The 186,376-nt window shown below is 36.4% G+C and carries 189 protein-coding genes, 3 tRNA genes, 1 pseudogene, 1 riboswitch and 1 other annotated feature; of the genes and pseudogenes, 178 read left to right on the top strand and 15 right to left on the bottom strand.

The genetic code is table 11. The features are described 5' to 3' along the window. Both CIB29_RS05635 and CIB29_RS19745 read right to left on the bottom strand, forming a co-directional pair. Window positions 1–797, bottom strand: a 797-nt coding sequence (locus CIB29_RS05635) for an IS1634 family transposase (RefSeq protein WP_423241287.1), incomplete at its 3' end; no start/stop codon positions are given. A 1,077-nt stretch (window positions 798–1,874) separates the two neighbouring features. Then, on the bottom strand, window positions 1,875–2,681 hold the full coding sequence (locus tag CIB29_RS19745; RefSeq protein ID WP_242965069.1) for a DDE-type integrase/transposase/recombinase: 807 nt from the start codon (window positions 2,679–2,681) through the stop codon (window positions 1,875–1,877). On the opposite strand from CIB29_RS19745, the gene CIB29_RS19740 reads away from it, so the two are divergent. The 3 genes from CIB29_RS19740 to CIB29_RS05620 all read left to right on the top strand — a co-directional run bounded on the left by CIB29_RS19740 (window position 2,634) and on the right by CIB29_RS05620 (window position 4,758). Then, entirely contained in the window at window positions 2,634–3,095 is a 462-nt protein-coding gene (locus CIB29_RS19740; RefSeq protein WP_242965070.1) for a hypothetical protein, read from the top strand. The two genes, CIB29_RS19745 and CIB29_RS19740, sit on opposite strands and share 48 nt — an antisense overlap. Before the next feature lie 384 nt (window positions 3,096–3,479). Then, window positions 3,480–4,097: a zinc metalloprotease gene (locus CIB29_RS05625; protein WP_094547611.1), complete on the top strand. Its 618-nt coding sequence runs from the start codon at window positions 3,480–3,482 to the stop codon at window positions 4,095–4,097. A 34-nt stretch (window positions 4,098–4,131) separates the two neighbouring features. Beyond that, window positions 4,132–4,758, top strand: coding sequence for a hypothetical protein (locus CIB29_RS05620; protein WP_094547609.1), 627 nt, complete (start codon window positions 4,132–4,134; stop codon window positions 4,756–4,758). Between the two features lie 256 nt (window positions 4,759–5,014). Here the strand turns inward: CIB29_RS05620 and istB are convergent, their stop codons facing one another. The 3 genes and pseudogenes from istB to CIB29_RS05605 all read right to left on the bottom strand — a co-directional run. Next, complete coding sequence (gene istB, locus CIB29_RS05615; protein ID WP_094547607.1) at window positions 5,015–5,773, bottom strand: IS21-like element helper ATPase IstB; 759 nt, start codon at window positions 5,771–5,773, stop codon at window positions 5,015–5,017. Further along, entirely contained in the window at window positions 5,764–7,284 is a 1,521-nt protein-coding gene (gene istA / locus CIB29_RS05610) for an IS21 family transposase (protein WP_094547605.1), read from the bottom strand. Before istA ends, istB begins: the two co-directional genes overlap by 10 nt. A gap of 115 nt (window positions 7,285–7,399) precedes the next feature. Further along, window positions 7,400–7,861 (bottom strand): annotated as a pseudogene (locus tag CIB29_RS05605) (IS1634 family transposase); the annotation flags it as partial. A gap of 138 nt (window positions 7,862–7,999) precedes the next feature. Between CIB29_RS05605 and CIB29_RS05600 the strand changes: the two are divergent. The 7 genes from CIB29_RS05600 (at window position 8,000) to CIB29_RS05570 (ending at window position 18,124) form a co-directional block, all read left to right on the top strand. After that, window positions 8,000–8,218, top strand: coding sequence for a FeoA family protein (locus CIB29_RS05600; protein ID WP_094547603.1), 219 nt, complete (start codon window positions 8,000–8,002; stop codon window positions 8,216–8,218). A 9-nt stretch (window positions 8,219–8,227) separates the two neighbouring features. Next, the gene (gene feoB / locus CIB29_RS05595; protein ID WP_094547601.1) at window positions 8,228–10,075 is read left to right on the top strand and encodes a ferrous iron transport protein B; all 1,848 of its coding nucleotides are present in this window, start codon (window positions 8,228–8,230) and stop codon (window positions 10,073–10,075) included. A 363-nt stretch (window positions 10,076–10,438) separates the two neighbouring features. Then, complete coding sequence (locus CIB29_RS05590) at window positions 10,439–10,882, top strand: Fur family transcriptional regulator (RefSeq protein ID WP_094547599.1); 444 nt, start codon at window positions 10,439–10,441, stop codon at window positions 10,880–10,882. A gap of 281 nt (window positions 10,883–11,163) precedes the next feature. Continuing rightward, on the top strand, window positions 11,164–13,647 hold the full coding sequence (locus CIB29_RS05585) for a mannose-1-phosphate guanyltransferase (protein ID WP_094547597.1): 2,484 nt from the start codon (window positions 11,164–11,166) through the stop codon (window positions 13,645–13,647). A 307-nt stretch (window positions 13,648–13,954) separates the two neighbouring features. After that, window positions 13,955–15,187 (top strand): glycosyltransferase family 4 protein, encoded by a 1,233-nt coding sequence (locus CIB29_RS05580; RefSeq protein WP_094547595.1) that lies wholly within the window; start codon window positions 13,955–13,957, stop codon window positions 15,185–15,187. A gap of 203 nt (window positions 15,188–15,390) precedes the next feature. Next, entirely contained in the window at window positions 15,391–17,055 is a 1,665-nt protein-coding gene (locus CIB29_RS05575; RefSeq protein WP_094547593.1) for a ribonuclease J, read from the top strand. Between the two features lie 127 nt (window positions 17,056–17,182). Next, window positions 17,183–18,124: a quinate 5-dehydrogenase gene (locus tag CIB29_RS05570; RefSeq protein WP_094547591.1), complete on the top strand. Its 942-nt coding sequence runs from the start codon at window positions 17,183–17,185 to the stop codon at window positions 18,122–18,124. Between the two features lie 5 nt (window positions 18,125–18,129). On the opposite strand, the gene CIB29_RS05565 is transcribed toward CIB29_RS05570, so the two are convergent. After that, window positions 18,130–18,312 carry a hypothetical protein gene (locus CIB29_RS05565; protein WP_094547589.1) on the bottom strand — a complete coding sequence of 61 codons (183 nt, stop codon included), beginning with the start codon at window positions 18,310–18,312 and terminating at the stop codon, window positions 18,130–18,132. A 268-nt stretch (window positions 18,313–18,580) separates the two neighbouring features. Here CIB29_RS05565 and CIB29_RS05560 point away from each other — a divergent pair, with 268 nt between their 5' ends. From CIB29_RS05560 to CIB29_RS05440, 26 genes are all read left to right on the top strand, one after another. Then, window positions 18,581–19,210 carry a YhcN/YlaJ family sporulation lipoprotein gene (locus tag CIB29_RS05560; protein WP_094547587.1) on the top strand — a complete coding sequence of 210 codons (630 nt, stop codon included), beginning with the start codon at window positions 18,581–18,583 and terminating at the stop codon, window positions 19,208–19,210. 204 nt (window positions 19,211–19,414) lie between these two features. Next, window positions 19,415–20,686, top strand: coding sequence for an EF-P 5-aminopentanol modification-associated protein YfmF (yfmF, locus tag CIB29_RS05555; RefSeq protein ID WP_094547585.1), 1,272 nt, complete (start codon window positions 19,415–19,417; stop codon window positions 20,684–20,686). Window positions 20,687–20,707: 21 nt separating this feature from the next. Further along, complete coding sequence (yfmH, locus tag CIB29_RS05550) at window positions 20,708–22,003, top strand: EF-P 5-aminopentanol modification-associated protein YfmH (RefSeq protein WP_094547583.1); 1,296 nt, start codon at window positions 20,708–20,710, stop codon at window positions 22,001–22,003. Window positions 22,004–22,131: 128 nt separating this feature from the next. Further along, on the top strand, window positions 22,132–22,911 hold the full coding sequence (gene lgt / locus CIB29_RS05545) for a prolipoprotein diacylglyceryl transferase (protein ID WP_242965063.1): 780 nt from the start codon (window positions 22,132–22,134) through the stop codon (window positions 22,909–22,911). 193 nt (window positions 22,912–23,104) lie between these two features. Then, entirely contained in the window at window positions 23,105–23,239 is a 135-nt protein-coding gene (locus CIB29_RS05540; RefSeq protein WP_117434601.1) for a Spo0E family sporulation regulatory protein-aspartic acid phosphatase, read from the top strand. 173 nt (window positions 23,240–23,412) lie between these two features. After that, complete coding sequence (gene mraZ, locus CIB29_RS05535; RefSeq protein WP_094547674.1) at window positions 23,413–23,844, top strand: division/cell wall cluster transcriptional repressor MraZ; 432 nt, start codon at window positions 23,413–23,415, stop codon at window positions 23,842–23,844. Window positions 23,845–23,903: 59 nt separating this feature from the next. After that, window positions 23,904–24,839 carry a 16S rRNA (cytosine(1402)-N(4))-methyltransferase RsmH gene (gene rsmH, locus CIB29_RS05530; RefSeq protein ID WP_094547578.1) on the top strand — a complete coding sequence of 312 codons (936 nt, stop codon included), beginning with the start codon at window positions 23,904–23,906 and terminating at the stop codon, window positions 24,837–24,839. A 47-nt stretch (window positions 24,840–24,886) separates the two neighbouring features. After that, entirely contained in the window at window positions 24,887–25,384 is a 498-nt protein-coding gene (locus CIB29_RS05525) for an FtsB family cell division protein (protein WP_157910216.1), read from the top strand. A gap of 83 nt (window positions 25,385–25,467) precedes the next feature. Beyond that, the gene (locus CIB29_RS05520) at window positions 25,468–27,702 is read left to right on the top strand and encodes a stage V sporulation protein D (RefSeq protein ID WP_278335830.1); all 2,235 of its coding nucleotides are present in this window, start codon (window positions 25,468–25,470) and stop codon (window positions 27,700–27,702) included. 35 nt (window positions 27,703–27,737) lie between these two features. Continuing rightward, on the top strand, window positions 27,738–29,192 hold the full coding sequence (locus tag CIB29_RS05515) for a UDP-N-acetylmuramoyl-L-alanyl-D-glutamate--2,6-diaminopimelate ligase (RefSeq protein WP_094547572.1): 1,455 nt from the start codon (window positions 27,738–27,740) through the stop codon (window positions 29,190–29,192). A 15-nt stretch (window positions 29,193–29,207) separates the two neighbouring features. After that, window positions 29,208–30,584, top strand: a complete 1,377-nt coding sequence (locus CIB29_RS18855) for a UDP-N-acetylmuramoyl-tripeptide--D-alanyl-D-alanine ligase (RefSeq protein ID WP_242965062.1) — start codon at window positions 29,208–29,210, stop codon at window positions 30,582–30,584. Continuing rightward, window positions 30,585–31,559 carry a phospho-N-acetylmuramoyl-pentapeptide-transferase gene (mraY, locus tag CIB29_RS18850; RefSeq protein ID WP_198543760.1) on the top strand — a complete coding sequence of 325 codons (975 nt, stop codon included), beginning with the start codon at window positions 30,585–30,587 and terminating at the stop codon, window positions 31,557–31,559. A 32-nt stretch (window positions 31,560–31,591) separates the two neighbouring features. Continuing rightward, on the top strand, window positions 31,592–32,692 hold the full coding sequence (spoVE, locus tag CIB29_RS05505; protein WP_423241286.1) for a stage V sporulation protein E: 1,101 nt from the start codon (window positions 31,592–31,594) through the stop codon (window positions 32,690–32,692). 5 nt (window positions 32,693–32,697) lie between these two features. After that, window positions 32,698–33,813 carry an undecaprenyldiphospho-muramoylpentapeptide beta-N-acetylglucosaminyltransferase gene (gene murG / locus CIB29_RS05500; RefSeq protein ID WP_094547568.1) on the top strand — a complete coding sequence of 372 codons (1,116 nt, stop codon included), beginning with the start codon at window positions 32,698–32,700 and terminating at the stop codon, window positions 33,811–33,813. Between the two features lie 85 nt (window positions 33,814–33,898). After that, window positions 33,899–35,152, top strand: coding sequence for a UDP-N-acetylglucosamine 1-carboxyvinyltransferase (murA, locus tag CIB29_RS05495; RefSeq protein WP_094547566.1), 1,254 nt, complete (start codon window positions 33,899–33,901; stop codon window positions 35,150–35,152). Window positions 35,153–35,165: 13 nt separating this feature from the next. Further along, window positions 35,166–35,960 carry a cell division protein FtsQ/DivIB gene (locus CIB29_RS05490; protein WP_198543759.1) on the top strand — a complete coding sequence of 265 codons (795 nt, stop codon included), beginning with the start codon at window positions 35,166–35,168 and terminating at the stop codon, window positions 35,958–35,960. Continuing rightward, window positions 35,957–36,694, top strand: a complete 738-nt coding sequence (locus tag CIB29_RS05485) for a DUF881 domain-containing protein (RefSeq protein WP_094547562.1) — start codon at window positions 35,957–35,959, stop codon at window positions 36,692–36,694. The genes CIB29_RS05490 and CIB29_RS05485 overlap by 4 nt, the downstream gene beginning before the upstream one ends. A gap of 1 nt (window position 36,695) precedes the next feature. After that, on the top strand, window positions 36,696–37,043 hold the full coding sequence (locus CIB29_RS05480; RefSeq protein ID WP_094547561.1) for a small basic family protein: 348 nt from the start codon (window positions 36,696–36,698) through the stop codon (window positions 37,041–37,043). 111 nt (window positions 37,044–37,154) lie between these two features. Then, window positions 37,155–38,210: a cell division protein FtsZ gene (gene ftsZ, locus CIB29_RS05475; protein ID WP_463208276.1), complete on the top strand. Its 1,056-nt coding sequence runs from the start codon at window positions 37,155–37,157 to the stop codon at window positions 38,208–38,210. A 168-nt stretch (window positions 38,211–38,378) separates the two neighbouring features. Next, window positions 38,379–39,287: a sigma-E processing peptidase SpoIIGA gene (gene spoIIGA / locus CIB29_RS05470; protein ID WP_094547557.1), complete on the top strand. Its 909-nt coding sequence runs from the start codon at window positions 38,379–38,381 to the stop codon at window positions 39,285–39,287. A gap of 60 nt (window positions 39,288–39,347) precedes the next feature. After that, window positions 39,348–40,049 carry an RNA polymerase sporulation sigma factor SigE gene (gene sigE, locus CIB29_RS05465; protein ID WP_463208277.1) on the top strand — a complete coding sequence of 234 codons (702 nt, stop codon included), beginning with the start codon at window positions 39,348–39,350 and terminating at the stop codon, window positions 40,047–40,049. Between the two features lie 170 nt (window positions 40,050–40,219). Beyond that, entirely contained in the window at window positions 40,220–40,993 is a 774-nt protein-coding gene (gene sigG / locus CIB29_RS05460) for an RNA polymerase sporulation sigma factor SigG (RefSeq protein ID WP_094547553.1), read from the top strand. Between the two features lie 217 nt (window positions 40,994–41,210). Continuing rightward, the gene (locus CIB29_RS05455) at window positions 41,211–41,468 is read left to right on the top strand and encodes a YlmC/YmxH family sporulation protein (RefSeq protein ID WP_463208250.1); all 258 of its coding nucleotides are present in this window, start codon (window positions 41,211–41,213) and stop codon (window positions 41,466–41,468) included. A 293-nt stretch (window positions 41,469–41,761) separates the two neighbouring features. Beyond that, the gene (nrdR, locus tag CIB29_RS05450) at window positions 41,762–42,217 is read left to right on the top strand and encodes a transcriptional regulator NrdR (RefSeq protein ID WP_094547550.1); all 456 of its coding nucleotides are present in this window, start codon (window positions 41,762–41,764) and stop codon (window positions 42,215–42,217) included. A 52-nt stretch (window positions 42,218–42,269) separates the two neighbouring features. Further along, complete coding sequence (locus tag CIB29_RS05445; protein WP_094547548.1) at window positions 42,270–44,600, top strand: anaerobic ribonucleoside triphosphate reductase; 2,331 nt, start codon at window positions 42,270–42,272, stop codon at window positions 44,598–44,600. Window positions 44,601–44,889: 289 nt separating this feature from the next. Further along, entirely contained in the window at window positions 44,890–45,729 is an 840-nt protein-coding gene (locus CIB29_RS05440) for a PHP domain-containing protein (RefSeq protein ID WP_094547546.1), read from the top strand. A 10-nt stretch (window positions 45,730–45,739) separates the two neighbouring features. Here CIB29_RS05440 and CIB29_RS18495 read toward each other — a convergent pair whose 3' ends face one another. Together CIB29_RS18495 and CIB29_RS05435 are read right to left on the bottom strand one after the other, a co-directional pair. Further along, window positions 45,740–45,877 carry a hypothetical protein gene (locus tag CIB29_RS18495; RefSeq protein ID WP_157910215.1) on the bottom strand — a complete coding sequence of 46 codons (138 nt, stop codon included), beginning with the start codon at window positions 45,875–45,877 and terminating at the stop codon, window positions 45,740–45,742. A gap of 51 nt (window positions 45,878–45,928) precedes the next feature. Continuing rightward, window positions 45,929–46,315: a bactofilin family protein gene (locus CIB29_RS05435; RefSeq protein WP_094547544.1), complete on the bottom strand. Its 387-nt coding sequence runs from the start codon at window positions 46,313–46,315 to the stop codon at window positions 45,929–45,931. Between the two features lie 234 nt (window positions 46,316–46,549). Here CIB29_RS05435 and CIB29_RS05430 point away from each other — a divergent pair, with 234 nt between their 5' ends. The 24 genes from CIB29_RS05430 (at window position 46,550) to mgsA (ending at window position 67,904) form a co-directional block, all read left to right on the top strand. Next, complete coding sequence (locus CIB29_RS05430; RefSeq protein WP_094547542.1) at window positions 46,550–46,744, top strand: hypothetical protein; 195 nt, start codon at window positions 46,550–46,552, stop codon at window positions 46,742–46,744. A gap of 157 nt (window positions 46,745–46,901) precedes the next feature. Further along, the gene (gene hisZ, locus CIB29_RS05425; protein ID WP_094547540.1) at window positions 46,902–48,188 is read left to right on the top strand and encodes an ATP phosphoribosyltransferase regulatory subunit; all 1,287 of its coding nucleotides are present in this window, start codon (window positions 46,902–46,904) and stop codon (window positions 48,186–48,188) included. A gap of 1 nt (window position 48,189) precedes the next feature. Beyond that, entirely contained in the window at window positions 48,190–48,837 is a 648-nt protein-coding gene (gene hisG, locus CIB29_RS05420; RefSeq protein WP_094547538.1) for an ATP phosphoribosyltransferase, read from the top strand. Then, window positions 48,834–49,457: an imidazole glycerol phosphate synthase subunit HisH gene (hisH, locus tag CIB29_RS05415; protein ID WP_094547536.1), complete on the top strand. Its 624-nt coding sequence runs from the start codon at window positions 48,834–48,836 to the stop codon at window positions 49,455–49,457. Before hisG ends, hisH begins: the two co-directional genes overlap by 4 nt. Window positions 49,458–49,499: 42 nt before the next feature. Then, window positions 49,500–50,216, top strand: a complete 717-nt coding sequence (gene hisA / locus CIB29_RS05410; protein WP_094547534.1) for a 1-(5-phosphoribosyl)-5-[(5-phosphoribosylamino)methylideneamino]imidazole-4-carboxamide isomerase — start codon at window positions 49,500–49,502, stop codon at window positions 50,214–50,216. Window positions 50,217–50,222: 6 nt separating this feature from the next. Then, on the top strand, window positions 50,223–50,984 hold the full coding sequence (hisF, locus tag CIB29_RS05405) for an imidazole glycerol phosphate synthase subunit HisF (RefSeq protein WP_094547532.1): 762 nt from the start codon (window positions 50,223–50,225) through the stop codon (window positions 50,982–50,984). A 143-nt stretch (window positions 50,985–51,127) separates the two neighbouring features. Then, a complete protein-coding gene (hisIE, locus tag CIB29_RS05400; protein ID WP_242965061.1) occupies window positions 51,128–51,763 on the top strand; it encodes a bifunctional phosphoribosyl-AMP cyclohydrolase/phosphoribosyl-ATP diphosphatase HisIE in 636 nt (211 codons plus the stop codon). 371 nt (window positions 51,764–52,134) lie between these two features. Then, window positions 52,135–53,037 carry an alkaline phosphatase family protein gene (locus tag CIB29_RS05395; protein ID WP_094547528.1) on the top strand — a complete coding sequence of 301 codons (903 nt, stop codon included), beginning with the start codon at window positions 52,135–52,137 and terminating at the stop codon, window positions 53,035–53,037. A 275-nt stretch (window positions 53,038–53,312) separates the two neighbouring features. Then, the gene (locus CIB29_RS05390) at window positions 53,313–55,817 is read left to right on the top strand and encodes a U32 family peptidase (RefSeq protein WP_198543758.1); all 2,505 of its coding nucleotides are present in this window, start codon (window positions 53,313–53,315) and stop codon (window positions 55,815–55,817) included. A gap of 132 nt (window positions 55,818–55,949) precedes the next feature. Beyond that, window positions 55,950–56,411: a dUTP diphosphatase gene (gene dut, locus CIB29_RS05385; protein WP_198543757.1), complete on the top strand. Its 462-nt coding sequence runs from the start codon at window positions 55,950–55,952 to the stop codon at window positions 56,409–56,411. Between the two features lie 167 nt (window positions 56,412–56,578). Continuing rightward, window positions 56,579–56,953 (top strand): NusG domain II-containing protein, encoded by a 375-nt coding sequence (locus CIB29_RS05380; RefSeq protein WP_094547524.1) that lies wholly within the window; start codon window positions 56,579–56,581, stop codon window positions 56,951–56,953. Window positions 56,954–57,064: 111 nt separating this feature from the next. After that, window positions 57,065–57,604, top strand: coding sequence for a Gx transporter family protein (locus CIB29_RS05375; RefSeq protein ID WP_242965060.1), 540 nt, complete (start codon window positions 57,065–57,067; stop codon window positions 57,602–57,604). Beyond that, window positions 57,601–57,864 carry a DUF4321 domain-containing protein gene (locus CIB29_RS05370; protein WP_242965059.1) on the top strand — a complete coding sequence of 88 codons (264 nt, stop codon included), beginning with the start codon at window positions 57,601–57,603 and terminating at the stop codon, window positions 57,862–57,864. The genes CIB29_RS05375 and CIB29_RS05370 overlap by 4 nt, the downstream gene beginning before the upstream one ends. A 71-nt stretch (window positions 57,865–57,935) precedes the next feature. Then, entirely contained in the window at window positions 57,936–58,517 is a 582-nt protein-coding gene (locus tag CIB29_RS05365) for a Maf family protein (protein WP_094547522.1), read from the top strand. 51 nt (window positions 58,518–58,568) lie between these two features. Further along, window positions 58,569–59,252 carry a RadC family protein gene (gene radC, locus CIB29_RS05360; RefSeq protein ID WP_242965058.1) on the top strand — a complete coding sequence of 228 codons (684 nt, stop codon included), beginning with the start codon at window positions 58,569–58,571 and terminating at the stop codon, window positions 59,250–59,252. Between the two features lie 18 nt (window positions 59,253–59,270). Then, entirely contained in the window at window positions 59,271–60,293 is a 1,023-nt protein-coding gene (locus CIB29_RS05355; protein WP_094547518.1) for a rod shape-determining protein, read from the top strand. A gap of 11 nt (window positions 60,294–60,304) precedes the next feature. Beyond that, window positions 60,305–61,147: a rod shape-determining protein MreC gene (gene mreC, locus CIB29_RS05350; protein WP_094547516.1), complete on the top strand. Its 843-nt coding sequence runs from the start codon at window positions 60,305–60,307 to the stop codon at window positions 61,145–61,147. Between the two features lie 55 nt (window positions 61,148–61,202). Further along, window positions 61,203–61,712: a rod shape-determining protein MreD gene (gene mreD, locus CIB29_RS05345; RefSeq protein ID WP_157910214.1), complete on the top strand. Its 510-nt coding sequence runs from the start codon at window positions 61,203–61,205 to the stop codon at window positions 61,710–61,712. A gap of 34 nt (window positions 61,713–61,746) precedes the next feature. Beyond that, on the top strand, window positions 61,747–63,870 hold the full coding sequence (gene mrdA, locus CIB29_RS05340; RefSeq protein WP_094547512.1) for a penicillin-binding protein 2: 2,124 nt from the start codon (window positions 61,747–61,749) through the stop codon (window positions 63,868–63,870). Window positions 63,871–64,029: 159 nt separating this feature from the next. Beyond that, window positions 64,030–64,674 (top strand): septum site-determining protein MinC, encoded by a 645-nt coding sequence (gene minC / locus CIB29_RS05335; protein ID WP_094547510.1) that lies wholly within the window; start codon window positions 64,030–64,032, stop codon window positions 64,672–64,674. 573 nt (window positions 64,675–65,247) lie between these two features. After that, window positions 65,248–66,045 carry a septum site-determining protein MinD gene (gene minD / locus CIB29_RS05330; protein ID WP_094547508.1) on the top strand — a complete coding sequence of 266 codons (798 nt, stop codon included), beginning with the start codon at window positions 65,248–65,250 and terminating at the stop codon, window positions 66,043–66,045. A 28-nt stretch (window positions 66,046–66,073) separates the two neighbouring features. After that, complete coding sequence (minE, locus tag CIB29_RS05325) at window positions 66,074–66,343, top strand: cell division topological specificity factor MinE (protein WP_094547666.1); 270 nt, start codon at window positions 66,074–66,076, stop codon at window positions 66,341–66,343. 18 nt (window positions 66,344–66,361) lie between these two features. Continuing rightward, window positions 66,362–67,483 (top strand): rod shape-determining protein RodA, encoded by a 1,122-nt coding sequence (gene rodA, locus CIB29_RS05320; RefSeq protein ID WP_094547506.1) that lies wholly within the window; start codon window positions 66,362–66,364, stop codon window positions 67,481–67,483. Window positions 67,484–67,493: 10 nt separating this feature from the next. After that, on the top strand, window positions 67,494–67,904 hold the full coding sequence (gene mgsA / locus CIB29_RS05315) for a methylglyoxal synthase (protein WP_094547504.1): 411 nt from the start codon (window positions 67,494–67,496) through the stop codon (window positions 67,902–67,904). A 29-nt stretch (window positions 67,905–67,933) separates the two neighbouring features. Here mgsA and CIB29_RS05310 read toward each other — a convergent pair whose 3' ends face one another. Continuing rightward, window positions 67,934–68,194: a YkuS family protein gene (locus tag CIB29_RS05310; protein WP_157910213.1), complete on the bottom strand. Its 261-nt coding sequence runs from the start codon at window positions 68,192–68,194 to the stop codon at window positions 67,934–67,936. 192 nt (window positions 68,195–68,386) lie between these two features. Between CIB29_RS05310 and CIB29_RS05305 the strand changes: the two genes are divergently transcribed. The 16 genes from CIB29_RS05305 to CIB29_RS05230 all read left to right on the top strand — a co-directional run bounded on the left by CIB29_RS05305 (window position 68,387) and on the right by CIB29_RS05230 (window position 81,819). After that, window positions 68,387–69,319: a M23 family metallopeptidase gene (locus CIB29_RS05305; RefSeq protein WP_094547500.1), complete on the top strand. Its 933-nt coding sequence runs from the start codon at window positions 68,387–68,389 to the stop codon at window positions 69,317–69,319. 160 nt (window positions 69,320–69,479) lie between these two features. Continuing rightward, window positions 69,480–70,532 (top strand): M50 family metallopeptidase, encoded by a 1,053-nt coding sequence (locus CIB29_RS05300; RefSeq protein ID WP_094547498.1) that lies wholly within the window; start codon window positions 69,480–69,482, stop codon window positions 70,530–70,532. Between the two features lie 139 nt (window positions 70,533–70,671). Next, window positions 70,672–72,513, top strand: a complete 1,842-nt coding sequence (locus CIB29_RS05295) for a TIGR03960 family B12-binding radical SAM protein (RefSeq protein ID WP_094547496.1) — start codon at window positions 70,672–70,674, stop codon at window positions 72,511–72,513. Beyond that, window positions 72,506–73,180, top strand: a complete 675-nt coding sequence (locus CIB29_RS05290; protein WP_157910212.1) for a TIGR03936 family radical SAM-associated protein — start codon at window positions 72,506–72,508, stop codon at window positions 73,178–73,180. The genes CIB29_RS05295 and CIB29_RS05290 overlap by 8 nt, the downstream gene beginning before the upstream one ends. 27 nt (window positions 73,181–73,207) lie before the next feature. Next, on the top strand, window positions 73,208–74,479 hold the full coding sequence (locus CIB29_RS05285; RefSeq protein ID WP_094547492.1) for an Rne/Rng family ribonuclease: 1,272 nt from the start codon (window positions 73,208–73,210) through the stop codon (window positions 74,477–74,479). Between the two features lie 124 nt (window positions 74,480–74,603). Then, window positions 74,604–74,915 (top strand): 50S ribosomal protein L21, encoded by a 312-nt coding sequence (gene rplU, locus CIB29_RS05280; RefSeq protein ID WP_094547490.1) that lies wholly within the window; start codon window positions 74,604–74,606, stop codon window positions 74,913–74,915. Between the two features lie 14 nt (window positions 74,916–74,929). Continuing rightward, the gene (locus tag CIB29_RS05275; RefSeq protein ID WP_094547488.1) at window positions 74,930–75,262 is read left to right on the top strand and encodes a ribosomal-processing cysteine protease Prp; all 333 of its coding nucleotides are present in this window, start codon (window positions 74,930–74,932) and stop codon (window positions 75,260–75,262) included. A 2-nt stretch (window positions 75,263–75,264) separates the two neighbouring features. After that, a complete protein-coding gene (rpmA, locus tag CIB29_RS05270) occupies window positions 75,265–75,561 on the top strand; it encodes a 50S ribosomal protein L27 (protein WP_094547486.1) in 297 nt (98 codons plus the stop codon). A gap of 211 nt (window positions 75,562–75,772) precedes the next feature. Next, window positions 75,773–77,050, top strand: coding sequence for a GTPase ObgE (gene obgE / locus CIB29_RS05265; RefSeq protein WP_094547484.1), 1,278 nt, complete (start codon window positions 75,773–75,775; stop codon window positions 77,048–77,050). Window positions 77,051–77,209: 159 nt separating this feature from the next. Then, window positions 77,210–77,338, top strand: a complete 129-nt coding sequence (locus tag CIB29_RS19430; protein WP_278335829.1) for a hypothetical protein — start codon at window positions 77,210–77,212, stop codon at window positions 77,336–77,338. Between the two features lie 144 nt (window positions 77,339–77,482). Continuing rightward, entirely contained in the window at window positions 77,483–77,773 is a 291-nt protein-coding gene (gene yhbY / locus CIB29_RS05255) for a ribosome assembly RNA-binding protein YhbY (RefSeq protein ID WP_094547480.1), read from the top strand. A gap of 180 nt (window positions 77,774–77,953) precedes the next feature. Continuing rightward, the gene (locus tag CIB29_RS05250; protein ID WP_094547478.1) at window positions 77,954–78,169 is read left to right on the top strand and encodes a zinc-ribbon domain-containing protein; all 216 of its coding nucleotides are present in this window, start codon (window positions 77,954–77,956) and stop codon (window positions 78,167–78,169) included. A gap of 400 nt (window positions 78,170–78,569) precedes the next feature. Beyond that, window positions 78,570–79,079: a DivIVA domain-containing protein gene (locus CIB29_RS05245; RefSeq protein WP_094547476.1), complete on the top strand. Its 510-nt coding sequence runs from the start codon at window positions 78,570–78,572 to the stop codon at window positions 79,077–79,079. A 168-nt stretch (window positions 79,080–79,247) separates the two neighbouring features. Continuing rightward, window positions 79,248–79,727 (top strand): Lrp/AsnC family transcriptional regulator, encoded by a 480-nt coding sequence (locus CIB29_RS05240; protein ID WP_094547474.1) that lies wholly within the window; start codon window positions 79,248–79,250, stop codon window positions 79,725–79,727. Beyond that, window positions 79,724–80,890, top strand: coding sequence for an aminotransferase class I/II-fold pyridoxal phosphate-dependent enzyme (locus CIB29_RS05235; protein ID WP_094547472.1), 1,167 nt, complete (start codon window positions 79,724–79,726; stop codon window positions 80,888–80,890). Before CIB29_RS05240 ends, CIB29_RS05235 begins: the two co-directional genes overlap by 4 nt. A gap of 107 nt (window positions 80,891–80,997) precedes the next feature. Continuing rightward, window positions 80,998–81,819: a Cof-type HAD-IIB family hydrolase gene (locus CIB29_RS05230; RefSeq protein ID WP_157910211.1), complete on the top strand. Its 822-nt coding sequence runs from the start codon at window positions 80,998–81,000 to the stop codon at window positions 81,817–81,819. Window positions 81,820–82,078: 259 nt separating this feature from the next. Here CIB29_RS05230 and CIB29_RS05225 read toward each other — a convergent pair whose 3' ends face one another. Further along, window positions 82,079–82,459: a DUF4363 family protein gene (locus tag CIB29_RS05225; protein WP_157910210.1), complete on the bottom strand. Its 381-nt coding sequence runs from the start codon at window positions 82,457–82,459 to the stop codon at window positions 82,079–82,081. 2 nt (window positions 82,460–82,461) lie between these two features. Next, the gene (locus tag CIB29_RS05220; RefSeq protein WP_094547466.1) at window positions 82,462–83,148 is read right to left on the bottom strand and encodes a DUF421 domain-containing protein; all 687 of its coding nucleotides are present in this window, start codon (window positions 83,146–83,148) and stop codon (window positions 82,462–82,464) included. Window positions 83,149–83,408: 260 nt separating this feature from the next. Between CIB29_RS05220 and CIB29_RS05215 the strand changes: the two genes are divergently transcribed. The 78 genes from CIB29_RS05215 (at window position 83,409) to CIB29_RS04830 (ending at window position 157,484) form a co-directional block, all read left to right on the top strand. Beyond that, on the top strand, window positions 83,409–84,545 hold the full coding sequence (locus CIB29_RS05215; protein ID WP_094547464.1) for an RNA-binding domain-containing protein: 1,137 nt from the start codon (window positions 83,409–83,411) through the stop codon (window positions 84,543–84,545). A gap of 99 nt (window positions 84,546–84,644) precedes the next feature. Next, window positions 84,645–85,193, top strand: a complete 549-nt coding sequence (locus tag CIB29_RS05210) for a hypothetical protein (RefSeq protein WP_094547462.1) — start codon at window positions 84,645–84,647, stop codon at window positions 85,191–85,193. A 177-nt stretch (window positions 85,194–85,370) separates the two neighbouring features. Next, window positions 85,371–85,447, top strand: a tRNA-Val gene (locus tag CIB29_RS05205). 283 nt (window positions 85,448–85,730) lie between these two features. Continuing rightward, the gene (locus CIB29_RS05200; protein WP_242965057.1) at window positions 85,731–86,201 is read left to right on the top strand and encodes a carbohydrate-binding protein; all 471 of its coding nucleotides are present in this window, start codon (window positions 85,731–85,733) and stop codon (window positions 86,199–86,201) included. Window positions 86,202–86,306: 105 nt separating this feature from the next. After that, window positions 86,307–86,445: a sequence feature (ribosomal protein L20 leader region), on the top strand. Between the two features lie 34 nt (window positions 86,446–86,479). Beyond that, window positions 86,480–86,974, top strand: coding sequence for a translation initiation factor IF-3 (infC, locus tag CIB29_RS05195; protein ID WP_242965067.1), 495 nt, complete (start codon window positions 86,480–86,482; stop codon window positions 86,972–86,974). 207 nt (window positions 86,975–87,181) lie between these two features. Then, entirely contained in the window at window positions 87,182–87,379 is a 198-nt protein-coding gene (rpmI, locus tag CIB29_RS05190; protein ID WP_094547458.1) for a 50S ribosomal protein L35, read from the top strand. Between the two features lie 30 nt (window positions 87,380–87,409). Then, window positions 87,410–87,763, top strand: coding sequence for a 50S ribosomal protein L20 (rplT, locus tag CIB29_RS05185; protein ID WP_094547456.1), 354 nt, complete (start codon window positions 87,410–87,412; stop codon window positions 87,761–87,763). Between the two features lie 190 nt (window positions 87,764–87,953). After that, window positions 87,954–89,321, top strand: a complete 1,368-nt coding sequence (locus CIB29_RS05180) for a TrkH family potassium uptake protein (protein WP_423241290.1) — start codon at window positions 87,954–87,956, stop codon at window positions 89,319–89,321. A gap of 14 nt (window positions 89,322–89,335) precedes the next feature. Continuing rightward, the gene (locus tag CIB29_RS05175; protein ID WP_094547454.1) at window positions 89,336–89,983 is read left to right on the top strand and encodes a potassium channel family protein; all 648 of its coding nucleotides are present in this window, start codon (window positions 89,336–89,338) and stop codon (window positions 89,981–89,983) included. Window positions 89,984–90,001: 18 nt separating this feature from the next. After that, the gene (locus CIB29_RS05170; protein WP_094547452.1) at window positions 90,002–90,808 is read left to right on the top strand and encodes a TrmH family RNA methyltransferase; all 807 of its coding nucleotides are present in this window, start codon (window positions 90,002–90,004) and stop codon (window positions 90,806–90,808) included. A gap of 244 nt (window positions 90,809–91,052) precedes the next feature. Beyond that, complete coding sequence (dprA, locus tag CIB29_RS05165; protein ID WP_094547450.1) at window positions 91,053–92,165, top strand: DNA-processing protein DprA; 1,113 nt, start codon at window positions 91,053–91,055, stop codon at window positions 92,163–92,165. Between the two features lie 71 nt (window positions 92,166–92,236). Then, window positions 92,237–94,318 carry a type I DNA topoisomerase gene (gene topA / locus CIB29_RS05160; RefSeq protein ID WP_094547448.1) on the top strand — a complete coding sequence of 694 codons (2,082 nt, stop codon included), beginning with the start codon at window positions 92,237–92,239 and terminating at the stop codon, window positions 94,316–94,318. After that, window positions 94,315–95,628, top strand: a complete 1,314-nt coding sequence (gene trmFO / locus CIB29_RS05155) for a methylenetetrahydrofolate--tRNA-(uracil(54)-C(5))-methyltransferase (FADH(2)-oxidizing) TrmFO (protein ID WP_423241285.1) — start codon at window positions 94,315–94,317, stop codon at window positions 95,626–95,628. Before topA ends, trmFO begins: the two co-directional genes overlap by 4 nt. A gap of 576 nt (window positions 95,629–96,204) precedes the next feature. Further along, window positions 96,205–96,618, top strand: coding sequence for a flagellar basal body rod protein FlgB (gene flgB / locus CIB29_RS05150; RefSeq protein ID WP_094547444.1), 414 nt, complete (start codon window positions 96,205–96,207; stop codon window positions 96,616–96,618). A gap of 2 nt (window positions 96,619–96,620) precedes the next feature. Next, a complete protein-coding gene (gene flgC / locus CIB29_RS05145) occupies window positions 96,621–97,064 on the top strand; it encodes a flagellar basal body rod protein FlgC (protein ID WP_094547442.1) in 444 nt (147 codons plus the stop codon). 31 nt (window positions 97,065–97,095) lie between these two features. Next, a complete protein-coding gene (gene fliE / locus CIB29_RS05140) occupies window positions 97,096–97,392 on the top strand; it encodes a flagellar hook-basal body complex protein FliE (RefSeq protein ID WP_094547440.1) in 297 nt (98 codons plus the stop codon). A 342-nt stretch (window positions 97,393–97,734) separates the two neighbouring features. Further along, window positions 97,735–99,297 carry a flagellar basal-body MS-ring/collar protein FliF gene (fliF, locus tag CIB29_RS05135; protein ID WP_094547438.1) on the top strand — a complete coding sequence of 521 codons (1,563 nt, stop codon included), beginning with the start codon at window positions 97,735–97,737 and terminating at the stop codon, window positions 99,295–99,297. Between the two features lie 25 nt (window positions 99,298–99,322). Continuing rightward, window positions 99,323–100,339, top strand: coding sequence for a flagellar motor switch protein FliG (gene fliG, locus CIB29_RS05130; RefSeq protein WP_094547436.1), 1,017 nt, complete (start codon window positions 99,323–99,325; stop codon window positions 100,337–100,339). Further along, on the top strand, window positions 100,332–101,075 hold the full coding sequence (locus CIB29_RS05125) for a FliH/SctL family protein (RefSeq protein WP_094547435.1): 744 nt from the start codon (window positions 100,332–100,334) through the stop codon (window positions 101,073–101,075). The genes fliG and CIB29_RS05125 overlap by 8 nt, the downstream gene beginning before the upstream one ends. 16 nt (window positions 101,076–101,091) lie before the next feature. After that, window positions 101,092–102,396, top strand: a complete 1,305-nt coding sequence (gene fliI, locus CIB29_RS05120) for a flagellar protein export ATPase FliI (RefSeq protein WP_278335833.1) — start codon at window positions 101,092–101,094, stop codon at window positions 102,394–102,396. Between the two features lie 15 nt (window positions 102,397–102,411). Next, window positions 102,412–102,858, top strand: coding sequence for a flagellar export protein FliJ (gene fliJ / locus CIB29_RS05115; RefSeq protein WP_094547431.1), 447 nt, complete (start codon window positions 102,412–102,414; stop codon window positions 102,856–102,858). A gap of 90 nt (window positions 102,859–102,948) precedes the next feature. After that, entirely contained in the window at window positions 102,949–103,773 is an 825-nt protein-coding gene (locus tag CIB29_RS05110) for a MotE family protein (protein WP_094547429.1), read from the top strand. Between the two features lie 37 nt (window positions 103,774–103,810). Further along, on the top strand, window positions 103,811–105,280 hold the full coding sequence (locus tag CIB29_RS05105) for a flagellar hook-length control protein FliK (protein WP_094547427.1): 1,470 nt from the start codon (window positions 103,811–103,813) through the stop codon (window positions 105,278–105,280). A gap of 15 nt (window positions 105,281–105,295) precedes the next feature. Next, window positions 105,296–106,135 (top strand): flagellar hook capping FlgD N-terminal domain-containing protein, encoded by an 840-nt coding sequence (locus CIB29_RS05100; RefSeq protein WP_094547426.1) that lies wholly within the window; start codon window positions 105,296–105,298, stop codon window positions 106,133–106,135. Continuing rightward, the gene (locus tag CIB29_RS05095) at window positions 106,125–106,553 is read left to right on the top strand and encodes a TIGR02530 family flagellar biosynthesis protein (RefSeq protein ID WP_242965055.1); all 429 of its coding nucleotides are present in this window, start codon (window positions 106,125–106,127) and stop codon (window positions 106,551–106,553) included. The genes CIB29_RS05100 and CIB29_RS05095 overlap by 11 nt, the downstream gene beginning before the upstream one ends. A gap of 76 nt (window positions 106,554–106,629) precedes the next feature. Then, window positions 106,630–108,129 (top strand): flagellar hook protein FlgE, encoded by a 1,500-nt coding sequence (locus tag CIB29_RS05090; protein ID WP_094547424.1) that lies wholly within the window; start codon window positions 106,630–106,632, stop codon window positions 108,127–108,129. 82 nt (window positions 108,130–108,211) lie between these two features. Further along, entirely contained in the window at window positions 108,212–108,421 is a 210-nt protein-coding gene (locus CIB29_RS05085; RefSeq protein ID WP_094547422.1) for a flagellar FlbD family protein, read from the top strand. 98 nt (window positions 108,422–108,519) lie between these two features. Further along, window positions 108,520–109,359 (top strand): motility protein A, encoded by an 840-nt coding sequence (locus CIB29_RS05080; RefSeq protein ID WP_341444376.1) that lies wholly within the window; start codon window positions 108,520–108,522, stop codon window positions 109,357–109,359. After that, window positions 109,356–110,168 (top strand): OmpA/MotB family protein, encoded by an 813-nt coding sequence (locus CIB29_RS05075; RefSeq protein WP_094547420.1) that lies wholly within the window; start codon window positions 109,356–109,358, stop codon window positions 110,166–110,168. The genes CIB29_RS05080 and CIB29_RS05075 overlap by 4 nt, the downstream gene beginning before the upstream one ends. Then, entirely contained in the window at window positions 110,155–110,607 is a 453-nt protein-coding gene (locus CIB29_RS05070; RefSeq protein WP_157910209.1) for a flagellar basal body-associated FliL family protein, read from the top strand. Before CIB29_RS05075 ends, CIB29_RS05070 begins: the two co-directional genes overlap by 14 nt. Before the next feature lie 13 nt (window positions 110,608–110,620). After that, on the top strand, window positions 110,621–111,613 hold the full coding sequence (gene fliM, locus CIB29_RS05065) for a flagellar motor switch protein FliM (protein WP_094547416.1): 993 nt from the start codon (window positions 110,621–110,623) through the stop codon (window positions 111,611–111,613). Continuing rightward, entirely contained in the window at window positions 111,610–112,740 is a 1,131-nt protein-coding gene (gene fliY, locus CIB29_RS05060) for a flagellar motor switch phosphatase FliY (protein ID WP_094547414.1), read from the top strand. The genes fliM and fliY overlap by 4 nt, the downstream gene beginning before the upstream one ends. A gap of 50 nt (window positions 112,741–112,790) precedes the next feature. Further along, window positions 112,791–113,153 carry a response regulator gene (locus CIB29_RS05055; protein WP_094547412.1) on the top strand — a complete coding sequence of 121 codons (363 nt, stop codon included), beginning with the start codon at window positions 112,791–112,793 and terminating at the stop codon, window positions 113,151–113,153. A 5-nt stretch (window positions 113,154–113,158) separates the two neighbouring features. After that, window positions 113,159–113,665, top strand: coding sequence for a flagellar biosynthetic protein FliO (locus tag CIB29_RS05050; RefSeq protein WP_094547410.1), 507 nt, complete (start codon window positions 113,159–113,161; stop codon window positions 113,663–113,665). Continuing rightward, complete coding sequence (gene fliP, locus CIB29_RS05045; protein ID WP_094547408.1) at window positions 113,658–114,428, top strand: flagellar type III secretion system pore protein FliP; 771 nt, start codon at window positions 113,658–113,660, stop codon at window positions 114,426–114,428. Before CIB29_RS05050 ends, fliP begins: the two co-directional genes overlap by 8 nt. Before the next feature lie 25 nt (window positions 114,429–114,453). Then, window positions 114,454–114,723 (top strand): flagellar biosynthesis protein FliQ, encoded by a 270-nt coding sequence (fliQ, locus tag CIB29_RS05040; RefSeq protein WP_094547406.1) that lies wholly within the window; start codon window positions 114,454–114,456, stop codon window positions 114,721–114,723. 11 nt (window positions 114,724–114,734) lie between these two features. After that, window positions 114,735–115,523, top strand: coding sequence for a flagellar biosynthetic protein FliR (fliR, locus tag CIB29_RS05035; RefSeq protein WP_094547404.1), 789 nt, complete (start codon window positions 114,735–114,737; stop codon window positions 115,521–115,523). A 17-nt stretch (window positions 115,524–115,540) separates the two neighbouring features. After that, entirely contained in the window at window positions 115,541–116,623 is a 1,083-nt protein-coding gene (gene flhB / locus CIB29_RS05030; protein ID WP_341444373.1) for a flagellar biosynthesis protein FlhB, read from the top strand. An 18-nt stretch (window positions 116,624–116,641) separates the two neighbouring features. Continuing rightward, complete coding sequence (gene flhA, locus CIB29_RS05025) at window positions 116,642–118,672, top strand: flagellar biosynthesis protein FlhA (protein ID WP_094547400.1); 2,031 nt, start codon at window positions 116,642–116,644, stop codon at window positions 118,670–118,672. A 2-nt stretch (window positions 118,673–118,674) separates the two neighbouring features. Continuing rightward, window positions 118,675–119,889, top strand: coding sequence for a flagellar biosynthesis GTPase FlhF (gene flhF, locus CIB29_RS05020; RefSeq protein WP_094547399.1), 1,215 nt, complete (start codon window positions 118,675–118,677; stop codon window positions 119,887–119,889). After that, on the top strand, window positions 119,886–120,794 hold the full coding sequence (locus CIB29_RS05015; protein WP_094547397.1) for a MinD/ParA family protein: 909 nt from the start codon (window positions 119,886–119,888) through the stop codon (window positions 120,792–120,794). Before flhF ends, CIB29_RS05015 begins: the two co-directional genes overlap by 4 nt. After that, window positions 120,787–121,491 (top strand): flagellar brake protein, encoded by a 705-nt coding sequence (locus CIB29_RS05010; protein ID WP_094547395.1) that lies wholly within the window; start codon window positions 120,787–120,789, stop codon window positions 121,489–121,491. The genes CIB29_RS05015 and CIB29_RS05010 overlap by 8 nt, the downstream gene beginning before the upstream one ends. A gap of 1 nt (window position 121,492) precedes the next feature. After that, window positions 121,493–122,536: a protein-glutamate methylesterase/protein-glutamine glutaminase gene (locus tag CIB29_RS05005; RefSeq protein ID WP_094547393.1), complete on the top strand. Its 1,044-nt coding sequence runs from the start codon at window positions 121,493–121,495 to the stop codon at window positions 122,534–122,536. 4 nt (window positions 122,537–122,540) lie between these two features. Further along, complete coding sequence (locus CIB29_RS05000) at window positions 122,541–124,580, top strand: chemotaxis protein CheA (protein ID WP_094547391.1); 2,040 nt, start codon at window positions 122,541–122,543, stop codon at window positions 124,578–124,580. Between the two features lie 14 nt (window positions 124,581–124,594). Next, complete coding sequence (locus CIB29_RS04995) at window positions 124,595–125,065, top strand: chemotaxis protein CheW (protein WP_242965053.1); 471 nt, start codon at window positions 124,595–124,597, stop codon at window positions 125,063–125,065. Between the two features lie 46 nt (window positions 125,066–125,111). Further along, window positions 125,112–125,732 carry a chemotaxis protein CheC gene (locus tag CIB29_RS04990; RefSeq protein ID WP_094547389.1) on the top strand — a complete coding sequence of 207 codons (621 nt, stop codon included), beginning with the start codon at window positions 125,112–125,114 and terminating at the stop codon, window positions 125,730–125,732. Next, window positions 125,732–126,217 carry a chemotaxis protein CheD gene (locus CIB29_RS04985; RefSeq protein WP_094547387.1) on the top strand — a complete coding sequence of 162 codons (486 nt, stop codon included), beginning with the start codon at window positions 125,732–125,734 and terminating at the stop codon, window positions 126,215–126,217. Before CIB29_RS04990 ends, CIB29_RS04985 begins: the two co-directional genes overlap by 1 nt. Before the next feature lie 14 nt (window positions 126,218–126,231). Further along, window positions 126,232–126,558, top strand: a complete 327-nt coding sequence (locus CIB29_RS04980; RefSeq protein ID WP_094547385.1) for a hypothetical protein — start codon at window positions 126,232–126,234, stop codon at window positions 126,556–126,558. 85 nt (window positions 126,559–126,643) lie between these two features. Then, window positions 126,644–127,420, top strand: a complete 777-nt coding sequence (locus CIB29_RS04975; protein ID WP_463208687.1) for a FliA/WhiG family RNA polymerase sigma factor — start codon at window positions 126,644–126,646, stop codon at window positions 127,418–127,420. A gap of 10 nt (window positions 127,421–127,430) precedes the next feature. Then, complete coding sequence (locus tag CIB29_RS04970) at window positions 127,431–129,047, top strand: DUF342 domain-containing protein (protein ID WP_094547381.1); 1,617 nt, start codon at window positions 127,431–127,433, stop codon at window positions 129,045–129,047. 30 nt (window positions 129,048–129,077) lie between these two features. Then, entirely contained in the window at window positions 129,078–129,404 is a 327-nt protein-coding gene (locus CIB29_RS04965) for a hypothetical protein (RefSeq protein ID WP_094547379.1), read from the top strand. A gap of 111 nt (window positions 129,405–129,515) precedes the next feature. Next, window positions 129,516–129,941 carry a DUF6115 domain-containing protein gene (locus CIB29_RS04960; RefSeq protein ID WP_198543756.1) on the top strand — a complete coding sequence of 142 codons (426 nt, stop codon included), beginning with the start codon at window positions 129,516–129,518 and terminating at the stop codon, window positions 129,939–129,941. Between the two features lie 143 nt (window positions 129,942–130,084). Further along, entirely contained in the window at window positions 130,085–130,789 is a 705-nt protein-coding gene (gene rpsB, locus CIB29_RS04955; RefSeq protein ID WP_094547374.1) for a 30S ribosomal protein S2, read from the top strand. 228 nt (window positions 130,790–131,017) lie between these two features. After that, on the top strand, window positions 131,018–131,662 hold the full coding sequence (gene tsf / locus CIB29_RS04950; protein WP_094547372.1) for a translation elongation factor Ts: 645 nt from the start codon (window positions 131,018–131,020) through the stop codon (window positions 131,660–131,662). Window positions 131,663–131,777: 115 nt separating this feature from the next. Continuing rightward, on the top strand, window positions 131,778–132,494 hold the full coding sequence (pyrH, locus tag CIB29_RS04945; RefSeq protein ID WP_094547370.1) for a UMP kinase: 717 nt from the start codon (window positions 131,778–131,780) through the stop codon (window positions 132,492–132,494). Further along, a complete protein-coding gene (gene frr / locus CIB29_RS04940) occupies window positions 132,491–133,048 on the top strand; it encodes a ribosome recycling factor (RefSeq protein ID WP_094547368.1) in 558 nt (185 codons plus the stop codon). The genes pyrH and frr overlap by 4 nt, the downstream gene beginning before the upstream one ends. A gap of 1 nt (window position 133,049) precedes the next feature. Further along, window positions 133,050–133,250: a hypothetical protein gene (locus CIB29_RS04935; RefSeq protein ID WP_094547366.1), complete on the top strand. Its 201-nt coding sequence runs from the start codon at window positions 133,050–133,052 to the stop codon at window positions 133,248–133,250. A gap of 80 nt (window positions 133,251–133,330) precedes the next feature. After that, window positions 133,331–134,098 carry an isoprenyl transferase gene (locus tag CIB29_RS04930; RefSeq protein ID WP_242965052.1) on the top strand — a complete coding sequence of 256 codons (768 nt, stop codon included), beginning with the start codon at window positions 133,331–133,333 and terminating at the stop codon, window positions 134,096–134,098. Then, window positions 134,099–134,905 carry a phosphatidate cytidylyltransferase gene (locus CIB29_RS04925; RefSeq protein ID WP_094547364.1) on the top strand — a complete coding sequence of 269 codons (807 nt, stop codon included), beginning with the start codon at window positions 134,099–134,101 and terminating at the stop codon, window positions 134,903–134,905. A gap of 224 nt (window positions 134,906–135,129) precedes the next feature. Next, window positions 135,130–136,293 (top strand): 1-deoxy-D-xylulose-5-phosphate reductoisomerase, encoded by a 1,164-nt coding sequence (locus tag CIB29_RS04920; protein WP_094547362.1) that lies wholly within the window; start codon window positions 135,130–135,132, stop codon window positions 136,291–136,293. Beyond that, window positions 136,290–137,303, top strand: coding sequence for an RIP metalloprotease RseP (gene rseP / locus CIB29_RS04915; protein WP_094547360.1), 1,014 nt, complete (start codon window positions 136,290–136,292; stop codon window positions 137,301–137,303). Before CIB29_RS04920 ends, rseP begins: the two co-directional genes overlap by 4 nt. A 34-nt stretch (window positions 137,304–137,337) precedes the next feature. Then, a complete protein-coding gene (ispG, locus tag CIB29_RS04910) occupies window positions 137,338–138,414 on the top strand; it encodes a flavodoxin-dependent (E)-4-hydroxy-3-methylbut-2-enyl-diphosphate synthase (RefSeq protein WP_094547654.1) in 1,077 nt (358 codons plus the stop codon). Then, window positions 138,404–139,042, top strand: a complete 639-nt coding sequence (locus CIB29_RS04905) for a glycosyltransferase family 2 protein (RefSeq protein WP_094547358.1) — start codon at window positions 138,404–138,406, stop codon at window positions 139,040–139,042. The genes ispG and CIB29_RS04905 overlap by 11 nt, the downstream gene beginning before the upstream one ends. Window positions 139,043–139,087: 45 nt before the next feature. After that, window positions 139,088–143,386, top strand: a complete 4,299-nt coding sequence (locus CIB29_RS04900) for a PolC-type DNA polymerase III (RefSeq protein ID WP_094547356.1) — start codon at window positions 139,088–139,090, stop codon at window positions 143,384–143,386. Window positions 143,387–143,783: 397 nt separating this feature from the next. Then, complete coding sequence (rimP, locus tag CIB29_RS04895) at window positions 143,784–144,245, top strand: ribosome maturation factor RimP (protein WP_094547354.1); 462 nt, start codon at window positions 143,784–143,786, stop codon at window positions 144,243–144,245. A gap of 238 nt (window positions 144,246–144,483) precedes the next feature. After that, the gene (gene nusA / locus CIB29_RS04890) at window positions 144,484–145,521 is read left to right on the top strand and encodes a transcription termination factor NusA (RefSeq protein ID WP_094547352.1); all 1,038 of its coding nucleotides are present in this window, start codon (window positions 144,484–144,486) and stop codon (window positions 145,519–145,521) included. A gap of 53 nt (window positions 145,522–145,574) precedes the next feature. After that, on the top strand, window positions 145,575–145,850 hold the full coding sequence (rnpM, locus tag CIB29_RS04885) for an RNase P modulator RnpM (RefSeq protein ID WP_094547351.1): 276 nt from the start codon (window positions 145,575–145,577) through the stop codon (window positions 145,848–145,850). Continuing rightward, complete coding sequence (locus CIB29_RS04880) at window positions 145,843–146,163, top strand: L7Ae/L30e/S12e/Gadd45 family ribosomal protein (protein ID WP_094547349.1); 321 nt, start codon at window positions 145,843–145,845, stop codon at window positions 146,161–146,163. The genes rnpM and CIB29_RS04880 overlap by 8 nt, the downstream gene beginning before the upstream one ends. A gap of 1 nt (window position 146,164) precedes the next feature. Then, window positions 146,165–148,429, top strand: coding sequence for a translation initiation factor IF-2 (gene infB, locus CIB29_RS04875; protein ID WP_094547347.1), 2,265 nt, complete (start codon window positions 146,165–146,167; stop codon window positions 148,427–148,429). Between the two features lie 82 nt (window positions 148,430–148,511). Next, the gene (rbfA, locus tag CIB29_RS04870) at window positions 148,512–148,895 is read left to right on the top strand and encodes a 30S ribosome-binding factor RbfA (RefSeq protein ID WP_094547345.1); all 384 of its coding nucleotides are present in this window, start codon (window positions 148,512–148,514) and stop codon (window positions 148,893–148,895) included. Beyond that, window positions 148,873–149,847 carry a DHH family phosphoesterase gene (locus tag CIB29_RS04865; protein ID WP_094547343.1) on the top strand — a complete coding sequence of 325 codons (975 nt, stop codon included), beginning with the start codon at window positions 148,873–148,875 and terminating at the stop codon, window positions 149,845–149,847. Before rbfA ends, CIB29_RS04865 begins: the two co-directional genes overlap by 23 nt. Next, entirely contained in the window at window positions 149,847–150,755 is a 909-nt protein-coding gene (truB, locus tag CIB29_RS04860) for a tRNA pseudouridine(55) synthase TruB (RefSeq protein ID WP_094547341.1), read from the top strand. The genes CIB29_RS04865 and truB overlap by 1 nt, the downstream gene beginning before the upstream one ends. Window positions 150,756–150,765: 10 nt before the next feature. Then, entirely contained in the window at window positions 150,766–151,725 is a 960-nt protein-coding gene (locus CIB29_RS04855; RefSeq protein WP_094547339.1) for a bifunctional riboflavin kinase/FAD synthetase, read from the top strand. A 103-nt stretch (window positions 151,726–151,828) separates the two neighbouring features. Further along, window positions 151,829–152,092, top strand: coding sequence for a 30S ribosomal protein S15 (gene rpsO, locus CIB29_RS04850; RefSeq protein WP_094547337.1), 264 nt, complete (start codon window positions 151,829–151,831; stop codon window positions 152,090–152,092). A gap of 244 nt (window positions 152,093–152,336) precedes the next feature. Beyond that, on the top strand, window positions 152,337–154,436 hold the full coding sequence (locus CIB29_RS04845; RefSeq protein ID WP_094547335.1) for a polyribonucleotide nucleotidyltransferase: 2,100 nt from the start codon (window positions 152,337–152,339) through the stop codon (window positions 154,434–154,436). A 196-nt stretch (window positions 154,437–154,632) separates the two neighbouring features. Then, the gene (locus CIB29_RS04840) at window positions 154,633–155,889 is read left to right on the top strand and encodes a M16 family metallopeptidase (RefSeq protein WP_094547333.1); all 1,257 of its coding nucleotides are present in this window, start codon (window positions 154,633–154,635) and stop codon (window positions 155,887–155,889) included. A 126-nt stretch (window positions 155,890–156,015) separates the two neighbouring features. Further along, entirely contained in the window at window positions 156,016–156,891 is an 876-nt protein-coding gene (gene dpsA / locus CIB29_RS04835; RefSeq protein WP_094547331.1) for a dipicolinate synthase subunit DpsA, read from the top strand. A 2-nt stretch (window positions 156,892–156,893) separates the two neighbouring features. Beyond that, complete coding sequence (locus CIB29_RS04830) at window positions 156,894–157,484, top strand: dipicolinate synthase subunit B (RefSeq protein ID WP_094547329.1); 591 nt, start codon at window positions 156,894–156,896, stop codon at window positions 157,482–157,484. Window positions 157,485–157,673: 189 nt separating this feature from the next. Here the strand turns inward: CIB29_RS04830 and metA are convergent, their stop codons facing one another. Next, entirely contained in the window at window positions 157,674–158,591 is a 918-nt protein-coding gene (metA, locus tag CIB29_RS04825; RefSeq protein ID WP_094547327.1) for a homoserine O-acetyltransferase MetA, read from the bottom strand. Window positions 158,592–158,834: 243 nt separating this feature from the next. Here metA and CIB29_RS04820 point away from each other — a divergent pair, with 243 nt between their 5' ends. The 22 genes from CIB29_RS04820 to CIB29_RS04715 all read left to right on the top strand — a co-directional run bounded on the left by CIB29_RS04820 (window position 158,835) and on the right by CIB29_RS04715 (window position 180,202). Beyond that, window positions 158,835–159,590, top strand: a complete 756-nt coding sequence (locus tag CIB29_RS04820) for a ClpP family protease (RefSeq protein ID WP_094547652.1) — start codon at window positions 158,835–158,837, stop codon at window positions 159,588–159,590. Between the two features lie 55 nt (window positions 159,591–159,645). Next, window positions 159,646–159,861, top strand: a complete 216-nt coding sequence (locus CIB29_RS04815) for a YlzJ-like family protein (RefSeq protein ID WP_157910207.1) — start codon at window positions 159,646–159,648, stop codon at window positions 159,859–159,861. A 306-nt stretch (window positions 159,862–160,167) separates the two neighbouring features. Next, window positions 160,168–161,004 carry an undecaprenyl-diphosphate phosphatase gene (locus CIB29_RS04810; protein ID WP_094547324.1) on the top strand — a complete coding sequence of 279 codons (837 nt, stop codon included), beginning with the start codon at window positions 160,168–160,170 and terminating at the stop codon, window positions 161,002–161,004. 10 nt (window positions 161,005–161,014) lie between these two features. After that, a complete protein-coding gene (locus CIB29_RS04805) occupies window positions 161,015–163,345 on the top strand; it encodes an FtsK/SpoIIIE family DNA translocase (RefSeq protein ID WP_198543753.1) in 2,331 nt (776 codons plus the stop codon). A 17-nt stretch (window positions 163,346–163,362) separates the two neighbouring features. Continuing rightward, entirely contained in the window at window positions 163,363–165,201 is a 1,839-nt protein-coding gene (locus CIB29_RS04800; protein ID WP_094547322.1) for a YgiQ family radical SAM protein, read from the top strand. A 42-nt stretch (window positions 165,202–165,243) separates the two neighbouring features. After that, on the top strand, window positions 165,244–166,086 hold the full coding sequence (gene folD / locus CIB29_RS04795) for a bifunctional methylenetetrahydrofolate dehydrogenase/methenyltetrahydrofolate cyclohydrolase FolD (protein ID WP_094547648.1): 843 nt from the start codon (window positions 165,244–165,246) through the stop codon (window positions 166,084–166,086). A gap of 507 nt (window positions 166,087–166,593) precedes the next feature. After that, entirely contained in the window at window positions 166,594–168,129 is a 1,536-nt protein-coding gene (gene rny, locus CIB29_RS04790; RefSeq protein ID WP_479724518.1) for a ribonuclease Y, read from the top strand. 381 nt (window positions 168,130–168,510) lie between these two features. Beyond that, on the top strand, window positions 168,511–169,284 hold the full coding sequence (locus CIB29_RS04785) for a TIGR00282 family metallophosphoesterase (RefSeq protein WP_094547320.1): 774 nt from the start codon (window positions 168,511–168,513) through the stop codon (window positions 169,282–169,284). Window positions 169,285–169,377: 93 nt separating this feature from the next. Next, window positions 169,378–169,638: a stage V sporulation protein S gene (locus CIB29_RS04780; protein WP_094547318.1), complete on the top strand. Its 261-nt coding sequence runs from the start codon at window positions 169,378–169,380 to the stop codon at window positions 169,636–169,638. A gap of 145 nt (window positions 169,639–169,783) precedes the next feature. Further along, window positions 169,784–170,605, top strand: coding sequence for a peptidoglycan editing factor PgeF (gene pgeF / locus CIB29_RS04775; RefSeq protein ID WP_094547316.1), 822 nt, complete (start codon window positions 169,784–169,786; stop codon window positions 170,603–170,605). A 111-nt stretch (window positions 170,606–170,716) separates the two neighbouring features. Then, a complete protein-coding gene (locus tag CIB29_RS04770; protein ID WP_094547314.1) occupies window positions 170,717–171,751 on the top strand; it encodes a nicotinate phosphoribosyltransferase in 1,035 nt (344 codons plus the stop codon). A 174-nt stretch (window positions 171,752–171,925) separates the two neighbouring features. Further along, entirely contained in the window at window positions 171,926–173,476 is a 1,551-nt protein-coding gene (locus CIB29_RS04765) for an ABC transporter substrate-binding protein (protein WP_094547312.1), read from the top strand. Between the two features lie 175 nt (window positions 173,477–173,651). Beyond that, window positions 173,652–173,736: transfer RNA gene (locus CIB29_RS04760), tRNA-Leu, on the top strand. Window positions 173,737–173,743: 7 nt separating this feature from the next. Then, a tRNA-Gln gene (locus CIB29_RS04755) sits at window positions 173,744–173,817 on the top strand. Between the two features lie 329 nt (window positions 173,818–174,146). Continuing rightward, the gene (locus CIB29_RS04750; RefSeq protein WP_094547310.1) at window positions 174,147–174,545 is read left to right on the top strand and encodes a secondary thiamine-phosphate synthase enzyme YjbQ; all 399 of its coding nucleotides are present in this window, start codon (window positions 174,147–174,149) and stop codon (window positions 174,543–174,545) included. A gap of 115 nt (window positions 174,546–174,660) precedes the next feature. Then, window positions 174,661–175,470 carry a polysaccharide deacetylase family protein gene (locus CIB29_RS04745; protein WP_094547308.1) on the top strand — a complete coding sequence of 270 codons (810 nt, stop codon included), beginning with the start codon at window positions 174,661–174,663 and terminating at the stop codon, window positions 175,468–175,470. Between the two features lie 97 nt (window positions 175,471–175,567). Beyond that, window positions 175,568–176,236, top strand: coding sequence for a Mur ligase family protein (locus tag CIB29_RS04740; RefSeq protein ID WP_094547306.1), 669 nt, complete (start codon window positions 175,568–175,570; stop codon window positions 176,234–176,236). A 218-nt stretch (window positions 176,237–176,454) separates the two neighbouring features. Then, complete coding sequence (locus tag CIB29_RS04735) at window positions 176,455–177,147, top strand: single-stranded DNA-binding protein (RefSeq protein WP_094547304.1); 693 nt, start codon at window positions 176,455–176,457, stop codon at window positions 177,145–177,147. Window positions 177,148–177,545: 398 nt separating this feature from the next. Next, window positions 177,546–178,127 (top strand): sigma-70 family RNA polymerase sigma factor, encoded by a 582-nt coding sequence (locus CIB29_RS04730; protein WP_094547302.1) that lies wholly within the window; start codon window positions 177,546–177,548, stop codon window positions 178,125–178,127. A gap of 36 nt (window positions 178,128–178,163) precedes the next feature. Then, window positions 178,164–178,808 (top strand): hypothetical protein, encoded by a 645-nt coding sequence (locus CIB29_RS04725; RefSeq protein ID WP_094547300.1) that lies wholly within the window; start codon window positions 178,164–178,166, stop codon window positions 178,806–178,808. Window positions 178,809–178,893: 85 nt separating this feature from the next. Next, window positions 178,894–179,424 (top strand): cob(I)yrinic acid a,c-diamide adenosyltransferase, encoded by a 531-nt coding sequence (locus tag CIB29_RS04720; protein WP_094547298.1) that lies wholly within the window; start codon window positions 178,894–178,896, stop codon window positions 179,422–179,424. 16 nt (window positions 179,425–179,440) lie between these two features. Further along, the gene (locus tag CIB29_RS04715; RefSeq protein ID WP_094547296.1) at window positions 179,441–180,202 is read left to right on the top strand and encodes a YesL family protein; all 762 of its coding nucleotides are present in this window, start codon (window positions 179,441–179,443) and stop codon (window positions 180,200–180,202) included. Between the two features lie 62 nt (window positions 180,203–180,264). Here the strand turns inward: CIB29_RS04715 and CIB29_RS04710 are convergent, their stop codons facing one another. From CIB29_RS04710 to dapA, 3 genes are all read right to left on the bottom strand, one after another. Continuing rightward, window positions 180,265–180,735, bottom strand: coding sequence for an ACT domain-containing protein (locus CIB29_RS04710; protein ID WP_094547294.1), 471 nt, complete (start codon window positions 180,733–180,735; stop codon window positions 180,265–180,267). 16 nt (window positions 180,736–180,751) lie between these two features. Then, window positions 180,752–181,510 carry a 4-hydroxy-tetrahydrodipicolinate reductase gene (dapB, locus tag CIB29_RS04705; protein WP_094547292.1) on the bottom strand — a complete coding sequence of 253 codons (759 nt, stop codon included), beginning with the start codon at window positions 181,508–181,510 and terminating at the stop codon, window positions 180,752–180,754. A 146-nt stretch (window positions 181,511–181,656) separates the two neighbouring features. Then, window positions 181,657–182,547 (bottom strand): 4-hydroxy-tetrahydrodipicolinate synthase, encoded by an 891-nt coding sequence (gene dapA / locus CIB29_RS04700; protein WP_094547290.1) that lies wholly within the window; start codon window positions 182,545–182,547, stop codon window positions 181,657–181,659. 160 nt (window positions 182,548–182,707) lie between these two features. After that, window positions 182,708–182,885: riboswitch (Lysine riboswitch) on the bottom strand. Window positions 182,886–183,049: 164 nt separating this feature from the next. Between dapA and CIB29_RS04695 the strand changes: the two genes are divergently transcribed. Together CIB29_RS04695 and queA are read left to right on the top strand one after the other, a co-directional pair. Next, window positions 183,050–184,789 carry a SpoIID/LytB domain-containing protein gene (locus CIB29_RS04695; RefSeq protein ID WP_094547288.1) on the top strand — a complete coding sequence of 580 codons (1,740 nt, stop codon included), beginning with the start codon at window positions 183,050–183,052 and terminating at the stop codon, window positions 184,787–184,789. A 222-nt stretch (window positions 184,790–185,011) separates the two neighbouring features. Then, window positions 185,012–186,037: a tRNA preQ1(34) S-adenosylmethionine ribosyltransferase-isomerase QueA gene (gene queA / locus CIB29_RS04690; protein ID WP_094547286.1), complete on the top strand. Its 1,026-nt coding sequence runs from the start codon at window positions 185,012–185,014 to the stop codon at window positions 186,035–186,037. Window positions 186,038–186,376: the final 339 nt, after the last annotated feature.

The following is a 186,376-nucleotide window of genomic DNA, read 5'->3' as shown; positions in this document are numbered from 1 at the left end:
TCAAAGTCAGAAATAATTTTCTTTTCTAATGGCTTTAAAGTCAGTTGTTCATTCATATTCCCTTTGTTAATGCTGAAAGCCAGAGGGATTCCATCTCCGTCCATAAACAGTCCCATTTGAATGATCGGATTGGGTTTGTGATCTTTAGAAGGACCATATTGCTTGTCGCCATCCTCCTGTTCAATTTCAAAAAAGTAATTGGTGCAATCATAGTAAAGAATACCGGTATTTCTTTTGGAAACCTTCAGGCTGTTTTCATACAAGGAGGACTGGATAAAATCTGTCTCCTTAGCAAGGAATTCAAGAGCTCTGTATATTTGATGCAAATCAAAATTCGGCTGCTCGATAAATTTTTTAGAAAGCTCATATGTAGCAAGTTTAGAGGATGGGAAGATCACTCTACTATAAATCAATCTTGAAAGAATAGAATTCATGTCAAAATCAAATTTATATTTTTGTGATATTTCCTTGCAAATCTTATGAAGTCCGAGTTCATGGTATATTTTTTGGAGAAATAGATAACCACCGTTAAAAGAGCGTTGCTCATCTTTTGGAATAATTTTAGACTGCTCGAAAGGAACAAGTATTTTTCGTGTTTGTTCCTTTTCTTTTTCATTTAATTTTCTAATATATTCTTTAGCCCACTCATATGGATCTGCGCCATTGAGTTTTTCTCTTAGTTCAACTTCGGTTCCAAGTTTTTCGACAGTAATGGTTCGTTCTTTTTTATTTATATAAACAGTTTTTGTTACATACAGTGAAGCTGAATTTTTCGAACGTGATACCTTTAATCTCATAAGCAATCCTTCAATCTGCTTATATTATATCATATTACGCACGGGTCTTTGACAGTTGCAACTTTTCAAACAGTGCTCAAAGCCTTGAAAATAGCACATTTTTGTGTCAAATTTGATTTTCTAAAAGTGCGTACTTTCTAGTGATTTTATTATTTTAATCTTAATTTTCAAATCATATCTGTCGATTTGTTAAATGACAGCAAATGCAGCATTAGCAAGGATTTTAAGAAAGTACGCAAATTTTTTATTTAATCAAAAGCCTGAAACCCTTTAATATCAAGCTTCATCAGGCTTCTTCTATTCGCCAACTGTCAAAGATGGGATTATATCATATTACGCATTATCACGCAATATAAAAGAGAAAAAATTGACAAAAAAATAAGCCTAAATCAAGGCTTTTGGGGATTTTTTCTCTATTCAACTGTCAAATACCCGATATTAATGCTTTCGGGGTATGTCACTTCTAAACTTGCTGCAAAACTGGGGATATAAAAATCAAATGGTAAAATAGTGAATTTATATTGACAAAAGTATCAATGAATTATATTATATACATTAAATACAAAATAATTACAAATGTGTAACGATTTATATTATTTTGTTTTTAAGTGGCTGCTTAAAATAAATAACCCTTAAACCAGTGCAGCCATAGGAAAGTTGGCATTGGTTTGAGGGTGTCTGTACTCCTTGTACAAATGTGGTATGGAGCTTATATAGATTATATACCACAGTGGGATATTTGTGCAAGGGAGAATTTTAAAGAGGGAGTGTTTAGATATTTTATTTTAATGCTCTGTTATCCTAACACAAAATAAATTTGGTAGTGTTAACTAACTTATGAAAAATCAGATTTGGCTGAGTTGGGACTAAATTAACATAAGATTGCACCTTGAAAAGAGAAAATATACCTAAAAAGGCAATAGAAATACTCCTCCAACCTCTTAAAAGAGCATAACAATGCGGATTCAAAGCCTGTCAAGAGGTCATTGCCTTCGAAGAAGGAGCATTTGACAGTCTTTGAACCGCATGTTTGAAGGTAATCAAGAGGTTGAAGGAGTAAGAGTGCTACCGCCTGTTCTATGCTGTCTGCCGTGACAGAATAAACTGCTGTGATAATTCTATCAGCTTTTGCCATTTACCAGGCATGTTTGGGATAGACTCAAGTTCTGGTATAGAGTTAAGTGGCTGCCAGTAGGTATAGGAGTGTGGACGCAGGAAGTTGTAGTAGGCTACAAATAGTGAGACATGCGTATTTGAGCCTTCTCCACTACCATAGCCGTTTGTGACCTGGTAAGAGCGTTTGAAGGTTCTATTAAGGCGTTCAATGATCTGCTTAAACCAGCGATATTCTGTGGAAACAGGGTCATCATTGGTGAGGCCGATTACCTGTGTGAGGTCAAAATCCATGCCCTTGAGCATGAACTGCTGTTGTGCAAGCTTGTATGCGGTGTAACCGTCAGAAACAAACTTAAGGGCCTTGCCAGGGAACTCTTTGAACTTGGCAAAAGCCATACGCATAGCCAGGATGCAAGGACCTACATCCCTTGTACTGGATACACGATAACCCAGGATGGACTTTTTGAGTGCGTCCATGATGAACCAGACATAATGCTTGATACCCTTGACTTTGATGTAGGTTTCATCGGCCGCAAGGTAGTTGGTGGGTTTGTAGTCGTAGTTGTCAACAAAGGGTTGAACCAGGGCAGCGGCGGTTTTGGCGTATTTGCTGACCATAACATGAGAGATTTTAACGCCGTGTATCTCCCAGAGTGCCCGGGAAGTAGCGCGTGTAGACAGACCGAGGTTGACAAGGTATGTCAGGCATAGGCCAAGGACGTGAGGAGAAAAGTTGCGAAATGTGAGATTTACGCAGCCCTTAGGCATGGTGCTCAAGTCAACCTTAAAATAATCTATGGTGAACTCACGATAGATGTAGTGGAGCTTGAATTTGTGCTTGTCTTTCTTATATTCCTCAAGGTCTTCCGGGGAAAGGTTTTTGAGGGATTGAAGATAAAAAGGGCACTTTTCATTAACACACTTGTGAATGTTGAAGTATTTGCGTTCCTTCTTTTTCACAAGGATTCTGCCGCAATAAGGGCATACCAGGGCCCCGATTTTGAAATCTTTCTTATCCTTGTTGAACCTAAGCCCGCAGACCTTGCACAAAAGCTGACCACGGCCGCCGGTATTGTCATAGAGGTATATATGAGGAGCACCGCAGCGATGGCAGACAACATCATGGGGAACAGGGTTTTTACCGCGGGATTTGACAGGTTTGAGTTCCTTGCCGTGTTTTAATTTATAGTCACGAAGCAGCTGCTTGTAGTCAAGCTTCTCCGGCTTTTTGATGATAGGCAATCTGTCCACAGTAAGCTTGTTATACTTAGGATTGGCAGCATCATACTTTGGGGACTTTATAGGTATATTTTTCACAATAAACAAGAGTAATTGATGAATTTGAGCAAGTAGGAATTGATTATATGCTACTAAAACTGATATAATTGAGTTCAAGCAATGACACTTCCTTTCTGGATTTTGTTGTTTGGCGACTCAATTATACCAGAAAAAAGGGGGTCATTGCTTTTTATTTTGAAAAAACTTTGAAACCCTTGATAAATAAAGTTTTTAGAATCTATTTAAGTATAAATAGATTAACACTACGAAAGGGAAGGTGGTCGAAATATGAAGATTAAGGGTAAATCTGTTTTAGTAATTGTGATTCTATTAATCAGTATGCTGTTAAGTTCAACTTCCTACGCATATGTGATAAGTAAAAGGTGGTCGATACCTTCAAGCGGATCACTAGATGTTTATTATTCCATGAGTAGTAATTTTAGTACTGATGGTAAAAACTCTTTTAGCTATGCTAACACATCGTGGAATAATGCTGGTGGCAAAATTAAAATTTATAGGTTGACAGCTGATAACTCGGCTACAGATGCCAGTAAAAACGGTAAAAACGAGGTTTTTAAAAAAGACCTAGGTTCAGATTATCTAGCACTTATTTCATACTGGACGTCATCTGGAAAATGTGTTGAGTTTGATATAGCTTGGAATAGTAACTCTGCTATTCAGTGGTCAAACTCTGGCAGTTCTGGCATGTATGATGTTCAAAATTGTGCAGCGCATGAACTTGGACACGCATTATTTGCAGGGGATGTATATAATGATACCGATGTTCAAACCAAATATAAATCAGAATATAAAGACGTAACTATGTATGGCTATATTTCCACTGGTGAAACTAAAAAGAGATCCTTGCATCAAGATGATATTGATGGTTTTAAAGCGGCATATTAATAATTTAGAATGCAAATAGAAAGGAATAATAAAAATGAAAAAATATATCTTGTCCTTATTAGTAGTTAGTTGTATTGCTGTCATAGGATATGGCTTAATTAATTTGGTAAATCAACAAAAAAATACTGACAGTAACACTATAAATATATCTGCGTCATATAGGATGTTTGATCAGGAGCTATTAGTGAATGAATCGGAAATAGCTGTCAAGGGAACTATAGAGAAAGTATTAGATCAAAAATGGAATACCTCCAATAATAAAAAACCCACTGATATAAAAGGCGATGATATGATTTACCGCGATATTATCTTAAAGGTTTCTGAAGTCTTTAAAGGAAATATTGGTGTTGATGAAAAAATAATCATGAGAACCTTTGGAGGTACGGTCGATAATTTTACTGTTCAATTCGACCCACAAATAAACTTTTTGAAGGGTGAAGAAGTAATTGTCTTCTTATCAAATGATGATACTCCATACAATAAGCAAAAGACAAAAGATCATTATAAAATTCTAGGTGGATTACAAGGAATTTATAGAATATCTGGTGATGATGTTCAAAATATTCACGAAAAATTAAATATGGAAGAGTTTAAAGATAAAACAAAAAAATTCCTACTTAATCCTATAGTAAAAAATAAAGATATTAAATCGGATGAATAATTCAAGGCTAGTGCCTGAACTTTTATGTTTCACATAAAGTTTTGTATTATACTCGAGAACTGTAAGCGGTTAACATCTCGTCACATTGACAAGTATTAACCGCTTTTCTTTACATAGCATTTATCTATGAGATTACCCCATGGAAGGGGGAAATCAAACACATTGGGACTATTTTAAAATCAGGACTTGGCTGTTAATGTCAATCAAAAATTGGGCCACTTGCTGGTCTAATTTTAGGCCACCAAAACATGAAAAATTAGTCAGTGTCTTTTTGCTTAGCAAGTGCCTGCTTAAACCGGTAGCTGTTCCCGTTAATGTTCAGTATATGTGCATTGTGGGTGAGCCGGTCCAGTAATGCTGCTGTCATCTGTTCATCGCCCAGCACCTCCGTCCACTTAGGAAATTCAAGGTTTGTGGTGATGATAATGCTACCTCGCTCATACCGGGCGGCACAGAACTGAAACAGAAGCTCTGAACCCATTTTGCTGAAGGGCACATAACCTAGTTCATCCAGGATGATGACGTGCGGTGCCAGCCATTGCTTCTCCAGCCTGTTCAGTCGGTATTCTTGCTGTGCTGCAAGAAGTTCATTGATTAAGCCGGCTGCAGTGTAGAACTTTACTCGTAATCCCTGCCTGCAGGCTTCGTAGCCTAGAGCTGTTGCAATATGTGTCTTACCTACGCCAGAGCTGCCGACAAGGATGATATTTTCTTTCTTCCGTATGTACTCTCCTTGCATAAGCTTCAGTACTTTAGGCTTGTTAAGGGATGGAATAGCTTTAAAATCAAAGTTCTCCAGTGTCTTAATAACTGGGAAGGCAGCCTGCCTGATTCCTCTTTGTATCCGGTTGTTTTCTCGCTGGTGGATTTCTTGTTCGAGAACACAAAGCAGGTATTCTTCATATCCTAGGTTGTTATCTGCTGCTTCTCTAGCAAGAGATTCATAAGTCTTAGCTGCCTGTGGCATCTTTAGCTTTTTAAGATAAGCTTCCAAGAGCATCTTGTTTAGAGGCATTCTGTTGCACCTCCCGACATTAAGGCTTTGTATTTATCTAGGTCAGGAGGAGTTATTTGAACATCAGGTATACCTTGAAGCTTCTCTTTATTTAGATGGATGACTTTATGACTCTTTACAAGCAGCTGTCCTAATATATTTAATACTCCGTCATACCCATATATGTTGTACAGCATAGCCATTTCCAAGGCTTCTGCTACATATGTGGAAGGGTAATCACGATGAAGCATGAGTATCCTTACAAACTCACGGTTGCCTTTAGAATTTCTAGATACTAATATTCTTCGGTACTGTTCATATACTTGCGGTAGTGACTGGGGGTTGTACACCTTAGTATTGCCTAATGCCCTGGACTTTTGAAGCAGCAGTTCAAGGTAATGATCCAGAATGATATTATCCTGGTTTCGTCCATAATTTCTAGGGTGATGTGCTATTACACTATCCTTTAGCATAATGTCAATCTGGTCTGCTGTTGCTCTTACAGTCACTTGTTCATCTACATAGGCTGTAGGTACCGAATACCGGTTGGTTTCAAACTGTACCATTGAATACCTGTTAACCTTGGCTTCCTTGTATCTTGCTCCATTAAACCTGACTTTAGGGAGAGGCCTGAGTGCTGATTTCTCTGCTTCCCACTTCGAATTCTTAGAGAGAAGCTTCAGGCACTCTGCATGCAGGTATTCATTTAGTTCGTCAAATGATTCTACATCAGGATAAGGAACAAAGAACTTTCTAACGGCTTCCTTTCCGGCGCTTTCAACACCGCCCTTTTCGTTGCTGCGAGCTGGGCGGCAGAAGGAAGATTCATAGAGGTAATGTGTCCTTAAGGAGATAAACTGTTCCTGTTCCTCACGGTTGCTGCCTTGTAATACCTTCTTCACGGCGGTCTTCAGGTTATCGTATGTAATCCTGTAAGGCACGCCGTTCATGAATTCGAAGCATTTTATGTGTCCATCAAAGAAGGCTTCCTGCTTCTCGAAGGGGTAAGCTCTTACATAGAAGCCTCCGGAGCCTCTGAGTTTTATAACGAATATGTGTGCTTTAGTTTCTTTGCCCTTTAGGTAGAAGTATGCATCAGTCCAATCAACTTCGGCGTATGTAACGAGTTCAAATTCTAGTGGTAGAAAGGCTTCTCGCTGCTTCTTGTACTCTTTACGAAGATAATCTGTTAGGGTGCTATACCCTCCTGAATAGCCTTCTTCCTTAAGGCGTTCCAGTATTTTGGTTCCAGTATGCTGTTGTTTGCGGTGACGGGTTTTATCCTCTTCTAGAATTTGTTTAATCAAAGGGATATATGGTCTCAGGACCGGGTGGTTCCTTTCTTTGGAGGATTGATACTTTGGGGGTTGTGGTTCATCTAGAGACAAGTATTTTGAGATAGTATCACGATGAATACCTGTTCTTCGATGAATTTCTCTAACACTAAGTCCTTCCATGAAATACATTTTTCTGATATGCGACAGGGGACGGTTCTCTCTTATGCGACAGGGGACGGTTCTCTCTTGTTGCATTTTCTATTATATGATATCCTGACTTTTGCAGCAAAATTAGATAAAAATAGCCCCCAACCTCTTTAAAATAAAGGGTTTTGGGCTTTTCGTTTTTGTCAGAAAGTTGTAGTGAAAATTAAACTTTTTTTGTTTCTCCCAAAATTTTTTTAATATCTCCTAATGTCATAACTTTTTTTCCAAAATCAATATTTAACTCTTTTCCTATGTCTTCAAGAACATCATTATAAAAATCAAAAAGATAATAATTTTCTTGTATATGGCTACAAGATGCTTTGCTAAGGCTATCAAGCATTTCTGGTATAGAATATTTTCCCTTCAGTTTGTATTCCAATATCCTTGCAATTACAAGTGATATGAAGCATGTCAGAAAATGAGCATCGATATGTTCCTTCAACGACAAATATACCGGTCTGCTTTCAAAATCACTTTTTGTAACTTTGAAGGATTCTTCTATCTTCCAAAGTCCACGGTACATATCAATGATTTTATCGTCTGACTCTTTGTATTCACTGGTAACGATAGCATAATAACCATCAAACTTTTCTTCTTCACGCAGTTTTTCTTCGTCAAAAGTCAAGTGCTGACGGACACTAGCAGGTGTCTTTAATATTGACAATCATTATCATTTGGACTATAATAATAATGGAAGATAAATGAAAAATTTTTATAAAATTAATGAGAATGATTATCAATATTGTTGTATAGGGGGATTTCTATGACACTAGATAGGGTAAATAGAGGAGAAAAGGTTGAAATTGTTTCAATACCAGATCCAAATGTTAGGGCTCAGGCGATAAGATTGGGAATATTTGAAGGATCTCAGCTAATTTGTGCAGAAAAATTACCTGCAGGGCCAATCATATTGCAAAATAGGATGCAAGAAGTTGCAGTAGGACGGAGACTGGCTCAAAAAATTAGTGTTAATCGTATTTAGGAGGGCGCTATGAGTACTTGTCACGGCAGTGTTTTAATAAAAGACATAGATCAAGATTCAAAAAAATTGGTTTTAGTTGGGAACCCCAATGTAGGAAAATCCGTTTTCTTTAATTCATTAACAGGATTATATGTAGATGTTTCAAATTTTCCGGGCACAACAGTTGATATAAGCATGGGAAAATATAAAGAGTATACTGTAATTGATACTCCGGGAGTTTATGGGGTTTCTTCATTTAATGATGAAGAAAGAGTTGCCAGAGATGTAATCATTAGTGCTGATATCGTATTAAATATAGTAGATGCTGTCCACCTGGAGCGTGATTTATTTTTAACTCAGCAGCTCATTGATATGGGTAAAAATATAGTTGTGGCACTTAACATGATGGATGAAGCGAAGGCAAATGGGATTAGTATAGATGTTCAAAGATTAAGTGACCTGCTGGGAGTACCGGTAATTCCTACAGTGGCCCTAAAAAATCAGGGATTGGAAGAAGTAAAAAAGCAGATATCTTTTGCACGTCAAGGTAAAAAAATTAAAGATATTGATGGTCTGCTATTACAATATAAGGACAAAGTAAAACTAGAAGCAGAAGCATTACTGGTCCTTGAAGATGACCCAAATGTATTAAGCAGAAATAGTTTGCCCGAAACCGGAATGAGAGAGTTTATCTATAAAAAGCGAAGAGAAAAGGTGGATGATATAATTTCGCAAGTGGTTAGGGATACTACTGAAGGTGCCAGCTTTAAGACAATGTTGGGCAGATATATGTTAAGGCCTTTAACGGGGATTCCTATGTTGTTGATTACCTTGTGGGTTATGTTTGAATTTATTGGGGTATTTGTTGCACAAACGGTTGTTGGAATTACTGAAGAGACAATTATGCTGGGAATGTATCAACCGTTTATAGCATCATTAATCGATAAAATAGTACCTGAACAATCTTTTCTAGGGCAAATTCTCATTGGAGAGTTCGGGTTATTGACTATGACTCCAGTGTATGTTTTAGGTTTATTGCTTCCGCTTGTAGTTGGATTTTACTTTTTACTCTCCATTTTAGAAGACTCTGGATACCTGCCAAGAATTGCAGCATTGGTTGACAGGGTTCTCACAGGGGTAGGTTTAAATGGCAGAGCAATTATTCCTATTATTTTAGGCTTTGGATGCATAACGATGGCAACAATTACTACCAGACTTCTAGGTACTAGAAGGGAACGTATTATTGCAACCGTACTACTAGGCTTGACCATACCTTGCTCAGCTCAATTAGGTGTAATTGCTGGTCTGATTGCACCCCTCGGAATGAAATACTTACTTATCTATATTGTAACTATTTTAGGGGTTTTTGCTCTATCGGGAGCAGTATTAAACAAGGTGCTGCCAGGGGAGTCAAGCGATTTGCTAATCGACCTTCCTCCGCTTAGAATTCCCAGCGTACGTAATGTGCTAAAGAAAACATATACAAAATCTAAAATGTTTATATTTGAGGCTACTCCATTATTTGCTCTAGGTGCTTTATTAATAAGTATTATGCAGGTAACAGGATTTTTAGAGTGGTTACAAGAGGTAATATCCCCACTTACCGTAGGTTGGCTTAAGCTTCCCAAAGAAGCTGCTACTGCTTTTATAATGGGAATTGTAAGAAGAGATTTTGGCGCAGCAGGCTTAAGCAATTTGCCAATGACACCTGCACAGGTTTTAGTATCATTAGTAACTATAACCCTCTTTGTGCCCTGTATTGCTTCAATTATGGTCATATTTAAGGAAAGGACAAAAACCGAAGCAGCATTCATATGGGTAGGAAGTCTTATAGTTGCCTTTGCAGTAGGGGGAGTATTAGGGCAGATAATGATATAAAGTTCCTGTGTGATGATGGAGGTTTTTATGGAAGTTGAATGTAAAAATTGCGGGTATAAATTTGAAAGTGAGCATAATGCCAAATGCCCTCGGTGTAATGCGTCAGTACCAAAATTAAAAGGTTGTGAAAGTTGTAAAGGGTGCTCATTGTTTGGTGGATGTAAAATAAAGAATAAATAATTTTTAATTTTAAATAGTAATACAGGACATTAAACCCTGAAAACGTCGTGGGTGCATTAGGTAAAATGCACCCAAACTTTTTAATTGACATGCTGTAACATTGTAGCATAATATATAAATATGCATAAACTATTTATTGAGGAGTCAACTCATTACCACTACACACATGAGAGGTGATAAAATATGAACAACTTAGGGAATGAGCTTAAGGAACAATTGAAAGAAAACGGATACAAGCTTACCACCCAGAGAAGAGCAGTGCTTGATGTTATCATTGAGCATGAAGGTGAACATTTAAGCACTGAAGAAATTTATGAATATGTAAAAGTAAAATGTCCCGAGATTGGTCTTGCTACTGTTTATAGGACCCTCTTGCTTCTGGATCGTCTGGAGTTAATATATAAGTTGGATTTTGACGATGGTTGTAGTAGGTATGAGTTAAATAAACACAAAGAAGACCACAGGCATCACCACCTAATTTGTACCCAATGTGGAAATGTAGCAGAAGTCGAAGAAGATTTGCTTGACTCTTTAGAAGAAGAAATCTTATTAAAAAATAAGTTCCTAGTAAAGGATCACAGGGTAAAATTTTATGGATATTGTCAGAATTGCAGGGACGATGAATAGTAAGCGAAAACCGTGCCATAAGAAGGCAAAAGGGGCAAGTCAATGCTTTTAATCTTATGGTGCAGTTTTTGAACAATTTTAAAAAGAAGCGATATGGTTTTTCATATCGCTTCTTTTTTTTGATTTTAATTTAAATATAAAAAATACTTCGACATATGCAGTAAAAATTTTTTTAAATTTGACAGTAAATCCTGAAAGATAGAATACAAGATATCGCTTGTGTATATACTAATTAGTGTCTTTCAAACTTTTTTGATACATACGAAGAAAGGGTGAACTACATGAAAGCACTGATTATGGCAGGAGGAGAGGGTACAAGACTTAGACCGCTTACGTGTAATCGACCCAAACCAATGGTTCCAGTCATTAATAAGCCGGTAATGGAACACATTATTAATCTATTGAAAAGTCACAATATTACTGATATTGGAGTTACACTTCAATATATGCCTCAAATTATTCAAGATTATTTTGGAGATGGATCTGCTTTTGGGGTAAATATAAGATATTTTATTGAAGACACTCCTCTTGGAACTGCAGGAAGTGTAAAAAATGCAGAAGAATTTTTAGATGATACTTTTATGGTTATCAGTGGAGATGCACTAACTGATATTAATCTAAGTGAGGCAATTAAATACCACTATGATAAAAAAGCAATAGCTACTTTAGTACTTATGCGTGTGGATGCACCGTTGGAATATGGTATTGTAGTTACCGATTTAGATGGAAAAATAACACGGTTTTTAGAAAAACCGAGTTGGAGCGAAGTTTTTAGTGATACGGTAAATACAGGGATATATATTCTTCATCCTTCGGTACTTAGTTATTTTAAAGCTGGGGAAATGTTTGATTTTAGCAAGGATTTATTTCCGTTACTATTAAATGACGGACAACCTATGTATGGTTATGTGACAACAAACTACTGGTGTGATATTGGGGATTTAAATGCATATCAACAATGTCATTTTGATATCCTTGATGGAAAAGTAAATATTTTTATTGATGCAAAAGAGATTGGAGAGAAAGTATGGGTTGAAAGTAATGTACAAATTGCAGAAGGGGCGCAGATAACAGGACCAGTATTGATAGGAAAAAATACAACAGTAAAAAACAATGCTGTAATTTCTTCTTATACTGTCATTGGAAGTGACAATACTATTGGAGAGTATAGTTCACTAAAGAAAACAATATTGTGGAAAGGTTGTAATGTTGGAAAGAATGTACAATTAAGAGGGTGTACATTGTGTAATAAGGTTCAAATCAAAGAGAATACCTCAGTATTTGAACAATCAATAATTGGTGATGAAACAGTAATTAGGGAAAGAGCAATAATAAAACCTGGTATAAAGATATGGCCATCCAAGGTAATTGAAAGTGAAACAGAAGTAAATGTAAATTTAGTTTGGGGAACAAAATATTCAAAAACATTATTTGGTGAAAAAGGAATAGTTGGTGAAGTGAATGTAGATATTACGCCAGAATTTGCTTCGCGTCTTGGGGCTTCTTACGGAGCGTTATTTAAAAGAGATGCCAGAATAGGAATAAGCAGCGACCATACAAATGTTTCTCAAATGCTGAAGAACTCTTTTATATCAGGGTTATTGTCAGCAGGTGTGGAGGTGTATGATTTTGGGCAGCAGGTTTTACCGGTTACCAGATATTCAGTAAAATTTTTCGGACTGGATGGTGGAATACATCTTGGAACAAAAGCTGATGCCAATGATTCCAAACTATTTATTGATTTTCTTGACTCTCACGGTGCAAACATTAACAGAGGCATTGAGAGAAAGTTGGAGAATACATTTATAAGGGAAGATTTTAGCAGATGCGAAGCCGATACGGTTAAGAGTGTTAAAACTGTCCACGACTTCAAATCTTATTATTTACGAGATATTATAAATAAGGTGAAGAATAAAAATCTAGGTTATAAATTATTAATAGATACATCCTCTGTTTTACTTGAATCTATGTTGGCACCGCTTATGAATGAGCTGGGATGCGAAGTAATCTTTTCAAAATTAGAGATGAAAGATATGAGGACAGGTCGTGCTTTTAAAACTCCAGGACAAATAACTTATCTTTCAAACCAAATTATTTCTAACGGTTCAGATATAGGAGCGATGGTAGAGGAAAATTGTGAAAAGATGATATTAATTGACGAAAAGGGTCGATTTATAAATGAGGAAATGTTTATAGCTCTTGTATCTTTAATCACTCTAAAGACAATGAAAGGGGCCACCGTAGTTGTTCCAATTTCTGCACCTAGTGTAATAGACCGTATGGCAACTGAATATGAAGGGAAAGTATTAAGAACAAAAACATCTCCTTTAGAGATTATGGGAAAGATGGTTGTTAATGGTGGGCAGGATACTTTAATGAATGAGCAGTTTGTTTTAAATTTTGACGCCATTGGCAGCATTGTTAAAATAATGGATTTTATGAGAAGTAACAACGTTAAGCTATCTGAGCTTATAGACGAAATACCTTCTTTCCATATCACTAAGAAAGAAGTAGAGTGTCCATGGAATGCAAAAGGAAAGGTAATAAGGCAAATTATTGAGGAAAGTAATAATGAAAAAATAGAGCTGATGGAAGGGGTAAAGATATATAAAGACGGTGGATGGGTATTGGTGCTGCCTGATTCAGAAAAGCCTGTGTGCAAGGTAATTGGAGAAGGTTATTCTGAAGAGTTTGCTGAATCACTGACCGATGCTTTTGTTAACCGGGTAAAGGAGATAGGACAAAATTTTAGTTTAAGTATATAAAAATTTGCGATTTGTCTTTTACAGGGTAGCATAAGTGTGAGATTAAACCCCAGGTAAATGAAATATATTTTACCTGGGGTTTAATTGCTAAATCCAGGTTTAATCTGTTTTTATATAGGTATTCTTTAAGGAGAAAGAGTAAAAAATATAATATATATTTACTGATAATGATTTTACATGGCAGATAAAGTAAATAAGTTCACAGTTCACGGTTCACAGTAAAAGCTATTAAATCGTTTACTACTGTGAACTGAGAACTGTTAACTGTGAACTATATATAAAAGTTATAATTCGAAAGGAGAAAAAAATGAGGGTTTTAATGCTTTCATGGGAGTACCCTCCACGCATTGTGGGAGGAATTTCAAGAGTTGTGCATGATTTGGCCCAGAAATTGGGGCAGCAAGGGAATGAAATTCATGTTGTTACATGTTGGGAGCCGAATACTAGAGAGATTGAAAAGGATAAAAATGTTATAGTGCATAGGGTGCGTGAATATGAACTAAATACAAACAATTTTATAGATTGGGTAATGCATTTGAATTTTGCTTTATTAGAATATTCGATAAGATTAATCAACAATATAGGCGGAGTGGATATAATTCATGCTCATGATTGGATTGTGGCTTATGCATCAAGAGTTTTGAAACATTCTTACAAAATTCCATTGGTATGTACCATACATGCGACGGAACATGGACGAAACCATGGCATTCATAATGATATGCAGAGTTATATCCATAATATAGAATGGTGGCTTACCTATGAATCCTGGAGGGTAATATGTAATAGCTACTATATGAAAAATGAGATCAGGAACATTTTTCAATTGCCTGAAGATAAAATACATGTTGTTCCTAACGGGGTTAGCATTGATAAATTTAATGATATTAAAAGGGACTACTTATTTAGAAGGAACTTTGCCAGTGATCATGAAAAGATGATTTTTTTCGTAGGCAGGCTGGTTCAGGAAAAAGGTGTTCATATTCTTATAGATGCAATTCCTAAGATACTTGCACATTATTATGATGTTAAATTTGTTATTGCGGGAAAGGGACCTGAACTTGATTTCTTAAGAGAAAAAGCTAACTGGATGGGAGTAGGAAACAAAGTTTATTTTACAGGATATATAAGTGATGAGAATCTGCACAAGTTATACGGATGTGCAGATATAGCAGTCTTTCCAAGCCTTTATGAACCTTTTGGCATTGTTGCACTAGAAGCAATGGCTGCTAATATCCCGGTTGTAGTAACCGAAGCAGGTGGACTGGGTGAGATAGTAGAGCATGCGCAGGATGGAATGAAGGCATATACTGGCAATTCCAATTCCTTGGCGGATTGTATAATTGCACTATTATACCATCCTGATTTATGTGATAAAGTTAGAGTTAATGCAATAAATAAAATTAAAAACAGCTATAACTGGGGCTCGATTGGTAAACAGGTATTATCAATATATAATCAGATAATAAACGAATACAAACAATCACAATGGGCACATGAAGAATTTCAAAGTGTGTTAAAAGAATCCATAACTAAATAAGAAGTGAATGCAGCAGCAATTAGAAATAGGTTTCATTGGGAGTTAATAATAAAAAAATGGTAAAAATATTAAAAGAGTATTTATTTGATTATAAAATATTGTTATAATGTTAAAGAGTATCTGCGTGGACGGTAAAATGCCTCTTAATCAAATGATTATTTTAATGTTATTATAGACAAGATATATGCAATGGAGGTAGAAACGTGTCAAAGAAATCAAAACTTAAAATCATTCCTTTAGGGGGTCTGAATGAAATTGGAAAAAATATTACAGTTTTTGAATATGGTAATGACATTGTAATTTTGGATTGTGGCCTGGCTTTTCCTGAAGATGAAATGCTCGGAATAGACCTTGTTATTCCTGATGTATCTTATTTATTAAAAAATAAAGAAAAGGTAAGAGCAATTGTACTTACTCATGGCCATGAAGACCATATAGGAGCATTACCGTACATATTAAGAGACCTTAATGTCCCTGTATATGGAACTAAGCTTACTTTAGGACTTGTGGAATACAAACTTAAAGAGCATGGTTTGTTGTCAAATGTTAAACTGGTAACTATTAAGCCCGGAGATGAAATAACTTTAGGTGCCTTTAAGATAGAATTCATAAGATCTACTCACAGTATTGCGGATGCTGTTGCAATTGCGTTACATACTCCGGTGGGGATTATCGTTCACACCGGAGATTTTAAGGTGGATTATACTCCTATCGAAGGAGAAATGATAGACCTTGCCCGCTTTGGACAGTTGGGGAAAATGGGTGTGCTTGCATTAATGGCTGACAGCACCAATGTTGAACGGCCGGGATACACCATGTCAGAAAGAACAGTAGGTGAAACTTTTGAGGAGATATTCAAATACTGTGACCAGAGGATACTGGTTGCAACATTTGCATCCAATGTTCACAGGGTTCAGCAGGTTATTAATGCCGCTGTACGTTATGGTAGAAAAGTTGCAGTCAGTGGAAGAAGCATGCAGAATGTAGTAAATGTTGCTATAGAGTTGGGGTATATGACTGTACCTGAAGGTGTACTTATAGATATCGATGAGATTAATCGGTATAGAAACAATCAAATTGTAATTGTGACAACGGGAAGTCAAGGAGAGCCTATGTCTGCGTTATCTAGGATGGCTTTTTCTGACCATAAAAAAGTCGAGATTGTTCCGGGAGACCTGGTAATTATATCGGCCAGTCCTATTCCCGGAAATGAAAAGCTTGTTTCAAAAGTAATTAATGAATTGTTTAAGAAAGGTGCAGATGTTATATATGAATCCCTGGCAGATGTACATGTTTCAGGACATGCATGCCAGGAGGAGTTAAAACTCATTCATAGCTTGATAAAACCAAGGTTTTTTATTCCTGTTCACGGTGAATATAGGCATTTAAAGCAACATGCTAATTTAGCAGAAAGATTGGGAATGAAAAGTCAGAATATATTTATTATGGATATTGGTAAAGTCTTAGAATTAACCGAGGATTCTGCCAGAATTGCAGGAAGTGTTACCGCCGGAAAGGTGCTGGTAGATGGATTGGGTGTGGGAGATGTTGGTAATATCGTACTTCGCGATAGAAAGCATTTGGCTCAAGACGGTCTGATTGTTGTAGTTGTAACAATTTCAGGTGAAAATGGATTAGTAATAGCAGGTCCGGATATTATTTCCAGAGGATTTGTTTATGTAAGAGAATCAGAGGACCTAATGGAGCAAGTACGGGGAGTTGCAAAAACAGTACTTGGAAAGTGTGAGGAAAAGAAGATTACAGACTGGTCCACCATAAAGTCTAATCTAAAAAGCAGCTTGAATGAATATTTATACGAAAAAACAAAAAGAAAACCAATGATTCTTCCTGTTATAATGGAAATATAAATTTATAATGAGTGGTGAATAGTGGGGAGTGGGGGAGTAGAGATATTACCTAGTCCTCATTATTTTTGTATAGAGAAATGAGGTGTTGGAGAAAATAATAAATACACTATACAAAGGAGGTTTTTACTTGAAAACTATTGTAAGTGTAAGTATTGGCTCTTCCTTAAGGAATCATCGTGTAGAGACAGAAATACTAGGTGAAAAATATACCATAGAACGTATTGGAACAGACGGAAACATTAATAAAGCAATTGAATTGATAAAAGAATTAGATGGGAAAGTGGATGCTTTTGGATTAGGTGGTATAGACTTATATCTTACCGGAGCAGACAGAAAATTTATGATTAAAGAGGCAATTCCAATTGTAAAGGCAGCTTCAAAAACACCGATAGTAGATGGATCCGGGTTAAAAAATACTTTAGAAAAAAGTGTGATTGAATTTCTCAATGGGCAGAAAATAATTAACTTTTCAAATAAAAAAGTACTTTTAGTTTGTGCCATAGATAGATACAAAATGGCCGAAGCTTTTATAAATCTTGGATGTAATACAATTCTTGGAGATCTTATTTTTGCCTTGGGAATTCCTATACCGATAAAGAGCTTAAGAGTATTTAGACGGGTAGTAAATGTTCTCCTACCCGTTGTATCCAGGTTACCTTATGATGTATTGTATCCTACCGGTCAAAAGCAGGATTCTCAGGTTGGGAATAATAAATTTGAAAAATATTATTATGATGCTGATATTATAGCCGGTGATTTTTTATATATTAAAAAGTATTTGCCGTTAGATTTATTTGGAAAAATTATTATTACCAACACTATAACAAAAGAAGATGTAGAAATGTTAAAGAACAGAGGGGTTAGTATGTTGGTTACTACAACGCCTGAGTTTGATGGAAGATCTTTTGGTACAAATGTAATGGAAGCAGTATTATTAGCAGCATCAGGAAAGAAAGCCGAACAATTAACTCCACAGGATTATATTGGTTTGATTAAAAAAATAAACTTTTTACCTAGGATAGAGTATTTAAATAATATAGAAAAATTAAACGAAGGTAAAGCACATTGAGTGCTTTACCTTCGTTTTCCTTTTAGAAGGTATCCCCAGAAAAGTCCTTTAATAAACGCTATACCAACTAATCCATATAACATCATTCTCTTTTTCGTAGCTACAGCTGAATCAGCAGCAGATTTCTGCCTGTTCTTTTTCATATAAACTCGGTAATGCTTTCTATTATTAGCATGATCTGAAACCATGAGACTGCCTCCTATTTCAGTGTAAAGATTAAGATTGAGATTAAGCATGCTTTGATAAATTTAATACTCAATCTTAGTTTGAAAATAGTTCATAGTTTGCAGTTCTTGGTTGGTAGTAAAAACATTAATTTTAAGAACTATGAACGTTTTCGTTATTAGTATTCATCTATTCTATTTATTTATTTAACATAATTCTTAGATGATCTGGTAAAAATATTTATACTAAAAATCTATATTATGAAAACAATATAATACGGAGGTGATTTGAGTGAAGAATAAATTTATGAAAATAATGACATTAATCTTAATTTTTATGCTTATCGTAACGTTTGTAGGGTGTAGAGTAGCACAGAGACCTATGCCGAATCAACCCGATACGCTTAGAACACCTGGAGCACCAGCCAGATATGGTACACCCGGCACACCAACTACACCTGGTAAAATAGGAACACCTGGTGCACCTGGTACGGCCCTTGATAGGCTTGGTACACCCGGTGCCCCCGATACACCTTATGCGCCTGGAAGAGTAGGAATAAATAATAATGCGCCAACAGCTACTGATGCAAATAGAACGGCACAGTATATAGCAAATCAATTAAGTGCAATGGAACCAATAGAAAGGGCGACTGTCGTGATAAGTGGCAATACAGCCCTTGTGGGAATTGATATTGTAGACAATTACTATAAATATGATGAAGAAGAATATTTAAAGGATGATCTTGTTCAAAAGGTTAAAAATATGGCACCCGGAGTAACAAATGTAGCTATTACCGAATCGCCTGACTTATATCAAAGGATTAGCAATCTGTCCAGGGACATGGCAAATGGAAGAGTGATACAGGGATTAACCAATGAGTTTACTGAAATTGTTAACAGAATAAGACCTTCTGTAAGATAGTAAACAGTTAAAGCCATGCATAATTCTATGTGTGGCTTTAACTGTTTATTATTTTTTATTTAAAATCTGATGAATAAATTTATCAAATTATGGCACAATCTAAATAAGATATGTTATAGTATAAAAAGATAAAAATAAGAGGCACTTTTTCAGCGCTTTCAAACTCATTGTTGCCAAATAAATTTGACTGGGAGTGTGACATCAGTGAATATTGTTAAAAAATTAAATTTAAAAGAGGGAATCAATCTATATTGTATTCCCCTGGAAAAATTTAAAACCTATACGGTAAGTATTTTTATTCATAGGCAACTAACAAAAGAAAATGCTACAAGAAACGCACTATTGCCCTACGTATTAAGAAGGGGATGTAAAGGATTCCCTAATTCTCAAGCAATAGCTGAATATCTGGAAAATTTATATGGTGCAGCGTTTGATTGTGGTATAAATAAAAAAGGTGAAAGTCAGATACTCTACTTCAGCTTTGAAGTAATTGATGACCAATATATTTCAAATGATGGAGGATTACTGAAGAAAATTTTGGAGTTTGCCCAGACTCTGGTATTTAACCCTATTACCGAAGGTGGGGTGTTTAAGAAGGAATACGTGGAACAGGAGAAAGAAAAATTAAGAGATTTAATTAAAGGATTAATTAACAATAAGATGGTTTATGCGGTAGAACGCTGTTATCAGGAAATGTGCAAAGATGAACGTTTTAGTATTTATGAACTAGGTAATATAGAAGATTTGGAATTAATTGATGAGAGGAATCTTTACGAATACTATACGTCAGTTATACGTTCCAGCCCGGTTGATATTTTTGTAACAGGCAGAATAAATGAAGAAGAAGTATATAATCTTGTTAAAAGCTTGTTTGATATTAATTTAGAGCAAAAACTTGAGTATCCATCTACAGAAATTGTTTCACAAGTAAAATCTGTTAAAAAGATAGACGAAGAATTGGAAGTAGCTCAAGGAAAACTTTCTTTAGGATTTAGGACAAAGGTTTCACCCCGGGACAGAGATTACTATTCCTTAATTGTTTACAGTGGTATCTTGGGGGGAGGTCCCCATTCCAAACTATTTAATAATGTAAGGGAAAAATTGAGTTTAGCATATTATGTGTTTTCACGGTTGGAAAAATTTAAGGGGCTTATGCTGGTCAGTTCGGGAATAGAAGTACAGAACTATCAAAAGGCATTGGATGAGATATTAAAACAGGTAGATGAGATAAAAAATGGCAATATTACAGACTATGAATATGAGTCTACAATAAATAGTTCCATTAATAGTATAAGATCATTAACAGACAATGCATTTCATATGACAGACTATTACTTGAGCCAGTTTGTGGGAGGCACCAACGATAGTTTCGAGGATTTGATTCAAAAAATTTCTTTGGTAACGAAAGAAGATGTAATATCAGTAGCTCAAAAAATAGAGTTGGACACTATTTATTTTCTTAAAAATAAGGCTTAAGTGAATTGGGAGGAATATTTAATGGAATTAAGACAATATGAAAGTCCAGTATTAAAAGAAATAATGTATCATGGAGTAGATAAAAGCGGTTTAAATGTCTATATATTACCAAAAAAAGGATACAGCAAAAGTTATGCTGTTTTTGCTACACATTACGGTTCTATTGATAGTAAATTCGTAGTACCCGGGGAGGACCACGTGACCGAGGTGCCGGATGGGATTGCACATTTTCTGGAACATAAACTGTTTGAAGAAGAAGAAGGAAACGTGTTTGATAAATTCTCACGTTTAGGGGTTTCAGCGAATGCTTTTACCAGTTTTAATACTACCGCATACCTGTTTTCCTGTACGGATAACTTTTATGAAAGCTTGGACATATTATTAAATTTTGTACAAAACCCTTATTTTACCGAAGAAAGTATACAAAAAGAGCAAGGAATAATAGGCCAGGAAATCCGGATGTATGATGATGATCCAAATTGGAGAGTGTTTTTTAATTTTCTTGGCGCATTGTATCATGAACATCCAGTAAAAAAAGATATTGCCGGAACCATTGAAAGCATTAGTAAAATAAATAAAGACATATTATATAAATGCTATAATACTTTTTACAATCCTTCTAATATGCTTCTGTTTGTATTAGGGGATGTGGACCCCAAAGAGGTAGGGGAGCATGTAGAGCATAATTTGAAGATAAGAGAGCCTCTAAAAAATGAAATAAAAAGACTATATCCTGAAGAGCCACCTACCATATATCAACAAAAAGTGGAACAAAATTTAAGTGTATCCATTCCGTTATTTCAAATGGGGTTTAAAGATACCGATATTGGTTACGGGGGCTCCCGGTTACTGAAAAAAGATATTATTACACGGATTTTGCTGGAAATGATCATGGGAAAAAGTACTCCTTTATACCAAAATCTATATGAACAAGGTTTGATTAATGATACTTTTGAAGTTGATTTTAATGCAGAGGTAAACTATGGGTTTACTATTTTTGGAGGAGAATCCTTTAACCCTGAAAAGGTTCAACAGGAAATGATTAATGAAATTAACAGATTACAGCGTGATGGGTTGGATGAGAAGGTCTTTGAGAGGATTAAAAAAGTAATTTTTGGAAGGTTCCTGAGACAATTTAATAGTGTAGAAAAACTGGCAAATACTTTCGTAGCCAATTTATTTAGAAATATTAATCTTTTCGATTATATTCAAACCTATGAGTCAATAACTTTTAATGATGTTAAAGAACGCTTTACAAATCACTTTAAAATTGATAATATGGCATTGTCTGTTATAAAACCATATGAATCGAATTGAAAATTGAGAATTAAGAAATTTTTAAAATAAAACGGGCATGGAACCGGAAATGTGCTACATGTAAAGTTCCTGACAGATTGTGCCCATAATTATGCATTCTCAATTCAACAATAATTGGGGGGATTATAATGCAACCGATAAGATTTCCAGGACTGGGGCTGGAATTTTTTATAGACCGTACAGCTTTTACCATCTTTGGATTACCCATATACTGGTATGGTATTATTATTTCAACCGGCTTCTTATTAGGTCTTATGATTGCTATATTTGAAGCTAAAAGGACGGGATTGGACCCTGAGATTATTATGGATGTTGCTCTTTATGGTACGCCTGCAGCGATAGTGGGGGCAAGATTGTATTATGTAATTTTTTATGGCAATTTAAGTGAAATATTTTTGATAAGACAGGGTGGGTTAGCAATATATGGGGCCATTATAGCTGCCCTCATTTCTACCATCATATATTGCAAAATAAAAAGAATAAATGTCTGGAAAGTATTTGACATAGGGACTTTAGGACTTATAATTGCACAAGCTATAGGAAGATGGGGTAATTTTGTAAATCAGGAAGCCTACGGTGGCCCTACATCACTACCTTGGAGAATGGAGATATATGATGCGGAGGCTCAGGCTAGAATAGCGGTACATCCGACTTTTCTATATGAATCGTTATGGAACCTGCTGGGTTTCGTGTTTCTTATGTGGTATCGGAAGAGAAAAAAATTTGAAGGCGAGATGTTTTTATTGTATGCCTTCTGGTACGGATTGGGTAGATTCTGGATTGAAGGGTTAAGAACAGATAGCTTATACTGGGGAAGTTTTCGGGTATCGCAGGTTGTTGCTGCAGTATCTGTAATACTAAGTATAGGCCTTATGATTTCATTTAGAAAAAAGACTAGCAACATCTAGGCGTAATAATTTATATTATGTCGATATAAAGCGAAAATATTGGTAATAAAATGTAAAAAAGCTGTAAAAACGTTGTAAAAAATAAGAAATATAATATATATTGACATATTTTGTATATTGTTGTAAAATAAAAAAACAATATATTTTTGAGGTGATTCTATGCTGAATGATCGAATTGTAGCGTTTGGATACGATGTTAGTAAGAAATGCCGACTTTGAACAGATCTATGCCATCAGTATAGAATTGGACAAGCTTATTGTTGAGTATTATAATCAGATACGGACAAAGAAAAAACAACCTAATGCAAAACTGTTAAATAAGAGATAGGACGATATCTGGTGCTAAAGAACTAGTAAAAGATAGGACTAATGACCAGTCCTATCTTTTATTTTTTTCTCAAAAAGTTGTTGATTCAATTGGAAAAATATTATAAAATTACAACTAGAGTGGTGGAAAGTGGTGAAAAGTGGTGCGAAGTTACATGGGTGGGGTGGAATTCAGTGTTCATTGGTGAATATCTGCATAGTATAGATACAAAGGGAAGAATTATCATCCCATCTAAATTCCGTGAAGATTTAGGTGAAAAATTCATTGTTACAAAAGGTTTAGATAATTGTCTATTTGTATATTCGCTTGAAGAATGGGTAAACCTAGAAACAAAATTAAAAACTTTACCACTCACCAGTAAAGATGCAAGAGCTTTTATTAGGTTTTTTTTCTCCGGGGCCACTGAATGTGAAGTAGACAAGCAGGGCAGAATCCTTATTCCTGCTAACTTACGGGAACATGCCGGCTTGGAAAAGGACGTAGTTGTAATAGGGGTTTCTACCAGAGTAGAAATCTGGGATAAAGAACGATGGGATCAGTACAACAGCGATGACAATATAAGTCCGGATGAAATTGCAGAGAAGATGGCATTTTTAGGAATATAATTGAGATAGAGATATAGATACAGATAAAGAAACAGATAAGGAATTAAGAAGGTGAAAAGATGGACTTTCATCATGTGTCGGTGATGCTTGAAGAGAGTATTGATGCTCTAAATATAAAACCGGAAGGAATATATGTTGATGCAACATTAGGTGGTGGAGGCCATTCCTATAGAATTTGTGAAAAATTAGGGAGTAATGGTAAGCTTATAGGCATTGATCAAGATGTTAATGCTATTGCTGCATCTACAGAAAGGTTAAAAGATTATAAAGAAAAAATTATACTAGTAAATGATAACTTTAAAAATATAAAAGAAATATTACAGAGATTAAATATTTTATCAGTTGATGGAGTAGTTGCAGATTTGGGTGTTTCATCTCACCAGCTGGATGAGGGAGAAAGAGGATTTAGTTACCAACAAGACGCAGCTTTAGATATGAGAATGGATAGGAAGAACCCTTTGAGTGCCTATAATATCATAAATGAATATTCGGAGGAAGAATTAACGAATATTATTTTTAGTTACGGCGAGGAGAAATGGGCAAGAAGAATAGCAAAGTTTATTGTGCAGCGACGGGAAACGGCGCCAATCTCTACAACGGGAGAATTGGTGGATGTTATCAAGAAGGCGATTCCGGCAGCAGCAAGAAGGGATGGCCCGCACCCGGCCAAAAGAACTTTTCAAGCTATTAGAATTGCAGTAAATAATGAATTGGGGATTCTTGAGTCCGCTATTATGGATTTTGCAGATGTTCTGAAACCGGGCGGGAGGATGGCCATCATAACTTTTCATTCGCTTGAAGACCGAATCGTAAAGCAGACTTTTAGCAGGTTAAGCAGTAAATGTGAATGCCCACCCCAGTTTCCGGTTTGTGTATGTGGAAAAAAACCAGTAACTAAAATTGTAGTAAAGAAACCAATAGTTCCATCAGAGCAAGAGTTAACAGTTAATCCGAGAGCCAGAAGTGCGAAGCTTAGAGTAGTGGAGAAGTTGTAGGAGAATTTTAATTGTAAAAGTCAGTATAGATTGTGAGGTTGATAATCTTGTTAGCAGCGCAAAAAAGTAGTAATGCCTATAAATACCAGGAACAGGAACAGTATATTTCCAGCCGCCAACCAAAATCAAATGAAAATAAGACGGTAAAACTTAAGCCTGAAGCAAGAGGTATCGAAAAACTCAAGACTATTCTGGGCGTGTTAATATGTTTTGGCGTTGCATTTTGTATCATATTTCGATATGCAGCTATTACCGAGGCAAGTAATAAGATTGATAATTATAAAAAACAGTTAAGTCAAATAAAAAGAGTGAACGAACAATTGCAGGTGGAATTGGACCGCTCTATTGATTTGAAAAAAGTTGAAGAAATTGCCAGGACAAAGCTTGGAATGAAACGGCCTGAAAAGTATCAAAATGTTTATGTTAAATTAAAAAGGAACGATTATGCAGAAGTAGTGGATAGGCAGCTTGAGGATAACAACCAGCAAGGTGGTTTTGCTATTATCAATAGGATAATAAACAATGTTTTGGAATATTTATATTAAATTTGTATTATATATTTATAGGAGATTGAGATTAAGATTGAGATAGTTCAAACTCAATCTTAACCTCAATCTCAATCTTTAATATGAAAATAGTGGGGAGTGGACAGCGGGGAGTCATCGACAGCAATTTTTTTGTGAGGGGTGGTTTTGTTTTGGCTGCGCCAAATCTGACAATAAAAAAAAGAATACTATTTTTACTTGTTTTTTTTACCTTATCGTCGCTGGGGTTAATCATTAGAACTGGATGGTGGCAGATACATGAAGGAGAGAGACTGCAAAAAGAAGCTATAGAACAGCAAACCAGAGATAGAATTATAAACTCTAAGAGAGGTACCATTTTTGACCGCAATGGCAAGCCTCTTGCAGTTAGTGCCTCGGTGGAAACGGTAAGTGTCATACCAAATGAGATAAAAAAAGCCGGTAATGCAGAAGAAGTTGCCACAAAGCTTTCGCAAATCCTGGAAATGAATTATGAAGATGTGTATAAAAAGATTACTAAGAATAGTGCATATGAGATTATAAAAAGAAAAATTGAGAAAAACGAAGCTGATGAAATTAGAAAATGTAATTTCAAAGGTATTCACCTGGACGGAGATTCAAAGAGATATTATCCATATGGCAATTTTGCTTCCCATGTAATAGGAGCTACCGGTGTTGACAATCAAGGGTTATTTGGAATAGAAGCTAAATATGATAAATATCTAAAAGGCTTACCAGGAAGAATCGTTTCAGCGAAGGACGCTGTTGGGACGGATATGCCGTACAAATATGAAAGATATGTAAATCCAGAAGATGGTGCCAATGTAGTTTTAACAATCGATGAAGTAATCCAGCATTTTGCCGAAAAACATTTGGAAACGGCAGTAATAGATAATAAAGTGGAAAAAGGTGGGGCAGCCATTGTAATGGACCCGAGAACCGGGGATATACTTGCCATGGCAGTTAAACCTGACTTCGATTTGAATAACCCGTTTAAAATACAGAATGAAGAAGTACAGAAGGAATTGGAAAAATTAACGGGAAAAGAGTTTAATGAGCGTTACAAGATTGAACTGGAGAAAATGTGGAGAAATAAAGCTGTTGTTGACAGCTATGAACCGGGGTCTACCTTTAAAATCATCACATCGGCTGCCGGATTGGAAGAAAATGTTGTAAAGCCTACCGATATGTTCAATGATATAGGTTATGTTACAGTTGCAGGGAAGAATATTAAATGTTGGAGATCCGGCAGGCCTCATGGAGTACAGACTTTTGTACAAGGGGTCCAGAACTCCTGTAACCCTGTATTTATTGAAGTTGGATTCAGACTGGGGGCACAGACTTTTTACCGTTATGTCAAGGCTTTCGGTTTTCTAGAGAGGACAGGAATAGATTTTGATGGAGAAACAGCCGGAATATTCCATAAGCCTACAGCTTTTAATGAATTGGAATTAGCTACAGCATCCTTTGGACAGGGATTTCAGGTAACTCCGCTGCAAATGGTTAGTGCCATATCTGCGGTTGCAAATGATGGAATACTGCTAAAACCCAGATTAGTAAAACAGCTTACTGATAAAGACGGAAATGTAATTAAGACTTTCGAACCGGAAGTTGTCCGGCAGGTTATATCAAAAGAAACTTCTGCAACCCTTAGGGGAATTTTAGAGACTGTTGTTTCAGAAGGTACAGGAAAAAATGCATATATAAAAGGTTATAGAGTGGCGGGTAAGACTGGAACATCTGAAAAACTTCCCAGAGGCAGCAGTAATTATATTGCTTCATTCATTGGCTTTGCTCCCGCTGATGATCCGAAGGTTGTCGTGCTTGTAATATTGGATGAACCTAAAGGAGAAGCTTATTATGGTGGTGTGATTGCAGCCCCGGTTGTAGGCAGAATCCTTGATGATACTTTAAGATATTTGGAAGTAGAACCTAAGTTTACTGAACAAGAGCTGGCAACAATGGATGTGTATGTTCCGGAATTAAGAAATAAGGATGTGAAAGAAGCGCAGAAAGCTTTAAAAGAGGTTAATTTGACATATAAAATCCAGGGGACTGGCAATACTATTACTGACCAAACTCCAAAACCTGGAGCAAAACTTCAGGAAAAATCGGTAGTTATATTATATACGGAGGGGGCCGAACAGATTTCTAATGTTGTAGTTCCGGACGTCCTAAAGAAGTCGGTATTGGATGCCAACAAGATATTAACTGATGCGGGATTGAATATTAAAATAACTGGTTCTGGTACTGCTATCAAGCAACAACCGGCGGCAGGTACTACGGTTGCCCCGGGTACGGTAGTGGAAGTGGAATTCAGGTTTACGGATGTTGATTAATAAGTTATCAATTCATATACCGGGGAGGGTTATTTATGTTATTAAAAGATTTGACCAGCATAATTGAGCACGAATATGTAAATGGAGATCAAAGTGCTGAAATAAGCGGTATTGCTTATGATTCAAGAAGAGTAAAACCCGGGGATCTGTTTGTATGTATAAAAGGTTTTAAAGTTGATGGGCACGAATTTATTTCCCAGGCAATCGGGCAAGGAGCAGCAGCTGTTATTGTAGAAAAGGAAGTGGAGGATGCGAAGGTTCCATTGATAAAAGTTAAAAATTCCCGTAGAGCTTTGGCACTGATTTCAGCTGCTTTTTTCAGCAACCCTTCATCAAAATTTAAATTGATAGGGGTTACGGGGACTAACGGAAAGACCACTACAACATATTTAATAAAAACCATATTAGAGCAAGGCGGAAGTAAAGTTGGTCTTATAGGAACCAATCAAAATATGATTGGTGATAAAGTTCTACCGGCAGAAAGAACAACTCCGGAGTCGCTAGAATTGCAACAGCTTTTTTCAGATATGGTGAAAGAAAAGATAGATTACGTAGTAATGGAGGTATCTTCCCACTCTTTGGAACTCAATAGAGTTGACGGATGTAATTTTGAAATAGGGATTTTTACCAATATTACTCAGGACCATTTGGATTTCCATGTTACGATGGAAAATTATTTAAAGGCAAAGACAACCTTATTTAAACGCTGTAAGAAAGGTATCATTAATGTTGATGATAGTAGTAGTGAATATATATTGAATAATGGAACTTGTGAGATGATTACCTTTGGAATAGATAAGGAAGCCGATATTCACGCTAAGGATATTGAAATTTCAGAAAAAGGAGTAAAATTTGATGTTGATACTCCTTATGGTAGTAAGTTTATTGAATTAGGCATACCGGGAAGGTTTTCGGTATACAATGCATTGGGAAGTATCGGAGCATGTTTGGCTTTGGGAATAAGTCTGGAACAAATACAGCAGGGATTAAAGCAGGCTAAAGGTGTTCCAGGAAGAGCACAAATTGTTGAAACAGGTAAAGATTTTACAGTATTGATTGATTATGCCCATACACCTGATGGCCTTGAAAATATTCTTAATACTGTAAACGGGTTTGCAAAGGGCAGGGTAGTTACTTTATTCGGCTGTGGTGGAGACCGGGATAAGACAAAACGGCCGATAATGGGTGAAATAGCCGGAAAACTATCTGATTTCTGTATTATAACTTCCGATAATCCCAGGACCGAAGACCCGCTCCAAATTTTGAACCACATAGAAGAGGGTATCAAAAAGACCGATTGTTCCTATGTAGTAATCGAAAATAGGTTTGAAGCCATTAAATATGCTCTGGAAAATGCAAAGAAAGACGATGTTATTGTTTTAGCAGGAAAAGGACATGAAACATACCAGATTCTCAAAGATAGAGTAATACATTTTGATGAAAAAGAGATTGTGGAAAGTATATTAAGAGAAGCAGGGAATGGAGAGTAGATAATAGTGGAACCGATGAAGATCAACGAAATTGTCCAAGCAACTGGAGGGCAATTGGTTAATGGTAATGGTGAGGTTGAACTCGTAGACATTAGTACGGATAGCAGAAATATCAAGGAAGGCATGTTTTTTATTCCCTTGAAAGGCGAGAAGTTTGATGGACATGACTTTATTCCTAAGTCATTTGAAGCTGGTGCTGTGGGATGTATCGTGGAAAAGGATATAAATATTGAATTTCATGATAAATGTGTTATAAAGGTTGGGAATTCGTTAAAAGCTTTACAGGATATAGCGAGGTATTACCGTCAAAAATTTTCAATACCTTTTGTTGCAGTAACGGGTAGTGTAGGTAAAACAACTACCAAAGATATGATTGCTTGCGTTCTGGACCAAAAGTATAAGGTGTTGAAGACACTGGGAAATTTCAATAATGAAATAGGTCTTCCGCTAACTGTATTCAGGTTAAACAGAACTCATCATATTGGAGTAACAGAAATGGGAATGAGTGGTTTTGGCGAGATAAGCAGACTTGTCTCTATCGTTAAACCTGAGACAGCAGTTATTACAAATATAGGGTTATCTCACATAGAAAAACTAGGTTCCCAAGAAAATATCTTGAAAGCCAAGATGGAAGTATTTGAAGAATTTGATAAGGATAGCCTGGCAATATTAAACGGAGATGACCGATTACTCTTCAATTTAAAAGGAAACTTACCATTTAGGATAATATATTACGGTATATATAATGACAAATGTGAGCTGAAGGCACAGGATATCTCATATCATGGTGAGGAAGGCAGTTCTTTCAGTATTATTGTGGATGGAGCTACATATACAGTTAGAGTACCTGTAATGGGAGAACATAATATATATAATGCGTTAGCATCCATTGCAGCAGGGATGGAATATGGCATTAGTATGAACAATATTATAAAAGGAATTGCACTTTTCAAACCTGAAAAAATGAGAATGGATATTTTTGAATCCAAAGGTATTAAAGTTATTAATGATTGCTATAATGCAAGTCCTGCTTCCATGGCAGCAGCCCTTAAGGTTTTAAAGCAAATTCACAATGAGGGCCGTAAAATTGCTATTTTGGGCGATATGCTGGAAATGGGAGAATGGGCTTTTGACGCACATAAAAAAGTTGGCAGCGATGTAGTTAAAAATAATATTGATTATTTGATGACAGTGGGATATAATGGAAAAAACATTGCTTTAGGAGCTTTGCAGGCAGGGATGGCAGAAGAAAATATTTTTAGTTTTGACAATAATGATGAAGTAATAAAATTTATCGATCATTTTATAAAATGTGGTGATGCAGTGCTTATTAAAGCCTCCAGAGGGATGAAAATGGAGGGTATTGCGGAACATATACGAGAGGTGAGGTAAGTGATAAACATTATCGCTTCAGTTTTAATTTCTTTTTTCGTCTGTTTAATATTAGGGCCTTTTTTAATACCTATACTAAGGAGGCTTAAGTTTGGCCAGAGCATACTGGAAATAGGACCACGATGGCACGCCAAAAAATCGGGCACTCCTACAATGGGAGGAATCATTTTCATTATAGGAATTGCCATAGCTACTCTTTTTTTAGCAAGAGATGATAAAGTGACTATTTTACTTTTAACCGCAATTGCGTTTGGAATCATAGGTTTTATAGATGATTTTATAAAAGTAGTTCTTAAACGAAATCTTGGTCTTACTGCCAGTCAAAAATTTACAGCCCAAACCCTTGTAGCTGTTGCTTTCAGTGTATTCTTGTTTAATGCCGGGTTTGTAAATACTGAATTATATATACCATTTTTTTCTGGAGTCATAAATTTGGAATGGTGGTTATATATTCCCTTCACTGTTTTTGTCCTATTAGGTACAGTAAACAGTGTTAATCTTACAGATGGCTTGGATGGATTAGCAGCAGGAATAACGGTAGTTGTCTCGATTTTTTTTACAGTGGCAGCCTTTGCATTCAAGGACTATAATACTGCGGCTTTTGCCGCGGCAATAACCGGGGGATGCATGGGGTTTTTGTTGTTTAATGCCCATCCTGCAAAAGTGTTTATGGGGGATACAGGTTCTCTTTTCCTGGGAGGGGCAATATCCGTTATAGCGATTGTATTAAAATTACACTTTTTGCTTATTATCGTAGGAGGAATCTATTTAATAGAGACATTATCCGTTATACTTCAAGTTATATCTTTTAAACTTACCGGGAAGAGGATATTTAAAATGAGCCCTCTTCACCATCACTTTGAATTGGCAGGGTGGAAAGAAACTCGTGTTGTAACGGTGTTTGTAATTGTAACTATAATTCTTAGTTTTATTGGACTTTTAGGCATTCATAATATTTTACAATTTATAGAATAGTATGAAAATATAAATTATTTAAGGAGGTACATTTGGTGAAAGGTAGAGGTTCTTTTGATTTTGGATTTTTTATAACTGTCATGATATTGCTTTCTTTTGGATTAATTATGGTTTTTAGTGCCAGCTCAGCTTCTGCCTTTTACGATTATAACGATAGTTATTATGTTATTAAAAGACAATTGATGTGGGCTGTATTGGGATTGTTTGCCATGTTTTTTATGGCAGGATTTGATTACAAAAGACTCAATAGATTGTCAGTTCCTATTTTAGTAGTTAGTATTATTCTTTTAATAGCTGTGTTAATTGTCGGTACAGAAGTAAACGGAGCGCAAAGATGGTTAGGTTTTGGAGGTTTGACCATTCAGCCCTCGGAAGTAGCTAAGTTAGCAGTTATCATATTTTTTTCCAGTAGCCTGGCAAAGAAAAAAGATAAAATTAAAAAATTTTTTACAGGTCTTATGCCATATTTAATGATTTTAGGCGTGGTTGCAGCCCTTGTAATTCTGGAGCCGCATTTAAGCGGTACGGTAGTAATAGCATTGGTAAGTGTAATACTATTGTTTGCTGCCGGGGCCAGGATTTTTCATTTTGTTATTCTATCCCTTCCTGCCATAGCAGGACTTGTAATTGCAGTTATTGTTGAGCCTTATCGAATGAGAAGAATAGTATCATTTCTAAATCCATGGGAATATAAGATGAATGAAGGCTGGCAGATTATTCAGTCATTGTATGCGATAGGTTCGGGAGGCCTTTTTGGTTTAGGACTTGGAAGAAGTAGACAAAAATTTTTATATATTCCTGAGGCTCAAAATGACTTTATATTTTCTATATTATGTGAAGAGCTGGGTTTTGTAGGTGCTGCTACAGTTTTAGTTCTGTTTTTGATTTTGATATGGAGAGGTATAAAAATAGCTCTAAATGCTCCGGATACCTTTGGAAGCCTTTTGGCAACAGGAATTATTTCACTTATTGCGGTACAAGTATTAATTAATATTGCGGTTGTTACTTCATCTATGCCGGTAACAGGAATGCCTTTACCTTTCTTTAGTGCCGGTGGATCGTCGCTTTTGTTTATTATGGCAGGGATGGGGATTGTTCTTAATATATCACGATATTCAAATAATAGGGGATGATGTGCTTGAAAATATTGTTTGCCGGAGGAGGTACTGCAGGACATATCAATCCTGCAATTGCTGTTGCCAATTACATCCGAGCAAAAAAACCTGACTGGGATATTCTTTTTATAGGTACTAAGGAAGGATTGGAAACAAAACTTGTTCCAAAAGAAGGATTGAAAATAAAGTACATCAACATAAAAGGATTTAAGCGCAAATTATCTATTGATAATTTGGTTACGGTCAGAGACTTATTTATAGGAATGTTACAGGCAAGAAAAATTATTGCTGAATATAAACCGGATATTGTGATTGGTACCGGTGGATATGTAAGTGGACCGGTTGTATTAAATGCTTCCATGATGAAAATACCTACTATCATACACGAACAAAACGCGATTCCGGGTGTAACTATTAAAATACTATCACGTTTTGCAGATGTAATCGCTATGGGTTTTGAAGAAAGTAAGAACCACTTCAAAACAGTTAATAAGTTAGTACATACAGGGAACCCAATAAGACAAGAGTTAATAAATATAGACAAAGAGACCGCAAAAAGACGTTTGGGATTGGATAATAAGCCTGTTATTCTTGCTGTAGGTGGAAGTTTAGGTGCACAAAAAATTAATGAGTCAATAGTAGAGTATATAAAATCAATCTATAGGAAAAATAAGGTTTATTTAATGTTTGGAACCGGTGAAAAACAATATCAAGATGTATTAGATACATTAAAAAGTCAAGGTATAGATTTGGAAATTGATAAAAATATCAGGGTATTTCCCTATATAAATGATATGAATATATATGCAGCTTCTGATTTGGTAATATGCAGATGTGGTGCAATGACTTTGAGTGAAGTGACGGCAATGGGAAAACCTGCTATTTTGATTCCGTCACCAAACGTGACTCATAATCATCAGGAATATAATGCCCGAGCTCTTGAAAAACAGGGTGCGGCAATCGTTTTTACTGAAAAGGAACTGGATAGTAAAAAGCTTAATAACCAAATTGAGAATTTATTAAAAGATCAAAAATTATTGCAGCAAATGGCAAACAATTCTTTTAATATGGGTATTACAAATGCAGCAGAAAAGATATATAATATTGTCATAGAGTTGTTAAAGGAAAGTGGAAAGTAATACTAGTAACACCTTAACGCGAGTTTGCATAGTATATATTGCAGTACAATTATTCTAAGCCAGCAGACTCGTGGAGGTGTAAGGTATGAGCAGAATTGTCATTGCTGGTGGTAATATACTAGAAGGTGAAGTAAATGTAAATGGTGCAAAAAATGCAGTGCTTCCTATATTAGCTGCAACTATATTAAATGGTGGTATAAATGTTATACACAATTGTCCTGAGTTAAAAGATGTATCGGCTTCTTTACAGATACTCGAGTTTCTGGGATGTGAAGTAAAAAGGCAGGGAAAAACTATTATTGTTGATTCATCAAACATAAAAGATTATCGTGTTCCTGAGCAACTAATGAGAGAGATGCGCTCGTCAGTGATTTTTTTAGGGTCAATTATTTCAAAATGCCGTAAAGCTGTTTTAAGTTATCCCGGGGGCTGCGAAATTGGACCCAGACCTATAGATCTACACCTGAAGGCATTAAGACAATTGGGAATTAAAATCAATGAGGCACATGGTTACATATATTGTGATGCTGCCAGAATTGATGCCAATGACATAAATTTGAACTTCCCAAGTGTAGGTGCCACTGAAAATATCATATTGGCAGCTGTTATGGCGAATGGCACTACCATCATAAGAAATGTTGCAAAAGAACCTGAAATAGTTGATTTACAGGACTATCTTAATGCGATGGGAGCAAAAATTTCTGGTGCTGGTACAAGTGTAATAAAAATCGAAGGTGTGGAAAAGCTCCATGATGTAGAACATACGGTGATACCTGACAGAATAGAAGGATCTACATACTTAGCTGCTGCAGCCATTACAGGTGGAACTGTTAAAATAACTAATGTTAATCCGGAACATCTTCAAGCTGTATTGGCGGCCCTTAGAGAATGTGGATGTAAAATATACGTGGAGAAAAACACTATAACTCTTTCTAGAACCTCAACACTGCAACCTGTAGATGTAATACGGACACTTCCTTATCCCGGTTTTCCTACGGATATGCAGGCACCAATGATGTCAGTGTTAACACTTGCAAGGGGGACCAGTATTATTAGTGAAACGATTTTTGAAAATAGGTTTAAGCATGTGGAAGAGCTGATGAGGATGGGTGCTGATATAATGGTTGATGGCAGGGTGGCGGTTATAAGAGGAGTTGAAAAACTTACAGGTGCTAACGTCAATGCAATGGACCTTAGAGGGGGGGCAGCTCTGGTAATTGCAGGGCTGGCTGCAGAAGGAAGTACAGTAATAGAAGGAGTTCATCACATTGACAGAGGATATGAAAAGATTGAAGATAAATTGAGATTATTAGGTGCAGATATAAAAAGGGTGGATTAGGATAATGGTACTTATGCGCAACAGTAGTGGTAATTTTATTACCACTACTGAAATGAACAAAAGGGTCAGATATAAAAAGAGGACAAGCCGCAAGTTCTTTGGATTGTTATTATTATTAATAGGAGTCTTATTAATTTCTTTATTTTTACCTGTTTTTAATATTGCGGCTATAGACGTCAAAGGAAATGATAGGGTTTCTGCACAGGATATAATTGATGCATCTGGAATTGAAAAAGGAATAAACATATTCAGAGCTGATTTAGTTAAAGCTAAGACTAACATAAGAAAAATTCCATATATCGATTCAGTCAAAATAAGCAGGTTTTTTCCAAATTCAATAACCATCACCGTGGTAGAACGAAAACCTGTAGGCTATATCCCATTTATGGGTTCATATATATTTATAGATCAAAAAGGAAATGTTCTAGAGGTTGTTCCAGAGGTAAAGGATAAAATTCTACCTGTGATTGTGGGCTTGAAATTTAACGAATTCAAGCTGGGAGAAGTCATCAAGGTAGATGAAGAAAAAAAGCTCGAAATTATTGTTGACTGTGTCAGGGAGATCATAAATAATAAGCTGTTAGATCAGATCTCACACATTGATGTACATGATGTTGACAATATACAGTTAAATGTAAGGAAACAAATCATTGTTACCCTGGGAGATAGTCAAAAAATAGGTTATAAAATGAGCTTTTTAAAAGAGATATTAAATGAACTAAAAAATGGAGAAAAAGGATATATTGATTTACGTAATGTAGACAGGGTTACTTTTAGGCCTAGTGAATATGTGGAGGTAATGCAATGAAAAACATAAGGGCTCAAATCGCTATAGCATTTATTTGTATTATATTGGGATTTATGATCTCAATTCAATTTAAAAGTGTAAAAAGAAATTTTTCTCTTGTAAGCAAGCAGTTCCAAAGAGCTGATGAACTACAGCTGGAGTTAAAGAAAGAACAAGAAAAGAATGAGAATCTGTATAAGCAATTATTGCAATATGAAAAAGATTTAAATGCATATCAAAAAGAGGCAGCTCAAAGGAGCGACTATGCCAATGCATTATTGGACCAGCTAAAAAGAGCTGAAATACTTGCCGGTTTGACCGATGTAGAGGGACCAGGTGTTATTATAACACTGAACGATAGCAAATTAAAGAATGATAGTTCCAACCAGGTGGATGAAAATTACTTTATTATCCATGATGAGGATATTTTGATGGTGATAAATGAATTGGCTGATGCTGGAGCGGAAGCAATTTCACTCAATGACGAGCGTTTAATCGCTACCAGTGAAATAAGGTGTGCAGGAGCCACAGTAAGTGTAAATAACAACAGACATTCAACACCTTTTATCATTAAAGCAATCGGTGATCCTGATACTTTGGAAGCGGCATTAAATTTACGAGGTGGAGTAAGAGACATCTTAGGACAATGGGGCATTGAATTTAATGTAAAAAAATCTAATAAAATTTTAGTGCCAAGATATAATGGAGTTATTAATTTTAAGTATGCAGTACCGGTAAAGAAGGAGGGGAAGTAGCGTGATATTGATTATTGGATTAGTCATTGGACTGGTTATTGGGTTTTTAACTCCAATTCATATTCCCTCTCAGTATTCCTCTTATGTTGCTATTGCAATCCTGGCAGCTCTTGATTCTGTTTTTGGAGGAATAACAGCCAGTTCTCAAAAAAACTTTGATATAAAAATTTTTATATCGGGTTTCTTTGGGAATGCATTATTGGCTGCTTTACTGACTTATATCGGTAAGAAGCTGGACGTAGATATTTACCTTGCTGCTGTTGTGGTTTTTGGCACCAGACTTTTTCAGAATTTTGCAATTATTAGAAGATTTTTATTGAATAAATATTTAAAAAACGATAATATATAATATGGGCAGACAGTAATTATTATGCATTAATAGGTTAAATAAAATATTAAATATAATGGTTACAAATGAAGTTAAAGGGGGCCGTTGTTGGTGTTAGAGTTTGATACAGAGATGGATAATTTTGCGCAGATAAAAGTTATAGGTGTTGGCGGAGGAGGAAATAATGCTGTAAATAGAATGATTGTAGCTGGATTAAAAGGCATCGAATTTATTTCGGTAAATACCGACAAACAAGCACTTCTTTTATCAAAAGCCTCCCAGAAAATACAAATAGGGGACAAGCTTACCAGGGGATTAGGTGCCGGTGCAAATCCTGAAGTAGGACACAAGGCTGCAGAGGAAAGCAAAGAAGAAATTGCTCAAGCATTAAAAGGAGCTGATATGGTTTTTGTTACTGCAGGTATGGGAGGAGGGACCGGTACAGGGGCTGCTCCTATTGTTGCTTCTATCGCGAAAGAAATGGGAATCCTTACTGTTGGTGTTGTAACTAAGCCTTTCACCTTTGAGGGAAGACAAAGAATGGTAAATGCAGAAAAGGGGATTGCAGAGCTAAAAGAATGCGTTGACACGTTGGTAACTATTCCGAATGATAGATTGCTTCAAATCTCAGAAAAGAAGATTTCTTTTATGGAAGCCTTTAGAATGGCAGATGACATTTTGAGACAGGGTGTACAAGGTATTTCTGACCTTATTGCTGTACCTGGATTGGTAAACCTGGATTTTGCTGATGTTAAAACGATTATGAAGGATACGGGTTTTGCACATATGGGAATAGGAAGAGCAGCCGGGGACAATAAGGCCGAAGAAGCTGCGAGACAGGCAATTCACAGCCCATTGCTGGAAACCTCTATTGAAGGCGCAAGAAGGGTACTTCTTAATATTACCGGCGGAAGTGACCTTGGGTTATTTGAAGTTAACGCTGCTGCAGAATTGGTTCAAAAATCTGCAGACCCTGATGCAAATATCATTTTTGGTGCAGTGATTGATGAGAATCTTAAAGATGAGATAGTTATTACGGTGATTGCAACCGGGTTTGATAAAGGACCTCATAGCAAGAAAGTAAATCCGGTGCTGGAAAAGGTTAATGAAAAGAGTATTCCCAAACAGCAACAGGTAGATGATGATTTAGATATTCCTACTTTTTTACGTAGAAATAGAATAAAATAAGCTATCAAAAAATAACGACACGAAGATTCGTGTCGTTATTTTTTTGTATTCTACAACAGGCTTTGACAAATTTTTAAGCATAAATTGTATATAATAATCATAAATATATTCGATTTTGAATATTAGTAGAATAGAGTAATATTGTAATCAATATGGGGGCATAGAATTGTGAAGCCGGTTGTATATGTAGATATTTTATTTATAGTAAATTTATTAATAAATTACATGTTGCTGTGGACTACAGGGAAAATTTCCAAGAAACAAATGTCCGTTATAAGGCTTCTCATAGGTTCCTTAATAGGTGCAATTTATGCTGTTATCATGTTTTTTCCAGCTTTCAAGATTTACTACACTGTTATCGCAAAAATTATCTTCTCGATGGCTTTAATAGCTATTACCTTTAATATCGAAAAGGTAAAAGACTTTTTCAGAGTTTTAGCAATATTTTATGTAGTATCCTTTACTTTTGGTGGCACTGCACTGGGATTGTTTTATTTTACCAATGTAGGTGCCTTTATAGGAGCTATTTTAAGTAACGGTGTAATTTATTTTACATTGCCATGGAAGGTTCTGGTTATTTCCAGTTTTATTGCATATATCATTATCAGAATAACCTGGCAAGTCTTTTATAAAAAGATTAGTAAAGAAAATATGTTTATACCGCTTTTAATAATGTTTGATAATAAGAGTATATGCGTCAATGCATTAATAGATACGGGCAACTCATTGTACGACCCTATATCTAATTTCCCGGTAGTAGTTGTAGAATTTCAGGCAATAAAAGATTTATTACCTGAAGATATTCAAAAAATATTTAATGAATGCAGTGAAAATGATTTGAGTCTCATATCCAAAATAATGTCTAATTCAGTTTGGATTTCAAGATTCAGGCTTATACCGTTTTCTTCGCTGGGGAAGGAGAATGGTATGTTAATTGGATTTAAACCGGATGAAATTGAAATCATCGAGGGTGAGCATAAAAAGGACATAAAAGATATCATTGTTGGTATTTACAATAAGAGACTTTCAAAAGATGAAACATACAAAGCCTTATTAAATCCAGAAATAATTGGGTAGGTATGAATTATAAAAAAGGAGAGGATATCATTGAAATTATTATTAAGCATAAGGTTATATCTGAAGATAAAGTATATATGGATATTACAGAAATTAAAGCTGTACACGCCGCCGGAAATACACTATATTGGAGGCAGTGAAGCTTTACCGCCGCCATTAACTGCCGAAGAAGAAAACTATCTTATCTCAAAACTGGAACAAAGGGATTTTGCTGTTAAAACCATTTTGATAGAAAGAAACTTGCGTCTGGTTGTATATATAGCCAGAAAATTCGAAAATACCGGTGTAGGAGTTGAAGACCTTATATCTATAGGTACTATAGGTTTGATTAAAGCAATTAATACGTTCAATCCAGATAAAAACATAAAACTGGCTACGTATGCTTCGAGATGCATAGAAAATGAAATACTAATGTTTTTAAGAAAGAATAATACAGTGAAAACTGAAATTTCAATTGATGAGCCATTAAATATCGATTGGGATGGAAATGAACTCTTGTTATCAGATATATTGGGAACAGATAATGACTTAATCTACAGGAGTATTGAAGATGAAGTAGACAAAGAGCTATTGGATATTGCAATGAAAAAGCTTTCATCAAGGGAAAAAAAGATTATGGAACTGAGATTTGGCTTGCAAAGCGGGGTAGAAAAAACTCAAAAAGAAGTAGCCGATATGTTAGGAATATCCCAGTCTTATATATCCAGACTGGAAAAAAGAATTATTAGCAGGTTAAAAAAAGAAATTAGCAGAATGATATAGTATGAAATTTAATTTAAATTAAAGAATTTTAGAGCAATTATATAATAAATTAATATAATTGAAGTTTATAGGTCTTGGTGGTAACATTACAACAAAATACTGCCGTATAAAAAAAACCTTCATGGTAATAATGATATTGACATCGAATTTAATTGCCTGGAGGTTTTTGTATGTTAATAAACAAAGTAGAAATATGCGGAGTAAATACATCCAAGCTGCCAGTTTTATCAAACGAACAAAAAAAAGCACTATTTGAAAGAATGCATAAAGGAGATATAGCCGCCAGGGAAGAGTTTATTAAAGGAAACCTTAGACTGGTATTGAGTGTTATTCAGAGATTTAATAATAGAGGGGAATATGTAGATGATTTATTTCAAGTGGGGTGCATCGGACTTATTAAAGCAATAGATAATTTTGATGTTTCACAAAATGTAAAATTTTCTACTTATGCAGTTCCTATGATTATTGGTGAAATAAGGAGGTACTTAAGGGATAATAATTCTATAAGGGTCAGCCGTTCACTAAGAGATATAGCCTATAAAGCGCTTCAAGTAAAAGAAAAACTTACTAATAAGAACTCAAAAGAGCCAACTATTACTGAAATTGCAAAGGAATTAAATATTCCTAAAGAAGATGTGGTTTTTGCTCTGGATGCGATCCAAGACCCAATATCCCTATTTGAACCGGTATATCATGATGGTGGAGATGCTATCTATGTCATGGACCAGGTAAGGGATGAAAAGAATCACGATGAAGGTTGGGTAGAAGAAATTGCTTTACGGGAAGCAATGCGGAAATTAAATGATAGGGAGAAACATATTTTAAACTTAAGGTTTTATGAGGGCAGAACTCAAATGGAAGTAGCTGAGGAGATAGGAATTTCTCAAGCACAAGTTTCCAGACTTGAAAAGAGTGCGCTGATGCATATGAAAAAATACATCTAATGAATTGAGAATTTAAAAATCTATAGATAACGCACGAATGATTCTACATCAGTCTATTTTATAGTTCGAAGAAAAAAGACAAAAATAAAATACTCCAGTATTTATTATATTAGCATTATTGAATTAATTAATGCATAGTATATTAGTGTTAATATAGAAATATAATTTTTAATTTTCAATTCTCAATTCTCAATTCAAATGCGGGGTGTTTTTTTTGGTGAGGGCGTCAGATTTCAGACAAAAAGAAGTGATCAATATTGCAGACGGAAAACGATTGGGGTTTGTTTATGATGTTGAAATAGATATGAATAAAGGAGTGATTGAATCCATTATTGTACCGGGTCCTGGTAAATTTCTCGGGCTGTTTGGCCGGGATACTGACTATGTTATCCCATGGAACAGCATAAAAAAAGTCGGCGATGATATTATATTAGTAGATATGAATGAGGGTGTAATGAAGAGGTATATAGAATAGTTCACGGTTAATGGTTCACAGTTCACAGGAATTTGTTCTGGTATATCATAATAATTGCAATTAGAAAGACTGTCTGTTATTTACAGATAGTCTTTTCGCTTTTATAATATTATGTTCGCAATATACTGTGAACAGTGAACTATGAACTGTGAACCAGTTCTCTAGTCTAAAAGTCCTATACGAAATAATCCAGAAAATGTTGACAGGTAATTTATATATGATACAATATATAGTACGGAATTTTGGATAATAACACCAAATGTAGTTCCGATAATAGGTTCAGGAGGGATTAAATGAGGTGTCCTTTTTGTGACTATGAAGAAAGTAAAGTTATAGATTCCAGGCCTACTGATGAAGGTCTTGCTATTAGAAGGAGAAGAGAGTGTTTAAAATGTAGTAAGCGCTTTACGACGTATGAAAAAGTTGAAAATATTCCTCTGATGGTAATAAAGAAAGACAAAAGCCGGGAGCCTTTTAATGCAGATAAATTGATGAACGGTTTACTCAGGGCCTGTGAGAAAAGACCGGTATCACTGCATGATCTGGAAAAAATCGTAAGCGAAATAGAAGGAGCTATTTATAATTCATTGGAGAGAGAGGTCACATCTCATCAAATTGGCGAGATGGTTATGGAGCGGCTGAAGAAATTGGATGAAGTTGCCTATGTCAGATTTGCTTCAGTATATAGACAGTTTAAGGATATTAATACGTTCTTAGAAGAACTTAATAAACTATTAAAAGATACATAAACAGGATATTTGCTTTGAAGTTTAAGTTATACACTCAGAAAGGTGGATCTCAGTGATAGAAAAAATTAAAAAACGCGATGGAAGAATAGTAGATTTCAATGCCGACAAAATTACGAATGCAATTTTCAAAGCTGCCAAGGTTGTGGGTGGAAATAACTATGAGATGGCAGAACAGCTAACCAATAGAGTTATTGAGTATATAGAAAATGAGCTGGCGCTTGAAATCCCTGAAGTAGAGCAAATTCAAGATGCTGTAGAAAAAATTTTAATTGAGACAGGACACGCAGCAACAGCTAAAAAATACATATTATACCGTGCTGAAAGAAACCGTATAAGGGAAAAGAATACCCGGTTAATGCAAATATATAAAGGTATTACCTATGAAGAGTCCAAGGATAATGACACTAAAAGAGAAAATGCGAATATAGACGGTGACACAGCCATGGGGACCATGCTAAAATATGGCTCTGAAGGTGCGAAAATGTTTAATGAGATGTTTATAATTAAGCCGGAGCATGTTCGGGCTCATAAAGAGGGCGATATCCATATACATGATATGGATTTCTTAACATTAACTATGACATGCTGCCAGATCGATATTCGCAAACTTTTTGAAGGTGGTTTTAGCACCGGACATGGACACTTAAGGGAGCCTAATGATGTAGCCAGTTATGCTGCCTTAGCTGCCATAGCTATTCAGTCTAACCAAAATGACCAGCATGGTGGTCAAAGTATACCGCTTTTTGATTTTGGCATTGCACCCGGAGTAGCCAAGACCTATGTAAGGTTATATAAAGCTAATCTTGCTAAATATTTCTATGCAAACTATGAAGATGATAATAGGGATTTTGCAAAAATTGTGGAAGAAGCGGTAAATAAAACGATAAGCCAAACAGGATATAAACCTTCAATCAAAACTGAAGAAAGGTATTACCAGCAAGAGTTGCAAAACCTGTTAGAATATATTGATGATGATAGCTTAATAAGATCGGCACAAAAATTTGCAGAGAAGTTTGCATTAGCAGAGACTGATAGGGCTACTTTTCAGGCAATGGAAGCTTTTGTACATAATTTAAATAGTATGCATTCGCGGGCAGGATCACAAACACCTTTTTCTTCCATAAACTTTGGTACTGATACTTCGCCGGAGGGAAGGCTGGTGAGCAAAAATTTGCTGCTGGCTACTGAAAGAGGGTTGGGAAATGGTGAAACGCCAATTTTTCCAATACTAATTTTTAAGGTTAAAGCCGGTATCTCCTATAATGAAGGTGATCCTAACTATGATTTGTTTAAACTGGCATGCAGGGTTAGTGCAAAACGATTATTCCCTAATTTTAGTTTTTTAGATGCTCCTTTTAATAAGCCTTATAGTGATCGTGGACCCGATTCAGAGGTTGCATATATGGGCTGTAGGACAAGAGTTATTGCCAATACATATGATCCTAGCAAGGAAGTAACAAATGGAAGGGGTAATCTGAGCTTCACATCAATCAACCTTCCCAGGATAGCGATTATGAGTGAACAAAATATTGAAAATTTCTTTATTGAACTGGATAAAAAAATTGATATCGTTATTGACCAATTGCTGGAACGTATGGAGATCCAGTCCAGGAAAAAGGTTAAAAATTTTCCATTCTTAATGGGGCAGGGAATTTGGATAGACTCTGAAAAATTAGGCTGGGAAGACGAGATAAGAGAAGTTATAAAACATGGAACTTTGACACTTGGATTTATAGGGTTGGCGGAAACTCTTACAGCTTTAATAGGTAAACATCATGGTGAATCGGATACGGCACAGGCCCTTGGGCTTAAGATTATAGGACATATGCGAAAAAGAATGGATGATGCAAGCAATAGATATAAGCTTAATTTTTCATTAATTGCAACACCGGCTGAGGGGTTGTCCGGGAGGTTTGTAAAGATGGACAGGGAGAGGTTTGGAGTTATCCCAGGGGTAACGGATAAGGAATATTATACAAATTCCTTTCATATCCCCGTATATTTCCCAATATCAGTTTTTGATAAGATACAGAAAGAAGCGCCGTATCACCAATTAACCAATGGAGGGCATATTACTTATGTTGAGTTAGATGGTGATCCTTCCAATAATCTTGATGCTTTTGAAACAGTAGTTAGAGCCATGTACGATGCCGGAATAGGTTACGGTTCCATCAACCACCCGGTAGATAGAGACCCTATTTGCGGATATACGGGTGTTATCGGAAACCAATGCCCAAAATGCGGAAGAACAGATGGTGATGAAGGTATAAAGTTTGAAAGGATAAGAAGAATTACCGGTTATCTGGTTGGAGACCTTTCGAGATGGAACGACGCTAAAAAGGCTGAGGAGAGGGATAGAGTAAAGCATGGATTATGCCGGTAGTATAAAAATAAAGATAATGATTTAGAATAAAATAGACTATATAAGTATTACTAAGTACTTTACATTGTCTATTTTAGTTCACAGTTCACGGTTCACGGTTCACAGGATTTTCTTGGCTAATTTCTGTGAACTGAGAACTGTGAACCGTGAACAAAATAACAATAATGTAACATACTTAGTGTTATATATATAGTTATCGATGAAATGAACCAACTTTAAAATTAAATATTTAGCTTTAAAGTTGGTTCATTATAACACATTAAGCTTTTTTGAAATAGGAGTAAATACTATGAGATATATTGACTTACATGTCCACACCACGGCATCCGATGGGTCCATGACGCCATCCCAGGTAGTACAATATGCAGTTAAGAAAAATCTTGCAGCCATCGCAATTACTGACCATGATACAATTGAAGGGGTTTCGGAAGGTGTTGAACAGGGGAAAAAAGAAGGGATAGAGGTAGTTCCGGGAATAGAGATAAGTGTAGATTTTGGAGTAGAGATGCACATACTGGGCTATTTTATTGATATTGATTCCACGATATTGAATGATACATTAAATAAGTTAAAGTATTACCGCGACCAGAGAAATCCTCAAATTATCCAAAAGCTAAATGAACTGGGCGTAGAAATAACAATGGATGAGGTGGAAAGCAAAGCAAACGGAAGAATTGTTGGACGGCCCCATATCGCAGCAGTGATGATAGATAAAGGGTATGTAAATAGTACGGATGAGGCGTTCGATAGGTATTTGAGTGTTGGAAGACCTGCTTATGTAAAAAAACAAAAGCTGCTGCCTGAAGAAGGGATTGAATTGATAAAAAAAGCGGGCGGATTTGCTGTTCTTGCACACCCCATCTTTTTAAAAAAGGAAGACGAGGAGTTGGAGTATTTATTAAGACAACTTATACGATATGGATTAGATGGACTTGAGGGTTACTATTCTGATTACTCTGCAGAGGTAAGTAACAAATATCTGGCTCTAGCCCGAAAATACAATTTGATAGTTACCGGGGGTAGTGATTATCACGGAAAAAGCAAACCGCACATAGAATTGGGTGAGGGGTACGGTACGCTAAAAGTGCCATATCAATTGCTAGAAACTATGAAAGGTAGAAGAGGTTAGACACCTTCTTCTACCTTTCATTTCTTTCACGTAACTCTTCAAGTTCGTCCATTGGTTCTTCAGATTCTTCTTCCCATATTGGGATATTTACACTCCAGGGAAAGACTTGCCTGGTAATGTTTTTCTTGTCATTTTTTTTAGTTTTCATACCATCACCCCTTTATAGGGTGTACATTTATAGCAAGAATTATTTACTTGCTCATTTATCTTTTTCTTTAGTGGGTATTTCCTGTCTTGTAGAGTTTTCCATCATTGCACAATTACCATGAAATATTGCACCTTCATCAGCGATCAAGCTATTAGTTTTTATATCTCCAGTTAGTTTGGCAGAAGTTGTAAGCCGCAGTTGTCCTTTAGCAGTAATGTTACCTTCCACAATACCTGAGATAATAACATTGTTGGCATATATATTTCCCCAAACAGTTGCTTTTTCCCCTATGATGACATCACCTTCTGCTTTTACTTCGCCCCTGGTTTTTCCATCAATTCTAATAGTGCCGTCTAATTTAATATTGCCCTCAAAAAACGAATTTGCTCCTATCAGAGTATCTACTGAATAAGAGCTAGAACTTTTTTTAGAAAACATAATGTATAACCCCCACTGTTGTAATTTTGATAAGAACTAAATATTTTTCATTATTCTCCACTATTGGTTAAAAATCCTTCTAACCCGTAAAAAAATTGTATAATTTTGTACTTTAAAAAGATGGTTAATCTGTTATAGAAAATTTGGCTAACACAATATGTTGATTAATATAATTGTATAATCCTGCTTGATCTAACAAATACTAATCTTAGTTTTTGTAGGAGAGTGATAGTGATGAATTATGCAAGTGAGAACCAGTTGATTGCGGTTGCGCAGTCCTGTGATCATTTTAATTCAGGTGGAACAGCAAACAGCAAATTTTCTACCGGGGCTGAAAACATATCATGCAGGGTATGCAAAAATTGGGATGGTAAAAAATGCGTAATCAATGTCTTTGATAATGTTCTTACCAGTTTGGATCAAACATGATCAAGTACAATAAATATTATAAAATATTATAATGATAATGCTTGAAAATTTAAGTTCAAGCATTTTTTTATTGACAAATTCATAGTAAAATAATATAATCATGTTAACCTGCTTTAGCAATTTATCACTTTAATATATTGAAGTAAGGGGTGGCCTTATGTCAAAATGGAAACTACATACTCCTGAAGGTGTTCAGGATATTTTACAGGAAGAATGTATTATAAAAAGAGAGATTGAAGAACGGATCACCAGTATTTTTCAAAGTTATGGATATTATGAAATCCAGCCTCCAACTTTTGAATTTTATGATGTTTTTGCCGGAGAATCCGGATTAATAGAACAAGAAACCATGTTTAAGTTTTTCGATCATCAAGGGAGAATTCTTGCATTACGCCCAGACATCACTACACCAATTGCAAGAATTGTTGCTACCAAATATAAAGACATAACACCTCCATTGAGGTTATCTTATGTGGGAAATGCCTTTAGATATGATGAACCTTATCAGGGAGCCAGGCTAAGAGAGTTTACACAGGCAGGAATAGAAATGATAGGTATTAATACTCCCGAGGCGGATGCTGAAATAATTGCAATAACAATCAATGCTCTTCTGGCTTCAGGGCTTAAAGAATTTCAAATAGAGATTGGCCAGATTGAATTTTTTAAAGGGCTAATGGACCAGACAGGACTGGCTGAGGACGATATAGAAAAAATGAGAATATTGATTGATAGTAAAGATTCTTTAGCTATAGAAGAATTGGTCAAATCCTATGAAATGGACAGCCAACTAAAAAATATTATATTAAATCTTCCTTCACTGTTTGGAGGTATTGAAATAATAGATAACCTGGAAAAAGAGACCATAAACACAAGAGCTTTAAATGCATTAAAAAACCTGCGGCAGGTTTACAATATTCTTTTAGACTATGGATTGGAACAATATATATCTATAGATTTAGGAATGGTGCAAAGTATTAATTATTATACAGGAATCATCTTTAAAGGTTTTACCCATGGTTTAGGCTTCCCTGTATGTTCGGGTGGAAGATACGATGGATTAATAAGTGAATTCGGAAAAAGTCTCCCCGCCATGGGTGTTGCTATTGGTATTAACAGGCTTATGTCTGCTTTAGAAAGGCAAAAGGTAGAGTTTCAGCTATGGAAAGTAGATAGTTTGATAAATTATTATGGGACAGGGAGAAAAAAAGCATTTCAAATTGCCGACGAGTTGAGAAGTCAAGGGTTAATTGTAGAAGTATATCCTGGGGAATATTCTCCTGACAGTGTTGTTGCATATGCCAAGTGTAAAAAGATAGATGGCATCATTACAGTATATGATGAGGAAAATATTGAACTTCATAACTTGCAGACAGGTGAAAAAGTAAACACCAGTGTAAGTGCATTACTAAAAAGTGGTGGGCAGGAAATAAAGGAGGACAATTAGCATGAAATATATTACGATTGCCCTGGCAAAAGGGAGACTGGCAGAGCTTTCCATAGATATATTTGAATCAATCGGTTTAAAGTGCGGTGAAATGAAAGAGAAGTCAAGGAAGCTTATTTTTATAGATGAAGAAAAAAAGATTAAATTTATCCTGGTCAAAGCTTCGGATGTACCTACTTACGTAGAATACGGGGCGGCAGATATAGGTATTGTTGGGAAAGATACTTTGTTGGAAGAAGGAAGAAATTTATATGAAATGGTAAATCTCAAATTTGGAGCCTGTAGAATGGTAGTAGCCGGTCCTGCAGCATTAAAAGACAAATTAGATAATCTTAACAATAAAAGAGTTGCTACAAAATATCCCCGCATTGCAAGGGATTACTTTCAAATAAAGAAGGGACAGACAATTGAAGTTATTAAATTAAACGGGTCGGTAGAACTTGCCCCTTTGGTCGGTTTGTCGGAAGTCATTGTAGATATCGTTGAAAGTGGAAAAACTCTCCAGGAAAATGGACTGGTAGTAATTGAAGAAATATGCGACATAAGTGCCCGGCTGGTTGTAAACCGTGTAAGTATGAAAATGGAAAAAGAAAGAATCCTGGATATTGTTAGACGGGTTAAAGAAAAAATTGAGGAGGGCCGTACATGATTGCAATTATTGATTATGGTGTAGGAAATTTAAGAAGTGTAGAAAAAGCATTCCAATTTTTGGGATATGAAGCAATGACTTCAAACGACAAGGACTTTATTCAAAAGGCAGATGCTGTTGTATTACCAGGAGTTGGTGCCTTCGCTGATGCAATGAGTAGTTTGAAAACTACAGGTCTGGACGAATTAGTATACCAATTAATAGATTCCCAAAAACCATTTTTAGGGATATGTTTGGGGATGCAACTGCTCTTTGATTATAGTGAAGAAGGTGGAAATCCTGAAGGATTAGGAATTCTTCGTGGGGGTATAAAGTTAATACCGGATAGGGGAATTCTAAAAGTTCCTCATATGGGTTGGAATAAGTTAACGATTACAAAAGAAAATCAGCTGTTCAAGGATTTACCTGTTGACCCCTATGTCTATTTTGTACATTCCTATTATCTTGAGGCGGCTGACCGGGATAATGTAATAGGCACCACCACTTATGGGATAGAAATAGATGTGGCAGTCAATAAGGGAAATATATATGCTACACAGTTTCATCCTGAAAAGAGTGGAGAAGTCGGCTTGAAAATATTGGATAATTTTGGAAAAATAGCGTATAAAAAATTAATATAAAATTGTGATTTCTAGTTTTTAGTTAACATTGGAGGGAATGCGATGGTTATATATCCTGCAATAGATATAAAACAAGGAAAATGTGTAAGACTTGTACAAGGAAAGTTTTCTGATGTGACGGTATATTCGGATAATCCGGTACAAATGGCAAAAAAATGGGAACAACTGGGTGCAAAGTATATTCATCTTGTAGATCTGGATGGTGCTCTAACCGGACAATCGGTGAATAGTGAAATTATAAAAGAAATAGTAAAGTCAGTGTCGATCCCTGTTCAGTTGGGTGGAGGGATTAGAACCATTGAAAATATAAAATCTATGTTGGACAATGGAGTGACCAGGGTTATATTAGGAACTTCGGCTGTCAGGAATCCTTTGCTAGTGAAGGAAGCAGCAGCGCAGTATAAAGAAAGGATTGTTGTAGGAATTGATGCGAAGGATGGAAAGGTAGCAATAGAAGGATGGGAAAAAGTAAGTGATTTTTCAGCCGTAAGTTTTGCTAAAAAGATGCAGGAAATTGGAGTTAAAACGATAGTATATACGGATATTTCAAGAGATGGAATGCTAAAAGGACCAAATATTGCTGCCATGAAAGAAATGGTAGACAGTCTTGCGATTGATGTAATTGCTTCAGGCGGGGTGAGTAGTCTTAGCGATATTAAAGAGTTGAAGAAAACAGGAGTAGAAGGGGTAATTGTAGGAAAAGCGCTTTATACCGGAAATGTTAGTCTTGTAGAAGCGTTAGAGGTAGCAAAGGAGTGATGACAAATGTTAGCCAAAAGAATTATACCGTGTCTTGATGTCCATGCAGGAAGGGTTGTAAAAGGAGTTAATTTCGTTAATTTGCGTGACGCCGGTGATCCGGTTGAAATTGCTTCTGTATATGATAAAGCCGGTGCCGATGAATTAGTGTTTCTAGATATTACTGCATCGTCCGATGCAAGAACCATTATGTTAGATGTAGTCCGGAGGACTGCAGAGCAGGTATTTATACCTTTTACTGTAGGCGGGGGAATAAGGACGGTCGAAGATTTTAGAGATATTTTAAGAGAGGGTGCTGACAAAATTTCGGTTAACTCTGCTGCCCTAAAGAGACCCGAACTCATCTCAGAAGCAGCCTGGAGATTTGGCAGCCAATGTGTAGTAGTTGCGATTGATGCAAAAAGGCGGGAGAATGGTGAAGGATGGGAAGTCTACCTGAATGGTGGTAGAATTAACACAAAAAAGGACGCTGTTGAATGGGCAATAGAAGCTGAAAAAAGAGGCGCCGGAGAAATCTTGCTTACGAGTATGGACTGTGATGGTACTAAAAATGGATATGATATTGAGTTAACCTATGCCATATCCTCGCAAGTTAAAATTCCGGTTATTGCTTCAGGCGGAGCAGGAACCATGGAGCATTTCTATGAAGCTATCACTGCCGGACAAGCAGATGCAATACTGGCAGCTTCATTGTTTCACTATAAAGAGATGGAAATTAGAGATTTAAAGCAATATCTTAGAGACAGGGGAGTAGAAGTCAGGCTCTAAGCCTTTTCGCAACGTTTTTTCCATAATATTCTTCAACTAAAAAATATACGCCCGGGGTTTGGGGAGAGATTTTCCGAACTCCGATTTCTAAGCTCTGAGCTTTATGCCAGTACGCATACATTTATAGAATGGGGGAAGTAGTAATGAACTTTGTGGATCAATTAAAATTCGATGATAAAGGACTTATTCCTGCAATTATTCAGGATTATAAAACAGGTGAAGTTTTAATGATGGCATACATGAACAAGGAAACGGTACAAAAGACTGTACAAACAGGCAAGACTGTTTTTTGGAGCCGGAGCCGGGAGAAGTTATGGATGAAGGGTGAAACTTCCGGGCATTTTCAGTATGTTAAAAGCATTAAATTAGATTGTGACAACGACTGTTTATTAATTAGTGTAGAACAGATAGAGGCAGCTTGCCATACTAATCATTATTCATGTTTTTACAGGGAATATAAAAACGGGCAGTTAGAAGAGGTGGAAGATAGTAATTTTAATAAAGCAAAGGTACTCCAGGATGTATATGATATTATAGTAGATAGAGTGAAAAATCCTAAAGAAGGGTCTTATACCAATTATTTATTTTCTAAAGGCATAGATAAAATGTTAAAAAAGGTGGGAGAAGAAACGGCAGAAGTCATTATTGCAGCAAAAAATAAAGCTGCTGACGAAATTCGCTATGAGGTTGCTGATTTGCTGTATCATCTTTTGGTAGTGTTGGTAGAACGTGGGATCACACTAGATGAGGTTTATGATGAGCTGGAACGAAGAAAGTGATAAATATTTATTCACGTAATATATATAAATAGCATTAAAGATTAATATAAAAATAGTGGGGAGTGGGGAGTAAAACCGAAACCACAGAAAAAGTCCGGTTTAGCAGGAAGAAGGGATGCGACTTGGGGACGGTTCGTCTGTCGAATGCGCTTTTCATGCGACTGAGGAACCGTCCCCATGTCGAAGCCCTGAGCAATCAAGCATATTTTCATCATTATTTGTGTCTTGAGCCATGCCTCGAAACTCTGCGGGTGGAACAATGCGTCTTTGTCCGCATGAATACCAATATAGGCCGAAGGAAGAACATGCAATATATGATGGTACTTATCCGGATGAAGAATATTATCATTGGAGGGTAAAAACGGATAATCATGAAGGTTGTATTTATCTTTATTGACGGTTTTGGGCTGGGAAGGGAAGAGGTACAGATAAACCCATTATATAGTGCCAATATACCTAATATACGTAAAATGATGGCTGAATATATTGTAATTCCTACTGATACGACTTTAGGTGTGGAAGGATTACCGCAAAGTGCCACGGGTCAGACGGCTATTCTCACGGGAATAAATGCACCACAGGTACTGGGAAGGCATTTACACGGGCAGCCCACCATTACTTTAAAAAAATTATTATATAAACATAGTCTTTTTAAAATACTAAAAGAAATGAATGTAAAAGTTACAAATGCCAATGTATATAGAGAGCAGTATTTGCAGCAGATTAACAACCCTAAGAGTAGAAAATTGAGGCCTTCAGCGTCTACTGTTGCCTGTATGGCTGCGGGGATAACTTTTCGGACTGTAGAAGATTTAAAGCATGGCAGAGGGATTTATCATGATATAATTAATAAGATATTGATAGAAAGCGGGTACGAAGTATCCCTTATTGAACCTGAGTCAGCTGCACAGATATTATTCAATATATCCCAGGAGTATGACTTTACATTTTTTGAATACTTCATGACTGATATAATAGGGCATAAGCAGGAGAGAGAAAAGAGTGAAGAGGTATTAGAGATTTTAGATAGATTTTTAGGTAAATTGGATAAGATCATAGATTATACAAATACTTTATTAGTGATTACCAGTGATCATGGCAATATAGAGGATCTATCCGTGAAAACCCACACCTTTAACAAAGTACCTACAATTGTACATGGCAAATGTGCTGAAATATTTGTGGAAGGAATTACTTCACTGGTAGATATTAGTCCGGCAATTATTAGAGTTTTTAGCTTAGCCCTGACCGATTATGAAAGGCGTATATTTTAGATTTGAAGAATATTATGGAAAGAACGTTGTGGAAAGGCTTAGAGCTTGTTAACGCAGCGGAGGAGAAGTCGCATCACCTGTTTGAGCGGCAGCGAGTTTGATGCCTTTATTGGGGACATTCCTCGACGAAGGAGAGGTGTGTCCCCTGACCTTAGACGCAAGTTTACAAGCTCTTAGCCTTGGAACTCCTGTTATTGGAATAATATTCTTCAGATTTAATTTAGAAAATGCACCTGATTACGAACCGTGAACTATTAATAAAGGAAGTGACCGATTTGGATAATGATGTAGAACTGTTGTCTCCGGCAGGAACCTGGGAGGCGTTGGTTGCTGCAGTACAAAATGGAGCTGATGCGGTTTATCTGGGAGGAAAGGCTTTTAATGCACGTCAATATGCGGGAAATTTTGATGATGAGCAGTTAAAACGGGCTGTAGAATATTGCCACGTTAGAGGAGTAAGTGTTTATTTGACGGTTAATACACTTTTAAATGACAGAGAGTTAGAAGAATTGGTTAGCTTTATTGTTCTTGCTAATAATATAGGTATCGATGCAGTAATTGTACAGGACTTAGGTGTTGCTAGGTTGATAAAGGAAGCTGTGCCTGAATTGAGCCTGCATGCCAGCACGCAAATGACCATTCACAACCTTGGAGGCGTAAAAATATTAGAAAAAATGGGATTTGACAGGGTGGTCCTGGCAAGGGAATTAAGCTATGAAGAAATACGGTATATTTGTAAAAATTCTCCCCTTGAAGTAGAGGTTTTTATACATGGTGCATTATGCATGTCTTATTCCGGGCAGTGCCTTATGAGTAGTTTGATAGGGGGAAGGAGTGGCAATAGGGGGTGTTGTGCACAACCATGCCGCCTTCCCTATGATTTTGTAGATATGGATTCCCAGAAAGTGCTGCATGAAAAATTAAGCCAAAAGTATTTATTAAGCCCTAAAGACCTAAGCCTTATTGAATACCTGAATAAATTAAAAGAGGTGGGAGTAAAATCATTAAAAATTGAAGGCAGGATGAAACGTCCTGAATATGTTGCAGTAGTAACGAGAATCTACAGGCATTACCTGGATAGTAATCTTAAGGTAAATCAAGAAGATTATGATACACTTTTACAGATGTTCAACAGGGGAGGTTTCACACAGAATTATTTTAAAGGCAAAACCGGGGAAAGCATGATGAGTTATATAAGGCCGAATAATTGGGGCATATACATAGGAGATGTTGTTTCCTATGATAAAAAGAAAAATCTGGTACATATAAACTTGGAGGGCAATTTAAATGTGGGTGATGGCATTGAGATATGGACAAAAAGTGGTCAAGACCAGGGGATAATCGTTACAAAATTAATGCTTGGTTCTAAAAATATAGATTCTGCAGTTAAAGGACAGGTTGTAAGTTTTAACATAAGTGGAGATATAAAAAAAGGAGACAAGGTCTATAAAACATCTGATGTTAAGATTAATGAAGAAGCGAAACAGACCTTTGGTGAAAGCGTTAACCTTAAGAAAATACCTATATACGGACATTGCAAAATTGAACTTGAAAAACCTGTTCGTATAAGTTTGTGGGATGATAAAGGTAATTATGTAGAGGCTACGGGACAGAAAGATGCAGAAAAGGCTATTAATAAAGAATTGGAGACTGACAAAGTATTACAGCAGCTAAATAAACTGGGAGGTACTCCTTTTGATTTTGTAGATATAAGTGTGGATATACAACCAGGGCTGGCATTGCCTGTCAGTGAGATTAACAGTGTGAGAAGAAATGCAGTGGAATTACTAGTAGATAAAAGAATTAATAATTTCAAACGTCAACCTGTACAGGTTGCAGAAGCAAAGTACAGAATTGAGCAGCTTGTTAATAAAGATAATCTTGTGATGCAAAATGCTGGCAAAATAAAATTAGGCGCACAGGTTAACAGTTATTTGCAGGCAAAAGAATTGTTAAATAGTGGGTTGGAAAGGATTTATATTACGGCAAACGCTTTGCTGGAGCACAAAGATCAAGAGAATTTTAAAGATATTATTTTACAATACATTTCCCAGGAAATAGAGATTGTTTGCGCTTTTCCCCGGATACTTCTTGAAAGAGATATAAAGGTATACAGGCAAATAGTAGACCTTATAGGTCAACTTGGAATTAATAGTGTAATGCTGGGTAATATAGGTCATACGGTTTTGCTGGGGGAAGGTAGTTCATATAATCTATATGGTGATTTTAGTTTGAATATATTTAATTCTCTAAGTATTTATACTGCCGGTGAGCTGGGATTTAAGTGTGTAACGTTATCACCGGAACTAACTTTTAAACAGATAAACAATATTCAGAAGCCGCTGGCATTGGAATCGGAAATTCTTGTGTATGGTAGGCTGCCTTTAATGATAATGCAAAATTGCCCTATTGGAAGTTATTCAAGATATCTGGACAGTTCGTGCAAATGCTGCTGTGATATGAAGGGATATGGCCTTAGAGACAGAAAAGGCATAGTATTTCCGCTGATGACAAATAAATTTACATGCCGTACAGAAATTTTGAACTCACAACCACTTTTTCTTGTTGATAAGATGGATGATATATTATCCAGTAGAATTAATTCAATCAGACTGCTATTTACAAACGAGAGTCCAGCAGAGTGTAAAAAGATAGCTTCAATCTATAAAGATGCCATGGAAATGGGACAAGATAAGGCAATGGAAAAGCATGGAGATTTTATTGAAAAAATAATGAAGGAAGGCTTCACAAGGGGACATTATTACAGGGGAGTGGAATGAAGCAAGATAAAGGCAAAGATAAAGATAGAGATAAAGACAAAGATAAAGAATTATAAATAAGTTTAATCCATATCTTTATCTGTATCTTTATTTGTATCTTTATCTGTATCTAAAAATATCGGGGGGATAAAAATGGATAGCCAAATTGATGTTAAAATCAAATATGTGTCTCCTAAAATAGGAAAAGAAATAAAACCACCGTTTTATGCAACTTCTGGTTCAGCTGGGATGGACCTGGCAGCTTGTATTGAAGATCCTATTATACTAGAACCGGGACAAAAGGTAGTAGTCCCTACTGGAATAGCAATACAACTGCCTTCACACCAATATGTAGCTCTTATTTTCGCACGCAGCGGTCTGGGAATAAAGCATGGCATTACAATGTCTAATGGAGTAGGTGTAATAGATAGTGACTATACGGGTGAAATTATGTGCGGATTAATAAATCTGGGAAATAGACCATACACTATTCAGCCAGGTGACCGTATAGCTCAAATGGTGTTTATGCCGGTAGCTATTGCTTCTTTAACTCTTGTGAATGAACTTAATCCCACTGAAAGAGGAACGGGGGGGCTGGGGTCAACCGGACAATAATTTTAATATTTCCGGCTTTAATTGGAAGGATGTTTATCAACTGCTAAATAATTATTGTATTTTCCACTATTTTGCTCTTTAATATATTAAATTATAGTAGTATAATTAGACTGATATAAATTTGGCAATGCTATTTTCATACTATTCAGTCATGAAGGAGTATTGGGATGACCCTTGGAGATAAAATTGTTATTATATTTATGCTATTTATTTCTTTTGTCGGTATGTTTATTATAAATGTATTTTTCTACGGGGCAGCAGGCACCAGTGTTGTAATTGAAGTAAATGGAGAGTTGTACGCGAAATATAATTTTAATGAAATAACTTCGGCTAAATACATTGAAATACAAACTCAATATGGTTATAATAAGGTTGAAATAGATAAGAACAGAGTAAGAGTAGTAGAAGCTGATTGTCCGGATAAACTGGATGTACTGGCCGGATGGATTAGCAAGTCCAATCAGATGATAGTATGCTTACCAAATCGGCTGGTAGTAAAGATCGAAGGTAAAAATAGAGAACTTGACGGTGTAGCATACTAACCTATATGACCTGAATAATTTGATTGCTAAGGATAATGAAAGTAGTGAAACGATGGATGGGTATTTTTCACTATTCACTCCCCACTACTCTCATAAAAGAGGTTGAAGATTTTGAAAAATACAAATACATTTAAAAATGTCTATGTTGCTATGCTCGTAGCTATTGGTCTTGTTTTACATATAATTGAATCAAACATACCGATACCGGTCAGTTTACCCGGTGCCAAATTAGGATTGGCTAATATTGCTTCTCTTTTAACTGTTGTAATCTACGGACCTGTAACAGCTTTGATTGTTTCTGCAGTTAGAGCGCTTTTAGGCGGTTTTCTGGCCGGCGGGATTTCTTCCATACCGTACAGCTTGAATGGTGCACTTTTTAGTACAATAATAATGTGGCTGGCATTTAAAAGGCTATTTCCGAAATTAAGTCTTATTGGAGTGAGTGTTTTAGGTGCAGCTGCACATAACATTGCACAGATATTTACCGCTTCAGTGATACTTAGCAACTTTGGCCTTTTTACTTATCTTCCGGTATTACTGGTCATTGGTACAGTAACAGGCTATTTTATTGGTCTGGTGGCTAACCTTACAATAAAGACACTGAAAATTAATATTGCAAAACAACAAAAAGATGGAGGAAAGTTGTTATGATGAAACGTGAGAGAAATATATGGTTGCTCTTGCTATTGCTTTTGGTAGGTGTTGTAATAGGTGGGTTTTTGGGTGAGTTTTTAAGCCGGTACCCATACCTTAGCTTTTTAAGTTATGGTAAACAATTTGGTATTAGCCTGGACAAGCCTTTTTTACTCGATTTACATATTCTTAAATTGTCTTTTGCACTAATTTTCAATATTAATATTGCAAGTATTATAGGAATTATTCTTTCTGTAGTAATTTTTAGCAAACTATAATCATGTATTTAACAAGATGTGAATGTAAATAATGATATTGACTGAGTATAAGTAAAAATAAGGTGAATCTTATGACAAAAATTATACTTGCTTCTGCTTCGCCGCGAAGACAGGAACTTTTAAAGCAAATTGGTCTGGAATTTGAAGTTATGCCCAGTAAGGTTGAAGAAGAGATAAATGATAATCAGTGTCCTGAACAGTTGGTACAGCAACTGTCATATTCTAAAGCTAAGGATATTGCTGATAAGATGGCGTATCCATGTATAGTGATTGGTGCAGATACAATTGTTGTCTACAAAAATAATATATTAGGAAAACCTAGGAGTAATGAAGAAGCATATACCATGTTGAAAATGTTAAATGGAGATATACATTATGTATTTACTGGTTTTACAATAATAAGAACCGACAATGGTAAAGTTGTTACTGAATATGAAAAGACTTTAGTTAAATTTAAAGAAATGTCAGATGAAGAGATCACGGGGTATGTTAACACAAAAGAGCCAATGGACAAGGCTGGCGCTTATGGCATCCAGGGTTTAGGAAGTCTGTTGGTTGAAAAAATAGAAGGAGACTACTTCAACGTAGTTGGTCTTCCATTAGCGAAGTTAGCAACAATCCTTAGTAAGGAGTTTGACATTAAGATTTTGTAAAATCATTTCTTTTCTTTGCGGGGTGACAGCATGGAACGACAGGAATATCGAATGAGAATCAAAGACTTGCCAACAGAAGAACGACCCTATGAAAAACTTGAAAATTATGGAGCAGAAGTGTTATCAAATGCTGAGCTGATGGCAATAATTATTAGGACTGGAACGAAGACGGAAACTTCGGTTGAAGTTGCTCAGCGAATACTTAAAGAGTATTCAAATGACAAAGGGCTAACGTTTTTACATGAAATTTCTCTTGATGAACTAAAAAAGATTAATGGAATAGGAAGAGTAAAAGCGATTCAGCTAAAAGCAGTTATAGAATTAGGAAAGCGCATGGCATCATTCAGGAATGAAAATAGGGTGAGGATAAGTTCACCTGCAGACGTTAGCAGATATGTTATGGAAGAAATGAGATACCTGAAACAGGAGCATTTTAAAGTTATTATGCTCAATGTAAAAAATCGTGTCTTAAAACAGGTTGATGTCAGTATAGGAACGTTAAATGCGTCACTTGTTCATCCAAGGGATGTTTTTAGCGAACCTATCAGAAATAAATGTGCTTCAATTATTTTGGTGCATAACCATCCCAGTGGTGACCCTTCTCCCAGTCAGGAAGATATAGAAGTAACCAAAAGGATTGTGGAGTCGGGAAAAATATTAGGTATAGATGTTTTAGACCATATCATTATAGGAGATGGAAAATATATTAGCTTAAAAGAAAAAGGATATATGTAGTACGAAGGGAGAAAAGTTATGGGATTATTTTCAAAAGATATAGGTATAGATTTAGGTACAGCAAACACGCTGGTACATGTAAAAAACAAAGGAATCGTAGTTAGAGAGCCGTCTGTAGTAGCAATGAATAAGCATACAGGGGAAGTGTTAGCTGTTGGGGATGAAGCAAAAAACATGATTGGCAGGACACCGGGAAATATTACAGCTATACGTCCTATGAAGGATGGGGTTATTGCAGATTTTGATATCACTCAAAGTATGCTCAAGTATTTTATTCGAAAGGTATTTTCAGGGCCCAGCCTGTTTAAACCAAGGGTAGTAGTATGTGTACCATCCGGTGTTACCGAGGTTGAAAAGAGGGCAGTTGAGGAAGCTACTATTCAAGCCGGGGCAAGGGAGGTTTATCTTATTGAAGAGCCAATGGCAGCAGCTATTGGTGCAAATCTTCCGGTAGATGAACCTACAGGAAGTATGGTAGTAGACATTGGCGGCGGGACAAGCGAAGTGGCAATTATCTCTCTGGGTGGCATTGTTACCAGCAAATCACTTCGAATAGCCGGTGACGAGTTGGATGAAGCTATTATTCATTATGTTAAAAAGGAATATAACCTGATGATTGGGGAAAGGACGGCAGAAGAAATAAAAATACAGATTGGCTGTGCCTATCCTAAAGAAAAAGAGGAGACCTTAGAAGTTAGGGGCAGGGATTTAATTACAGGCTTGCCCAAACATTTGACATTAACATCTGCAGAAATTATGGAAGCATTAAAGGAACCGGTTCATGCAATTGTAGATGCAATAAAATTTACCCTTGAAAAGACTCCGCCGGAGCTTGCTGCCGACGTAATGGACAGGGGTATTATGCTTACCGGAGGCGGAGCATTACTTAGTGGACTTGACAGGCTTATCCATGAGGAAACCGGTATGCCTGTGAATGTTGCCGAACGTCCTTTGGATTGTGTTGCATTAGGTACAGGAAAGGTTCTGGACGAGATTCACACGCTGAAGAAAGTTTTAATAACACCTAAGAAAGTTAAATAGTAGGTGATCAAATGCCTTATTTTTTAAGAAACAAGTATATTATCGCTTTGATTTTAATTACATTAGTTATTTTTGTCCTGATGGCGATGTCAGTCACTGGCAGGTCAAACGCCACTTTTGTTGAAGATATGGTCGGAGTGATTGTCTCGCCAATTCAAAAAGTTTTTTTTAGCATAGGCAAAAATATTGAAAATTCTATACAATTTATTGCTGAAATAAAAACATTAAAACAGCAAAATGAAAAGTTACTTGCAGAAATTGACGAATTAAAGGAAACAAACAGAAAATTGCAGGATTTAAAAGCTGAGAATGAAAGATTAAGAGAAATGTTAGGTCTTAAAGAAAGATTTGACAAGTTTGAAATTATTGGTGCCCAAATTATCGCTAAGGAACCGGGGAATTGGTTCAGCGTTTTTACAATTGATAAGGGCACTAATGACGGTCTTGAAAAAAATTCTGCTGTAATTACCAGTAAGGGGCTGGTTGGGCACATATATGATGTTGGTATAAATCGTGCTAAAGTAATATCTATTATTGATAGCAACAGTTCAGTAAGTGGACTAATGGTTAGGACCAGAGATATAGCCGTAGTGAAAGGAGATTTGGCTCTCCAAAAAGAAGGGTTGTGTAAGATGAGCTATATCTCCAAAGATGCAGATGTTATAAAAGAGGATTTAATTGAAACGTCTGGATTGGGAGGTATTTACCCTAAAGGATTACTTATCGGTAAAATCAAAGAAATTAAACAAGAACCGCATGAGATCTCAAAATACGCGATTGTTGAACCGGCGGTGGATTTTAAACGGCTGGAGCAAGTTTTTGTTATTAAGAATACAGGTGCAGTTTCAGAATAATATTAAGTCCGATATGTGTTTGAATATATCTAATTAGTTAAAAAGGGGTATACAAGTGAGAGCGTTTATTATAGGTTTAATACTTGTTTTGGCATTTGTAATACAATCAACCATACTGCATTATATTGAAATTTTTGGTATTAAGCCTAATTTAATTGTTATGGTGACCATTTATTTTGCACTCATGCAAGGCAGTGTGGAAGGAGCCGTGGTTGGCCTTTTGGGAGGTATTTTATTAGATATCCTGGTAGGAAGGGTTTTTGGCCTTTATTCATTAATAGGTATGTACACCGGTATTTTTGCGGGTCACTTTAACAAAAGATTTTTTAAGGAAAATTATCTTGTAGCCCTGTTGTTTACATTTATTTTTAGTTTTTTGTATGAACTTATTTTTTACTTGTTAAATTATTTTATTTGGGGAGAAACAAGAATAATATATGTTTTGCAAAATATTATTATACCTGAAGCATTATACAATTGTATTTTGGCAATTCCGGTATATATTTTAATTATAAAGATTAATAGATGGTTGGAAAAAAAGGAAAGAATGTCTAGAAAATATTGATATAAGGTGGTCTGTAGCAAAGGTGAGATGATATATGGTTTGGGAAAAAGCAAAGAATAGATATTTTATTATGAGTATCCTGATTATAATGATAGGACTTTCTTTTATTTACAGGCTTTTACAGCTTCAAATCGTGCACGGACAGGAATATAAAGAACTATCGGAGCGACGATTATTAAAATCGGTATCAATAAAAGCGCCCCGTGGTGAAATATTTGACCGGTATGGGAGACCACTGGCGACTAACCGTATGGGATTTTCTATTCAAATTCATAAGACTGATATACCCATACAAAAATTTAATGATATTCTTTTAAATGTAATAAAAATTATAGAAATGAATGGAGATTCATATGTTGATACCCTCCCTATATCGCTTCCGCCTTTTGAATTTCTGTTTTCTGATTCTGGTGATATTAAGAAAGAACAAAAGGAACAAAAATGGAAAGAAAGTAAAAAATTCGACCAGGATGCTACCGCTGCCCAGGTTATTGAAAAATTAAAAGAAAAATATAAAATTACGAATGACTATAGCGAAGCTGATATCAGAAAAATTATCGGAGTCCGCTATGAAATGGAGACAAGAGGGTTTGGTATTAATGCCCCTTTTACCATTGCTACTGATGTTAGCTCTAATACAGTGATGCAGTTGGAAGAACGCCATCTGGAATTTTCAGGTGTAAATATTGTTACAGAGCCTATCCGGCATTATGTAAACGGAGATATGGCAGCCCACATTCTTGGACGGGTAGGTATTATTTATGAAGAAGAATATAATAAATATAAAGAAGAATATGAAAAGACGAAAGATGAAACAAAACGCTATGGAATGAATGATATACTTGGCAAAGAAGGCATGGAAAAGATTCTGGAACCATACTTAAAAGGAAAAGATGGTATAAGCAGTATCGAACAAAACGTAGAAGGGAAGCTTACACAGGTGTTAAACAGCAAGCCGCCTGTTCCCGGTAATAATGCCATACTTACTATTGATGCCGAATTGCAAAAGGTAGCCGAAAGGTCTCTTCGTGATACCATTCAAAAGATCCGTGAAGATGCAATTGAAGAAATACGCAAGAACCCAGGAAGGAGCAATATAGGCGAAGATGCAAGCAGTGGCGCGGTGGTTGCGATGGACGTCAACACCGGGGAAATATTAGCCATGGCCACATATCCCACTTATGACCCTTCACAGTTTAATGAGAATTATTTAAAATTATTGAAGGACCCGTTAAAGCCGATGCTCAACAGGGCGATCAGCGGAGCTTATCCTCCCGCTTCCACCTTTAAGATGCTCACCGCTATTGCAGCTTTGGAAGAGAACATTATTACTCCTGAGACCAGGATATTAGATAGAGGAGTATACGATTATTATAAAGGTGATCCCAAAAGGTGCTGGATTTACCAGGCCAGGTACGGTTACCGCACGCACGGTTATGAAAATGTATCGGATGCATTGAGAGATTCGTGCAACTACTTCTTTTTTGAGGTTGGACGTCAGCTCACGATACAAAGGTTATATGAATATGGTAAAAAATTTGGTCTGGGAGAATTGACCGGAATAGAACTGCCGGGTGAAAGCAGGGGAATATTCGCCGGGCCGGAGTATAGAAAACTGACATCAAAAGAACCATGGTGGCCTGGTGAAACGCTGAGTGCGTCCATAGGGCAGATGCATATATTTACCCCTATTCAGCTGGTAAGTTATGTAAGCACCCTGGCAAACGGTGGAACCAGGTATAAAGCACATCTGATAAAGCGGGTAAAATCCTATAGTGATGGTAAAAAAATCAAGGAAGTAGAACCTGAAATTATTAGTGAAGTAAAAACTAATCCCAAGAATTTAAGGGCAGTTCTGGAGGGGATGAGAAATGTAACCCAGGAGGACGGAACAGCAAGCCATGTTTTTAAAGATTTCCCGATAACAGTTGCCGGCAAAACAGGAACAGCTGAGCTGGGTGAAGGAAGAGGTTCTAATAATGGAGTGTTTGTAGGTTTTGCACCTTATGAGAATCCTCAAATTGCAGTAGCGGTCGTTATTGAGCATGGAAGAAGCGGTGGTAATACCGCTCCGGTTGCAAGAGAAATCTTTGCACAATATTTAGGTTTGAATACGCCTAAGGATGATTATCTTCCTGTCAATCAATTGGTGCAATGAGAGGGCATTTAATATATTTGAAGAATATGATTAACAGGCTCTAAGCCTTTCCGCAACGTTCCTTCCATAATATTCTTCAAATAAAGAATATGCGCCTGTTCAATGATCATTAGAATAACTATAAACTGTAGGCTTTTTTAATAATCAGGAGGCTGTTGCATGAGTCAGGAATCAGTAATTTTTAAAGGAAGTAAAAACGGTATAATAGTACTTTTAGATAATCAGCAACCATTTGAGGAGATTATTAATCATATTAAACAAAAGTTCATAAACGCTGGAACATTTTTTTCCGGAACAAAATTAAACATTGCTTTTAAGGGAAGGAATCTAGCTGACTTGGAAAAACAACAACTTTCACATATCGTTACAGATATCATTGGAAATGATGTGAATATAGGGTTTGAAATTGAAGAGGAAATAGACAGGCTAAGGTATGAAGGTTTTAATGGCACGGATGAGGGAATAGCAAAATTTCACAAAGGTACTGTCAGGTCAGGACAGCGTCTAAGTGCCGAAGGCAACCTGGTTATTATAGGGGATGTGAATCCGGGTGCTGAAGTTATTGCAGCCGGCAACATCGTTGTAATGGGTTCACTTAGGGGGATTGTCCATGCCGGATGTACCGGGAACAGGCAAGCAATTATAGTTGCATTCAATTTGCAACCTACGCAACTAAGAATTGCAGATATCATTACCCGTTCCCCTGATGATGAGATTGGTACGCGTGAAATAGTACCGGAAATTGCATATATAAAAGAGGATAAAATATATATTGATTCATATTTGCCTAAGAAAAGTGTGTGATTTTGGGTTATATAATATTAACTGCCACTCCGGGCTAACCTATCATAAAAGTAGATGGTTTGAAATTCATGTTAGAGTGATAAAAAATTGTTTACTTTTATGCCCTTTATGCTATAATATAAGTGAAGGTAATCGGTACCGCATGGTGCGGTTGCCCAAAGTAGAGTTATAAAGTAATTATAACCACTCTGGTGTCAGCAGGGTGGTTATTTCTTTCTGAATTTCAGAATTGCTATAACGAACATTCCGAACATTGTATGCATTCATTCATCATAGGCAACCACCTCCCTTCACGGGAAAGTGGCAACCACATCCTGCTTAATTCCGCTTACCTCGTCCATATAATATCATAAAAATAGAGATATCTGCAATATAAAAAAGACACACACTAGATAAAAAGTTCTATAGACGTTTTTGATTTGTTATGTTATAGTATAATTGATAATTTATAATCAATTTATAATTAATTTACATGAGCATTGCTCACAAATAATCATCATAATAGTTCACAGTTCACTGTATGGTTAACAGATAAAAGAACTGGTTTGGTAGGTAGATTAGGGGGAACTTATAATGGGTGAGGTTATTGTAATTACGTCCGGCAAAGGCGGCGTGGGAAAGACGACCAGTACGGCCAATATTGGTACCGGGCTGGCACTTTCAGGTAAAAAAGTCGTTTTGGTTGATACTGACATTGGATTAAGGAATCTTGATGTAGTTATGGGACTGGAAAATAGAATAGTTTATGACCTGGTTGATGTTGTTGATGGAGTATGCAGGCTCAAGCAGGCACTTATTAAAGATAAGAGGTACGAGGGGTTATATCTGCTCCCCGCAGCACAAACAAAGGACAAGACTGCTGTAAATCCTGAACAGATGTTAAACCTGTGTAATGAGCTTAAAAAAGAATTTGATTATATACTAATAGACTGTCCGGCAGGAATAGAACAAGGCTTCAAAAATGCAATTGCAGGAGCTGACAGGGCAATTGTTGTAACGACCCCGGAAGTTTCTGCTGTTAGAGATGCCGATAGAATTATAGGGCTGCTGGAAGCTCATGAACTAAGAAATCCTCTTTTACTTATCAACAGGATCAGGATTGAAATGGTGAAAAAAGGAGATATGATGACCATTGATGATATTATAGATATCCTTGCAATTGATTTAATAGGTGTTGTCCCTGATGATGAAAATATTATTATTTCTACAAACAGGGGCGAACCGGTAGTAAGTGATATTAAATCCAGGGCTGGACAAGCATATCGAAACATTACTAAAAGAATCATGGGAGAACAAGTCCCCATTATGGACCTTGATATAGAAAAAGGTTTTATGGATAAACTTAAAAAGCTTTTTGGAATGAAAGCTTAGGATAGGGGGAAAGGATGTGTTAGATCTTATGAAGTTGTTTAGCCGTGGTAATAGCTCTAAAGATATAGCCAGGGATAGATTAAAACTGGTCCTGATTCATGATAGGGCCAATGTTTCCCCACAATTTTTAGAAATGCTAAAAAGTGAAATCATGAAAGTCATATCAAACTATATAGAAATTCAGGATGATGAGTTGGATATCCAGGTGACAAGAACAAAGAGTGACGAAGGGGATAGGGTGGTTCCTGCATTAGTAGCAAATATCCCTATCAAAAACATGAAAAGTGTAGGAAAATAGAAAGTTTTTGGTGAAAGAATGTTTGATAAAAAATTACTCAGAAATTTGGATACCATTACTATCATTATTGTGGTAATATTAGTATCAGTAGGCATAGTAGCTATAAGTAGTGCTACCCATGTGCATGAAACAGGGGATTATTGGGCAGTTAAAAGGCAAATTATGTGGTTTGTCGCAGGGTTAATTGCCATGGTGGTCGTTATGAGCATAGACTATAATACCCTGGGAAATTTAAGTGTGTATATGTATTTTTTTAGCCTGTTGCTTTTAGTTGCAGTCCTTATACCCGGGGTTGGAGTAGTAAGAAATGGAGCAAGAAGCTGGTTTGATATCAAAGTTTCTTTAATTCAACCGGCTGAATTTATAAAAATTATCATGATCATTACTTTTTCAAAGCACATTGAAAAAATTAAAGAAAGTAACGAAAGTGATATAAATAGCATAAAAAATCTATGTACTCTGGTTGCTCATATGGCACTACCAATTTTTCTGATTTTGAAACAGCCAGACTGGGGGACAGCGGCGGTTTTTATTGGTATAATGATTGTTATACTTTTTATTGCCGGCATAAGTTATAAATATATTGTAGCAGCTTTTGCTACCTCAGCCGCAGTTTTGCCTTTGCTGTTTTTCTTCGTTATGAAAGAATACCAAAGAGAGCGGTTATTGGTTTTTTGGGACCCAAACCGTGACCCGCTGGGAAGAGGTTATCACGTTATTCAGTCAAAGATAGCTATAGGTTCGGGCCAGTTGTATGGGAAAGGGCTGTTCCATGGTACCCAGACACATCTGGGGTATTTGCCCGAACAGCATACAGATTTTATTTTTTCCGTTATAGGTGAAGAGTTGGGTTTTATATGGTCCAGCATTATAATTATACTTTTCGTTATACTTTTATTAAGATTTTTATACCTTGCCACTCTTGCCAAGGAAGATTTTGGGTCTTATATCATTATAGGGATTACTGCAATGATATTTTTTCATATTTTAATTAATATCGGAATGACAATGGGGTTAGCACCGGTTACCGGTATTCCCTTACCTTTTATAAGTTATGGAGGCAGTTCACTGCTTACCAATATGATGGCAATAGGTCTGGTATTAAATGTAGCTATGCGAAGACAGAAAATCAACTTTTAGGAGGGATATAATGAATATTGCATTAATTGCTCATGATAAAAAGAAAGAATTAATGGTGCAATTTTGCATTGCTTACAAAGGTATATTGGCAAAACATTCTCTTTTTGCTACAGGGACAACCGGAGGTTTAGTGATTGAGGCAACAGGGCTTAAGGTGCACCGTTTCCTTTCAGGGCCTCAAGGGGGCGATCAACAGATTGGTGCCAGGATTGCATATAATGAAATTGACCTGGTATTGTTTTTTAGGGATCCGCTCACTGCACAGCCTCATGAACCAGATGTGAATGCTTTACTTAGGCTTTGTGACGTCCATAATATACCGCTGGCGACCAATGTAGCAACTGCAGAAGTGCTGGTTAGAGGTCTTGAAAGAGGAGACCTTGATTGGAGAGATATCGTAAATCCAAAAAATAAAAAATAATTTGGTCGGTTGACCAAATTATTTTTTTGTCATCTTGTTCTTTGCTTAATCTGATTTTCTACTTCTGCCGGAGTGAGTCCGGAAGCATCTATGATCACTGCATCAGTTTTTGTATCTTCCATACCCAGGAAATCATCACTCATACCGGTAACTACAATTGCATCAAATTGATTATAATTTGTAGAATCTTTTCTCATCCCATGGCTGAGGTTTATCACATCGTAACCTTTTTCATTTAAGTAATCCCTAATAGGAGTCAATGCAGGTTCAATTCCTATTCTCTTACCCAAAATAATCACCTCCACGTACTTTCCTTATTAGTATTTTAAAATTTACCGCGATATATTCATTAAAATTTTTTGAACTGTCCAATGAAAATTTTCATCATGTCATTGGGAGCGCAGCATCGCAATTTCCTACCCACTTTTGTAATATTTTCATCCAACCCCTAATATAATGTAATAATCGGGGGTGGTAAAGACATGGAAAGTACCTACAGAAAAAGGCGTTATGGAAGATACAATTATCATGCAAAAAACAAAAAAAACAGAAGTCAAGAGGAGTTCGTAGAAAACGTTATAAAACAGGTTATAGCGTGCTGTGTAATTTTCTTGCTTATTTTTGGGCTGAAAAATATCAACTCGCCTATCACAAATTTGATAATCAGCCATATTAAATCTGCCTTATCCTATACATTAGACTTTAACAGTACATACAAAAGTGTAGCAACTTTTACAGAGAACCTGGGAATAATAAACCGAAAAAGTGGTGAAGTGAAAAAAAACACAAATGTTACAACAGGACCAGATGGCCCACAACAAGATATAAAAATAGATTCCCAAAACCAGGATAGCAATAATTTAATCAAAATAGATGGAACGGATTCAAACGGGATAAACAATATTTCGGATAATAAACCGGAAAAACTGGACAATAAATTAATGCTGGATTTTCAAGAAGAACCTACAGTTGAAGTAGAAAAAGCGGATGTAAAGATTAAACAGAAAATGGTTCCACCGCTTAATGGAGTGATTACTTCAAAGTTTGGAATGCGCAAACATCCTTTGTATCAGAAAGATCTTTTCCATTATGGCATAGATATTGACGGGAAAAAAGGTGAGAATATTGTTGCTGCGATGGATGGAGAAGTAGTAGAGACAGGATACGATGATACCTATGGTAAATATATAAAACTAAAACATCAGGATGATATATATACGTTTTATGCACATTGTAATGAAATTATGGTCAAGAAAGGCCAGCAGGTAAAAATAAAAGATGTGATTGCCAAGGTAGGGGATTCGGGTGTAGTGCTGGGAGAGCATTTGCACTTTGAGATATGGAACAAGGATAAGGTTTTAGATCCCATGAAATACATTAAACTGCCATTAGATCCTAATATGGCGGATGGTTGAATTTTATTATTTTTGTGCTGTATTGCGGCACGCTTTCATCATTTTTTATGCTGGCGCAGTCCGGCGTGGCAGTTAATATAAAAATAGTAGGGAGTGAACAGTGGGGAGTGGGGAGTAAAACCGAAACCACAGAAAAAGTCCGGTTTAGCAGGAAGAAGGGATGCGACTTGGGGACGGTTCGTCTGTCGAATGCGCTTTTCATGCGACTGAGGAACCGTCCCCATGTCGAAGCCCTGAGCAATCAAGCATATTTTCATCATTATTTGTGCCGGGTGTGCCCGGCGTGGCAGTTAATATGACTTTGAGTCCGAATCTTAACGGGGAGGTGAACCGGTGCATTAAGAATTCGTCCAAATATTTTTATATTCACCCGTTATTTTATTTTGTTTTAATTGTAGCGATTTTTACTCAAAATCTAAAGAAAGTAGCTATTTTATATATGATAGCAGTCATACACGAACTTTTTCATTTAATTATAGCCCGTAATTTTAAAATTAAAATTGAATGTGTAAAAGTCATGCCTTTTGGTATTACACTTAAAATTAAAGATAATTATATTCCCAAGCCAGAGCATGAAATAATCGTCGCAATTGCAGGGCCTTTTTCAAATGCACTAATGATGTTTATTGCATTTTTTGTAAAAATATATTATTTGTTGGATACAGATGATATAACTTTTTTTATTTTTGCGAATATTGTCATCGGGGTCATCAATCTTATACCAGTACTACCCCTGGATGGAGGTAGAATTCTAAAAGCAATATTGACAATTCAGTGGGGATTTATCAAGGCTTTCAACTTTACGCTCAAGGTTACTAAAATTATTAGCTTTTTCCTTTTTATATTAGGGATATACATGCTGTATCTTACCAGGTTCAACTTTTCCCTGCTGCTTATAGCGGCTTTTCTGATTTTTAATATAGCAAATGAACGGCAAAACAATAATTTGATGGTGATGAAAGAAATTGTGTATTACAAGGAGAAACTTCTAAAAGAAGGGATCTTTAAGGCTAAGAATATCGTCGTTATATATAATCTTCCTGCACAAAAGCTTTTAAAGAATTTCAGCTATAATCATTTTCATCTAGTGACAGTCATTGATAGCAAAATGAATATTATCGGTACGTTAACAGAGGCTCAGATCATAGAAGGTTTGGTTGATTTGGGTTGTGAAGTAAAAGTTGAAGAAATATTGCTGAACAATAGATTGTAATCTGTATTGCTAAAGTAGTGAAATTTGGATAATATAATAGTGGGGAGTGAATAGTGGGGAGTGGGGAGAAACGAAGTTTTTTACTCCCCCACTTTCCACCATTCACTCCTCACTAATGCAAAGGAGGATTACAATTTAAATGTCACAAAAGATAGATGACAGAATATTAAGTAATGTACAAAAGCCAACAAGGTACATAGGGAATGAATGGAATAGTATACATAAAGATCCTAAGCAGGTAGATATTCGATTTGCTTTTTGCTTTCCTGACGTATATGAAGTAGGTATGTCCCATTTGGGAATGAAAATATTATATCATATGCTAAATGACAGGGATGATGTTTATTGTGAAAGAGTCTTTGCCCCATGGGTTGATATGGAGGAAAAGATGAGAGAAAACAACATCCCTTTATTCGCTTTGGAGAGCGGAGATGCGATAGTTAATTTTGATTTTGTAGGTTTTACACTGCAGTATGAGATGAGCTACAGCAATATTCTGAATATGTTGGACCTTGCAGGTATTCCTTTTCTTTCCACTGAAAGGGAGGAACACCATCCTTTTGTATGTGCAGGAGGACCTTGTGCCTATAATCCGGAGCCTCTTGCTGAAATTATAGATTTTTTTATGATGGGAGAGGGCGAAGAAGTATTAAATGAAGTAATGGATGTTTATCTGCAATGGAAGCGTTCTAAAGGCACCAGAATAGAGTTTCTGGATATGGTAAGTCAAATAGAAGGGGTATATGTTCCACAATTCTACAATGTTATTTATAATACTGATGGGACAATAAATAAAATAGAAAGAGCAGCAGAAAAATATCCCGGGAAAATACGCAAGAGAATTATAAAAGACCTGGATAATGCCTATTTTCCCGAAAAAATAATTGTCCCTTTTATGGAAATTGTCCATGATAGAATTATGCTTGAAATATTCCGTGGATGTACGAGGGGATGCCGTTTCTGTCAGGCAGGGATGATATACCGGCCGGTAAGGGAAAGGACCCCGGAAAGATTATTACAAATCGCACAAGCTTTACAAAAAAGTACCGGTTATGAAGAAATCTCCCTTTCATCGCTCAGCACCAGCGATTATAGAGCTTTAGAGGACTTAACCCAACAGTTGATTGAGATGACGGAGAAGGAGAAAATAAATTTATCTCTTCCATCCCTGCGGATCGATTCCTTTTCCCTTGATTTAATGGAGAAAGTACAAAAAGTTAGGAAGAGCGGCTTAACTTTTGCCCCTGAAGCCGGAACACAGAGAATACGGGATGTGATAAACAAAGGAGTAACTGAAGAGGACCTTATAAAATCTGTTACGCTTGCTTTTGAAGGCGGATGGAATAACGTTAAATTGTACTTTATGATTGGATTACCGACTGAAACTATGGAAGATGTTGAAGGAATTGCAGATTTGGCCCATAAAGTAGTAAATGCCTATTATTCTGTACCAAAAGAAAAACGCAATAAAGGATTAAATGTTACTATCAGTACGTCTTCTTTTGTACCCAAGGCTTTTACACCTTTTCAATGGCAGGCGCAGGATACTATTGAACAGTTGAAAGAAAAACAAATGCATCTTAAAAGCAGAATAAAGAGTAAACAAATAACTTATAATTGGCATGAATCTCATGTGAGTTTCCTGGAAGGTGTATTTGCACGGGGCGACAGGAAGTTATCCAAGGTTTTAATCCAGGCGCACAAAAAAGGATGTAAGTTTGACGGATGGAATGAACACTTTAAGTTTGAAAAATGGATGGAAGCTTTTGAGGAATGTGAAATCGATCCGCTTTTCTATACTTCAAGGACCAGAGAGTATAGTGAGGTGCTCCCATGGGATCATATAGATGTTGGGGTTACTAAAAAGTTTTTGATAAAAGAAGCTGAAAAAGCCTTAAAGGGAGAAACTACGCCCCATTGCAGGCAAAATTGTACCGGATGCGGTGTAACTATATTTGGAGGGGGTGTATGTGTTGAGTAGGGTTAGATTAAAGTACACAAGGGAAGAACCGGTGAAATATATTTCCCACCTGGATCTATTAAGAACTTTTAACAGGGCTATTAAAAGGGCCGGAATTCCTATTGTTTATTCACAAGGCTTTAACCCGCACCCGATAATATCCTTTGGACTACCTTTGCCAGTAGGGGTTACAAGTGAGTCAGAATACATGGATATAGAATTAGAGGCTGACATGGATCCTCAAAATATAATTGAGCAATTAAATAAAGCATTGCCTGGTGGTATACGTATTACTAAAGCAGTTCAACTGGGCGATAGGGCAGATAAGATAGCGAGTGTTATAGCGCTGGCCGATTATAGGGTTATGGTTGATTTAAAGAAAAGGATGAATGTCAGCTTTTCGGAGCAAATAAACAAGCTGTTGGAATCTGATGAAATTTTAATAGAAAAACAGGGAAAGAAAGATGTGAAACTAGTTAATATACGGAAAGATATACATCATTTAAGAGTTGAACAGGAGAATGGGGATCATATTGTGCTTGGCATGAGATTAAGTGCAGGAAGTTCGTCTAATTTAAAGCCGGAGTTGGTTGTACAGGCTTTAGAAAAGTATATTCCTGATTTTGAAGTTGACTTTGTTAAAATTCACCGTATGCGATTATTGCTTGAAAACGGCCTTGAAATATAGATAGGGGTGCGTTGCAGGAGGAATACAATGTCAAATGAGATAATTGTAGACATAAGTATGGGACAAACAAGGGTGGCTTTGTTGGAAGACAAAGAACTTGTTGAACTATACATAGAAGGTCCTGCCCATCAGGGAATGGTGGGAAATATTTATAGAGGTAAAGTGATTAGTGTCCTTCCGGGTATGCAAGCTGCTTTTGTGGATATTGGGTATGAAAAAAACGCTTTTTTATATGTCAAGGATATTATAGTTAATGACCAGGATGATAATGATTCAGATGAATATTGCGAAATATGTGGTGACAATCCTACAGGGATGAATATCACTGATATAGTGAAGGTTGGACAGGAAATAACTGTTCAAGTGGTAAAAGAGCCTATAGGGACAAAAGGTCCACGGGTTACAACAAATATTACACTGCCGGGGCGTTACCTTGTTCTTTTGCCAAATGCAAACCATATTGGTATCTCTAAAAGAGTTGATAGTGAAGATGAGAAACGACGACTGAAAGCGTTGGTGCAAAACATAAAGCCCAAAGATATGGGAATTATTGTCCGTACTGAAGGTGAGGGGAAAGAACTATCAGATTTTACGCATGACCTGAACTTCCTTCTTAAATTATGGAGTAAGGTGAAAGCTGCAGAAGCATCGGGGCCGGTACCCCGCATGCTGCATAAGGACTTTAATTTGCTGTTTCGCTCAGTGCGGGACCTATTTACAACCAACATAGATAAATTTGTAATTAATGACAAGGAACAGTATGCAAGGGTAATTGAATTAACAGACATGCTTTCTTCTGCATTGACGCAAAAAGTAGAATACTTCAGTAAAGACTATGATATTTTTGAATATTACCAAATTAAGGGGAAGATCAGTAAAGCATTAGAAAAAAAAGTATGGTTAAAATGCGGGGGATATATCGTAATAGATCAGACAGAAGCCTTGACGGTTATTGATGTCAATACCGGGAAATATGTGGGCGAAACAGATTTGGAAGATACAGTATTAAAAACCAACCTGGAAGCTGCTAAGGAGATTGCCAAACAATTAAGGTTGAGGGATATTGGCGGAATTATAATCATTGATTTCATTGACATGCACGGGCAAGAACACTGGGATAAGGTGATCGAAACATTAAAACATTACCTGAAAAAAGATAAGACTAAAACAACTGTAGTAGGAATAACACATCTTGGACTGGTAGAAATGACTAGAAAAAAAGTAAGAGAGCGCTTATCTACCATACTAAGGGTTGACTGCCCGAACTGCAAAGGTACAGGAAAAATCTTAAGAAATTAAGAAAAAATTAGCATTGACAATGTTGTTAACATATGCTAAAATGTAGCGGTAGCCGCATGGGTCAGGTTTTAAAACGAACTTTCGTACCTGTATCCAGCGAGACTGGGTTGAGGAGGTGCAGATAATGTACGCAATTATTGAAACTGGTGGAAAACAATACAAGGTTCAAGAAGGAGATATTTTATTCATTGAAAAGCTTGCTGCTGAAGAAGGAAGTGCAGTAAAATTTGATAAGGTGCTGGCAGTTTCCAAGGATGACAGTGTGAATTTTGGAACTCCTGTATTGAACGGTGTAAGTGTGGATGCAAAAGTTTTATCCCATGGAAAAGGTAAAAAGATTATTATCTTTAAGTATAAGCCAAAAAAAGGCTATAGAAAAAAACAGGGACATAGGCAGCCATACACTAAGGTACAGATTGAAAAGATCAATGCATAATTTTTTTGTGGAATATGATTCATGCAGAAATTTTTAAAGACGAGAATGGAAATATTGTAAAGTATAAAATATATGGACATTCTGGATATGCTAAAACCGGAAGTGATATTGTTTGTGCAGCTGTTTCAAGTGTCAGCCAGGCAGCTGTTCTGGGACTTACCAGAGTTTTAGGAATTCAGGTAGGTCTTGAAATTAAAGATGCTTATCTTGAATGCATACTTCCTGAAAAGCTTGATGAATGTATTCGGCAAAAGGCGAATATCATTCTAGAGACGATGGTTTTAACTTTAAAAGAATTTGAAGACCAGTATAGTAAGTATGTTCAGGTTCTTGAACAGGAGGTGTAAAGATGTTTAAAATTAATATTCAATTATTCGCACATAAAAAAGGTGTAGGTAGTACTAAAAACGGCCGTGATAGTGAAGCTAAAAGACTTGGTGTTAAAAGGGCCGATGGACAATTTGTGTTAGCTGGAAATATCCTGGTAAGACAAAGAGGTACAAAAATTCACCCTGGTGAAAATGTTGGCAAGGGTAGCGACGATACTTTATTTGCTCTTATCGATGGAAAAGTTAAATTTGAAAGAAAAGGCAGAGATAAGAAACAGGTAAGTGTATATCCAGTTGAAGAGGCTGTAGCACAATAAACGTTTTAAAAATAAAATCTCAGATGTAAAGTCTGAGATTTTATTTTTATTAAAATAGCTTGCGTAAAAAAAATAGACAAAGGCACGGAAGAAACTGTTGAAAAAGTCTGCCTTTATCCTTATGTCAATGCTCCAAGCTAATAAATAATAAGCTGTATATTTGCCTATACTAAAATTATTAAACGCACAAAGAGAATTTGAGGTGAGACATATGTTTGTAGATACAGCAAAGATATATATAAAAGCAGGAAATGGCGGCAATGGGGCTGTGTCATTTCACAGGGAGAAATATGTCCCCGCAGGGGGTCCTGATGGTGGCGATGGAGGAAAAGGTGGGGACGTTATATTTGTCGTTGACAGCGGATTAAGCACACTTATGGATTTTAGATATAAGAAGAAATATAAAGCTGAAAATGGAGAAGACGGCAAAGGAGGTAAATCTTTCGGAAAAAATGGAGAAGACCTGGTAATAAAAGTTCCTCCAGGAACTATTATTAAAGATGCGCTTACCGATATAGTCATTGCAGATATGGTAGAGCCTGGTCAGCAGTTTGTTGCAGCAAAAGGCGGTAAAGGCGGTTGGGGCAATGTGCATTTTGCAACGCCTACAAGGCAGGCACCAAAATTTGCAAAAAGCGGAGAACCGGGCGAGGAAAAAGAAGTTATTCTTGAATTGAAATTATTGGCTGATGTTGGCCTTATAGGATTTCCTAATGTAGGAAAATCCACTGTATTATCAGTGGTTTCCGAAGCCCGGCCTAAAATTGCAAATTATCATTTTACGACTATAAACCCTAATTTGGGTGTAGTGAATTTAGGGGAAGGAAACAGCTTTGTACTTGCAGATATTCCTGGACTAATTGAAGGAGCTCACGCCGGTATTGGGTTGGGGCATGAATTTTTAAAACATGTGGAACGGACACGTATGCTTATTCATGTGGTGGATGTATCAGGGATAGAAGGACGAGACCCTCTTCAAGACTTTGATACAATTAATAAAGAACTTGCACAGTACAATCCCAAGCTAGCCAAAAAATTACAAGTTGTAGCAGCAAATAAGATAGATTTGCTGGAAAATGAGGAAGCATTTGAGAAGTTTAAGGATGTCATTGAGCAGCGGGGATATAAAGTATTTGGTATTTCAGCTGCCATCAATAAGGGGGTTAGGGAACTAATGCTGTATGTTTCCGGCAAATTAAAAGAACTTCCGCCACCTGCCATATTTACTGAAGAAGACGAAGAAATGAAAGTATATAAAGTAGAAGAAGAAAAGCCTTTTACCGTTAAAGTTGAAAATGGCATTTATATCGTCGAGGGAAAATGGGTACAAAAGATTGTTGGTTCTACTAATTTTAATGATGCCGAATCGCTGCAGTATTTCCAAAGGGCCCTGAAAAGAAAAGGGGTTATACAGGAATTGGAGAACATGGGTATTCAAGAAGGAGATACTGTAAAAATATATGATATAGAGTTTGACTATATGCGATAAATTTTATTAGAAATATATAGACAAAAAGCTGTCCTCTGTAGTAAAATATGTTTATATTAAATAATTATATGATTTTGAACTGGAGGGGCAGCAATTTAAACTATGACGTGCTTTAATTGTGGGAACTGTAAACTTGGAGATTCCGCTTACTTTTGTTTGATGAAGAATGATTTTGTTCTTAACGAAAAAACGGTCACAGTTATTGAAAAAAATAGGAGTGGATGGAAAAAGGGCGACCCAAATTATGAACTGCATAGAAGAAAATCCAGAAAAGAAGTTGAAGTATAATTAGAGAGATACGGGATAGACTTTGGTCTATCTCTTTTTGATTTGCAAGTGGACAGCGGGTAATACGTAAACTACTGTATTTAGTCCTTATTGTTCGCTGCCCACTGTTCACTGTTCACTTATATACGAAAGAAGGTTGATATAATGTTATCCAGTAAGCAGCGTGCATATTTGAGAGGTCTTGCAAATAATATACCTGCCATTTTTCAGATTGGTAAAGGTGGTATTGGTGATAATCTTGTAAATCAAGTTAACGATGCCCTTGAAGCGAGAGAGCTTGTAAAGGTACATGTTCTAAATAACTCATTAATGGATACCCGCGAAGCATGCAATGAATTGGCTCAGGCGACAGGCGCTGAATCTATTCAGGTCATTGGCAATAAATTTGTACTATATAAGGAATCTAAAGAAAATAAGACCATTGAACTACCCTAAAAGAAAAATAAATTTTCAAAAATATTGTATTTTGCACAAAAAAAGTATATAATAGAATATAGATTAACCACGTGCCACATACAGTATATATGACCTCTCTTCTAATTTTTTAGGGATGTCCATAATATACCGGTCTTAAGCTAGTGGAAATCCAAAAAAATTGAGAAGGAGGTTATAAGAATGGCAGATAAAAATCTTACCTGCAAAGACTGCGGTGCAACTTTTGTTTTTACTGAAGGCGAACAGCAGTTTTATGCTGAAAAAGGCTTTACCAATGAACCTACCCGTTGCAAAGAATGCAGAGCGGCCAAGAAGGCTCAAAGAAACAATGCACCAAGACGACAAGGTGGAATGTCCAATAATAGGGGTAGAAGTAGTGCTTTTGCAAGATTCTAATTTTAATTAACAAAAAAGGCTCACTATATAATAGTGAGCCTTTTTTGAATATTTCTCAAACTTCTCGGGACTAATTACCTATATCTTTAAACTGCCAGTTAATTATAAAATAAGTATAGATTATTTTTCCATTCGTTCTATATACATTCATTTAATTAGTATTATATATATATTTACTGATAATGATTTTACATGGCAGATAAAGTCAATAAGTTCACAGTTCACGGTTCACAGTAAAAGCTATTCAATCGTTTACTGCTGTGAACTGAGAACTGTTAACTGTGAACCATATAGTTGTGATTTTCGGATTTAAGAATTTTGTCAGAAAAAGAAGGATTTTGATCACCATATATTGAATATATATACATATAAATAGACTATAACGGTTGGAGGAATATATATGTCAGGAGAAAAAAGGTTTAGAAGCAGTATGTTTGGTTATAAGAAACAGGACGTTTATGAATTCATAGAAAAGCTGGCAAAAGACCTGGAAGAGCAAATAAAAATCAAAGATGATGAGCTCGTTGCCTTAAGAAACCAGAATCAGGATTTGAAAAAGCAGGTTGAAGAGTTAACAAATAAGTTAACGGCAATTGAAAGCGGTCGTACATACATAGCCGATGCTATTATCAAAGCAGAAGAACAGGCAAAAAAAATTATTGATGATGCTGTTAGAGAAGCCGGGCTTAGGAGACAAGAACTTCAATTAAAAATAAATGAAGAACAAAATAAATTGGAAATGGTAAAAAAAGAGCTTCGTGAACTGAGGTTGGAAGCTATTGATAGAATTAAAAGATATGAGCTGCAGTTGGTTGAACTGGTAGAAGAGGAAGAAATTGATGCAACAGCTGAAACGGAACAAGAGGCTGCTGTTACTCAAGAGGAAGAAGTAGAACAGATAGATGGCTGAAGGAGATAGAGATAAAAGATTAAGATAAAGATTAAGGTTGAGCTTGAAACTGGCATTCTTAATCTCAATCTTAGTCTTTTTTTTATGATTATATATAGCAATTTTGCGAATATAATTATATAATATACACTAAATATGTTTTGGAAACTTGAAAAAGGAGGAATTGCAATGGAGCAAATACTTGAAATTTTAGAAAGAGATAACAGGATTACACCGGAACAAATCGCCGTAATGTTAAATCAGAGCGTGGAAGAAGTAAAGGCCGCTATTAAAAAACTGGAAGATGAACAGATTATATTAAGATATAAAACCCTCATTAATTGGGAAAAGACAGATAGGGAGTTTGTTACTGCATTAATTGAGGTAAAAGTAACTCCTCAAAGAGGGGAAGGCTTTGATAAAGTAGCTGAAAGAATATATAAATATCCTCAAGTTAAAGCTGTTTATCTGATGTCAGGTGGTTTTGACCTTACAGTAATCATTGAAGGTAGAACAATGAAAGAGGTTGCACTTTTTGTTGCTGAAAAGCTGGCGCCTATGGAATCAGTGTTAAGTACAGCTACTCACTTTGTTTTGAAAAAGTACAAAGACGAAGGTGTAATCTTTGAAGAAAAAGAGAAAGATGACAGGCAGGTGATTACTTTATGAAAATAGATGAAATGCTTTCACCTGCAGTTAAGAGTATCAAACCTTCCGGAATAAGGAAGTTCTTTGATATTGTAAGTGAGATGAAGGATGCAATATCCTTGGGGGTAGGTGAACCTGATTTTGTAACGCCCTGGCGTGTAAGGGAAGCAGGAATATATTCACTGGAAAAAGGCCATACCCATTATACTTCCAACCTGGGGTTGATTGAGCTTAGAAAAGAAATTGCTGCATATCTAAGCAGAAGATTTAATGTTACATATAATCCTAAGGATGAGATTTTAGTCACAGTAGGAGGAAGTGAAGCAATTGACCTGGCTGTAAGAGCTCTGGTTTCTCCGGGTGATGAGGTGCTAATTCCGGAACCAAGCTTTGTTTGCTATAAACCCTGCACGTTGCTTGCCGGGGGAGTGCCCGTACCAATTGTAACGAAAGCAGAAAATCAATTTAAGTTAACACCGGAAGAATTAAAAGAAAAGATAACTTCTAAAACAAAATTGTTAATGTTACCTTATCCCAATAACCCGACAGGCGGGATCATGACTAAAAAAGACCTGGAGGCAATAGCAGAGGTAATAAAAGATACTGATATATTGGTTCTTAGCGATGAAATATATGCAGAGTTGACTTATGAAGGTTCGCATGTTTCCTTTGCAAGTCTTCCAAATATGAAAGAAAGAACCATACTAATTAATGGATTTTCTAAGTCTTATGCTATGACCGGTTGGAGGTTGGGATATGCTGCGGGACACCCTTCCATCATAGGAGCTATGACAAAAATACATCAATATGCCATCATGAGTTCACCCACAACAAGCCAGTATGCTGCAATAGAAGCATTAAAATACTGTGACGAGGATATAAGATATATGGTTAAAGAATACAATTATAGACGCAGAATTATTGTAGATGGACTCAGAAAGATGGGATTAGACTGTTTTGAACCGCTGGGAGCATTCTATGTATTTCCTTCCATTCAAAAAACCGGGTTATCGTCTGATGAGTTCTGTGAAAAACTCTTATATGAAGAAAAAGTAGCAGTAGTTCCAGGAACAGCTTTTGGGGATAGTGGAGAAGGATTTATAAGGTGTTCTTATGCTTATTCTATTGATAATATCAATGAAGCTTTAAAAAGAATAGGACGATTCGTTAAAAAGTACATTTAGTATATGTTAGTGGGGAGTGGGAAGTGGAGAGTGGGGAGTTAGACCTGCAAAGCTATTCTTTACTACCCATTTTTCACTTTTGGATGAAAACCAAAGAGGAGGCTTTTATGGATATAAGGTTAGTAGCAATAGATTTGGATGGTACACTGCTGGATGCCAATAAGGAGATCAGTCAAAGAAATATAGATACCATAGGAAAAGTGATGGAAAAAGGAATCAAGGTAGTGATCTGTTCCGGAAGAATATTCATGGGTGCCAGAATATATAGTAAAATGATCGGGACAAAAGAGCCCATTATTGCATGCAACGGTGCTATTATCCGGAGCGTAACGACTGGTGCGACAATACACGAAGAATTGATTGATGTTGGAGAGTGTAAAAAAATTGTAGATATATTACACAACAGTAACATATATTTTCATGCTTACATAGGAGATAGTATGGTATCTGAAAGGATGGAATTCTCTACCTTCAGGTATTCACAAATCAATGAAAGATTTCCTGAGGAAGACAGGGTGGATATCAAGATCGTAGACAACGTATGGGATTACATAAAAGAGATGGGTAACCCGGTAACTAAATTTGTTGTTGTGTCGGAAGATATTGAATATCTTGAAACCGTCAGAGAAAAGTTCAAAGAGATGAAGGCTATTGAAATGGCCAGTTCGGATAAGAATAACTTTGAAATTATGCGTAATGGTGTGACTAAAGGGAAAGCGTTGAAGATTCTTGCACACCATCTGGGATACGCAATGGACCAGGTAATGGCAATAGGGGATAATGAAAATGATATTTCGATGTTACAGGCTGCAGGTTTTCCTGTTGCAATGGAAAATGGCTGGGATGAAGTAAAGAAAATTGCTAAGTTTGTAACCAGAAATAATAACCAAGATGGAGTAGCCTATGCCCTTGAGCAGATCTTGTTATAATAGAGATTCTGTTAAATTTTAATTTTCATGATTTTTTGTGCTGGATTGCAGTATAGTGTTAATATGCAAATAGTTGGGAGTGGGCAGTGAGGAGTGGGGAGTAAAACCGAAACCACTAAAAAAGTCCGGTTTAGCATATTTTTATCATTATTTGTGCCGGGTGTGCCCGAAGAAGGGATGCGGCTTGGAGACGGTTCGTCTGTCGAATGCGCTTTTCATGCGACTGAGGAACCGTCCCCATGTCAAAGCCTATATTTGTTTAAAACAAATTAGACAGATTTATTTTTTCCTTGCCAGGTATATGTTTAATCAGTAATTTTAATGTTGCACTTTCTGCCATAAAGTCTGCAACTTCTTTATAATGCACATACTGAGAGAGTTTAGCAAGCGTTATCTTGATTGCATCAATTTCTTGATGGTCAATTAAAGTCGTCATCCATTTTTCTGTTTTTTCCCATCCTTTTTGAATATCATCAAGTTGTTTTTCTGCAGCACTCCAGTTATTGGATTGAACTGCGTCCTCTAACTTATCTATTTTTGATAGGAGGTTATTTGAAGTAGTATTTAGCCAATAAATATATACAATAGACCCTAGGATAATAGTAATTAAAAGTGCAATTGAAATTTTAAAAGCCCTCACTTTTATTCCTCCTCTTCTTTATTTTTGAGTTGATAGTATAAATTGCCTTGTGTGTCTAAACTGGCAAAAAATACATCATTTATTTCATTAATACCGAATTTGGCCAGCTCTCCACTAAGCCACTGTCTATTCAAATTTGCCTTTCTAAGATTATTATAGTTAACTTTTCCATCCGAAATAAGAGTAAGAGGCAGTCCGTTATATTTGGTGGGTATATTTAAATCTTCGGCAGTGACTGGGCTCTTTTGGGATTTTGGTATGATGCTTAGCTGACCGCTGGTCTCTAATATTGCAAATTCAACATCTGCAATATTCGGACAGTTGTTTACCCGTAACTCTTCTAAAAGGTCATCCATATTGAAACGCAGGTTTTCCATTTCTTTTTCATTAATTTTGCCATTTTCAATCAATATACTTGGCGTACCGCTAATAATATTTCTGGCTTTTTCACTTTTAAGTGTTATGTATGATAGAACTACTTCTGCTATCATTAGTGTAATGATAGGCAAAATACCGTTGATTAGCGGTATACCCGTTGCCTGCATCGGAATTGCAGCCAATTCCGATATCATGATAGCTACCACTAATTCTGAAGGCTGTAGTTCACCAATTTGGCGTTTTCCCATAATCCTTAAAGCAGCTATAACAAGGATGTATAAAAATATTGTTCTAAAAAAAGTGATAAGCATTTTAAGTAAAGCACTCCTTTCCATTATTATTGTTTTTCTAAAAAACATATTTATATTCTATAACTTTGATAAAATGCAAACTTAAGGTTTTAATTTTTCGCTGGCTAATATATAATTTAAATAAAAAAGGTTTCAAATAAGCTTTAAAATAATGAAGCCTTTTTGAAACGCACGACGGAAAGTATTATATTAAGGAAAAATTTATACTTTCCTATGCGTTATAAGAAAACTTATAGAGAAAGAGCGGAGGTGTTGGTAATTTGGACGTCCAAAAATTAAAGAATTTGCTGCAGCAGGAAGAAGGTCCCAAACTGGATTTTAAAGCTAAACTTTATATATCTACCGAAAGTGAAAAGAAAGAATTAACCAAGGACGTCATTGCGATGGCCAACTCTCCTGGAGGGAGAGGATACATTCTTTTTGGAATTGAGGATAAGACCAAGGAAGTACTAGGCGTTGATCCTACACAATTTAGTGAAGAACAGATTCAGCAGATCATATATAACAGGTGCGATCCTCCTGTACCAATATGTGTTGATTTACTGGAATATCAAGGAAAGCAAATAGCTGTTTTAACAGTTTACAAAAGTAATCAAAAACCCCATCAGATGCTTCAAAATGGAGCATTTTACGTTCGAAGAGGTTCCACGACCGATACTGCCCGTAGAGAGGAAATAGCGAATATGCTTCAGGAAAACGGGTTATTTAGTTATGAAAGGGTTATTCTCAGAAATGCTTGTATAGAGCAGTTGGATAGTGAGCTGATAAAACAGCATTTCCCATTTGACCTTCTACTGTTGGAAGGTTTAGGTATTATCGGTAATGATACTGACAGCGGACAATACCATCCGACTATTGGAGGTATGCTGCTCTTTGGGCACAATCCTTATATTTTTTTGCCTCATGTTTATATAAAAGTGCTTTATAATAACAATACTAAACTATTCACAGGCAATATTCTTAGTATGCTGGATAATGTAGAAAGTTTTTTAGCAAGTATATGCAGTGATGCTAACTATCCTCTTGAGGCAGTTAACGAAGCTTTAGCCAATGCCGTTGTACATAGGGATTATTTGGACATTTCCAATGGCATTATCATGAAAATTTCATCCAAATATATTGAAATCATCAATCCCGGTGCAATGGTTTCGGGTAACAGAATCTACAAGGTTTATAATCAAAATCATCCAAAAAGGCGCAACCCATGGCTTTATCAAAGGCTATTAATGGTAGATAAAAAGAGCAGATTTTTAAAATACGGATTAGGAATCAATCGAATTAAAGAATACTTTAAGAATATCGGCAATGTGAAATTTGTTAATCTTGGTTCACAAAATTTATTTAAAGCCATATTACCGGGGTTTGAAATTTCAAGCATTCCATCAAATGATGTGTAAAATTTAATTAAAAAGTGGTTAATATCGTAATTTTAGTGGTAATTTTATTACAGATTTATAATATAAAACTAGACAGTCAGTAAGGGAGTGTATCAAATCATGAGAAATAATAATGTACAAGTGTTAACAAGAACAGGGATGTTATTAGCTCTTGCCCTGGTGTTTCAAAATCTGAGGTTGGTCATAGGCGCGGGACCTTATACACAGTTTATTATAGGTTCATTGGTAAATGCAGTATTAGTTGTAGCGGTAGGGACAGTCAATGTTTATTCTGCACTTATTATCAGCATTATTGCTCCGGTAGTCGCATACATGCAGGCACAATTGCCGCTTCCTGTATTAGTTCCTATTGTTGCTATTGGTAATGCGTTAATCGTTATCGTGTTCCATGTGCTTCAAGAGAAAAACCGGTATGTAGGTATTCTGGCAGGAGCTGTGGTAAAATCAGGATTTCTGTACTTTGCAGTTAAAATAATGCTTAATATGGTAAAAGGAACAATTCCTGAGCCTAAATTTGCTAAACTTGCCAACCTACTTTCATTTACCTTTAGCTGGCCTCAATTCATTACTGCTCTTATTGGGGGATTTATTGCAGTTATTATTTTGGGTACATTAAGCAGCGTATTAAGAAAGGAGCATTCAGAATAATTTGAAATTTATCAGGGCGCATTTAATATTTTTGAAGAATATTATGGAAAGAACGTTGCGGAAAGGCTTAGAGCCTGGAATAATATTCTTCAAAAATAAAATATACGTTCAATTTATCAATATTTATCAAAAAATAGTTGTCAATTTATAAAATATGTATTATAATAATTACTACGTGGTCGCTTAGCTCAGTTGGTTAGAGTACTTGCTTGACATGCAAGGGGTCACTGGTTCAAGTCCAGTAGCGACCACCATTTCTATGCCCAAATTAAATTTGATTTTTCGATGAGATGTCTTGGGAATATCAGGACCGTCCATATTGCCTGCTAAAATCTAAATTCGATTCATTAAAATATCGATAACCAATATTAAAGTTAAAAATAAATTAATGTAGTTATCGATGAAATTTGCGAAGTTTGTATTAAGGAAATATTGAATTTTAAACTTTGCTCATTATAAAAATTAACTTAAATTCTCAAAATAATTTATGTAAAAAATGAACAAACTGAATATGGATAAGAATTAATAGGAGGCAAGATGATGGGATTCTTTGACTTTTTCTTTAGAAATAAAATAGATGATGGAATAGCAGAAAACGATGCTGGTGATGTTTTACAACCAGGGTCGTCAAAAGTTAGATCCTTCAATGAAGAATTCTCGACAGAGCTGTACGATACACAGCTAGCTCAACCCTATGATTCTTACTTAAATAATGGTGTACAATTTCAGGAAGTTTCCAGAGCGCTTCGAGTATCCTATAACGGACTACTGGCGAAAAGCGGAGCTCAAGATGTCTATGCCATTGTAGGTTACGGCAATAATCTTAAATGGGAAGATGTAGAATACTATCCGCTGCAAAAAGTTGGTCACCAGACTTTTGAACTGATACTTCCTGTAAAAAGAGATGGCAATATTAATATGGCATTCAAAGATGGTGCGAACAACTGGGATAACAACTCGGGTATGAACTACAGTTTTAGTAATCATTTTTTTGAGGGTAGCTATTGATGCTACCCTTGAAATTTAAATTTTCGAAAACTAAAAAATATACACCTATTTTCGGAAAATTTCTTGACATCACCATTATATAGTGGTAAAGTAATATATGTCTAGAAAACAAAGAAGAAGTCATCCACTTCTCACCTTACGGTTTTTACTGGTAAGGTTAATATTTGGCTTTAACGTTTTATGTGATGTTGGTTATTTTGTACATAAGTGGATGGACTTTGTCCATCCATTTTTTATTTAAATTTTTTAGGAGGTGCACTACCATTAGCAAAGAATTGATGATTAATGAGGAAATCAGAGACAAAGAAATCCGGCTTATTGATGTTGACGGGTCTCAGTTGGGAATTATGTCTGCAAAAGAGGCGCAGAAGATAGCTAATTCTAAAAACCTTGACCTGGTGAAAATTGCTCCTCAGGCGACGCCGCCAGTGTGCAGGATAATGGATTACGGTAAGTATAAATTTGAGTTAGCTAAGAAAGAAAAGGAAGCTCGAAAAAATCAGCATGTGGTGAATATTAAAGAAGTTAGGATTTCACCTTCCATTGATGAACACGACTTTAACACAAAAATTAACCATGCATTAAAATTTCTTAAGGCCGGTGATAAAGTTAAAGTTACCGTTCGGTTTAGAGGAAGGGAAGTTAATCATTCCTCATTAGGTGAATCTCTTTTACAAAGATTTGCAGATTCTGTAAGTGAACTGGGAGTTGTGGAGAAAAAACCAAAACTTGAAGGTAAAAATATGGCAATGTTTTTAGCACCTAAACAATAAGTATAAAATGTCTTACTATAAATGTGTATAGCGTAATCAATATTTTACACTTGCATTCTTTGATTTAAAATAAAGTATGATTAAGTTAGCTCATAGGATTAATGTTTTAACTATGAACTAAGAACCATGAACTATTATTATAGTAAGGCTTTAAATAGTAAAAATTCTATAAATATAACTTTTGAAACTTTGAGAGGAGTGTACTAAATGCCCAAAATTAAAACCCATAAAGGGGCTGCAAAAAGATTTAGTCTTACCAAGTCTGGTAAAGTAAAGAGAGCAAAGGCTTTTAAGAGTCACATTCTTACAAAAAAATCAACAAAAAGGAAGAGAAACTTGAGAAAGACAGCTTATGCCAGTTCTGCAAATGAGGCAGTAGTAAAGAAGTTAATACCTTATAAATAAATAAGAAGGAATCGAAGGAGGACTAACTAAATGGCTAGAGTAAAAGGCGCAATGCATACAAGAAAAAGACGAAAAAAAATATTAAAACTTGCTAAAGGGTATAGAGGTGCAAAGAGCAAGCTTTTTAGAACTGCTAATCAGGCAGTAATGAAATCCCTTGTTTATGCATATGTAGGAAGAAAGAGAAAGAAGAGAGATTTCAGAAAGCTTTGGATTTCCAGAATCAATGCCGCTTCTAGAATGAATGGCTTAACCTATAGTAAATTTATTAACGGTTTAAAAAATGCCGGCATTCAGATGAATAGAAAAATGCTTGCCGAGCTTGCTGTAAATGATGCACAAGCTTTTGCACAATTGGTTGAAAGAGCTAAAGCAAGTTTATAATATGTTATATATTACGACTATATATAAATTTTGTTAGATAGGCCCGGAGACGGGTCTATTTGAATTTTTAACGGCTGTGTTAGAAAAACTGCCTTGAAGGGCGACATATTAAATAATTTTTGGTTATACTATAGATACCTTGAAATTATAATTAAATTTTGAATGGCTGCGGAGTATAACAAAGAAGGTGATTGTCATTATAATAAAGAATCTAAGTCGTCTGTTAAATTTTACTCCTACACAAGTTATTCCCCTTGGATTTGCATCAGTTATTTTGATTGGCGCTGTATTGCTAACCCTTCCTATAGCATCCAGGAATGGAAATAGTATCGGATTTATCAATGCGCTATTTACTGCAACCTCAGCTGTATGTGTTACAGGGTTGGTAGTGGTAGATACCTATACTCACTGGACTATCTTTGGACAGGTGGTTATTCTTTCTCTTATACAGATAGGCGGTCTTGGTTTTATGACAATGGCTACACTATTTTCGCTAATACTTGGGCGTAGAATTGGCTTAAAAGAAAGATTGCTAATAGCAGAATCTCTTAACCAGTATAGCTTGGAAGGGATGGTAAGGCTTACCAGACAAATTCTGCTGGGTACCTTATTGTTTGAAGGTGCAGGGGCATTAATTTTATCAATAAAGTTTGCCAGTGAATATGGATTGGCGCTTGGAATTTACAAAGGAATCTTTCACTCTATTTCGGCCTTTTGTAATGCCGGATTTGATTTGATGGGAGATAAAGGAAAGTTTAGCAGCTTGGTATCCTATGTTGATGATACGGTTGTAAACCTAACTATTATGGCTTTAATTGTGATTGGAGGATTAGGCTTTTCAGTATGGGAAGATATCTACAGAGTAAGAAGCTTTAGAGGATTAAAGTTACACACAAAACTGGTACTGGTTGTGACCGCAATCCTGCTTGTTTTTGGATTTATCATCTTCTTCCTGCTGGAGTTTAATAACCCCAAAACACTACAGCCATTAAGTATGAAAGGGAAGATACTTGCGGCAATGTTTCAATCGGTTACACCCAGGACAGCAGGATTTAATACCCTGTCATTGCCGGATTTAACCAATGCTTCAAAATTTATAACCATTATTCTTATGTTTATCGGTGGGTCTCCCGGTTCTACCGCAGGTGGTATAAAAACTGCAACTGCCGGTGTACTTTTCTTTGCTGTACTCTCGGTATTAAAAGGGTCCGAAGATACAAACATGTTTAAAAGAAGGCTAAACACCGAAGTAGTACTAAGATCATTAGCCATTGTTGTAATAAGCCTTGGTATTGTTATAGTTACAACAACAGTTTTATCAATATTTGAAAAGGCAACTTTTATAGAACAAATATTTGAAGCAGTGTCAGCCTTTGGCACGGTGGGTTTATCCCTTGGGATTACACCTAACCTTAATACTGCAAGCAAAATTGCTCTTATTATTACCATGTTCCTGGGAAGAGTAGGTGTGCTCACCATGGGACTTGCCCTTACGATTAAGATGCAAAAATCAAATGCAAAATATAAATATCCTGAAGGTAAAGTAATGGTTGGATAAAAGGAGGGAATACTATGAGTTCTTTTGTTGTAATAGGGATTGGAAGGTTTGGACGAAGTGTAGCTAAAACCTTGTACGAACTGGGCAATGAAGTCTTGGCCATTGACGAAAATGAAGAAATCATACAGGATATATCTGAATATGTAACCCATGCTGTTGCAGGAGACGTTACCGATGAAAATGTTTTAAAGTCTCTTGGAATTAGAAACTTTGATGTTGCAGTTGTTGCCATTGGAGGAAACATGGAGTCGAGTATTCTTGTGACGGTACTCTTAAAAGAGATGGGAGTAAAATATATACTTGCCAAGGCCCAAAGTGAACTTCATGCAAAGGTATTAAGCAGGGTAGGTGCCGACAGGGTAATACTCCCCGAAAGGGACATGGGAGTTAGGGTGGCACACAACCTTGTTTCCACTAATATCCTTGACTATATTGAGCTGTCCCCTGATTATAGCATTATGGAAATTACTGCGCCCGAGCATTGGGAAGGTAAGACTTTAAAAGAACTCAACGTCAGGGTCAGGTATGGTATTAATATTATGGCTATCAAAAACGGTACAGAAATTAACATATCACCCAAAGCAGATGATGTAATAAGGCAGGATGACGTTTTAGTGGTCATTGGATCGAATGATGACCTTAACAAATTAGACAGAAGGTAACCGGGAGAAAAAATAGCTATGTACATTGAAATTACCAGTACTGCAAATAAAATCTTTAAGCATATAAAGTCTCTTGGTTCTAAAAGTTACAGGGAGAAGTACAATGAATTTGTAATAGAGGGAGCGCGTTTAATAAAGGATGCACTTCAGTCTTCTGCACCTGTTAATACCATTGTGATAAATGACAGCTTTTTAGGACAGAGAGATAATAGTGAAATTTTAGAATTGATTTCTAAAAGTGACATTAAAATATATAAGCTTAACGACCGAATGTTTAAAGATATTTCTCATACAGAAACACCACAAGGTATTCTTGGAGTTGTTTCTACTAAGTTATACTCCATCAGAGAAATTATTAATAAAACAAATTTATCTTTTTACATTTTTTGTGACGGCGTACAGGATCCGGGAAATATGGGGACAATTATAAGAACGGCAGATGCGGCGGGGGCAGATGCTGTAATATTATCTAAAGGATGTGTAGATGTATATAATCCTAAGACAGTACGTGCGACAATGGGATCGTTATTTCATTTACCTATTATCAAGATTGAGGATACTGTTGAAGCTTTACTTTATTTTAAGCAAATGGGGCTGTGTGTTATTTCCGGGTACCTGTCCAACTCTGTCTATCACTTTGATGTAGACATGAAAAAAGGAGTTGTCATTGTTGTTGGAAATGAAGCTAACGGAATATCTGACGAGGTAATTAAACTTTCGGATTATTTAGTGAAAATCCCGATAATAGGTCAGGCAGAATCATTAAATGCGGGTATAGCGTCTGGAATATTAATGTATGAGGTAGTAAGGCAACGGATGATGTGAGTCCTTCCTGTAAAGTGTCAAATCTAAATTTGGGTTTAGATATATAAAAAAGCACTTTACAGGAAGGATTTTTTATAGTAGTGTAGAATGTGAATTTATACATCTAATATGAAAATAGTGGGGAGTGGGGAGTAAAACCGAAACCACAAAAAAGTCCGGTTTAGCATATTTTCATCATTATTTGTGCCGGGTGTGCCCGGTGTGGCAGTTCATCTGAATTTTTGACACATATTGGGGGCAGCATATGGAGGAATTAAAATATTGGCTATGGTTAACCAGCATTCCCGGGATAGGGAGCATCAAGATTTCAAAAATTCTACAAGTATTTCAAAATCCAAAAGAAGTGTGGAATGCTTCTAAAAGTGATTTAAAATGTGTAGATGTGCTTAATGACCAGGATATTGCCAATATCAGCAGTAAAAATTTGGATAAAGCTGAGAAAATATTCAAGGACATCAGCAGGTTGAGAATTGATGTTATCACCATCCGGGACGAAAGATATCCTGAAAGGTTAAGAAATATTTATGATCCGCCAGGTATTCTCTATGTTAAGGGGGAACTGCCTTCATGCAATATTGCAACAGTTGCTGTAATTGGGTCACGAAAAGCCTCTCCTTATGGAATTAATATCGCAGAGAAGCTTTCTTATCAACTTGCGCAAAGAGATATCATTATTGTCAGTGGTGCAGCCAGGGGGATTGATACCAGTGCCCATAGAGGAGCGCTAAAAGCTGGAAAAAAGACGGTAGCTGTTTTAGGATGTGGGGTTGATATTGTATATCCCCGGGAAAATGCAGAACTCATGCGTTACATAGAAAAGAGCGGAGCTATTATATCCGAGTATCCGCCGGGGACACATCCAAGTCCGGCTAATTTTCCGGCACGAAACAGGATTATCAGCGGGCTCTCTTGTGGAGTCATTGTGGTAGAGGCAGGAGAAAAGAGCGGATCACTTATTACCGTAGATTTTGCTTTAGAACAGGGCAGGGATGTTTTTGCTGTTCCTGGAAATATTGATAGTCTTTATAGTAAAGGGTCCAACAATTTAATAAAACAGGGAGCCAAAATAGTTACTTGTATTGAAGATATATTAGAAGAGCTGCCGATTAATAATATGGAATTATGTAATACTAATAATAGTCTGAAAAGTAAAGAATATTCCATGTATGGGAATTTGTCTGATGAAGAAAAAGTAGTGATTAGTCATTTATCAACTACTCCTGTACATATAGATGAATTATGTAGGAACTTAGAGTATAGCGTACAAAAGATAAATGCTATTTTAACGTTATTGGAAATGAAGGGTTTGATTTCACAAATCCCAGGTAAATATTTTGTTACAACTAATCAATTTTAATATTTTGTTTTACCTGGGATTAGATAGTATTTTATTGCTTGTACTATCCATTGGATTTGGGAGGGAAAAAAATGTCAAGTTATCTTGTGATTGTGGAGTCTCCTGCGAAAGCAAAAACTATAAAGAAATATTTGGGAAAAAACTTTAAAGTTCTAGCTTCTATGGGACACTTGCGCGATTTGCCAAAAAGCCAAATGGGTGTAGATATTCAGCATAATTTTGAGCCAAAATATATTACGATAAGGGGAAAAGGTGAACTTTTAAGCCAGTTAAAAAAGGAAGCAAAAAGTTCCGATAAAGTATATCTTGCTACTGACCCTGACCGTGAAGGCGAAGCAATATCTTGGCATCTGGCTAAGGTCCTTGAAATAGATGAAAATCAAAAATGTAGAATAGTATTTAATGAAATTACAAAATCAGCTGTTCAAAATGCAATTAAAGCGCCCAGGGAGATTGACGAAAATCTGGTAAACGCTCAACAAGCCCGCAGAATATTGGATAGAATTGTAGGATATAAGCTTAGTCCCCTTTTATGGAGAAAAGTGAGAAAAGGCTTGAGTGCGGGAAGAGTTCAATCAGTAGCCACACGATTAATTTGTGATAGGGAGGAAGAGATTGAATCTTTTGTTTCTCAAGAATATTGGACGATTGGGGCGACGCTGGTAAGCGAACAGTCTGCTGAAACTTTTGAAGCAAGATTTCACGGCTCTAAAGAGGGTAAAATAGAGTTAGGCAATCAACAAGATGTAGATAGAGTCATATCGCAATTAAAAAATGCGCAGTATACTGTCACCCAGGTGAAAAAAGGGGAAAGAAAAAGAGCACCTGCTCCACCTTTTATAACCAGTACCTTACAGCAGGAAGCCTCAAGAAAGTTAGGGTTTACCGCTAAAAGGACGATGATGGCTGCTCAACAGCTATATGAAGGAGTAGATATTAAGGGACAGGGAACGATAGGGTTAATTACTTACATGAGAACTGATTCCACCCGGATATCTAATGAGGCGCAAGATGCTGCACGGCAATTTATTGAAAAAAAATTCGGTAAAGAATACGTCCCTCAAAGTCCTAAACAGTATAAAAGTAAAAAAGGTGCACAGGATGCTCATGAGGCAATCCGGCCTACAGATGTATTTTTAGAGCCGGCCCAGCTGAAGGATTCTTTAAAGCCTGATCAGTATAAATTATATAAACTCATATGGGAGCGTTTTTTGGCAAGCCAGATGAAATCTGCAGTTTTTGACACACTAAATGTAGATATTGAAGCAAAAGATTACATCTTTAAAGCCAGTGGATCAAATATCCGCTTTCCGGGTTTTATGGTTTTATATGTAGAAGGAAAGGATGAAGAGTCTGAGGACCAGGAAGATACTATCCCAGAACTGATTGAGGGCCAAAAAGTAAAATTAAAAAAACTTGACCCTAAACAGCATTTTACACAACCACCGCCAAGATACACCGAAGCAACATTAATTAGAGTCTTGGAGGAAAAGGGAATTGGCCGTCCCAGCACTTATGCACCTATCATAACTACTATCATAGAAAGAGGTTATGTAGAAAGAGAAAAAAAGCAGCTAAAACCTACTGAATTAGGTAAAATTATAACTGATATCATGAAAGAATATTTCAAAGATATCGTAGATGTAGAATTTACCGCAAACATGGAACAGCAATTGGATGAAATTGAAGAAGGGCATAAAAATTGGGTAGATATTTTAAAGCAATTTTATAATCCTTTTGAAAATACATTAAAACATGCTGAAGATGAAATAGGACATGTAGAAATCCGGGATGAAGTTACTGATGAGAAGTGTGAAAAATGTGGAAGAAATATGGTTATTAAACATGGCAGATATGGAAAATTTCTAGCTTGCCCAGGTTTCCCTGAATGTAGAAATGCCAAGCCTATTTTAGAAGAGGCAGGTGTTAATTGTCCTTTATGTAGAGGGAAAATATATGTTAAAAAAACCAGGAAAGGAAGAAAATATTACGGGTGTGAAAATAATCCACAATGTGAATTTATGACATGGGATGAGCCTTTAAAGGAGGCGTGTCCCCGATGCGGTGGAATATTAATAAAAAATTCATCCAAAAAGTCCCGTAAAATTCATTGCTTTAATAAAGATTGCGGTTATGAAAGGAGCCTAAAATGATGACAGTTACCGTAATTGGCGGGGGACTGGCGGGATGTGAGGCAGCATGGCAGTTGGCTAATAGAGGAGTAAAAGTTAAATTATATGAGATGAAGCCAAAAAAGTTTTCCCCTGCACATCATTCTCCTTATCTTGCAGAGCTGGTATGCAGTAATTCATTACGCTCTGACCAGTTGGAAAATGCTGTTGGACTCTTAAAAGAAGAAATGCGGCTATTAAATTCATTGATCATGGAGTGTGCAGATGCAACAAGAGTCCCCGCTGGTGGGGCTCTAGCCGTTGACCGGACTGGGTTTTCTCAAATGGTAACCGGGAAAATCAAAAGTCATGAATTAATTGAGGTTATTAATGAAGAAGTAAAAAGCATACCGGAAGATGAATATGTTATTGTAGCATCAGGACCATTGACTTCTGATTTGCTTTCTGAAAGTATAAAAAAATTTGTAGGAAATGAATACCTATATTTTTATGATGCTGCCGCACCAATTATAACCTATGAATCAATAGATAAGGAAAAAGTCTTTAAAGCTGCCCGTTATGGCAGGGGGGACGACGACTATATTAATTGTCCTATGAACAAGGATGAGTATCTGAATTTTTGGCGGGAATTAGTGAATGCCCAGGTGGCAGAACTAAAATGTTTTGAGAAGCAGATAGTTTTTGAGGGATGTATGCCGGTTGAAGTAATGGCAAAGAGAGGGGAACAGACCCTATTGTTTGGTCCTCTAAAACCTGTAGGTTTGACAGACCCAAGGACCGGTCAGGAACCCTATGCTGTTGTACAGCTAAGACAGGATAATAAAGAGGGAACCCTCTATAATATTGTAGGCTTTCAGACTCATCTTAAATGGGGAGAGCAAAAGAGAATATTCAGCATGATACCGGGTTTGGAAAATGCTGAGTTTGTGCGGTATGGAGTAATGCATCGAAATACCTATATTAACTCTCCGAAAGTTTTGAACGCTATTTACCAAAGCCGGACAAATGACAAGGTATTTTTTGCCGGACAGATTACTGGAGTGGAAGGATATATAGAATCAGCTTCATCAGGATTGGTAGCAGGTATTAATATGGCAAGAATAGTTCAGGGAAAAGATAAATTAATTTTTCCAAAAGAAACTGCGCACGGTGCATTAAGCCATTATATTTCCGATGCCTGCATTACCAGGTTTCAACCTATGAATATCAATTTTGGGCTGATGTCCTCCTTAAATGAAAGAATAAAAGATAAGCGTGAGAAAAATAGGAGAATTGCAGCAAGAGCCATAGAGATTATTAAAAATATGTCGAATACTGAAAATTACAATTAATTAAAAAAATAAACAAAAAGTACCCTTTGACGGGTATTTTTTTATGCAAAAAATAAGCTTGCTTAAAAGCAAAAATAAAAAATAGTAAAAAGGTCCTAATCATATAGGCAATAAGAACTAAATAATTTAACAATTTCTTTCTTTACAATAATTTAAAAATTATGTATCATGATAATTAATGGAATTAATAACAAAAGTTAAAAAAAATATAGCGATTTTTGAAGGAATACGAAAGCATTTGTCGAATATATTAACTGGTAGTCATGCATAGGTAATATCAAATTGTGCGATGAAATTTAATATTAATCTATATCAATATATCGATAATTAATATTAAAGCTATATGGTTCACAGTTCACGGTTAACAGTTCACAGTAGTAAACGATTGGATAGCTTTTATTGTGAACCGTGAACTTATTGACTTTATCTGCCATGTGAAATTATTATCAGTAAATATATAAAAAAAAGTTAAAATAAATTAATGTGGTTATCGATGAAATTAACCAACTTTAAAATCACAATATTTAGTTTTAAAGTTGGTTAATTATAAAACTATAAGATATAGAAGGTGAAAATGTGGGTATTAGGATTTTTAACAACACTTCGATATTGGAAAGGGCTTTGGACGCTGCATGGTTAAGAAATGAAGCGATTTCCAATAACCTGGCAAATGTAGATACTCCAGGGTATAAACGGCAGATTGTTGAGTTTGAAAATTTTCTGGCAGAAGCTCTGGATAAAAAAAAGATTGAAGGATATAGAACGCATGACAAGCATATCCCTATTGGAAGGCAGCCTGCCAGAAATATACCAATTAAAATACAGGAAGACCGCACCGGAAGTCAAATGAGAATGGATAAAAACAATGTAGATATAGATGCGGAAATGGCATTACTGGCAAAAAATAATATATACTATAATGCCGTTGTCCAGCAATTAGCCAGGCAGTTTAACGGTTTAAAAACAGTTATTAAAGATGGAGGCAGATAGTCATGTCATTCTTTAAAGCTTTAGATATAAGTGCCAGCGGACTTTCAGCACAGAGATTGAGAATGGATTTAATATCCCAGAATATTTCTAATGCGGATACTACGAGAACTGAAAAGGGTACACCCTATAGAAGAAAAGTTGCTGTATTTGAAGAAAGAGATGGTTCACCTTCTTTTTCTCAATACTTATCCGAAAGCAGTAAGGCAAGGCTCAATACAAGCGGCGTGAGAGTAAGCCGCATCATTGAAGATTCTTCACCCTTTAAAAGGATATATAATCCAGGGCATCCTGATGCCGACCAGGATGGTTATGTGTTGATGCCCAACGTTGATATTATGACTGAAATGGTAAATATGATATCAGCTACCCGTTCCTACGAAGCAAATGTAACTGCAATTAACTCAACTAAAAGTATGGCAATGAAGGCATTGGAGATAGGAAAGTAATAAGACTTATATACAAGAATGGGAGGATCTTATGAAAATTAACAGTGTAGATAACATACAGCCGATAAAGATGAATAATGCAATATCTAATATCTCTTCTAAACAAGAAGTAAGTTTTTCTGAGTTTCTAAACAATGCAATCGGATATGTAAATCAAATGCAGCAAAACGCTGTCAAATCAAATGAATTGCTGGCGGCAGGCAAAGCCGACAATATTCATCAGGTTATGATTGATTCGGAAAAAGCAGGAATTGCCATGCAATTTACAATTCAAGTTAGAAATAAAATAATGGATGCGTATAATGAAATTATGAGAATACAGCTATAGTATTGTAACTTATTTCTATACTATTAACGATCATGCCGGACAAGCCCGGCACAAAAAATGATGAAAATATGCTTGATTGTTCAGGGCTTCGACATGGGGACAGTTCCTCAGTCGCATGAAAACCCCATGCGACAGACGAACCGTCCCCAAGTCGCACCCCTTCTTCCTGCTAAACCGGATGTTAGTACGACGAAAGAGGGTGAGATTTGGAGGCATTCCACGCCGCAAAGCACTAACTGCAAGATTTTCACGAACTAGTGGTGTGTTTCCATGTCTCGCTCGAACGTTTAGTGGCTTTTAACTCCGAGCTATTTTCATAATAATACTGATTGAGGTGTAGGTATGCCCGATATTTTAAGCAAAATTCCTCAGCAATTTATGGATTTTTGGAATAATTTAGATAAAAGTAATAGAATGAAACTTATCATTACCTCTGTAGTAGTATTTCTTAGCGTTGTTATTGCAGTGATTGCTGTTAGCAGACCGCAGTATCAACCGCTTTTTTCCCATCTGAATCCTAAGGATATAGGGGAAATGAGTAAACAGCTTGAGAAACTGGGAATTGATTATCGGCTCAGCGATAATGGTACTTCAATAGAAGTAAAGAAACAAGATATTAATAAGGCTAAAGTGTCGCTGGCGGAAGCCGGTTATCCTAAAAAAGGCATGACGTTTGAGGATTTGAATAAGACCAGTTTAGGGACTACCGATGCTGAGAGGCGAAAAAAATATCAGATTTATAAAGAAAGCGAACTCGAAAGAGCTTTGAGTGAAATGGACAACATAAGAAATGCAACTGTTAAATTAAGTATTCCGGAACAGAGTGCATTCTTTAATTCTAAAGAAAATGCTGCAAAAGCCAGCGTCATAGTTGATTCATACCAGGAACTTACTGAGAAACAGATTAAAGGGATAGAGAGGTTTATTGCAGGCAGCGTTGAAAATCTGGATCCTAAAGATGTAACCATACTTGATAATAACGGAAATATACTTAATGAAAACTATGACGACAGCACCAATGGGAACGCTGATAAACAATATGCATTAAAGCAGCTTGTGACAAGGAATGTAGAAAGACAGGTCAAAGAGCTTCTAACCGGGTTGGCGGATAATATAAGAGTTGCAGCCAGTCTTGAACTGGATTTTGATACATTGGTAACAAATAAAGAAGTTTTTGAACCTGTTGTAGATGGTAAAGGAATTATAAGAAGTTTTACTGAAAGAAAAGAAAATCTGACAAATGGTGCAACCGGGGGAGCACCAGGTACAGATACCAACCCGCCGACATATCCAAACGTAACGACAGGGGAAAATGGTGAATATCAGTTAAATGATAAAACAGTTAACTATGAAATTAATAAGGTTGTTACCCAGGCGACTAAAGAGATAGGAAAAATGAACAAAGAGAATTCGTCTATTACTGTTGCGCTGTTATACAATAGGCAACCCAATGTTCAAAGCGGAGGCAATAATACAGCAAATGCTGCACAGGCAGGTGCTGACGTCAATAAAATTAAAGGGATGGTTGCTTCGGCGACAGGAATACCTGTAGAAAAGGTTACAGTAGAAATTCTTGAATTTGCACCTGCGCAGGAAGCCAAACCGCCAATGGATATAATGCAAATGATGGAAGTCTACGGACCTATTGCATTGATTCTAGTCCTGATAGGATTACTTGTATTTGCAATTTTAATTTTCAAAAGAAAATCGGCAGAGGACATAGAACCGACAGTACAGGCTGTTACTTCAAAATATAATGTACCGGTCCGTGAAGAGGAATTATTGCCTGAGATTGATACGGAAGAAAGATCTGAAGTAAAAAAACAAATCGAGAAGTTTGTAAAACAAAAACCGGAGGCCGTTGCACAGCTATTACGAAATTGGCTGGCAGAGGACTGGGACTAATCATATGGAATTGGGGTGGAAATAGATGCCTCGTGGCACAAAAACAGAGCTGACAGGCAGGGAAAAGGCTGCAATGCTGCTCATTTCGTTGGGACCGGAGAAATCTGCTCAAATATTTAAGCATCTGAAAGAAGAAGAAATTGAGCAATTGACCCTTGAGATAGCCAATATAAGAACGGTAACACCGGCAGATAAAGAGAGGGTGCTGGAGGAATTTTATCAGATATGCCTGGCACAAGAGTATATTGCAGAGGGCGGTATCTCCTATGCAAAGGAAATACTGGAAAAAGCGCTGGGTACACAGAAAGCGCTTGAAGTCATTAACAGGTTGACAGTATCACTGCAGGTACGGCCTTTTGATTTTGTAAGAAAAGCAGACCCAAGCCAGCTTCTTAATTTTATTCAGGGAGAACACCCTCAAACTATCGCACTTATCCTTGCATATTTAAGACCAAATCAAGCATCAGCCGTACTCTCCGCTTTACCGCAGGAAAAACAGGCGGATGTTGCCAGAAGAATTGCTACAATGGACCGGACGTCCCCTGAAATAATCAAAGAAGTTGAAAGGGTCCTGGAAAAGAAACTGTCATCCCTTGTTACTGAAGATTATACGTCTGCCGGTGGAATCCAGGCTATTGTTGATATATTAAACTCAGTTGACAGGGGAACAGAAAAACACATCATCGAAACGCTTGAGATTGAAGATACAGACCTGGCAGAAGAAATTAAAAAGAGGATGTTCGTATTTGACGATATTATTACCCTTGACAGCAGGTCTATCCAAAGGTTTCTTAGAGAAGTGGATAACAATCAACTGGCACTGGCCCTTAAAGGTTCGAGTGAAGAAGTTCAAAAAATTATTTTTGCCAATATGTCTAAACGACTTGTAGAAATGATTAAGGAAGATATGGAATTTATGGGTCCTGTGCGTCTGAGAGATGTTGAAGAAGCACAGCAGAAGATTGTCAATATCATAAGAAAACTTGAAGATGCCGGTGAAATCGTAATTTCCAGGGGTGGAGGGGATGAAATAATTGTCTAAAGTAGTGAAAGCTTTTCAGATTAATCTGGGGATACCATATAAAATTCATCAGCCTGCTATAAATTTTGACAGTATAAAAAAAGTAGAGATTGATGCAGAATCTTTTTCTAATCATGAAAGAGAAAAAATACTTGATAATGCACATAGTGAAGCAGAAGAAATCATAAGCAATGCGCAGGAAATGGCAAAAAAGATTTTGAATGAAGCAAGACAGCAGGCTGAAGAAATGAGAAGATTGCTTTTAGATCAAGCAAGAGAACAGGGATATAAAGAGGGCTATGAAGAAATTACCATGAAAGCGGAATCAATACTTAAAGAGGCTGAAGAAATTAGAAGAAATGCCCAGGAAGAGTACACTGCTTTACTTGAGTCTGCTGAGAAGGATATTGTTAATATTGTTTTAGATATAGCCAGGAAAATAATTGGAGATGAATTAAACTCCAGGCCGGAAACAGTTGGCAACATCGTTAGAGAAACACTGCTTAACTGTAAAGGTGTTGAAAGGGTATTAATTAGAGTATCAGCGGAAGATTATGACATCATTCGTTCCAATGCAGATGTAATATTAAGACAAAGCGGATATTCCGGAGAAGTTGAAATTAAAAAAGATTTGTCTCTTAACAAAGGTGACTGTATAATAGAAAGTCCGGCGGGTATTATTGACTCTAGCGTTGAAGTCCAATTAAAAGCTATAGAGGAAGCTTTTTATGATTTGTTGAATCAGGGAAAAGAGTGATATTTTGGCACTAAATATTAATTTGGAAAAATATCGAAAAGTTATTAACAATAGCTCCTTTATGAGATACCAGGGAAGGGTTTCGCAGGTTGTAGGCCTTACAATTGAATCCTGCGGACCGGCAGTAAATATAGGTGAACTCTGTCATATACAAAACAACAAAGGTAAGGATAGCATTATGGCAGAGGTTGTAGGGTTTAAACAGGATAGGGTACTCCTAATGCCGCTGGGAGATATGAGTGGAATAGGGCCCGGTAATATGGTAATTGCTACCGGACATACATTACGCGTTGCTGTCGGGGAAGGATTGATAGGCAGGGTTCTGGATGGACTTGGAAATCCTATAGATGGGAAAGGACCCTTAAAATTTACAAATTTCTATCCGGTTAATAATACACCTCCGGCACCTTTAACGAGAAAAAGAATATCGGAAAATTTATCTATGGGAGTAAAAGCCATAGATGGCCTGCTGACAATTGGGAAAGGGCAGAGAGTTGGAATATTTGCAGGAAGCGGTGTTGGGAAAAGCACACTTATGGGTATGATTGCCCGCAATTCCCAGTCTGATATCAATGTAATTGCTCTTATTGGAGAACGTGGAAGAGAGGTAAGGGAATTTATCGAAAAGGATTTGCAAGAAGAAGGGCTTAAGCGTTCCATTATTATAGTGGCAACCTCAGACCAGCCTGCTCTTGTAAGACTAAAGGGAGCATTACTTGCAACGGCAATTTCTGAATACTTTAGAGATAAAGGTATGGATGTACTGTTATTAATGGATTCTCTTACACGTTTTGCAATGGCGCAGAGAGAAGTAGGTTTGGCGATAGGAGAACCACCGGTATCAAGAGGGTACACACCTTCGGTCTTTGCTTTAATGCCTAAATTGCTGGAACGCGCCGGCTGTTCTGAAACAGGCTCTATTACGGGGTTGTATACTGTTTTGGTGGATGGAGATGATTTGAATGAGCCGGTTACCGATACCGCGAGGGGAATATTAGATGGACATATTGTATTGTCGAGAAGTCTTGCAAATAGAAATCACTATCCTGCAATAGATGTACTGGCAAGTGTAAGCAGGGTAATGGGAGATATTGTAACCAGGGAACATAGGAGACTGGCCGGTGAGATTAAAAGAGTGATGGCTATATATAAGGAAGCAGAGGACTTAATCAATATAGGTGCTTATGTAAAAGGAAGCAACTCAAACATTGATTATGCAATTGAATGTATAGACCGTATTAATGCGTTTTTAGTGCAGGATGTTCATGAACATTATCATTTTGAAGAGGTTATGAATGAAATGGAAAGAATTCTTGTTTGATAGGAGGATTTGTGAATGGCAAAATTCAATTATCGCCTCCAATCTTTGTTGAATGTAAAAAACCAATTAGAGGATAAAACAAAAAATGAGCTTGCTAAGCAAATTGCAAAGCTTAACGAAGAAAAAGAAAAACTTGAAAGCATATATAACCAAAAAGATGATTGTTTTTTGCGAATTACTGAAGAAAGCATTAAAGGGACGAATATTCATACGCTAAAACAGTACGGCAGCTATCTTTCTCTCATTAATAGCAGGTTAAGCCGCCAAAGGGAAAGTGTTAATAGCGCAGTCCGGGATGTCGATATACATAGAGAAAAGCTAATTGAAATTTCAAAAGAAAAAAAGATGCTGGAAATGCTAAAAGATAAAAAACTGCAGCAGCATCTATATAATGAGCTGCAGAAAGAAGAAAAGAAAACAGAGGAAGTCGTGAATTATAGATATATTACTGCGAAGTCCTGAACAATTAAGCACTTTTTCATTGGTTTCGGGCTGCCCCCGGACAAGGCCAAAAATGGATTACGATTGATGGTAATAGAATGGAGGATTTGGATGCCAGGTCCAAAAACAACTGTTGGAAACAGCAGTACGACGAATACAACTGCAAATGTGCAAAATAAAGAAAAAAAGCCCTTCAATGAAGAAGGTTTATTAACAAAGTTCCTTTTAATTATTATCATATTATTGCTTCTAAGTTTACCAATATTAGTTATTAAATTTGATATAAGAGGACTGGGACAAAAAGCCAGACCCTTGCTTGAAGATATTCCCTATATTCAAAAGATTTTGCCGGCAAAACCCGACCCAGCCGACCCTAAATATATGAATAAGAAAGAATTAACAAAAAATTTTCTGGAATACAAGGCAAAATATGAACAATTGAGCCTTGAAGCCAATGCTCTAAGGCAGGAATTAGAGAAGCTGACCAATGTAAAAGAAAACCTTGAGCAATTTTCTGCAGACCAAAGAAAGGTGAAAGAAGAAGAACTGCGCCTGCAGCAGGAAAAGCAGCAGCTTGAACAGGAAAGAGAACAGTTTTTTAAAGATATTAAAGATGCAAAGAAGACTGACTTTAAAGCCTATTTTGAAAAAATAGATAAAGAAAAAGCACAGCAATTATATCAGGAGATTTTACAAGAAGAAAAAGCAGATAAAAAAATAAAGGAATATGTCTCCTATTATGAAAACATGGATCCAGAAAATGCTGCAAAAATATTTGATGCGATGAGTACTTCCCAATCGGATTTGGTGGTTAATATTTTAAAATATATGAATAAGGAACAGGCAGCAGCAATACTCTCTGCGATGAAACCGGACATAGCAGCAAAAATAAGTGATGGGTTGTCTAAGGAATACCTGGAGAATGGGCAAAGATAGGAGATAAGCACTTTTTTGAAAGGAGGTGAGGAAAATAATGTATAATAGTCCAATGGTTGCGTTTTTGGGAAAATCTGTTTCGACAGATCTCCATAGCAGCTTTAGAAGAAGCTTTTCCGATGATTTCAGGTCAATTTTTAATGATTCAATGAGAAAAAATGAATTCAGCCAGGTTACACAAAAAGCAAGTAAAAAAATTGATGGTGTGTCTGAAAGGCTTAATTCAAAAAACTTTGACTCAAAAGGGCGCTTAGCAAATACTGGTTCTGGAAATGATGCTATACAATCCAAAAAAGTGAGAGAAAAAGATAATGAAGAGTCCAGCCAAAAAGGTAAAGTTAGCAGGGAAGACATTGAATTTTTGTCACAGGCTTCCGGTTTAAGTGTTCAGTGGATTGAACAACTGCTTAGTACCGAAGGTCCGGGCAGTGTGAGTGAAATGGAACAGTTGATAAGCGATGCGGGTATATTACCTTCAATGGTAGACAACGAACTCGCTAAAATAGCTCAACTGTTAAACAGCTTAAAAGATGCCGGACACATGGCAGCAGACAGTAAGATAGCAATTATTGACAAACTTCAAGGCCTTGTGAATCAGGTGGAAAATATCATTAGCGAACAAGATTCACAGTTTCAACAACAAGTTATAGGTATTGTAGATAATTTGAAGCAGGAAATATCCCAATCTAAGAAGGATATTGCCAAATCCATACTTTTACATAAGGCAATAGAAGAGGGGATCAATAAAACTGCGGAAGATTTGAACAAATTAAAAACTCAGCAAAGTACTGTCACCCAGGATGATAGCAAATATTTAGAAAAACAGGATAGTGAATTGAATACAGCGATGGAAGCAAAAGAAATTCAAAAAAATAACGAGGGCAACCATTCCCAAAGTGGCCAATCCGATCAAAAGGATTTTGCGTTCTTGGGCAAAGTTAAAATAGTTGACCTTCGAAGCAAAGAAACTGTAAATCAACCTTACCAGATGCCGTTTAATGAAGTTATGGAAATAAAATATAATAACCTGAATACAGGAATGATAAAGAAGCATTTTAACTTACAAAATATCAATAAGGAAAATATAGTAAAACAAGTGGTTGAAAATGCAAAATTTACTCTTTCCGATGACAGGTCAGAAATGGTAATGCAGCTCAAGCCTGATAACCTGGGCAAATTGGCTTTAAAGATAGTTACCGAAAGAGGAATGATGGTTGCTAAGTTCACTGCAGAAAGCCAGCAGGTGAAGGAAATTATTGAAGCCAGCCTGCCGCAACTGAAAGATGCGTTGGAAAGCCAGGGATTAAATGTAAAAGGCTTCAGTGTATCTGTAGGAGACCATAGTGCACAAAACCAGGCATTTGAAAGGGCAAGTAAGGGAAGATTAAAGAAAATCCTAAGTATTGAAGATAAGGATCACCTGGTTGCAGTTTCAGGTTATAATGAAGATTATGTTTTAAACAATCCTTATCAAGTATCTGACAGCAGTATTGATTTTACTGCATGAGAAAGGAGGCAAAAGATGTCGTTAACTCCAGTGCAAAATAATCAAATAATGGAAAATTATTTTACCATGCCGTCAAAACGAAATACCGGTAATCTTGGCAAAGATGACTTTTTGAACTTGTTGGTAACACAGTTGAAGTACCAGGACCCTTTAAAACCGATGGAAGATAAGGAATTTATTGCACAAATGGCCCAATTTTCATCACTGGAACAGATGCAGAATATGAATACCACATTTAGCAGCGTAAAAGCATTCAGTATGATTGGAAAAGAAATTTCAGCAACAGTTAAAGACGAAGAGTCCGGGGAATTAAAGGTTATTACCGGGGTGGCAGAAAGCGTAAGACTGGTAAAAGGGAAGACTTATGTAGTTGTAGATGGGAAAGATATTTTAGTAGATGACATTACTGATGTATTTGATGCACCATCCGTACAACCGGATAGACTCACAAACTTCACCGGAATGATAGGTCAAAAAGCTACAGGCGTTTTTGTTGATGCTGAAACGCTTAAGGCTATGGATATAACCGGTGATGTGGCTTCGCTTAAACTGATCAACGGAACCGTATACTCGGTAATAAACAATGCAAATGTTGTGATAGATGATGTAATGCTCAATGAAGATGAACAGGCTTCATTTACGGATTTAGAAACATATTTAACTGAAAAGATGGAAAAAGGTGAAGAAATAACAGCCATATTGGTTAGAAAAGATGCAGGCAGCGATATAGAAACCAAGGTAACAGTAAAGGGATTCCTCAAATCTTTTGAAGCTAATGAAGAGGGTGAAATTGTTTCTGCCGTAATGGATGGAATAAGGATTCCTGCCAATAATATTCACACGATTGGCAATTAGGCAACAGGCTGGTGATGCGATGAATGAAATAAATAAAATTCTGACAAGCAGAGTCGTTACAACGGGAAAACCTGTTTTTTCGGTGCCTTCAAGAAGTAATACTTCAGAGGCCGAAAGAGCCGGCGTTTTTGATGATATTTTAAGAGAGAAGCTATCAAATACACAGGAGCTGAAATTTTCAAAGCATGCAGAAGCCCGTTTGAAATCCCGGAATATCAGTATTAATCCGGAACAATGGCAAAAAATCCGTGACGCTGTTGCCAAAGCCGAAAAAAAGGGAGTTAAAGAATCTCTAATATTAATGGGCAAGCTTGCATTAGTGGTAAGCGTAAAAAACAAGACAGTTATCACGGCTGTAAGCAATGAAGAACTAAAAGAAAATGTTTTTACAAACATTGATGGAGCAGTGATCATATAAATAGCCGGACCTTGATAGGAGGCTATCTATTCCCGAACGATGGACGGAATAGCATATCAAAGGAGGTCGATTAACCATGATGAGATCAATGTTTTCTGGTGTATCCGGTTTAAGAGCTCACCAGACCAGAATGGACGTTATAGGCAACAATATTGCAAATGTAAATACAGTAGGTTTCAAATCCGGCAGGGTAACCTTCCAGGAAATATTCAGCCAGACCATCAGAGGGGCAGCTGCCCCGGATACTGCTACCGGACGTGGCGGTACCAATCCCATGCAGGTAGGTCTTGGGATTTCTGTTGCTTCTATTGACACTATTCATACAAGAGGCAGCCTGCAGAGAACCGACAATCCCACTGACCTTGCAATAGACGGAGAAGGATTCTTCATTGTAAAAGGCGGAGATTCTGATACATACAGGTTTACACGGGCAGGGAACTTTGGCATAGATAAGCTGGGAAATTTGGTAACAGCAGACGGAATGAATGTATATGGCTGGGACAGAGACCTGGAGACAGGAGGTTTTGATACTGAAAAATCTATAAAGCCTATCAACATCTATACAGGTAAAAGAATAATTTCTGCCAAGGAAACTTCGAAAGCAGTATTTGAAGGAAATCTGGATGCTTCTGAAAAGGTTATCACGGAGATTGTTGAACCGGGTACTTCGCCGGCAACAAATTTTGCTAGCCCAATCAGTGTTTCCGGAAATAACATGGATTTTCTCAGAAAAGTTGAAAAAAGCGAGGCAGAAGTTTTTAATGTACCTTATACAGTTTATGATAAACTTGGGAATGATTACACAATAACATTAACTTTTGTAAAAAATGAAATAGGTACAGACAGCGTAACCGGTAAACCAATAACTCAATGGTTTTGGTACGCTTTGCCTGATGACACACGGCAAGGGATTTTGAATCATGAATATAACCAAGAGAAAGGTTTAAATCCCACTGACCCTGGGGCAAAAGTACCTGATATAGACCCGGCTACTATTACTCCCGCCCAAGGAATTATAACATTTGATGAAGCAGGAAAGCCCATTGATGTAGAGCTGGATTCTGTATTGCTTCCAGACAACAAGCTGTCGACTGATATAACAGTTACTCCAAATGCAGGTACGGACGCCTTTGATATTACTTTGGATTTTTCAAATTTAACCCAATTTAAAGCAGACGGTTCGGTTAAAGCAACTGACGTTAACGGTTATGGCCCGGGTAAATTGGTTACATTTAACATCGGGACTGATGGTATTATCACAGGAATCTATAGCAACGGACAGCAGCAGGCGTTGGGTATGATAGCTCTTGCTTTCTTTGAAAACCCTGCAGGTTTGCAGAAGGTAGGGTCCAATTTGTATATCCCGACAACCAACTCCGGTGATTTCAAAAAAGGCTTGAAACCCGGTTCGGAAGGTGTAGGTACGCTTAGTCCCGGAACTCTTGAAATGTCCAATGTGGATTTATCAAGGGAGTTTACAGAAATGATTACAACCCAAAGAGGTTTCCAGGCGAATTCACGAATCATTACAACTTCCGACGAAATGTTACAGGAACTGGTAAATCTTAAGAGGTAATAGCCAATGGAAGGTGGGAAATTAGGGAAATCACTCTAATTTTCCAACTTCTTGTTGTTATATATAGGAGAGTTATGTTATTATGATAAAGGTGACTCGCTTTAACGGTAAGGAATTTTATGTCAATAGCGATATGATTGAATTTTTGGAATCTACCCCGGATACGGTGATTACTACTACTACCGGGAAGAAAATAGTGGTTTTGGAATCTGTAGAAGAGGTAATAGATAGGATTATTGAATATAAAAATAAAATTTATTATAGAGACAGAGAATTCAGGAAAGTAGAATAACTTAGAAGAATGGTATGAAAATAGTGCATGGTTCGTAGTTGGCAGTCAAAATATTAATTCTATAAACTATAAACCACGAACTACCAGCAGTTTTTATAATGATAAATCAAGCAATTGCTATTGCTAAGTGGGGTGTCTCAATGGATATTGCAACTATAATAGGCTTTGTACTAGGTTTATTTTTTATATTACTTTCTATAGCGATGGGTGGCCCGTTAATGCTTTTTTACAATGTCCCGTCTATCATGATAACTCTGGGTGGAACTTTTTGTGCTACGCTAATCCAATATCCTCTCGATAAGTTTATCAATGCTTTTAAAACTATAAAACATGCTGTTAAGGTAAGAGCATTGGCACCGGCAGAAATAATCAGAGGGATTATAGAGCTGGCGAATATCGCCAGAAAAGAAGGGCTTTTGGCATTAGAGGAAGCAGCAGCTCAAATTGATGATAAATTTCTTCAAAAAGGTGTTCTTTTAATAGTAGATGGTACTGATCCGGAACTGGTAAGAAATATTCTGGAAACCGAGCTTGCTTTTATCGAGGGAAGACATAAGGAAAGCCAGGGAATATTTGAGGCAATGGCAAGTTATGGTCCGGCTTATGGGATGATAGGTACATTAATAGGCCTTATTCAAATGTTAAATAAATTAAGCGACCCGTCAACCATTGGTCCGGCAATGGCAGTTGCCCTTATTACTACGTTTTATGGTTCCATTCTGGCAAATTTTATATTTACTCCCATTGCAGGAAAATTGAAAGTGCGAAGTGCGGAAGAAATTCTCTTAAAAGAGGTTATGATAGAAGGTCTTTTATCTATTCAGGCAGGGGAAAATCCAAGAATTATTGAAGAAAAGTTAAAAGCATTCCTTGCACCGAAATTGCGTGAATCGATTGGTAAAAAAGAAGAGGTAGAGGGTGTAGGTGCAGAGACATGAGCAGAAGAAGAAATTCCGAGGAAGTAAAAAAAGGTGCTCCTGAATGGATGAATACCTATGGAGATATGGTTACACTGCTTCTTACGTTTTTTATAATGCTTTTTGCCATGTCTACTATCGATGTGCAGAAATTTGAACAAATTATCCATTCAATTCAAGGGTCATTGGGGGTTAACTATGGAGGGACCTCGGTTAGCAAAGATAAATTGGCTACCGAAGGACAAGAAGATTACCCTGATTTGCAAGACTTTGTAAAAAATATAAATTCCCCCGGTGGGATGAGCGAAGTCCTAAAAGAAGCCCAGGATATGGAAAAGATCTATTTTCAAGTAAAAGCATATATTGATAAAAATAATCTGGGGGATTCAGTGGAAATAACGAGAGATAAACCCGGCCTGCTGATAAGATTTAAAGACAATGTTTTATTTGATTCGGGAAAAGCAGATTTAAAAGAGGATTCAAAAAAAATATTAAAATATATTGCCGGGATGTTGAATGAGTTTACCCAGGATATCAGGGTAGAAGGGCATACTGATAATGTTCCCATACACACCCCACAATTCCCAAGCAACTGGGAATTGTCTACACAACGGGCCGTAAATGTCCTTAAATATTTTATCGAAGAAAATGGGTTCAACCCTGTAAGATTATCTGCTGTTGGGTATGGTGAATATCACCCGGTTGCAGACAATTCCACAGAAGCAGGGAGAAGGCAGAACAGGCGTGTAGATATCGTTATCTTAAAAACCTATGTTGCAGATGAGATTTCTTCTGAAAAGGGGGACAATAAAGCGAATGAGCAAAGGTAATTTAATATTGTTGGGAATTATATTAATTCTTGTCCTTGCAATAGCCTTTGGAATAGGCTGGTTGGTTGTTTCCGGAGGACAGGATAATAAGGAAGCAGAGGCTAAGCCTAAATATGATTTAAAAAAATCAAAATTATATGCTATTGCCGGGGAACCGATTGTTTCTAATCTGAATACAGGTGACGTAAAAGATAAAAAAGTAATACGGGTAAAGGCGCAATTAAGAGTTGCTGATGATAAAATAATAAAAGTACTAACAGAAAGAAATGTAGAGATCGTTGATATCATGATTTCTATTTTAAGAGCTAAAACGCCGGAAGAAATGATAAAGCCTGATGCCAAGGAAATCGTAAAAAATGAGTTAATCAATAAGATTAATAAGGCTTTTAACACCGATAAGGTTTTGGATGCATTTTTTGAAGAATTTATAGTACAGTAGGAGGTGGTTAATAATGGGTGATATTTTATCACAGAGCGAAATTGACGAGTTGCTTAAAGCATTAAATGCCGGTGAAATTGATGTAAACCAGATGAAGACCACCACCCATGAAAAAAAGATCAGGAACTATGATTTCAGAAGGCCCAATAAGTTTGCAAAGGACCATTTGCGGACGTTAAATATTATTCATGAGGATTATTCCAGGTATATTACAAATTTTTTGTCAGCCTATTTGAGAACCTTGGTTCATGTTGAAGTTATTTCAGTTGAAGAAATCAGTTATCATGAATTTAATAATTCCATCTCAAATCCTGCAGTTTTAGCGATAGTGGACTTTCTTCCATTAAGCGGGTACATCATTTTAGAAATTAATCCTAATATTGTCTTTGCACTTATTGATAGAATTTTAGGTGGGAGAGGTATTACTGTCGATAAGATAAGAGGATTCACGGAGATTGAACTGTCAATTATTGAACGAATTGTTAATCAAATATTAGGTTTATTAAGAGAGCCATGGGAAAACGTTGCAGATTTGAAACCAAGGCTGGATAGGATAGAAACGAATTCACAGTTTGCGCAAATCATCTCTCCTAATGAAATGGTAGCTTTGATCACGCTTGACACAAAAATTGGAGATGTTAAAGGGATGATCAATATATGCATACCTCATCTTGTTGTTGAACCTGTTTTGCCCAGGTTAAGCACAAGATACTGGTTTGCATCCATCGAAAAAGAAATATCTCCTCAAACCAAAAAAAGTATAGAAAATAAAATCGAAGATACGAATATTCCAATAAAAGTTATATTAGGCAAAGCGACTCTTTCAGTTGGAGATTTTATTGAACTTCAAAAAGGTGATGTTATCCAGCTGGATACTACGGTAAACTCTGACTTGAAGGTTTTGGTTGGGAATATTCACAAATTTAATGGAAAGCCGGGAGTAAAAAAGAATAGGATATCTGTTAAGATAACAGAGATAATACGAAAGGAGGAGGAAGAAATATGAGCGAAATGCTTTCACAAGCTGAAATTGATGCATTGCTAAATGGCACTATGGATTTTGATATATCTAACAATGAGGATGAGGAGACTTTCACTGCCGAAGAAGCAGATGCATTGGGCGAAGTTGGAAATATCAGCATGGGAACCTCTGCCACTACGCTTTTTACCTTACTGGGCCAGAAAGTATTAATTACAACGCCAAAAGTTACTGTTACCGACTGGGACAGTCTGGCTGCGGAACATACTATTCCATACGTAGCAGTAAAGGTTGAGTATACTGAAGGGTTAAAAGGAACTAACCTGTTAATTTTAAAGGAGCAAGATGTAAAAATTATAACAGATCTGATGATGGGGGGGGATGGGAGTAATACTTCTGGTGAGTTGACAGAATTGCATTTAAGTGCAATAGGTGAGGCTATGAACCAGATGATTGGGTCTTCAGCTACTTCCCTGTCATCAATGCTTAATAAAAAGATTGATATCTCACCACCAAATGCTTTTGTAATAGATTTTGCCAGTGATTTTCCTTTCGAAACTCTTGGCCATAGCCAAAAGATTGTAAAAGTTGCTTTTAGAATGGTAATAGGCAATTTAATTGATAGTGAGATTATGCAGCTTATTCCTCTTGATTTTGCAAAAAATTTAGTCCATAATTTATTGCAAACACAAGAAGAGCCTCCGGCGCAGCAGCCACCTGCGGCAGCCAAACCGTCGGGGATGCAAAAACAACAGGAACAGAGACCATCATCGAATTTAGGAAAGCAAAGTTCTGGAGGTATGGAAATGTCTGCCAGGGAATACAATGTGCAGCCTCCAAGAACGCCGGTGAATGTTCAACCAGTGCAGTTTCAATCTTTTGAAGAAAATCGCATGGCCGGTGAAAGAGAGAATATCAGCCTTATTATGGATGTTCCACTGGAAGTTACTGTTGAATTGGGAAGGACACAAAGATTGATCAAAGATATATTAGAGTTTGTCCCCGGTTCAATTATAGAGCTGGATAAACTGGCCGGGGAACCAATAGATATACTGGTCAACGGTAAAATTATTGCAAAAGGTGAAGTAGTTGTAATAGATGAAAGTTTTGGTGTGAGAATCACAGATATTGTCAACCCATCAAAAAGACTATAGTACTTATAAAATTTTAAATATAACATTAAAGGATAAGGAGAGGAATTATAATGGGCAAAAAGATTCTTATTGTGGATGATGCTGCATTTATGAGAATGATGATTAAAGATATTTTAACTAAAAATGGGTTTGAAGTAGTTGGAGAAGCTGAAAATGGTGCTAAAGCTATTGAAAAATACAAGGAATTAAATCCTGACCTGGTTATAATGGATATAACCATGCCGGAAGTAGATGGGATACAGGCTGTCAGGGAAATCAAAAAGCTTGATGGTGATTCAAAAATAATCATGTGTTCTGCTATGGGGCAGCAGGCGATGGTCATTGAATCAATTCAAGCAGGAGCAAGAGATTTTGTTGTCAAGCCTTTTCAGGCAGAGCGTGTGATTGAAGCAGTAAAAAAGGTAATTGGATAGGATAGATGGGAAAGGAATTTTCTATGCCGTCTGGATTTGAGGTTTTTATGAATATTTTATTTGGTTTAGTGGTTTTCGCCAGTCTTCTTTTTCTGGCTTATGTGTCTACCCGGTTGATAGGGCAGAAGGCTGCTGCAGCGATGAAAAGCAAGCATATGAAAGTTATTGATTCAATTACCCTGGGAATTGATAAAAATATTTATCTGATACAGGTAGGCAAAAAATTTATTCTTGTGGCAGCATCGGGAAAAACGCTTCAATACCTAACTGATGTTGAATTGAATGATTTTGAGGATACAACGGAAGAAATAAATCAGCAGTTTAAATTTTCTGATATATTTGAAAAGTATTTAAATAAGGTTGTATTCAAAAAGGGGCAAACTTTCCATTTAAGTAATCAACCAAGGGATGAAAAGAATGATAGCATCCCCCAAAATATTATAAAAATTAAGAATTCTTTTGAAAAGTTAAAGGTCAATCGTAAAGGCGGAGATGAAAATATCAATGTATAAAAAATTATTCAGTAAAGCGGGGATTGTCTTCATTATTATTCTGGTAATTATCACAACTGCTTCAGTAGCATATGCAGAGCCGCAGTTCCCTATTCCAAAATTGGGTGTTAACCTTGAGCCTGCTCAAAACCGGCAGGATGTAGCAACCAGTTTGCAAATTCTATTTATATTGACCATTTTGTCTTTAGCGCCTGCAATACTAATTATGATGACCTCCTTTACGCGTATTATCATTATTTTATCATTTTTAAGAAATGCGTTAGGCACTCAGCAAATGCCGCCTAATCAGGTGCTTATTGGATTGGCACTATTTTTAACATTTTTTATTATGGCCCCAATAGGAACTAAAATTAATAATGATGCCATACAGCCATATTTAAGGGAAGAGATAGGGCAGGATGTTGCGTTTAAGCGGGCAATGCAGCCATTACGGGAATTTATGCTCCGTAATACCAGAGAAAAAGATCTTGCATTGTTTATTTCTCTATCAGGGGTTGAAAAAATTGAAAATAAAGATGATATTCCTACTAAAGCAGTTATTCCTGCTTTTATCATTAGTGAGCTTAAAACAGCATTCCAATTTGGTTTTATCCTATACATTCCTTTTCTAGTTATAGATATGGTGGTGGCAAGTACTTTAATGTCCATGGGAATGATGATGCTTCCGCCTATCATGATTTCTTTGCCTTTTAAAATATTGTTGTTTATAATGGTGGATGGGTGGAATTTAATGGTTCAGTCCATCATCACCAGTTTTAAATAATAAATGGTGGGGAGTGTTATGATATATGGATCAGGGCCTAGTCATTGATTTGGCACAAAATGCACTTTTTACAGTTTTGCTTATCGCCGGTCCCATGCTGGGATTGGGCTTGCTTGTAGGTCTTGCGGTGAGTATTTTTCAAGCTGTTACGCAAATACAGGAACAAACATTAGCATTTATTCCCAAGATCATCGTTGTATTAGGTTGTATCATTATTTTTGGTCCCTGGATGCTGTCGGTAGCAGTTGAATTTACCCAAAATCTTTTCTTAAATATGAATAATTACTTAAAATAAGGACGAAGCAAATGAATATTGGTTTTGATATTATTCTTAGGTATATTGAAATATTTTTACTTGTTATGGTTCGTGTTACTTCACTTTTTATTATTTCACCGATTTTTGGCAGAAAGAATATGCCAAATCTGATGAAAATAGGTTTTGGGCTCATGATTGCGCTCATTATAACGCCCACTTTGGATTTAACGGTAACAAGTGAAAATAAGCATATTTTACAATATTTATTGCTGGTATTTAACGAATTCATTGTAGGATTAATTTTGGGTTTTATATCATACATGGCGTTTTCGGCACTTTATATTGCAGGTCAAATCATTGATATGCAAATTGGATTTGGAATGGTTAACGTTTTTGATCCTCAAAGCAATATCCAGATTCCTGTAATTGCTAACTTTTATTTTATCATTGCCATGTTGATGTTTTTATCAATAGATGGCCATCATATGATTATTTCTTCCATATTTTATAGTTATAAGGTTTTACCTATAGGTACTGCGGCAATAAGCAGCATTTTAGTTAGCGATGTTGTTAGAATATTCGGAGACATGTTCATTATAGGATTTAAAATTGCAGGTCCTGTTATTGCGGCCATATTTATTACAGATGTAGCTCTTGGAATTTTGGCAAGGACAGTCCCTCAAATGAATGTATTCATTGTCGGCATGCCTCTTAAGATAGTGATTGGTATGGTAACATTGGCATTAGTTATAGCTGTATTTCCAATTATTATGGATGTAATGGTTAACGGAATATACAGGGATTTAGAGACAGTATTAAAGGATATGGTTATAAAATGAATACTGAGCTAATGAAAATGAATATTCAACTGTTTGCTGATGGTGATGATAAAACTGAAAAACCGACATCGAAAAGAAGATCCGATGCCCGGGCAAAAGGTCAAGTCTTGCAAAGTAGAGAAATTAAATCAGCCGTACTGCTTATTTTAGCGTTTTTTACCCTTAAATTAGCCGGGAGCTACATGTATGAAAATATATTGCAATTTACAAAAAAAGTTTTTATTCACTATACAATAAAAAAGGATATATTGTCACCGGGTAACTTTTGGCCTTTAGTAACAGAAGCTTTTGTACTTATTTTTAAGGTTGTCGCGCCCATTTTAGGTGTAATATTAATAGCAGGTCTGGTATCGAGCTATGCGCAGGTTGGTTTTTTATTTACAACCAAAACACTGGAGCCTAAATTTGATAAATTAAATCCATTACAAGGATTCAAGAGAATGTTTTCTGCGCATGCACTAATGGAATTGGTAAAGTCTTTAGTTAAAATTATTGTTGTGGGATATATTGCCTACTCTTACCTAAAAAATGAAGCTAAAAGTGTTATTGCACTTATGGATATGGAAGTTATGCAGATAGGGGTCTATATCGGGAATACAGCTGTTAATGTAGCACTAAGAATGGGAATAGCTTTAGTCATTTTAGGTATAATTGACTATATTTTTGAATGGAGACAGTATGAAAAGAGCTTAATGATGTCTAAGCAGGAAGTGAAAGAAGAGTATAAGCAAACTGAAGGAAATCCGCAAATAAAATCAAAAATAAAAGAAAAGCAGAGGCAAATATCCATGAGGCGAATGATGTCGGAGATTCCCAAAGCCGATGTAGTCATAACCAATCCAACCCATTTTGCAGTAGCATTAAAGTATGATACAAAAATTGCTGATGCGCCGGTTGTAGTTGCAAAAGGGCAGGATTATATTGCACTTAGAATTAGAGAAGTAGCTAAGGAAAATCATGTTGAAATTGTAGAAAACAAGCCCCTTGCCAGGGAATTGTACCATTCTGCTGATATAGGTGAGAAAATTCCGGCTGAACTCTTCCAGGCAGTGGCTGAAGTCTTGGCCTTTGTATATAATTTGAAGAATAAAGTAGTATAATACGAAAGGAGGACAACAGTGAAATTTGCAGATATATCTGTTGCGGTAATTATCATAGCAATTGTTATTATCATCATTATACCTGTTTCACCGTTACTACTGGATATATTGCTTGCAATTAATATATCTTTAGCAGTAGTAATATTGTTAAATACAGTATATGCTAAAGATGCACTGCAATTTTCAATTTTTCCCTCTTTATTATTAATAACAACATTATTTAGGTTGGCACTGAATATTTCTTCTACCCGATTGATACTTGCAAAAGGAGACCCGGGTTCGGTGGTAAGGGCATTTGGAGAATTCGTTATCCAGGGAAATGTTGTAGTAGGACTTATTGTTTTTTTTATTATTACAATTGTACAATTTCTCGTTATCACAAAGGGATCTGAAAGAGTTTCAGAAGTAGCTGCCAGATTTACGCTTGATGCTATGCCTGGGAAACAGATGGCAATTGATGCTGATTTGAATTCAGGACTTATTAATGAGGCAGAAGCTAAAGAAAGAAGAAAAAACATACAGAGGGAAGCGGACTTTTACGGAGCAATGGATGGGGCAAGTAAGTTCGTAAAAGGTGATGCTATTGCAGGTATTATCATTACAGTTATTAACATCATTGGAGGTTTTATTCTGGGGGCGATGAGGCAAGAAGGGACACTGCAGGATGTTTTGAATAAGTATACCAACCTTACTGTTGGTGATGGGCTGGTCAGCCAGATACCTGCATTGTTAATTTCCACTGCTACCGGTATCATCGTTACCAGGGCAGCTTCTGATTCAAATCTTAGTACCGATTTATTAAAGCAAATTTTCCAGAATCCCCGTGTAATGTTTTTAGCTAGCGGTGTTTCAGGCATGTTAGCTATTGTTCCTGGATTGCCGTTTTGGCCTTTTGCTGTTCTTTCTGTTACTTTGGCAATTTCAGGGTATAATATCCGTAAAATCTTGCAGCAAAACGAAATACAAGAAGAGATTCAAGTTGAAGAAAGTGAAGTTGAGGAAATTAGAAAGCCTGAAAATGTTGTTTCATTATTACAAGTGGACCCAATAGAATTAGAATTTGGATATGGTATTATTCCTTTAGCGGATGTGAATCAGGGAGGAGACCTTTTAGATAGAGTAGTAATGATTAGAAGACAGCTTGCTCTTGAGCTAGGTATCGTTGTTCCTATTATCCGCTTGAGAGATAACATTCAGTTAAGTCCAAATGAATATATTATTAAGATAAAAGGCGTAGAGGTAGCGCAAGGAGAACTAATGTTTGACCATTATCTGGCGATGAATCCTGGAACTGTTGAAGAAGAGATTGATGGCATTAAGACCGTAGAACCGGCATTTGGCCTTCCTGCAATCTGGATTAATGAAAGCCAGAGGGAACGTGCAGAAATACTGGGTTATACAGTAGTGGATCCACCATCGATTATTGCTACTCATCTAACAGAAATTATCAAAAAATTTGCTCATGAGTTATTAAGCCGGCAGGATGTACAGACCCTGATAGATCATATTAAACAGAATCATCCAGCCTTGGTTGAGGAATTGATACCAAAGCAAATATCGATTGGTGAAGTTCAAAAAGTTCTTGCAAACCTACTAAGGGAAGGAGTATCAATAAGGGATTTAGTAAGTATCCTGGAAACACTGGCAGATTATATTGCGGTTACGCGGGATACTGATATGCTGACAGAGTACGTCCGCCAAAGTATCGGAAGGGCTATTTCAAATAAATTTATCGGGAAAAGTAAAGCGAATGTAATAACCCTTGACCCAAAATTGGAACAAAAAATTATGGATTCAGTCCAAAATACGGAACACGGCTCTTATCTGGGACTTGATCCGGTTGTTACCCAGGAGATTATTAGCGCAGTATACAAGCAAATTCAAAAAGTATTATCGATGGGTCAACAGCCAATCATATTAACATCACCTATTGTCAGGTTATATTTTAAAAGGCTGACGGAGCAATCAATCCCTGGATTGATAGTGTTATCATATAATGAATTGGATTCTTCAGTTGAAGTTCAATCTGTTGGAATGGTGAGTGTATAAAGATGAAAATTAGAAGATATATTGGGAAAGATACACAAGATGCGATGCTGAAAGTAAGACTGGATCTGGGCAGCGATGCAATTATACTGAATACTAGAAAAATCAGGCAGAAAGGTTTTTTGAAATTTTTTTCAAAACCTCTTGTAGAAGTATTAGCAGCTGTCGATGAAGGAGCAACACAATCAAATTTAAGTGAACCTGGCAACGGGCGCAACAAATCTGCTGCCGGTGTTAAAAACTCAATAACTGACAAAAAGGGTATATTGAAAGAGCCTGTAGAAGAAAGATACGATAGTGACATTGGAGAGCTGGAACAGAAAGTTAAAAATATGGAACAGTTGCTGGACAGGATATACAAGCAAATGCAGCCTGCTAATAACTCTTCTATACAGTCTTCTATGCAGTTAGAGAATCCCATGGATAAAACGTCAAAGATTATCCAGGTTTTTTCAAATAATTTAATTCATAATAATGTCGATATATCTATTGTAAATGAAATCGCTAGTGAAGTAAAAAGTTCTGTTTCTCAAAGCGCTAGTGTAAACGATATAGCAGCAAAAATGTATAATAGAATCATTACGCTATTAGACAAACCACAGCCGATACAATTGAACAATGATGCTAAAGCAAAAATAATTGTTTTCGTCGGACCTACCGGAGTTGGTAAGACAACGACTTTAGCTAAAATTGCTGCAATATTTTCAATTAATTATAAGAAAAATATTGGAATTATTTCTTCTGACACTTATAGGATAGCCGCTGTAGAGCAATTAAAAACATATACTGATATATTGGGTCTGCCTATTCATGTAATCTACTCTCCTGAAGAGATAAGCGATGCAATTAGTAATTTTAGTGATAAAGATTTGATACTTATTGATACAGCAGGCAGAAGTCATAAAGATATGCAGCAGTTTGAAGAACTTAAAAGAATAATAGAATTAAGCAATCCCGAAGAGGTATTTTTACTCTTGAGTTTAACGACAGATTATAATGTTTGTAAAGAAATAATAAATAGCTATAGCTTCTTAAAAGAATATAAAATTTTATTTACCAAGTTAGATGAAGCAGTTTCTTATGGAATGATATTAAATTTAGCCAGGATTGCTAACAAAAAATTATCCTATGTGACCACCGGACAAAGTGTTCCAGATGATATAGAAGTTGTAAACATAGATAAAATTGCAAAAAAACTATTAGGGAGCATTCAAATATGAGTGATCAGGCGGATAAATTACGGGAAATCATTAATGATTTAAAAAAGCAACAGTTGACCAAACAGTTATCAACAGAAAATGTTTTAGAGAAGCGAAAATGTAGGGTCATTACTGTAACAAGCGGAAAGGGAGGAGTCGGGAAAACGAATATTTCTGTTAACCTTGCTCTGAACTTAAGCAAAATGGGGTATAGAGTAGTAATTCTCGATGCAGATTTGGGGCTGGCGAATATAGATATACTTTTTGGCATCTCACCCCACTATACATTATTAGATGTGATAAATAATAATAAAACAATATTTGATATTCTTTCCGACGGGCCTATGAATGTAAAATTCATTTCCGGCGGTTCGGGAATTGAAGAAATGGTGCATTTGGAAAAGTGGCAGTTGGAAGCACTTATAGAAAAGGTCGCATCTTTAGATAAAGTTGCAGATATTATTATCGTAGATACAGGTGCAGGGATATCTGAAAATGTTATCAGTTTTGTGCTTGCTGCGGATGAAATTATTCTTGTGACTACTCCTGAACCTACTTCAATTATGGACGCATATGCCCTGGTGAAGACTGTATCTCTCAAAGATAGAGATAAAATTATTCAGCTCGTCGTTAACCGGGCCGATAATGAGAAAGAAGCGATAAGTGTAATGAACAAATTAACGCTTGCCGCTGAAGCATTTTTAGGTGTAAAGCTAAAACAACTGGGGTATGTATTATATGATACTAATGTAGTTAAGGCTGTCAAAAGGCAAGAACCCTTTATACTGAGTTACCCAAAATCTTTAGTATCCAGACAACTCAATGAAATTGCTCACAAACTAATGCAGGTTGACCAAAATTCTATGAAGAGGTCATCAGGAATAAAGGGATTTTTCCGGAAGTTAGCGAATCTAAATAATGCATAATGTGAATAGGGATGATATAATGGATGTAAAAGATATAAAGTTGGGAACTAAACTTGAACTGGTTGTATATGATTATAACGGCATGGAGATAAAACCTACCTACGTCAGTCAGCTTGAAGAAGTATTGGACTCGGGTGACATTGTAATAGCTGCTCCAATACATGAAGGGAAAATTATATATCTTTCTGTAGGCAGTAAGATAAAAATTAACTTTTTTGATTCAAAAAGGTTGTTTTCCTTTATGGGAGAAGTGACAGCAAGGGCAAAGCGGGAAAATATTGTAATGCTGAAGATTGCAGTAAGAAGTAAATTAACCAGGATACAAAGGCGGGAATATTTTAGGTTTGAATGGGCTCTTCCTGTTAAACTGAGGGTGCTTGGACCCGCAGGTGCTGAGAATAAAATTACAGCTAATCCATTTGTTGACGCACTTACCAAAGATATAAGCGGCGGTGGACTGGGGCTTCTTACAAATGAGCACTATCAGATAAATGACATTGTTGAATTAGAGTTGGACCTGGAAGGTAAAAAGATATGTACGTATGGAAAGGTTGTCAGGTCCGTCATATATGAGCATGATAATAAAAAGTATGATACCGGGATTATTTTTAAAGAAATTAAAATGAGGGATAGGGATGCAATTATAAAATTTATTTTTGATAAACAAATTAAATTAATGCAAAAAGGAATGTTATAATATGCCGATAAGAGTAATGATAGTAGATGATTCTGCTTTCATGAGAAAAGTAATTACTGATGTTTTAAGAACTGACAATGAAATTGAAGTTATATATACTGCAAAAGATGGTAAGGATGCTCTGGAAAAAATAAAGCAGTTGTCCCCGGATGTCATAACGCTTGATGTGGAAATGCCTGTAATGAATGGGTTAGATTGCTTGCAGCATATTATGAACTATAAGCCGATTCCTGTAATAATGGTAAGCGGTTTAACCAGCGAGGGTGCTGATGCGACAATTAAAGCGTTGGAGTTAGGGGCAGTTGACTTTATTACCAAGCCTTCAAACATATTTGAGATAGGCAGTGATAAGTTTAAAAAAGAAATTACAGAAAAAGTTAAAGTAGCTAAAAATACCAGGGTTCATCCTCATACTTATCCAGCAGTTTATAATAAGAGGACGGATATCGTTCATAGTAGTAATTTAAAAAAAATTGTTGCTATAGGAACGTCAACGGGGGGACCGAGGGCACTGCAGCAAATAATTCCATTTATTCCGGGAAATATCCCGGCAGCATTTATTGTTGTCCAGCACATGCCGCCAGGATTTACAAAATCATTTGCAATGCGCTTGGATGGTATGAGTGAACTAACTGTTAAAGAGGCTGAAGACGGTGATAAGATTAAAGCAGGCTGTGTATATATTGCGCCCGGTGATTATCATATCGTTTTTGATAAAGAAACAAGAAGTAATGATTTAATCATACGGCTTAATAAAAGTGATCCGGTAGGCGGACACCGGCCTTCGGTAAATGTTATGATGAATTCCCTATCCGACACGGGGTTAAGAAACATTATTGGCGTTATTATGACGGGAATGGGTTCTGATGGTTGTGAAGGACTAAAAAGCTTAAAAGAAATAAATAAAGCTTTTGTCATTGCCCAGGATGAGAAATCATGTGTAGTTTACGGTATGCCAAAGGCAGCTGTACAAGCAGGTATTGTAGATAAAATTGTTTCATTGAATGAAATAAGTAATGAAATAATAAAACTGGTGGGGGTGTAGTAATATGGATATGAGCCAATATTTAGAACTTTTTATTGAGGAGTCAAAAGAGCATTTACAAAATCTAAATCAAAATTTATTAGAACTCGAAAAAGACCCGGACAATATGCCAATTCTTAATGAAATTTTCAGGGTTGCGCATACTCTGAAAGGTATGGCAGGAACAATGGGATTTTCCAAAATGGCTACTCTAACTCATGATATGGAAAACGTTCTTCAAGAAATAAGAAATGGTAAAATCAAGGTGGATTCCAAAATTGTTGATGTATTGTTTCGATGTCTGGATGCTTTGGAAAACTATGTAGATAACATTATTAATACCGGAACTGAAGGAGAAAATGCTTATAGTAATGTTATCAAATCATTAAATTCCATCCTTGAAACGAAAACTTCTGAAATTTCCGATGCTCATTTTACACAAGCAGATACTGAAGTGTCAGAAGCAGGTGATGAAAGCTTTGTACTGGATCAATATGCACAAAATATTATTAATAAAGCTCTTGATATGGGTATGAATGCCTATAAGATAACTGTGAAATTAAACAAAGGCTGTGTTTTAAAGTCTGCCAGGGCTTTTATCATATTTAGGACTCTTGAAAAAAGTTGTGAAGTTATTAAATCGGAACCTAAGGTTGAGGATATTGAGGATGAAAAATTTGATTTTGAATTTACTGTAGCTGTAGTTTCTAAAGAATCGCAGCAAAGTTTGATACAAGAGCTGAATGGTATTGCTGAAGTTGATGAAGTAATTATACGCACATTAACATCAAAACAAATACCTTCCCCTCAGCAAATTATTAAAGAAGAAGTACATAGTAGTGAAGATATGGAATTAGAAAGTGAGGACGCACAAAATACTGAGAAATTATCAGGACAGGCAGCTAAGCCCAGAACTGGCAAAACTGTCAGGGTAGATATTGATAGGTTGGATAACTTGATGAATCTTGTAAGCGAACTTATCATTATTAAGACACGTTTAGAAGATATCGAAGTTACTAATATTAACCAAAACTATGGTGAAGCTGTTGAGTACCTGGAAAGAATTACTACCAGCCTGCATGATGCTGTCATGAAGGTACGAATGGTACCTGTAGAAATGGTATTTAATAGATTCCCAAGAATGATCAGGGATTTGGCAAAAGAGTTGGGCAAACAAATTACCCTCAATATGTATGGTTCAGAGACAGAGGTTGACAGAACTGTCATAGATGAGATAGGTGACCCGTTAATTCATCTATTGAGGAATTCTGCCGACCATGGAATTGAGATGCCGGATATACGGGTATCCAGAAATAAGCCAAGGAATGGTACTATCAACTTAAAAGCATACCATGACGGAAATAATGTTGTGATTGAAGTTCAGGATGACGGTAGCGGGATTGATCTTGATAAGGTAAAGGCAAAAGCGATAGAAAGAGGACTTGTAAATAAAGAGATTGCTAACTCTCTTTCGCAGAAAGAGATTATTGATTTCCTTTTCAGGCCAAGCTTTAGTACGGCAGATAAGGTGACAGATGTTTCAGGACGGGGTGTTGGACTGGATGTTGTAAAGACCAAAATTGAAGCTCTTGGTGGCGTTATAGAAGTAGAAACAGAGCGGGGAAAAGGAAGCAAATTTGCTATCCGGTTACCTTTGACTCTGGCAATTATTCAAGCCCTCATGGTTGTACTAGGGCAAGAAAAATATGCTATACCATTGAGTTCTATAAAAGAAATTATAAATATTAAACTTGAAGAAATAAAACTTGTTCAAAAACAAGAAGTCATTTTACTCAGGAATAATGTTATACCGCTCATTAGACTTGATAAAGTCCTGGAGGTTCCAAAAAATGAAGAAAAGGAAGTAAAACAAATAACTGTAGTAATTGTAAAAAAAGGTGATAAGCTTTCAGGATTTGTCGTAGATAACCTTATTGGTCAACAGGAGATCGTAATAAAATCCCTTGGTAAACATCTTTCGGGAGTTAAAAATATAGCAGGGGCTACAATTCTCGGAGATGGTCAGGTAGCATTGATTCTGGATGTAAATTCCTTAGCGCTCTAAGAGGAGGGAAGACAATGGATATAAAGGAAAATAATAAAGTGGATACGTCTGACTTAAAACAGTATGTAGTATTTAAGTTAGATAAAGAAGAATATGCATTAGATATTCAAAGGGTGGTTGAAATCGTAACGCCAACGGCTATTACCAGAGTGCCTAAAGCACCCAACTATATAAAAGGAGTAATTAATCTTAGAGGCGAGATTATTCCGGTGATGGGATTGAGAGAGCGGTTTAATTTACCGCCAATTGAGGAAACTGAGGATACCCGTATCATTATTTTTAAGGTTGATGATGCTTCAATTGGGGGTTTTGTTGATTCTGTTGCTGAGGTTATTTATTTGTCCAATGATCAGATTGAAAGTTTATCGAATTTTAACTACGATTATTCGCTGGATTTTGTATATGGTGTAGGAAAAGTTAACCAGAGGATTATAACACTATTAAACATTGATAAATTGGTCCATAATGCGAAAATGGAGCGGTAAATATTTAATTAAGTTTTATTAGAAAGCACGTATGAGGTGGAATAACATGACAATGTCAATTGAAGAATTAAATGCCCTTCAGCTCGACGTCCTAAAAGAAATTGGCAATATTGGAGCAGGAAATGCCGCTACGGCTCTGGCAAAGTTGTTAAACAAAAAAGTAGATATGGCTGTTCCTAAAGTTCAAATTCTTGAATTTAAGAGAGTAGCAGATTTGTTAGGCGGAGCTGATAACCTGGTGGTAGGGATATTGTTGAATGTAACAGGAGATTTGAATGGTTATATTATGTTTACTCTGGAACAACACTATGCCCATATTCTAGTAAATATGCTTATGGGTAAGGCTGTAGGAGATACTCATGAATTCAGTGAAATGGATATATCTGCCCTTAAGGAAATTGGAAATATTTTGGCAGGGTCATATTTATCTTCACTTTCTACCTTAACAAATTTGAATATTTTACCCTCCATACCAGATTTGACAATTGATATGGCAGGAGCCATACTAAGTGTTCCTGCAATAGAATTTGGGAAGGTTGGGGATACTGTACTGTTTATTGAAACGCAGTTTATTGAGCATGACTATACTGTAGTGGGAAATTTCTTTTTAATACCTGATGTAGAATCCTATGATATATTATTAAGAGCTTTAGGGGTAATAAGTTGATGGATAATTTAGTAAAAGTGGGAATGGCTGATTTGAATATTGCTAAATACCCGGGAGTCTTGACTACTCTAGGTTTAGGATCATGTGTAGGTATCGCATTATTTGATCCGGTATCTAAAATTGGAGGGCTGGCCCATATTATGCTTCCGAGCAGCACCCAGGTAAAAAATAATTCAAATAAGGCAAAGTTTGCAGATACAGCAATTGTTGAATTGTTAAATATGATGATCAGTGCCGGTGCCAGAAAAAGCAGCATTGTTGCTAAATTAGCCGGGGGAGCGCAAATGTTTTCTTTTTCCCAGGCAAACGATATTATGAGAATAGGTCAAAGAAATGCGGCTGCCAGTAAAGAGGCACTGGAGAGTTTATCTATTCCTGTTGTTGCAGAAGATACCGGAGGAAACTACGGGAGGACAATAGAGCTTTATACCGAAAATGGTATTCTTCTGGTAAAGACTATAGGTTATGGGATTAAACAGCTTTAAAAGGGGCGCAGGTTATGAATCTAGTAGACAGTATTCCGTATATATTATCCCTTGTTAGTGCTTTAATTATATCTGTAGTTAGCTTGCTGCAACCTTTGAAATTTAACATTTTGTGCTTAAGAGTTTCTATTACCCTTATACTATTTTATTTTCTCGGAATATTCGTACGAAAAATGCTAACAGATGTAATAAACGATATAAAAATTAAGACAGAGCAAAAAACTCATTTGCAAAAAGGAGAGTCAGAACAAAATCAACATGAAGATGATTTTTCACCGCTTCAGGTAAAAGAATTGGGGGAAAAGGAAGCTAAAATTATAGGAAATATGATGAAGGATTAAGCACTTTTTTATCATTTTTTGTACTGCATTTGCAGTATAGACGTTAATATGTTTTAATAGCTTATGGTATTTACGGGAGAGAAGGATGATGTCTGATATTACCTCCAAACAAACTGTTTTATGGAAGCAATATATTGAAACAAGGAGCAGTGTCATTAGAGAAAAATTAATATTGGAGTATTCTCCTTTAGTAAAATATGTAGCTGGAAGGTTAAGCATCTATTTTGGCAATAACGTTGATTATGAAGACCTTTTAAGTTATGGGATATTTGGCTTAATTGATGCGATTGATAAATTTGATCTATCAAAAGGAGTAAAGTTTGAGACTTATGCGTCACTACGGATAAGGGGGGCAATTATTGATAATATTCGCAAGTTAGACTGGGTGCCCAGAACATTAAGGCAAAAAAACAAAGAAATAGAAAAGGCTTTTACGGAATTGGAAGCCAAACTGGGACGTCCGCCCCTTGATAGTGAAATTGCAGGCCAACTGGGAATAAGTATTGATGATTTCCATAAAATTATTAATGATTTAAACGTGTCTCATCTTATTTCTTTAGATGAATTTTTAGAACAAAATTACGAAATGAATGTAGAATTTTTTAATGATAATCAATTGGGAAATCCGACAACTTATATAGAGTCTAATGAAATTAAAAGTATTTTAGCTAGTGCAATTGATAAACTCTCAGATAAAGAAAAGACTGTAATTACTCTTTACTATTTCGAAGAGCTGACTCTCAAAGAAATAAGTGCAATAATGAAAGTTTCTGAATCCAGAATTTCACAGTTACATTCAAAAGCAGTTACAAGATTAAGGAGCAAGCTAGGTAAACACAAATCAATACTATATGAAGAGTAGGTGGGATAGTATGAATGGAGAAAAAGATACAATCGAAAAAAGGGGATATAAGATAGACTGCCGAAAGGATGGAGTTTTTCTAACTATTCTACCATTTACTCAATCTGGAACGATTCTTGACGTTACAGATATTTTGAACTTTATAGAAAAAAAGCAAATAAAAAATTATAATAAAGATGTAATTTTAGAAGCTTTTGAAAAAAGTGACGGCTTGGAGTATAAAATAGCCGAAGCACAAGGGGAATTTATCATTAATGCAACTATTAAAGTTAAAGTTTCAGATAATAAGATGAAAGCTACTATAGTAGTCATTCCTCCTGAGGGAGGAGCAATGCTGTCATCGAAAGAGATCATAAGCATTCTTAATAATGAAAAGATAGTATTTGGCTTGGACTATAACACTATTGATACAATAAGTAAATTTCCGGTTTACAACCAGGAAATTTTAATTGCCCAGGGCATTGAACCTGTTAATGGAGAAAATGGTAGGATGGAATATCATTTTGAACTTTCAAAAGATAGGACTCCCAAGCTGCTGGAAGATGGCAGGGTGGATTTCCGGCAGTTAGATTTGATAGAAAATGTTCATGCCGGTGATGTGCTTATTACAGCTATACCTCCTACTCCAGGAACTCCCGGTAAAAATGTATTTGGAGAAGAAGTACCTGCTATACCTGGTAAACCTGTAGTATTACCTAAAGGGAAGAATGTTGAAATATCTGAAGATGGGCAGAAGTTGCTGGCATCAATAGATGGACAGGTAGTAGTAGCTGATAAAAAAGTAAATGTTTACGCCATATATGAAGTTAGTGGAAATGTTGATAACTCGGTAGGAAATATTGATTTTGTAGGGAATGTTGTTGTTAAAGGAAATGTTTTGACAGGCTTTTCTATTGAAGCTGGCGGGACGGTTGAAGTTCAGGGTGTAGTTGAAGGTGCTGTAATCAAGGCTAAAGGAGATATCATTTTACGCAGGGGAATGCAGGGGTTAAATAAAGGTGTTCTTGTAGCAGGAGGAAGTATTGTTTCCAAATATATTGAACATAGCAACTTAACTGCAGCAGGCGATATTAAATGTGAAGCGATTATGCACAGTAATGTACAATGTGGCGGTACCTTAGAATTAGGAGGCAAAAAAGGTTTAATCGTTGGAGGAACTGCAAAGGCAAGAAAAGAAATAATTGCTAAAGTTGTTGGTTCTCCGATGGCAACTGTTACCGAACTTGAGGTAGGGGCAGACCCTGCGCAGCGGGAGCGGTATAAAGCATTAAAGGAAGAAATTGCAACTACAGAAGGTGAGATTAAAAAAGCAGATCAGGCGATAGAACTTCTTAAAAAGCTTGAGGCATTAAATAAATTAGATGATGCCAAAAGGGTCATATTGATGAAATCTATAAAGACGAAACTCTATCTCAGTAATAAGCTTAATAAACTAAAAAATGAATTTGTCGAAATTGAGCGGAAGCTGGATGAAGAGGGTAACGGCAAGATAAAAGTACAGAATATAATATATCCGGGAGTAAAAATAACGATTGGTTCAAGCATGATGTATGTTAAAGAGAATATTAAGTATGCTACTTTATATCGCGATGGCGCAGAGATAAGAATAGGACAGTATGAGAAATAAGCGCTAGATTTAAGCCGGGAGGCGATGACTTTGGCAGTTAAGCCCATAGATTTTCAAGTGATGATACCTAAAACTACTGAAATATCCAAGGTTCAAAATGAATATAATCAAAAGGATTACACCAATCAATACCATGCTTCTTTATCTTTACAGCAACAGGCAGACCATGAAACAAAAAAGGTTAACTCTTCTGATAAAGCTTTTGGAGGGAAGATAAGGCAAAAGCAAAAGGAGGAAGGCAATAACCAGTTAAAGCAAAAAAGAAATAGGACAGGAAAAGAAAACAAAGGAAACAAAGAAGAGGATTGTGATAAGAGTCAACCTTCTAAAGGGCATGTAATTGATATATTGATATAGTTAGGAGAGAACAAGGTGGAATACTTCGCTTGGGTAATAACGTTAATCATAATAAATATTGTTTGCTTTTTTATTTTTATCTATCTATATAAAAGGTCAGTCCGAGCTGAAATGATTATTGTGCAATCTAAAACAAAACAACTGGAGAAAATGCTTGACAATGCTGATCAAATGATTGATGAATTAAATAGACTTGCCGATTATGTTGCTGTTAGAATTGAAGAAGAAAATACAAAACTCTTAAGAACCATAACTGATTTAGATGAAAAGGTTAAAAGTGTTTTTGAAGTTGATGGTAGTTTGAGTAATAAGATCGGTGAAGCAAATAGTTTAATAGAGCATTTAAATCAATTACAAGAGAAATTAGGAAATATTTCTTGCAATAGTACTGAAAATGGTTCCACCACATATATTTCCAACCCAAAATATATCGAGATTTTGAGGATGGCTGAAAATGGCATTAGTGTTAGGGAAATTGCAAAAAAGTTGAATGTAGGACAAGGAGAAGTCCAGCTGCTGTTGGGTATAAAAAAATAAAAAAATAGTTGCTAATTACATTTAACTGTGGTAAACTACTGTGTGGGAAAATACACACACTCTATGATTTTCAAAAGGGTGCCTGTTAGGTCTTTTGGAAAGTTGATTAGGGTGGCGGTATAAAAAAACCAGGAGGTGAAGTTATGTCAGTTATTTCAATGAAACAACTTTTAGAAGCAGGAGTACATTTTGGTCATCAGACAAGAAGATGGAATCCTAAAATGGCTGAATATATCTTTACTGAAAGGAACGGTATATATATTATCGACCTCCAGAAAACAGTAAAGAAAATAGAAGAAGCTTATTATTTTATAAGAGAGCTGGCTATGAACAATGAAGATATCCTCTTCGTTGGAACTAAAAAGCAAGCGCAGGATTCTATCAAAGAAGAAGCTGAAAGATGTAACATGTACTTTGTAAATGCAAGATGGTTAGGCGGTATGCTTACTAACTTCAAAACCATTAGAAAGCGTATCGAAAGATTAAATCAACTCAGACAAATGGAAGAGGATGGAACGTTTGATCTGTTGCCTAAGAAAGAAGTTATAAAACTTAGAGGGGAAAGAGAAAAGTTAGAAAAATTCCTCGGTGGCATTAAAGAAATGAAAAAACTTCCAGGTGCTCTTTTTGTAGTTGATCCAAGAAAAGAAAGAATCGCTATTGCAGAAGCTAGAAAGTTGGGCATCCCGGTTGTTGCAATTGTTGATACCAATTGTGACCCTGAAGAAGTTGATTATGTCATTCCCGGTAATGATGATGCTATCAGAGCTGTGAAATTAATAGCATCTAAAATTGCAGATGCTGTTCTTGAAGGAAGACAGGGAGAACAGATTGTAGCTGAAGAATAAAACAAATATAACCCAGTCTTCGGTCTGAATTATGAAGACTGAAGACCGGGTTATTTTATTTTGAAAAAAGTGTGGAGTGGACAGTGGGGAGTAAAACCGAAACCACAGAAAAAGTCCGGTTTAGCATATTTTCATCATTATTTGTGCCGGGTGCGCCCGGCGTGGAGGTTAGTATAAAAATATCAAACTGTATTATAATATAATCAGATAATAATGGGAGGCATAGAGATGATAACTGCTGAAAAGGTTAAGGAACTAAGAGAAAGAACCGGTGCTGGAATGATGGATTGTAAGAAGGCTCTTTCAGAGGCTAATGGCGATATGGAAAGAGCAATAGAGCTTTTAAGAGAAAAAGGATTGGCTGCAGCTGCTAAAAAAGCTGGAAGAATTGCTGCAGAAGGCATAGTAGATGCATACATACATGGGAATGGTAGAATTGGTGTACTGGTTGAAGTAAACTCTGAAACAGACTTTGTTGCCAAGAATGAAGATTTTAGGGCGTTCGTCAGGGAAATTGCCATGCAGATTGCTGCTGCAAATCCTCAGTATGTGCGAAGAGAAGAAGTACCTGTTGAAGTAGTTGAAAAGGAAAAGGAAATATTAAGGGCACAAGCACTCAATGAAGGCAAGCCTGAAAAGATTGTTGAAAAAATGGTAGAAGGCAGACTTGAAAAATTCTATAAGGAAGTTTGTCTGCTCGAGCAGCCATATATTAAAGATCCCGATAAGACCGTAAAAGATCTTTTAACGGAAAAAATTGCTGTAATTGGTGAAAATATAAATATCAGGAGATTCGCACGTTTTGAGAAAGGTGAAGGTTTGCAGAAACGTGAAGATAATTTTGCAGAAGAAGTAGCGAATATGATTAAATAGACTTGAGCAATGAATATTCTTAAAAAAGGAACACATTATGTGTTCCTTTTTTAAGAATATTAGCAGGAATTTCTAAGTTTGTGTAGAACATATTATTAGATGGAGGAAGTTTTTAATGATTCCAAAGTATAAACGGGTAATATTGAAGATAAGTGGAGAAGCTCTAGCTGGAGAAGGTCGCTTTGGATTGGACGCTGATACGATAAATGCTATCTCTGATCAAATAAAAGAATGCGTGCAATTGGGTGTGCAAATAGCTATTGTGGTAGGCGGGGGGAACTTTTGGAGAGGCAGAAGTGGCAAAGGAATGGATAGGACTACAGCCGACCATATGGGCATGTTGGCAACAGTAATCAATGCTTTAGCCTTACAAGATGCGCTGGAGTCGAGAGAAATACCTACCAGGGTTCAGACAGCAATTGAAATGAGGCAAATTGCAGAGCCTTATATTAGAAGAAAAGCTGTCAGACATCTTGAAAAAGGGAGAATTGTTATTTTTGCCTGCGGCACGGGAAATCCTTATTTTTCTACTGACACCACTGCTGCTCTCAGGGCTGCGGAAATAGATGCCGAAATTATTTTGCTTGCAAAAAAAGTAGATGGTGTTTATGACTCCGATCCTGTGCACAACCCTAATGCAGTTAAGTTTGATAGGCTTACATATATTGATATACTTAATAGAGGATTGGGAGTTATGGATTCTACGGCAACTTCTCTATGTATGGATAACAATATTCCTATTATGGTATTTGGATTGGCCCAACCGGAAAATATTAAAAGGGTTATTATGGGTGAACATATTGGAACATTAGTAAAGGAGGAAGATAAATAATGAAAACTGCTTACAAAGAAATTGAAGGAAAAATGAAAAAAACCATCAGCGTTTTTACGGAAGAACTTGCAGGTATCAGGGCGGGCAGAGCAACTCCTGCAATTTTAGACAAGGTTCATGTTGATTATTATGGTGTAGCTACTCCTGTTACTCAGATTGGAAATATTTCAATACCCGAAGCAAGAATGCTGGTTATTCAACCCTGGGACGCCGGTATCGTAAAAGAAGTAGAAAAAGCTATATTAAAATCTGATATAGGGATTACTCCTAACAGTGATGGAAAAGTTATAAGATTGGTTTTTCCGCCGTTAACAGAAGAAAGGAGAAAAGAACTGGTAAAGACTGTACATAAAAAAGGGGAAGAGGCAAAAGTTGCAATCAGGTCTATTAGACGTGACGCATTAGATCATTATAAACTGCAGAAGAAAAACGGTGAAATTACGGAAGACGATTTAAAAGATATAGAAAAAGACATTCAACAACTGACTGATAATTATGTAAAAGAAATAGATGAAATTGTAAGTGCAAAGGAAAAGGAAATCATGGAGGTATAAAATGCTTCCAGATGTACTGGGATACAAATTGGAGAAAGGTAAAAGTATATTAATGAATAATGGATATACTAATATACAAATAACTTTCACTAAGTCTCCTTATAACCATCAGGAGAGTCTTCCCTTTGATAGTGGCGCAAGAATTTTGAGAATCAGGCAAATTAATGATTGCACAGTAGAGTTACTGGTCTGTTATGTGTAGCGCAGTTAAGACGTTTATTCAAAATGCTTAATACCCCTCGATGAGAGGGGTATTTCTTTAGAATAGGAGGCTGTAACATTTTGGCATTTAATTTATATCATTTCATAAAAAAAATAACAACAAAGAGCAGTAATATCCAAATCGATTATACTAAACTGCCAGAACACATTGCAATCATCATGGATGGTAACGGGAGGTGGGCTGAGAAGCAGGGATTGCCACGCACTGCAGGACATAAAGCTGGAGCAAATACATTAAAAAGAATAACCGAGTTTTGCAATGAAATTGGAGTAAAGATATTAACCGTATATGCGTTTTCAACTGAAAATTGGCGAAGGCCTCAAGAAGAGGTTGATGCGCTGATGAGGTTATTGTTAGAATATCTTAAGGATGCAGAAAGGCAATTGGCAGGGAAAAACATAGCTATAAAGGTTATTGGGGATATCAGTGTGCTTTCACAAGAAATACAGGAACAAATTATAAAAACTGAAAATCTGACAAAATCTAATTCAGGCCTGTTATTAAATATTGCAATCAATTACGGTGGAAGAGCAGAAGTAGTTAATGCGGTAAAACAGATTGCAACAGATGTCCAAAATGGCAAAATTCAAATCACAGATATTAATGAGCAATTAATATCAAATTACATGTATACAAAAGGCTTAAAAGATCCGGATTTAATCATAAGGCCTAGCGGTGAATTAAGATTGAGTAATTTTTTATTATGGCAATCGGCCTATTCAGAGTTGTGGTTTTCAAACATTTATTGGCCTAGTTTTACGCCAAAACACCTGTTAAAAGCCATAAGTGACTATCAGCAAAGGAATAGAAGATTTGGAGGAATATAAGTGTTTAGCAAAAGAATAATAAGTGCAGTAGTTGGAATTATATTATTAATAGTAGTATTAATAGTAGATAAAATATTTATTAATATTGGTGTTGCCGTAATTTCAATCATTGCGTTGTATGAACTGTTTACTGCTGTAGGAAATACAAAAAATGTATTATTGACGTTAGCCGGATATTTGAGTGCAGTAATTGTCGCCTTCAGTAATTTTATCGGTCAAAACTGGGTGATGCCTTTAATATATGGGTATGTAGTGCTATTATTTTTGTTTGTTTTGATATATCATAAAATGGTGCGATTTACTGACATTGCTGTAACTCTTTTTGCAACAGTATACATAAGCTTTTTCTTTTCCCACATTGTTTTTACAAGAAATCTATCTCATGGCAATACTTTAATTTGGTTGATATTTTTAGGTGCATGGACTACTGACACTTTTGCGTTCTTTACAGGTACTTTTTTAGGTAAAACTAAATTATGGCCTGAAATAAGTCCCAAAAAAACACTGGAAGGTGCTATCGGGGGAATTGTTGGCTGTGGAGCATCCTTTTTGTTATATGGATACCTGCTGGATATTTTGGGAAAGTATAATGTTGACTATATAAATTTATTTATATTAGGGCTAGCTTGTTCAATTGTTTCCCAAATTGGTGATTTATCAGCGTCTGCTATTAAAAGGCAATATCATATAAAGGATTTTGGCAAGATAATGCCTGGACATGGAGGCGTATTAGACCGGTTTGACAGTATTATCTTTGTAGCACCGTTGGTATACTATTTTACAGCTAATTTTAATATAATAAGTTAGGAGTTCGGAGTTAGGAGTTTGAAGAGGTATTGTTACAACCGTTTTTTAAACTCCGAACCCCGAAATCCTGACTATTCTATATACTTACTGATAATGATCTTACATGGCAGATAAAGTCAATAAGTTCACAGTTCACGGTTCACAGTAAAGGCTATTAAATCGTTTACTACTGTGAACTGAGAGCTGTTAACTGTGAACTATATATAGAAGGAGAATATCATATTATGGTGGAAAATATATCTATACTGGGGTCAACGGGGTCTATTGGAACTCAGACATTGGAGGTAATTGATAATCTACAGAGCATTAGGGTTTGGGGGGTGTCTACAAATACAAGAATAGATTTGTTGGAGGAGCAGATACGAAAATATAGGCCCGTTGTAGCTGCGGTCATGGATGAGGATTATGCCGGCGAATTGAAAGATAGGGTAAAAGACACAAATACGCGGGTTGTTGCAGGATTAGATGGACTCATAGAAGTTTCAACCATTGCACAGGTTGAGATGGTAGTAACTTCTGTAGTTGGAGTTGTAGGACTTATCCCTACTCTGGAGGCAATAAAATCGGGTAAGCATATTGCGTTAGCAAATAAAGAAACTCTTGTTACAGCTGGGGAAATCGTAATGAATGAAGCCCGGATGAACAAGGTAGCCATTATACCTGTTGATAGTGAGCATTCGGCAATTTTTCAATGTCTTAAGCAAAATGTAGAAGATAAATTTGTAAAAAAACTTATCATTACTGCTTCAGGAGGTCCTTTTTTAGGTAAGAAACTTGAGGAATTGGAAAATGTAACTCCAGAGCAGGCTTTAAAGCATCCAAAATGGAACATGGGAAATAAAATCAGCATTGATTCGGCAACATTGATGAATAAGGGATTGGAAGTAATTGAAGCTAAATGGCTGTTTAATATAGATTTAGATAGGATACAGGTGTTGATCCACCCACAAAGTATCATCCACTCTATGGTTGAATACATAGACCATTCAATTATTGCACAGTTAGGTGTGCCGGATATGAAGATACCTATTCAGTATGCCATTACATATCCTGAACGGTATTATTCAGATACTAGAAGCCTTGATTTTATACAGAACAATACATTGACATTTAGTCAACCGGACTTTGAGACTTTTAAATGCTTAAGGCTCGCTTATACTGCAGCCCGGGAAGGCGGTACAATGCCTGCTGTGTTAAATGCCGCAAACGAAATGGCTGTACAATTGTTTTTGGAAAAAAGAATTGGCTTTATAGAAATTCCTCAACTAATTGAAAGTGCAATGAAGAAGCATAATAATATTATAAATCCGTCATTAAGAGATATTTTAAACAGTGATAGTTGGGCAAGAGAAGTAGTAAGAGCAGAAAGGCTTGGTGATTCAATTTGACTACCTTAATATCAGCTGTTGTTGTATTTGCATTGTTGATCTTTTTTCACGAATTAGGGCACTTCACTATTGCGAAACTGGTTGGTATAAAAGTTCATGAGTTTGCTATTGGTATGGGACCGCGGTTGGCTAAGTTTACTAAAGGTGAGACGGTGTACTCTTTAAGAGCATTTCCGATTGGCGGGTTTGTTATGATGGAAGGAGAAGTTGAAAGCTCGAAGGATGAAAGAGCTTTTAGTAATAAGCCTCTGTGGGCCAGGATTGCTGTGGTTGCTGCGGGGGCAATTATGAACTTTATTTTAGGCTTTTTGATTTTTATAATTATTCTTTCTATGGAGCCTGCAATACCACAGCCTGTTGTAGGGGAACTGGTTCCTGGAAAACCTGCTGAGAAAGCTGGAATTTTACCGGGGGATAGAATTATACAGCTTAATGATTACAAGGTCAATATTCAAAATGATGTAAGATACTTTCTGGATAAAAACAAGGATAACATGATAAAGGTAATTGTTTTAAGACAAGGGCAAAGAATTTCTTTTCAGCTTAAACCGGAATTGGACCCTAAATATCAAACTTATATTATAGGCTACAATGCCAAGAGTGTAAAAACAAACTTTTACAATGTAATTAGCAATGCATACTACCAGACAGCTTTTTTAACAAAAGTTATCGTTACTTCATTAGGTGATCTGGTTACAGGAAAGGCCGGACTTAATCAAATTTCGGGCCCGGTAGGAATTGTGCAGGGAATTGGAAGTGCAGCAAAGGCAGGAATTGGAAATTTAGCCTTCCTGGCAGCGTTGATAAGTATAAATCTAGGTATTTTTAATCTACTTCCAATTCCGGCACTGGATGGAAGTAAAATTATGTTTTTACTCATTGAGGGGATTCGAAGAAAACCAATTAGCCCTGAAAGAGAAGGAATGGTACACCTGATAGGATTTGCTATGCTAATTATATTACTTATATTTGCTACCTTTAATGACATTGCCAGGATAGTTGGGCGCTAAATGGAGGAGTAGATTGCTGATGCGTGAAGAATTGATACATCGTCGAGATACCAAAGCTGTAAAAGTGGGATATGTAACCATTGGCGGCAGTGCACCCATCTCTATTCAATCCATGACCAATACAGATACAAGAAATATAGAAGCCACAACAAATCAGATTATAGAGCTCCAACAAGCAGGATGTGATATTATCCGGTTAGCTGTCCCTGATATGGAAGCGGCCCGGGCAATATCAGAAATTAAAAAAAGGACAAAAATACCTCTGGTTGCAGACATCCATTTTGACTACCGGTTGGCTCTGGAGTGCATAGATAGGGGTATAGATAAAATACGGATTAATCCTGGAAATATTGGCGGAAACCGGCGAGTCAGGGAAGTAACGAGGGAAGCCAAGCAAAGGGGTATCCCTATAAGAATAGGGGTAAATTCCGGCTCTATTGAAAAAGAATTGCTGGAGAAGTACGGCTCACCTACAGCAGAAGCAATGGTGGAAAGTGCTTTACATCATGTTGCTTTACTTGAAGAACATGACTTTAATGATATTGTTATATCACTAAAGGCTTCCAGTGTGCCCATGATGATAGCTGCCTATCGCCTGATAGCGCAGAGGGTAAACTATCCTTTACATTTAGGAGTAACAGAAGCCGGGACAATTTGGTCGGGAACAATAAAATCTTCTATAGGAATTGGAACATTATTAGCGGATGGAATTGGAGATACGATAAGAGTATCGCTTACCGGCCACCCTGTTGAAGAAGTAAAAGTAGCCACACAAATATTGAAGTCGTTAGGTCTGAGGAAGAGCGGTGTTGAAATCATCTCCTGTCCAACCTGCGGCCGGTGTCAGATTGATTTGATCAATATAGCTAACAGTGTTGAACAAAAGCTTCAAAATAGTGGGAAAAACATAAAGGTTGCAGTCATGGGATGCGTGGTTAACGGCCCCGGTGAAGCCCGGGAAGCTGATATTGGTATTGCCGGAGGGGATGGAGTTGGTTTAATATTTAAAAAAGGAAAAATTATAAAAAAGGTACCGGAAGAAAAACTGGTAGATGAATTGATGAAGGAAATTGAGACATATGAAAAGGAAGGATTGATAAATGCAAATTAGTGCAATTATACCTGCATATAATGAAGCGCCCACAATTGGGAAAATAGTTGATGTACTTTCTCATGTACAAGAAATTGGGGAAATTATCGTTGTAAGCGATGGTTCGACAGATAATACAGCGGAAGTTGCCAGGCAATCTGGCGCTAAAGTAATAGAACTTGCCGTTAATATAGGTAAAGGCGGAGCAATGAAAGCAGGGGTCGATAATTGCAGTGGGGATATCATATTATTTCTAGATGCTGACCTTATAGGGTTAACCGAGAGACATGTAAAAAACTTATTATATCCTGTTATAAAAGGTGAAGTAGAAATGACCATAGGTATATTTGACGGTGGACGTTTCAGTACCGATTTAGCTCAAAAAGTGTCTCCTTTTTTGTCTGGGCAGAGGGCGATAAAAAAGCATATACTAAATAATATATGCAATATGGAGATTACTAAATTTGGTGTTGAAGTTGCCCTTACCAATTATGTAAGAAAAAAGAATATCGCTTATAAAAAAGTTGTATTAGAGCAAATGACTCACATAATGAAAGAAGAAAAATTAGGCTGGAAAAAAGGTGTACAAGCCCGGATGAAGATGTATTGGGAAATCATCAAAGGGCTAAGCTTAGTACGACAACGGTGATTGATTGTAGCTCATGACAGCGCATGGAAGAAGGAGCATTAAAATATGTCACAACATGCTTTTAAAAACTATAGTGTGATTCACCTATTTCCTCATATTGAAATAGATGAAAAATTAAGAAATATTCTCAACAATTCAAAAATACTATCACTCAAAATATATAGAAAAACAAGAAAAGTTGATATTACTATCGGATTAAATGAATTAATCAATAAATGGGATATTGATGATATTAGAAATAAAATTAAAGTTGCATACAAGCTTGAGGATATAGTTATCAATACAAAATATTTTAATGTGCAGCAAGATGGTTCATATTTACGGGAGTATTATGAGAATATAAAATATTATCTCCAAAAAAAGTTTTCTATATGCCGCAGTCTTCTAGCTGAGAGTATATGTGAATATCAAAAGGATAAGCTGGTCATACAATTAAAATTTGGTGGAAGTGAACTTTTAAAAAAGAATAGGTGTGATAAACTAATTGAAAGTCTGATTGAGAATGAATTTGGCAATAAAATAAGTATTGAATTAATAGATATGCATGCAGTTGCAGGAAAGAAATACGAGTATTTTGATTTTAAGGAAAAGCAGGAAGCTCAAATCATCTCTGAAGCTTTAGTAAATTCTTATGGTGAGAAAAAAGATACAAAAAATTCACCTGAAAAAGCTCAAACTGATTTAGGTTCACCTGTTATTCTTGGCAAAACGATCAATGGTGAAAGTGTACAAATTTCTTCGGTAAATCAAGAATCGGGAAGAGTTATTGTAGAAGGAGAAATTTTTTCTGTTGATGTAAGAGAAATTAAGGGTGAGAAATATATTGTATCTTTTGATATTACCGATTATTCAAGCTCTATCACTGCAAAATTTTTTAGTGATAAGGAGAAGTTTGGTGAAATAGAAGGCAGACTCAAATGCGGTGTTAGTGTAAGGATAAGAGGGGAAGCACAATATGATAAATATGCCCGTGAATTGGTAATATTTGCTTACGATATTGTACAAATCCCGAAACAAGAAAAGATGGATAATGCAGAAAAAAAGAGGGTTGAACTTCATCTACATACGCAGATGAGTGCAATGGACGGCGTATCTTCCGTCAAAGACTTGGTACAAAGAGCAGCACGGTGGGGCCATCCAGCCATAGCCATTACTGACCACGGTGTCGTACAGGCTTATCCTGAAGCTTATGAGGCCGGGAAAAAGAACAATATTAAAATCATCTACGGCGTAGAGTGTTATCTTGTTAACGACAGCGTACCTATCGTGTATAATCCAACCGGAGGTTCCCTGGATGGAGATTTTGTAGTCTTTGACATTGAGACTACCGGACTAAGCGCAGAAAAAGACAGAATTACTGAAATAGGTGCAGTAAAAATAAGTAATGGCGAAATTATAGATAGATTTCAAACCTTTGTTAACCCTCAAATGCCTATACCACCCAAAATTATAGAATTAACGGGTATTACCGATGATATGGTAAAAGATGCACCGGTAATGAATGAGGTGCTGGTCGATTTCCTGGAGTTCAGTAAGGATTGTGTTTTGGTTGCCCATAATGCCCAGTTTGATGTAAGTTTTATGAAAGCAAATGCCAGGAGGCTGGATATCCAATTTGATTACTGTTTTTTGGACACCCTTGAGTTGTGCCGTGCATTGTTTCCCGAGTTAAAAAGACATAAATTGAACATTGTTGCCCAACACCTTGGCATAAAATTGGAAAATCACCATAGGGCAGTTGACGATGCAGCAGCAACAGCGGAAATATTTCTAAAATGCATTATACTGCTAAAAGAAAAAAGCATTAACAGTTTACGGGAAATAAACAATGCACTTGCCGGTATAAAAGATGTTAAAAATATGGATTCTTATCATGCTGTTATTTTAGTAAAGGATTATGCCGGCTTAAAGAATCTGTATAAGATTATTTCTGAATCCCACTTAAATTATTATTATAAAAAGCCCAGAGTGCCCAAAAGTTTATATATGCAGTATAAAGAAGGATTAATGATTGGTTCGGGCTGTGAAGCCGGTGAACTGTATAGGGCAATTTTAGACGGCAGGCCGGCTGAGGATGTATCAAAGATTGTGAAATTTTATGATTATCTGGAAATCCAACCTCTTGGAAACAACCAATTCTTGGTTGATGCTGGAAAAGTTCAAAGCATTGAGCAATTAAAACAAATTAATAAAGAAATAGTAAAACTTGGTGAAAAGTATAATAAACCGGTTGTTGCCACCTGTGATGTCCATTTTCTGGACCCGCATGATGAAGTTTTCAGGAGAATCCTGATGGCAGGCCAGGGGTTCAGCGATGCTGACAATCAAGCTCCTTTATATTTTAGGACAACCGAAGAAATGCTGGAGGAATTTAGTTATCTGGGGGCTCAAAAGGCATGGGAGGTAGTTGTAGAAAATACCAATAAGATTGCTGAAATGATTGAACACATACTGCCTATCCCGGATGAGACCTTTCCACCGGAAATAGAAGGGGCGGAGGAGGAAATTCAAAGGCTTTCCATCAATAAGGCTGTAGAAATTTATGGAGATCCTCTGCCAACCATTGTACAGGAAAGAATGAATAAGGAACTTAATTCTATCATCAAAAACGGTTTTTCAGTGATGTACATTATTGCGCAAAAGTTGGTATGGAAATCGCTAAGTGACGGGTACCTAGTGGGGTCCAGGGGTTCTGTAGGTTCTTCTTTTGTTGCATTTTTAAGCGGTATAACTGAAGTAAACGCATTACCCCCGCATTATGTCTGCCCGCAGTGCAAATATTCTGAATTCATCACCGATGGTTCTGTGGGTTCAGGAGTTGACATGCCGGATAAAGATTGCCCAAAATGCGGCAGTAAATTTAACAAAGACGGTCACGATATACCTTTTGAAACTTTCTTAGGGTTTGATGGAGACAAGGAGCCGGATATTGACCTTAACTTCTCAGGGGAATACCAACCTGTTGCTCATAAATATACTGAAGAGCTATTTGGGGAAGGTCACGTATTCAGGGCAGGAACCATTGGTACTATCGCTGAAAAAACAGCTTACGGATTTGTAAAAAAATATCTTGATGAAAGGGGAAAAGTAGTCCATAATGCAGAAATAAACCGTCTGGTCAAAGGATGTACCGGGGTAAAAAGGACAACAGGGCAGCACCCCGGGGGTGTCATGATTGTACCGAGAAAAAATGAAATATATGAATTTTGTCCAATACAACGTCCTGCTGATGATCCGGATTCCAACATTATCACTACTCATTTTGATTATCACTCCATTAGTGGCAGGCTGTTAAAACTGGATATTTTAGGACATGACGATCCAACGGTAATAAGGATGCTGGAAGACCTGACCGGTGTCAATGCAAGAAAGATTCCTATTGGCGATCCTGCAACCATGAGCATATTTACCAGTACCGAAGCATTAGGAATTACACCGCAGGATATCAATAGTGAAGTTGGAACCTTTGCCATCCCGGAATTTGGGACAAAGTTTGTCCGGCAAATGCTGGTTGATACCCGGCCCAAGACTTTTGCAGAGCTTGTGCGGATCAGCGGACTTTCCCATGGTACCGATGTTTGGTTGAACAATGCCCAGGACCTGGTCAGGGCGGGTATTGCTACCCTCCCGGAGGTAATTTGTACCCGTGATGATATCATGGTGTATCTCATGTATAAAGGACTTGCACCCAAGCATGCTTTTAAAATCATGGAAAGCGTCCGTAAAGGGAAAGGATTAAAGGAAGAAGACGAAAAAGCCATGAGGGAAAATAATGTTCCTGAATGGTACATAGAATCATGTAAAAAGATCAAATATATGTTTCCTAAAGCCCATGCGGTTGCTTATGTTACCATGGCCTTTAGAATTGCTTACTTTAAAGTCCATTATCCTGAAGCATTTTATATCGCTTATTTTACCGTACGCGCCGATGATTTTGATGCCGAATTGATGACCCATGGTGTTGAGCGGGTAAGAAATAAGATTAAGGAACTGGAAGCTAAAGGCAATGAAATCAGCACAAAAGAAAAAAATGTTTTAACCATACTGGAAGTATGCAATGAGATGTACAGCCGGGGAATAAAATTTCTTCCTATTGATTTATATAAGTCTGATGCGGTCAAATTTATTAATACAGGAAATGGTATTCTTCCACCGCTGAATGCTTTGCAAGGTGTTGGCACGTCAGCGGCAAAAAGTATTGTAGAAGCAAGGCAGGAGGGAGAGTTTATTTCCATTGATGACCTGCGGATACGGGCAAAAATCAGTAAGGCTGTGATAGAAATATTACAGCAGCATGGGTGTTTGAAGGATTTACCTGAAAGCAGTCAATTAAGTTTGTTTTGAATATAAATTGAATGAAAAACAAAAATAGTTACAATTTTTTTAATTAGTGTTGCTAAATTTGAGAAAGAGTGGTATAATATCTAACGGTACAAACAAATACTTATTGTTCTCGGAAGAGTGGGTAGATATCCCACTCTTTCGCATTATGTATATTTGTATAATATAATAGGTTATATAGGCGTTAAGTTAAGGAATGTTTTAGTAAATAATAGCACAACTTAACGACTATAATAGATTGTAAATACTTCAATTGTATCGCAAGTGTGGAAAATAAATTATATATTTATAGAGAATAATACAGTTGAAGATTAAGATTGATATGAGCATATTCATTATAATTATTGCTTAATCTCAATCTTAATTTTGACCAGAAATTGTAAGAAAGGTGGGAACATAATTGCCCAAATTAAGAGTTGAGGACATTGTTTATAACTTGGCGGAGCCTATCGCCCAAAAGAACAATTGTGAAGTTGTAGATGTGGAGTTTAAAAAAGAAGGTGCTAATTGGTTTTTAAGGGTGTTTATTGATAAAGAAGATGGAGTCACGTTAGACGATTGTGAAGCTGTAAGTAAGGAAATAAGTGATGAATTGGACAGGGTGGACCCTATAGAGCAGAGCTATTATTTGGAAGTTTCATCACCCGGCCTTGACAGACCGCTAAAGAAAGAAAAAGATTTTCTAAAGTTCATAGGTCATAAAATTGAGATAAAACTATATCAGGCCATAAACGGGACAAAAATGTTGTCAGGCACATTAGAAGCTTATAACAATGGCAATATAACTGTTAGACTTGATGAAGGAAACATAATTGAAATAGATAAAGAAAAAATTGCTTTAGTGAGATTAGCCGTCTTATAAGTAACCAACTTTAAAACTAAATATTTAGATATTAAAGTTGGTTACTTTCATCGATAACTATATAGTTCACTGTTAACAGTTCACAGCAGCAAACGATTTAATAGCCTTTACTGTGAACCGTGAACTTATTGGCTTTATCTGCCATGTAAAATCATTATCAGTAAGTATATACATTAATTTATGTTTAACTTTAATATTGGTTATCGATATAAAAAAACTTAATAGGGGAGGAATGAAAATGAATGCTGAATTCATTGGGGCATTGGAACAAATAGCCAAAGAAAAACATATAAGTACAGAAGTATTGATTGATGCCATTGAGGCTGCACTTATTTCTGCTTACAAGAGGAATTTTGGTTCATCTCAAAATGTGTCGGTAGTGATTGATAGGATTTCAGGTGAAGTCAGGGTATATGCCAAGAAAAAAGTTGTTGAAGAAGTACAAAATGATTTGGTGGAAATAAGCCTTGAAGATGCGCGTAGCATTAGTAAAAAATATGATATATCCGATATTGTTGAAATTGAAGTTACACCCAAAAAATTTGGGAGAATAGCCGCACAAACTGCTAAGCAAGTTGTAGTACAACGTATAAGGGAAGCTGAAAGAGGAATAATTTATGATGAATTTTTCAGCAAACAAAATGATATTGTAACAGGAATTGTGCAGCGGATTGAAAAGAAAAATGTGATAGTCGAAATGGGAAAAATTGAGGCTATACTTGCACCGAACGAACAAGTTCCTGGAGAGGTATATAATTTCAATGACAGGATTAAAGTTTATGTTATTGAAGTGAAAAAGACTACTAAAGGGCCACAAGTTCTCATTTCCAGAACCCACCCGGGGTTGGTAAAAAGACTTTTTGAAAAGGAAGTTCCGGAAATATATGATGGCATTGTTGTAATTAAAAGTATTTCAAGAGAGCCCGGTTCCAGGACAAAAATTGCAGTCCACTCTGTTGACCCTAATGTTGACCCGGTGGGAGCTTGCGTGGGACAGAAAGGTAATAGGGTTCAAGTAATTGTAGATGAATTAAGAGGTGAAAAAATAGATATTATAAAGTGGAGCTCTGATCCTGCAGAATATATTGCAGCCAGTTTAAGTCCTGCCAAGGTATTAAAAGTGGAAGTAAATGAGGCTGAAAAATCGGCAAAAGTTGTGGTGCCTGACTATCAATTATCTCTGGCTATTGGTAAAGAAGGACAAAATGCCAGGTTAGCAGCAAAATTGACAGGCTGGAAAATTGATATAAAAAGCGAGTCACAGGATAATGTTTAGACGGGTGAGCACCATCATATATGGAATTATGTACTATTTCAGGAGGTGACGGTATGCAAAAACAAAAAAAAATACCTCTTCGAATGTGTTTAGGGTGTCAGGAGATGAAACCCAAAAAAGAACTTATAAGAGTAGTAAAGAATCAGGCAGGTGAAATTTCCATAGATTTTAAAGGAAAAAAACCCGGACGGGGGGCTTATATATGTAATAATATCGAATGCTTTAGAAAAGCCCGTAAAGGTAAAAAGTTTGAAAAAGCTTTTTCACAAGCTATAGACGATCAAATCTATCAGCAAATTGAAGAAGAATTGGAGACACAAGATGAATGATAAATTGTACTCGATGATTGGTTTGGCGCAAAAAGCCGGGAAGGTGGCTTCCGGGGAAGAGAGTTGTGAAAAGGACATAAAGGCTGGCAAAAGCATGTTAATTATCATCGCAGAAGACAGTTCTGCTAATACCAAAAAGAAGTTTTCAAATATGTGTACGTATAGAAATATACCGTTTTTCGAGTTTGGTACAAAAGAACTGTTAGGAAAATTTACAGGTAAAGACTATCGTGCTGTCTTGTCAATCAGGGATATTAATTTTGCAAAATCAATTAAAAGTGTATATGATCGAAAGCTAAGCGGGGGTGAATAATTTGTCTAAACCTAGAGTTTATGAAGTTGCAAAAGATTTGAATATTACCAGTAAGAACATCATCGATGAACTGCATAATTTTGACGTAGAGATTAAAAATCATATGAGTACGCTGGACGATTTAGACATTGATATTATTTTGGAAATCCTTACACAACAAAATGATGAAAGTAATAAGCAAGATTTAAATCAAAAGCAGGAAAAGAAGAGCGAACCGCGTACCAATGAAAACGTCGCTAAAGATCATCATAAAGCTGTAGATAACAGAAATGCAGAGCAAATGAGGGAAAGCAATCCTAAAAACAAGGTGAAAGGAAGGTATTTTGATACACGTCCAACCACTGTAGATTTAGATAAGCTGGACACTGAAAGAATTGAAGAATTGGTTCCTGATAGGGTTAAAGACCAGGGAAAGCAGAAACAAAAAATTAAAAAAGGATTTGGAAAGGTCAAGAAAGACAAACCTTCAGATGAAAATTTAACTAAACTTCAGACGAAACCTCAAAAATCCAAAAAAGAGGCTGTTGAAATAGCTATTCCTGATGAAATAACTGTTGGAGATTTGGCGCAAAAACTAAAAGTACCTGCGGCTGAAGTAATAAAGAAGTTGATGACACTTGGCATCATGGCAGCAGTTAATCAGACAATCGATTTTGATACGGCTTCACTAGTTGCAGAGGATCTTGGCGCTAAAGTTGAAAAAGAGGTTATCGTAACTGAAGAAGATAGGTTATTTAACGATGTGCAGGACGATCCGGCAAAGCTGAAGCCGCGTTCTCCCGTAGTTGTTGTAATGGGACATGTTGACCATGGTAAAACCTCTTTGCTTGATGCCATAAGACAAACCAATGTTACTGCTACCGAAGCTGGGGGTATTACACAGCATATAGGCGCTTACCGGGTGAAAATTCATGATAAAGAAATAACGTTCCTGGATACACCGGGACATGAAGCGTTCACTGCAATGAGGGCAAGGGGTGCCCAGGTTACCGACATTGCGATACTTGTGGTTGCGGCCGATGATGGAATTATGCCCCAAACAGTTGAAGCAATTAACCATGCAAAAGCAGCAAATGTGAGCATCATTGTTGCAATTAACAAGATGGATAAAGAAGGTGCAAATGCTGACAGGGTTAAGCAGGAGCTGACAGAGTACGGTTTGGTACCTGAAGAGTGGGGAGGCGACACCATTTGTGTTCCTGTTTCTGCATTGAAAAAAGAAGGAATTGATCATTTGTTGGAGATGATACTTCTTGTGGCAGAAATGCAAGAGCTTAAGGCAAATCCGGATAGACTGGCTAAAGGTACGGTTATTGAAGCTCAGTTGGATAAAGGAAGGGGACCTGTTGCAACAGTATTGGTTCAAAACGGTACGTTAAAAGTTGGTGATATAATCGTAGCAGGAACGGCTGTAGGTAGAGTTAGAGCAATGATGGACGATAAAGGGCAAAGGGTAAAAAAAGCCGGGCCATCAATGCCTGTTGAGATACTTGGTCTGTCCGAGGTGCCTGATGGCGGTGATATTTTCTATGCAGTAGAGGATGAGAAAAAGGCTCGCGAAGTAGTTCAAAAAAGAAAAGAAAAAATTAAGGAAGAACAATTCAAGGCACACCAGAAAGTGTCTCTGGATGATCTGTTTAACCAAATTAAGGAAGGACAGGTTAAAGATCTTAATATTATTATCAAGGCAGATGTTCAAGGCTCGGTAGAAGCAGTTAGACAATCGTTGGAAAAATTAAGCAATAATGAGGTAAGAATTAGAACAATCCATGGCGGTGTTGGCGCTATTACAGAGTCAGATGTCATGTTGGCTTCTGCATCTAATGCGATTATTATTGGATTCAATGTCCGCCCTGATTCGGGAGCAAGAGCTTCTGCCGAACAGCAAGATGTAGAAATCAGGTTGTATAGAATTATCTATAATGCTATAGAAGATATGGAAGCAGCGATGAAGGGTATGCTGGAACCTAAGTATAAAGAAGTTATTATTGGCCATGCCGAGGTGAGAGCTACTTTCAAAGTGTCTGGAGTCGGTACGATAGCAGGATGTTATGTAACCGACGGTAAAATCAACAGACATTCAGAAGTAAGAGTTGTAAGGGACGGCATTGTCGTACATGAAGGCACACTTGCTTCTTTGAAGAGATTTAAAGATGATGCCAGAGAAGTTGCTGCCGGTTATGAGTGTGGTATAGGTATAGATAAGTTCAACGATATTAAAGAGGGCGATATAATAGAATGTTTTGTGATGGAAGAAGTTAAGTAGAATTGAGAATTGACAATTGAGAATTGCGAATTATAATGCGAATTATAAATTGTTGATTGTTTGGTGCGGGAAGGTGAAAGAAATGTCATTTAATAGGATTGATAGAATTAGTGAAGAAATCAAGAAAGAACTCAGTGAGATTATTCGAGAATTAAAGGATCCCCGAATTCCGGAAATGACCAGTGTGGTATTGGTGGATGTTACCAGGGATTTAAGATATGCAAAGGCCTATATCAGCGTAATGGGTGATAAAGAACAACAGAATAATGCCATTGCCGGTTTAAAAAGTGCCGCTGGATTTATTAGAAAAGAGGTAGGTAAAAGAGTTCAGCTGAGATATATTCCTGAATTTACATTTATACTTGATGAGTCTATTGAACATGGAGCACATATTGCTAAATTACTCCATAATATTTCAACAGCAGAAGGAGAATCAGTTGAACATGACACTAAATCAACTGGCTGAAATAATAAAATCAAGGTCCAATATTGCAATCCTCCCTCATGTTAATCCTGATGGGGATTGCATAGGGTCTTCTTTTGCGCTGCAGTTAGCATTGCAAAAGTTACAAAAAGATTCGATAGTTATTGTAGAAGAAGACATTCCTCAAGTTTATTCGTTTTTGGCAGGTAAATATGCAAAGTTAAACGAAATACCTTCTGGCCTAGTGTTTGACACCGTTATATGCCTTGATTGCGGTGATGAGCGTCGTCTGAATGACCGCCTTTATTTGTTTGAAAGCGCGCAAACAACGGTAAATGTTGACCATCATATTAGTAATACGAAATTTGCTCAATTCAACTATGTCGATACTTACTCATCTGCTACAGGAGAGATTATTTACGATTTATTGAGTATATTAGGTGTGACGATAGATAAGGATATTGCGGCCAATCTTTATGTAGCAATTTCCACCGATACCGGGGGCTTTAGATATGGTAATACCACCTCCAGGACGCACCATATTGCTGCTGCATTTCTGGATACGGGAATTGATATTGCTGAAATTAATAGAAGAGTATTTGATACGGTTTCTATGGCAAGGTTAAAGCTTGTGGCACAAGCAATTAATAATATCGAGTTTTATGAGGATGGAAAAATAGCATTAATCGCTTTATCCTATGAACTGATTCAAAAGATGGGGATCACTGATGAAGAAGGTGATGGTCTTTCCAGTCTTCCACGGACTATTGAGGGCGTAGAAGTAGGATTGTTACTCAAAGAAAAAGCGCCGGGAGAAGTAAAGGTCAGTTTTCGTTCCAACCAGTATGTTGATGTATCAAAGGTAGCAGCTTCTTTTGGAGGTGGAGGCCATAAAAGAGCAAGCGGTTGTACATTGAATATGGATATGATGGCAGCAAAAAAACAAATTTTAGAGGCTGTAAAATTGGCTGTTATACAAGGGGTTGAAGAGTAGTGGACGGAGTTATAAACATTCTTAAACCCAGTGGGATGACCTCCCATGATGTAGTCAGTTTCATCAGAAAATGTACTCATATAAAAAAAGTAGGACATACCGGCACCCTGGATCCAGGTGCTGCAGGTGTTTTACCTATATGTATTGGTAAAGCAACCAAGGTTGCTGATATGTTATCCGGACAGGACAAGCAGTACCGGGCTGAATTAAAGTTAGGAATTACAACCGATACACAGGATAGTTTCGGGCAAATCATCAGTGAGCAAAAGGTTATTATTTCCAGGGAAATAATAGAGGAATCGGTTTACAGTTTTAAAGGAACAATTGAGCAAGTGCCGCCTATGTATTCTGCCATTAAGGTAAAAGGTCAGAAGCTGTATGAACTGGCTAGAAAAGGTGTGGAAGTCAAAAGAGAACCACGGCAGATAAAAATATATGACATAAAGGTTCTCAATATTGATTTTGATAACAATACTGTTCTTTTAGATGTACAATGCTCCAAAGGAACCTATATCAGGACTCTGTGTTTTGATATTGGGGAAAAGATAGGCTGTGGAGCCCATATGTCGTTCCTTTTAAGAACTAGAAGTGGAAATTTCACTCTTGACCAGGCAATAACGATAGAAGAGCTGGAACGATGTGCCAAAGAAAATAAATTAAATAATTTATTAACGCCTGTTGATAAATTATTTTGTGATTTTCCTTTTATTACTGTAAATTCTAACGTTGAAAAGAAGATTGTTAACGGTAATCAAGTATCAGTTGATTTAATAGAAAACAAAAGTGGTTTAAGAAAAGGGACGATTTGCAGGATTTATAACGGGAGAGGTGTTTTTTTGTGCCTGTCACAAGTGGTCCAAAAATTAGATAATGGGCTTTATCTTAAGCTGTTAAAAAGTTTCTTTTGAGGTGGAATAGATGAGGGTTGTATTTTCAAGGGATATAAATAGTATAGAGACATCTCAGGGAATAGGTATAGCCTTGGGTAACTTTGATGGCTTGCACTTGGGCCATATGGAATTAGTGAATAGGACTATGCGTATATGCAAGGATAGAAATCTAAGGTCAATGGTTTATACCTTCAATGATCATCCTGAAAACATTATAGCAGGCAAAGTAGTTACACCTCTAATAACCTCTAATGAAATGAAAGCAGATATATTAAGGCATTATGATTTAGATTATTTATATTTTGAAGAGTTTAACGAATTTTTTATGAAAATGGATCCTGAGGCTTTCGTCAAGAAAATTTTAGTGGAAAAATTCAATGTTAAAGCTGTAATCGTTGGATTTGATTACCGGTTTGGACATAAAGGTGCTGGGGATATACAATTACTTACAATAATGGCACAAGAATACGGTTTTTATCTTGATATTGTACAGCCGGTGAAGTTGGGAGATGTAATTGTCAGCAGCAGCATCATCAGAAAGCTAATAAGGGAAGGCGATGTAGAGCAGGCTTCCAAATTTATGAACAGGTTATATACTATTTCCGGAAAGGTAGTAAGGGGAAAGAAACTTGGAAATACGATAGGTTTTCCTACTATTAATTTAATTCCGGATGATAATTTGGTTCTTCCATCAAAAGGCGTATATATTACCAATGCAGTTATAGATAACCATATATTTTATAGTGTAACAAACGTTGGAGAAAATCCTACATTTCAGGAAAAAGGAATAAAAATTGAAACCTATATTTTAAATTTTGAAGGTAACCTATATGGTAGTAATGTATCAATTCGATTTATAAAAAAAATAAGAGATGAAAAGAAATTTAATAGTATTAGTGAGTTAACAAACCAGATTGCAAGAGATGTTGAATACGCTAATAAATATTTTAGCAGTAAAGGTATTTACAATAAAATTAATATGTGTTAGAATACTTGATGTTACAGGTATGATTAACCTGAAGCCAGGATGTGGGAGTCACCTACCCATTTCTTAGCTGTGGGGGATTTTTATTGAGGAGGTGAATGATATCATGTTAAAAGAGGTAAAACAATCCATTATTGATACTTATAAACTTCATGAGAATGATACCGGTTCTCCAGAGGTTCAGATTGCTTTGCTTACAGAAAGAATTAACCATCTAAATGAGCACCTTAACGTGCACAGAAAAGACCACCACTCAAGAAGAGGTCTTTTAAAAATGGTTGGTCAGCGTAGAGGCTTGTTAAACTATTTGGCAAAGAGGGATATCGAAAGATACCGTAATATTGTTGAAAAATTGAACTTAAGAAGGTAATGATAAATGAGCGGCGTTTACCGCTCATTTATTGTATATTCATTCAGTATAATAAGCCGAATGTGTGAAAATAATACTATTGTATTTTGCTTGTACTTTTGTAGCTATTAGTAGTTAGCCATTAGATTTATACTTTAGCAGCTGCTGCTAAAGTATAAATCTAAGTGCTAAAAACTAGTAGCTACTCCGATGTAATATATTCTTAATAGTTCTTACGTAAGACAAACAAGGAGGTAATACTATAATGCATAGAACTTTCAGCATGAATTTGGCAGGAAGGCAGCTTACTATAGAAACAGGTAAATTAGCTCAATTGGCAAATGGTTCAGTATTGGTACGTTATGGTGATACAGTAGTTTTAGTAACAGCTACCGCGGCTGATAAACCAAGAGAAGGTATAGATTTTTTTCCTCTTAGTGTAGATTATGAAGAGAGGCTTTATGCAGTAGGAAAAATACCGGGCAGTTTTATGAAAAGAGAAGGAAAGCCCACTGAAAAAGCGATATTGACTTCAAGGGTAATCGACAGGCCTATTCGTCCTCTATTCCCAAAAGATTTTAGAAATGATGTAGCTGTGGTAGCTACAGTTCTTTCTGTAGAGCAGGATAACTCGCCGGAAATTGCAGCTATGATTGGTGCATCTGCAGCATTATCTATTTCTGATATACCTTTTAACGGGCCTATTGGAGGTGTTTTGGTAGGGTTAGTAGATGGACAATTTATTATCAACCCTACGGTTCAACAAAGGGAGAAGAGCATACTCAACCTCACCGTAGCAGGATCACGGGACAAGGTAGTAATGATAGAAGCTGGTGCAAAAGAGGTTCCAGAAGATGTAATGCTTGAAGCCATTATGTTTGGCCATGAGGAAATCAAAAAAATATGCAATTTTATTGATGAGATTGTCAAAGAAATAGGTAAGTCCAAATTTGAATATCAGTCATTTGAGGTTGATGAGACGCTTTATAATGACATAAAGGAATATGCTTATGAAAAGATTCAAGCGGCTTTAGATACCGATGACAAAAAAACCAGGGAAGAAAATCTTAAAGTAGTATACGATGACGTATTCGAGCATTTTGCTGAGAAATACCCGGATATGCAGATGCAAATGGGAGAAGCACTGTACAAACTTCAAAAATATACTGTAAGAAGATGGATATTGGATGAGGGCAAGCGGCCGGATGGCAGAGGAATGACAGAGATAAGGCCTCTGGCTGCTGAAGTCGGTCTGCTTCCCAGAACCCATGGGTCCGGACTGTTTACAAGAGGACAAACGCAGGTGCTTACTGTTGCAACCTTAGGTGCAATGGGAGATGTGCAATTGCTCGATGGGTTAGAAGAAGAAGAAACCAAGAGGTACATGCATCACTATAATTTCCCATCTTTTAGCGTGGGTGAAACCAAACCATCAAGAGGTCCGGGCAGAAGAGAAATAGGACATGGTGCCTTGGCAGAAAGAGCTTTGGAACCTGTTATCCCAAGTGAAGAAGAATTTCCTTATGCAATTAGGCTGGTTTCAGAAGTATTAAGTTCCAACGGTTCAACTTCACAAGGCAGTGTTTGTGGCAGTACATTGGCACTGATGGATGCCGGTGTGCCTATTAAAGCTCCGGTAGCAGGTATTTCGGTGGGATTGGTTACTGAAGGAGACAGGTTTATTACTATGACCGATATACAGGGGCTGGAAGACTTTTTTGGAGACATGGATTTCAAGGTAGCCGGGACCAAAAAAGGAATCACTGCCATACAGATGGACATTAAGATAGACGGGCTTACCCGTGAGATAATTGAACAGGCTTTAAAACAAACAAGAGAGGCCAGGATATATATTCTGGATGAAGTGATGTTGAAAGCAATAGATAAACCAAGGGCAGAGTTGTCACCCTATGCCCCAAAAATAATGACTACAACCATTGACCCTGAAAAGATTAGAGAAGTTATTGGTCCGGGCGGAAAGATTATACAAAAGATCATTGCCGATACGGGAGTTAAAATTGATATTGAAGATGACGGACGGGTATTTATAGCAACTACTGATGCAGCAGCCGGGCAGAAAGCTTTAAGGATTATAGAAGGAATTGCGAAAGATGTGGAAGTAGGACAGGTTTACCTGGGCAAAGTGGCAAGAATAATGAACTTTGGTGCTTTTGTCGAATTCCTTCCCGGAAAAGAAGGCTTGGTACATATTTCAAAATTAGATAGAAAGCGTGTTGAAAAAGTTGAAGACGTAGTAAATGTGGGAGATGAAATTCTGGTAAAAGTTGTAGAGATTGATAAACAAGGCAGAATTAATCTTTCCAGGAAAGATGCCCTACCTGAGTTAGATGAAGAAAATAAGTAAAAGGCTTCATTATTTTAAGGCTTATCTGAAGCCTTTTTTATTTTTAGGAGTTACACAAAATGGCAGTTGCATATAATAGCTATATACCTTATAATTACATTAGATTTTTATCAAATTGTTATCATTGTGCTGCGTAGTAAATTGAATATATGGAATACTTATAAAGTATATTTTAATATAGGTACTGGGAGGATTTATGTATAAACTGCATACGTTAAAAAATGGTGTTAGAGTAGTATCGGAGTATATTCCTTACGTGAGGTCTGTATCGCTGGGTATTTGGATAGGCACCGGATCAAGAAGTGAAAGTAAAAAAAACAATGGTATTTCTCATTTTATAGAACACATGCTGTTCAAAGGAACTGTTAATAGAACTGCTAAAGATATTGCTGAAAGTATTGATTGTATAGGTGGACAACTTAATGCTTTTACGGGGAAGGAGTATACCTGTTTTTATACCAAGACGCTGGACACCCACCTGGATATTGCTATCGATGTATTATCAGATATGTTATTTAATTCTAAGATAGATCAAAATGATATTGATATAGAAAGAAAAGTTATTTTAGAAGAAATTAATATGTATGAAGATTCTCCTGAAGAATTAGTACATGATATTTTATCTGAGGTTATATGGGCAGGAAACCCGTTAGGTTATCCTATTTTAGGAACCGGAGAATCTTTAAATCAAATCAATAGAGAAGAAATACTGAGTTATATGCGTGACAACTACACGCCAGCCAATACGGTTATTGCAATTGCCGGAAATTTTGACTATGAAAAAACAATGGATTTAATAAGCAATAAGTTTGAGAAGTGGAAAGTAGAAAATAATAAACAAAGTGTTTATTCAGAAACTAAATTTAATAATGATATTATTTTTAGATTTAAGGATACGGAACAGGCTCATATCTGCATTGGTTTTCAGGGAATAGAACAGGGAGATGACAGTATTTATGACCTGCTGGTTATAAACAATATATTTGGTGGTGGTATGAGCTCGAGATTATTTCAAAAGATAAGAGAAGAAAAGGGGCTGGCATATTCTGTATATTCCTACCCTTCATCTTATCAGAAAGCAGGCCTGTTTACTATATATGCGGGTATGAATCCGTCACAAATAAGTGAAGTAGTAAAATTAATCTTTGAGGAAATTAATCTGCTAAATAAAAATAAAATAGCGGAAGAAGAGTTAATCAAAGCAAAGGAACAGCTGAAGGGCAACTATATATTAGGGTTAGAAAGTACCAGCAGTAGAATGAATAGTATTGGGAAGTCGGAGTTGCTATTAAGGAAAATTAGGACTCCTGATGAAATTCTGGATAGAATTAATTTAATAACGGTTGAAACTGTAAGCAATATGATAGATAGGATATTTAGCAATAAAAATATTAGTATTTCAGTAGTTGGTACAATTGATGAAAATTTAGACCTTAAAAAATTAATTATATAAAAAAGTGATAGTCTGATGGGACTATCACTTTTTTTATCTTAAAAGTTAAACAAGCACTATTAATTTATTAAGTACATACAATGTATTAGGTTAAGTAATTATATAAGAAATTACGGAGGTGACCTTATGAAAAACGGAAAAAGCTTTGCAATTATAGGTGGAGATCTACGTCAAATAAAGATGGCAAATGGACTAGCAAAAGATGGATACGGCGTTAAGATTTTTGGCTTTAGTGATATAGAATTCCATAAAGATATTATACAAGCTAATAATATTCAAGAAGCGGTTAGTGGTGTAGATGTGATCGTTGCTCCTCTACCATGTTCCCTTGACAACGAAACAGTGAATGCTCCTTTTTATAATGAAAGGATATATTTTAACGACTTATTTAAACAAATGTTAAGAAACCAACTTTTTGTCGGAGGAAAAATAAGTGAAAAAATTAATAATCTTGCGAAAGTATATAATATCTATGTCATAGATTATTTTGAAAGAGAGGAATTAACTGTATTAAATGCTATACCTACTGCTGAAGGAGCAATACAAATTGCTATGGAAGAGCTGCCAATTACATTACATAATAGCAACTGTTTGGTTTTAGGCTTTGGCCGTATAGGAAAGATTCTTTCCAAAATGCTTGTGGGCATTGGGGCCAATGTTACCGTGGAAGCGAGAAAATATGAAGATTTAGCTTGGATAAAGAGCTATGGCTATACTGGAGTCCATTTAAATAAGCTAGGGGAAATCATAGGGAACTATGATGTTATTTTTAACACTATTCCAAGCGTAATTTTAAACACTGAAATACTTTCAAAAATAAAAAAGGATTGTCTGGTAATTGATTTAGCATCAAAACCAGGAGGAGTTGATTTTGATATGGCTAGAGATATGGGGATCAAAACCATATGGGCATTATCTTTGCCGGGCAAAGTTGCTCCGGATACTGCAGGGGATATTATTAAAGATACAATATTTAATATTATTGATGAATTGGGGGTGTAGAAATGGATATAAAAGGGTTAACAATAGGCTTTGCCTTAACAGGGTCCTTTTGTACTTTTACAAAGGTAATACCCGAAGTGGCGAACCTTGTAAAAGAAGGTGTAAAAGTGATCCCAATCATGTCAGAAAATGCATATTCCATAGATACAAGATTTGGAAAAGCCCAAGATTTTGTACAGCAATTAGAGGAAATCACAGGAAACCAGGTTATTAGCAGTATAAGTGCTGCTGAACCCATAGGTCCTAAAGCATTGTTAGATGCTCTAATTATTGCACCGTGTACAGGTAATACACTTTCCAAATTGGCTAATGCTGTAACCGATACATCTGTAACGATGGCAGCAAAAGCTCATCTGAGGAATCTAAGGCCGGTAATTATTGCAGTTTCGACGAATGATGGACTGGGGGCAAATGCAAAGAATATTGGTTTACTGTTAAATACCAAGAATATCTATCTTGTTCCTTTCCAGCAGGATGACCCGGTTCATAAGTATAATTCACTGATTGCAAAAATGAGCCTGATTATTCCTACTTTGAAAAAAGCACTGGACGGAGAACAGATTCAGCCGATTATATTAGGTACGGATGAGTAATAAGAAAATAGCTTGCGTAAAAACTACGTACAAAGGTGCATTGTTTTACCCGTAGAGTTTCGAGGTATAGAACTTCTAAGGCTTGTGTCAGGCAGGCGCAACCTCGCTTCGCTCAAACAGTGCGCCTGCATATCTCACTGCGCCAGGAAGTTCTAATACCTCTCCACAATTGCGTTTTTACAACAGTCATCATGCAATCTCATTTAAATCATAAGGTGTTTCCTGATATACATAGTAATTTAGCCAGTTTGAGAATAACAGGTTTGCATGTCCTCTCCATTTTACTATTGGAGGCTTTGTAGGGTCATCATTTAAAAAATAGTTTTTTGGGATTGCAATATTAAGACCTTTATTAATATCGCGTTCATACTCTCCTTTTAGAGTTAAAGGATCATATTCTGAATGTCCGGTTACAAAAATCTGGCGGCCGTCGTTTGTTGCAACGATATAAATCCCTGCAGCTTCTGACTCTGATAAAATCTCCAGTTTAGGAATTTTCTCAATATCTTCCCGCCGGATTTCTGTATGCCTTGAATGTGGAGCAAAAAACTCATCATCAAAACCCCGGAGGAGTTTTACATTTTTTTTGTTGACAGTATGAGGAAATACGCCAAACATCTTTTCATCCAGCGGGTATTTAGGTATTTTAAAGTGATAATAAAGTCCTGCCTGAGCTGCCCAACAAATATGAAATGTCGAAGTAACATTATGCACTGACCATTCCATAATTTGTTTTAATTCTTCCCAGTAATCCACTTCTTCAAATTCAAGGTGCTCAACAGGGGCACCTGTTATGACCATTCCATCAAATTTCTGGTTTTTGATATCCTCAAAAGTTTTGTAAAAAGTAATTAAATGTTCTTCAGAAGTGTTTTTAGCTTTGTATGTTTTTGTATGTAGCAACTCTATTTCCACCTGGAGGGGAGAATTTCCAAGTAGACGAAGCAGTTGTGTTTCTGTAGCAATTTTTGTCGGCATCAAATTTAAGATAACAATCCTGAGCGGCCGGATATCCTGATGAACAGCACGTTTTTCAGTCATTACAAAAATATTTTCATTGTTAAGAGTTTCTACTGCCGGCAGGCTATCTGGTATTTTTATTGGCATATGAATTACTCCTTTTTGGTTTTTAAGAATAATATGCATTCAGTATAACAGATATAAACCTCTTTTACAATCGGCAAAATATATTGGGTGTGATTAATATAATTTAAAAATTCAGAGCGGAAGAATATTTTAAAGTACCGATTTGTATACTAATAGTAGTTGCTATATAGATTTATATTAAAGCTTGACAGGAGTGAAAAAATGTTTGATGGAGCAAATGAGAATAAAATAACTTTTATTAAGATGAACGATGATAAGGAAAAAAAAGTTGAAGATGACAAAGAAAATATCGAAAGTATAAAAGAATTTGGTGCATCCAAAGTTAGAAGCTCCAGAGGCAATATTCATTGTTTAACCATTATCGGGCAAATAGAAGGTCATATTACACTTCCGCCACAAAATAAGACTACAAAATATGAACATGTTATTCCTCAACTGATAGCTATTGAAGAAAATGAAGAAATTGACGGATTGCTGGTAATTCTAAATACAGTAGGCGGAGATGTTGAAGCAGGACTTGCAATTGCAGAAATGATTGCAAGTATGAAGAAACCTACTGTTTCACTAGTACTGGGAGGAGGGCATAGCATCGGAGTACCACTGGCAGTTGCAGCAAAACACTCTTTTATTGCGCCTTCTGCTACAATGACAATCCATCCTATAAGAATGACAGGGTTGGTAATTGGAGTTTCACAGACCTTTGAATATTTTGATAGAATGCAAGAGAGAGTAGTGCAGTTTGTTACGAGAAATTCAGGAATATCCAGGGAAAAGTTTAGAGAGCTTATGCTGAAAACAGGAGAACTGGCAAATGATGTAGGGACAGTTCTATTTGGGGAAGATGCGGTGAAAAATGGTTTGATAGACCAACTGGGAGGAGTATCCGATGCGCTTAATAAATTATATGAGATGATTGAAAAAAAGAAAGAGAGCCAAAAAACTAATAGTACTAATATGCAGAAAGACGATAGTAATGTTCAAAAAGATAAAACTGAGTGACAAAAGGGTTTGCGAGTCTTCAAAATCACTAAAAACTAAAAAGGGGAGGAAAAAAGTGATCATTCATTCAATTATCCCGCATGAAATTATATTTGCACAACAAAGGGAAGAGGCTGTAACAACGCAGTATATTATTGTTAAGGGAGAACTTCTGGAGGTTACCCCGCTTTCCTCAAACCAATATAGAGTAAACCGTATTATCAGCACTTGTCTAAAACCCTACTTAGAGCCTCAATTCCAGCCTGGAGCTATCATAGAATATAATATATAGTTCACAGTTAACAGTTCTCAGTTTACAGTAGTAAACGATTTAATAGCTTTTACCGTGAACCGTGAACTGTGAACCATAAACCGTGAACCGTAAACTTATTGACTTTATCTGCCATGTAAAATCATTATCAGTAAATATATAATAAGTATGAAAATATTGGGGAGGGGACAGCGAAAAACAAAGAATAAATATTCGTTTGCCGTTGCGATTATAACAAATGATGTGGTATTATTTAAGATGTTAGCGGTATATTTGCTGGCATCTTTTGTATTTTTTGATTTATAATATAATGTAAGGGGCGTTGTTATGAATACATTTGTTGCAATCATACTGGGGATTGTACAGGGGTTGACTGAATTTTTACCAGTTAGCAGTTCAGGGCATCTGGTAATTTTTCAAGAATTATTCGGTATGAATGAACTTGAACAAAGTCATTTACTGTTTGATACCTTGCTTCATTTTGGAACTTTGCTATCTATTTGCTTGGTATATAGCAAAGACATATATCATTTGATAAAAGAGTTTTTTGAGATGATGGCAGATATTCCTAAAGGTAATATAAATATTAATTCATCACCTTACAGAAGAATGGTCATGCTTCTTATTACTGCAACTATTCCAGCAGTAATAATAGGTTTTCTTTTTAAAGATGCCTTTGAGACTATGTTTAAGTCTATCCGGGTAGTAGGATTTACGCTGTTATTTACCGGATTTTTATTGTGGATTACCAGTAAATTAATTCCTGGATCTAAAGATGAAAAAAATGTAAAATACTCCAATGCCTTTGTGATAGGCTTGTTTCAAAGTCTTGCCATAACACCGGGAATTTCCCGTTCCGGCTCAACAATAGTAGGTGCATTATTGAATGGTCTTAAAAAAGAATTTGCCGTAAAGTTTTCTTTTTTAATGTCTATTCCTGCCATTCTGGGAGCAGCAGTATTACAGGTACCGGATTTAATGAAGCAAGGGTTCAATAGCACTGATGTATTTTCTTATACTGCAGGAACTTTGGCAGCAGCAATTACAGGATTTATAGCAATTAAGTTTTTAATTAACCTGCTGAACAGGGGAAAGTTCTATTTATTTTCATATTACTGCTGGACAGTAGGTATATTTATCATTATTTACAGCTTGTTAAAATAGGGTGGTCAAGATGGGAAAACGGAAGATAAAAGCTGGAAAAAAAACAACCCAAAATAACACTTCTCAAATTAATGTGCATGGAGAAGTTGTGGCACTCTTTACCATAGCTTTGGGCTTGCTGATGGGGGTTAGCTTCTTTTCAGAGGGAGCGGGGATTTTTGGAAATAGTTTTAGAAACATTTGTATGGGATTATTTGGATATTTGATATATGCGATTCCGTTTCTTGTTACAGCGTACGGTGTGCATTATGTTATCCAAAAAGGACAGTTGCAGTGCAGCTATAAGTACTGGCTGTCTTTTGGCTTATTAGTTTTAATTAGTGCAATAGTACATATATTTTTCTATGATTCCGGCCGGGAATTATCTGTGAAAGAAAGTATAGAATTCTTCTATATTTCAGGCCAGCAAGGAAAAGGTGGAGGAGTTGTTGGAGGTTTAATTGCTGAACCAATGATTAATATGTTCGGGATCTGGGGTGCGGGAATTATTTTAGTTACCTGTTCCCTGATTTTCATTATGATTATTACTGAAATTTCCTTTTTCAAAATTATTAATTTCCTGTATCCTTTTATAAAAAAAGGATTGCTTTTTGTACTAAAGAAAATAATTACTGCGGTCAGAAGAGTGACGGCCTGCAAACCGGACAAGGAAGATGAAGAGGGTCAGGAACAGCAGCCTGTATTACAGCAGCAGTCTGCACAGGAACAACAAGCAGCGGCTGTTGAAATGCCGATCAAAATATATGACCATCAAGCTGCAAGAAATAATAGTGGCTCTAATCAAAATACCGATAATAAATTTGTACAAACGCACAGCAAATCAATATCTATACCAAATAGGGAAGAGAAAAATGAAGTAAAACAGATGGAGAGTATCAATCCTTCCAATGAACATATTCATTATTCTTTTCCTCCTATTGATCTGTTAAATATAGACAACCAGGTCAGCAGACAGAAGGATTCTGCAAATGATTTGAGGAATAATGCCAAAAAATTGGTAGATACATTAAAAAGTTTTGGTGTCGAGGCAAAAGTATTGCAGGTGAGCAGGGGACCTTCCGTTACCCGGTATGAACTGCAACCCAGTGTAGGAGTAAAAGTTAGCAAAATTGTGAATCTAGCTGATGATATAGCTCTAAATCTTGCCGCATCCGGGGTCAGAATTGAAGCGCCTATTCCCGGAAAAGCTGCAATAGGTATAGAAGTGCCTAACAAAGAAGTGACACCTGTGTACCTGAGAGAAGTGATTGAATCGGAGGAATTTAGTCAATACCCATCCAAACTTGCACTTGCCCTGGGAAAAGATATAGCAGGAAAAGCTGTGGTAGCAGATATCTCCAGGATGCCGCACTTGTTAATTGCGGGCGCGACAGGTTCGGGCAAAAGCGTATGTATCAATACACTCATTACAAGTATCTTATATAAAGCCAACCCTAATGAGGTAAAGCTGGTAATGATAGACCCAAAAGTTGTAGAATTAGGTGTATATAATGGTATTCCTCATCTTCTCATTCCCGTGGTAACCGACCCTAAGAAAGCTGCAGGGGCATTAAATTGGGCAGTGCAGGAAATGGTAAACCGGTATAAACTTTTTGCTGATAATAATGTAAGAGATTTAAAAGGGTATAATGCATTGCTTAAAGAAAAGGGAGAAGATAACGCCCTGCCCCAGATTGTGATTATTATTGATGAGCTTGCAGACTTAATGATGGTAGCCCCTAATGATGTTGAAGATTCCATTTGCCGTTTAGCTCAGATGGCCAGAGCTGCCGGAATGCACCTTGTAATTGCTACACAGCGGCCTTCGGTTGATGTTATTACAGGGGTTATAAAGGCTAATATTCCTTCAAGAATTTCTTTTGCCGTATCTTCACAGGTGGATTCAAGGACGATCCTGGATATGGCAGGAGCAGAAAAGTTACTGGGCAAAGGAGATATGTTGTTTTATCCCGTGGGAGCAGCAAAGCCAATAAGATTGCAGGGAGCGTTTATATCCGATAAAGAAGTTGAGAACATTGTTGAGTATATTAAAGGCCATTCGGGCGCAAATTACCATGAAGATATTATTGAGCAGATAGAAAAAGAAAATGAAGTAGAAGAAATGGACCCTGGAGACAATGATGAATTACTCCCCCAGGCTATAGAACTGGTAGTAGATAGCGGACAGGCATCTGTTTCCATGCTTCAAAGACGGTTAAAAGTAGGTTATGCCCGGGCAGCAAGATTAATTGACCAGATGGAGACGCGGGGAATCGTAGGAGGATTTGAAGGCAGTAAACCCCGGCAAGTGCTCATTACTCGGCAGCAATATCATGAGATGCTTATGAATAGCGGTGATTAACGAAGGAGAATGTAAAAATGGCGATAAACGATTTTCTACCGACAACAAAAGAAGATATGCAAAGACGGGGCTGGGAACAGCTTGATTTTTTATATATCAGCGGAGATGCTTATGTGGATCACCCCAGTTTTGGACATGCAATCATCACCCGTGTCCTGGAGAGTAAAGGATATAAAATAGGAATTGTTGCACAGCCCAACTGGCGTAATACGGATGACTTTATGAAGCTTGGAAAGCCAAGGCTGGCAATTCTTATATCTTCCGGGAACCTGGATTCAATGGTAAACCATTATACGGCCAGTAAAAAGCCTCGCAGTGATGACGCTTATTCTCCTGGAGGGAAAGCCGGATACCGGCCTGATAGGGCGGTAATTGTATATTGTAACCGTGCTCGGGAGGCTTACAAGGATGTACCCATTATTATTGGAGGTATTGAAGCAAGTTTAAGAAGGTTTGCACATTATGATTATTGGGATAATAAAGTGAGAAGGTCCATACTGGCAGATTCCCGTGCTGATCTCCTGATATACGGAATGGGAGAAAAACAAATTGTTGAGGTAGCTAATGCTTTAAACGAAGGTAAAAGCGTAAATGAAATAACTTGGATTGCCGGAACCGCATATCTGACAGATAATATCGAAGATTTAAAATCAAAATCAATGCTTGTTCCGTCCTATGAAGAAGTAAGAGATAGTAAAAAGAGATATGCTGAAGCTTGTAAAATTCAATATGAAGAACAGGATCCAATAAGAGGCAAAATTATCATCCAGCCGCATGGAGATAAATATCTTGTACAAAATCCACCAATGATGCCTCTTAACAGAAATGAACTGGATACAGTTTATTCACTTCCGTATCAGAGGACTTACCATCCCATATATGAAGAACAAGGCGGGGTTCCAGCAATAAAAGAGGTTCAATTTAGTATTACCAGTTCTAGAGGGTGTTATGGTTCTTGTACCTTTTGTGCTTTAACATTCCACCAGGGTAGGACGGTACAAAGCCGGAGCAAAGCTTCAATTATTAATGAAGCAAGAAACATGACATGGCATCCTGATTTCAAAGGATATATACATGATGTAGGGGGTCCCACTGCTAATTTTAGAAATGAGGCCTGTGAGAAGCAAATAAAGCATGGTGCATGCAAAACCAGGCAGTGTCTCTATCCGCATCCGTGTAAAAATCTCAACATATCCCATAAAGAGTACCTGGACTTACTAAAAGAACTGAGGGATATTGAAGGCGTAAAGAAAGTATTTATCCGTTCAGGCATAAGATATGATTATTTGATTAACGACCGGAACGAAGAGTTTTTTTGGGAATTATGCCAGCATCATATCAGCGGGCAGTTAAAAGTGGCTCCGGAGCATGTTTCATCAGAGGTTCTTAAAAGAATGGGAAAACCTTCTAGGCAGGTGTATCAGAAATTTGCAGATAAATTTTATGAAATCAATAGAAAAATAGGAAAGGAACAATATCTGGTTCCCTATCTGATGTCCAGTCATCCGGGAAGCAGCCTGAAAGAAGCAATTGAACTGGCAGAATATTTACGGGATATTAAATACAGCCCGGAGCAGGTGCAAGACTTCTATCCCACACCTGGAACATTGGCCACATGTATGTTTTATACAGGGTTGGATCCAAGGACCATGGAGAAAGTATATGTACCACGCTCTCCAAAGGAAAAGGCGATGCAAAGGGCGCTGCTCCAATATAGGAAGCCGGAAAACTATGAACTGGTATATGAGGCGCTTGTTAAGGCGGGAAGAAGGGACCTGATTGGTTTTGGTCCTAAATGCCTTATTCGTCCCAGGAAAGGTAGAAATGAAAATGCATTGACAAGACGAAAGAGATAACATAAAATGAATAGTGCAAATAATGGAAAGGAGGACAATATTTTGGCAGCAAAAATTATCGACGGAAAACAAATTGCATCAAAAATTAAAAATGAATTAAAAAATGAAGTTGACCAGCTCAAATTGAAAGGAATTTTTCCTGGTTTAGCTGTTGTGATAGTAGGTAATAATCCGGCATCAAGAGTATATGTAAATGCGAAAAAGAAAGCATGTGAAGAGATTGGCATATATTCTGAAGAGTATGCCTTACCCGAAGAAACAACACAGCAGGAACTTTTGGATTTAGTCAGGACGCTCAATAAAAAGAAAGAAGTTCACGGGATACTGGTACAGCTTCCTCTTCCTAAACATTTAAATGAAGAAGAGGTAATAAATACGATCAATCCTAATAAAGATGTGGACGCTTTTCATCCTGTGAATGTTGGAAGAATTATATTAGGCAATCCTGTCTTTTTACCCTGTACGCCTGCGGGAGTAATGGAACTTATTAAACAGTCAGGCTTTGATGTAGAAGGAAAAGAATGTGTTGTGGTGGGAAGGAGCAATATTGTAGGAAAACCGCAATCCATACTTCTATTGGAACAGCATGGGACGGTTACGATATGCCATTCAAGGACAAGAAATCTTAAAGATGTGTGCAGGAGAGCAGATATATTGGTAGTAGCAGTTGGAAAACCGCATATCATTACAGGTGATATGATAAAGCCAGGTGCAGTTGTGATAGACGTCGGTGTAAATAGGCTGGAAAATAAGAAGTTAGCAGGAGATGTTGATTTTGACAGTGCGGTGGAGGTTGCAGGAGCTATTACCCCTGTGCCTGGAGGCGTTGGACCTATGACCATTGCAATGCTTATGAAAAATACCGTAAAAGCTGCACAACAATAATTCAATCAGGCACGGTATTAATTGATTCTTGACAGTAATTTTAAAAAAGTTTACAATTATCATATATATTTATACACCAAATATATATATTTTGTTTAAGTTTGCAAGTTCCTCAGGAAAAGTTTTGCATTAATAGAAGAAAATGAAAGATAATGCTATTGATGAATAGCGTCCGCACACTCGTGACTTCAGTAGAGTTAAGGACTCGAACTAGGGTAGGGACTACCCGAAGTTAAGCCTTTGAAGACTGCAAAGCAGTCGATGAATTAGGAATCCTGCGGCTTTAGTTGTGGGAGGTTCAAGAAGGTATCTGGAAACCATTTTATGGAATATTTTTTTGTCATGGTAAGGAGTTACAGCAGCGTGGCGAGCCTGCTGTTGTAAAGTTAAAGTGCAGTAGAAGACTGCGACGTTGTACCTTCAATGACAAGAGAAGAGTGAGTTTCCGAAATTATTTTGATAATAAGGGAGGTGCACATTATTACATTTGGAGAAATAATCATATTAATTGCCGTTGCACTTGGTGCAGCAATATTTTCGGGTATATTCGCTTTCCGTTTTGGAATTGCATATAGAAAAAAGATTGCTGAAGCTGAGATAGGCAGTGCAGAAGAAGAAGCGAAACGAATTATCAGTGATGCTTGTAAGACTGCTGAGAATAAGAAGAGAGAAGCTTTATTGGAAGCAAAAGAAGAGATTCATAAAAATAGAATCGAGTTTGACAGAGAAATAAAGGAAAGAAGAAATGAACTTCAGCGTCAAGAGAGAAGAATTCAACAAAAAGAAGAAACTTTGGACAGAAAAGTTGAATCTCTTGAAGCAAAGGAAGATATGCTGAATAGAAAAAGTAAGGAAATACAAGCTCTGCAGGAAGAAACTTTGGAAATTCAAAGAAAGCAGCTTGAAGAACTGGAAAGAATATCTGGCCTGACCGTAGAAGAGGCAAAGAATTATCTTTTGAAAAATATAGAGAATGAGGTTAAACATGAAGCTGCAATCATGATTAAAGACATTGAAGCTAAGACTAAGGAAGAGGCTGAGAAAAAAGCTAAAGATATTATAAGTGCGGCGATACAAAAATGTGCTGCAGATCATGTAGCTGAAGCTACAGTGTCAGTTGTACCTTTACCAAATGATGAAATGAAAGGAAGAATCATCGGTAGAGAAGGAAGAAATATCAGGACACTGGAAACCTTAACCGGAATAGATTTAATTATTGATGATACTCCTGAAGCAGTAATTTTATCAGGCTTTGATCCTATAAGAAGGGAAGTTGCCCGCGTAGCCCTGGAAAAGCTTATTATAGACGGTCGTATTCATCCTGCGCGGATTGAAGAGACTGTTGAACGGTCCAGGAAAGAAGTGGAAAATACTATCAGGCAGGAAGGTGAGCATGCGACTTTTGAAACAGGCGTGCATGGTTTGCATCCTGAGTTAATAAAATTACTGGGAAAATTGAAATTCAGGACCAGCTATGGTCAGAATGTACTAAGGCATTCTATTGAAGTGGCGCACCTAGCCGGTATTATGGCAGGAGAGCTGGGGGCAGATGTTAATATTGCAAAGAGGGCAGGATTACTTCATGATATTGGGAAGGCTGTAGACCATGAGGTTGAAGGTTCCCATGTAACGATTGGCGCTGATATTGCTAAAAAGTACAGGGAAAGTCAAGAAGTTATACATGCCATTATGGCTCATCACGGCGATGTCCAACCTGAGACCATTATTGCTTGCCTTGTCCAGGCGGCTGATACAATTTCAGCTGCAAGACCTGGAGCTAGACGGGAGAATCTTGAAACTTATATAAAGAGACTTGAAAAACTTGAGGAAATTGCTAATTCATTTAATGGTGTAGATAAATCTTTTGCTATTCAAGCAGGTAGAGAAATAAGAATTATGGTTAAGCCTGAAGATGTAAGTGATGAAAATGCTGTATTAATAGCTAGAGATATTGTTAAAAAAATAGAAAGTGAACTGGAATATCCTGGTCAAATTAAGGTAAATGTCATAAGGGAAACCAGGGCAATTGAGTATGCAAGATAGATAATACGAGTGGGTAGTGAGTAGTGGTTAGTGGGTAGTGTTGTTACAGTCCACGGTCCGCTATTTTCTACCCACTATTTAAATATTATATAAAAAACACTAAATACATTACATACATTGTGACGGGCAAGTCGCATCATGTATGGAATGTTGCAGCCGGAAAACCACCATGGAGGGTGATTTTAGGCTTATCCCGACACGGATGCCGGTATAAGCCGACAGTAAAACATGGAATATGTGGATAGATTTGGAATAATGTAATATATTAAGTGTATTATATATAGGTAAATTATGATAATATGGGAGGCAGGAAACGGAGAGGTTTCCTAATGAAAACAAGGATTGATTTTAGTCAATCTTGTTCTGACAGGAGGAAATTGATTGAGGGTTTTAGCTATTGGAGATATTGTAGGTAATTCAGGCCGTGCAATGATTAAAGATTTTTTAGGTAAGGTAAAAAAAGAATTAGAAGTAGATCTATGTATAGCTAATGGGGAAAATTCTGCTGCAGGTAATGGAATTACACGTCATATTGCTTATGAGCTGTTTAATCATGGTGTTGATGTAATTACTATGGGAAATCATGTATGGAGTAAGAAAGAGATAGTAAGGCTATTTGAAGAAAATTTAAAAATCATTAGACCTGCAAATTATCCTCCTGGAACTCCTGGTAGTGGTCATATCGTAGTAGGTGTAAAGAATAGCAAAGCGGCAATAGTGAATATTTCTGGAAGAGTTTATCTTGAAAATTTGGATTGCCCTTTTAGGGTAATTGAAAATGAGTTAAAACTGATTAAGAAAATCACAAATATTATTATAGTAGATTTTCATGCAGAAGCGACCTCCGAGAAAGTTGCCATGGGTTGGTATTTAGATGGGAAAGTAAGTGCAGTTTTCGGAACACATACGCATGTCCAAACTGCTGACGAAAGAATACTACCTAAAGGTACCGGATATATTACTGATATTGGTATGACCGGGCCATACGATTCTATTTTAGGAGTACAAAAAGAAATAATCATTAACCGTTTCATTACTCATTTCCCGGAAAAATTTGAAATAGCTGATGGGCCGGCACAATTTAACGGAATTATCCTGGAGATTGATGAAGTAACTGGAAAAACGACAAGTATTAATAGAATAGTTATTAAATAAGTATAACCTCTGAAAAAAATATAAAAAAAAGAAGGATTTTCCTGGTTTGTGTAGAATATATGTATATAAATTAAATAGGTGGAGGTAGCAGCGATGGAGGTACTTAAAGTTTCATCTAAATCCAGTCCAAATTCTATTGCAGGAGCATTAGCTGGTGTAATTCGTGAAAAAGGGGTTGCGGAGATACAAGCAATAGGCGCGGGGGCATTAAACCAGGCTATAAAAGCAGTAGCAATTGCAAGGGGATTTGTAGCTCCTTCCGGAATTGACTTGATATGCATTCCGGCATTTACTGATATTGTGATTGATGGAGAAGAAAGGACAGCTATAAAGCTCATCGTAGAGCCAAGGTAGACAAAAAATCGATAATTGGCAAGGAACTGTTAAGTGCAAAAAGTCTGGTGGGGATTTTTTGCACTTCTCTTTTATTCTTGTAATTTATATGGTATAATCAGTGCGGAGAAATGAAAAAAGTAGGTTATTATAGAAGAGGTGTCAGATGAATATAGGATTTAAGCACCATATTGTTGGCAATCTGGAGTATCTTACTATTCCCTGTTTTGATGAAACAGGAGTTGTAACCCACTGCTTTACTTCCAGGACAGGTGGAACCAGCAGCGGTGAATGTCAAGCGCTTAATCTTGGATTTAATAGAAATGATACACGGGAAAATGTACTCAACAATTTTAGAATTATTACTCAGCAAATAAACGTTGATTACAGAAACCTTGTGTTTTCCAATCAAGTTCATGAAGACAATATCGCAAGTATAACAATGCAAGATGGTGGAAAAGGTATAACTGTTGAAAGCGATATAAGAGGTGTAGATGGTCTTATTACCAGCGAAAGAGGAGTACCTCTTGTCACATTTTACGCCGATTGTGTTCCATTGTTTTTTCTTGATCCGATAAAAGGAGTTATTGCCCTTTCCCACTCCGGTTGGAGAGGAACAGTAAAAAAAATTGGAGAAAAGACTATATATAAGATGATAAATGAATATGGGTGCTGTGTCGATAATATTCTTACAGCAATAGGCCCTTCAATTGGTAAATGTCATTTTGAAGTAGATGAGCCAGTGGTAGGACAATTTTTTAAGTCCTTCGGTAAAAATGCTGAAGAATTCATTGAAGAGAAGAAAAATAAGAAATACCATATAGACCTCTGGAGGGCGAATGTGTTGCAGTTTCAACAAGCAGGCATAAAAGATGAACATATTACTGTCGCACAAGAATGTACCTACTGCAATGAAAAGTTATATTTTTCACATAGGCGGGATAAAGGGAAAACAGGCAGTTTGGCAGCAATAATGCAACTAGTATAGAAATAGTTCATGGTAAAACATTAATTTTAAGAACTACAAACCATGAACTACAAACTACTAACTATAAACAACGAACTATTAATTAAGAACTAAATAGGAGGCACAAATTCTATGAAGCAACTTAAGACACTAGAAGATGTAAAAAACTATTCTCCTGAACAGGAAAGACTATTTTATTCTGCGAACCACGATGAGATCGCATCTGGAGCAACAACGGATATTTATTTTATCAGGACCTTGGAAATATTAAAGCACTTAAATTTGGAGAATACTATTGTTACAGCAGAGATTTTTGCCCGTCAAAGTGGTATGTTTAGCGGAATAGGGGAAGTAATTAATCTTTTAAAGGATAAAAATATAGAGATTTGGGCAATAGAAGAAGGGGATACTTTTCAACCTAAAGAGACTCTGGTTAGAATCAAAGGAATTTACAGTGAATTCGGCATGTTTGAAACAGTAATCCTGGGATGTCTTGCAAGCTCTTCGGGATGGGCAACGGCTGCAAGGGAATGCAGGGAAGCGTGTGGAGATAAACCATTTATATGTTTTGGTTCCAGGCACATTCATCCAGCTGTAGCCCCGGTAATGGAAAGAGCAGCTATTATCGGAGGAGCCAATAATGCAAGTAATATTTTAGCAGCAAAGATGATGGGAAAGGAACCTTCGGGAACTGTACCTCATGCCGCTTTTTTGATTGCCGGAGATACCCTGACGATTGCCCAAGCGTATGATGAATGTATGCCAGACGAGGATCCAAGAATTATTCTGATTGATACGTATAAAGATGAAGTAGAAGAGAGTTTAAGAGTAGCAGAATTCTTGAAAGATAAGCTTGCAGGAATAAGGCTTGATACTCCCAGTGAAAGAGGTGGTGTTACCCCTGCTTTAGTTCAAGAGGTAAGAGCAAGATTAGACATGGCAGGATACACCCATGTTAAAATATTTGTCTCAGGAGGACTAACTCCGGAGAGGATTAGACTTCTTTCAAATTGTGGAGTGGATGCATTTGGAGTTGGCAGCTATATTTCCGGCGCACCGGCAATAGAAATGACGATGGATTTGAAAGAAGTAAATGGAAGACCAGTTGCTAAAAGGGGAAGAATACCAGGTTTAATAGCCAATCCTAAGTTAGTGAAGATTAAATAAATTTGGCCAGTTATGTAAAAACTTTAATGTAATTTATATTAATAGTGTATTATTGAATCAAAAAGATTGAAGGGAGCTTTACTTTATTTGAAAAAAATAATTAGCGTAGTTTGCATTTTTTTATTGATATTATTGCTATTAAGCTCTTGTAACTATCAACAGGGTGAACAGAGTTTGGATGATAATATTCAGCCGGAGCAAAGAAAAGATATTCAAGATACCGGGCCGGTAAAAGGTGGGACGTTAAACCTTTATTCTTTAAATCCGGATACTTTAAACCCTTTGTTTACAAAAAGCAAGTCGAATGCAGAAATTTTAAATCTGGTTTTTAATAGTCTAATCATATATGATAAAAATATGAATGTATTCCCATCTTTAGCCGAAAGATGGGAAGTTTCCCCTGATGGGATGACTTGGACATTCTTTCTCAGAAAGGATGTTAAATGGCATGACAATGCCCAGTTTACTGCAAATGATGTGGATTATACCTTTAAAGTTCTTTCTAGCAGTAAATACGATTCGATATATAAGTTTAATATACAATTTGTTTCTTATTTTAGTGTTGTAGACGAATACACATTTAAGGTGGTTTTGACTCAACCCTATGGCAATTTTTTGGAAATGATGACTTTTCCAATTGTGGCCAAGCATCAATTTCAGGGAAAAGAGTTGGACGGAAATACTCCGGATTTTAAACCCATCGGTACCGGGCCTTTTAAGTTTGTTAAATATGACCCGCTAAAAGAGTTAAGATTAAAGGTTAATACTGCATGGTGGGGGGAAAATGTGCCGTATATTGAAGATATTATTGTCAAATTAGTTCCGGATAATAATACGGCTTTGTATGCGCTTGAGGCGAAAGAGATAGATTTGGTTCCCACCAATGTTGTAGACTGGGAAAAATACAGCGGAAAAGGAAATATCAAGATTAAAGAGTTTATTACCAATTATTATGAATTTATAGCAGTTAATTTTAATAATAAAGTTCTAAGTGATAAAGCTGTACGTAAAGCAATTGCTTATGCCATTGATAGAAACAAAATTATAAATGAGGTACTATTAAATCATGCTAAAAAGTCCGATGTGCCTGTTAATCCTGAATCATGGTTATATGATCCTTCCTCACAGATTTATGATTATGATATCCAGAAAGCTAAAGAAATACTTAACGGGGCAGGTTGGAATGATTTAAACAATGATGGAGTCCTGGATAAGGTGATTGATGGTGTTAATATGTCTCTTTCTTTTGAAATTATTACGAACAATGACAATGTTATAAGAGACAAGGCTGCCACAATCATAGAAAACCAGTTGAAGGCTGTAGGAATGAATGTAACTGTAAAAAAAGTTGCCTGGAATGAGTTGAATTCTATTCTAAACTCAAAAAATTTTGATGCAGTATTGAGTGGATTGAATCTTTTTCCAAATAGTGACTTATCCTTTGCATTCCATTCATCAGAAATTGAAAGGGGAACCAATTTTATTTCCTATAATAATCCGCAAATGGATGAACTTCTGCAACAAGCTTTTAAAGCAGTAGATAAAGAACAAAGAAGGCAGGCCTACTCCCTTTTGCAAAAGCAGATAGCAGAAGAATTACCCTATATAAGCCTTTACTTTAGAACTTCAGCAGTTTTGTATAATGATAGATTACGGGGCGATGTAAACCCTATTGGGACCAATATATATAACAATATTCACAAGTGGTATTTGCTAAAGGAATAGAGTAAAAAGCTGCAGTATCGAAACTTTTACACATGAACTAGGGGACGGGTCGAAACTGCTGAAAAGTCGATCTAAAATATATTTAATTATTTATGTGTATATAATTAAAAAAAGTGTTGACAATATATAATGAACCTGCTATAATACTCTTTGTCGGAAAAAATAAGTATTATAAGCAGGAGTGGTGGAACGGCAGACACGCTATCTTGAGGGGGTAGTGCACAACGTGTGTGCGGGTTCAAATCCCGCCTCCTGCACCATGGATATTGCGGGATTGTGTAAGGGTAGCACGAGTGACTCTGACTCACTTTGTCTGGGTTCGAATCCTAGTCCCGCAGCCAATTTAAATAAAAACCCATTGAAATATAAATATTTCAATGGGTTTTTTATTTTATGCCTTATCAGTCGGGGTGATTTTTTATTTTTTAAAATTTAAATCGAATAAATTATATCTAATCTTTTTCAAGTCGTTTTTTATATAAAAAGGACTTATTTACCTACATAAAATATGTTATTATATTTACAAACAATATATTGATGGCAATATCCAAAATGAAAAAAACTGAAATTTTCAGAACAAATAATAAATTGATTGTTGAGTTAGCAAAATTGTATTTTTGATGATCGGATTAAAGAATGCTATATTAAATAAAATAGGAGGTATTGATGGATGTTTTATGAAGTGCCTGTAAAGACAAATAGAAGCACTGAATTTATAGATATTACTAGAAAAATAAGCGAGTTGGTTTTTGAAAGTGGAGTAAAAAATGGAATTTGTTACATTTACGTGCCTCATACTACGGCTGGATTAACTATAAATGAAAATGCTGATCCCGATGTTGTGCACGATATATTAGTCCGGCTCAATAAGGTTATCCCCTTTGATGATAACTACAGGCATGCGGAAGGTAACTCTGCAGCCCATATTAAAGCAAGTATGATGGGCTTTAACCAGTATATCATTATTAATAATGGGAAGTTAATGCTGGGAACCTGGCAAGGCATTTATTTCACAGAATTTGATGGTCCAAGACATAGGAAAGTATATGTTAAAATTATAGAGGGATAAAAGCAGGCACCCTGGAAAGATAGTATATCCAATTATACTATCTTTTTTTTGTCATAATCAGTTCATTTCAGAATAGAATTAAATGAAGAAAACTATAAAAAGGAGATGCATTTCTATGAAAGTGTTTGTGATTCATAAAAATACACTTATCATTTATGGACTTGCAATTATTCTTATCTGTGGAGTATTAACTTTTAACTGGGATACAACAATAAGTGTCTTTTCTGCATTATCACTTAAGAGAGATCTACCTATCTATTACGTAGATAGACAGGATAAAGCAATATCCATTTCCTTTGATGCTGCATGGGGTAATGAAGATACACAAGACCTGATCAATATCTTGGAGCAATATAAGGTAAAGACTACATTTTTTGTCGTAGGTGGATGGGTTGATAAATACCCTGAATCTGTTAAAGCATTAAGTGACGCCGGACATGAAATCATGAACCATTCCAACACTCACCCGCATATGACACAGTTGTCCGTTGAAAAAATGAAGGAAGAAATAAAGAAATGTGATGACAAGATTGAGGCTATTACAGGAAAAAGACCTTTCCTATTTAGACCGCCTTATGGAGACTATAATGATAAAGTGGTTCAAGCGTGTAGAGAGATGGGGCATTATACTATCCAATGGGATGTGGATTCACTGGATTGGAAAGAGTTGGGGGTAGATGCTATTGTTGAAAGAGTGACTAAAAGAGTGAAAAGCGGATCTATTGTACTATTCCATAATGCAGCTAAATATACTCCTGCAGCATTACCCAAAATTCTTGATACATTACAAAAAGAAGGCTATAAAATAGTACCTATTTCGGAATTAATTTACAGGGACAATTACCATATTGATCATACAGGGAAACAGATACCAAATAATAAAGATAAAACTTCAGTTGACAAGCATATAAAAGTTGACAGCTAAAATATTAATAAATAAATTCATAAGTCATATTACATAATACAATAAGAATGTGTAAAACATAAAAGTATTAATATAATTAGCGATAGGAGTTGAAAAAGTGATAACTGTTGCAATATCAGGAGTTCATCAAAACTCAGCAATTATTAATATGCTTCGAAAAATCTTCAGCAGATCAGGTAAAAGGTTAAATGTGATTGAAACTTATGATTTTCACTCTTCAACTCCGCCTGGTACTACTTTTAAAAGTTATATTGAAGAACTTGGGAAAAATGGTGTTGATATAGTTATTATTAAGGTTATACCCGAAAAGATTTCTAAGGGGATATACAACGATATAGGGTTTAATATTTTGGTATATGACAGTGTTAAAGAAGACGATGATCAACTATTAGAAAAAGATTTGTTAAAATATCAAAAGAGAATATTTGACAAGATGCGGAAAGATGATATTGCAGTTGTAAATATAGATGATGAGACGGTATTTGAACTGCTAAAAGGCAGCAAGATGTGTGTAATTACTTATGGACTTGCTTCTAAAGTTACAATAACAGCATCAAGTATTGAAGAAGATGCTCATAGCAGCACTTTTATATATTGCTTGCAAAGAAATATTACTACCCTTGAAAATAAGAATGTTGAGCCACAGGAGTTTCCTATTAAAGTTGTTCCTTCGTTGGGTAACAGTATTTATGATGCACTTGCAGCAGTCACTGTAGCTTTGATTTGTGATATAGATGCAGAATTATTTAAAGAGTTAGTGTTATAATTAACCAACTTTAAAAGTAAATATTGTGATTTTAAAGTTGGTTAATTTCATCGATAACTACATTAATTTATTTTTTAATTTTAATATTGGTTATCGATATAAAAGAATTCAGTTTGAACATAAAAAATACTTCTAAAATTAGGTTTGTCTGAATAAATATATGATAAAGGAAACCCTAATGCACATAAGAATAAATTTGAGAGGAGAGTGGGGGGTCAATGGTGGAAAACACTTTAGATAATAATGAAGTGGAGATTGTAGGGACAATTGATAGCCAATTAACTTTTAGTCACGAGGTATATGGTGAAGGATTTTATAACTTTATTTTAAAAGTTCCCAGGCTTAGTGATATGGTAGATCTTATTCCGATTACTGTTTCAGAGAGGTTATTAAAGAATATGAAATTGAAAGCAGGAGATCAAGTAGAAATCTCGGGACAGTTTCGTTCTTATAATAACTACAATAGTGAGGGAAACAAACTGATACTAACAGTATTTGCTAAAGATATAAAATATTTGCAAGATGATAAAAAAGTAAAAAATCCTAATTATATCTACTTAAACGGATATATATGCAAGGAACCTGTATACAGGACAACACCCTTTGGCCGGGAAATATCTGATATCTTGCTGGCGGTTAACAGGTCTTATAATAAGTCCGATTATATTCCCTGCATAGCATGGGGCAGAAACGCCCGCTATTCCGAAACCCTTAAAGTAGGTGAGAATATAAAAGTATGGGGTAGAATCCAGAGTAGAGAATATCAGAAAAAGGTCAATGATACAGAGACTGTTAGCAAGATAGCATATGAGGTATCTATTTCAAAAATGGAAGTGGTTAATAGAAATAATGACACTGAGCGCTATATTGAAAATGAGAGCAATGAGACTTTTCAACCTTCTTCCTGCTAAACCAAACTTTTTCATAGGTTGTTGATGAAATACTCAACAACCTTTTATTTTGCTATTTTATATTATGGTACATTGCCTATTATTTTTGAATAAAGAAAATCAAAAAAAGATTTTGTTGAAGTGGAAACAATTTTCTAAATAGTCGTTTTTGATGGTCACAAAACTTATACAATCAACATATGCTATTAATGGTTGACATAATTATATTTCGTAAATTTAACCGGCTTAATAGCTCATAAAGAACATATGGAGGTGTTTCAAAAGATAACTTACTAGCTTTTATTGGTATACCCAGTAAGCTTTAGTGGGTTTTTGTATTTATTGCTAACTCTCTGTATAATTTCTTTAGCGCTACATTGTCAGGGTCGACCCTCACAAAAAAGTGAGGAGATAAATAAATGCAATATAAGCTAAAGGAATTGGTGCAAAGGACCAAAAAAGGCGATGATCAAGCAGCCGAACAGCTCTTGTTAAAACTAAAACCTCTGATTTTATCAAGTATCAAGAAATATGCAAGCATCGGCATTGACCGCGATGAACTGCTGCAAGAAGGGTATCTGGAAGTACTTCGTTTAACTTATGATTATGATGAAAGTAAAGGAATTCCTTTTCTAGGATATGTAAAAGCATATCTAAATTACTTTTTTATGAACTATTTTAGAGGTATGAAGATAGTGTACGATTCCCTGGATCAAGATGTAAGTATTGGGGATGACAAGGTTTCAAAGATCGATTTTATTCATGATGATTCTCCGACTCCATTGGAACAATATGTGGTGCAGGAATCCTATGAAGAATTATCAGCTGCCATTAAACAATTAACTCCTAAACAGCGGGAAATCATCTATTTGTGCTATTATAGCAAGATGCCTATGACCGCAATTGCAAGAAAAATGAATATGCACTATATGAGTGTCGTAAAGCTAAAACAAAGAGCAATACAAAAACTTAGGAATCTGTTAAAAAGAGAAGGAAGATGAGGAATTAAGATTTTGTTGGTAAGCCGGGAGGTAATCATGGTGGACAATACAGAAGAAATGCTAGCCGGGAGTATAGCGGCAATTATACCTGCTTATGAGCCGAATGTAGGGGACGTAACAAAAATTATTAATAGAAATGGTGATGAATATATAGCAAAGAAAAAAATAAAAACCGTATTGATAAGACTTGCACATATATATGCGCTTGACCTCACAGCGTCACGCCGCAAGTATGCTTCTATTATAGGTCAGCGAAATGTCATACCTATTCCATTTAGTGAACACATGATACTAATTCCGTTTAAAATGAGAAAGCCTATAGCAGAAAATGATGGAAGCCTGGGTTATATTAACCTTGTATCCATTCAGGTAGTTGAAAAGGCAAAAGAAAATAACTGTGTTGAAATTGTTTTAGAAAATAAAATTCGTATAAAATGTATGGTAAGCTACGCAACGGCATATAAACATATAAAAAATGCACAAATTGTTAAGCAGCATTATCTTGGTCTGCATTTAGGAACTTCCCATCTTCAATCTGTAAGCGATATGTACTCACAATATGATCAGCCTGCTACAAAGACAGATATTGCACTGTTGACGACCCAGATCATGGAGCTGAAGAATTACCTTACAAAATACAGTATGCCGTCTATTATAGAAAATGATTTGAATAAACAATAATTTACAATAATATATTTATTGAATTTACACCTTTTTACTGTTAAAATATAAGGGACAACTATTGGACTGGAGGTTGCTATGTTCTATGTTAAAGGGTTTAGTACAGGTCTATACTGGAAACGGAAAGGGTAAGACTACAGCAGCAATTGGGCAGGGCTTCAGGAGTGCAGGAAGAGGTTTAAAGGTTTATATGATTCAGTTTCTTAAAAGCTCAGATACAGGAGAATTGCATTCAGCTAAGAAACTGGGCGAAATTTTTAAAATTTTCAGGTTTGAAAAAGAAAGAGGTTTTTTCTGGAATCTTAATGAAGAGGAAAAAATGGAACTGAAGAAAGAAGTTCATGAGGCCTTCGAGTTTGCACAAAATGTTATTCAAAATGGGGAATGTGATATTCTAATTTTAGATGAAATTATGGGAGCAATTCATAATAAACTGATTGATGAAAAACTGGTATGTGACTTTATTCAAAAAAAGCCTGCACACGTTGAAATAATTCTAACAGGGCGAAATGCGCCGCAGTGCATAATAGATCTGGCTGATTATGTTTCTGAAATTGTTCCTGTAAAACATCCTATGGAAAAGGGGATAGGAGCAAGGAAAGGGATAGAATATTAAGGGGGTTATAAATGAAATGGCAGGATTTTTTGGCTTTTTTGATTATACGAAACCAGGCCCGGGCGTACCAAAGGATGCTCCACCGAAAAGCCGGTTTATAGTGTTCTTTGAAGTATTTCTTAGAAAGTTTTGGAGATTGGTGACCCTCAATATAATTTATTTTATTGCTTGTATACCAATTATCACCATAGGGCCTGCTACCGCAGGGTTTACCTATGTTTTAAGAAACTTTTCTAGGGAAGAGCATGCCTGGGTGTGGAGTGACTTTAAAGAGCATGCGTTAAGGAATTTTAAACAGGCATTTATTATCAGTGTTATTGATTTATTTGCGCTGGTTATAGGGTATGTCAATTTTCAGTTTTATTCTCAAATAGGAACTCAGAATGTTCTGTTAGGTTATTTAAAATATGTAATTGCTGCTATGGGAATAATATTTATAATCATGCATTTATATATATACCCGATGTTGGTTACTTTTAAATTAACCGTAAAGCAGATTTTCAAAAATGCTTTTATTTTTGCTATTTTAAAGCTTCCTCAAAATATCGGTATGTTGTTTTTATGCGCTATAGTAGCTTTAGGATTCTATTATTACTATATGATAGGTATTTTACTGACACCTTTTATTGTGTTAAGCACTTTAGGACTTATGATCAATTTTTACGTTTATCCTATCCTGCAAAAATATATGATTGATAAGATCCAGGCTGTCGAAGAAGTTGAAAATACAGAGAAAGTCGAAGATATTGAAGATATAGATGCAAATGTGCAAGCCTAAAAGAAAAAAGAAGCGTGCTTAGACCGGTACGCTTCTTTTTATTGGCAGTTAGTCATTAAAATTTAAAGATTAAATTCTTTCTTAATAGCATCTACAGCTCTATCAACGTCTTTTTCATAAACAAGACATGAAATATCAACTTCTGAAGTTGTAACTAACTTTATTTCAATATCATTTGCCGATAAAACAGTAAACAGTTTTGCGGCAACCCCTGGAATATCTCTCATTGCTTCACCATATACCGAGATTTTGCTATTATTCGAATTAACTTCTACTCTCAATTGAGGTATATCTTTTTTGAATTTTCCCAGTACATTAATTGCCTTTACCAGGTCATTATCGGGCAGGGTAAAGGAAACATTCACTATCCCCCTGTAAGGGGCAGTCTGGCTAATCATATCAATATTTATACCTTCACCTGCAATAGCAGTAAAAATATTTGAAAGGACCTGTATTTTGTTAGGGATGTTGTCTAAAGTAATTAAGCTGACGTCGCTCATCACTGTTAAATTGGTTATGGCATTTTGATTCATGATAAAACACCTTCCTTCATAGGCTGTTTACAAGGTCTTTCATATTATACATACCCGGCTTTTTCCCTATAAGGAATTTTGCAGCTTTCAATGCGCCAACAGCAAATATTTCTTTTGACATGGCACTGTGGTTGATTTCAATAATTTCATCATTGCCAGCAAAAATGACTGAATGCTCTCCAACTATCGTTCCGCCTCTCACGGCATGGATGCCTATTTCATTTTTGCCTCTTTTTTTGCGGACAGAATGCCGGTCGTAAACATAGTCACGGGTCTGTGTAAGGCTTGAGGATATTGCATCGGCTATAGCCAGTGCCGTTCCACTTGGAGCGTCTATCTTCTGGTTATGGTGTTTTTCTATGATTTCTATATCAAAAGAATCCTCTAAAAGTTTAGCAGCCCGTGAAACCAGATCAATTAAGAGGTTAACACCCAGCGACATATTTGCTGAAAAGAATACCGGTATATTGCTTGCAGTTTCACGAAGTTTGGATATTTGCTGGTGAGATAGTCCTGTAGTTGCAACTACAATGGGTAATTTTCTCGATACTGCAAAGGGTAATAATTTTTCAAGGGAATTAGGATGGGAAAAATCTATAATGACATCAGCCTTTTCCGTTGAATCATTCGGATTCTTATATACCGGGTAATCATTACTTACTGTATCGACAATATCAAAACCTGCTACGATTTTAAACTCCTCATTTTCAGATACAAGCCTGGTTATAACTCTTCCCATTTTTCCATTGCAGCCACTCATAATTAGCTTTATCATTGGTTTGCACATCCTTCTGGATTAGTGTAAAAATAGTTCATGGTTCGTAGTAAAGTATTAATTTTACTACGAACATTTTTCATTATTATTTGTGAGTTTTTTATTTGTATATGCTGGTCAATTCTATAAATTTTATTCATAGTTGACTATTTAAGAGTAAACCCATAGTCAACAAGCGCTTTTTTCAAAATCTCCAGGTTTTTTTCCGACATATCGGTTAATGGCATTCTTAATTTACCTACATTATATCCCAGAAGATTCATTGCAGTTTTTATAGGTATAGGATTAACTTCAATAAATAATGTATTGATCAAGTTTAACATTTTAAGCTGAAGGTCTTTACTTCCTGTTACGTCACCTTTTAAATATTTTTCTACCATATCATGGGTGTCTCTTGGTGCAATATTTGCTACCACAGAAATAACACCTTTCCCACCTAAAGAAAGAAGAGGTACAATCATATCATCATTACCGGAATATATGGCTATATCATCTCCGCAAAGAGCAGCCATTTGAGCAACCTGAGAAATATTACCGCTTGCCTCTTTAATACCCACAATATTCTCAACTTTAGAAAGAGTCTTAAGCGTTTCAGGAGTGATATTTAGTCCAGTCCTACCGGGAACATTATATAATATGATAGGAATTTTTACGCTGTTTGCAATTGCAGTAAAATGTTCGATCAGGCCTTTCTGAGTAGTTTTATTATAATAAGGGGTTACAAGCAGGAGGCCATCAGCACCAACTTGTTCTGCGTACTGGCTTAGTTCAATACCGTGCTTTGTATCATTACTACCGGTTCCTGCAATTACAGGTATTCTTCCGGCAACTTTTTCAACAGTATATTTAATTGCTGCCTTATGCTCCTCATCGGGCATTGTAGAGGCCTCGCCAGTGGTTCCACATATTATGATAGCATCGGTCTTTTCAGCTATCTGGAATTCTAATAATTCCCCCAATTTTTCAAAATCCACCCCATCATCGGTAAACGGAGTAATAATCGCAACTCCAGAACCGGTAAACAATGTTTTTTTCATAAAACGACCTCCTAAAATAATTTTTACTTCAGTCCAAAAGGCTGTAAGAATGACATAATTTTTAGGTATAAATAAAAATAACTGGTTAGGAAAACCAGCTGCTTTTGAACATTATATACATGCACTTATATGTATATGACTTAGCGCAATTATAATTTCAATTACAGATAGCTCTCCATCAAAAATATTGATGACAGTCGGACAGTTCTTAACTGTACAACCAGGACCCAACTTACCGATCAGTTAAATCCTTCGGCACTTTTTCCTTTCAATACAAATCATTGAAAACCGGCTTTCTCATTGTACATACTTATAAAAAGTGCGCCTCTATCTAAATCATATTCATTTTTTAAAATATCATACCACTTATATTTAATGGTGTCAAACTTTTTTTTATTATGGGGTGTATATTTTTTAGTTGATGAATATTATTCCTACACTTAAGCTATAAGGCTAAGAGCCTGAAAAATTTACATATAATTATGGAGGAAAAAAGCGAAATATGTCGAATAAGTTCTATTGTATAAAAAGCGCACATCAAGAAGTAAATGTAAGGGAGTTGAAAGTAATGGGATTTAAGAAAAAATTAGCAGTTGTTTTTTTAGTGAGTGTTATGTTAATAATGAATATTTCAGCTATACATGGCTATGCATATAAGGATTTACCAGAAGATATAAGAATAGGTATTTATTTTGAGAGGTCAGCTGTTGCAAGTACAACTATCGGTTCACAAACCGGCTTTGAAATAGGATACGAAAAAGACGGACAATTTGTAAGTTTATTCAGTGATGCAGCTGTCAAGGCTTTAGTAGTACGTAAAGATACTTTTTTTGCTAAAAACGGAGATCAAATGCAGGAATATTCTCTAAACGGTCCAAATATTCCCCAGGGGAAAAAATATGGTCCTTACCATATACAATTAGAAGGTAATTATTCTAATTATGATTCAGCTATGCAACAAGTTGATTCACTAGGTCAGAAGGGCTTGAAAGCATTTCCGGCTTTTACTGGCGGTTCTTTTAAGGTCTGGACAGGACTGTATACATCTCAACAGGAGGCCCAGGATGCTTTGGAACAGGTCCAAAGGCTTGCAGAAGGGAAAAATTGTAGTGTGATTACGCCGAATTCTTCCAGAATCCAGATACTTTTACCAGGAAAAGAAGAACCGGAACTTATATTTGAAAATAATCCGTTTTCACTTTTAGTACAACCACTGCCCGGTAAAGGACAAATACCATTGGTGAATATAAATGGGAAAGATTATCGAGGCGGAGTAGAATTCAAAAGATTTAGCGATAGTGATATGACTGTAATCAATGTGGTAAACTTTGAGGAATATCTGTATGGCGTATTACCATATGAGATGGGAGGAAGCTGGCCGTTGGAAGCACTAAAGGCACAAGCGGTTGCAGCCAGGACATATGCAGCTTTACACATGAATAAGTATGCAAAATATGGTTTTAATCTGTGTTCTACCACAGCAAGTCAAGTATATGGCGGATATAAGGGGGAGCAGCCCAATTGTACGAAAGCTGTAGAAGAAACCAGAGGGAAAATCCTTACTTATAATGGAAAACCTGCCTATATTTATTATTTTTCTACCAGTGGAGGTTATACCGAGGATATAAGAAATGTTTGGGGAGGTCCTGGGGTTCCTTATCTTGTAGGTGTTGAAGATAAATATGAGCCTACCGAAAAGGCAGATAGAGGGATCTGGAAAATTGAGATGACACCTGAAAAAGTAGAAGAGCTGTTGAAGGCACAAAATTATGATTTGGGAAAAATTATATCTATTAAGCCTATTGAATATTCTGCAGCCGGGCGTGTAATAAAACTGAGAATAACGGGTACCAAAGGGGAACACACTTTTGAAAGGGATAAGACAAGAACCATTTTTGGAGCGAACTTTGTAAACAGCCAGTACTATACCATTAGCACCGACAGTGACATCTATGCTGCCGGAAAAAATGTAAAGAATCCGACACTCACCACAGGATCTGAAATTAAGGTTATAAGCAGCAAAGGAGTTACTTCCATTAACCCGTCTATAGGAAGACTTTATACTAAAGGTGCAAATACTAAAAAAAGTTATGCCATAACTCCGCAGTTGTACACTTTTAATGGTAAAGGATGGGGACATGGTGTAGGCTTAAGCCAGTGGGGAGCAAGGGGGATGGCTGAAGCAGGATTTAAGTATGATGAAATTCTTACCCATTATTTTCCCGGAACACAGGTAGAATAGCGTTGATTTTATAAAATATTTGATGTAATATTTATTGCTGTGTGGAAACAATATTACTATATAAGTTGCGATAAAGATTTTATATTTACTATTGACCTATATGTTGCAAAATCATTAGTGCATTATGTATTATAATAATAAAGAGTTCACAGCATATCGATTCCAGATATGGTAAATTTCTGTGAACTATAAACTATAAACTGTATAGGAGACGACGTTTAAATGAAGCTAAAAGACTTTTATTATCATTTACCGCAAGAATTAATTGCGCAGGAACCTTTAAGTGACAGACAAATGTCACGCCTTATGCTGGTAAATAAAAAAACTGGACAAGTAAGCCATGATATTTTCAAAAATATTATTGAATATCTGAATCCTGGAGACTGTCTGGTATTAAATGATACCAGGGTGATTCCTGCAAGATTGTATGGAACTAAAGAAGATACAGGAGGAAAAATAGAATTTGTATTGCTTCATCAAATCAGTAAAGATGAATGGGAAGTTATATTAAAACCCGGAAGAAGAGCAAAAGTAGGTTCAAGATTTGTATTTGGGAATGGCGAACTACAGGCAGAAATAAAAAAGATTGTAAACGACGGAAATCGTATTGTGAAGTTTGAGTATGATGGAATTTTTGAAGAAGTATTAGACAGGTTGGGAGAAATGCCTTTACCTCACTATATTACAAAAAAGCTTGAAGACAAGGAGCGTTACCAGACAGTTTATTCAAAACATAAGGGATCAGCTGCTGCACCCACTGCAGGGCTGCACTTTACACGTGAACTGCTGGAGGAGATTAAACAGAAGGGGGTAGAAGTAGTTTTTATTACCCTTCATGTCGGATTAGGAACCTTCAGGCCTGTAAAAGTGGAGAATATCCTCGAACATAAAATGCATTCTGAATTTTATATAATAAGCGATGAAGCTGCCAAAAGAATTAATACATGCAGACAAAGCGGCGGTAGAATCATTGCTGTCGGGACAACCAGCTGCAGGACGCTGGAAACAGCCGCGGGCCAGGATGGCTTCGTTGTTGGCAGTAGCGGATGGACTGATATCTTTATTTATCCGGGATACCAGTTTAAGATTGTTGATGCTTTAATCACTAATTTCCACCTGCCGGAATCTACTCTATTAATGTTGGTTAGTGCGTTTGCGGGAAGAGAAAATATTTTAGACGCATATAATACTGCTGTAAATGAGAAATATAGATTTTTCAGTTTTGGTGATGCAATGCTCATAGTTTAACAGATTTTTTTCAGGAAACACAAAAGCTCGAAAGCCCTTATACCAAGCGGTATAGGGGCTTTCTGTTATTCTTCTGATTTGTATAAAAATCTGTGTTCAAGACCATTTTTGAAGCGAATTGATACGATTTTGCCGTTTTTTATACAAAAGTTTTTAATGTGTCCTATGGACTGTCCGCCGGACAATCCGCAGGACTATCCTATAGACAATACATAGGAAAATCCTTGGACAGTCCATAAGATGCGTTATACAATAGAAATTTAAAGCGTATCGATATGTATGCCAATGAATATAGAAACCTATCCGATACCTTATTAATACCCTATCGAGATACAGACC

Origin of the sequence: Petroclostridium xylanilyticum (assembly GCF_002252565.1) — a bacterium.
Lineage (GTDB): Bacteria > Bacillota > Clostridia > SK-Y3 > SK-Y3 > Petroclostridium > Petroclostridium xylanilyticum.
This window is presented reverse-complemented; position numbering and strand designations above follow the sequence as displayed.

Coding starts and splice junctions, on each gene's coding strand:
- CIB29_RS05590 (WP_094547599.1), top strand. CDS start 10,439: ATGAACAACTTAGGGAATGAGCTTAAGGAACAATTGAAAGAAAACGGA.
- fliP (WP_094547408.1), top strand. CDS start 113,658: ATGTATAAAAAATTATTCAGTAAAGCGGGGATTGTCTTCATTATTATT.
- CIB29_RS04920 (WP_094547362.1), top strand. CDS start 135,130: ATGGTGGAAAATATATCTATACTGGGGTCAACGGGGTCTATTGGAACT.
- hisH (WP_094547536.1), top strand. CDS start 48,834: ATGATTGCAATTATTGATTATGGTGTAGGAAATTTAAGAAGTGTAGAA.
- CIB29_RS05200 (WP_242965057.1), top strand. CDS start 85,731: ATGATGGGATTCTTTGACTTTTTCTTTAGAAATAAAATAGATGATGGA.
- CIB29_RS05100 (WP_094547426.1), top strand. CDS start 105,296: ATGTCGTTAACTCCAGTGCAAAATAATCAAATAATGGAAAATTATTTT.
- CIB29_RS05625 (WP_094547611.1), top strand. CDS start 3,480: ATGAAGATTAAGGGTAAATCTGTTTTAGTAATTGTGATTCTATTAATC.
- flhB (WP_341444373.1), top strand. CDS start 115,541: ATGAATATTCAACTGTTTGCTGATGGTGATGATAAAACTGAAAAACCG.
- radC (WP_242965058.1), top strand. CDS start 58,569: ATGAGAATCAAAGACTTGCCAACAGAAGAACGACCCTATGAAAAACTT.
- murA (WP_094547566.1), top strand. CDS start 33,899: ATGAGCAGAATTGTCATTGCTGGTGGTAATATACTAGAAGGTGAAGTA.
- CIB29_RS05105 (WP_094547427.1), top strand. CDS start 103,811: ATGTATAATAGTCCAATGGTTGCGTTTTTGGGAAAATCTGTTTCGACA.
- dprA (WP_094547450.1), top strand. CDS start 91,053: ATGGAGGAATTAAAATATTGGCTATGGTTAACCAGCATTCCCGGGATA.
- istB (WP_094547607.1), bottom strand. CDS start 5,773: ATGCCTCTAAACAAGATGCTCTTGGAAGCTTATCTTAAAAAGCTAAAG.
- CIB29_RS04725 (WP_094547300.1), top strand. CDS start 178,164: ATGGTGGACAATACAGAAGAAATGCTAGCCGGGAGTATAGCGGCAATT.
- CIB29_RS04715 (WP_094547296.1), top strand. CDS start 179,441: ATGGCAGGATTTTTTGGCTTTTTTGATTATACGAAACCAGGCCCGGGC.
- fliQ (WP_094547406.1), top strand. CDS start 114,454: ATGGATCAGGGCCTAGTCATTGATTTGGCACAAAATGCACTTTTTACA.
- CIB29_RS05230 (WP_157910211.1), top strand. CDS start 80,998: ATGGATATAAGGTTAGTAGCAATAGATTTGGATGGTACACTGCTGGAT.
- CIB29_RS05000 (WP_094547391.1), top strand. CDS start 122,541: ATGGATATGAGCCAATATTTAGAACTTTTTATTGAGGAGTCAAAAGAG.
- pyrH (WP_094547370.1), top strand. CDS start 131,778: ATGATTCCAAAGTATAAACGGGTAATATTGAAGATAAGTGGAGAAGCT.
- trmFO (WP_423241285.1), top strand. CDS start 94,315: ATGATGACAGTTACCGTAATTGGCGGGGGACTGGCGGGATGTGAGGCA.
- CIB29_RS05620 (WP_094547609.1), top strand. CDS start 4,132: ATGAAAAAATATATCTTGTCCTTATTAGTAGTTAGTTGTATTGCTGTC.
- mrdA (WP_094547512.1), top strand. CDS start 61,747: ATGGTTTGGGAAAAAGCAAAGAATAGATATTTTATTATGAGTATCCTG.
- CIB29_RS04985 (WP_094547387.1), top strand. CDS start 125,732: ATGGATAATTTAGTAAAAGTGGGAATGGCTGATTTGAATATTGCTAAA.
- CIB29_RS05435 (WP_094547544.1), bottom strand. CDS start 46,315: ATGTTTTCTAAAAAAAGTTCTAGCTCTTATTCAGTAGATACTCTGATA.
- CIB29_RS04975 (WP_463208687.1), top strand. CDS start 126,644: ATGATGTCTGATATTACCTCCAAACAAACTGTTTTATGGAAGCAATAT.
- mreC (WP_094547516.1), top strand. CDS start 60,305: ATGCCTTATTTTTTAAGAAACAAGTATATTATCGCTTTGATTTTAATT.
- CIB29_RS05295 (WP_094547496.1), top strand. CDS start 70,672: ATGTCACAAAAGATAGATGACAGAATATTAAGTAATGTACAAAAGCCA.
- minE (WP_094547666.1), top strand. CDS start 66,074: ATGAAGTTGTTTAGCCGTGGTAATAGCTCTAAAGATATAGCCAGGGAT.
- CIB29_RS05250 (WP_094547478.1), top strand. CDS start 77,954: ATGGCAGATAAAAATCTTACCTGCAAAGACTGCGGTGCAACTTTTGTT.
- CIB29_RS05005 (WP_094547393.1), top strand. CDS start 121,493: ATGCCGATAAGAGTAATGATAGTAGATGATTCTGCTTTCATGAGAAAA.
- yhbY (WP_094547480.1), top strand. CDS start 77,483: ATGTTATCCAGTAAGCAGCGTGCATATTTGAGAGGTCTTGCAAATAAT.
- dapA (WP_094547290.1), bottom strand. CDS start 182,547: ATGAAAAAAACATTGTTTACCGGTTCTGGAGTTGCGATTATTACTCCG.
- fliE (WP_094547440.1), top strand. CDS start 97,096: ATGAAAATTAACAGTGTAGATAACATACAGCCGATAAAGATGAATAAT.
- mgsA (WP_094547504.1), top strand. CDS start 67,494: ATGAATATTGCATTAATTGCTCATGATAAAAAGAAAGAATTAATGGTG.
- topA (WP_094547448.1), top strand. CDS start 92,237: ATGTCAAGTTATCTTGTGATTGTGGAGTCTCCTGCGAAAGCAAAAACT.
- CIB29_RS05585 (WP_094547597.1), top strand. CDS start 11,164: ATGAAAGCACTGATTATGGCAGGAGGAGAGGGTACAAGACTTAGACCG.
- hisA (WP_094547534.1), top strand. CDS start 49,500: ATGGTTATATATCCTGCAATAGATATAAAACAAGGAAAATGTGTAAGA.
- CIB29_RS18855 (WP_242965062.1), top strand. CDS start 29,208: ATGAAGATCAACGAAATTGTCCAAGCAACTGGAGGGCAATTGGTTAAT.
- hisZ (WP_094547540.1), top strand. CDS start 46,902: ATGTCAAAATGGAAACTACATACTCCTGAAGGTGTTCAGGATATTTTA.
- CIB29_RS04745 (WP_094547308.1), top strand. CDS start 174,661: ATGAAAGTGTTTGTGATTCATAAAAATACACTTATCATTTATGGACTT.
- CIB29_RS05565 (WP_094547589.1), bottom strand. CDS start 18,312: ATGGTTTCAGATCATGCTAATAATAGAAAGCATTACCGAGTTTATATG.
- CIB29_RS04770 (WP_094547314.1), top strand. CDS start 170,717: ATGAAGCAACTTAAGACACTAGAAGATGTAAAAAACTATTCTCCTGAA.
- CIB29_RS05370 (WP_242965059.1), top strand. CDS start 57,601: ATGATGAAACGTGAGAGAAATATATGGTTGCTCTTGCTATTGCTTTTG.
- CIB29_RS05485 (WP_094547562.1), top strand. CDS start 35,957: ATGAAAAACATAAGGGCTCAAATCGCTATAGCATTTATTTGTATTATA.
- CIB29_RS19430 (WP_278335829.1), top strand. CDS start 77,210: ATGAAGAATGATTTTGTTCTTAACGAAAAAACGGTCACAGTTATTGAA.
- CIB29_RS05490 (WP_198543759.1), top strand. CDS start 35,166: ATGCGCAACAGTAGTGGTAATTTTATTACCACTACTGAAATGAACAAA.
- dut (WP_198543757.1), top strand. CDS start 55,950: ATGGATAGCCAAATTGATGTTAAAATCAAATATGTGTCTCCTAAAATA.
- CIB29_RS05440 (WP_094547546.1), top strand. CDS start 44,890: ATGAGATATATTGACTTACATGTCCACACCACGGCATCCGATGGGTCC.
- CIB29_RS05070 (WP_157910209.1), top strand. CDS start 110,155: ATGAGCAAAGGTAATTTAATATTGTTGGGAATTATATTAATTCTTGTC.
- CIB29_RS04855 (WP_094547339.1), top strand. CDS start 150,766: ATGAGGGTTGTATTTTCAAGGGATATAAATAGTATAGAGACATCTCAG.
- CIB29_RS19745 (WP_242965069.1), bottom strand. CDS start 2,681: ATGCCTAAGGGCTGCGTAAATCTCACATTTCGCAACTTTTCTCCTCAC.
- rplT (WP_094547456.1), top strand. CDS start 87,410: ATGGCTAGAGTAAAAGGCGCAATGCATACAAGAAAAAGACGAAAAAAA.
- CIB29_RS05300 (WP_094547498.1), top strand. CDS start 69,480: ATGCGACTTGGGGACGGTTCGTCTGTCGAATGCGCTTTTCATGCGACT.
- feoB (WP_094547601.1), top strand. CDS start 8,228: ATGAGTACTTGTCACGGCAGTGTTTTAATAAAAGACATAGATCAAGAT.
- fliG (WP_094547436.1), top strand. CDS start 99,323: ATGCCTCGTGGCACAAAAACAGAGCTGACAGGCAGGGAAAAGGCTGCA.
- yfmH (WP_094547583.1), top strand. CDS start 20,708: ATGGAATTAAGACAATATGAAAGTCCAGTATTAAAAGAAATAATGTAT.
- CIB29_RS05245 (WP_094547476.1), top strand. CDS start 78,570: ATGTCAGGAGAAAAAAGGTTTAGAAGCAGTATGTTTGGTTATAAGAAA.
- CIB29_RS05580 (WP_094547595.1), top strand. CDS start 13,955: ATGAGGGTTTTAATGCTTTCATGGGAGTACCCTCCACGCATTGTGGGA.
- CIB29_RS18495 (WP_157910215.1), bottom strand. CDS start 45,877: ATGAAAACTAAAAAAAATGACAAGAAAAACATTACCAGGCAAGTCTTT.
- CIB29_RS04710 (WP_094547294.1), bottom strand. CDS start 180,735: ATGAATCAAAATGCCATAACCAATTTAACAGTGATGAGCGACGTCAGC.
- fliF (WP_094547438.1), top strand. CDS start 97,735: ATGCCCGATATTTTAAGCAAAATTCCTCAGCAATTTATGGATTTTTGG.
- CIB29_RS04935 (WP_094547366.1), top strand. CDS start 133,050: ATGCTTCCAGATGTACTGGGATACAAATTGGAGAAAGGTAAAAGTATA.
- CIB29_RS04800 (WP_094547322.1), top strand. CDS start 163,363: ATGGCGATAAACGATTTTCTACCGACAACAAAAGAAGATATGCAAAGA.
- CIB29_RS04730 (WP_094547302.1), top strand. CDS start 177,546: ATGCAATATAAGCTAAAGGAATTGGTGCAAAGGACCAAAAAAGGCGAT.
- sigG (WP_094547553.1), top strand. CDS start 40,220: ATGTTAATAAACAAAGTAGAAATATGCGGAGTAAATACATCCAAGCTG.
- CIB29_RS04865 (WP_094547343.1), top strand. CDS start 148,873: ATGACACTAAATCAACTGGCTGAAATAATAAAATCAAGGTCCAATATT.
- obgE (WP_094547484.1), top strand. CDS start 75,773: ATGTTTGTAGATACAGCAAAGATATATATAAAAGCAGGAAATGGCGGC.
- pgeF (WP_094547316.1), top strand. CDS start 169,784: ATGAATATAGGATTTAAGCACCATATTGTTGGCAATCTGGAGTATCTT.
- minC (WP_094547510.1), top strand. CDS start 64,030: ATGAGTCAGGAATCAGTAATTTTTAAAGGAAGTAAAAACGGTATAATA.
- dapB (WP_094547292.1), bottom strand. CDS start 181,510: ATGATAAAGCTAATTATGAGTGGCTGCAATGGAAAAATGGGAAGAGTT.
- CIB29_RS05305 (WP_094547500.1), top strand. CDS start 68,387: ATGGAAAGTACCTACAGAAAAAGGCGTTATGGAAGATACAATTATCAT.
- CIB29_RS04840 (WP_094547333.1), top strand. CDS start 154,633: ATGTATAAACTGCATACGTTAAAAAATGGTGTTAGAGTAGTATCGGAG.
- CIB29_RS04695 (WP_094547288.1), top strand. CDS start 183,050: ATGTCGAATAAGTTCTATTGTATAAAAAGCGCACATCAAGAAGTAAAT.
- hisG (WP_094547538.1), top strand. CDS start 48,190: ATGAAATATATTACGATTGCCCTGGCAAAAGGGAGACTGGCAGAGCTT.
- hisF (WP_094547532.1), top strand. CDS start 50,223: ATGTTAGCCAAAAGAATTATACCGTGTCTTGATGTCCATGCAGGAAGG.
- metA (WP_094547327.1), bottom strand. CDS start 158,591: ATGCCAATAAAAATACCAGATAGCCTGCCGGCAGTAGAAACTCTTAAC.
- CIB29_RS05075 (WP_094547420.1), top strand. CDS start 109,356: ATGAGCAGAAGAAGAAATTCCGAGGAAGTAAAAAAAGGTGCTCCTGAA.
- lgt (WP_242965063.1), top strand. CDS start 22,132: ATGCAACCGATAAGATTTCCAGGACTGGGGCTGGAATTTTTTATAGAC.
- tsf (WP_094547372.1), top strand. CDS start 131,018: ATGATAACTGCTGAAAAGGTTAAGGAACTAAGAGAAAGAACCGGTGCT.
- CIB29_RS04810 (WP_094547324.1), top strand. CDS start 160,168: ATGAATACATTTGTTGCAATCATACTGGGGATTGTACAGGGGTTGACT.
- CIB29_RS05365 (WP_094547522.1), top strand. CDS start 57,936: ATGACAAAAATTATACTTGCTTCTGCTTCGCCGCGAAGACAGGAACTT.
- CIB29_RS05515 (WP_094547572.1), top strand. CDS start 27,738: ATGTTATTAAAAGATTTGACCAGCATAATTGAGCACGAATATGTAAAT.
- CIB29_RS05240 (WP_094547474.1), top strand. CDS start 79,248: ATGGAGCAAATACTTGAAATTTTAGAAAGAGATAACAGGATTACACCG.
- ftsZ (WP_463208276.1), top strand. CDS start 37,155: ATGGATAATTTTGCGCAGATAAAAGTTATAGGTGTTGGCGGAGGAGGA.
- CIB29_RS04750 (WP_094547310.1), top strand. CDS start 174,147: ATGTTTTATGAAGTGCCTGTAAAGACAAATAGAAGCACTGAATTTATA.
- CIB29_RS05015 (WP_094547397.1), top strand. CDS start 119,886: ATGAGTGATCAGGCGGATAAATTACGGGAAATCATTAATGATTTAAAA.
- fliY (WP_094547414.1), top strand. CDS start 111,610: ATGAGCGAAATGCTTTCACAAGCTGAAATTGATGCATTGCTAAATGGC.
- CIB29_RS05220 (WP_094547466.1), bottom strand. CDS start 83,148: ATGCTTATCACTTTTTTTAGAACAATATTTTTATACATCCTTGTTATA.
- rpsO (WP_094547337.1), top strand. CDS start 151,829: ATGTTAAAAGAGGTAAAACAATCCATTATTGATACTTATAAACTTCAT.
- dpsA (WP_094547331.1), top strand. CDS start 156,016: ATGAAAAACGGAAAAAGCTTTGCAATTATAGGTGGAGATCTACGTCAA.
- CIB29_RS05080 (WP_341444376.1), top strand. CDS start 108,520: ATGATAAATCAAGCAATTGCTATTGCTAAGTGGGGTGTCTCAATGGAT.
- fliR (WP_094547404.1), top strand. CDS start 114,735: ATGAATATTGGTTTTGATATTATTCTTAGGTATATTGAAATATTTTTA.
- CIB29_RS05540 (WP_117434601.1), top strand. CDS start 23,105: ATGTTAGTAAGAAATGCCGACTTTGAACAGATCTATGCCATCAGTATA.
- CIB29_RS05210 (WP_094547462.1), top strand. CDS start 84,645: ATGAGAAATAATAATGTACAAGTGTTAACAAGAACAGGGATGTTATTA.
- flhF (WP_094547399.1), top strand. CDS start 118,675: ATGAAAATTAGAAGATATATTGGGAAAGATACACAAGATGCGATGCTG.
- CIB29_RS05275 (WP_094547488.1), top strand. CDS start 74,930: ATGATTCATGCAGAAATTTTTAAAGACGAGAATGGAAATATTGTAAAG.
- rpmI (WP_094547458.1), top strand. CDS start 87,182: ATGCCCAAAATTAAAACCCATAAAGGGGCTGCAAAAAGATTTAGTCTT.
- CIB29_RS04905 (WP_094547358.1), top strand. CDS start 138,404: ATGCAAATTAGTGCAATTATACCTGCATATAATGAAGCGCCCACAATT.
- CIB29_RS04995 (WP_242965053.1), top strand. CDS start 124,595: ATGGATATAAAGGAAAATAATAAAGTGGATACGTCTGACTTAAAACAG.
- CIB29_RS04845 (WP_094547335.1), top strand. CDS start 152,337: ATGCATAGAACTTTCAGCATGAATTTGGCAGGAAGGCAGCTTACTATA.
- CIB29_RS05600 (WP_094547603.1), top strand. CDS start 8,000: ATGACACTAGATAGGGTAAATAGAGGAGAAAAGGTTGAAATTGTTTCA.
- CIB29_RS05110 (WP_094547429.1), top strand. CDS start 102,949: ATGCCAGGTCCAAAAACAACTGTTGGAAACAGCAGTACGACGAATACA.
- CIB29_RS04880 (WP_094547349.1), top strand. CDS start 145,843: ATGAATGATAAATTGTACTCGATGATTGGTTTGGCGCAAAAAGCCGGG.
- rpsB (WP_094547374.1), top strand. CDS start 130,085: ATGTCAGTTATTTCAATGAAACAACTTTTAGAAGCAGGAGTACATTTT.
- CIB29_RS05090 (WP_094547424.1), top strand. CDS start 106,630: ATGATGAGATCAATGTTTTCTGGTGTATCCGGTTTAAGAGCTCACCAG.
- CIB29_RS05085 (WP_094547422.1), top strand. CDS start 108,212: ATGATAAAGGTGACTCGCTTTAACGGTAAGGAATTTTATGTCAATAGC.
- rbfA (WP_094547345.1), top strand. CDS start 148,512: ATGTCATTTAATAGGATTGATAGAATTAGTGAAGAAATCAAGAAAGAA.
- CIB29_RS05355 (WP_094547518.1), top strand. CDS start 59,271: ATGGGATTATTTTCAAAAGATATAGGTATAGATTTAGGTACAGCAAAC.
- CIB29_RS05285 (WP_094547492.1), top strand. CDS start 73,208: ATGTCAAATGAGATAATTGTAGACATAAGTATGGGACAAACAAGGGTG.
- CIB29_RS04780 (WP_094547318.1), top strand. CDS start 169,378: ATGGAGGTACTTAAAGTTTCATCTAAATCCAGTCCAAATTCTATTGCA.
- queA (WP_094547286.1), top strand. CDS start 185,012: ATGAAGCTAAAAGACTTTTATTATCATTTACCGCAAGAATTAATTGCG.
- CIB29_RS04900 (WP_094547356.1), top strand. CDS start 139,088: ATGTCACAACATGCTTTTAAAAACTATAGTGTGATTCACCTATTTCCT.
- CIB29_RS04970 (WP_094547381.1), top strand. CDS start 127,431: ATGAATGGAGAAAAAGATACAATCGAAAAAAGGGGATATAAGATAGAC.
- CIB29_RS05235 (WP_094547472.1), top strand. CDS start 79,724: ATGAAAATAGATGAAATGCTTTCACCTGCAGTTAAGAGTATCAAACCT.
- CIB29_RS04805 (WP_198543753.1), top strand. CDS start 161,015: ATGGGAAAACGGAAGATAAAAGCTGGAAAAAAAACAACCCAAAATAAC.
- fliJ (WP_094547431.1), top strand. CDS start 102,412: ATGGCAAAATTCAATTATCGCCTCCAATCTTTGTTGAATGTAAAAAAC.
- CIB29_RS04960 (WP_198543756.1), top strand. CDS start 129,516: ATGATTATTGTGCAATCTAAAACAAAACAACTGGAGAAAATGCTTGAC.
- CIB29_RS05010 (WP_094547395.1), top strand. CDS start 120,787: ATGCATAATGTGAATAGGGATGATATAATGGATGTAAAAGATATAAAG.
- CIB29_RS04980 (WP_094547385.1), top strand. CDS start 126,232: ATGAATCTAGTAGACAGTATTCCGTATATATTATCCCTTGTTAGTGCT.
- rnpM (WP_094547351.1), top strand. CDS start 145,575: ATGCAAAAACAAAAAAAAATACCTCTTCGAATGTGTTTAGGGTGTCAG.
- flgC (WP_094547442.1), top strand. CDS start 96,621: ATGTCATTCTTTAAAGCTTTAGATATAAGTGCCAGCGGACTTTCAGCA.
- minD (WP_094547508.1), top strand. CDS start 65,248: ATGGGTGAGGTTATTGTAATTACGTCCGGCAAAGGCGGCGTGGGAAAG.
- CIB29_RS04990 (WP_094547389.1), top strand. CDS start 125,112: ATGACAATGTCAATTGAAGAATTAAATGCCCTTCAGCTCGACGTCCTA.
- CIB29_RS05050 (WP_094547410.1), top strand. CDS start 113,159: ATGGGAAAGGAATTTTCTATGCCGTCTGGATTTGAGGTTTTTATGAAT.
- rsmH (WP_094547578.1), top strand. CDS start 23,904: ATGGACTTTCATCATGTGTCGGTGATGCTTGAAGAGAGTATTGATGCT.
- rplU (WP_094547490.1), top strand. CDS start 74,604: ATGTACGCAATTATTGAAACTGGTGGAAAACAATACAAGGTTCAAGAA.
- CIB29_RS05055 (WP_094547412.1), top strand. CDS start 112,791: ATGGGCAAAAAGATTCTTATTGTGGATGATGCTGCATTTATGAGAATG.
- CIB29_RS04735 (WP_094547304.1), top strand. CDS start 176,455: ATGGTGGAAAACACTTTAGATAATAATGAAGTGGAGATTGTAGGGACA.
- nrdR (WP_094547550.1), top strand. CDS start 41,762: ATGAGGTGTCCTTTTTGTGACTATGAAGAAAGTAAAGTTATAGATTCC.
- istA (WP_094547605.1), bottom strand. CDS start 7,284: ATGCAACAAGAGAGAACCGTCCCCTGTCGCATAAGAGAGAACCGTCCC.
- CIB29_RS05170 (WP_094547452.1), top strand. CDS start 90,002: ATGTACATTGAAATTACCAGTACTGCAAATAAAATCTTTAAGCATATA.
- hisIE (WP_242965061.1), top strand. CDS start 51,128: ATGAACTTTGTGGATCAATTAAAATTCGATGATAAAGGACTTATTCCT.
- CIB29_RS04830 (WP_094547329.1), top strand. CDS start 156,894: ATGGATATAAAAGGGTTAACAATAGGCTTTGCCTTAACAGGGTCCTTT.
- CIB29_RS05395 (WP_094547528.1), top strand. CDS start 52,135: ATGAAGGTTGTATTTATCTTTATTGACGGTTTTGGGCTGGGAAGGGAA.
- CIB29_RS04820 (WP_094547652.1), top strand. CDS start 158,835: ATGAACGATGATAAGGAAAAAAAAGTTGAAGATGACAAAGAAAATATC.
- fliM (WP_094547416.1), top strand. CDS start 110,621: ATGGGTGATATTTTATCACAGAGCGAAATTGACGAGTTGCTTAAAGCA.
- CIB29_RS05430 (WP_094547542.1), top strand. CDS start 46,550: ATGAATTATGCAAGTGAGAACCAGTTGATTGCGGTTGCGCAGTCCTGT.
- CIB29_RS05380 (WP_094547524.1), top strand. CDS start 56,579: ATGACCCTTGGAGATAAAATTGTTATTATATTTATGCTATTTATTTCT.
- nusA (WP_094547352.1), top strand. CDS start 144,484: ATGAATGCTGAATTCATTGGGGCATTGGAACAAATAGCCAAAGAAAAA.
- infC (WP_242965067.1), top strand. CDS start 86,480: ATGATTAATGAGGAAATCAGAGACAAAGAAATCCGGCTTATTGATGTT.
- rpmA (WP_094547486.1), top strand. CDS start 75,265: ATGTTTAAAATTAATATTCAATTATTCGCACATAAAAAAGGTGTAGGT.
- CIB29_RS04720 (WP_094547298.1), top strand. CDS start 178,894: ATGTTAAAGGGTTTAGTACAGGTCTATACTGGAAACGGAAAGGGTAAG.
- rodA (WP_094547506.1), top strand. CDS start 66,362: ATGTTTGATAAAAAATTACTCAGAAATTTGGATACCATTACTATCATT.
- CIB29_RS05520 (WP_278335830.1), top strand. CDS start 25,468: ATGAAAATAGTGGGGAGTGGACAGCGGGGAGTCATCGACAGCAATTTT.
- CIB29_RS05175 (WP_094547454.1), top strand. CDS start 89,336: ATGAGTTCTTTTGTTGTAATAGGGATTGGAAGGTTTGGACGAAGTGTA.